This window comes from Vibrio sp. YQ_11, from assembly GCF_043103065.1.
In the GTDB taxonomy this organism is placed as follows: Bacteria; Pseudomonadota; Gammaproteobacteria; order Enterobacterales; family Vibrionaceae; genus Vibrio; species Vibrio parahaemolyticus.
In genome coordinates this window covers 1-218869 of the sequence record NZ_JBICJM010000035.1, presented here as the reverse complement: position 1 = coordinate 218869, position 218869 = coordinate 1, and the positions used below count along the sequence as shown (strand labels likewise).

General features: G+C 44.8%; 199 protein-coding genes, 10 tRNA genes and 4 pseudogenes. 89 read left to right on the top strand and 124 right to left on the bottom strand.

Annotation, left to right across the window (positions count from 1 at the left end; all coding sequences use genetic code 11):
- From ACF8EG_RS14475 to ACF8EG_RS14460, 4 genes and pseudogenes are all read right to left on the bottom strand, one after another.
- Positions 1-317, bottom strand: a pseudogene (locus tag ACF8EG_RS14475) (hypothetical protein); the annotation flags it as partial.
- 11 nt (positions 318-328) lie between these two features.
- Entirely contained in the window at positions 329-1327 is a 999-nt protein-coding gene (locus tag ACF8EG_RS14470; RefSeq protein ID WP_323210836.1) for an outer membrane beta-barrel protein, read from the bottom strand.
- Between the two features lie 691 nt (positions 1328-2018).
- On the bottom strand, positions 2019-2216 hold the full coding sequence (locus tag ACF8EG_RS14465) for a hypothetical protein (RefSeq protein ID WP_241906698.1): 198 nt from the start codon (positions 2214-2216) through the stop codon (positions 2019-2021).
- Positions 2217-2239: 23 nt separating this feature from the next.
- The gene (locus ACF8EG_RS14460) at positions 2240-2881 is read right to left on the bottom strand and encodes a recombinase family protein (protein ID WP_101904835.1); all 642 of its coding nucleotides are present in this window, start codon (positions 2879-2881) and stop codon (positions 2240-2242) included.
- A 192-nt stretch (positions 2882-3073) separates the two neighbouring features.
- Between ACF8EG_RS14460 and ACF8EG_RS14455 the strand changes: the two genes are divergently transcribed.
- Positions 3074-6100, top strand: coding sequence for a Tn3 family transposase (locus ACF8EG_RS14455; protein ID WP_101904836.1), 3027 nt, complete (start codon positions 3074-3076; stop codon positions 6098-6100).
- A 58-nt stretch (positions 6101-6158) separates the two neighbouring features.
- On the opposite strand, the gene ACF8EG_RS14450 is transcribed toward ACF8EG_RS14455, so the two are convergent.
- A complete protein-coding gene (locus ACF8EG_RS14450; protein WP_323210840.1) occupies positions 6159-6455 on the bottom strand; it encodes a hypothetical protein in 297 nt (98 codons plus the stop codon).
- A gap of 147 nt (positions 6456-6602) precedes the next feature.
- On the opposite strand from ACF8EG_RS14450, the pseudogene ACF8EG_RS14445 reads away from it, so the two are divergent.
- Positions 6603-6869, top strand: a pseudogene (locus ACF8EG_RS14445) (cyclic-phosphate processing receiver domain-containing protein).
- Between the two features lie 63 nt (positions 6870-6932).
- On the opposite strand, the gene ACF8EG_RS14440 reads toward ACF8EG_RS14445, so the two are convergent.
- The 5 genes from ACF8EG_RS14440 to ACF8EG_RS14420 are packed head-to-tail and all read right to left on the bottom strand — an operon-like array spanning position 6933 to position 10040.
- A complete protein-coding gene (locus tag ACF8EG_RS14440) occupies positions 6933-7238 on the bottom strand; it encodes a hypothetical protein (RefSeq protein WP_050923106.1) in 306 nt (101 codons plus the stop codon).
- 16 nt (positions 7239-7254) lie between these two features.
- A complete protein-coding gene (locus tag ACF8EG_RS14435) occupies positions 7255-7746 on the bottom strand; it encodes a hypothetical protein (protein ID WP_258517539.1) in 492 nt (163 codons plus the stop codon).
- Between the two features lie 19 nt (positions 7747-7765).
- Complete coding sequence (locus ACF8EG_RS14430) at positions 7766-8071, bottom strand: hypothetical protein (RefSeq protein ID WP_130243487.1); 306 nt, start codon at positions 8069-8071, stop codon at positions 7766-7768.
- Positions 8072-8116: 45 nt separating this feature from the next.
- Complete coding sequence (locus ACF8EG_RS14425) at positions 8117-9493, bottom strand: DEAD/DEAH box helicase (protein WP_258517538.1); 1377 nt, start codon at positions 9491-9493, stop codon at positions 8117-8119.
- Between the two features lies 1 nt (position 9494).
- Entirely contained in the window at positions 9495-10040 is a 546-nt protein-coding gene (locus ACF8EG_RS14420; RefSeq protein WP_258517537.1) for a hypothetical protein, read from the bottom strand.
- A gap of 104 nt (positions 10041-10144) precedes the next feature.
- Here ACF8EG_RS14420 and ACF8EG_RS14415 point away from each other — a divergent pair, with 104 nt between their 5' ends.
- Entirely contained in the window at positions 10145-10462 is a 318-nt protein-coding gene (locus tag ACF8EG_RS14415; protein ID WP_191686050.1) for a helix-turn-helix domain-containing protein, read from the top strand.
- 36 nt (positions 10463-10498) lie between these two features.
- Here the strand turns inward: ACF8EG_RS14415 and ACF8EG_RS14410 are convergent, their stop codons facing one another.
- The 6 genes from ACF8EG_RS14410 to yfbR all read right to left on the bottom strand — a co-directional run bounded on the left by ACF8EG_RS14410 (position 10499) and on the right by yfbR (position 14859).
- On the bottom strand, positions 10499-10978 hold the full coding sequence (locus tag ACF8EG_RS14410) for a toll/interleukin-1 receptor domain-containing protein (protein ID WP_191686049.1): 480 nt from the start codon (positions 10976-10978) through the stop codon (positions 10499-10501).
- Positions 10978-11937: a caspase family protein gene (locus ACF8EG_RS14405; protein ID WP_258517536.1), complete on the bottom strand. Its 960-nt coding sequence runs from the start codon at positions 11935-11937 to the stop codon at positions 10978-10980. Before ACF8EG_RS14405 ends, ACF8EG_RS14410 begins: the two co-directional genes overlap by 1 nt.
- Before the next feature lie 13 nt (positions 11938-11950).
- Positions 11951-12355: a TIR domain-containing protein gene (locus ACF8EG_RS14400; protein WP_191686047.1), complete on the bottom strand. Its 405-nt coding sequence runs from the start codon at positions 12353-12355 to the stop codon at positions 11951-11953.
- Positions 12356-12457: 102 nt separating this feature from the next.
- Positions 12458-13000, bottom strand: coding sequence for a DNA-binding protein (locus ACF8EG_RS14395; protein WP_191686043.1), 543 nt, complete (start codon positions 12998-13000; stop codon positions 12458-12460).
- Positions 13001-13044: 44 nt separating this feature from the next.
- Positions 13045-14124, bottom strand: a complete 1080-nt coding sequence (locus ACF8EG_RS14390; protein ID WP_191686042.1) for an ATP-binding protein — start codon at positions 14122-14124, stop codon at positions 13045-13047.
- A gap of 141 nt (positions 14125-14265) precedes the next feature.
- The gene (gene yfbR, locus ACF8EG_RS14385; protein ID WP_191686041.1) at positions 14266-14859 is read right to left on the bottom strand and encodes a 5'-deoxynucleotidase; all 594 of its coding nucleotides are present in this window, start codon (positions 14857-14859) and stop codon (positions 14266-14268) included.
- Between the two features lie 320 nt (positions 14860-15179).
- Here yfbR and ACF8EG_RS14380 point away from each other — a divergent pair.
- A pseudogene (locus tag ACF8EG_RS14380) lies at positions 15180-16184 on the top strand (anti-phage deoxyguanosine triphosphatase); the annotation flags it as partial.
- A 9-nt stretch (positions 16185-16193) separates the two neighbouring features.
- On the opposite strand, the gene ACF8EG_RS14375 reads toward ACF8EG_RS14380, so the two are convergent.
- Positions 16194-16808, bottom strand: a complete 615-nt coding sequence (locus ACF8EG_RS14375; RefSeq protein ID WP_005482520.1) for a tRNA-uridine aminocarboxypropyltransferase — start codon at positions 16806-16808, stop codon at positions 16194-16196.
- 3 nt (positions 16809-16811) lie between these two features.
- Between ACF8EG_RS14375 and rrtA the strand changes: the two genes are divergently transcribed.
- Positions 16812-17363 carry a rhombosortase gene (gene rrtA, locus ACF8EG_RS14370; protein ID WP_025498676.1) on the top strand — a complete coding sequence of 184 codons (552 nt, stop codon included), beginning with the start codon at positions 16812-16814 and terminating at the stop codon, positions 17361-17363.
- A gap of 90 nt (positions 17364-17453) precedes the next feature.
- On the opposite strand, the gene ACF8EG_RS14365 is transcribed toward rrtA, so the two are convergent.
- The 8 genes from ACF8EG_RS14365 to ACF8EG_RS14330 all read right to left on the bottom strand — a co-directional run bounded on the left by ACF8EG_RS14365 (position 17454) and on the right by ACF8EG_RS14330 (position 26764).
- Complete coding sequence (locus ACF8EG_RS14365) at positions 17454-17738, bottom strand: ComEA family DNA-binding protein (RefSeq protein ID WP_021454269.1); 285 nt, start codon at positions 17736-17738, stop codon at positions 17454-17456.
- A 150-nt stretch (positions 17739-17888) separates the two neighbouring features.
- Entirely contained in the window at positions 17889-19748 is a 1860-nt protein-coding gene (gene ppiD / locus ACF8EG_RS14360) for a peptidylprolyl isomerase (RefSeq protein WP_069507255.1), read from the bottom strand.
- 199 nt (positions 19749-19947) lie between these two features.
- On the bottom strand, positions 19948-20220 hold the full coding sequence (locus ACF8EG_RS14355; protein WP_005382341.1) for an HU family DNA-binding protein: 273 nt from the start codon (positions 20218-20220) through the stop codon (positions 19948-19950).
- 192 nt (positions 20221-20412) lie between these two features.
- On the bottom strand, positions 20413-22764 hold the full coding sequence (lon, locus tag ACF8EG_RS14350) for an endopeptidase La (protein ID WP_015296438.1): 2352 nt from the start codon (positions 22762-22764) through the stop codon (positions 20413-20415).
- A gap of 132 nt (positions 22765-22896) precedes the next feature.
- A complete protein-coding gene (clpX, locus tag ACF8EG_RS14345) occupies positions 22897-24177 on the bottom strand; it encodes an ATP-dependent protease ATP-binding subunit ClpX (protein ID WP_005460618.1) in 1281 nt (426 codons plus the stop codon).
- Between the two features lie 71 nt (positions 24178-24248).
- Positions 24249-24875: an ATP-dependent Clp endopeptidase proteolytic subunit ClpP gene (clpP, locus tag ACF8EG_RS14340; RefSeq protein ID WP_005460620.1), complete on the bottom strand. Its 627-nt coding sequence runs from the start codon at positions 24873-24875 to the stop codon at positions 24249-24251.
- A gap of 105 nt (positions 24876-24980) precedes the next feature.
- Positions 24981-26285, bottom strand: a complete 1305-nt coding sequence (gene tig / locus ACF8EG_RS14335; protein ID WP_005460612.1) for a trigger factor — start codon at positions 26283-26285, stop codon at positions 24981-24983.
- Between the two features lie 293 nt (positions 26286-26578).
- Positions 26579-26764, bottom strand: coding sequence for a hypothetical protein (locus ACF8EG_RS14330; RefSeq protein ID WP_005482581.1), 186 nt, complete (start codon positions 26762-26764; stop codon positions 26579-26581).
- A 46-nt stretch (positions 26765-26810) separates the two neighbouring features.
- On the opposite strand from ACF8EG_RS14330, the gene ACF8EG_RS14325 reads away from it, so the two are divergent.
- The 3 genes from ACF8EG_RS14325 to ACF8EG_RS14315 all read left to right on the top strand — a co-directional run bounded on the left by ACF8EG_RS14325 (position 26811) and on the right by ACF8EG_RS14315 (position 30214).
- Complete coding sequence (locus ACF8EG_RS14325) at positions 26811-28613, top strand: ATP-binding protein (RefSeq protein ID WP_053815771.1); 1803 nt, start codon at positions 26811-26813, stop codon at positions 28611-28613.
- A gap of 4 nt (positions 28614-28617) precedes the next feature.
- Complete coding sequence (locus ACF8EG_RS14320; protein WP_069507257.1) at positions 28618-29955, top strand: sigma-54 dependent transcriptional regulator; 1338 nt, start codon at positions 28618-28620, stop codon at positions 29953-29955.
- Between the two features lie 76 nt (positions 29956-30031).
- A complete protein-coding gene (locus ACF8EG_RS14315; protein ID WP_021451574.1) occupies positions 30032-30214 on the top strand; it encodes a hypothetical protein in 183 nt (60 codons plus the stop codon).
- A 47-nt stretch (positions 30215-30261) separates the two neighbouring features.
- On the opposite strand, the gene ACF8EG_RS14310 is transcribed toward ACF8EG_RS14315, so the two are convergent.
- The 9 genes from ACF8EG_RS14310 to ACF8EG_RS14270 form a co-directional block, all read right to left on the bottom strand.
- Complete coding sequence (locus ACF8EG_RS14310; RefSeq protein ID WP_005479029.1) at positions 30262-31623, bottom strand: TRAP transporter large permease; 1362 nt, start codon at positions 31621-31623, stop codon at positions 30262-30264.
- A gap of 3 nt (positions 31624-31626) precedes the next feature.
- A complete protein-coding gene (locus tag ACF8EG_RS14305; RefSeq protein WP_005479032.1) occupies positions 31627-32301 on the bottom strand; it encodes a TRAP transporter small permease in 675 nt (224 codons plus the stop codon).
- A gap of 88 nt (positions 32302-32389) precedes the next feature.
- Positions 32390-33388 carry a TRAP transporter substrate-binding protein gene (locus tag ACF8EG_RS14300; protein ID WP_005479018.1) on the bottom strand — a complete coding sequence of 333 codons (999 nt, stop codon included), beginning with the start codon at positions 33386-33388 and terminating at the stop codon, positions 32390-32392.
- Positions 33389-33590: 202 nt separating this feature from the next.
- On the bottom strand, positions 33591-35060 hold the full coding sequence (locus ACF8EG_RS14295) for a protein adenylyltransferase SelO (protein WP_069507259.1): 1470 nt from the start codon (positions 35058-35060) through the stop codon (positions 33591-33593).
- A gap of 178 nt (positions 35061-35238) precedes the next feature.
- Complete coding sequence (locus ACF8EG_RS14290; protein WP_025532520.1) at positions 35239-36051, bottom strand: sugar transporter; 813 nt, start codon at positions 36049-36051, stop codon at positions 35239-35241.
- A 175-nt stretch (positions 36052-36226) separates the two neighbouring features.
- On the bottom strand, positions 36227-39211 hold the full coding sequence (locus tag ACF8EG_RS14285; protein WP_069507261.1) for a M6 family metalloprotease domain-containing protein: 2985 nt from the start codon (positions 39209-39211) through the stop codon (positions 36227-36229).
- A gap of 294 nt (positions 39212-39505) precedes the next feature.
- Positions 39506-40873, bottom strand: a complete 1368-nt coding sequence (locus ACF8EG_RS14280; RefSeq protein WP_029802039.1) for a TrkH family potassium uptake protein — start codon at positions 40871-40873, stop codon at positions 39506-39508.
- Positions 40870-41532 (bottom strand): TrkA family potassium uptake protein, encoded by a 663-nt coding sequence (locus ACF8EG_RS14275; RefSeq protein ID WP_005460581.1) that lies wholly within the window; start codon positions 41530-41532, stop codon positions 40870-40872. The genes ACF8EG_RS14280 and ACF8EG_RS14275 overlap by 4 nt, the downstream gene beginning before the upstream one ends.
- Before the next feature lie 251 nt (positions 41533-41783).
- Positions 41784-43019: a DEAD/DEAH box helicase gene (locus tag ACF8EG_RS14270; protein ID WP_069507263.1), complete on the bottom strand. Its 1236-nt coding sequence runs from the start codon at positions 43017-43019 to the stop codon at positions 41784-41786.
- Between the two features lie 184 nt (positions 43020-43203).
- Between ACF8EG_RS14270 and ACF8EG_RS14265 the strand changes: the two genes are divergently transcribed.
- Complete coding sequence (locus tag ACF8EG_RS14265; protein WP_069507265.1) at positions 43204-44556, top strand: hemolysin family protein; 1353 nt, start codon at positions 43204-43206, stop codon at positions 44554-44556.
- Here the strand turns inward: ACF8EG_RS14265 and ACF8EG_RS14260 are convergent.
- From ACF8EG_RS14260 to ACF8EG_RS14245, 4 genes are all read right to left on the bottom strand, one after another.
- Positions 44546-45286 (bottom strand): hypothetical protein, encoded by a 741-nt coding sequence (locus ACF8EG_RS14260; protein ID WP_025794830.1) that lies wholly within the window; start codon positions 45284-45286, stop codon positions 44546-44548. The genes ACF8EG_RS14265 and ACF8EG_RS14260 overlap by 11 nt on opposite strands.
- Before the next feature lie 193 nt (positions 45287-45479).
- The gene (locus ACF8EG_RS14255; RefSeq protein WP_043037153.1) at positions 45480-46724 is read right to left on the bottom strand and encodes an NAD(P)/FAD-dependent oxidoreductase; all 1245 of its coding nucleotides are present in this window, start codon (positions 46722-46724) and stop codon (positions 45480-45482) included.
- Positions 46725-46732: 8 nt separating this feature from the next.
- Entirely contained in the window at positions 46733-47818 is a 1086-nt protein-coding gene (locus ACF8EG_RS14250) for a methyltransferase (protein WP_079851847.1), read from the bottom strand.
- Between the two features lie 10 nt (positions 47819-47828).
- Positions 47829-48227, bottom strand: a complete 399-nt coding sequence (locus tag ACF8EG_RS14245; protein ID WP_069507268.1) for a hypothetical protein — start codon at positions 48225-48227, stop codon at positions 47829-47831.
- Between the two features lie 76 nt (positions 48228-48303).
- Here ACF8EG_RS14245 and ACF8EG_RS14240 point away from each other — a divergent pair, with 76 nt between their 5' ends.
- Genes ACF8EG_RS14240 through ACF8EG_RS14160 form a run of 17 tightly spaced genes read left to right on the top strand, consistent with a single transcriptional unit; the run spans position 48304 to position 63518 of the window.
- Positions 48304-49032: a beta-ketoacyl synthase chain length factor gene (locus ACF8EG_RS14240; RefSeq protein ID WP_068863841.1), complete on the top strand. Its 729-nt coding sequence runs from the start codon at positions 48304-48306 to the stop codon at positions 49030-49032.
- The gene (locus ACF8EG_RS14235; RefSeq protein ID WP_069507270.1) at positions 49029-49796 is read left to right on the top strand and encodes a 1-acyl-sn-glycerol-3-phosphate acyltransferase; all 768 of its coding nucleotides are present in this window, start codon (positions 49029-49031) and stop codon (positions 49794-49796) included. Before ACF8EG_RS14240 ends, ACF8EG_RS14235 begins: the two co-directional genes overlap by 4 nt.
- A gap of 13 nt (positions 49797-49809) precedes the next feature.
- A complete protein-coding gene (locus ACF8EG_RS14230; RefSeq protein ID WP_005382278.1) occupies positions 49810-50070 on the top strand; it encodes a phosphopantetheine-binding protein in 261 nt (86 codons plus the stop codon).
- A 15-nt stretch (positions 50071-50085) separates the two neighbouring features.
- Positions 50086-50343 carry an acyl carrier protein gene (locus ACF8EG_RS14225; protein ID WP_025766966.1) on the top strand — a complete coding sequence of 86 codons (258 nt, stop codon included), beginning with the start codon at positions 50086-50088 and terminating at the stop codon, positions 50341-50343.
- Positions 50343-50903 (top strand): hypothetical protein, encoded by a 561-nt coding sequence (locus ACF8EG_RS14220; protein WP_005460553.1) that lies wholly within the window; start codon positions 50343-50345, stop codon positions 50901-50903. The genes ACF8EG_RS14225 and ACF8EG_RS14220 overlap by 1 nt, the downstream gene beginning before the upstream one ends.
- 4 nt (positions 50904-50907) lie before the next feature.
- Entirely contained in the window at positions 50908-52308 is a 1401-nt protein-coding gene (locus ACF8EG_RS14215; RefSeq protein ID WP_069507272.1) for an AMP-binding protein, read from the top strand.
- A gap of 10 nt (positions 52309-52318) precedes the next feature.
- Entirely contained in the window at positions 52319-52687 is a 369-nt protein-coding gene (locus tag ACF8EG_RS14210; RefSeq protein ID WP_069507274.1) for a 3-hydroxyacyl-ACP dehydratase, read from the top strand.
- Positions 52680-54386 (top strand): glycosyltransferase, encoded by a 1707-nt coding sequence (locus ACF8EG_RS14205; RefSeq protein ID WP_069507320.1) that lies wholly within the window; start codon positions 52680-52682, stop codon positions 54384-54386. The genes ACF8EG_RS14210 and ACF8EG_RS14205 overlap by 8 nt, the downstream gene beginning before the upstream one ends.
- Positions 54370-55923, top strand: coding sequence for a histidine ammonia-lyase (gene hutH, locus ACF8EG_RS14200; RefSeq protein WP_053319020.1), 1554 nt, complete (start codon positions 54370-54372; stop codon positions 55921-55923). Before ACF8EG_RS14205 ends, hutH begins: the two co-directional genes overlap by 17 nt.
- Entirely contained in the window at positions 55923-56369 is a 447-nt protein-coding gene (locus ACF8EG_RS14195; RefSeq protein WP_025631406.1) for a thioesterase family protein, read from the top strand. Before hutH ends, ACF8EG_RS14195 begins: the two co-directional genes overlap by 1 nt.
- A complete protein-coding gene (locus ACF8EG_RS14190) occupies positions 56369-56989 on the top strand; it encodes an outer membrane lipoprotein carrier protein LolA (protein WP_017819935.1) in 621 nt (206 codons plus the stop codon). The genes ACF8EG_RS14195 and ACF8EG_RS14190 overlap by 1 nt, the downstream gene beginning before the upstream one ends.
- On the top strand, positions 56961-59303 hold the full coding sequence (locus tag ACF8EG_RS14185) for an MMPL family transporter (protein ID WP_069507276.1): 2343 nt from the start codon (positions 56961-56963) through the stop codon (positions 59301-59303). Before ACF8EG_RS14190 ends, ACF8EG_RS14185 begins: the two co-directional genes overlap by 29 nt.
- Positions 59300-59911, top strand: coding sequence for a DUF3261 domain-containing protein (locus tag ACF8EG_RS14180; protein ID WP_025631409.1), 612 nt, complete (start codon positions 59300-59302; stop codon positions 59909-59911). The genes ACF8EG_RS14185 and ACF8EG_RS14180 overlap by 4 nt, the downstream gene beginning before the upstream one ends.
- A gap of 20 nt (positions 59912-59931) precedes the next feature.
- Positions 59932-61119, top strand: coding sequence for a beta-ketoacyl-[acyl-carrier-protein] synthase family protein (locus ACF8EG_RS14175; RefSeq protein WP_069507278.1), 1188 nt, complete (start codon positions 59932-59934; stop codon positions 61117-61119).
- Positions 61112-61576: a hotdog family protein gene (locus ACF8EG_RS14170; RefSeq protein WP_025631411.1), complete on the top strand. Its 465-nt coding sequence runs from the start codon at positions 61112-61114 to the stop codon at positions 61574-61576. The genes ACF8EG_RS14175 and ACF8EG_RS14170 overlap by 8 nt, the downstream gene beginning before the upstream one ends.
- The gene (gene fabG / locus ACF8EG_RS14165; RefSeq protein WP_017448727.1) at positions 61573-62298 is read left to right on the top strand and encodes a 3-oxoacyl-ACP reductase FabG; all 726 of its coding nucleotides are present in this window, start codon (positions 61573-61575) and stop codon (positions 62296-62298) included. Before ACF8EG_RS14170 ends, fabG begins: the two co-directional genes overlap by 4 nt.
- Positions 62295-63518 carry a beta-ketoacyl-ACP synthase gene (locus ACF8EG_RS14160; RefSeq protein ID WP_021452981.1) on the top strand — a complete coding sequence of 408 codons (1224 nt, stop codon included), beginning with the start codon at positions 62295-62297 and terminating at the stop codon, positions 63516-63518. Before fabG ends, ACF8EG_RS14160 begins: the two co-directional genes overlap by 4 nt.
- Positions 63519-63563: 45 nt before the next feature.
- On the opposite strand, the gene ACF8EG_RS14155 is transcribed toward ACF8EG_RS14160, so the two are convergent.
- Positions 63564-64154 (bottom strand): membrane lipoprotein lipid attachment site-containing protein, encoded by a 591-nt coding sequence (locus ACF8EG_RS14155; RefSeq protein ID WP_023624128.1) that lies wholly within the window; start codon positions 64152-64154, stop codon positions 63564-63566.
- Positions 64155-64265: 111 nt separating this feature from the next.
- A tRNA-Arg gene (locus ACF8EG_RS14150) sits at positions 64266-64342 on the bottom strand.
- Positions 64343-64545: 203 nt separating this feature from the next.
- On the opposite strand from ACF8EG_RS14150, the gene folD reads away from it, so the two are divergent.
- A complete protein-coding gene (gene folD / locus ACF8EG_RS14145; RefSeq protein ID WP_005460545.1) occupies positions 64546-65406 on the top strand; it encodes a bifunctional methylenetetrahydrofolate dehydrogenase/methenyltetrahydrofolate cyclohydrolase FolD in 861 nt (286 codons plus the stop codon).
- Positions 65407-65474: 68 nt separating this feature from the next.
- Here the strand turns inward: folD and ACF8EG_RS14140 are convergent, their stop codons facing one another.
- The 4 genes from ACF8EG_RS14140 to ACF8EG_RS14125 form a co-directional block, all read right to left on the bottom strand.
- On the bottom strand, positions 65475-66674 hold the full coding sequence (locus tag ACF8EG_RS14140) for a NupC/NupG family nucleoside CNT transporter (RefSeq protein WP_005479028.1): 1200 nt from the start codon (positions 66672-66674) through the stop codon (positions 65475-65477).
- A 305-nt stretch (positions 66675-66979) separates the two neighbouring features.
- Positions 66980-67924, bottom strand: coding sequence for a LysR family transcriptional regulator (locus tag ACF8EG_RS14135; RefSeq protein ID WP_005460577.1), 945 nt, complete (start codon positions 67922-67924; stop codon positions 66980-66982).
- 74 nt (positions 67925-67998) lie between these two features.
- Entirely contained in the window at positions 67999-68970 is a 972-nt protein-coding gene (locus ACF8EG_RS14130; RefSeq protein ID WP_069507280.1) for a lytic transglycosylase domain-containing protein, read from the bottom strand.
- A 44-nt stretch (positions 68971-69014) separates the two neighbouring features.
- Positions 69015-69299: a YcgL domain-containing protein gene (locus tag ACF8EG_RS14125; protein WP_005460544.1), complete on the bottom strand. Its 285-nt coding sequence runs from the start codon at positions 69297-69299 to the stop codon at positions 69015-69017.
- 197 nt (positions 69300-69496) lie between these two features.
- On the opposite strand from ACF8EG_RS14125, the gene minC reads away from it, so the two are divergent.
- Genes minC through minE form a run of 3 tightly spaced genes read left to right on the top strand, consistent with a single transcriptional unit; the run spans position 69497 to position 71255 of the window.
- Positions 69497-70159 carry a septum site-determining protein MinC gene (minC, locus tag ACF8EG_RS14120; protein WP_011105734.1) on the top strand — a complete coding sequence of 221 codons (663 nt, stop codon included), beginning with the start codon at positions 69497-69499 and terminating at the stop codon, positions 70157-70159.
- Positions 70160-70176: 17 nt separating this feature from the next.
- Positions 70177-70989 carry a septum site-determining protein MinD gene (minD, locus tag ACF8EG_RS14115; RefSeq protein ID WP_005458081.1) on the top strand — a complete coding sequence of 271 codons (813 nt, stop codon included), beginning with the start codon at positions 70177-70179 and terminating at the stop codon, positions 70987-70989.
- Positions 70990-70991: 2 nt separating this feature from the next.
- On the top strand, positions 70992-71255 hold the full coding sequence (minE, locus tag ACF8EG_RS14110; RefSeq protein ID WP_005458079.1) for a cell division topological specificity factor MinE: 264 nt from the start codon (positions 70992-70994) through the stop codon (positions 71253-71255).
- A gap of 87 nt (positions 71256-71342) precedes the next feature.
- Here minE and rnd read toward each other — a convergent pair whose 3' ends face one another.
- From rnd to ACF8EG_RS14075, 7 genes are all read right to left on the bottom strand, one after another.
- Positions 71343-72461: a ribonuclease D gene (gene rnd, locus ACF8EG_RS14105; protein WP_021447616.1), complete on the bottom strand. Its 1119-nt coding sequence runs from the start codon at positions 72459-72461 to the stop codon at positions 71343-71345.
- A gap of 79 nt (positions 72462-72540) precedes the next feature.
- Positions 72541-74232: a long-chain-fatty-acid--CoA ligase FadD gene (gene fadD, locus ACF8EG_RS14100; RefSeq protein ID WP_005455511.1), complete on the bottom strand. Its 1692-nt coding sequence runs from the start codon at positions 74230-74232 to the stop codon at positions 72541-72543.
- A 106-nt stretch (positions 74233-74338) separates the two neighbouring features.
- A complete protein-coding gene (locus ACF8EG_RS14095) occupies positions 74339-75193 on the bottom strand; it encodes an alpha/beta fold hydrolase (protein ID WP_005478778.1) in 855 nt (284 codons plus the stop codon).
- 5 nt (positions 75194-75198) lie between these two features.
- A complete protein-coding gene (locus ACF8EG_RS14090) occupies positions 75199-75756 on the bottom strand; it encodes a Slp family lipoprotein (protein WP_005496050.1) in 558 nt (185 codons plus the stop codon).
- 39 nt (positions 75757-75795) lie between these two features.
- Complete coding sequence (locus ACF8EG_RS14085) at positions 75796-76101, bottom strand: hypothetical protein (protein ID WP_005478797.1); 306 nt, start codon at positions 76099-76101, stop codon at positions 75796-75798.
- A 51-nt stretch (positions 76102-76152) separates the two neighbouring features.
- On the bottom strand, positions 76153-76854 hold the full coding sequence (gene tsaB / locus ACF8EG_RS14080) for a tRNA (adenosine(37)-N6)-threonylcarbamoyltransferase complex dimerization subunit type 1 TsaB (protein WP_015296403.1): 702 nt from the start codon (positions 76852-76854) through the stop codon (positions 76153-76155).
- Between the two features lie 56 nt (positions 76855-76910).
- A complete protein-coding gene (locus tag ACF8EG_RS14075) occupies positions 76911-78821 on the bottom strand; it encodes an ATP-dependent DNA helicase (RefSeq protein ID WP_025635755.1) in 1911 nt (636 codons plus the stop codon).
- 217 nt (positions 78822-79038) lie between these two features.
- Here ACF8EG_RS14075 and purU point away from each other — a divergent pair, with 217 nt between their 5' ends.
- Positions 79039-79872: a formyltetrahydrofolate deformylase gene (purU, locus tag ACF8EG_RS14070; protein ID WP_005478783.1), complete on the top strand. Its 834-nt coding sequence runs from the start codon at positions 79039-79041 to the stop codon at positions 79870-79872.
- Positions 79873-79945: 73 nt separating this feature from the next.
- Here purU and ACF8EG_RS14065 read toward each other — a convergent pair whose 3' ends face one another.
- Positions 79946-80545, bottom strand: a complete 600-nt coding sequence (locus ACF8EG_RS14065) for a VOC family protein (protein ID WP_069507282.1) — start codon at positions 80543-80545, stop codon at positions 79946-79948.
- A gap of 220 nt (positions 80546-80765) precedes the next feature.
- On the opposite strand from ACF8EG_RS14065, the gene argS reads away from it, so the two are divergent.
- Positions 80766-82499, top strand: coding sequence for an arginine--tRNA ligase (gene argS / locus ACF8EG_RS14060; protein WP_069507284.1), 1734 nt, complete (start codon positions 80766-80768; stop codon positions 82497-82499).
- A gap of 125 nt (positions 82500-82624) precedes the next feature.
- A complete protein-coding gene (locus tag ACF8EG_RS14055) occupies positions 82625-83053 on the top strand; it encodes an HIT domain-containing protein (RefSeq protein WP_025630920.1) in 429 nt (142 codons plus the stop codon).
- A gap of 117 nt (positions 83054-83170) precedes the next feature.
- On the opposite strand, the gene ACF8EG_RS14050 is transcribed toward ACF8EG_RS14055, so the two are convergent.
- From ACF8EG_RS14050 to znuA, 5 genes are all read right to left on the bottom strand, one after another.
- On the bottom strand, positions 83171-83401 hold the full coding sequence (locus ACF8EG_RS14050; RefSeq protein ID WP_005496063.1) for a FeoC-like transcriptional regulator: 231 nt from the start codon (positions 83399-83401) through the stop codon (positions 83171-83173).
- Positions 83398-85674 (bottom strand): Fe(2+) transporter permease subunit FeoB, encoded by a 2277-nt coding sequence (feoB, locus tag ACF8EG_RS14045; protein ID WP_069507286.1) that lies wholly within the window; start codon positions 85672-85674, stop codon positions 83398-83400. The genes ACF8EG_RS14050 and feoB overlap by 4 nt, the downstream gene beginning before the upstream one ends.
- Positions 85674-85901: a FeoA family protein gene (locus ACF8EG_RS14040; RefSeq protein ID WP_005455496.1), complete on the bottom strand. Its 228-nt coding sequence runs from the start codon at positions 85899-85901 to the stop codon at positions 85674-85676. The genes feoB and ACF8EG_RS14040 overlap by 1 nt, the downstream gene beginning before the upstream one ends.
- An 880-nt stretch (positions 85902-86781) precedes the next feature.
- Positions 86782-90153 (bottom strand): AraC family transcriptional regulator, encoded by a 3372-nt coding sequence (locus ACF8EG_RS14035; RefSeq protein ID WP_069507288.1) that lies wholly within the window; start codon positions 90151-90153, stop codon positions 86782-86784.
- A 210-nt stretch (positions 90154-90363) separates the two neighbouring features.
- Positions 90364-91242 (bottom strand): zinc ABC transporter substrate-binding protein ZnuA, encoded by an 879-nt coding sequence (znuA, locus tag ACF8EG_RS14030; protein WP_020840252.1) that lies wholly within the window; start codon positions 91240-91242, stop codon positions 90364-90366.
- 78 nt (positions 91243-91320) lie between these two features.
- Here znuA and znuC point away from each other — a divergent pair, with 78 nt between their 5' ends.
- Entirely contained in the window at positions 91321-92109 is a 789-nt protein-coding gene (znuC, locus tag ACF8EG_RS14025) for a zinc ABC transporter ATP-binding protein ZnuC (RefSeq protein ID WP_025794906.1), read from the top strand.
- Complete coding sequence (gene znuB, locus ACF8EG_RS14020) at positions 92102-92887, top strand: zinc ABC transporter permease subunit ZnuB (protein ID WP_069507290.1); 786 nt, start codon at positions 92102-92104, stop codon at positions 92885-92887. The genes znuC and znuB overlap by 8 nt, the downstream gene beginning before the upstream one ends.
- Before the next feature lie 138 nt (positions 92888-93025).
- Here the strand turns inward: znuB and sucD are convergent, their stop codons facing one another.
- The 8 genes from sucD to sdhC all read right to left on the bottom strand — a co-directional run bounded on the left by sucD (position 93026) and on the right by sdhC (position 102728).
- Entirely contained in the window at positions 93026-93898 is an 873-nt protein-coding gene (sucD, locus tag ACF8EG_RS14015) for a succinate--CoA ligase subunit alpha (RefSeq protein WP_020840251.1), read from the bottom strand.
- Positions 93898-95064, bottom strand: a complete 1167-nt coding sequence (gene sucC / locus ACF8EG_RS14010; protein WP_069507292.1) for an ADP-forming succinate--CoA ligase subunit beta — start codon at positions 95062-95064, stop codon at positions 93898-93900. Before sucC ends, sucD begins: the two co-directional genes overlap by 1 nt.
- Positions 95065-95276: 212 nt before the next feature.
- Positions 95277-96482, bottom strand: a complete 1206-nt coding sequence (gene odhB, locus ACF8EG_RS14005; RefSeq protein ID WP_005455502.1) for a 2-oxoglutarate dehydrogenase complex dihydrolipoyllysine-residue succinyltransferase — start codon at positions 96480-96482, stop codon at positions 95277-95279.
- Positions 96483-96510: 28 nt separating this feature from the next.
- Positions 96511-99336 (bottom strand): 2-oxoglutarate dehydrogenase E1 component, encoded by a 2826-nt coding sequence (sucA, locus tag ACF8EG_RS14000; RefSeq protein WP_005496076.1) that lies wholly within the window; start codon positions 99334-99336, stop codon positions 96511-96513.
- 169 nt (positions 99337-99505) lie between these two features.
- Positions 99506-100216, bottom strand: coding sequence for a succinate dehydrogenase iron-sulfur subunit (locus ACF8EG_RS13995; RefSeq protein ID WP_005455467.1), 711 nt, complete (start codon positions 100214-100216; stop codon positions 99506-99508).
- A 14-nt stretch (positions 100217-100230) separates the two neighbouring features.
- Positions 100231-101997, bottom strand: coding sequence for a succinate dehydrogenase flavoprotein subunit (gene sdhA / locus ACF8EG_RS13990; RefSeq protein ID WP_015296395.1), 1767 nt, complete (start codon positions 101995-101997; stop codon positions 100231-100233).
- Positions 101998-102342 (bottom strand): succinate dehydrogenase, hydrophobic membrane anchor protein, encoded by a 345-nt coding sequence (gene sdhD / locus ACF8EG_RS13985; RefSeq protein ID WP_005455480.1) that lies wholly within the window; start codon positions 102340-102342, stop codon positions 101998-102000.
- A complete protein-coding gene (sdhC, locus tag ACF8EG_RS13980) occupies positions 102336-102728 on the bottom strand; it encodes a succinate dehydrogenase cytochrome b556 subunit (protein WP_005496079.1) in 393 nt (130 codons plus the stop codon). The genes sdhD and sdhC overlap by 7 nt, the downstream gene beginning before the upstream one ends.
- A gap of 395 nt (positions 102729-103123) precedes the next feature.
- Here sdhC and ACF8EG_RS13975 point away from each other — a divergent pair, with 395 nt between their 5' ends.
- Complete coding sequence (locus tag ACF8EG_RS13975; protein ID WP_005455487.1) at positions 103124-104413, top strand: citrate synthase; 1290 nt, start codon at positions 103124-103126, stop codon at positions 104411-104413.
- Between the two features lie 81 nt (positions 104414-104494).
- On the opposite strand, the gene ACF8EG_RS13970 is transcribed toward ACF8EG_RS13975, so the two are convergent.
- Entirely contained in the window at positions 104495-105253 is a 759-nt protein-coding gene (locus ACF8EG_RS13970; protein ID WP_005496082.1) for a Nif3-like dinuclear metal center hexameric protein, read from the bottom strand.
- 137 nt (positions 105254-105390) lie between these two features.
- Here ACF8EG_RS13970 and ACF8EG_RS13965 point away from each other — a divergent pair, with 137 nt between their 5' ends.
- Entirely contained in the window at positions 105391-106161 is a 771-nt protein-coding gene (locus ACF8EG_RS13965) for a DUF1853 family protein (protein WP_069507294.1), read from the top strand.
- Positions 106162-106225: 64 nt separating this feature from the next.
- Here the strand turns inward: ACF8EG_RS13965 and pgm are convergent, their stop codons facing one another.
- Positions 106226-107872 (bottom strand): phosphoglucomutase (alpha-D-glucose-1,6-bisphosphate-dependent), encoded by a 1647-nt coding sequence (pgm, locus tag ACF8EG_RS13960; RefSeq protein WP_069507296.1) that lies wholly within the window; start codon positions 107870-107872, stop codon positions 106226-106228.
- Between the two features lie 94 nt (positions 107873-107966).
- Positions 107967-108509, bottom strand: a complete 543-nt coding sequence (gene seqA, locus ACF8EG_RS13955; protein WP_025500211.1) for a replication initiation negative regulator SeqA — start codon at positions 108507-108509, stop codon at positions 107967-107969.
- A 92-nt stretch (positions 108510-108601) separates the two neighbouring features.
- On the opposite strand from seqA, the gene ACF8EG_RS13950 reads away from it, so the two are divergent.
- The 3 genes from ACF8EG_RS13950 (at position 108602) to fldA (ending at position 110285) form a co-directional block, all read left to right on the top strand.
- Positions 108602-109369, top strand: a complete 768-nt coding sequence (locus tag ACF8EG_RS13950; RefSeq protein WP_069507298.1) for an alpha/beta fold hydrolase — start codon at positions 108602-108604, stop codon at positions 109367-109369.
- A 112-nt stretch (positions 109370-109481) separates the two neighbouring features.
- Positions 109482-109703, top strand: a complete 222-nt coding sequence (locus ACF8EG_RS13945; protein WP_005461613.1) for a DUF2788 domain-containing protein — start codon at positions 109482-109484, stop codon at positions 109701-109703.
- A gap of 48 nt (positions 109704-109751) precedes the next feature.
- Entirely contained in the window at positions 109752-110285 is a 534-nt protein-coding gene (gene fldA / locus ACF8EG_RS13940; protein ID WP_015296391.1) for a flavodoxin FldA, read from the top strand.
- Positions 110286-110335: 50 nt separating this feature from the next.
- Here fldA and ACF8EG_RS13935 read toward each other — a convergent pair whose 3' ends face one another.
- Positions 110336-110839 carry a DUF4442 domain-containing protein gene (locus ACF8EG_RS13935; protein WP_015296390.1) on the bottom strand — a complete coding sequence of 168 codons (504 nt, stop codon included), beginning with the start codon at positions 110837-110839 and terminating at the stop codon, positions 110336-110338.
- A 199-nt stretch (positions 110840-111038) separates the two neighbouring features.
- Here ACF8EG_RS13935 and fcrX point away from each other — a divergent pair, with 199 nt between their 5' ends.
- A complete protein-coding gene (gene fcrX / locus ACF8EG_RS13930) occupies positions 111039-111488 on the top strand; it encodes a ferric iron uptake transcriptional regulator FcrX (RefSeq protein ID WP_005489847.1) in 450 nt (149 codons plus the stop codon).
- A 129-nt stretch (positions 111489-111617) separates the two neighbouring features.
- On the opposite strand, the gene glnS is transcribed toward fcrX, so the two are convergent.
- Together glnS and nagE are read right to left on the bottom strand one after the other, a co-directional pair.
- Positions 111618-113288, bottom strand: coding sequence for a glutamine--tRNA ligase (glnS, locus tag ACF8EG_RS13925; RefSeq protein ID WP_069507300.1), 1671 nt, complete (start codon positions 113286-113288; stop codon positions 111618-111620).
- Positions 113289-113523: 235 nt separating this feature from the next.
- The gene (gene nagE / locus ACF8EG_RS13920; protein WP_005454584.1) at positions 113524-115095 is read right to left on the bottom strand and encodes an N-acetylglucosamine-specific PTS transporter subunit IIBC; all 1572 of its coding nucleotides are present in this window, start codon (positions 115093-115095) and stop codon (positions 113524-113526) included.
- A 489-nt stretch (positions 115096-115584) separates the two neighbouring features.
- Between nagE and nagA the strand changes: the two genes are divergently transcribed.
- From nagA to asnB, 4 genes are all read left to right on the top strand, one after another.
- Entirely contained in the window at positions 115585-116721 is a 1137-nt protein-coding gene (gene nagA, locus ACF8EG_RS13915; protein ID WP_005496091.1) for an N-acetylglucosamine-6-phosphate deacetylase, read from the top strand.
- 2 nt (positions 116722-116723) lie between these two features.
- Entirely contained in the window at positions 116724-117938 is a 1215-nt protein-coding gene (locus tag ACF8EG_RS13910; RefSeq protein ID WP_005454586.1) for an ROK family protein, read from the top strand.
- An 81-nt stretch (positions 117939-118019) separates the two neighbouring features.
- Positions 118020-119609, top strand: a complete 1590-nt coding sequence (locus tag ACF8EG_RS13905) for a cation:proton antiporter family protein (protein ID WP_020840243.1) — start codon at positions 118020-118022, stop codon at positions 119607-119609.
- Positions 119610-119851: 242 nt separating this feature from the next.
- Complete coding sequence (gene asnB / locus ACF8EG_RS13900; protein WP_005454564.1) at positions 119852-121516, top strand: asparagine synthase B; 1665 nt, start codon at positions 119852-119854, stop codon at positions 121514-121516.
- A 115-nt stretch (positions 121517-121631) separates the two neighbouring features.
- Here asnB and rfaH read toward each other — a convergent pair whose 3' ends face one another.
- The gene (gene rfaH, locus ACF8EG_RS13895; RefSeq protein WP_005454588.1) at positions 121632-122132 is read right to left on the bottom strand and encodes a transcription/translation regulatory transformer protein RfaH; all 501 of its coding nucleotides are present in this window, start codon (positions 122130-122132) and stop codon (positions 121632-121634) included.
- Between the two features lie 333 nt (positions 122133-122465).
- On the opposite strand from rfaH, the gene ACF8EG_RS13890 reads away from it, so the two are divergent.
- Positions 122466-123854 carry a peptide MFS transporter gene (locus tag ACF8EG_RS13890; RefSeq protein WP_005454549.1) on the top strand — a complete coding sequence of 463 codons (1389 nt, stop codon included), beginning with the start codon at positions 122466-122468 and terminating at the stop codon, positions 123852-123854.
- A 76-nt stretch (positions 123855-123930) separates the two neighbouring features.
- Here ACF8EG_RS13890 and hemH read toward each other — a convergent pair whose 3' ends face one another.
- From hemH to htpG, 3 genes are all read right to left on the bottom strand, one after another.
- On the bottom strand, positions 123931-124893 hold the full coding sequence (gene hemH / locus ACF8EG_RS13885; protein ID WP_140068820.1) for a ferrochelatase: 963 nt from the start codon (positions 124891-124893) through the stop codon (positions 123931-123933).
- 105 nt (positions 124894-124998) lie between these two features.
- Positions 124999-125643 carry an adenylate kinase gene (adk, locus tag ACF8EG_RS13880; RefSeq protein WP_005454556.1) on the bottom strand — a complete coding sequence of 215 codons (645 nt, stop codon included), beginning with the start codon at positions 125641-125643 and terminating at the stop codon, positions 124999-125001.
- Between the two features lie 320 nt (positions 125644-125963).
- Positions 125964-127868, bottom strand: a complete 1905-nt coding sequence (gene htpG, locus ACF8EG_RS13875) for a molecular chaperone HtpG (protein ID WP_005454566.1) — start codon at positions 127866-127868, stop codon at positions 125964-125966.
- 270 nt (positions 127869-128138) lie between these two features.
- Here htpG and toxR point away from each other — a divergent pair, with 270 nt between their 5' ends.
- From toxR to ACF8EG_RS13855, 4 genes are read left to right on the top strand one after another with little or no spacing between them, the layout of a single operon-like run.
- A complete protein-coding gene (gene toxR, locus ACF8EG_RS13870; RefSeq protein WP_023585934.1) occupies positions 128139-129017 on the top strand; it encodes a transcriptional regulator ToxR in 879 nt (292 codons plus the stop codon).
- Positions 129018-129028: 11 nt separating this feature from the next.
- The gene (gene toxS / locus ACF8EG_RS13865) at positions 129029-129544 is read left to right on the top strand and encodes a transmembrane regulator ToxS (RefSeq protein WP_005454545.1); all 516 of its coding nucleotides are present in this window, start codon (positions 129029-129031) and stop codon (positions 129542-129544) included.
- A gap of 46 nt (positions 129545-129590) precedes the next feature.
- Complete coding sequence (locus ACF8EG_RS13860; protein WP_005496102.1) at positions 129591-130346, top strand: sulfite exporter TauE/SafE family protein; 756 nt, start codon at positions 129591-129593, stop codon at positions 130344-130346.
- Between the two features lie 21 nt (positions 130347-130367).
- Positions 130368-130646, top strand: a complete 279-nt coding sequence (locus ACF8EG_RS13855) for a SelT/SelW/SelH family protein (RefSeq protein WP_005454560.1) — start codon at positions 130368-130370, stop codon at positions 130644-130646.
- A 58-nt stretch (positions 130647-130704) separates the two neighbouring features.
- On the opposite strand, the gene yfcE is transcribed toward ACF8EG_RS13855, so the two are convergent.
- From yfcE to ACF8EG_RS13825, 6 genes are all read right to left on the bottom strand, one after another.
- Positions 130705-131250, bottom strand: coding sequence for a phosphodiesterase (gene yfcE / locus ACF8EG_RS13850; RefSeq protein WP_021449642.1), 546 nt, complete (start codon positions 131248-131250; stop codon positions 130705-130707).
- Between the two features lie 69 nt (positions 131251-131319).
- A complete protein-coding gene (locus ACF8EG_RS13845; protein ID WP_011105727.1) occupies positions 131320-131529 on the bottom strand; it encodes a hypothetical protein in 210 nt (69 codons plus the stop codon).
- Positions 131530-131671: 142 nt separating this feature from the next.
- Positions 131672-132079 (bottom strand): CBS domain-containing protein, encoded by a 408-nt coding sequence (locus ACF8EG_RS13840; protein WP_005454537.1) that lies wholly within the window; start codon positions 132077-132079, stop codon positions 131672-131674.
- Complete coding sequence (locus ACF8EG_RS13835; RefSeq protein WP_005382084.1) at positions 132076-132426, bottom strand: P-II family nitrogen regulator; 351 nt, start codon at positions 132424-132426, stop codon at positions 132076-132078. Before ACF8EG_RS13835 ends, ACF8EG_RS13840 begins: the two co-directional genes overlap by 4 nt.
- Positions 132416-133207 carry a DUF1538 domain-containing protein gene (locus tag ACF8EG_RS13830; protein ID WP_005454529.1) on the bottom strand — a complete coding sequence of 264 codons (792 nt, stop codon included), beginning with the start codon at positions 133205-133207 and terminating at the stop codon, positions 132416-132418. Before ACF8EG_RS13830 ends, ACF8EG_RS13835 begins: the two co-directional genes overlap by 11 nt.
- A complete protein-coding gene (locus ACF8EG_RS13825) occupies positions 133204-133938 on the bottom strand; it encodes a DUF1538 domain-containing protein (RefSeq protein ID WP_020840239.1) in 735 nt (244 codons plus the stop codon). Before ACF8EG_RS13825 ends, ACF8EG_RS13830 begins: the two co-directional genes overlap by 4 nt.
- 285 nt (positions 133939-134223) lie before the next feature.
- Between ACF8EG_RS13825 and ACF8EG_RS13820 the strand changes: the two genes are divergently transcribed.
- From ACF8EG_RS13820 to ACF8EG_RS13810, 3 genes are all read left to right on the top strand, one after another.
- Positions 134224-135141 carry a TIGR01777 family oxidoreductase gene (locus tag ACF8EG_RS13820; RefSeq protein WP_020840238.1) on the top strand — a complete coding sequence of 306 codons (918 nt, stop codon included), beginning with the start codon at positions 134224-134226 and terminating at the stop codon, positions 135139-135141.
- Between the two features lie 38 nt (positions 135142-135179).
- Positions 135180-136007 (top strand): SDR family oxidoreductase, encoded by an 828-nt coding sequence (locus ACF8EG_RS13815; RefSeq protein WP_023624137.1) that lies wholly within the window; start codon positions 135180-135182, stop codon positions 136005-136007.
- 448 nt (positions 136008-136455) lie between these two features.
- The gene (locus tag ACF8EG_RS13810; protein WP_005454528.1) at positions 136456-137310 is read left to right on the top strand and encodes a co-chaperone YbbN; all 855 of its coding nucleotides are present in this window, start codon (positions 136456-136458) and stop codon (positions 137308-137310) included.
- A gap of 59 nt (positions 137311-137369) precedes the next feature.
- Here the strand turns inward: ACF8EG_RS13810 and ACF8EG_RS13805 are convergent, their stop codons facing one another.
- From ACF8EG_RS13805 to ACF8EG_RS13775, 7 genes and pseudogenes are all read right to left on the bottom strand, one after another.
- On the bottom strand, positions 137370-141134 hold the full coding sequence (locus ACF8EG_RS13805) for a cellulose synthase subunit BcsC-related outer membrane protein (protein ID WP_169609223.1): 3765 nt from the start codon (positions 141132-141134) through the stop codon (positions 137370-137372).
- Complete coding sequence (gene bcsZ, locus ACF8EG_RS13800; protein WP_129830345.1) at positions 141125-142231, bottom strand: cellulose synthase complex periplasmic endoglucanase BcsZ; 1107 nt, start codon at positions 142229-142231, stop codon at positions 141125-141127. Before bcsZ ends, ACF8EG_RS13805 begins: the two co-directional genes overlap by 10 nt.
- A complete protein-coding gene (gene bcsB / locus ACF8EG_RS13795) occupies positions 142231-144516 on the bottom strand; it encodes a cellulose biosynthesis cyclic di-GMP-binding regulatory protein BcsB (protein ID WP_169609221.1) in 2286 nt (761 codons plus the stop codon). Before bcsB ends, bcsZ begins: the two co-directional genes overlap by 1 nt.
- Positions 144506-147139: a UDP-forming cellulose synthase catalytic subunit gene (gene bcsA, locus ACF8EG_RS13790; protein WP_025555972.1), complete on the bottom strand. Its 2634-nt coding sequence runs from the start codon at positions 147137-147139 to the stop codon at positions 144506-144508. Before bcsA ends, bcsB begins: the two co-directional genes overlap by 11 nt.
- A 3-nt stretch (positions 147140-147142) precedes the next feature.
- Positions 147143-147922 carry a cellulose biosynthesis protein BcsQ gene (bcsQ, locus tag ACF8EG_RS13785; RefSeq protein WP_021484815.1) on the bottom strand — a complete coding sequence of 260 codons (780 nt, stop codon included), beginning with the start codon at positions 147920-147922 and terminating at the stop codon, positions 147143-147145.
- Positions 147919-148116, bottom strand: a complete 198-nt coding sequence (locus ACF8EG_RS13780) for a hypothetical protein (RefSeq protein WP_025499879.1) — start codon at positions 148114-148116, stop codon at positions 147919-147921. The genes bcsQ and ACF8EG_RS13780 overlap by 4 nt, the downstream gene beginning before the upstream one ends.
- A 79-nt stretch (positions 148117-148195) precedes the next feature.
- Positions 148196-149224 (bottom strand): annotated as a pseudogene (locus ACF8EG_RS13775) (IS630 family transposase).
- Positions 149225-149494: 270 nt separating this feature from the next.
- On the opposite strand from ACF8EG_RS13775, the gene bcsE reads away from it, so the two are divergent.
- The 6 genes from bcsE to ACF8EG_RS13745 all read left to right on the top strand — a co-directional run bounded on the left by bcsE (position 149495) and on the right by ACF8EG_RS13745 (position 155146).
- Positions 149495-151078 (top strand): cellulose biosynthesis protein BcsE, encoded by a 1584-nt coding sequence (gene bcsE, locus ACF8EG_RS13770; RefSeq protein ID WP_097371337.1) that lies wholly within the window; start codon positions 149495-149497, stop codon positions 151076-151078.
- Positions 151075-151251: a hypothetical protein gene (locus ACF8EG_RS13765; RefSeq protein ID WP_169592676.1), complete on the top strand. Its 177-nt coding sequence runs from the start codon at positions 151075-151077 to the stop codon at positions 151249-151251. Before bcsE ends, ACF8EG_RS13765 begins: the two co-directional genes overlap by 4 nt.
- Positions 151251-152876, top strand: a complete 1626-nt coding sequence (bcsG, locus tag ACF8EG_RS13760) for a cellulose biosynthesis protein BcsG (protein WP_169592680.1) — start codon at positions 151251-151253, stop codon at positions 152874-152876. Before ACF8EG_RS13765 ends, bcsG begins: the two co-directional genes overlap by 1 nt.
- 158 nt (positions 152877-153034) lie before the next feature.
- Positions 153035-153952, top strand: coding sequence for an SPFH domain-containing protein (locus ACF8EG_RS13755; RefSeq protein WP_005454552.1), 918 nt, complete (start codon positions 153035-153037; stop codon positions 153950-153952).
- A 9-nt stretch (positions 153953-153961) separates the two neighbouring features.
- Entirely contained in the window at positions 153962-154423 is a 462-nt protein-coding gene (locus tag ACF8EG_RS13750) for an NfeD family protein (RefSeq protein WP_005454539.1), read from the top strand.
- A 540-nt stretch (positions 154424-154963) separates the two neighbouring features.
- On the top strand, positions 154964-155146 hold the full coding sequence (locus ACF8EG_RS13745) for a hypothetical protein (RefSeq protein ID WP_071651861.1): 183 nt from the start codon (positions 154964-154966) through the stop codon (positions 155144-155146).
- Between the two features lie 43 nt (positions 155147-155189).
- Here ACF8EG_RS13745 and ACF8EG_RS13740 read toward each other — a convergent pair whose 3' ends face one another.
- From ACF8EG_RS13740 to zipA, 3 genes are all read right to left on the bottom strand, one after another.
- The gene (locus ACF8EG_RS13740; protein ID WP_005454568.1) at positions 155190-156599 is read right to left on the bottom strand and encodes a porin; all 1410 of its coding nucleotides are present in this window, start codon (positions 156597-156599) and stop codon (positions 155190-155192) included.
- 510 nt (positions 156600-157109) lie between these two features.
- Positions 157110-159122 (bottom strand): NAD-dependent DNA ligase LigA, encoded by a 2013-nt coding sequence (gene ligA / locus ACF8EG_RS13735; RefSeq protein WP_031820434.1) that lies wholly within the window; start codon positions 159120-159122, stop codon positions 157110-157112.
- 89 nt (positions 159123-159211) lie between these two features.
- Complete coding sequence (gene zipA / locus ACF8EG_RS13730) at positions 159212-160162, bottom strand: cell division protein ZipA (protein WP_169609219.1); 951 nt, start codon at positions 160160-160162, stop codon at positions 159212-159214.
- A gap of 249 nt (positions 160163-160411) precedes the next feature.
- Here zipA and cysZ point away from each other — a divergent pair, with 249 nt between their 5' ends.
- The 5 genes from cysZ (at position 160412) to crr (ending at position 165339) form a co-directional block, all read left to right on the top strand.
- Positions 160412-161155: a sulfate transporter CysZ gene (cysZ, locus tag ACF8EG_RS13725; RefSeq protein WP_169609217.1), complete on the top strand. Its 744-nt coding sequence runs from the start codon at positions 160412-160414 to the stop codon at positions 161153-161155.
- 163 nt (positions 161156-161318) lie between these two features.
- The gene (gene cysK, locus ACF8EG_RS13720) at positions 161319-162287 is read left to right on the top strand and encodes a cysteine synthase A (protein ID WP_005489833.1); all 969 of its coding nucleotides are present in this window, start codon (positions 161319-161321) and stop codon (positions 162285-162287) included.
- 298 nt (positions 162288-162585) lie between these two features.
- Entirely contained in the window at positions 162586-162843 is a 258-nt protein-coding gene (locus tag ACF8EG_RS13715; protein ID WP_005436894.1) for an HPr family phosphocarrier protein, read from the top strand.
- 140 nt (positions 162844-162983) lie between these two features.
- The gene (gene ptsI, locus ACF8EG_RS13710) at positions 162984-164708 is read left to right on the top strand and encodes a phosphoenolpyruvate-protein phosphotransferase PtsI (RefSeq protein WP_005489822.1); all 1725 of its coding nucleotides are present in this window, start codon (positions 162984-162986) and stop codon (positions 164706-164708) included.
- A 121-nt stretch (positions 164709-164829) separates the two neighbouring features.
- A complete protein-coding gene (crr, locus tag ACF8EG_RS13705; protein ID WP_005382041.1) occupies positions 164830-165339 on the top strand; it encodes a PTS glucose transporter subunit IIA in 510 nt (169 codons plus the stop codon).
- Positions 165340-165432: 93 nt separating this feature from the next.
- Here crr and ACF8EG_RS13700 read toward each other — a convergent pair whose 3' ends face one another.
- The 16 genes from ACF8EG_RS13700 to ACF8EG_RS13625 form a co-directional block, all read right to left on the bottom strand.
- Positions 165433-166557: a flagellin gene (locus tag ACF8EG_RS13700; RefSeq protein WP_169609215.1), complete on the bottom strand. Its 1125-nt coding sequence runs from the start codon at positions 166555-166557 to the stop codon at positions 165433-165435.
- 116 nt (positions 166558-166673) lie between these two features.
- Positions 166674-167810 (bottom strand): flagellin, encoded by a 1137-nt coding sequence (locus ACF8EG_RS13695; RefSeq protein WP_005481079.1) that lies wholly within the window; start codon positions 167808-167810, stop codon positions 166674-166676.
- Between the two features lie 671 nt (positions 167811-168481).
- The gene (locus ACF8EG_RS13690) at positions 168482-169636 is read right to left on the bottom strand and encodes a flagellin (protein ID WP_005462278.1); all 1155 of its coding nucleotides are present in this window, start codon (positions 169634-169636) and stop codon (positions 168482-168484) included.
- A 435-nt stretch (positions 169637-170071) separates the two neighbouring features.
- Positions 170072-171265 carry a flagellar hook-associated protein FlgL gene (flgL, locus tag ACF8EG_RS13685; RefSeq protein WP_005482245.1) on the bottom strand — a complete coding sequence of 398 codons (1194 nt, stop codon included), beginning with the start codon at positions 171263-171265 and terminating at the stop codon, positions 170072-170074.
- A 13-nt stretch (positions 171266-171278) separates the two neighbouring features.
- Positions 171279-173219, bottom strand: a complete 1941-nt coding sequence (gene flgK / locus ACF8EG_RS13680; protein ID WP_206926142.1) for a flagellar hook-associated protein FlgK — start codon at positions 173217-173219, stop codon at positions 171279-171281.
- Positions 173220-173380: 161 nt separating this feature from the next.
- Positions 173381-174307: a flagellar assembly peptidoglycan hydrolase FlgJ gene (flgJ, locus tag ACF8EG_RS13675; RefSeq protein WP_169609213.1), complete on the bottom strand. Its 927-nt coding sequence runs from the start codon at positions 174305-174307 to the stop codon at positions 173381-173383.
- A gap of 16 nt (positions 174308-174323) precedes the next feature.
- Entirely contained in the window at positions 174324-175415 is a 1092-nt protein-coding gene (locus ACF8EG_RS13670; protein WP_005454020.1) for a flagellar basal body P-ring protein FlgI, read from the bottom strand.
- Between the two features lie 44 nt (positions 175416-175459).
- On the bottom strand, positions 175460-176239 hold the full coding sequence (gene flgH / locus ACF8EG_RS13665) for a flagellar basal body L-ring protein FlgH (protein ID WP_005462288.1): 780 nt from the start codon (positions 176237-176239) through the stop codon (positions 175460-175462).
- A gap of 30 nt (positions 176240-176269) precedes the next feature.
- On the bottom strand, positions 176270-177058 hold the full coding sequence (gene flgG, locus ACF8EG_RS13660; protein ID WP_005382032.1) for a flagellar basal-body rod protein FlgG: 789 nt from the start codon (positions 177056-177058) through the stop codon (positions 176270-176272).
- Positions 177059-177076: 18 nt separating this feature from the next.
- Complete coding sequence (locus tag ACF8EG_RS13655) at positions 177077-177826, bottom strand: flagellar basal body rod protein FlgF (RefSeq protein WP_005462290.1); 750 nt, start codon at positions 177824-177826, stop codon at positions 177077-177079.
- Positions 177827-178120: 294 nt separating this feature from the next.
- Positions 178121-179434, bottom strand: coding sequence for a flagellar hook protein FlgE (flgE, locus tag ACF8EG_RS13650; protein ID WP_005462291.1), 1314 nt, complete (start codon positions 179432-179434; stop codon positions 178121-178123).
- Positions 179435-179465: 31 nt separating this feature from the next.
- A complete protein-coding gene (gene flgD / locus ACF8EG_RS13645) occupies positions 179466-180173 on the bottom strand; it encodes a flagellar hook assembly protein FlgD (protein ID WP_005462292.1) in 708 nt (235 codons plus the stop codon).
- Between the two features lie 17 nt (positions 180174-180190).
- Entirely contained in the window at positions 180191-180604 is a 414-nt protein-coding gene (gene flgC, locus ACF8EG_RS13640) for a flagellar basal body rod protein FlgC (protein WP_005462293.1), read from the bottom strand.
- 5 nt (positions 180605-180609) lie between these two features.
- A complete protein-coding gene (gene flgB, locus ACF8EG_RS13635; RefSeq protein WP_005462294.1) occupies positions 180610-181005 on the bottom strand; it encodes a flagellar basal body rod protein FlgB in 396 nt (131 codons plus the stop codon).
- A gap of 312 nt (positions 181006-181317) precedes the next feature.
- Positions 181318-182145 (bottom strand): protein-glutamate O-methyltransferase, encoded by an 828-nt coding sequence (locus ACF8EG_RS13630; RefSeq protein WP_017448766.1) that lies wholly within the window; start codon positions 182143-182145, stop codon positions 181318-181320.
- An 11-nt stretch (positions 182146-182156) separates the two neighbouring features.
- Positions 182157-183083 (bottom strand): chemotaxis protein CheV, encoded by a 927-nt coding sequence (locus tag ACF8EG_RS13625; protein ID WP_005462297.1) that lies wholly within the window; start codon positions 183081-183083, stop codon positions 182157-182159.
- A 76-nt stretch (positions 183084-183159) separates the two neighbouring features.
- Between ACF8EG_RS13625 and flgA the strand changes: the two genes are divergently transcribed.
- From flgA to ACF8EG_RS13610, 3 genes are all read left to right on the top strand, one after another.
- On the top strand, positions 183160-183906 hold the full coding sequence (gene flgA / locus ACF8EG_RS13620; RefSeq protein ID WP_005486752.1) for a flagellar basal body P-ring formation chaperone FlgA: 747 nt from the start codon (positions 183160-183162) through the stop codon (positions 183904-183906).
- Between the two features lie 127 nt (positions 183907-184033).
- Complete coding sequence (flgM, locus tag ACF8EG_RS13615; RefSeq protein ID WP_005453996.1) at positions 184034-184351, top strand: flagellar biosynthesis anti-sigma factor FlgM; 318 nt, start codon at positions 184034-184036, stop codon at positions 184349-184351.
- Between the two features lie 26 nt (positions 184352-184377).
- A complete protein-coding gene (locus ACF8EG_RS13610; protein WP_005482247.1) occupies positions 184378-184803 on the top strand; it encodes a flagella synthesis protein FlgN in 426 nt (141 codons plus the stop codon).
- Positions 184804-184920: 117 nt separating this feature from the next.
- Here ACF8EG_RS13610 and flgP read toward each other — a convergent pair whose 3' ends face one another.
- The gene (gene flgP, locus ACF8EG_RS13605) at positions 184921-185352 is read right to left on the bottom strand and encodes a flagellar assembly lipoprotein FlgP (protein WP_005453982.1); all 432 of its coding nucleotides are present in this window, start codon (positions 185350-185352) and stop codon (positions 184921-184923) included.
- A gap of 9 nt (positions 185353-185361) precedes the next feature.
- Positions 185362-186000 (bottom strand): FlgO family outer membrane protein, encoded by a 639-nt coding sequence (locus tag ACF8EG_RS13600; protein ID WP_005382013.1) that lies wholly within the window; start codon positions 185998-186000, stop codon positions 185362-185364.
- 170 nt (positions 186001-186170) lie between these two features.
- On the opposite strand from ACF8EG_RS13600, the gene ACF8EG_RS13595 reads away from it, so the two are divergent.
- The 3 genes from ACF8EG_RS13595 (at position 186171) to ACF8EG_RS13585 (ending at position 188336) form a co-directional block, all read left to right on the top strand.
- Complete coding sequence (locus ACF8EG_RS13595; RefSeq protein WP_005496141.1) at positions 186171-187304, top strand: flagellar assembly protein FlgT; 1134 nt, start codon at positions 186171-186173, stop codon at positions 187302-187304.
- Between the two features lie 179 nt (positions 187305-187483).
- Positions 187484-187560, top strand: a tRNA-Arg gene (locus ACF8EG_RS13590).
- A 269-nt stretch (positions 187561-187829) separates the two neighbouring features.
- Complete coding sequence (locus ACF8EG_RS13585; protein WP_005482262.1) at positions 187830-188336, top strand: hypothetical protein; 507 nt, start codon at positions 187830-187832, stop codon at positions 188334-188336.
- Between the two features lie 243 nt (positions 188337-188579).
- Here the strand turns inward: ACF8EG_RS13585 and ACF8EG_RS13580 are convergent, their stop codons facing one another.
- From ACF8EG_RS13580 to chiP, 4 genes are all read right to left on the bottom strand, one after another.
- Positions 188580-189539, bottom strand: coding sequence for an OmpA family protein (locus tag ACF8EG_RS13580; protein ID WP_169609211.1), 960 nt, complete (start codon positions 189537-189539; stop codon positions 188580-188582).
- Positions 189540-190176: 637 nt separating this feature from the next.
- Complete coding sequence (gene gltX / locus ACF8EG_RS13575) at positions 190177-191601, bottom strand: glutamate--tRNA ligase (protein WP_031856004.1); 1425 nt, start codon at positions 191599-191601, stop codon at positions 190177-190179.
- A 178-nt stretch (positions 191602-191779) separates the two neighbouring features.
- Entirely contained in the window at positions 191780-192376 is a 597-nt protein-coding gene (locus ACF8EG_RS13570) for a DUF2057 domain-containing protein (protein WP_031814175.1), read from the bottom strand.
- Positions 192377-192498: 122 nt separating this feature from the next.
- Entirely contained in the window at positions 192499-193620 is a 1122-nt protein-coding gene (chiP, locus tag ACF8EG_RS13565; protein WP_206948762.1) for a porin, read from the bottom strand.
- A gap of 475 nt (positions 193621-194095) precedes the next feature.
- On the opposite strand from chiP, the gene ACF8EG_RS13560 reads away from it, so the two are divergent.
- Both ACF8EG_RS13560 and ACF8EG_RS13555 read left to right on the top strand, forming a co-directional pair.
- Positions 194096-196831 (top strand): heavy metal translocating P-type ATPase, encoded by a 2736-nt coding sequence (locus ACF8EG_RS13560; RefSeq protein WP_206926139.1) that lies wholly within the window; start codon positions 194096-194098, stop codon positions 196829-196831.
- 21 nt (positions 196832-196852) lie between these two features.
- On the top strand, positions 196853-197302 hold the full coding sequence (locus ACF8EG_RS13555; RefSeq protein ID WP_392419502.1) for a DUF411 domain-containing protein: 450 nt from the start codon (positions 196853-196855) through the stop codon (positions 197300-197302).
- A gap of 64 nt (positions 197303-197366) precedes the next feature.
- Here ACF8EG_RS13555 and ACF8EG_RS13550 read toward each other — a convergent pair whose 3' ends face one another.
- Complete coding sequence (locus ACF8EG_RS13550) at positions 197367-198059, bottom strand: oligogalacturonate-specific porin KdgM family protein (protein ID WP_005453980.1); 693 nt, start codon at positions 198057-198059, stop codon at positions 197367-197369.
- 435 nt (positions 198060-198494) lie between these two features.
- The gene (locus tag ACF8EG_RS13545) at positions 198495-201146 is read right to left on the bottom strand and encodes a beta-N-acetylhexosaminidase (RefSeq protein ID WP_069505148.1); all 2652 of its coding nucleotides are present in this window, start codon (positions 201144-201146) and stop codon (positions 198495-198497) included.
- Positions 201147-201706: 560 nt separating this feature from the next.
- On the opposite strand from ACF8EG_RS13545, the gene ACF8EG_RS13540 reads away from it, so the two are divergent.
- Entirely contained in the window at positions 201707-202579 is an 873-nt protein-coding gene (locus ACF8EG_RS13540) for a TraB/GumN family protein (RefSeq protein WP_069505150.1), read from the top strand.
- Positions 202580-202884: 305 nt separating this feature from the next.
- Here the strand turns inward: ACF8EG_RS13540 and ACF8EG_RS13535 are convergent.
- Positions 202885-202961: transfer RNA gene (locus tag ACF8EG_RS13535), tRNA-Pro, on the bottom strand.
- Positions 202962-203220: 259 nt separating this feature from the next.
- On the opposite strand from ACF8EG_RS13535, the gene ACF8EG_RS13530 reads away from it, so the two are divergent.
- From ACF8EG_RS13530 to rluF, 3 genes are all read left to right on the top strand, one after another.
- Positions 203221-203361: a DUF3149 domain-containing protein gene (locus ACF8EG_RS13530; RefSeq protein WP_005489851.1), complete on the top strand. Its 141-nt coding sequence runs from the start codon at positions 203221-203223 to the stop codon at positions 203359-203361.
- A gap of 131 nt (positions 203362-203492) precedes the next feature.
- On the top strand, positions 203493-204074 hold the full coding sequence (smrA, locus tag ACF8EG_RS13525) for a DNA endonuclease SmrA (RefSeq protein WP_005481355.1): 582 nt from the start codon (positions 203493-203495) through the stop codon (positions 204072-204074).
- Positions 204075-204173: 99 nt separating this feature from the next.
- Positions 204174-205289, top strand: a complete 1116-nt coding sequence (gene rluF, locus ACF8EG_RS13520; protein ID WP_045544946.1) for a 23S rRNA pseudouridine(2604) synthase RluF — start codon at positions 204174-204176, stop codon at positions 205287-205289.
- Positions 205290-205345: 56 nt separating this feature from the next.
- Here the strand turns inward: rluF and ybaK are convergent, their stop codons facing one another.
- The 8 genes from ybaK to hemA all read right to left on the bottom strand — a co-directional run bounded on the left by ybaK (position 205346) and on the right by hemA (position 213215).
- Positions 205346-205819: a Cys-tRNA(Pro) deacylase gene (ybaK, locus tag ACF8EG_RS13515; RefSeq protein ID WP_005481362.1), complete on the bottom strand. Its 474-nt coding sequence runs from the start codon at positions 205817-205819 to the stop codon at positions 205346-205348.
- 108 nt (positions 205820-205927) lie between these two features.
- Positions 205928-207610, bottom strand: a complete 1683-nt coding sequence (gene ushA / locus ACF8EG_RS13510; protein ID WP_020840207.1) for a bifunctional UDP-sugar hydrolase/5'-nucleotidase UshA — start codon at positions 207608-207610, stop codon at positions 205928-205930.
- A 223-nt stretch (positions 207611-207833) separates the two neighbouring features.
- Positions 207834-208685 carry a 3-deoxy-8-phosphooctulonate synthase gene (gene kdsA / locus ACF8EG_RS13505; protein ID WP_069505152.1) on the bottom strand — a complete coding sequence of 284 codons (852 nt, stop codon included), beginning with the start codon at positions 208683-208685 and terminating at the stop codon, positions 207834-207836.
- Positions 208686-208739: 54 nt separating this feature from the next.
- On the bottom strand, positions 208740-209549 hold the full coding sequence (locus tag ACF8EG_RS13500; protein ID WP_005481357.1) for a SirB1 family protein: 810 nt from the start codon (positions 209547-209549) through the stop codon (positions 208740-208742).
- A gap of 5 nt (positions 209550-209554) precedes the next feature.
- Complete coding sequence (locus ACF8EG_RS13495; protein WP_069505154.1) at positions 209555-209938, bottom strand: SirB2 family protein; 384 nt, start codon at positions 209936-209938, stop codon at positions 209555-209557.
- A gap of 41 nt (positions 209939-209979) precedes the next feature.
- The gene (prmC, locus tag ACF8EG_RS13490; RefSeq protein WP_021453055.1) at positions 209980-210837 is read right to left on the bottom strand and encodes a peptide chain release factor N(5)-glutamine methyltransferase; all 858 of its coding nucleotides are present in this window, start codon (positions 210835-210837) and stop codon (positions 209980-209982) included.
- Between the two features lie 3 nt (positions 210838-210840).
- The gene (gene prfA / locus ACF8EG_RS13485; RefSeq protein ID WP_005456867.1) at positions 210841-211929 is read right to left on the bottom strand and encodes a peptide chain release factor 1; all 1089 of its coding nucleotides are present in this window, start codon (positions 211927-211929) and stop codon (positions 210841-210843) included.
- 29 nt (positions 211930-211958) lie between these two features.
- Positions 211959-213215 (bottom strand): glutamyl-tRNA reductase, encoded by a 1257-nt coding sequence (gene hemA / locus ACF8EG_RS13480; RefSeq protein WP_005496164.1) that lies wholly within the window; start codon positions 213213-213215, stop codon positions 211959-211961.
- 134 nt (positions 213216-213349) lie between these two features.
- On the opposite strand from hemA, the gene lolB reads away from it, so the two are divergent.
- The 13 genes from lolB to ACF8EG_RS13415 all read left to right on the top strand — a co-directional run bounded on the left by lolB (position 213350) and on the right by ACF8EG_RS13415 (position 218837).
- Positions 213350-213988, top strand: coding sequence for a lipoprotein insertase outer membrane protein LolB (gene lolB, locus ACF8EG_RS13475; RefSeq protein ID WP_005490532.1), 639 nt, complete (start codon positions 213350-213352; stop codon positions 213986-213988).
- Positions 213985-214857 carry a 4-(cytidine 5'-diphospho)-2-C-methyl-D-erythritol kinase gene (ispE, locus tag ACF8EG_RS13470; RefSeq protein ID WP_392419498.1) on the top strand — a complete coding sequence of 291 codons (873 nt, stop codon included), beginning with the start codon at positions 213985-213987 and terminating at the stop codon, positions 214855-214857. The genes lolB and ispE overlap by 4 nt, the downstream gene beginning before the upstream one ends.
- A 28-nt stretch (positions 214858-214885) precedes the next feature.
- Complete coding sequence (locus tag ACF8EG_RS13465; RefSeq protein WP_005496171.1) at positions 214886-215830, top strand: ribose-phosphate pyrophosphokinase; 945 nt, start codon at positions 214886-214888, stop codon at positions 215828-215830.
- A 151-nt stretch (positions 215831-215981) separates the two neighbouring features.
- Positions 215982-216572: an aminoacyl-tRNA hydrolase gene (pth, locus tag ACF8EG_RS13460; RefSeq protein ID WP_005496173.1), complete on the top strand. Its 591-nt coding sequence runs from the start codon at positions 215982-215984 to the stop codon at positions 216570-216572.
- Positions 216573-216582: 10 nt separating this feature from the next.
- Positions 216583-217674, top strand: a complete 1092-nt coding sequence (gene ychF, locus ACF8EG_RS13455) for a redox-regulated ATPase YchF (protein WP_005496175.1) — start codon at positions 216583-216585, stop codon at positions 217672-217674.
- A gap of 4 nt (positions 217675-217678) precedes the next feature.
- Positions 217679-217939 carry a hypothetical protein gene (locus tag ACF8EG_RS13450; protein WP_011105709.1) on the top strand — a complete coding sequence of 87 codons (261 nt, stop codon included), beginning with the start codon at positions 217679-217681 and terminating at the stop codon, positions 217937-217939.
- Between the two features lie 19 nt (positions 217940-217958).
- A tRNA-Met gene (locus ACF8EG_RS13445) sits at positions 217959-218035 on the top strand.
- Between the two features lie 40 nt (positions 218036-218075).
- A tRNA-Leu gene (locus ACF8EG_RS13440) sits at positions 218076-218160 on the top strand.
- Between the two features lie 48 nt (positions 218161-218208).
- Positions 218209-218283, top strand: a tRNA-Gln gene (locus ACF8EG_RS13435).
- Positions 218284-218360: 77 nt separating this feature from the next.
- Positions 218361-218437: transfer RNA gene (locus ACF8EG_RS13430), tRNA-Met, on the top strand.
- Between the two features lie 77 nt (positions 218438-218514).
- Positions 218515-218599 (top strand) — tRNA-Leu (locus tag ACF8EG_RS13425).
- A gap of 30 nt (positions 218600-218629) precedes the next feature.
- Positions 218630-218714: transfer RNA gene (locus ACF8EG_RS13420), tRNA-Leu, on the top strand.
- A 48-nt stretch (positions 218715-218762) separates the two neighbouring features.
- Positions 218763-218837: transfer RNA gene (locus ACF8EG_RS13415), tRNA-Gln, on the top strand.
- Positions 218838-218869: the final 32 nt, after the last annotated feature.

The window sequence follows — 218869 nt, the reverse complement described above, 5'->3', positions numbered from 1 at the left end:
TTAGTCGCGGTAAATACGCCTGGAACATCAAAGCGTCCTGCATCAGAGTTGCTTGTGTGCCAATCACTCACGGTTAAATCCGTCAATGTGCGAGATGAACCATCAGAGTAGTGACCAACCGCTTCAAAGGGCTGCTTGTTACCTACCGCAAGCGTCACTCCCCCAACACCTCGAGTTGTTATCAGTGAAGCGGTGATATCTATACGTTCTAATTTTACTGTTGATTCAGAGAAGGCACCTTCTGAATTACAACCGGTTAATAGCATTAATAGTGGAAAAATTACTATTGCAAATAGTGATTTAAAATATTTATTCATAGTAATACAACCTATTTTTGATACTGGAAGCTAGGAATGGTGATTTCAACTCGGCGATTTTTAGCTCGTCCTTCTGCAGTATTGTTATCAGCAACAGGTTGAGACCCACCTTCACCTCTCCACTCAAGTTGCGTCGGTGTGGCACCCAATTCAATCAGTTTATTGACGACCGCTTGAGCACGATGCTCAGAAAGGTGTTGGTTATAGAGTGCTGAGCCTGTTGAGTCAGTGTGTCCAACAACTTTGGCATGAGCTTGTGGGTAAGAATTTAATACTGAAGAGGTCTCTGTTAATTGGTCAATAAACTCTTGGCTAAGTTCGACTGAATCAAAACCAAACAATCCATCTGTAGTTTTTGGTGAAAATTCCTGTATTTGAGGAGGTACTTTTACAGTGGCTGTCTCTTTAACGGGAGTATCTTCGATAATAGACGTTGGCGCTGCTTCGACTAACGCTGGTTGTGTTGTACTGCCAAACGTATAGGTTAGACTGACCAACAATCCATGGCTATCATACTTACCCGTATTTGACTTACCAATACTGTCAATGTATTGGTAGCCCGTTGATAATCGGACGTTAGGGTTAAAGTGATAGTTAATCCCTACCTCACCGAGAGGAGAAAAACCTGTCGCATCGCTCTTACTTGAAGACAGTTGCGTTTTTTCCATGTCCCAATAAGCAGCACCAAGCCGACCGTATAAACTTAGGTTATCTCGTAGGTACCAATCGTAACGAAGAGCACTTTCAATCAACCAAGTTTTAACATTAACTGATGTAGTGTCCGCCTTTAGTTCATCGTGATATTGATAGCCTAAATCCCAACTCCAAGAGGGCGTAAACTGTAACCCGCCATAGAGACCTAAAATTGTGCCCTCTGGATTTGAATGATTGTAATTGTCGTCTAGAGCCCATTGGTACCCACCCTTTACGCCAACAAAAATCTGAGGGGATTCCGTCGCAGCCAGTACTGGAGTACTGAACAAACTAATAAGTAATATTGTTTTTTCCATAATTTTCAGATAGATAGATAGATAGATAGATAGATAGATAGATAGATAGATAGATAGATAGATAGATAGATAGATAGATAGTATCATTTTAAGCAAATTTAAGCAAATATTACTTGTATATTTGCTTAAATCAACAGGTCGGCTTTGTTTATACTTTATTGCCTACAAAGAACCACTCTCATCTTATCCAAAATCCAAAAAATGAAAACCAAATAGCCAGTCTCAGAGAGATAAATATCGATAGAAGGTAGCGCAAAAAATCGAAATAGACTCACAAAATAGAGTCCACAGATAATAACTGGTTTTGATGCATTTGCTTTGCTATCAGAACACTAGAATTATTCAAGTTCACTTTCCGAACTCGATCTCGTGCAACATTGAGCCATGCGCTTGTCTACCTTGCATTAATCGGCGCTGAAAGTTATGAGGTTGCAATTTTCATTATTATCAACAATTTAGGACCTTGTGGTATATCATCGCTACCAGTTAACCATATACACTATGGGGCTTATTATACCCATATCGCAGTATAAGCGAACGTCCTACTTGCGAGCTACGCTAGGTGTTTGATTTTATATGAGGGCGTTAAACCGCTTCACAAATCCTTTGAGCGTGAATTGCATCATTTTTGTTCGGCCTGATAATCGATAAGGAGAGACAGACGTTGGTGCAATAAGTCGAACTTCATATCCTACTTTTTCAAGGTTCGAACCCAAAAATAAGCGCTGCTACAACTTCCAATTAAACACGGTGGTTTGTATGCTAAGGTTTCCAATAGTTTAGCGCGACTTATTTTGGGTTTACAAAGGACAATATTACCTTTGTGAATAGCTTCATTGAGTGCAACCCCATTTTTTACCAGGCCTATACCTAATACAGTTACAGCCATGTTGGTCTCTCCGTATGAAATGGTTAAATTACTGCCACAGAACGCTCACTTGCCAACTTTTTAGCTACTCGAATTACTGTACGAGCCGATACATTGGTGAGTTTGGCGGTATCACTAATACTCAGCTTGTTGATAACTCGTAGCTGATAGATTTTTTCGTGTAGATCTGAGTCTGCTTGCCGTCCTCTGTATTTACCTTCCTCTTTGGCTTTCTTTATTCCTTCAGCCTGACGGCGGCGGCGATCTTGGTAATCTTTTCTTGCGATAGCAGCTAGCATATCCATCATCATGCTATTTATCGCTTTAATCATCGATCCAGTAAATTCATCGGTGATTTGAGGACAGAAGGCAATATGACTGGTTGGCAAATCCAGGCTAATCACTTTGAGTTCTTTCTTGTGCAGCATTTCTTTCAATGTGAACCAGCTTTCTTCATCAAGACGAGAAAGACGATCAATTTGCTCTATGATGATTGCATCACCAATTGCAGCATCATCAAGTAATCGGAGTAATTCAGGTCTTTGTAATGAAGCTCCCGATTCATTCTCAATATACCATCCAGCTATACGAAAACCTTTTTCCTGTACAAACTTCTGTAAGGTGCTCTGTGCTCGTTTTGCATTTTGGTCGCTTGTTGATGCTCTAAGATAGCCAAAGATGTACATAATCTGTCCTAGGTGACATTTAAGTTATGATCTAATATGGTGTGCCATATAGGTTATGACAAATATATAAAAACTGCCACTTTTATTCTATGACTATAGGGTATACTTAAATTTCACATAAAACATCGATTGTACAATCTTACCTCTAGTATGATGACCTTTCACTTGGGCTGATAAAGAAAAAGGAGAACGATGCAAACTGTTAAGCCAAGCCGAATTCAAATTCTGACAGATCAAGAGATCCATGAGCTGTATTCACGTCCTGTCTTTAATCAAAGTGAGCGGGAAGAGTACTTTTCGGTAGATCCCCGTATAGAGAAGGTGCTATCAACCTTGGGTAAAGTTGAAACTCGAATCTATTTACTACTTCTTATTGGGTACTTCCGAGCTAAGCCAGTCGTACCGAAGTTCAGATTGCGAGATGTCAAACAAGATGTCGATTATCTTTATGCAACTTACTTTCCAAACAGAAAGCCCAAATACCCACTTATTGCCAAAAGTACTCGAGCAACATTGATATTGAAGATGTACGAAATCCTTGGTTTTACTCGACTCTCTAAGGTGGATGAGAAATCGTTGTTAGAACGCCTACAAGATGTGGCAACGATCTGTACTTATCCCAAGTATATTTTTGATGAATGCTTAGCCTTCTTTGGCCAAAAACGCATTGCCTTAGCTGGTTATTCAACATTACAAACCATGATCACGTCCGTCCTAGCCAGTGAGAGGCAGAGGACAGAGTCTATTCTCTCAAGTTCCATGTCAGATACCACTCGTATGCAACTTAAAAAAATACTGCATACCAAAGGGCGCTTGAATCAACTTTCAGCGCAGAAAGGCTCAGCGAAAGACTTCACCCCATCGGAACTTATGCGTGAAATTGAAACACACAGTACAATAAAAAGTGTGTATCAAGAGATAAAGGGGCTCATCAATGAACTCGGGCTATCGCAAGGGAACTTAACGTACTACGCGTCCATTATTCGGCACCAATCCCTGTATAAGATCCGTCGTTTTCCTGAATGGCAAGGGATGCTATATATCGTGTGTTACTTGTTTTTCCGTTATCAAGAAACGAATGATAAGTTAGTCACCGCGTTTCAGTATGTGACCAGAAAACAAAGGGAATCCGCCTCTGCCGCCGCTAAACAACGGATTGCAGATGAGCTTGAAGTGGTTAGAGACAAGTTGACCCACGCCGGTCACCTCCTTGGACTCTTTGTCGATGACTCCGTCAGTGACCAGACTCAATTTGGTGATATTCGGCAAAATGCCTTTGAAAAGCTCTCCAAAGATGAAATCCAGCTCATTAGTCAGCACTTAAATAAGGAAAATTTTGATAAGCGACAATACGAATGGCAACACATTGACAGCCAATATAGAAAGATTTCAAACTCGATTAGGCCCCTTTTTCTAGCGATAGATATTGAATGTGAACCCGGTCAGACATTACTTTCTACGCAATTACAAATAGCAAAATCAGAGCTTCAAAAAGAAAAGCACCTTTGTACTGCCGACCAAAGGTTACTTCTTAAGCAGGACAAAGACTATATCGTTGATAAGGAAGGTGTTAACTATCGACGTTTTGAATATTACTTGTACCAGAAAGTCTCTCGAATGCTTGATAGCAACCATATATTTGTCAACGAAAGTGCGAAAAACAAACGTCTCGAAGATGATCTTATCCCTATAACTGAATGGAAAAAGAATGAAAATCTTGTTGCCAATACAGGGTTAGATAAGTTGATTGCTCCTATCGAGCAAACCCTTGCGACATTAACAAAATCCGTGCGTCACAAAATGGCTCAAGTCAGCCACAATATCAATGATGGAGCCAATGATTTTGTTATCCATCAACCTCGCACCAATCAGCTCACTTGGAAGTTGGCTAATAAGCGTTGGAAAGACGATCTTGATAACCCGATTTACAACCAACTTCAACATATGGGTATTATCGAAATCATGGATTACGTTAATCAGAGAACCGGTTACTTAGATGCCTTCAAAAGTATCGGAACTAAGAAGCTAGGAAGTAAGGCAAGAGAAGAAGACTTACTCGCTTGTATCTTTGGCAATGGCTCTAATTATGGATTGCATCATATGTCATCGATATCTGATCGAGCCATTGGTGTTCTGAGAGCCGTAAATGATGGATACATTCGGCCGGAGACGACAAGCGATGCCAATGATGTGATCTCGGATGCTCTGGCAAAACTTCCGATCTTTAAACATTACACGATCAACGAGTCCACCCCTTTTGGTAGTATTGATGGTCAAAAGCATGCCTGCCGCATCAATACATTCAAGGCTCGATTTTCAGCAAAATACTTTCGTAAAGGCAAAGGAGTATCAGCCCTTACGTTGGTGTCAAACCATGTCCCTGTCAACACCAAGATCATTTCAGCTAACGAGTATGAAGGACATCATGCTTTTGATTTGCTCTATAACAATAGCAGCGATATTCAGCCTAAAGCGTTAGCAACCGATACTCATGGGGTCAATAATGTCAACTTTGCGATCCTTGACTTATTTGGTTACCAATTCGCTCCACGATACGCCAAGTTTAAATATGTCTTCCATGATTTGTTCGAAATAGAGCATGGAGAGGCCGTATCATTAAAGCTGCGCCGACCGTTTAACACCTCACTAATCAAACGTGAGTGGGAAAATATTCAAAGGATCATTTGCTCATTAAGTCGTAAGACAACGACACAAAGTACAATCATTACCAAGCTGTCGAACGGCAAACAGAACAGTCGAACATTAGCCGCACTTAGAGAGTATGACCGAATCATTAAGTGCCACTATATACTCGATTATGTTGACGATAAGGTCCTGCGACAGTTTGTTCAGCAAGCTTTGAACCGTGGCGAAGCCTACCACCAACTACGTCGAGCTATTGCGTCAATCAATGGAAATCAATTCCGTGGAGGCAATGATTATCAGATAGATCAGTGGAATGATTGTGCGAGAATTATTGCTAACTGCATCATTTATTATAACTCAGCCTTGCTATCCAATCTGATTGAAAAGTTTGAGCAAGAAGGTAATCAGGAAGTGGTGAATCTGATAGCGGGTTTATCTCCAGTCGCATGGCGTCATATCCAACTTGCCGGTAATTACACCTTTGGTATTCAGAAAGACAATATCGTTCTAGAGAAACTGCTTGAGAACTTAGAACCTTGGAGAGAGGATAGCATGGTCGAACTGGTGGCTTAAGAAGGATATTAGAGAGTAAGCGATCCCTGCCAGCCCTTATAAATAAAGGGCTGTAGGCTCACATTGGACTTTTCGCTGAAATGGGCGCAAAACCCCTATTATGCTCAAAAAGTGGCTGAAATTGTTCTGTGCGGTAGTAACGCTTATCTTCATGCTTGAGGACCAGATTATCCGGCATTAACTCACGATAGAGAGTAAAGTCACGCGAACAAGACGCCAGTCCTGTTTTAAAGTGCTGGATCAGGTCTGTTCTTGCAATATCACCAAAGTACTGCAAGCAAAAGTCTATAAAAGCCAAGCGCTCTTTTTGCGCGTAGCTTAAATCCTCTAAAGCTTTATTTCTCTGAGATCCCATTCCATACCTTGATAATTGCAACTTAGTGGATATATTAAGGCATGCAACTGATAGGTACAATCATTTTGATAGGATGATTTTGATATTATCTGTATCAGTTCGAAAAACAGGCTGTACTGATATTTTCACAATACAAAAAGGCAAGTCATGAAAGTTTACCTAGATGACGAACGACCAACTCCGGATGGATGGCTCAGAGTTTACTGGCCTGAAGAAGCCATTACATTACTCAAGTAAGGGACGGTAACTGAAATCAGCCTTGATCATGATCTTGGTGATGATGAACACAGCACAGGCTATGATGTAGTTTTGTGGATTGAAGAGGCGGTTGCAACTCAAGGTTTTCAACCACCTAAATCTAGGTTCACAGTGCTAACTCATCTGCAAGGCAGAAAATGGAGTTCGGTATCGTGAATATCAAACGTTTAAGTATGTTAGCTTGAACTAATAGAAAAATGGCAAAACATACTCTATTTATCACACAAGTTGAATTACATATACAGCAGCGGTTGCAGCGAAAATAGCTGCTACCTTTAGCGAAAACAATATCAATTGCCTCTTGTATCCATAAGAAATCGCTTGCTCAAGTTCGTATAGTTCAATCTTTGTTCGCTTTTCTTGATACAAAAATATGCCATCAAGTATTCTTGAGGCCATTCCTAACTTCCACTGTTCATAAAGTTTCAGTCTTTCAGCAGAAGGGAAATCATCAATGTGGTTTCTGCTTCTGATTGAAGCCGCTATCTCGTCTACAGTTCGTCTCTTTTTCAGAAGCACCGGCATTACCCCAGTAAGTTAATTAATAATCCGCTGATTTTAAGGCGCGTATTTTAGAAATCAGTTCATTAGTAACGCCCTTTCCAGACTCTGAACGTAAGTAACGATCCGGATAATGTTGCAATAGCTCCTCAGAGCCGACATCACCACAGACGTACCATTGGGCGTTCAGACTGTGAGCATGGGCTAACATCTTACGGACTGAATTGTTGTCGTCCATATGCGTTCTGAAGGGCAATTCTGTCTCAGGGGCTAATTCATCGCCAGTAAACACACCATGTTCAATAAGGTATGAACGATTGTAAAAAGTCCCCAACGGGTAAAGTAGTAGCCCCGCTTCTAACGTTGCATCTCTTAGATTGCCGATAGCTTGAAAATCCGGTTCCACCATTTCTAAAAGGGTCTTTGTTCTAGTATTAAACCATTCTTTATACTTGGCATGTACACTTGCATTACGGTGAAAATATTCATCCGAATAGAACAAACTAAGCACGTCGAAATATAAAATCTTCATAAAGATCCTCTAATTCACATCAGGCATAGTTAAAATGGTGCTTCATGAAAAAGTCCACATGACATCCTCTTTCTAATGCTCTTTGCTCAATTTGCTTCCATAATACTGGTAAATAGGTTTTAAGCTCTTCCGCATCCGATTGGTGATATTCATCCTCACAATCTCCAGCAGCAGCTTTTAGCCACCCTGAAGGGGTCAAAATAGTGAGCCCCCGATGAAAATACTCAGGAATCGACTCCCGAATGAATTCTTCGCTACCGCTAGCAACATAAATTGTGACACCTTCACCCGTCGCGTAATAATAGCTAACACCGATATAGAACATATCAACTCCTTAAAAGTCTATTGCTTGATGAAACATCGTCTCTGATTATAAAAATGCTGAGACTACACGCTCACGAAATTGTCCTAACCAGATTTCATCATAAATGTCATCAAAGCCCCGACCTGAATTGGACTGTTTGGAGTGAGTTCCCCACTCTAACTGGCTGTAACTCTTGATAGTTTTTGTAGGTTCAGATTCAACTTCACCGCTTTGATTTGTTGCTTGTAGATGTGTGACATACTCATCTTTAACGATTTTGGCAAAGAGACATGTTTCAGGAATGTCATGCTCTATACGTTCCGCGTATTCAATTAAATTCTGCTCGGCAAACGTATAAAGCCAGGCTTGTTGATTTGGACTTTCGTTGACTCGTAATATCCGACCAAGTACTTGTCTAAAGTAAAGTTCTGTTTTTACAGCGCTGATATGACAACACACTTGTAATCGGGGAATATCGGTACCTTCGCTTATCATGCCGACACTCACAATCCATTGGGTCGTTCCTGTTTGATAGGCCTTAATTTCAGATTGTGGATCATCATGATGGTAGGTTACTAATGTGGCTGACTGGCCAAATTTTTCGGTCAATATTTTTTGTACTTGTTTTGCATGCTTCACCGATGACGAAACAACGAGACCACCGGCATTAAAAGACTCTTTCCGGATTTCACTAAGTTTCTGACATCCCAAGCCGAGGATATACTCCATTGCTTGAGTATTATGAATAACATCCTGATAAGACGTCTTTGATTGCTTAAGGAGTTCAAGAATAGAAGCAAATGATTTTTTCTCCGAACCTTCTGAAATCGTTAAATGTTCATTATCAACCAAAACTAATTTCGGCTTACGGCAAACTTTGTCAGCTATAGCTTCAGCTAATCCATACTGGTAATCACAAAAAAGCTTGCCTTCCGGATCACTATATTCAGCTAAAACAATCGGAAATTTATCTGAGCGCCAAGGAGTTCCTGAAAGAGCCAAAGTATAGGTGGCAACACCTTGTATACGCGCTAATATCTGTTGTCCCCAAATGTTGGCTCTGTCTGGCTCATCGCCAGAACAGTGATGTATTTCATCAAATACGACAAGCAGCCGATATTTTTCAATGGTCCGCCAAAAGTCGTCGCCTAAATACTGAATTGACTGATAAGTAAGCGACTGACCAATTGAGCCTAGACTGCCGTTAAATGGACAATTTATGGTTATCGAGAACGTAGCCCTCATGCCATCAGCTACAGCGACTGAAGGTGAAAAGCAAAGAATGAGATCGATCATGCCTTTATCGAGTAGTGTCTTAGCCAGTGTAGCTGACATGATGCTTTTACCGGCTCCAGGTGTTGCCTGACAGAAGAAATGGTTAGAACCGGATTCGTACTTTTCCAACGCCAGAGCAACACATTCTGCTTGCCATTTCCTTAACATACTATGCTCTCTCATGTGACAACGAATTCAACATATTCGTAATTGCATTAATATTGCCCATAAATAAAGCTGCTTTTTCGTTAGCAGCAACGTTCAGACGCTCAAGAAGCTGAAATTGCTCGGGATATTGTTCTTTTAACGCTTTGTACTTATCTATCTCACCCAAAGTAACTTCCAGCTCTCCCTTTAATCTATTGCGCTCAATCGTTAATTCTGAGTAATCGTTACTATCTTGATTTGTAACCGATACTCTTGGGCGACTCTTTCTTACACGTGATTTAGGTTTCCGAGGCTCAAAAGAGAGTGAGTTAAACTCGTCCGTTTTGAAGTATCGTTTTTCTCTACCAGAACCTTCACAGCGCAACCATCCACTTTCTATGCACTTTAATAGTTGTCGATAAACAATCTTTCGAAGTTCATTGATATCTTTAGGGCTTTCAGGGAACAAACGGGCAACATCCCGAGCATCAATAACGGTAAAGCCATCCATATTCTTTTCTATCAACAACTTATAAATATATACATTTATTTTTTGAGAACGTTTCACATACAACTCCAAAACACCAAAAACTTAGGATTGCTAAGTATACAAAAATAAGTAAAACTTAGACAATCTAAGTTATCGAAGGATTTAAGAGAAATGAATCGTCTGTGGAAGACAACCCGATACCTACACGGCTTAAACAAGCTCGTAAACATGCCAAAATTACCCAGAAAAACTTGGGGATAATGATCGGTATGGATGAAAGCTCTGCAAGTGGCCGAATGAACCATTACGAAAAAGGGCGACATACACCGGATATCAGCACATTAAAAAAAATGGCTGATGCTCTTGGCGTCCCGTTGAATTACTTTTTTTGTGAGGATGAGGCGTCTGCTGAGTTAGCGTGTTTGATTGCAAAGATGGATGCTAATGATAAGAAAAAATTAATAAAAAAATTGCAATCAGAGCAGGATGAAACTAAATAATTTTAGTTTCGTCCTTACCTATTCGCACTATTTTGTCTAATAACCTCGACTAATTCTATTCTTAAGAGTTTTATGGAATGTATCCGCAGAATAAGTACCAACAGAACCAGCTGACTCAAACATTCTCTTGTTGTTGAGGGCAGTTGACTGCTCTTTCTTGTATTCTGAAATAAAGAGAGCCAAATGCGAGCTATTCGTCATTTGAGGCCACATTTCTAAATACTCAGGTAAATGGGTATATCCAACTCTATACGAGGCAATTCTTGTCGCTGATATAGTTGCTTCACCAATTTCAAATGGAACCCACCATGACAGAGCTGTCTGTCCAGATATAACAGCAATAAGATGTGTACATTCTGCAACATTTTTCGTTATCACTGCTGTAATATTTTCTGTCGATTGGGATTCCGCATCGAATACATCCATATATGTTTTGATTCCAGCTTGTTGCAACTCTGCATTGACTTGAAAAGCTGTAGTTCGATCAGAATGTCTATAACTTATAAATACTGTCATTAGAAATGTCCTTTAATTGCAAGTTCACGGTAATACGCTCCCAAAGCAGTCAACCGACAACCTGTAGAGTTGATGGCTGCAAAATACATATGTTCAGCATCAACGGGCTCAATTAAACTATGGCGATTGCATTTTTGTAATTGCGCAAATATTTTGCCTAATTCTGGATCAAAATCTTCATACTCAGGCTCATAGGCAGGACGTAATGGGTAAACAAATTCCTCTTCCGGAAACCATTCAGGTATTGTTCGAAGAGTTTCAAGAGGGACTAAAGAAGGATGCTCTTTGAGGGATACAAATTGGGAAACATTAGTTTTAAAAACAGGTCGTTGCTCCCAAGGACCTAATGCATTATCAACAAATGAATACAAACTACCAGGAGTTACATTACCTAATAGGTTTGCAGCACCACCATGTAATGCTTGAAGTAGCAGTTTAGTAAATACGCCATGGCCTGAGCACTCTTGTGCATATTCATTTTTTCGACAAGCAGTAAGAATAGTAATTCCGTCGCTAATAACGCTAGAACCACCTCGAAGTTGACGCATCTCTCCTGCACCACCAGCTTCACAGCAATCAAGAATTATTATTTTATTCTGTATTTCAGTAGCTTGTTCTGCCCACATCAATATGTCACTAACTCGAACTCCATCTCCTGATGAGCGATAATCTTGCGGAATAAGAGTACCTTCGTTTAGGCTTTCATCAAACGCACCATGTCCAGCAAAATATAAAAGAGCAACATCACTTACACCAGAAAACAAATCCTTTATTGAGTCTTCAATAAAACGTTTACCAAGTTCATTCTCGGCGGTTGTAAATACTTTGCTATGAAAATTAGGAGAGCCCGATGCATGGCGTTTAAGCACAGATGCCATCTCTATCGCATCACTATTACAACCAGCTAAAGAGTTAATATACGAATAATCGTTAATACCAAGAAAAAGAGCTTTTCTCATTTATCCCTCCTTTTTAATTAGCCAGACGACGAATTGCTGAAACAACACTTTCAGTATTCCAATTGCAAATCTCATTAGCTGCAGCTCTCACGGTTGTCGATATGTTAGTTGACCCGTAAGGTTTCACTGCAATAATCGGTTTGCCCAAACGTCGAGCTATTGCGATTTCTTTATTTATCCATTTGCTGTAGGTTGAATAAACTCCAGCCATGATGACCACGACGGAACTAAGCCTGATTTTATTCTCGATAGCAGCTTCTAACTGACGATCTGTTCTTGCTCCAACGATAGGGTTGGATTCAGGTACAGAATAGTTTTTAAAACTAAAGAATGTTTTTTTCTGGAGTAAGCTTGTCAGATTGCCGTACTGGTAGCCATAGTTCCACGAATGGGAAATAAATAAGTGGTAAGTTTTCATTTTAACCTCATCTGATTCACGTTATTTTTTTAACCAGACATTGCACGTCATGGTCAACTCAGATAGAGTACTACCACAATCTGATTAAATCAATTTTTTTAATCAGAACTCATCAATCAATTTGTAGATGAATTCGATACCACCAGATTCAGCAACCTCTTCAACCCTTTTTACATATCCGAGTTTGAATATGTTCTTAAGCCGTGTACTTGCATTTTGTGTTGTAATATCAAAATCTTTTGATACTTGACTAGTCGTTACCTTTTTCTTTTTAAGCATGTAATCGACTAGTTCTTTAACGGACTTTGTCATCTCCGGGCCGATAAAAGAAGCATTGCCATCGTTCCAAATTGTCATAGGCTGTTCTTTAGCAATAGCAGCATAAGTCCAGTTATCGATCAGATCTTCATCATCAATATCTGATAAATAGAAAAACTTAACACCACTAAAATGCTTAGCTAAAGCCATAACACTTTCTCTTGGAAACGAAGCATCTGTAGCTACAATACCATCAAGAGAAATACCAAACGTATCTATTGATTGGTGATTTTCAACTAAATGAAAAAGATCAGAATAAACAGCCTTACCCTTTACATTTCCGTTTGGGTGAGCATCTTTTGTATAGTCGATTAGCTTTAACAACATATAATTTCTGATTAAGGTATTTTATTTAACGAGACTATAGCACATCAATCTATATAAAAGTCAAAACAGATGTGTGTTCCCTCAAGTTTTTTGAGATCTGTACGATAGAAGTAATCATCTAGCTTTCCATCTTTATACTTTAGTGTCAGCTCGAATTTTTCCTGCCTAACACAAATTTTCGCATCAAATTTCGCAGCATTTTTGGCGCTAAGTTTTAATCCTAAACCTCGAGCTTTATAGTTCTCATCACGCGCGCCACTAACTCCTCCTTTTTCAAGAACCTCTTTTAACAACAAAATATCTGAGTCGCGTTTTTGTAAAGGGTACTTACTGTGTAATCGAGGGTATCGTTCTGCCAACACAGGTCTCAATGTCCCCACAATCCCTTCACCGCTGTCCGAGAAAACTGTTTGAACTTTGGTCCTCGTTTTTCCATAAACTTGTAACGCAGCTACGCCTGGAATCGATGTTTGAGAATGTTCAATGATATTATTGATATACTCAGACATGAACCCAAAGGCGGAGTTTGCATGTTCCTCACCTGCGAGTTCAATGAACGCATTTTTCAATTTAGTTGGTAAATTTGTCTCTTGGGTATTAGCCTCTATAGTTACAAATTCCATTACCTTTTTGTTTTGCCCGTAGTGGCAGGACAAATCTTCAACTTCAGGTATAATTGCTACTGATGGGTCAACTGTTTCAAATAGCCCAACACGACATAAATAGGTAAAAGAGTCACGGCAATCAGAGAAATCTAAAACTACCTTTTTCCCGCTTGCGGCCAGTTGGTTTACTAAGCAGAGCAACCGTGCAACAGCTCCTAGTAAAATGGCACACTTTGAAAATTCAAATCGAACAGTATCAAAGTCATCAGACCAAACGTCTTCACATTTAGTGAGTAAATCGTCTAAATCAGATGTAGTTAACCATCCGTTTTTTGCTATTCTCACAGTAGATTCTTTAATAGCTAATGACCACTGATTGTCATTTTTGACGAAAGTGCCACTCTCATCATGATGCAAAAATGAGTTTACAGCTTTCTTGTCAAAGCCCAACGTTTTAGCGATCTCCCGGCCTTTTAGCCCTGGAGATTTGGTCAGCAAAGCTATTATCTTTCTTTTCATTGATATACCAAAATCCTTCTGTAAGTAGCAAAGACGGTTTGTAGGGACATTTAGCCGACTCCACCACCATTAAAAAAATGAATGGCAGAGCTTCGGTTAAGAAAATTGAGACTATCTCCATATACCACAAAAATTAGCCCATCAATCAGACATCTCATCAAGACTAACCAAACAGTTGTTCTCAAATAAGTCCATAAAGACGCCAACCTCTGGCATATCATCCTTGAAGTTTTCTATTTTCTTACCCAACCGATCTTTAACTGTCACAAACTCTGGGTTTTGATATTTCAGCTCATCGCAAGCTTTAAAATACGCTGCAATCACGTCAGCAGCTTTAACTAATTGTTTATAAATAGGATCTACTTGTTTTTGAACTAAAAGTTCTTCAAACAAAGGTTGAAGACGGGTTGGCAAAGATTCTAAACATTTTACTTCCGCCATATCCTCAAGCTTCTTAATCTCTTTTGTAAAGGAAGGCGAGCTGTACTTAGTTATGTGGTTAATATCTTGTAACTTTGTCTCTGAAACTTCATGATAAAGCGCTATAGTGGCCGCTTTCTCAGGATCAACATTACCACTACAATAAGCATTTTTAACAGTTGCTAGTAAATGAGCAATTACTGCAACCTGATGGCTATGCTCGGCAACGTTCTCAAGCTTTACTAAGTGCATAGGAGACCAACGAGCAACAAGGTTCATCCTGAGTATCCATGCTAAAAAGGAGCTATCTTTCATAAATATTTACCCAAATAATCACAGAGTTGTACTAAAACCAATATCCATCACTATACTCTGTAAATGAATTCCTCTCTACCGAACTAACCGCAAGAATTCATAAGCCGTTATCCCATCATCCTATCTGCAACCGTAAAATCAGAAGTGATGTGTTTTAGAAAAAATATTTCTATCGTCTTACTTTCCTACGAAATTTATATATAAAAAAGTGATGCGAAGTTATGTTTTAAGCTTAAAAAATACAAATCACTTTTTTTTATATCAATCCCTTTATTTATCTATGTTTATATTAAGTGAGTTGAAATATATTTTCATATACCGGTAACCCACCATACGGACACGGTGGCGAAGTCGCATTGAACTATATGATGCGTGACCATGGTGGCTTTGAAGGCAATGCGCAGACTTTTCGCATTGTGACCAAATTGGAGCCATACACTGAGCACTTCGGGATGAATCTATCGCGCCGAACTTTGTTAGGTTTGATCAAATACCCAGCACTCATCAGTCAGACTCGTTCAGTCAAGCTGCCAAACCCAGCAGAACATCAACGTCGATTAAAAGCCAAAGAATGGAGCCCAGCGAAAGGCATCTACGATTGCGATAAAGATCTGTTTGATTGGGTTATCGCTCCACTCAGCGAGAATGACAAAAGCCTGTTGAGCCAAATGCGCTATCGACCAGATTCCGATTTAGAGCACAGCAAAACGCGCTTTAAATCCCTCGACTGCTCCATTATGGAGCTCGCCGATGATATTGCGTATGGCGTGCACGACTTAGAGGATGCCATTGTGCTGGGTATGGTCACACGTCAGCAATGGCAAGAAGGTGCAGCAAGTCAGTTAGCTGATTGCGGTGATCCTTGGTTTGAAGAACATATCGGCTCTATTGGACAAATGCTGTTTAGCGGTAAACATCACCAACGCAAAGATGCGATTGGAGGTATGGTCAATGCCCTACTTACAAGCATCTCTATTAAAGTGGTTGATGAACCATTCCAAAACCCTTTACTGGCATGGAATTCTTGTTTAGAACCGCATATGGCGAAAGCGCTAGATGTGCTTAAACATTTCGTCAGTCAGTATGTTATTCAAGTGCCGCAGGTGCAGATTGTCGAATACAAAGGGCAACAAATCATCATGGATATATTCGAAGCACTAAGTGCCGATCCTGAACGATTGTTGCCAATACACACAAAAGAGCTTTGGCAGAGTGCAACTAGCGATAGTGGCAAAATGCGAGTCATTGCCGATTACATATCCGCAATGACCGATGGTCATGCGCAAAAGCTACACCGCCAATTGTTCTCTTCTATTGTTTTGTAAAGCGTAGTTCTACTTGTTCAAATAATTTTTTTCAAATACGCCCGGAGGCATCTGGGCGATTTGAAATTCAATCATCCTGTCAAAAGCATTGAGTAGCGGCGAGAAGTCGTTATCCGGCTCCAATAAACTCAACGCATAAAACCCTGCTTCCACTGTCGAAAGACTGTTGTCTGAAGGCGCTTTACGAATTGTATAGTGACCTTGTAAATCCTCGGGAAGCTTTACTGTGGTTAAAGTGTGCAAGTTGGTGGAAAGCTGCCACATTTTATAGGCTTTTTTCCACGTGCCATCGAGCAAAATCAAGCGTGTTTTTCTTGTGCGCTCGCTCTCGGTACACGCAATGTCTGAAAGGCACTGTGATTGCTCCGACGGATAAAGGATAAAATGCTGATACGCTTCATCGGTGAGTAACGCGTTTAACTGTGCGTCGTCAGAAAAATCCTCGCCAATCAAACAAGTACAGTTCTTTAAACTCAAATTGAGAATCCGTGCCGTACCAAGTGGACGATGCGCTTCACTCGTATGCTGAAGAATGATAAGTTCAACCCCGCTTGCTAGCGGTACGATCCATTGGCAAATACAGGCTTTGCGCGATTTTCCACACTGAGAACAATAACGAGACATAGAGTGAACCTTTATACATTGCTGACCATCATCAGCGTTATCTGCTTAGTACTACAATTCGAACCAATGGCGAGCCTCACCGAATGGCACGCTTACAACATACGTCATGGTGAATGGTGGCGAATCGTAACAGGAAATCTCACGCATACCAACTTTGCCCACCTTGGAATGAACTTGGCAGGATTATGGGTTATCGCGTTTATATTCCGTCCTAGTGCACGCAACTTCTCGATTGTTTTTCTTTTGCTTTGTGCCTTTGTCGGCGCAATGAACTTACTGACTAGCATGTCAGTCTATGTCGGCTTGTCTGGCGTCTTACACGGTTTGTTTGGTTTTTGGGCTCTAAGAGAAGTGTTTGAAAACAGAAGAAGTAGCCTACTCTTAGTCGCCGGACTTATTGCGAAAATCGCATGGGAGCAACTTTATGGCCCTTCAACCAGCACTGCTGCAATGATAGGCGCTCGTGTTGCTGTTGATGCACACCTGTTTGGTGCAATGGGAGGCTTAGGTATGGCATTAGTAGAGAAAGGATTCCATCGCCGTATATTTGGATAAAAAATCCCGAACCACGAAAGAGGGTTTGGTTCGGGAAAGCAGTAACCGGAAACGAAAACTCAGTAAGAATACAATGGTCGAAGCCCGCGTTTATAGAAGAATGCGGTTTTCGTTTTTCTTGATGGTTGCTTCACCAATTCCTTTTACATTGGTTAAATCAGCTGCTGTTTTAAATGGGCCGTGCTCAGTACGGTAGTCAACTATGCTTTGCGCTTTCTTTTCGCCAATACCTTTCAGCATCGTTGCTATCTCTTCTGCAGAAGCAGTATTGATATTGACCGTAATTTCAATTCCTTCATATTTATCAGCCTTGGTATCAGCGGCCAAACTGAGTGGTGCGAACACCACTAAACACAAGGTTAAAATCCATTTCATTTTGAACATATACACTCCAAATTAACGCTCTGAAATAATCCGCCCTAATGTAGGCAAACACTCATCGTCATTGAAGTTTGTTTAAACAAAAATAAAACGGGCCGCTTACGCGACCCGTTTTAGTTAACATGCAAATTACATAATTAGTGCTTAGTTGCTCACAACAAAGTACTCAATGTCTGTGTTAGCACGCAATACAGCGAGAACAGAAGATAGATCCTGCTGAGATGATGCTCGTTGCATTTGCATCGCAACTTGATCTTCTAGCGAACTATCTAGTTCCGCTTTCACAGCATCCAGTTCAATCACTACGATGTTGCCTTCAAGGTCTTTCGACTGACCGTAGACAGGTTTGCCATCTACTGGCTTCGCCATTGCAAAGACGGTAGTTGCTAGTGGCGAGCGACGGTCAACGGTCTCTTCCTCACCAAATGTCAGGTTGTTTTCCGCAAGAACAGTAGTATTGCCTTCATTCAGAGCAGCTACCACTTTTGTACCTAGCTCTAGAGCACCTTGCTCACCTTTAACGCGAGATAGTTCAGCCACAACTTGGTCTTTCACTTCAGCTAATGGAAGCACTGTTTCGTCACGAGAATCTTCAACACGAACAACAACAATGTGCTCAGGCGAAACTTCAATCGCTTCTGAGTTCAGACCGTCTTCTTTCACTTCTGGGCTCAGTAGTGCTTGCATAACGGCTTGGTTACGTAGAACCTCAGGTGCATCAACTTGAGAGATGAAATCTGTTGTCTTCACTTCTTGGTTAATAGCTTTAGAAGCATCGTCTAGTGAATCAGGGTACTCAAAAGCAACACGCTCAAGCTCGTTTTGTAACTCGTAGAATTGATCCACCGCTTTTTGGTCTACTAGCTCTTGCTTAATCTCCGCCGCCACTTCATCAAATGGTTTTGCAACGGCATCTTTCAGCTCTTCTAGCTTGATAATGTGGTAGCCAAAGTCAGATTTTACTAGACCAGACATGTCACCTGGGTTCTTAAGTGCAAACGCAGCTTCTTCAAAAGCCGGATCCATAACATCACGTTCGATCCAACCTAAGTCACCGCCGTTTTCAGCACTACCGAAATCATCAGATTTCTCTTGCGCTACCGCGGCAAAATCTGCACCTGAGTTCAATTCATCTAAGATAGCTTGTGCTTTTGCTTCATCATCACCTTCAACAAGAATGTGCGCCACTCGACGTTGCTCTTCTGAAGAGTATTTGTCTAGATGCTCGTCGTAGTATTTCTTAACGTCTTCATCTGTTACTTGAATCTGCTTCTTAAGTGCTTCAGCAGACAACTCAACGTAAGACACTTTCACTTGCTCTGGACGAGTGAAGTTATCTGGGTTTGCTTTGTAGTAAGCTTGAATTTCTTCGTCAGTTAACTCAACTTTCTTCGCAAACTCTGCCAAATCGATGGTTACAGTGCGGATGTCGCGTGTTTGGGTAAACAGTTTACCCTGAGATTGAACTTCGCCTGGAAGAGTAAACTCACTGCTTTGAAGCGCTGTTAGAAGCTGCTCACGCACCAATTCACGACGCATGTACTCAGCAAAAGAATCAGGAGAGAAACCTGCACGACGTAGCGATGCTTGGTAAATGTCTTGATCAAACTGACCGTTAGATTGGAACTGAGGCATTTCAAGAATCATCCTACGAACTTGAGCATCGCTGATTCGTAAGCCAAGTGCTTCAGCTTGTTGGTCAAGCAATACGTCATTAATCATACGATCAAGCACTGATTTGCGGAAAGATTCAACGTATGCAGGGTCAGCCAACATTTGAGAGAAGTAGTCACCCAATTGAGCTTGCATGCGATTGCGCTCATTTTGGTAAGCCATCTCGAACTCACCACGAGGAATCTCGGTGTTACCTACTTTCGCTGCTGAATTGTTGCTGCCATTCACTAGGTAGCTACCTACACCGGCAAATACGAAAGACAGGATGATAAGTCCAAGGATAATTTTGACCGCGATGCTATTCACGCCTTCGCGTAGTCGATCCATCATAATTTAACTGCTCTCCACAATTGAAGCGTACGGCTTCTAATAGAAAATATAATGACGCGATAATATCAGAAAAAGAAATGCGCATCAGTATGATGCGCATAATTTAAAAAAGTTCGGCTCGAAGTTTGTAAATTTTTGTTCGAAACTTATTGTTTGAGCAAAAGTTATTCAAATGGCCGGCAACAGAATCACGCTTTAATTAGTTACAAGCGTCTTTCAGTGCTTTACCTGCTTTGAAAGCTGGTACTTTTGCTTCTGCGATTTGGATTTCTTCACCAGTTTTTGGGTTACGACCAGTACGTGCAGCACGAGTGCGAACGCTGAATGTACCGAAGCCAACTAGAGCAACTTGATCACCAGACTGAAGTGTGCCACTTACTGCTTCGATGAATGCATCTAGAGCACGACCCGCTGACGCTTTAGAGATGTCTGCATTTTCTGCGATTTGTTCTACTAATTGAGTTTTATTCACTGTGATTTCCCCTTTGTGCCATCTGTGATTATTTTTGTGATGGCTTTTCGTTCCATAGTTAAGAAAATATGCTCCAACCCTTATTTTTCAAGGGCTGGCAGCTATCGAAACTAACTTAGCGCCCAAAAAAAACGCTGACAAGCCTTTTTAGGCTTATCAGCGCAAACTTTTACTTATTTTTGCTGCACATCACTATTTTTTAGCTTCAAACTCAACGCCTGTCGGGTCTCGCTCTAGTGCAACTTTCAGTACTTCATCAATCCACCGAACAGGGATAACTTGCAGATCTGCGATAACATTCTCAGGAATCTCTTCCAGATCACGTTCATTATCTTTCGGGATAAGAACTGTCTTTATGCCGCCACGATGTGCCGCAAGTAACTTCTCTTTTAAGCCACCGATTGGTAATACTTCACCACGTAGGGTGATCTCACCCGTCATCGCAACTTCAGCTTTTACCGGGTTACCTGTCAGAGCTGATACCAAAGCAGTACACATTGCTGTACCCGCACTTGGGCCATCTTTCGGCGTCGCACCTTCAGGCACGTGAACGTGGATGTCTTTTTTCTCGTAGAAATCTGAGTTAATGCCCAGTTTATCTGCACGAGAGCGCACCACGGTCATTGCTGCTTGGATAGACTCTTGCATTACGTCGCCCAGCGAACCTGTTTGAGTCAGCTTGCCTTTACCTGGCATAGATTGAGTTTCAATCGTTAATAGATCGCCACCCACTTCTGTCCAAGCTAGACCAGTAACTTGACCAATTCGGTTGCTTTCATCAGCTTTACCGTAATCGAAACGTTGAACACCCAAGTATTCTTTTAGGTTGTCCATCGTTACCGTCACTGATTTGATGTCTTTATCTAGCAGGATGTTCTTCACTGCTTTACGGCAGATCTTAGAAATCTCACGCTCAAGACCACGCACACCCGCTTCACGAGTGTAGTAACGGATAATACCGATGATTGCTGAATCTTCGATGACTATCTCGTTTGGTTTCAAGCCATTACGTTGCACTTGTTTTTCAACAAGGTGACGCTTCGCAATGTTTAGTTTTTCATCTTCGGTGTAACCGGATAGACGAATCACTTCCATACGATCAAGTAACGGACCAGGAATATTCATCGAGTTAGACGTTGCAACAAACATCACATCAGACAAGTCGTAATCCACTTCTAGGTAGTGGTCGTTGAATGAGTTGTTTTGTTCAGGGTCTAATACTTCAAGCAACGCTGAAGCCGGGTCACCACGCATGTCTGAAGACATTTTGTCGATTTCATCCAGAAGGAAGAGAGGATTTTTCACACCAACTTTCGACATTTTCTGAATCAGCTTACCTGGCAATGAACCAATGTAAGTACGACGATGGCCTCGAATCTCTGCTTCATCACGCACGCCACCTAGGGCCATACGTACGTATTTACGGCCAGTAGCAGATGCAATTGAGCGGCCAAGCGATGTTTTACCCACGCCTGGAGGACCAACAAGACAAAGGATTGGACCTTTTAGCTTGTTAATGCGGTTTTGAACTGCCAAGTACTCCAGAATACGCTCTTTCACACGCTCTAGACCATAATGATCTTCGTTCAAAATCTCTTCCGCTTTCGCGAGATTTTTCTTCACTTTAGAACGCTTAGTCCAAGGTACACTTACCATCCAGTCGATGTAGCTACGAACTACTGTCGCTTCTGCGGACATTGGAGACATCATCTTAAGCTTTTGCAGCTCTTGCTCTGTCTTTTCACGTGCTTCTTGCGGCATTTTTGATTCGTCGATCTTCTTTTGCAGAGTCTCGAACTCATCAGGAGCGTCTTCCATCTCACCCAGCTCTTTCTGAATCGCTTTCATTTGCTCATTCAGATAGTACTCACGCTGAGACTTCTCCATTTGCTTTTTCACGCGACCACGAATGCGTTTCTCAACTTGTAGCAAATCGATCTCTGATTCCATCTGGCCCATTAGGAACTCTAGACGCTCAGTAACATCAATAATTTCAAGCACTTGTTGTTTATCAACAAGTTTAAGAGGCATATGTGCCGCAATCGTATCTGCTAGGCGTGCCGCTTCATCGATACCATTCAGTGACGTTAGCACTTCTGGTGGAATCTTTTTGTTTAACTTAATGAAGCCTTCGAATTGGTTGATTGCGCTGCGAACAATCACTTCTTGCTCACGTTCATCCAATTCTGGTGTTACGATGAATTCCGCCTCAGCTAAGAAGAAATCACTTTCTTTGAAATGATTAATTTTTGCGCGCTGCTGACCTTCAACCAGTACTTTTACTGTGCCATCAGGGAGCTTTAGAAGTTGGAGAATGGTAGCTACCGTACCCACTTCGAATAGGTCATCAACCGTTGGTTCATCAGTGTCAGCTTGTTTTTGAGCCACAAGCAGAACTTGTTTGTTTGTTTCCATCGCCGTTTCTAGACAGCTAATCGATTTCTCACGACCAACAAACAATGGAATCACCATGTGCGGGTAGACCACTACGTCACGTAGAGGTAATACCGGGATCTCGATACGCTCGGAACGTTCCAAGTTCATATAATTCTCTCTTCCGCTTTCACGTTTAACGTATTACTTAAGGCAGTATATGGGGGCTAATTGTTTGGATTCAATAAGAGAAATAAAAAAAAGGAGGTAATTACTTACCTCCTTTTTCATTCATGGCTGAATTTATTCTGCTCCAGCTGCCTGATTGTCGGCATTGCTGTAAATAAGCAGTGGTTCTGACTCACCATTGATGACGGATTCATCAATCACGACTTTACTTACATCTGTCGCAGATGGCAGTTCGTACATGGTTTCAAGCAGAACACTTTCCAGAATTGAACGCAAACCACGAGCACCTGTCTTACGTTCCATTGCTTTCTTCGCGATAGCACGAAGGGCATCTTCACGGAATTCAAGCTCTGCGTTTTCTAGCTCAAACAATGCTGCATACTGCTTGGTCAGTGCGTTTTTCGGTTCACATAGGATCTGAATCAACGCTTCTTCATCAAGCTCTGTCAGTGTTGTTGTCACAGGAAGACGACCAATGAATTCTGGAATCAAACCATACTTCACTAGATCTTCTGGCTCAACCTGAGTAAACAGTTCGCCGACGGTTTTGGTTTCGTTCTTCGAGCGCACTTCTGCACCAAAGCCGATACCAGTACCCGTAGCTACACGCTGTTCGATAACTTTATCTAAACCAGCAAATGCACCACCACAGATGAACAGGATCTTAGACGTGTCCACTTGTAGGAATTCTTGCTGTGGATGCTTACGACCACCTTGAGGTGGAACTGAAGCAACCGTACCTTCGATAAGTTTCAATAGCGCTTGCTGAACACCTTCACCAGATACGTCACGCGTAATTGATGGGTTTTCAGCTTTGCGAGAAATTTTGTCAATTTCGTCAATGTAAACAATGCCGCGTTCAGCCTTCGCTACATCGTAATCACATTTTTGCAGAAGCTTTTGGATGATGTTTTCAACGTCTTCACCCACATAACCAGCTTCGGTTAGTGTGGTTGCGTCTGCCATTGTGAATGGCACATCCAAGAATCGAGCTAGCGTCTCAGCAAGCAGCGTTTTACCACTACCTGTAGGACCAATTAGAAGGATGTTACTTTTACCAAGCTCCACACCTTCGCTCGTTGTATCACCATTGCGTAAACGCTTGTAGTGGTTATATACCGCAACTGCGAGCACTTTTTTCGCGTAATCTTGTCCGATCACATAGTCGTCAAGGTGTTCACGGATCTGTTTTGGCGTTGGTAACGCTTCAGATTCTTTCTTAGGGAGAACATCCTTGATTTCTTCGCGAATAATATCGTTACATAGGTCGACACACTCGTCGCAAATGTAAACTGACGGACCTGCGATTAGCTTGCGAACTTCGTGCTGACTTTTGCCGCAGAAAGAACAGTACAGCAATTTACCGCTGCCACTTTCTTTGCTTTTATCTGTCATTCGCTAACCTCTTAGCCTTTACTCTTCATGAATGAGTGTATATCAATTTTTGCCAAAATGCGCTGGCTAAATTACGCGCCGCGATGGCTCAACACTGCATCCACGATACCGTATTCCACAGCCTGCTCTGCTGACATGAAGTTGTCACGATCGGTATCGCGCTCAATCACTTCAAGAGGCTGGCCAGTATGTTCTGCTAACAGGTTGTTTAGCTTCTGTTTAATGGTCAGGATTTCCTGAGCATGGATTTGGATATCAGAAGCTTGACCCTGGAAACCACCTAGTGGTTGGTGGATCATCACACGTGAGTTAGGAAGAACGTAACGTTTACCAGCAGCACCACCTGCAAGCAGGAATGCGCCCATAGAACAAGCTTGACCCATACATACAGTGCTTACATTGGGTTTAATAAACTGCATTGTGTCGTAAATTGACATACCTGCAGTTACGCTGCCGCCTGGAGAGTTGATGTATAGGAAAATGTCTTTATCTGGATTTTCAGATTCTAGGAAAAGTAGCTGAGCCACGACAAGGTTTGCCATGTGGTCTTCCACTTGACCAGTTAAAAAAATCACGCGCTCTTTAAGTAGACGTGAGTAGATGTCGTAAGAACGCTCGCCTCGGGAAGTTTGCTCAACCACCATTGGTACTAGTGCGTCCATAATTGGCGACATTGCATTTTTTTCTTGGTAGCTCATATTCTTATGTCCCTAAAATAAATGGCCCGGATGATGACTATCATACGGACCATTGTTAGCAGAATAGTTAACGTTAAGTCAACCTTCTACGCAAGATATTGCTTATTAAGCAGCAGGTTGTTGGTTAAGTAGCTCGTTGAAGCCTACTTCTTTTTCAGTAACCTGTGCTTTAGCGATGATCGCGTCGATTGCTTGCTCTTCTAGAGCTACGTTACGCATGTTGTTCATCATTTGCTCGTTTTGCTCGTAGTAAGCAATAACTTCTGATGGATCTTCGTATGCAGTAGCCATTTCTTCGATTAGAGCTTTAACTTTCTCGTCGTCCGCTTTTAGCTCTTCAGACTTGATTACTTCACCTAGTAGAAGACCAACAACTACGCGACGCTTAGCTTGTTCTTCGAACAGTTCACGTGGAAGCTGTGCAGCTGCTTCTGGGTTACCACCGAAGCGTTGTGCCGCTTGTTGACGTAGAACGTGGATTTCTTGCTCGATAAGTGCAGCAGGAACGTCGATTTCGTTTTCTTTAACTAGACCTTCGATTGCTTGCTCTTTGATGCGAGTCTTAACAGCTTGCTTAAGTTCGCGTTCCATGTTCTTACGTACTTCAGCTTTAAGTGCGTCTACGCCGCCTTCAGCAACACCGAACTTAGCAACGAATTCGTCGTTTAGTTCTGGAAGTTCACGAGCTTCAACTTTGTTCACTTTGATTGCGAACTTAGCCGCTTTACCTTTTAGGTTTTCAGCGTGGTAATCTTCTGGGAAAGTTACGTCGATGTCGAATTCCATACCAGCAGTTTTACCTGCGATACCGTCTTCGAAACCAGGGATCATGCGACCAGCGCCCATTTCTAGTGGGAAGTTCTCAGCTTTACCGCCTTCAAACTCTTCGCCGTCGATAGAACCAACGAAATCGATGCTTACGCGTTTGCCAGCTTCTGCTGCTTCTTCAACTTCAACCCAAGTTGCTTGTTGCTTACGTAGAGTTTCGATCATCTCTTCTACGTCTGCTTCTTTAACTTCAGTTAGAGGCTTCTCAACAGTGATGTTTTCTAGGCCTTTTAGTTCAACTTCTGGGTAAACTTCAAAAGTTGCTGTGAAAACTAGGTCTGCACCTTCTTTGTTTTCTACAGGAGCGAAAGTTGGAGCGCCAGCTGGGTTGATTTTCTCTTTTACGATCGCTTCGATGAAGTGACGTTGCATAACTTCACCAAGAACGTCTTGACGTACTGCTTTGCCGTACATCTTAGCAACCATTTTTAGAGGCACTTTACCCTTACGGAAACCATCGAAACGACGGTTTTTAGCGATGTTGCGTAGTTCAGCTGTTACAGCATCTTCGATGTTTGCAGCTGGAACAGTAATGTTTAGACGGCGCTCTAGGCCCTCTAGCGTTTCAACAGTAACTTGCATTATTTATAAACCTCTAAAGTGGCTCGGTTATCCGAGCGTATGAGCGTAACTCTTTAAGTTAACGCTTCATCCTTGTGTAGTGTTCTGTCCGAACACCTAATTTAAAATCGAGTATTGATGCTGATTCTCAGCACCAGACTAATCAGTGATATCTTCGACAGAAATATCAAAGGTATCTCCTATTAGCCTCAGGACAGAATTTTTAGACGCGACATTCTAGCGATCTGTCGCAACCCTGTCGAGCCAATAGCCACCATGTGGACATTGTCTGCGCTAAATTCTCGAAAGCTGACTCATTTTTTTGCCAAAAATGGGATTAAAACACCCAATGAGCGCGTCAGCATATCTAGAATGGGGACAATAGCGACTTTTTCAAGAGAATCGACTGCTTTTTTTATTGAAAAGCGTAAAAAGAGATCTTGCTCTTGTTTTACTCCACAGAGTTGAAAACTAAATCCCCCATCATCCCTACAACCCATTAACATTTCTAAAGGCATAAAAAGGACGTGTAATAGGAATGCAAGGATGTCTCAACGAAATCGTATTTTACTGATTTTTTTCGCCTTATATTTCCTGTGCGCCATTGTGGGCGGGCGCTGGGTGTGGCAACACAGCTATCAATCTTTGCTAGATAAACACCAATCACAGCTCGAACAATTTTCTAGCCACATCAAAAATAAGCTCGATAAATACGCCCATATACCCAATCTTTTAGCCAAAGATGATCCTCTTTTTGAAGCCCTACTGAATCCTTCAAATAGCGCTCAACTCGAAATCACCAATCGCTATCTAGAATCGGTGAACAACGTTATTGAAGCGGCAGATACTTATTTGATTGATCAATGGGGCACGACCATTGCCGCAAGTAACTGGCGTAAAAAGCGCTCTTTTATTGGACGCAACTTTGCTTTTAGACCTTACTTTAAACAAGCCATCAGCGGTGAAAGCAGCCAATATTACGCTCTGGGCTCAACATCCGGCCAACGTGGCTATTACTACTCATATCCAATAATTTATGCTGGCGGCATGTTAGGCATCGTGGTCGTAAAAATGGACTTGAGTAAAATTGAAGATAACTGGCAACAACCTGACAGCGTGTTCGTCGCCAGCGACCCTCACAATATTGTCTTTATGAGCAGCCGGCAGGATTGGCTATTCAAAAGCCTACAACCGTTAAGTGATGCAGATAAAAAGCAAGTTTGGACGAGTAGACAATATCTCGACACACCGATTACGACATTGGGCTTTGTCGGCAACTTGAATGCGCCAAATTCTGAACTGAAACAAGGCTACCCCTACAATAAAGGGACACTGGTTGTCTCTTCACTGCCTTTGCCCGAGTTAAAGTTAACGATTCGCGTGCTTTCGCCAAAACAATCCATCGTTTGGGTTACGATGGGCTATATCGTTGTACTTACGTTGGCCTTTACGGTTTTGTTCTTGATTGGCCAGTTGATTTATCACCGCCAACAACGTCATTTGCAGTTAGAACGAATCCAACAAGAAGCGAATCAGAAGTTAGAATTTCAAGTCATGGCACGAACAGCAGAGTTACAGGCTGAAATTGCGCAGCGAACCGAAACGGAGCAAACACTGCGTTTGACCCAAGATGAGTTGATTCAAGCGGCTAAGCTGGCAGTTCTCGGTCAAATGTCAGCGAGCATCAGCCATGAGCTGAATAATCCGTTGGCAGCCATTCGTAGCTTTGCTGAGAATGGAAAATTGTTCCTTCAGAAAGAAAAGTATGACCGAGTGGAAGACAATCTCACTCGCATTTCAGCCCTCACAGACAGAATGGCAAACATCAGCCAGCAATTGCGTTCGTTTGCCAAAAAGGCCAGCGGCAATGAGCTTACCCAAACACGTCTGTTGCCCGTGATAGCCTCATCAAAAGAGCTCATGAAACCCGCTTTTAAATCTGCTCGTGTTCTACTTGCTACCGAACTTCCTACTGACGACATCGAGGTTCAAATCAATACCATTCAATTGGAGCAAGTTCTGGTTAACTTGCTGACGAACGCGATTGAAGCCGTAAAAGAACAACAAGATAAACAAGTGTGGTTGCTCGTTGAAACGGATACGGATGAAAACAAAGTGATGATTCATGTCGATGACAATGGCCCTGGGCTTGGTTCGCACACACTGTCCGAACTTTGCGAACCGTTTTTAACAACTAAAAAGAATGGATTGGGATTAGGGCTTTCTATATCTCAGCAAATATTGGCTGGCATGAACGGCAGCTTGAGTGCTCACAACCGTGCCCAAGGTGGCGCTCGATTCTCATTGTGTTTACCAATATGCCAACGCACCGAACAATCAGAAGGATAAGATAATGTGTCAGGTGTTTTTTATTGATGATGAAGCCGACCTTCGATTAGCAATAGAACAAACGTTTGAGCTAGCCGATATCGAAGCGACTTTTTTTTCCGATGCGGAATCCGCCTTGTTAGCCATGAAACAAAGCGACGAAGCTGGTGTGATTGTGACCGACATCTGCTTACCTGGTATTTCAGGCATGGACCTGTTAACCACGTTAGTTCAACGCGACCCAAACCTGCCAGTCATCATGATTACAGGCCATGGTGACATCTCTATGGCCGTAAATGCGTTACACCAAGGGGCCTACGATTTTATAGAGAAACCTTTTGCGCCAGAACACTTGGTTGAAACCGTAAAGCGCGCCATTGAAAGACGCCAACTGACGAACGAAAATGAGAAACTTCGTCAATCACTCAAAGCAAGCCAAACGCTTGGCCCCCGAATCATCGGTGAAACCACCAGCATCCAAACGCTGCGAGAAACCATCACCCACATTGCTGATACAGATGCCGATATTCTGCTGTTTGGCGAAACAGGTACAGGTAAAGAGCTTATCGCCCGCTCACTGCACGAACAAAGTTCTCGTAGAAACAATAACTTTGTGGCGGTGAACTGTGGCGCGGTGCCAGAAAACTTAATTGAAAGCGAACTCTATGGTCATGAAAAAGGCGCATTTACGGGCGCAGAAAGTCGGCGTATTGGTAAGTTTGAATTTGCGCAGGGCGGCACACTCTTCTTAGATGAAATCGAATCGATGCCAATTCAGGCACAAATTCGTTTGTTGCGCGTCCTGCAAGAGCGCGTGATTGAACGCGTTGGCTCAAACGAACTTTTACCTCTCGACATTCGCGTTGTCGCGGCAACGAAAGTGGAACTTAAACGTGCGGCGGAACAAGGCACATTTCGTCAAGACCTCTACTATCGCCTCAACGTGGTTACGCTAGATTTACCCCCCTTACGTGAACGCAAGGAAGACATCCCTGCCCTTTTCCACCATTTTCTTTTAGTTGCGGCGTCGCGCTATGGTAAAAGTTCGCCAAGCCTTTCAGCACAAGATTTGGCCCAGCTAATGGCTCACGATTGGCCGGGGAATGTCCGAGAACTGCGCAATGCAGCAGAGCGTTTCGTTTTATTAGGTAAACTAATCCAATTAGGCGAACCAAGTTCCATCCCCGCCTCAACCAGTAGCCTTGCAGAGCAAGTGGCGGAGTTTGAAAAGGCAGCGATAGAAAATGCGCTACTAGAAAACAATGGCAGCATCAAACAAACGATGGAACAGTTGAATGTGCCTCGAAAAACGCTGTATGACAAAATGCAACGCTATCAGATAGATAAAGAGCTCTATAAATAAAACAGGTTCGCACGATTGGTATTATATCCAACTTGAATCATAATTTTTCTAAGGCAATTATTGGGCTCATATGGATATGAATGAAAAAGTGAGGATACCGATCATTACCGATACAGTGATGGTAGACGGCCAGTATCAAGAAGAAAGGCGCTCCGGTGAAGACCGACGTAAAAACAAAAAGAAGTGGCACGGCTATGAGCGCAGAGTCCATCCCGATCCGAGAAAACAAGATTTTAAATCCATAGACGAAGAGGTGTGATTGCTCACACCTCTTTTTGGTTGAGTGAATGTAATTCGGAAAATGTGTTATTTAGTGATTATTTCTGGCCCCATCAAGGTCGTAGGTAACCAAGTTGATACCCAAGGTACATAAGTCACAATTATCAAAAACAAGAACATGACACCCACCCATGGCAATGCCGCTTTTACAACATTCATCATCGACATTCTTGCCACCCCAGCCGTTACAAACAGATTCAACCCAACTGGTGGCGTTATCATGCCGATTTCCATGTTCACCACCATCATGATACCGAGGTGAATTGGGTCGATGCCCAGCGCAATGGCAATTGGGAACACCAAAGGAGCAACGATGATCAATAAGCCCGAAGGCTCCATAAACTGACCACCGATCAGGAGCAATAAGTTCACAACTATCAAGAACGTAATTGGTCCAAGACCCGCAGACAGCATCGATTCCGTGATCATCTGAGGGATACGTTCTTCAGTCAGTACGTGTTTTAAGATCAGTGCATTAGCAATGATAAACAGCAGCATGATGGTAAGCTTGCCTGCTTCATACAAGGTATGCTTAGTGTCTTCATGCACAAAGGTCTGAATCACTTTGACTATCGCTGGTTTGGTGTTTTGCTTATCAGCAAATGGTCCCATGTCTTTGTAGATAAAGTTCGCGATCAAGAATGAGTACACCGCCGCAACTGCCGCAGCCTCTGTTGGTGTGAAAATGCCGCCATAGATACCGCCAAGGATGATCACCACCAGCAACAAGCCCCAACTCGCATCTTTGGCGGCATCAAACGTTTCTTTCCATCCCACGAATGGTTGCTTAGGTAGATTCTTAATCCTCGCCGCAATGTAGATAGCGATCATCAACATCACGCCAGCCAGCAAACCCGGGATCACACCACCAAGGAACATACGCCCCACTGACACATCGGTCGCCGCTGCATACACCACCATCACGATCGATGGCGGAATCAAGATCCCCAAAGTACCTGCGTTACAGATAACACCCGCAGCAAACTCTTTCGAGTAACCGTTTTTGATCATCCCCGCAATGACGATACTACCGATAGCGACCACGGTTGCTGGTGAAGAGCCAGACAGTGCTGCAAACATCATACATGCCACAACGGAAGCCATGGCGAGACCACCACGGAACCAACCAACAATGGCAATCGCAAATCGGATGATTCGCTTTGCAACGCCACCTGTCGACATAAAACTTGAGGCCAAAATGAAGAAAGGTATCGCCAACAATGTATAGTGACCAGCAAAGGCGTTAAACAGCGTTTGAGCAACTGACGCCAAAGAAGCATCGGAATGCAGCATTAAGAAAAGTACACTGGAAAGACCCAGAGAAATTGCGATTGGCACACCAATGAGCATGAAGCCAATCACCATTAAAAACAGTAGTAAAATATCCATGGCTTAGCGCTCCTTGTGCTCAGAATCGTTCGAGGAACGAGGAGTCATGGCATCGCCAGCTTCACTCATTTCTTCTTTTAAGGCTTCCAGTTCTTCCTCAGCTTCATGACCTGCAATCAAGCGATCCAGCTTGCCTGTAGCGATCTGCCAAGTGACTTGTAAAAAACGGAAAGTGAGCATCGCCATACCAAGCGGCAAAGCGAAATAAGGAATAAAGCGTGGCAGTTTTTCGTAGCGCTCGCCTTCATTAAGCCAATCCGCTAAGAACTGTAAAAACTCAGGCATTGGGATATCGTCGGTTTCATACCATGCGCGCTCTGTCGCAAAGGGATACCAATAATTCCAAGCACCAATCAAAAGCAGAATCGAAAAGGTTAGGCAGCAGGCCGCTGCGACTAGCGCAAGGAGTTTACGGCGCCCTTCAGGTACGATATTGATGATGACATCCACGCCAATGTGAAAGTGTTTTTTCACACCGTACGAAGCGCCAACTAAAACCATCCACGCGAACATGAATACGGTGAGCTCTAACGCCCAGAGAATATTATCGTTAAAGACATAGCGAAAAATGACATTAGCAAACGTCAGCAATGTCATCGCACCTAAGAAGAAAGCAATCAAGGTTTCTTCAATGGCATCGGTGATTCGTCCAGCCTTGGCAAAAAAAGTCGGTTCCATAATTACATCACGTCATCAGTAAAGGGAAAAAGCCCTCATCCTCAGCTCGGCTTAGAGAGAGTCCGAGGGCGAATGGATATCGTTTTTGTTATTGTTGGTTTGAAGCCAAAGCCGCTTCAATCAGGTCAGAACCAATGTCTTTCTCAAACTTTTTCCACACTGGTTGCAGAGCCGTCACCCACTCTTGACGCTGCTCTGGCGTTAGCGTACGAACCACACCACCCGCTTCGATGATGTTGTTTTTATTCGCCAAGTTCACTTTGGTCGATTCCGCGTTACGCTCAACAGTCACTTCTTGAATGATGGTATTGAGCTGTTCACGCTGATCTTCTGGTAGCTTCTGCCAAAAATCGTTCGACGTCACAACGAGGTAATCCAAAATACCGTGGTTGGTTTCCGTGATGCCATCTTGAACTTCGAAGAACTTCTTACCGTAGATGTTTGACCAAGTGTTCTCTTGACCATCGATAACCTTCGTTTGTAGACCGCCGTAAACTTCTTTGAAGGACATTTTTTGAGGGTTTGCGCCAAGTTGCTCGAACTGGGCAACAAGAACGTCAGAAGCTTGGACGCGGAACTTAAGCCCTTTCGCATCGCTTGGCACCATCAGAGGTTTATTGGCAGACATTTGCTTCATACCGTTGTGCCAGAACGCAATGCCTTGTAGACCACGACGTTTCATTGAGTTTTTCAGCTTCTCTCCCGCTTCAGAGTTTTGGAAGCGGTCAACCGCAGCGACATCATCAAACAAGAAAGGCAGATCGAAAAGGCGATACTTCTTGGTGAATTTCTCAAACTTAGAAAGAGAAGGAGCAGCGAGTTGAACATCACCATTTAGAAGAGCTTCCAACACTTTGTCATCATCGTAAAGCGTTGAGTTTGGAAACACCTGCATGCACACTTTGCCGTTCATTTCTTCGTTGACACGTTTTTCAAGCAACGAAGCAGCAATGCCTTTTGGGTGTTTGTCCGCATTAGTCACGTGGCTGAATTTGATGACCGTTTCACCTGGGTCACAATTCGCAGCGGCATTAAAACTGGTAACAGCAAGAGCAGAGACAGATAGTAGGGTTAGAGGCTTTAACATTATTATTCTCCTTGATAAATCACATCCCATCCCGTCCATGAAGTTAAGGTGATGGGTACGGATGTTCATCAAAGAGCAATTAACAGACCAACTATTTTTTTATTTAAAATCAATCCATTAAGATATTAAAATTGACAAGCGAGAGACAAAAGGAGGGAAATCCACCCACAAACCCAAAGGATATGGGTGGAAAATGACCCATTTATGAGGAGCAGCTGATCTCCATCTTTTTCCCCCACTCAGGCGGCAGTTTGGCATACGCTTCAAACTCTGGTTGCGAATCGTATGGATGGCGAAGTATCTCAGCAAGACGGTGAACTTCGCTGAAATCCCCTTCCTCAGCTTTATCGATAGCCAATTGCGCAAGGTAGTTGCGAAGAATGTATTTCGGGTTGGCTTGGCGCATCTGTTCACAACGCTGTTCGGCTGAAATCGGCTCACCAATTTCATCTACCTCCAGCTCACATCGAGCCAAATACAAATCAAGCCACGCTTGGGCGGCTTCCCGGTCAATAAACAAATCAATGACCTCTTGCGCTGGCTGTTTATCGAGGTTGGACAACGCTCTAAAGAATCGTGTGTAGTCGGTATGATTCTGATTAAGCAGTTCAAACATCGACTCAAACAAACGTCCGTCTTCTGCAATTTTTGTTTTCAAACCCAGCTTACTGCGCATCAAGCAGCTAAACTGCTGGCTTAAACGCCCTTCAAATTGGCTCAATGCCTGTTCTAAATCTTCTCGCTCGACGAGCGGTGATAAGGCATGTGCCAAAGCAGAAAGATTCCACAGGGCAATTCGCGGTTGCTGCTCGAACGCATAACGCCCCTGATAATCAGAATGGTTACAAATGTACCCCGGTTCATAATCGTCGAGAAAACCAAATGGCCCGTAATCAAAGGTTTGCCCGAGAATTGACATGTTATCGGTGTTCATCACGCCATGAGCAAACCCATACGCTTGCCAGTAAGCAATCATGTCCGCTGTTTTCTGAACAATTTCGCCAAACATTGCAGCGTATGGCTTCTCTGCCGACGCACTATCAGCAAAGTGCCACTCGATGACTTTGTCCGCCAGCAACTTTTGCTCTGCCAATTGATTGGTATAGAAAAGGTGCTCGAAATGGCCAAAACGCACGTGGGTCTCCGCCATACGAATCAACATTGCACCGAATTCTGTTTTCTCGCGATAAACAGGCGTGTCACTAACCATCATGCCAAGAGCACGAGTCGTCGGGATCCCAAGCCCCGCCATGGCTTCACTACATAGATATTCACGAATGGTTGAGCGCAACACCGCCCTGCCGTCCCCCATTCGCGAGTAGGGTGTTAGCCCCGCGCCTTTAAGGTGAATATCAAACCAAGTGCCATTTTGATGCTCAATTTCCGCCAACAGCAATCCACGTCCATCGCCCAAGTCTGGGTTGTAGACGCCAAACTGATGCCCTGCGTATTTCATCGCCAGAGGACGAAACGGTTCGAATTCGCTTTGCCCAGAAAAAACCGCCAATAGCTCATCGTTTTGCTCTGCTGGTAAACCAAACTGCTGCGCAAACTCACCATTCCAAGCAACCCAGCGAGTATTATCCAAGGGTTGTGGCTCGACCAAAGTATAGAAAGCAGACGGTAATTGACTAAAGCGATGGGTGAAACTGACCCGTTGCCAAATGGACATGTGGGGTTCCTTAATAAAAAGAAGTACTGTTGTCAGTATACGTGTGAACGTCACTGTCATTCAGCCATGAAATGGGCATGGGTATTTTGCGTGGATAACGCGAAGACGGCAGGAAAGGTATTCACCCGCTACATACCACCTCACAAACGGAGGTGGTATGTAAAAACGATCAAATTGATTAAGCGGAAAATTCTTCACCCGTTTTTGGTGGCTCTGATGGCGTATCAAAACGAGCGCGTTCGATATCCACGACCGTTTTATAGCTCAACGATAACAATGCCAGCTGGTACGCGCCGAAAATACCATAGGCAACGCCAACAAAACTCAGCATGAAGAAATTCGTAAAGTGGCTAAAGATAAGCTGACTGAGTAATCCTGCACCTAATGGAATTAATCCCATCAAAATGAATACTTGCTTGTTGTATGGTCTGCTTTGGTTCCATGAACGACGCAAACTGCGCGGCTGATGATCCATTGCGGTCGCTGGCAGAACAAACGACCAACGCGCCATCACCCAATAGCCTGGAATGCTTGCAACTGTTGTGATAAACGCCATGGCGACAAAATCGGGTTCACCGCTTTCTGCAATGTAGATAAACGACAATACAAAGATTGGGATACCAATGACGAGCATCATCATCAGTCCAAACAATATCCACCAGCCAATGAAACGGAATTCTCGGGCCGACAAACGAAACACATCCAACGCCGAGTGCATGTAATCGCCAACCAAATAAATCCGGTGCACACGCACAGCAGCCATCGCAGCAACAAGTGGGTATAAAACGATTGTGACGAAATAAAATCCCGTGATGTTTCCTTCTTGGACGCTCGCTTGATCTTGCCCCGTCATTTCAGGATACATAAACACAAAAATTGAGTGCACGATGATTAATGGAATACAAGCAATGACAATTGCGAGTAGGTTCCTTCTGACCATCACTGCCGCTTCTCGGCATACTGCCGAAACAGAAAAGTCCTCGGTTGACATACAACATCCTTAATTTGTAAAAATCTGCCCTTAGGGTAACCGCAGAGTAGAAAAATCGCTTTAAAAATAATGAGAAACACATCTCATAAGATAATGAGAGCAAAGTCGAAATAAATCAGACACAAAAAATAAGCCACTCGATGCGAGTGGCTTATACCGTAAATTTAATACCGTTTTAGACGCGGCGTCGCCAGCCCAATACAGCGAGTAACATCAGAGCCCAATAAGAAACACTGCCGCCACCCTCCGAATTTTTGAACGTCGTTGTTTTCAAAGAAGCAACAACCGTCACGGTCACTTCACCCGTTGCAGTCGCACCTTTGCCATCCGAAACCGTGTATTGCAGCTTGATACCGTCAGCCGGACTATCCGGTGCTTGAAAGCGGATTTTTCCGTTCTCTACACTCGCGATTCCTACGCCCGTTAAGTTTTGTACACTTTGTACAACCAGTTTATCGCCGTTCACGTCCGAATCATTGCCCGCTGCATCAATCACAATGCTTTCACCGACGGCTACTGTCGCCGTATCCGCTAGCGTAATTGGAGCTGAGTTTCGCACGGTTAAATCGATGGTCGCACTGGAAGTTTCGCTACTTGGATCCGCAACCGTAAGACGGAATGTCAGAACCTCACCCGCTTTTGCACCTTGAGGCACCGTAAAGCTTGCGCTAACACTGGTTGCATTGCCAAGAGAAACTGAAGTGCCAGCCAACTGCTCCCATCGATAACTCAACACGTCACCATCAGCATCCGTACTATTTAACGCAGACAGCGTGACTCGCTGCCCAACCGTCATGTCTTGATTATCAACATTAATCACGGCAACTGGCGCTTCGTTGCTGCCAAGCACTTCCACCTGAACATTCACGATTGAAGATGAGTAGGCACCATCAATCGACAACAAACGATATTGAAAACGATCCAAACCAACAAAGTTCATGTCAGGTTGGTACTGATTACCCGAAATGGTGCCATGTTCTGGTTGTTGAACGATGTCCACATTGAACTGATAACCAACGGCCATAAAGTCATTGTCCATCAAGTTCAACTCGATTGACTTGTTCTTATCGGTTTGCAATGAGTCTGCTTTTGCCTCAACGACATGACTCGCATCCACATTCAGCAGCGCGGCAAACGGTACGAAAGAGAAGCCTGTCTGATTCAAACCAAATGTGTACATATCGCTATTGCTGCCTGTCCACATCACAGGTAAAGAGGATTTTTCAGTTTTTAGAACACGACCAAAATCAAAGTTCGCTTCAAACTCACCGCCTTCCAATTCCACCACCAACAGATGCTGACCAGCACTTAGTTGACTTGGCTGAGGGAATAAGATTCGTGATGATTTTTGGAAAGAACCTTGTTGTAGCAGTTCAGCGCTGTCTTGGTCTAACACCAAACGGTAACCCGCATTACCTGAGAATGGGAATCGCCATACTCGGTAAGTCATGTCACTTTGAAGGCTGCTTCTTTGCGCGTACAGCTGAATACCATCCAGTTCTGTAGCGTTATTTAAATCTAGTGAAACCGCCAGCGTATTTGTGCTACTAGCAAACACATAACCTTGATAGAGAGAGTTCAGCCAAGCCGATTTGTTTGGCTCGCTCGCTTGCTCAAGGGAGAAACTGCCGCCATTCGTACTGCTAGCAATGTTAGAAATACGAACACCAGTTTCAAACCCAGCAATTGCTTGAAGTCCTGGATTAGAAGTGTCGGAAATCTCAGTGCCACCGTTAGGATACAAATCGCCAGCATCACTGCTTCCATCATTTTCTAACTCATTCAGACCATCAGCCTGCATGATTTGAACCTGCATCGCGCCAACATCGTTAAAGCGGTTCTGGACGTTCACAGACGTCGCTAATACCCCTTCTGCCGCCAATGCTCGGTCGTAACCGCTAAAGGTACGGTTTTCCAAATACACGCGTGGGCCAAACTCTTTTAAGTATGGGTCGAGATACACCAATTTGACGTCGTCGTTGTTCACGGAAATAGGCATCGGGCTTTCATGAGTGATCGTTGGTACAACGAAACCAGCGGCGTGTTTGCTCCACGCACTCATGTTCACCGGCGTGTCTCCTGCGTATGAGTCTCCCGGTTTCTGTGCCCATGAACCACCGCCCATCACGCCCCAAGAACCGATCGAAGCATCACTGTTCCTTGCGTACAAATCCGGCAAGCCAAGCATTAAGTGGCCAAGCTCATGTACGATCACACCCAACGTCGCTTGATGATCAACTTGGTAGTCAGCAAACACGCAGTAGTCAGTGATCTTTTTGCCATCTAGCGTGACATCATTGTGAGAGAATTTGTGTGGCCAGATAGCAGGACGGTCAAGGAATCCGGTTGAACGGTCACCACCAGCAAAGATAAACATCACTGACAACTCTGAAGGTTCAACGGCTCCATCTTGGTTACTGTCGTAAGCAGAAAGATTGAAGTACGGATCCAGTTTTTGGTAGGCCTCTGTAAACACGGCGTTCAGCTTGGCCGTACATGTGGTGTCGCTAGAACTAGAGTGACAATTTGGGTGGCTTTGTGCCACGGACACATTGATCACACCATCATTCGCGGTGCCGTAACTCTCGATAGCTGGGACGACTTTGAATTTACCTTGAGAGTTTTTATCAAAGTAATCCACAACGCTTTGGCCATTCGTGTCGAAAACACGTTGCTCGAAATTGTGCACCATCGCTTGATCGTTAAAAGAAACCTGCACAACCAACAGAGGCTGCTGTTTCACGCTCGAGCTGCTCATCGCCTGATAACCTTGTGCCGTGCGCAATAAGTTTTGGCGAGCCATAGGTTCAATCGCTTTTAACGAAGACAGCTCCGGCTTAACTTGCACGTCAGGACGAAACTTCGCTGAATCAGGCGCATCACTGGATTGGGTTTTCTCAATACCAGTCGAGAGCAACTCAGGGGTGTCTGAATTACGCTGGATCTGAGCAAAAAACCAAACACCATCTTCCTGAATCAAGGCATTGCCTTGTTTGTCTTCAAACCAATGGAAATCAGCAGTTCCGCGTAAAATCGCCTCGCTATTGCTTCCGTCACTCAACGTAATCGGATGCCAAATTGGCGATGGTGGTGTCGTTGCCATACTGTTTCCGGCAACAAGTGCAGTCAGCATGGTCAAGGCAAGGGTGTGGAATTTCAAAGTACGGCTCCATCTTTTCAATTCACTACGCGTAAAACGAACTCAGATACCCATCAATTTAATGAGCGGTTACCTGATGGTTACTTACGCATTAGATATAAATTAAGTGAATGAATGGTACAGAAATGAAAGGATAAGGGAATACTGACAAGGGGATCAAAAAGAAAATTTGAGCAGAAGACCACGTTATTTATAAATGTTTGAGCGCCGATGACCAATCGACGCTCAAAAAGTCAAAATATCACTTTAAATTCAATGCGTTAATTTGCATTCATTTTGCTTATTACTGACAAATCAACCAGTAAGAACCGTGTCTTCTGGGTACTTAATCAAGGTTGGTTCTGGTCTCGCTAACATATATGCGAGCGTCAAAGGTCCAATACGGCCAATGATCATCACGACGATCATGATGTACTTACCTGGTTCTGAAAGCTCTGCTGTCAAACCTGCAGTAAGCCCAACCGTTGCAAAAGCAGAAATCGTTTCGAACATCACTTTGTCAAAAGAAGCTTTCTCCGTCAGCATCAACAAAAACATCGCGGTGGTGAGAATCGCTCCGCTCACCACAATGATTGCCAGTGACTTCGTTACCGTTGGCCAGTTTACCGTTCTCCTAAACATCACCACGTGTTTCTTTTGACGCAAGAACGTCCACGTCGCCATAAACGCGACAGCAAAAGTAGACACCTTGATACCGCCACCCGTAGAGGTCGAACCCGCACCAATCAACATCAAAACGATCATGATGAGTAATGCCGGTTGCGTGAACTGCGTTAAATCAACACTGTTAAAACCCGCTGTCCGCGCACTGGCTGATTGGAAGAAAGCGGCCAACCATTGCCCGCCAATAGTGAGCGACCCCATGGTGTTGGGGTTGTGACGTTCCAAAAGCCAAAACAGCACCGTTCCCACCAACAGCAGTAACGGCGTGGCAATCAACATGATTTTGGTGTGAATATGTAAGAAGTGGAAACCTTTACGCCAATGTCGCCAAACGTCACCAATCACAGTAAAACCCAAGCCGCCAAAGATAAACAGACCAGCTAAGGTGAAACTCACTAACGGATCGTTGACAAAACTCATCATGCTGTCAGAGAAGAGAGCGAAGCCAGCATTGTTGAAAGCCGAAATAGAATGAAACAGCGCATAGAACATGCCCGTCTGCCAACCCATTTCTGGCACCCAACGATACGAGAGGAAGACAAAACCTATCGCCTCTGCCACCAGCGCAAATGTGACGATCTTTTTCACCAAACGACGCAGGTTGACTTGCCTTTCTTGGCCAAGTGCTTCTTTGGCTAATGCTTGCTGACGTAGACTCAAGCGCACCCCAAACATATAGAGCAGCACCGCAGATAAGGTCATTTGCCCTAAGCCGCCGATCTGCATCAAACACATCAGAAGAATTTTACCCGCGAGCGTAAAATGTTGGCCAGTATCGACCACACCCAATCCCGTCACACTAATGGCTGAAGTCGCGGTAAACAACGCGTCAGTAATAGACAGACCAGAAACCGAAAAAACCGGTAGCGTAAGCAGAACAGCAGAAGGCAATAACACTCCGAGAAAGCTCAGCAATATAATGCGCGGTTCGCCACCTTTCGCTTTATCTCGTTTGCCGTCTGGGACGTAAAAAACGCCTCTCTGATGAAATTGCGTCATAATGATTTCAGCTTGTTTGCCAACTTGTCTTGCGGGCCAACCACAATAATGAGATCGCCGATTTCAAGCGTGGTGCTCATATCGGGCGCTTTGATGATTTCAGGGCCACGTTTAAAGCCCAACACTTGCACGCCTTCGACCTTGCACAGCGCCAAATCGCTTAACGTTTTACCCATCAAACGCGAGCCAACAACAAACTCTGTCATCGCTAATCCGCTACCCAATGGATGAAATTCGAGTACGCGTTTATCCAGCATTTTGCGCGCCACACGAATGCCCATATCGCGCTCTGGCATGATGATGTGGTCTGCACCAATTTTTTGCAGAACGCGAGCTTGGAATCGGTCGTTAGCTTTTACCCATACCGATTTTACACCCGCCTCTTTTGCTATCAGGGTAGCAAGAATGCTGGCATTCACGTCCGCACCAATAGCAATCATCACCATGTCGTAATCATCAAGCTTGAGCTCTGCGACCGTTTCTTCATGAGTACAATTTGCCACAATGGCCTGACTCACAAAACCTGCAGCTTCTTTCACTCGATCTTCATTGATGTCGACCGCTAAGACTTGTGACCCAGAATCTTGTAATTCTTTACATACCGCCAAACCAAATCGGCCAAGACCAATAACAGCGAATTGCTTATCACCTGTTTTCATTCGTGCCTCATTTATGCATTCATTAGCAAGCGCGAAAGTCTGCGCCTATTCCTGCCCTTCTGCAAATATGAGGACAGAAATTTGACAAAACATTTACGCAGTTATTTGCATTTTGAGTGTTAAGCGTATGACACGATTTAACTTTTTTCCTCATCACGACCGACAAACCAGACAAAATCCATCGTATTTTCGGCGGTTCTAAACGCAAAAAAGCCGCACGAATGCGGCTTTGCTTTCAATGTGTCAGCAGACTATTTTGCGTCACGTTGTTCAGAATTCTCACGACGCGGGCGATTGTCTTGCGGTTTACGCTTATTCTTAGGTACGTAATTCAAAATCGAAATCGGCACTGGCTTTCTTGGAGCAAAACCTTCGATTTCAATACGCTCAAGCAAGTGGCCCAGACGGCTTTCAATCATGCACAGGTTTTTGAAATCATCCTTCGATACCAAAGAGATCGCTTCACCTTGCGCGCCAGCACGGCCAGTACGCCCGATGCGGTGTACGTACTCATCCGCAGGGAATGGTAAATCGTAGTTAATCACTACTGGTAAGTTGTCGATATCAATACCACGCGCGGCAACGCCAGTTGCAACCAGATACTGAATTTCACCCGCCTTGAACTTCTCAATCAGTTCCTGACGAACACGCTGATTGCGACCACTGTGGAACGCTTCAGCCACAATGCCGCGCTTCTCAAGCTGGCTAACCAATTTGGCCGCACCGTGTTTTGTTTCAATAAAGATCAGCACTTGCGACCAGTCGTTTTCATTCAGCATGCGGCTCAAAAGCGATGACTTCATGTCTTTATCGACGGTGGTGATCCACTGCTTGATGTTCGACTTAGATGCGCTGTGTTTTGCAATCGTAATCTCTTCAGGATCAACAATCGCGTTTTTGGCCAAATCACGAACTGGGTTCGACAACGTAGCCGAGAACAGCAAGCTTTGAACATCTTCTGGCATGCAATCGATGATCTTATCGATCGAGTCGATAAAGCCCATATCAAGCATCTTATCGGCTTCGTCCAGTACCAGCATTTCCACTTCATCAAAATGGATCGCACGCTGGCCGTATAAATCAATCAGACGTCCTGGTGTGCTCACCACAATATCTACGCCTTCAATCAGCGCTTGCTTCTGCGGCGCATATTCCACGCCACCAAACATAGCCATTGAGCGCAGTGGCAAGTTCTTCCCGTACGCTTCAATACTTTGATGCACTTGCAGAGCCAGTTCGCGCGTTGGCGTAAGAATGATGGCACGAGCGCGCTTTTTACGTTGCGTCTCACCTTGGCTGAGCTTTTCTAAGATTGGCAACACAAAGCTGGCGGTTTTACCCGTGCCTGTTTGCGCAGCCGCGATCAAGTTGCTGCCACGCAGCACAATTGGAATCGCTTTTTGTTGGATAGAAGTCGGTTTTTCGTAACCCAGCGCCGTTACGGCATCCGTAATTGGTGCGCTTAAACCAAGCTTAGAAAATGGCATAGAAACGTCTCTAAAGAGGAAATGGGCGCGTAGTTTATCAGAATCCCAGTCAAGTAACAGAATCATTCGTCTGGACGCGAAAACCACATTCAACAAATGAACTCTATCCTTTTAATAAGACATTCTGTTGGCATGACGCGTTGAATTATTCACAACCTCACGTTTCTCGCGAGAGAATCTCGTTATGCTGCTAACGTGTGCATTACTGGAAGGCGCCATGGACATTTTATTGCTTGTTGGATTGATCGCACTAAATGGCATTTTCGCTATGTCTGAGATCGCGCTAGTCGCGGCGAAAAGCGGCCGACTAAAAATGATGGCCGAAGACAACGCACCTGCTGCGCTCGCTTTAGAACTAAAAAACAACCCTACCCAGTTTCTTTCGACTATCCAAATCGGAATTACTGCCATCGGTCTACTCAGTGGCATTTTTGGTGAAGCAACGCTGTCCATTCCTTTTGAACACTGGCTCGTTGCCCGAGGGCTAGAGCGCGAAGTCGCCACCATTCTTGCGACCACCAGCGTTGTTATTTTGATCACTTACTTCGCGATCATCATCGGCGAGCTCGTGCCAAAACGTTTTGCACAAAACAACGCGGAAAGCATCGCAATTGTGGTCGCCTATCCGATTCATTGGTTAGCCAAACTTGCCAGACCTTTTGTGTTCTTACTTACTGTGTCGACAGATGCGTTACTTAAACTTCTGCGCCAAAACGAAAACCAAGGCGAAATCGTCACAGAAGAAGACATCTTTGCCGTCGTCAATGAAGGTTCGGAATCAGGAGCCATCGAACCGCAAGAACAACTGATGATCCGCAAGCTACTGCACCTCAATGATCGTTTAGCCCTGTCTTTAATGACGCCGCGCTGCGACATCCATTTTTTGGACACAAACTTGCCGCTGGATGCGATTCTCAAACACCTACGTCAAACTCAACACTCAGTTTGGCCAGTGTGCAAAGGCGGTTTAGATAACATCATCGGCACCATCTCCTCAAAAGTATTGCTTGATGAGTACGACCACCTGTCTGTTTCGAGACTCGGTAAATTGCTCAAACATCCGCGCTTTGTACCGGAATCGATGAAAGGCTTGCCTCTGCTGAACTACATGCAGCAAACCAGCGCAGAGATGGTATTTATTGTTGATGAATATGGCGACGTGCAAGGCTTAGTCACCTTATACGATTTGCTCAAGTCCATCGCTGGCGAATTAGGAATGGCACCAGAACAAATCTGGGCGAAGCAGCAAAAAGACGGCAGTTGGCTGATGGATGCGCTGATTCCTCTCAACGAACTCAAATACAAACTGGGATTGACCACAATTGAAGGCGAAGATAGTGAAGGTTTTCAAACCCTCAATGGCTTTTTAACTTGGTGGCTAGGACGCCTTCCACATGCAGGAGAGCTGGTCGACTATGAGGGCTGGCAGTTTGAGGTGTTAAACGTCAAACATCACCGGATTGTGCAAGTTAAAGTGAGCCGAGAGACAGAGTCGGAAACAACCACCGACGCCAACGATGGCGACGCTAACCCATAAAGTTAGGCTGCAAACCTTTCGCCAGCTTCTGCCTAACTTTGTAAGAGACGTCACTCAACGTAATGTTCCCTTTGTTGTGACGATCGATGCCTGCATTTTGTCGGTAAGCGATCGAACCTTGTTTGAACAGCACGTGTGAGGGTGACTTCCCGATTGCCGCGGGATGGAGAATCGCCATGTAAACATCTTCCAACGATGACATTCGGTGTCGATAAGGCCAAAAGTAAGCTTTCACATAATCGAGCTGTTCAACGGCGCTCATCATGGCGAGATGCTTAGTGCTCGTCCCCAAGTTTTTCGCGGTTGCGGGCATGAACTGAATCAGACCTGTCGCACCACTCCCAGAGCCGTTTCTAATGCTAGGGCTGAACGTTTCAGCCGTCTCAAAGGCCATACAAGCCATTAGATGATTCGGGTTGATTTCTAGCTCAGAGCAAATTTCGACCACTTTGCTTTTGAATGCAGGGCTAACTCGCTGTCCCCATGCCAAAACATGCTCAGAAGGCTCTTGAAATGGCTCGGGAGAAAAAATACATCGATGGGAACGTTGGGAATAAAAAGGAAGCTTTTTAATGAGGCGCTGCTGCCTGCCCTTCAACATGGAAGTAAAGGAAAACAATACAGCTTTGAGTGGCTGCCGTTTTTTAAACTTTACTAATCTATACAGTCGCTTAGATACCTTTTTCACGACATAACCAAGTTGAGGGAACACTCCCAAAATGTAATCCATTTCCTACAAGTTTTATAGAAATATCAGCTACAACAAACATTTATGTGACTAAAATCACCTTTAGGGCAATATCAATGTTCAATAACCCACCAAAAAAAAGAATGACCTTATTAAAATCAAGATTATAAAAAGCCCCACCTATGAATCACAGATGGGGCTAATGAGATGTTTTTAATGGTTTTTTCTGAGTAATTTAAAAACCTTCGCCACGTACTAACTCAGCCAGCGTCGACAAGCGTTGTTCACTTTGCTTGACGTATGGGTTCTCGGTATCCCACGCGTAACCAGCCAATATTGCACTGATCATCTGTTTAATGCGTGGATTTGGATCTTGGTAGAAAATCACGTCTTGAAGCGTGCCGTTGTACCATCCTTCCACATAAGTACGGAACGTGTTGACACCAACCATCAAGCGTTCTGAGTACTCTTCTTGCCAATCAACCACTTCGCCGTTCAATTGACGCACAACGCAATCAGCAGCAAATTGAGCCGACTTCATCGCGATAGTGACACCCGATGAGAATACCGGATCCAAAAATTCGCCCGCGTTACCAAGCAGCGCGTAGTGTTCTGTGGCTAAGCGTTTGACGTTTGCTGAATAGCCACCCAACTCACCTACGGGATTTGGGTACTTTGCGTTTCGCAATAAAGATGCCAAACCCGGCTCTTCATTAGCCAACTGCTGTAAAGCTGCAAGCTTATCTTCAGGGTATTGCTCGAAAAACTCAGGCTCACCCACCACACCAAACGAACACGTACCATTCGAGAATGGAATTAGCCAGTACCATACGTCGTGATTTTCAGGATGGACTGAAATCAGAATTTTGTTGCGATCGTACTCTGGCTCTTGTGGTGAAATATGATCTTCGATATGCGTAAAGATCGCTTTTCTTGGTGGAAGGCAAGAAGGTTCTTCCAGATCCAGCAAACGCGGTAGCACTCGGCCAAAACCACTCGCATCCAAAACAAAATCGGCTTCGATTTGATACGCCTGCTTATCGGGCCCAACCACTTCTAAGCGCGATTTTTTGCCTTCAAACGCCAAGCTAACCAGCTCATGCTGATAACGAATGTCGACGCCCTGCTCTGCGGCGCTGTCAGCGAGCACTTTATCAAAGCTGGCGCGTTGAACCTGAAATGTGGTGCCTGGTCCTGCGGTAAATTTGTCAGTGAAGTCAAAGTGGGTGTAGACCCCGTTACGACGGAACGCCGCACCATCTTTGAATTGGAAGCCATGCTGCTTCACCGCCTCTGTCATTCCGGCAAGTTCAACCACCTCCATACAAGCTGGAAGTAAGCTTTCGCCAATTGAGAAACGAGGGAACGTCGCTTTTTCGATCACGACAACATCAATACCACGGGATTTTAGCAACGCAGAAACGGTGGAACCCGAAGGACCTGCGCCAACGACGACAACTTGCTTGTGCTCTGTTTTCATTCTTTATACTAGCTTGCTTGGAGTTTTAATAAGGTATGTCCGAGGCCAATGTTGTCCGTTCTTTCCACAACAGAGAGACCTGCTGCTTCAACAATTTCTAGGAAATCATCACTACGGTAGAAACGGCTATTACCATTGGCTAGGCAGGTAAAGTAAAGCGAGGTAGCATTTAAGCTGTATGACGCGCCCGCGTATTTCTGCGCATCCCAAAACAGTTCGAGAACGTAAACGGTATCGCCCGCGCTCAACTGCGCCTTCACTTTCTTCAAAATATTTAAAATTTCAATTGGAGAGAAACAATCTAAGAACTGGCTCATCCACCAAATATCGGCATGATCAGGCAATGTTTGGGCTTTATCAAGCATATTGGCAGGATACGGATGCACGCGCTCGCTGAGCTGATTCTCTGCCACGTTAGACATCGCTACTTCCAATTGCTGCGGCAAATCAACAATGGTCACATGCACATCTTTATCGTAGTTGCAGCACTGCATTGCCCATTTACCCGTATTGCCACCGATATCGACAATATGTTTTGGCTCATTGGCAAACACTTCTTTAAGCAGCAATGGGAAAGAACGATCCGAATAGAAGTGATCAAACTTAAACCAGCTCTGCTTAGCTTGCTCAGGTAATGTCGACAACCCTTGATAGATGGTTTCCCAATCGCCCAGCTCTTTCAATCCAGCAGGTTTGCCGTCTTTGATTGCTTCAGTCAAGTGCATCATCGCGGCATAACAAACGTCGGCCGTGAAATCCATGTTTGCTTGGGTCATGCCATCGTACAACAAGTAGAACCCGAGGTTGGCCAGTGAGTAGTTAGGTTTTTCCCACAAAACAATGTGCGCACTTATCGCCATGTCTAGCAGCACTTTGACACCATATTCTGACACGCCTGTTTTTTCGGCAATATCAATGGCGCTCATGCCTTTTGAACCAGCGCTATCGAGCGCCGTTAAAATACCCAAATCTCTGAGCGTTCTCGCGGTATGGAAAACGATAGGGGCAAAAGATAATTTTTGAGCTTCTGTTTTTGCTTCAAAAGCATTAAAAGGATCATTATTTTGATTTAACACGAAAAAACCTAACTGCATTTAATAATTTTTATTGCTGAGACTGAGTGCCCAACAACGCAAGTGCTCGCTGAATATCAACATTTAAATTGTTTACCCAACGATTGTAATTGCGGTGAATTTTGCCATCACTTGCTTTGAGATTTACTGAGTTGAGATAAATAATTGAATAATATTTGTTGCTGTATGGAATTTTTACTTCAGCAGAGTGTGTACGAACGTGAATTTTCGCAATTAATACACCCGGACTAACTTCTTCAATCGTCCAACCACGGTTAGTTGCGGATTGCACAATCGCCATTTTTACTTGTTTATTTTGAAGATCATACGCAACTGGAGTATCCTCCACACTCAATACAGGTTGTATACGTCCACAACCGACAAGAAGCAAAGTTAATAATAATGAGATGTACAGCTTAAAGCGCGACATAAGAATGTCCTTTTTATTATGAATTCGGGTGAAGCCCAAATTGTATCGAGCTGTAAAATAAACAATTTAACCAAATATGCCAAACTCGAAGATCAAAATTTCGTTCAATATTGATGCGTGGACAGCGAATTCACTGGGTTTATCTCAACCTGATGAATGGAAAGAATGGGCTGCAAGCGGAAATTGGCCACAAGATGGCAAAGTAAATGTGGCGGATATTCCTGCAATGATACGCCGAAGAATGAGTCCATTAAGTAAACTTGCAGTGCAAACGGCCATCGAATTATTAAAGCAACATCAGGTCGATTATCTGGTGTTTTCTAGCCGTCATGGCGAACTGCATCGCAGTGTCGCGCTGGTTGCAGACATCATCAGTGGCGAAGAAGCCTCTCCAATGGCGTTCTCTCAATCAGTGCACAATACCGCGGCAGGTTTAGCGACCATCGCAACCAAGCAGCCAATCCCTCTCACTTCGATTGCGGCATCGGAAAATACATTCCAAAGCGCGATATTAGAAGCGTGGCTATTTTTAGCAGACAATCCAGATAAGAAAGTTCTGTTGGTCGACTTTGATGAACCTTTACCTGAATCCTACTCCGAATTTGAACAGCAGCAATATCCGGGCTTTGGCTTAGGTTTAGTGCTATCAAACGGTGATGATTTTACGTTGCGCCACAGCCACAGCGTAGAAACACAAGACCACCTTTTGCCACAAGGCTTAGCGTTTTTGCAGAACTACTTGTCAGACGAAACTCAGTGGACCATTCATGCCCCACAGCAAGCTTGGGAATGGCGCAAAAAATGAATCGCTTAAATCAGTATTGGCGAGTACTCGCCACGGGTTTCTGTTTTTCGGTATTTGGTTTGGGTGGTTTAGCGCTGAGCTTTATCGTGATTCCAACTATTCGTATTTTTGTCTCTGACCAAACTGAACGTGAATATAAAGTTCAAGGCGCGATTCAATATTCTTTCAACACATTCTGTAAATTAATGAAGTTCAGCGGGGCGATTGATTATGAAATTATTGGCGCAGACCTTCTTCAACAAGATCGAAATTGTTTAATTGTTGCCAATCACCCGAGTTTAATTGATTACGTTTTAATCGCCTCACAATTAAATCGCTGTGATTGTTTAGTAAAGTCGGCAATTTGGTCGAATCCTTTTATGAAGCATATTGTAAAAGCGGCCGGATATATTCCAAACGAAGCGCCAGATGATTTATTAGCACTTTGTGAAAAACGATTTAATAAAGGCAACGTGTTGCTTATATTTCCTGAAGGCACAAGAACAACCCCAGGCGTAAAACCTAAGTTGCAACGTGGCGCGGCACAAATTGCGGTAAGAACAGAACGAGATTTAAGAGTCGTACATATTACGGTGACACCGAGCTTTCTCACAAAAGAGAAAAAATGGTATCAGGTGCCCACAACAAAGCCCTTTTTCAAAATTGAAGTTAAGGATAAAGTTGAGATTGAGCCCTTTATAAAGCAAACTACGTCACCAACGATAGCGGCGCGACGCTTACAACAGCACCTAGCTGAAAACATTTTTCCAGAAAACTTTTATTAATAAGCAGGTCCCAGTGGAACAGTTACACAACGACATTAAGCAACTTATTATTGATGCTTTAAACCTTGAAGATTTAACCGTAGATGATATTGAAACGGATGCACCACTTTTTGGTGATGGACTTGGCTTAGATTCTATCGATGCACTTGAGCTTGGACTCGCAATTAAAAAACAATACAACATCGTTATTGATGCCGACGACTCAAACACGCGCGAACACTTTGCTTCTGTAGCAAACCTAGCGAAATACGTTTCTTCTCAAACTAATGAATAAGTTGTAGGTATATTCATGACTGATGTAAATAAAGATCAAGTATTTGAACAAGTTAAAGATGCGCTTGTTGAGCTGTTCGAAATTGACGCAGCCGACATTCAGTCAGATGCGCACTTATACCAAGATCTCGACCTTGATAGCATTGACGCCGTTGATTTGGTCGTGCACTTACAGAATGTCACTGGTAAAAAAATCAAACCTGCTGAATTTAGTACAGTAAGAACCGTTGACGATGTCGTTAACGCAGTCACTGAGCTATTGAAGGAAAGTTAATGCGCCAATTGCTGACTGGTCTGTCTGCAATTGTACTGTTTGCCTACCCCTTCGCCGTTTACTTCGGTATAGATAAATTTGGCTTGAACTTAGTCGGGGGCTTGTTAATTGCTGCGTTGCTTTTGCGTTTATTCGTCGCAAATAAGACCCCACTTAAAGAGTTTAAATTCCTAGCGCTCACCACGGGCGCTGTCGGTATTCTTCTTGTTGCGCTTGGCATGGTGTTTAAACAACACGGGTGGCTTAAGTTTTATCCTGTGGTTGTGAACGTATGCATGTTGTGCGTGTTTGCATTTAGTCTCAAACAGCCTCAATCGATCATTGAAAGGCTCGCGCGTTTACAAGAACCAGAACTACCGCCAAGCGGCGTTGCTTACACTCGCAAAGTGACGATGGTTTGGTGCGTTTTTTTTGTACTGAATGCCGCTTTTGCCCTCTATACCTGTTTCCTGCCAGTAAAAATATGGACGCTGTATAACGGTCTGATTAGCTACTTACTTGCTGGTAGCTTGTTCGCCGGAGAATGGATCGTGCGTCAATTTGTTCGAAAGGAACACTAATCGTATGAATACAACGTATTCGAGCTTTACCTCACTGGCGACCTTGTTCAGCACAAAGAGGTATGAGCAATCCCCTGTCTCTTACGATCGCGACACAGTTATCACTTGGGGTGATTTCCAGAAGCACGTCGCAACGCTTGCTCAGCAGTTAGAAAGCCAACCAACGCAAAACATTGCGTTGTGTTTTGGCAACAGCTACCTATTTGCCGTTGGTTTTTTTGCTTGTTGTCACGTAGGAAAATCCATTGTATTGCCTGGTAACTACCAACCAGAAGCACTCAAAGAACTCAGCGAGCATTACGATTTATTGTTGCATGATGCCGATGTCTCTGTTCCAGAACAGGTGAGTTCACTCCTAGTAAAAGCTCAATCATCGGTAGACATCACCTTGATTCACGAGCGACAGGTAGACCAACCTTTTGTTTGGCGCGAATTGAATCTGGCAAAAATACCAGTAACGCTATTTACTTCTGGTTCAAGCGGCAAACCAAAAGCCATTGCAAAAACGCTGAAACAGCTCGATATCGAAGTTGCTATTCTAGACAACCTGTGGGGCGACACGGTTGCCAACACACGCGTTGAAAGCACCGTCTCTCATCAACACATTTACGGCTTGCTGTTTCGCGTATTGTGGCCTTTGTGCTCTGCACGTCCATTTTCAGCACACAACCTCGAATTCCCTGAGCAAATTGTCCATCACGCCGATGCTGACACCACGCTAGTAAGCAGCCCTGCGTTACTAAAACGACTCAGTGAAGAGCACAATCCGGTTGCGATTCGGTGCGTATTTTCTTCTGGAGGCCCCTTGTCAAACCAAGCGGCGCAGCACAGCCAGCTGTTGTTTGGGTCACTTCCTATTGAAGTCTTTGGCAGCACAGAAACCGGCGGCATCGCCTACCGTCAGCAGCACGTAGCCAGCTCTCCTTGGACGTTATTCCCTGGTGTTGAAGCCGAGCTTAACCATGAAAATTGTTTAAAGCTCCGCTCGCCACACATTGATGAAAACACTTGGTACCAAACTGCGGATGAATGCTATTTCCATGATAGTATTTCTTTTGAATTGCGTGGACGCACTGACCGAATCGTCAAAGTCGAAGAAAAGCGTATTTCCCTTGTCGAAGTGGAAAAACGTTTAGAGCAATTGCCGTGGGTTCAAGAAAGCGTGGTGATCCCAATGGAAGAATCTGGTCGCCTCACGTTAGTCTCGATCATCGTACTTAACGATACAGGCAGCGATGTGCTTAATGAACTTGGTAAAGGCAAATTTTGGCTTGAGCTTCGCAAGGCACTGCGCAATTGGCTAGAACCGATCGCTATCCCGAGAAAATTCCGAGTGGTCGACGAAATTCCATTGAACAGCCAAGGCAAACGCCAAGTTGCTGAAATTGAAAAACTATTCCAATAAAGCTAGTAACATGGATAAAAGAAAACCAACTATTCAGAATATTGAAGTGAGTGACCACACCGCGGAGCTGTTGCTGCGTGTGGATGCTGACATCTTAGATTTCCAAGGTCATTTCAGTCACTTTCCTCTTTTACCCGGCGTCACTCAAATTGATTGGGCGCTGTTCTACGCCGTTCAACATTTGAATACTCCCAAGGTATTTAAAGGAATGGAAGTCATCAAATTTCAAGAGCCGATTCTGTCAAACGCCGACGTTTGTCTCTCACTCTCTTGGGACAATGAGCGCGAGAAATTGACCTTTAAGTACACATCGAAAAACGGTGAAACCTTGGTGACTCACTCTTCAGGCAAAATGAAACTGGGTGAGTCACGTGAGTGATTACCGTCCCTGCTTTTTAATTCCTTGCTACAACCACGGCAGCACAATTGCAGACGTGGTTGCATCGTTATCCTCTTTCGATTTACCAGTGCTGGTCGTGGACGACGGCAGTAATGAAGACACCAAACAAGCACTTTCAGCGTTGAGTGAGCAAGGGCTGATAAAACTGATTAGTTTGAGTGAAAACCAAGGCAAAGGTGGCGCGGTGATGGCTGGCCTACATCAAGCTCACCAACTTGGTTTTACGCACACCATTCAAATCGACGCAGACGGTCAACACGACCTAGAAGCACTACCCAAATTGCTCAGCGCCAGCGAAACAAAACCAGATAACCTGATTTCTGGCCAACCGATATACGACGAAAGCGTACCTAAATCCCGTTTGTATGGTCGCTACGCTACGCACATTTGGGTGTGGATAGAAACCTTGTCACTGTCTATCAAAGACAGCATGTGCGGTTTTCGCGCCTACCCAGTGGCGAAAACGGTCGCCGTGTTGAACAAGTACAACATCGGCAAACGCATGGATTTTGATATCGAAATTCTGGTGCGAATGTACTGGGAAAGCGTCGATATTGATTTTGTTCCAACGCGCGTGATCTACCCTGAAGGTGGCATTTCCCACTTCGACGCATTGTGGGATAACGTCAAGATAAGCTGGATGCACACTCGCCTATTTTTTGGCATGTTGCCGCGCATTCCTTCGCTACTCGCCAGAAAGCGCCGTCACACAGACGACAGCAATGCCCACTGGTCGAAACGAAAAGAACAAGGCACGATTTTAGGCATCAAAACCTTGCTCGCGGTTTACCGCTTGTTCGGCAGAAAAGCGTTTGACCTGATTTTAAAGCTAGTCATGCGCTACTACCACTTCACGGGTAAATCAGCCCGCGAAGCGTCTGAGATTTACCTGCAAAACTTGCAGCGCTACGCAGCGCAGCAGAACATCGCACTACCAAAACAGTTGGACAGCTATCATCATCTGCTTTCTTTTGGGCGAACCATGCTCGACAAACTGGCAGCATGGCAAGGTGACTTTAATGTCGACAACCTAACCATTCACGGCCAGCATCATTTCGAAGAGATGGCGCAGAAAAAACAAGGCGTGCTCATTTTAGGCTCACACCTTGGCAATATCGAACTCTGCCGCGCGCTTGGTCGTCGACACTCTCATGTCAAAATCAACGCCTTGGTATTTACCCAACACGCTGAACAATTTAATGCGGTAATGAAGGCGGTAAACCCAAACTCGGAACTGAATTTGATTCAAGTCAGCTCAATGGGACCAGACACCGCGATTCTGCTTCAACAAAAAATCGAGCAAGGCGAATGGGTGGTGATCGTTGGCGATCGCACTTCTACCAGCAAAGAAAATCGTGTCGTTTGGGCAGATTTTCTTGGTAAACCAGCGCCATTTCCGCAAGGCCCATTCATGCTGGCCTCGGTATTAAAAGCGCCGGTTTATCTACTCTTCGGCCTACGCGACGATGAAGCAAACACTCCGCATTTTAATGTGTACTTTGAACACTTTAGTGACCAAATCACGCTACCGCGCAAGGAGCGTCAGCAGGCACTAGAACACGTTGTTCAACAGTACGCACACAGATTAGAACACCACACACTGCAAGCGCCGTTACAGTGGTACAACTTTTTTAACTTCTGGACTTTAAGTAATCAGCCACATGACAAACAACAATAATCACAACATCACTTTTGGTGCACAATCTTTAACCATCGAAGATGTCGTTGCCATTGCTCAAGGTGCAAAGGCAAACATGAACACCTCGCCAGAATTTACCGCGAAAATTGATCGTGGCGTGGCGTTTCTGGAACGATTACTGAAAGAAGAAGGCGTTATTTACGGCGTGACTACGGGTTACGGCGATTCATGTACTGTGGCGATTCCACCCGCTCTTGTAGATGAACTTCCGTTGCACCTTACGCGCTTCCATGGCTGTGGCTTAGGTCAAATCCTCTCTCATGAGCAAGCTCGCGCGGTGTTGGCGACACGTTTATGTTCATTGTCGCAAGGCGTATCTGGCGTGTCTCACGATCTGTTGAACCAAATCGTTACGCTTATCAACCACGACATTGCGCCGCGTATTCCACAAGAAGGCTCGGTGGGCGCAAGTGGCGATTTAACGCCTCTGTCTTACCTAGCGGCGACCTTAATTGGCGAGCGTGAAGTGCTTTACAAAGGTGATGTGCGACCAACACAAGAAGTGTTTGCAGAGCTGGGCATAGAGCCAATTCGCCTAAAACCAAAAGAAGGTTTGGCGTTAATGAACGGTACTTCCGTGATGACTGCACTCGCCTGTCTTGCCTACAAACGCGCAGAATACCTAGCGCAGCTGTGCACCAAGATTACCGCAATGGTCTCTGTGGGTATGCAAGGTAATGACTTCCACTTTGATGAAGCGTTGTTTGCAGTAAAACCTCACCCTGGTCAACAGCAAGTTGCAACTTGGCTGCGTGATGATCTCAATGCTGAGCGTCCGCCACGCAATAGCGACCGACTGCAAGATCGTTACTCACTGCGTTGTGCGCCACACGTGATTGGCATGGTGCAAGACTCACTGCCTTGGCTACGTCAATTGATTGAGAATGAACTAAATAGTGCCAACGACAATCCAATCATCGATGGCGACAACGAGCGCGTTCTGCACGGCGGTCACTTCTACGGTGGTCATATCGCAATGGCGATGGATACGTTGAAAGTGAACATTGCCAACTTAGCTGATTTGCTGGACCGTCAGATGGCGCAACTGATGGATTACAAGTTCAATAACGGCCTACCGTTTAACTTAACCGGTGCAGAAGGCGAGCGTAAACCGATCAACCACGGCTTTAAAGCGGTTCAGATTGGTATCTCAGCTTGGACGGCAGAAGCGTTGAAAAACACCATGCCAGCGAGCGTTTTTTCTCGCTCAACCGAATGTCACAACCAAGACAAAGTGAGCATGGGCACCATTGCGGCTCGTGATTGCCTACGCGTACTTGAGTTAACAGAGCAAGTTGCTGCGGCTTCACTCCTAGCAAGCGTTCAAGCGGTTGAGATTCGTCGTCGTCATAACGAATTGGACGAACACCACATGAGTCAGAGTTTACGAGTAATTCGTGACGCCGTACTGAGCGAGTTTGAATTTGTGATTGAAGATCGCCCATTGGAACAAGATTTGCGTCATTTCATTGAACGCATTCAGCAACGTCATTGGCCACTCTACGCGGAGGTATAATGCAAGAGCAGGTTCTCTACCCATTAGAAGCGGAGGTGACTATGGTCACCTCATTCCAAGATGCTGACCCGATGGGCGTGATTTATCACGGCAACTTCTTTCGATATTTTGAAGAAGCGCGTCGTGTGCTGATGGAGAAGATCCAATACAGCTATCGCGATATGCAAGACTCTGGGTACATGTGGCCGATCATCGATACGCGCGTTAAATACGTGAAGGCGATTCCGTTTAATCACACCATTCGCATTACCGCGCAACTTACTGAGTGGGAAAACCGCTTACGTGTGGATTACGTGATTTACGACGCCGAAACGAATCAACGTATGTGCAAAGCGCATACAACGCAAGTCGCCGTATCCATTGAAAAGCAAGAGATGTGCTTTGTTTCTCCAGCAATCTTTTTAGATAAAGTAGAGCAATGGCACAACCATGGGAGCCTGAACTAATGCAAAAGTGGTTACTCTCTTTTTTGTTGATATTTTCTGTTCCAGCACTGGCCACACCGACAGCAAACGTAACGGATTTGGCATCGCTTCAACAGCAGTTGTCTCAGCATGAAATCGTACGCGGAGATTTTACGCAGCAGCGTCATTTGGAAATGTTCAGTCAACCTCTAACCTCTAAAGGTCAGTTCACACTGAGCAAAACACATGGCTTGTTGTGGCAACAAACAGAACCTTTCGCAGTCAATTTGGTATTGACGGAAAACAAACTTCGTCAAACTTTTGCCGACCAAGCACCGAAAACGATCTCTGCACAAGAAAACCCAATGGCGTTCTACTTTAGTCATGTGTTTTTATCCGTGTTCCACGGGGATACTTCTGCACTGCAAGAACAATTCACACTCGATTTTTCAGTTGAGAACAATCAGTGGCAGCTCGTTTTAGTGCCAAAACAGTCACCATTAAATGCGGTGTTTAAAGCCATCACCCTTTCCGGTAAAACGCATATTGATCGCCTAACCCTGCAAGAGCTGCGCGGCGATAAGACTGAAATCACGTTTACGAACCAGACCTCTCTACCTCAGGAACTCACGGATGCCGAAGACGCTCAATTCCGTTTCTAAACTCAGTCTCAGCACTCACACCTTTGCTATTGTTTGGCTCAATCTCGTTGTTTTAGCGGGCGCGTTGCTACTCAAACAATGGGTTTGGAGTGCAGAATCTCCGATTGAGACCAACATATTAAAACTGCTGCCGAAGAACCAACAAAACCCAGTGGCTGAACAAGCCTTTGAGTCGGTCTCGGCAAGTATGAGCGACAAAGTCATTTTCGTGATCACAGCGCCAGACAAAAATGCCCTTTTTGCAGCGGCTGCAGAGTTTGATAAAGGGTTACGCCAAAGTAATCATTTTCGCGATGTGGTGGGAAAAATCTCACCTCAAGAGCAGCAAGCTTGGGCGAGTTACTACTTTAAGCACCGCTTCCAATTGCTGACGCCTGAACAACGAGAGCGTTTAAGCCAAAATCCAGAACAGCAAGTGCAGCATGTGATTCAGTCTCTGTACAACCCGTTTTCTGGGGTGACTGGGCAAGAGTTACAAAATGACCCTTTCTTGCTATTTCGTGATTATTTAAGCCAAGTTACCCAGCAATCGTCCTCTTTCCGATTGGATAACGGCTATCTGTCCGTCGAAAAAGACGGTGCTCAATACTTGCTTATTACTGCCGAACTAAAAGACTCGCCTTATAGCCTAACGGGGCAGCTTGCAGTCCCTGATATTCAAGCGCTAGGACAAAGCGTCGCGCAGAAATATGGCGCTGAAGTCGCACATACTGGCGTTCTATTTTACGCCGACTTTGGTACGCAAAGTGCCAAATCGGAGATCAGTACCATCGGTGTGTTCTCTCTGCTCGGTATCATTGCATTGCTCGTGTTGGTCTTTCGTAGTGTGATGCCACTGTCTCTGGCACTGCTTTCCATCACCATTGGTTTGCTCGTTGCTTTGTCCGTTACGACGTGGATTTTTGGAAAAGTCCATCTGTTCAGCTTAGTGTTTGGCGCAAGTTTAATCGGCGTGTCTATCGACTACGCATTCCACTACCTAACCGAACGCCTTGCGGCGGGAAATGAATGGGATAGCGAGCAAGGGTTAAAGCATATTTTCATAGCTATCACACTTGGCTTAATCACCAGTTTGATAGGCTATTTGGGCATGTTAGTGGCACCGTTTCCTGGTTTGCAGCAGCTTGCGCTGTTTTCATCCATTGGTCTGATTGCCGCTTACATCACCGTGGTGGCTTGGTATCCGATACTGGCTCGTACCCCACCGCGCACCATTTCGAATTTACCGGGACAATCACTGTTGGCGAAATGGTTAACGCTTTGGAATCAACCTCGAATTAAAGTCGGATTACCGACATTATGTGTGGTTGCGAGCGGCTTTTTCTTGCTGCAATTGAACTACGATGACGACATTCGTCTGCTGCAAACGATGCCGAACGATCTCAAGCAGCAAGAAACCTTGATTACGACGCTCAGTGGCATGCAATCTTCGCAGCAAATGTTGATCGTTACCGCCGACGATGACGAAAACCTAATGAAAAAGCTAGAGTCTTTGACGCCAACATTAGAAGCGTGGAAAACGGACAGCACCATCGAAAGCTACCAGAGCCTGAGCCGCTACTTGAGCTCAGTGGAACGTCAGCAACAAGACTATCAATTGATTTGCGATCTTTACGCGACGCAATCCAGCCCACTTGCATCCGGACTGCGCTTAAATAAAAAGCCGAAAATGGACGCCGACTTTATCCCTGTCACGGTTGATCAGTACTTGCAAAACCCAGTATCAGCGCCTGTGCGTTTTCTCTATTTGGGTAAAATTAAAGGAAAATCGGCAACGGTAGTGGTGTTAAACCAATTGCAAGACTCCGCCGTTGTTAAGTCTTTTGCCAAATCGCAGCCTGACGTTGTCTACCTAAACAAAGCAGAAGAAATCTCCGCCCTATTTGGTGAATACCGAATCAAAATCATGGAGCTATTGGTAGCCGCCAGTGCTGTGATCTTTCTGGTGTTAATCAAGCGGTACGGTCTGCAACACAGTTGGCGAGTTTTACTGCCATCATTGATTGCTTGCGCGTGCGGTCTGGCAACTGCTGTCGCGATGGGAACAACATTAAACCTGTTCAACTTGCTTGGCTTGGTGCTCATTCTTGGTATCGGGATCGATTACACTCTATTCTTTGCCGAGAAAGCGCGCAGCGTGAGCACACTATTGGCGATCACCCTTTCGGCAATAACCACTGTGCTGTCATTTGGATTGCTGTCACTAAGCCAAACTCACGCGATTCACAGTTTCGGCATTACGGTGTTAAGTGGTATTTTTGTCGCTTGGTTGCTCTCTCCGATTGCAATTAAAACAGAGGAAACGACGTCATGATTTTTAACCATGCTTTTCGCTGCGCGACGTTAATCGCACTGAGTCTGTTTTTAAGTGCATGCAGCTTGGTACCTCACCAATCGACACCTCAAGTCGATATTGCTGAGAACACCCAAGTTAACTTACCGACTCCAGCCAGCTTGGGCTATCAGTTGACGGCCAGCCAATTGATTACGGCCTCTTGGGTAATTGATGGCAAACCCACATCTGAGCAACTTCCAGTGCAACTGCAAGTGACCAACAACGAAGTGGTACTGGCAGGCTTCTCATCTTGGGGGACGCGAGTGCTCTCGTTGTCTTACGATGGAGAACAAATCCAAACCGAAGTACTCAACGGTTTGCAAGGTACGCTACCGCAGCCAGAACAGGTATTATTTAACCTGATGATCACGCTCTGGCCGAGTTCCGCTTGGGAAGGATCGTTAAATGAGGTAAGGTGGCAAATGATTGATAAAAATAATTCTCGCGCCATCTTTGATAGTGACGGTGAAAAGATCATTGAGATTCAATACAGTTCTTCTAACAAATTAGAGGGTAAGATTGATTTTCACCACCTCAAGCATCAGTTTTCAATTTCTATTCAGACACTGCAACATCAGATTAATTAAGAACAATTTAGAACAACAATATGCCTAATCGCTCTCCTCAACCTTTGTATATTCAGGCCTGTGGTTTCCACTCCGCAATGGGACAAGATGACGCCATCATCCACCAGTGTTTATCGGGAGCGAAACCATCCAACATGGTGGTTGACCAAGACATTTTGAATTCAGGCCGACAAACAGTAATCGGTCGAATTGCACAGCCGTTACCGCAATTACCACCAGCTTTCAGCCGGTTTGATACAAGAAACAACCGCCTCGCACTTTCGGCTTTGCAGCAAATCGAAAGCGACGTTCATAACGCCATTGCTGTATATGGCCGTGACCGTATCGCGGTCGTGATCGGCACCAGCACATCTGGCATTTCAGATGGCGAAATCGCGTTTGGAGAGAAGCTGGCAAACGGCGAGTTTCCTGCCGACTACCATTACGCCAAACAAGAGCTTGGCAACTGCAGCGATTTTATTGCCGCCTACTTTGATTTGAGCGGCCCACATTACTCAGTTTCAACCGCTTGTTCTTCTAGTGGTCGTGTTTTTTTAACCGCGCAACGCCTGATTCGCTCTGGCATTGTTGATGCAGTCATTGTGGGTGGCGTGGATACCATTTGTCGCCTAACGCTAAACGGTTTTAACGGTTTAGAAGCCCTATCCGATACCCTTTGCAAGCCGTTTGACCAACATCGCAACGGCATCAATATCGGTGAAGCCGCAGCATTAATGTTGCTAAGCAAAACACCCGCGCCTGTTGCCCTTCTCGGAGCTGGCGACAGCTCAGACGCACACCACATTTCCGCACCACATCCAGAAGGGGTAGGCGCAGAGGAAGCGATGAAAAAAGCGTTGGCCAATGCAGGACTTACAGCGCAAGACATTGGTTACATCAACGCGCATGGTACAGCAACGCCGTTAAACGATGCGATGGAAAGCAAAGCCATTCATCGCTGCTTTGGTGACTCCGTCCCTGTGAGCTCTACAAAGCCACTTACCGGACACACATTAGGCGCTGCAAGTGCAACGGAAGCCGCTATCGCTTGGCATATTCTCAAGTACAACCTTGACTTGCCAATGCAACACTGCGAAATCAAGGCAGACGATATCCATATATCGTTAGTTGAGACGCCAACCAAACTTGGCAACAAAGCGATTCTCAGCAACTCTTTTGCTTTTGGTGGCAACAATATTAGTCTTATTTTTGGTTACGCTCATGACTAAACTTCCTCCCATCGAACAACTTTTGCCACACGACAAACCAATGATCTTGGTTGATCGTGCTATGGATATTCAACAAGATACGATTCACTGCCAGGTTGATATCGCAGGACACAACCCGTTCTTCGACTCGGCATCACACACCGTGCCAGCTTACGTTGGCATTGAGTTTATGGCGCAATCGGTCGCGGCCTGGTCTGGTTACCACGCATTAATGAAAGAACAAGCGCCACCAATTGGCTTTTTGCTTGGTAGCCGTCGATACACGTCTGAATGCGATGCGTTTTCTCGCGGACAAATGCTCGATGTGTATGCCGAAAAAGTCATGGAAGATAACGGTATGGCGGTATTTTCTGCCCGTATTGAGCTACAAGGAACTGTTGTAGCGACTTGCCAATTGAACGTTTACGTTCCATCAGAAGAAAAATTACAAGAAATGAAAATCAGGAGTCAACAATGACCCGACAAGTCCTCGTTACAGGTGCCAGCAAAGGCATCGGTAAAGCCATTGCCGTTCAATTAGCCAAAGATGGTTTCCAAATCATTGTCCATTACATGGGCGATCAACAAGGCGCACAAAATACCCTAGACACCATCGAACAACATGGTGGTAGCGGTCGTCTTATCCAATTCGACATCAGTGACCGTGCAGATTGTCGTGAGAAGCTAGAAGCCGATATCGCCGAACACGGCGCTTACTATGGCGTCGTAAACAACGCTGGCATCACAAAAGATACCGCTTTCCCTGCGATGACCGAAGAAGAATGGGATGGTGTGATTCATACCAACCTAGATAGCTTCTACAACGTTCTTCACCCTTGTGTTATGCCAATGGTGCAAAAGCGTAAAGGTGGTCGAATTGTTACCCTTGCATCAGTATCTGGCCTGATGGGTAACCGTGGTCAAACCAACTACAGCGCAGCAAAAGCGGGCGTAATTGGTGCAACAAAATCACTCGCACTTGAACTGGCAAAACGCAAAATCACCGTTAACTGCGTTGCACCGGGACTTATCGACACAGGCATGGTAGACGAACACGTAAAAGAACACGCGATGCCGCAAATTCCTTTGCGCCGCATGGGAGAACCAGAAGAAGTCGCTGGTTTAGTCAGTTACCTTATGTCTGACATCGCAGGCTATGTAACTCGCCAAGTCATTTCGGTAAACGGAGGCCTAGTATGAACCGTCGAGTCGTTGTAACCGGAATGTCGGGCGTGACTGCGTTTGGTAACGATTGGCAATCTGTCGAGCCAAAACTGCGTGACTGCCAGAACGCGACGCAATACATGCCTTCTTACGAACAGTATGATGGTTTGAACACCAAGCTCGCGGCACCAATTTTAGATTTTGAACTGCCAAAGCACTACAAGCGCAAGCAAGTACGCGGCATGGGGCGTGTTTCTAAATTGGCGACCGTCGCAACAGAAAACGCACTGAGCCAAGCAGGTTTGATTGGTAACGACGTACTCACCAATGGCCAAACGGGTATCGCATACGGCTCATCAACAGGCAGTACTGACGCAATCGGCGCATTTGGTGTCATGCTGAATGAGAAAACCACTAAAGCGATCACCGCAACGACTTACGTGCAGATGATGCCGCATACGACGGCAGTGAACGTTGGTCTATTTTTCGGTTTGAAAGGCCGAGTGATCCCAACCAGCAGTGCATGTACCTCTGGCAGCCAAGCAATCGGCTACGCCTACGAAGCGATCAAACACGGCTACCAAACGGTCATGGTTGCTGGTGGCGCTGAAGAATTGTGCCCAACGGAATCCGCTGTCTTCGATACCCTTTTTGCCACCAGTCTGAAGAATGAAGACCCGAAAAGCACACCAAGACCTTATGACTCCGATCGCGATGGTTTGGTGATTGGTGAAGGTGCGGGAACGCTGGTTCTGGAAGAGTACGAACACGCCGTCGCTCGTGGCGCGAAAATCTATGCAGAAATCATCGGTTTTGCCAGCAACTGTGATGCCGCACACGTCACTCAACCACAGATGGAAACCATGCAAATCTGTATGGAAATGGCTTTGCAAAACGCGGGCATTCCTGCTGAGAAGATCGATTATGTATCAGCTCACGGCACTGCCACCGACCGCGGCGATATTGCAGAAAGCAACGCAACAGCGAATGCTCTGGGCAAAGTGCCAATAAGTTCACTCAAGAGCTACTTTGGCCACACACTAGGCGCGTGTGGCGCAATTGAAGCGTGGCTAGGTTTAGAAATGATGCACACGGGTTGGTTCAACCCAACGCTCAACCTAGAAAACCTCGATGAGCAATGTGGCGATTTAGACTACATCGCTGGACAAGGCCGAGAGCTGGACGTGAAATATTTGATGAGTAATAACTTCGCCTTTGGCGGCATCAACACCTCCATCATCTTTAAAAAGATGTAATGCCCTTAGTAAACAAAAAAGCGCTGGTTAACCAGCGCTTTTTTGTTAGTTGAAGGCAACTGAACGGTGCTTACAACGATAGATATCAGCAGAAACAGATGTTGGAGTTTGTCCTTCAGACTCAATAATATTAGTCACATGATATCGATTGCCACCCGCCATGTAGACTTGGTTAGACAACTCATCAAAAAGAGAGCCCTTCTGGCTTTCTGATACAACTTTGTTTCCAATCACTTTGCATTCATTGTTTTCGACTTCAGCAAACGAGATGGGTTGAACTTCATTTGCACCCGGTAGTAGTTTAACTTTCTCTGCTTCTGAGCTGATGTTGGCAACCTGACAATCATAAAGCTCTGCAACAACACTAGATGGGCGTCCACGGCTAGTATCTAGAACGGTTGCAATATGGTATCGGTTTCCGCCAGAAGCGTAAGTTTGATTCTTAAGCATACGATCCACATTGTTTGGATGAACATCCTCGATCGTGTAAGAGTCAACCATTCTGCAATTAAGGTTTTTAATTGCAATATCAGTAATTGGGGTGATATTTGTTGCTTGGGGTAAAACACGAACTTTGCGTGTAACACATCCACTTAAAAGAGTAACAATCAATGCAGTAAAAATTAGTTTTTTCATGAGTTGGAGCATCAAAAATAAAGCTAGTGTAAGAGAGCTAAGTTAATAAGTTTAAGACAAGATCGACAAAGCCCCGACAACTCAAAGAGTTATCGGGGCTTTTAGAATAAATGGCACGCCCTATTGGATTCGAACCAATGACCACATCCTTAGAAGGGACGTGCTCTATCCAGCTGAGCTAAGGGCGCGCTACAGGGACAGGATTATACGAGTTCAAACGGGTAAATCAACGGGTTTTCATAACATTCTGATCTGAATGCCTAAAAAAAGTCCATCAAAACGCTTAATGTTCAAAAACACCACAAGGCAAACGTTTGCGTATGGATGTTAATTAGAATTTCTGCGACAATGCGCCGCAGATAATTTGCCTTCTTAATTTATAAGGAAAGTCATGACTGCTCAAAATATAGACGGAACTCTCATTTCCCAAACTGTTCGATCCGAAGTTGCAGCACGTGTTAAAGCTCGCGTCGCAGCAGGTTTACGCGCTCCTGGCCTAGCAGTTGTTCTGGTTGGTGAAGACCCAGCATCTCAAGTTTACGTGGGCAGCAAACGCCGCGCTTGTGAAGAAGTTGGCTTTGTATCCAAGTCGTTTGACCTTCCGGCTTCAACATCTGAAGAGGAACTGCTTGCTCTTATTGATGAGTTGAACAACGACAACGAAATTGACGGCATTTTAGTTCAGTTGCCACTTCCTGCTGGTATTGATACCACACACGTTCTAGAACGTATTCATCCAGAAAAAGACGTGGATGGCTTCCACCCTTACAACGTTGGTCGTCTTGCGCAGCGTATTCCTAAGCTTCGCTCTTGTACGCCTAAAGGCATCATTACCCTACTCGACCGTTACAACATCGAGCTTCGTGGTAAACATGCAGTTGTGGTTGGCGCATCAAACATTGTTGGTCGTCCAATGACACTTGAGCTGCTGCTTGCTGGTTGTACAACAACGACATGCCACCGTTTTACCAAAGATCTAGAAAGTCATGTACGTCAAGCTGACGTTGTTGTGGTCGCGGTAGGTAAGCCAAACTTCATCCCTGGCGAGTGGATTAAAAAAGGCGCAGTGGTTGTCGATGTAGGCATTAACCGCCTTGATTCAGGCAAGCTAGTGGGCGATGTGGAATACGACAAAGCACGCGAAAGCGCGAGCTTCATTACCCCGGTTCCTGGTGGTGTTGGCCCAATGACCGTAGCAAGCTTGATTGAGAACACGATGTTGGCTTGCGAGCAGTTCCATACTGAACAATAACATCAATCTTGAGATACGAAAAAGGCTCCGCAAGGAGCCTTTTTGCTAATTTTAGATATCTATTTCAATTACAGACTTAAAATCACACCCGCAATAGAAGCACTCATCAAGTTCGCCATAACGCCGGCAATAATCGCGCGGAAACCATGCTTAGAAACAAATGCACGCTTCTCTGGTACCAAAGAACCCAATCCGCCGATCAGCATTGCCATACTAGAGATGTTTGCAAAACCACACAGTGCGAAAGTCACAATAGCCTGAGAATGAGCACTTAACTGAGATTTCACTTCTGCTAGTTGGATGAAAGCAACAAACTCGTTCACCACAATCTTGTTACCGATAAGCGAGCCCGCCGTAATCGCCTCTTCCCATGGCACACCTAACAACCATGCGACAGGTGCAAATACGTAGCCTAAGATAAGCTCAAAGCTTAGTGGCGTACCAATAAGGTCTCCAACCCAACCTAGCATGCCGTTCAGCAACGCGATTACGCTGATGAACGCTAACAACGTACCACCTACAGACACAGCGATACGAACACCCGCCATTGCGCCATCGGCTAACGCTTCAACCACGTTAGTTGCGCGTGGAATTTCCACTTGGCTAATGTCGATATCTGGTGCTTTGTTCACATCTTCTGGCATGAGAATTTTCGCCATCAACAAGCCTGCGGGCGCAGACATAAAGGCAGCAGCGATAAGGTAGTTAAGATCAACACCCAACGAGGCATAACCTACCAACGTACCACCAGCTACTGATGCCAAACCACCTGTCATTACCGCAAAGAACTGCGAATCAGTCATGTGCTTTAGGTAGGGTTTCACCATAAGTGGCGCTTCGATAGTGCCGACAAAAATGTTCGCCGTTGCAGACAAAGACTCAGCACGACCAATGCCAAGAAGCTTTTGAATACCACCACCAATGAAGTTGATAACTTTTGGCATCACACCAATGTGATAAAGACCGGAGATAAGAGAGGAGAAGAAAACGATGATACCCAGTACATTGATCGCAAAGGTGAAGCCCCCTGTCGCCAAATTACCGAATAAAAACGCGATGCCTTCTTGACCGTAGTTGATCAAATTCGACACGACGCTGCTTACTGAATTCAGCGCATCTCGTCCTGCTGGTACATATAAAACCAACAATGCAAACAGCACCTGTAAAGCAAACGCAAACGCCACTGTTCTCAGCTTTATATTTTTTCTATTTGTAGAAAGTAGCCATGCTACGAATAGTATGGCTACGATACCAATAATTGAGTTCATAAAATGAATCCGACAGAAGGGGGATATGGAAGGCACCGGATTGTATAGCGGACTCAAAATGGCGCAAGTTGAGGATGTTAACAGTGTGAAAAGTTCAAGCGAACAATAATTAACCACACAAATAACTAATTGAATTTGTTATAGATAAACGTTTGCTTGGTTTTATTATTTCCATATGGAAAAGATGTTTCTAGATTTGGAAAAATTTTGTGAGACAAATCACCTTATACAACCACTGAATAGTCGAAAAATGTTTTGCTTAGAGAAAATCGACCAGAAACACCTCTTGAACGTTATTAATGAATCTACTTGGGAATAGAGATGTAAGGTGCGAGGCGCTGATCCCAGTGACACGGGTTGCCAATTTTCTGTTTAATAAAGTTGATAACGGCTGATATTTTTTTCGGCATGTGCTGACGACTCGGGTACACCGCATAAAATGGCATCGACTGGCTCGCTTTCCAGTCTGGCAATAGTTGAATCAACTTACCCGTTCTGAACTCATCACCAAGCAAATACGTAGCGAGATACGCAATCCCCCATCCAGCAATCGCAGCGTCACGTACGGCTTCTGCTAAATCGACAGAGTAGTTGCCGGAGACTTTTACGTTGAGCTCTTGTTGTCCCTTGGTAAATGCCCATCCTGTGTAATCACGCTCCCAACTGCGATAGATCAAGCAGTTGTGCAAAGACAAGTCGTTCGGCTCAGTCGGAGTATCATACTTAAGCAAATAATCCGGCGATGCTGCCACCACAAACTGGCAGTCCGTCAAACGCTGCGCAATGTAGCCCTCTGGTAGGTGCTCATTGTTTGTTACCCACAGATCGAGCCCTTCCGCCAGCATATCGACCTTGTAGTCAAACAAATGCACTTCCACTTGAAGCTGTGGATACAACTCACGCAGCTCTTGAATCGCAGGAATGATGTGCAGCGTTCCAAATGATTGAGATAACCCGAGGCGAACCAACCCAGCCACTTCATCCCTTTGGCTTTCCATTTCTAACGTCGCACTACTCACCGCCTGCACCACTTGTTCACAATGATGATAAAACGTTTTTCCCGCTTCGGTAGGCGTAAAACTACGCGTGGTGCGTTGAACAAGCTTGATGCCAAGAGATTCCTCTAACTGACTAAGCTGTTTGCTGACGTGAGATACTGACACTCCAAGGCTTTTCGCCGCCGCAGTAAAGTTTTTATGTTTGATCAATGCAGAAAAGATCACCATTTGCGCAGCACGTTCAGATAACACGCAGTACCTCGATAAGAATGTGGGAAAAACAAAGGGCTCCGAAGAGCCCCTATAAAACAGTATTTACTAACGAACTAGAATGAAATGCGATCAGCGAGATGGCTGACGGCAAGCGCGAAGTAGTAAGAGCGGTTCCACTTCATCAGTACGTTATAGTTATTGTAAACCAGATACGTACGACCGTTTTCATCGTCAGGCATGATAAGCCATGCTTGGATATCTTCATTCAATTTAGGTAATGGACTGCCATCGTACTTCGTGATGCCAAGTTTACTCCATTCCTGAAGATATTTGCCTTTTTCTGCCCCGCGTCCTTCTAGGTTACGATCAATCCCTTTCGGCACTTTCACTTGGCGTCCCCAAGTAAACTTATCGTCCCAGCCAGACTCGCTCAAGTAGTTAGCGGTAGATGCAAACACATCCGTTTCTGATTGCCAGATGTCTTTTTTTCCGTCTCCGTTACCATCGGCGGCAAAACGCAGGAAAGAGCTTGGCATAAATTGACATTGTCCCATCGCACCAGCCCAAGAACCTTTAAAATTATCTAGCTCGATATGGCCTTGATCAAGGATTTGCAGCGCCGCCATGGTCTCTTTGCGGAAAAATTCTTCACGACGACCTTCAAATGCCATCGTCGACAACGCATCAATTACGCGGAAGTTACCCGTAAACTTGCCAAAGTTACTTTCTACACCCCAGAGCGCAACAATAAAGCGAGGTTGCACGCCGTATTGATCGCCTATGCGCTTAAGCTCCACATAGTGCTCTTTGTATAGTGCTTTGGCTTGCTTTACTTTCCACTCAGGGACTGCACGAGGAATGTATTCATCCAACGTCAGTTTTTTCTCTGGTTGGTTGCGGTCTGCTGTTACTGCTCTCGGCTTGTATTCAACATTTGCGAAAGCGGCACTGATTACCTGCTCTGAGATACCTTGGTTACGCGCTTCTGCACGCAATTTATCTAAGTATTCTTCAAAACCCTCGCTACTTGCAAAGGCTGAGGTACATACGCCAACGCTAAGCATTGTAGCCAGTATTTTTTTCATATTGCCCTCCTTGAGCAAGGCAGAAGTCTCAGAAAGAAGCCGAGTTACTGTTCGTTCTTTTGCTGAGCTTTTTGTTCTTTGTACTTTTCTAATAGGTTTTCCGGCGGTGGAGGAACCTGCAGAAAGAAGCCATCATTTTGTAATGAAGCCTTCACTTTTTCGATATCTACTTGTGCCAATTTACGACCATCAAGTTTAATCGTCATGACAGGAATAGGCTTACCGAACATCTGCATTAAGGTGTCAGGAACCTGTGAAAAATCATCCTTTTTCGGGATATAGAGATAAGTACCTTCTTTTTTCGAGCTTTTATAAATAGAACAAAGCATGACACGCCTTTTATGCTGATTTACCCGCTTTGAATGCGGATTGAGTTGAAAACGTAAAATTCTCGCAAACTTAATTGCAAATTTGAGATTAATTCGCCTATTTGCCTGCTAGAGAACTTGCTGCGTCAAAGGATGAAATATAACATGACAGACCTAGTTTAAGGCAACGCTCTTTCAACAGAGGCAAGAAGTCCACGATGACCCATTCACCAGACCTTAAAGGTAGCAGTTTTACTTTGTCAGTTTTACACCTTTCTGACAATGAGATCGCAAATACTGTCGAATTTTTGCAAGAAAAAGTTTCTCAAGCACCTTCTTTCTTCGCATCCGCGCCTTTGGTAATCAATATAGCAAAAGTACAAGGCGACATTGATTTCCCTGCGCTTAAACAAGGCATCGCAGATGCTGGGTTTATTCCAGTCGGTATAACGGGCAGTAAAGACAAACGTGTACAAAACCTTGCCTCAGAAGCTGGCTTCGCCATCATGTCTGCAAGTAAATCACCTAGCCAAGCTCCAGCGAAAATGGCGCCGACTAAAGTTGTGCGTACGCCTGTTCGTTCTGGTCAGCAAATTTACGCAAAAGACGGTGATTTAGTCGTACTAGCGCACGTAAGCGCTGGCGCAGAAGTGATTGCAGATGGCTCTATTCATATTCATGGCACCTTGCGCGGCCGTGCTATTGCAGGCGCAAGTGGTCAGCAGGAAGCGCGTATTATTTGCCACGATTTACAAGCTGAACTGGTCTCCATTGCGGGCGATTACTGGTTAAGCGATCAAATTGAGAGTGAGTACTGGCAAAAGAAAGTGATGATCAGTAAAGCCGAAGAATCATTACATTTAGAAGTACTCGCGATTTAGTCTAAAAAGGAAAAAAAATGGCACGCATTATTGTAGTAACGTCTGGTAAAGGTGGCGTTGGTAAAACCACTTCAAGCGCAGCCATCGCCTCTGGTCTTGCTCTGAAAGGGAATAAGACCGCGGTGATCGATTTCGATATCGGCTTGCGTAACCTCGACCTAATCATGGGTTGTGAGCGCCGTGTAGTTTATGACTTTGTGAATGTCATTAACGGCGAAGCGACATTAAACCAAGCGCTAATCAAAGATAAGCGCACAGACAATCTTTTCATTCTTCCAGCATCCCAAACTCGTGACAAAGATGCGCTAACGAAAGACGGCGTGCAACGAGTTTTCACTGAGCTAGATGAAATGGGCTTTGATTTCATCATCTGTGACTCACCAGCAGGTATCGAGCAAGGCGCGCTCATGGCGTTGTACTACGCAGATGAAGCGATTGTAACGACTAACCCTGAAGTATCTTCAGTACGCGACTCAGACCGCATTCTAGGCATCCTAGATTCTAAGTCTCTACGCGCTGAACAAGGGCTAGAGCCAGTGAAGCAACACCTTCTACTTACACGTTACAACCCTACGCGTGTAAACCAAGGTGAAATGCTGAGTGTGGAAGACGTAGAAGAAATCCTACACATCCCACTATTGGGCGTGATTCCTGAAAGCCAAGCGGTACTTAACGCATCAAACAAAGGTGTGCCGGTCACATTCGACGAAAACACCGATGCGGGCATGGCGTACTCTGACACCGTTGATCGCTTACTAGGCAATCAAGTTGAATTTCGTTTCCTTACTGAGGAGAAGAAAGGACTCTTTAAACGACTGTTCGGAGGCTAGACATGTCACTATTAGAATTTTTCCGCCCGCAGAAAAAAACGTCTGCAAGTCTGGCGAAAGAGCGCTTACAAATCATCGTGGCTGAACGCCGCAGCCAAAATGACCCTGCGCCTTCGTACTTACCTCAGCTTAAAGAAGACATTCTGAAGGTGATCAGTAAATACGTAGACATTGACCCGAACATGGTTGATTTAACCTTTGAGCATAAGGATGACGACATTTCTGTACTTGAGCTCAACGTGAAACTGCCTGACGACGAGAAGTAAGGCTTTATTCTCAACGCAATACGCAGCGCACAACAATGTACGTGTCGAAAAAAGGTTGACCATTTGGTCAACCTTTTTAGTTTGCGCTTATTTCAACGCCTTATTCATTTTTTCGCCCAATAACTCTAGACGCCAACCTTGCATAACATCAGGCAAGCGCGCAGGGTCACGATCCTTCTTCCACACCCAACTGATGAGCTGGTTAATCTGCTTTTTCGATGCTAAAAACTCGGTCGCTAACCCTGATTTTTGCGCAGCACTTTTCACGACATCTTTCATGTTTTTGAAAACCTGCTTATAGCCAGGGTAATCCATCAGGCGATCAATTTTAGCTGGGTATTCTTCTGGTGGCGTTTGCTTAGCCTTTTTCACGATGGCCGCAATTTTAGTACCGTGACGATTGACCGCGCGGCTATCCATCCCTTCCGCTTCCATCTTTTTAAAGCTTGTTAAACCTAAACGAGCAACCGTTAGCAAATCACCCTCTTTGAAGATGAAGTTTAGTGCTAAATCGCGCTTGATTGCTTCACGATAACGCCAAGTCGCTAGCGGCTTTAACACAGCTAACTCTGAAGGTTTAAGTTGCCACGCTCCTTTAATATCAAGGTACGCATTTTCTTCGTTGGTTTCGCGAATGCGTTTGGAAACCAACAAGTCGCTCTCTTGCTGCACCGCTTCCCACCAACCAGCTTCAGTGACTTTATCGAGCAATTTTTCGTAAAGTGGCAACAAGTAGTGAACGTCTGCCGCAGCATAATCAAGTTGCTTTTGCGTGAGAGGACGAGCCATCCAGTCGGTGCGAGATTCACTCTTGTCCAACGCAACACCTAAGTATTCTTCCACCAGCGTTGCAAAACCTGTTGACAGCCCGTGGCCAAGAAACGCCGCCATTAACTGTGTATCGACCATTGGAAATGGCGTACAACCAAATGCATTTTGGAATACTTCTAAATCTTCGCCACAGGCGTGAAGCACTTTAAGTACCGAAGCATCTTTCAATAGTTCGATGAAAGATGTCATGTCCGTTAATTCTGTCGGATCGATAAGGGACAAGTGCTTGCCGTCGAAAAGCTGAATCAAACCTAGTTGCGGATAAAAAGTCCTGATACGTACGAACTCGGTATCCAGCATTACGACATCTGCGTCTCTTGCTTGAGCACAAACTTGTTCTAGGTCTTTGTTTTTAGTAATAATCTGATAATTCACATGCTTCTCGCTATAAAAAATGCCAGCAAAACGCTGGCATTCTATCATTTTTTAATTCTGGCGACTCAACGAAATCGGCTTACGCGCTTTTCTTTGCCAGTTCTGCGTCGTTCTCTTCACGAAGTACACGACGTAAGATCTTACCTACGTTGGTCTTCGGTAAGTCTTCACGGAACTCAACCAGTTTTGGAACCTTGTAGCCCGTTAGATGCTGACGACAGTGTGCAATCACTTCTTCTTTGGTTAAGCTCGGGTCACGTTTTACAACGTAGATCTTCACCAACTCACCAGACACTTCATGCGGTTGACCAATAGCAGCCACTTCAAGAACTTTGCCGTGCAGAGCGACAACGTCTTCGATTTCATTCGGGTAAACGTTGAAGCCAGAAACCAAGATCATGTCTTTCTTACGGTCAACAATGTGCAGGAAGCCTTCGTCATCAAACTTAACGATGTCACCCGTTGATAGCCAACCGTCTTCGTTAATGGTGTCTTTGGTTGCTTCCGGACGTTGCCAGTAACCTTGCATTACTTGAGGGCCGCGAACTTGTAGCTCACCTGTACCAGTATTTGGCAGTACATTGCCTTCTTCATCAACCATACGAACTTCTGTCGAAGGAACTGGCAGACCGATAGAACCGTTGTACTCAACCAGGTCATGCGGGTAAGCCGCAACTAACGGTGAACACTCAGTAAGTCCATAACCTTCAAGCAGGTAGCAGCCTGTGGTCTTCAGCCATTTCTCAGCAACAGCACGTTGAACTGCCATACCACCACCAACAGCCAAGCGAAGATTACTGAAGTCCAACTCATGGAAATCTTCATTGTTCACTAGCGCATTGAATAAGGTATTCACACCTGTGATCGCTGTGAATTGGTACTTTTGCAGCTCTTTTACAAAGCCGGGAATATCACGCGGGTTGGTAATCAGTAAGTTACGACCGCCCATTTCGATAAACAGCAAACAGTTCACTGTCAGTGCGAACACGTGGTAAAGCGGCAATGCGGTTACCACTAATTCACGACCTGGAGAAAGTACAGGACCGTAAGCCCCTTTCGCCTGAAGCACGTTCGCAATCATGTTGCGATGCGTTAGGATTGCACCTTTTGCGACACCCGTAGTACCACCAGTGTATTGCAGAAATGCAATATCATCACCAGACATAAACGGCTTCACGTATTGCAGACGACGACCTTTGCGCAGCGCTTTACGCATTGAAATTGCGCCCGGTAGATCGTACTTAGGAACCATGCCTTTTACGTATTTCACCACGAAATCGACAATCGTACCTTTCGCACGTGGCAGCATTTGGCCAAGGCTAGTTAGCACCACGTGTTTCACAGGTGTGTTATCTACGATTTGCTCTAGTGTATTGGCAAAGTTAGACACAATCACAATCGTCGTGGCACCAGAGTCGTTCAATTGGTGTTCAAGTTCACGAGGAGTGTAGAGAGGGTTTACGTTTACAGCGATACAACCTGCACGCAAAATACCAAACAACGCTACTGGGTATTGCAGTAGGTTTGGCATCATCAGAGCAACACGGTCACCCTTTTGCAATTTCAGTTCGTTTTGCAGGTAAGCGGCAAATGCGCGGCTACGCTCTTCCAACTTGCGGAAGGTCATCACCGAGCCCATGTTCATGAATGCTGGCTGGTCTGCATACTTTTGTACAGACTGCTCGAACATTTCTACCAAAGACTCATATTGCTCTGGATTGATGGTTTCAGGTACGTCACTTGGATAACGTGAAAGCCATGGTTTATCCACGATGTTACTCCTCGTTTATAACTGGCTAAAAAATAGCGTCCTTTTTATTTTGAGGGCTATTACAGCACAGCGAACGTGCTTGAGCACGCAACTCTCAAACACTTGTTTAAATTTTGTTAACTACACCAAGAATTCGCTTTGCGACTTCGAGTATTTGCTCTAAATGGCAGTGATGACCACCTGCGACAGAAACCACTTGCGGTGGATTCTCTCCCCAATCAACTTGGTTAGATGGTAAATGCTGAAATCCTTGATCGCCTAATACGATCAGATGAGGACAACGTATTTGACTGGTGATCGAATTCGCATGCTCGCGAGCCATGCGGTAAAGTGAATCACACTTTAACTTGGCATCATGTCGCCAGTACCATTTATTGTCGCGATACTCAGTCCCTCGCTCCACAATGGGCAAAAGCTGATCAGCACTCAATTGGTTGGCTTGCATGCGCAATTTTAACGCCAGATCGAAAGATGCCAACGCACGCTCTGGTTTGTTTTGCTGTCGGATTCGACTTAACACACCATTGCGAAGACGCTGTAAACTATTTGAAGGAGATTCCGTTAAAGGGCCCGTACCTTCAATCTGCACTAATGCTTCGACCTGTTCAGGAAACGCTGCACTATAGCAACTTGCGATTAAAGCACCAAGAGAATGCCCCACTAACATGAGTCTGTTTGGCGATAATTCGTCCAATAACTGATACATATCGGCAATGTAATCATGAAAAGGGTAATAATTGTCGCGGGATTTGTGACTGGATAAGCCGTGGCCAAAATGGTCGACAGCTAACAAATGCAGCTTCGGGTTCAATTGATGAATTTGCTCCATCAACGCTTTGAAGCTTCCGGCATTATCTAGCCACCCATGAAGAAAAACGACTGACAAGTCAGCCGTTTTTTCATTACCTATTTCAAGGGCAGCCATTTCTCCCGTTGGGAGAGTAAATCGGCGCTCATGCATCTGGTTTATTTCACCTGTTTGATTACTTTACCATCTTGTGGAAAATCATTACGCAGCATGCGGCAGTTGATGGAATAACATGGATAGAAATACGTAGGAGAGTCATACATTCTCACTCGTTCTTCAATCTTCCACAGGCGATACCCCTGCCCTTTTACTAATGGGAATACGTACTCATGCTCTCCGATTTTGCCTTCTTCTTCACCGGCCCCTTTGCCCACAATGGTCACCAAACGGCCTTGGCTAAATGCAACGGGTTCTAAGTAGCCATCAAAATACACGGCGAAACGACCCGTAGGCTCTTGGTCAATATCAGGTTTGCCAGATTTATTGATAGGTAGATTGACGATCTCTAGGCGTGTTTTGTCTTTGAAGTTGTCCACTTTCGCAATGATACCGCCGAGGCGAACATCATTCGTGACCTCTCCTTGAGACTCAGCAAAGGCCTTATAGTCGGTAACGACTTGCTCTGTACTAGCGTTCAACTCTTCAGGAAGAGAGCTGCATGCAGACAAGCCAAAAGCGGCAACCAAAACCAAAAACAACCGTCCAAAAACCTTCATAAACCACCATTTAATCTATTAATACCAATTCGAGGAAATTCATACATAGATATCGACACCCAGTAGCTGAGCCAGTTCCTCTTTTTTTGCTCGATTCATGACGTCCATGTACTGCTCCATGGCTTTGCGAGCATTACCTTCCGGCAAATCATATTGTACTTGAGCACGATGAATTTGGGACTCATCAACTTGTTTTATGGAATGCGCGACTGCGTTTGCCACCTTTGAAGGTTGACCAACAGACTGCTTATTTTGAGCTTTCTTTACCTGCCCTTTTTTACCCACTTTATTGGTACGGTTGGTACCAGGTATCAGTGAAGGAGGTAAACCATTAATCGACGCCATAACGCTCCATAAAAAGACAGGGCTACCGCCCCGTCTTTATTTTTTTCCTAATTATTCGCGGCCTGGAAGCTTCTTCCAAGTCACGTTATCACGCAGGTAAACCGGGCTAGATTCTTCAACAGGCACCGTATTGCCTTTTTCTAGTTCTTGCTTAGCTAAAATCACAATGTCTTGTGAGTCAGGGTACAATACCTCACTGTCTGCAGTGTTAAACGGCAGGCCCGCCAGTTCTTCCTGATATGCAGACCAACCTGTACCAGCTGTTGTCCACGTTTTAGAGTCAGCTTGTGCTTCTTCCGCCAAACGAGCTGGTGGAATCACACATTCTTCATCAACACCCATCCATTCGCCGTTTTCTTGGCGAGAATAACGTGCCCAGTAAACTTCGCTCATGCGCGCATCAATCGCTACAGCAACATCAGTTGCACCATGCAGGCGGTAGCTTGCTTGTGCCATCGCAGCCAATGTTGAAACACCAATCATCGGCAGTTCTGCACCAAATGCTAGGCCTTGAGCGATGCCAATACCGATACGAACACCAGTAAAGCTGCCAGGGCCACGGCCAAACGCTAGTGCATCCAAGTCTTGTAGAGTTAGACCCGCTTCTTTCAGCACTTCGTCAACCATTGGCAGCACTTTTTTCGTGTGGTCACGAGGTGCCACTTCGCTGCGTGAAATCACTTGGTCATTAACCAGTAGTGCAACTGAACAGTTTTCAGTTGCGGTATCGATAGCAAGAATTTTTGCGCTCATTTAACTCTCTAAAACTCTATTTTATTTGGTTACATCACAGCACAGGCTGCGACTAATTATTCTTCTTTAAGAAACGCTTTGATACGTTCTAAATCTCGTGTTCTTGGGATCGGAGGCAAGCTTCCAAGGAACGTGCCGCCATAGTCACGGGTGACAAGGCGATTGTCACAAATGATCAATGCACCATGATCTTTCTGATCTCGAATCAAACGCCCTACGCCCTGCTTTAAAGTGATCACCGCATCGGGGATTTGCACTTCAGCAAACGGCTCACCACCACGCAATCGACAATCTTCAATTCGGGCTTTTAGCAGCGGATCATCCGGGGCAGTAAACGGCAATTTGTCGATGATAACACAGCTCAGTGCGTCACCTCTAACATCGATCCCTTCCCAAAACGCCCCCGTCGCCACAAGCAAAGCGTTACCCAGCTCCATAAACTCTGCAAGAGTCTTTTGCTTGCTCATTTCACCTTGCATAAGAACCGGAAGATCCAACACCTCACGGAACTTCTCTCCCAACTCACGCATCATGCTGTGAGAAGTACATAAGAAGAAACAACGACCGTCATTTTCTTCAATGACTGGTGCTAACATTCTCACCAATTTGTCCGCTAAACCTGGGCTGTTTGGCTCAGGAAGATAACGAGGCACACAAAGGCGAGCCTGCTTTTCATAATCAAATGGCGATGGCAGCGAAAACTGTTGTTTAGGTTTTAAGCCGAGACGATCGGTAAAGTGCTTAAAGTCACCAGAGACAGCAAGCGTTGCCGAGGTGAAGATCCAGGCACCTTGCTTGATTTCAATTTGTTCATGGAACTTATCTGCCACCGATAACGGAGTAATATGCAGAGTAAAATGACGCGGTGACGTATCGTACCAGTAAGAGTAGCCGGTGATGTCAACATCACACACACGCTCGATTCGACCTTTGATCAAGTTCGCACGCTCAAAAGCCGTATCTAACAATTGGCTGCGACCAAGTGCCAATTTGAGCACATCAATCGCCAGATCTAGGCTGTCAGTTAAACGAACCAATTCGCGCTTAATGGATTCAGACTGCATCGCTTCTCGCCAGTTGCCACGAAAACCCGGCTCACCCAAAACGATGCGCATATCCATCGCGCTTTGAAGCAGTTTATCCCCAACTTTTTGCAGCTGACGCATGTCCTTTGCTTCGGTGCGATACGCGATTTCAATGTCTTTGGCGAGATCATGAATTTGGCGACTCGATACCGATTGTCCGAAATATTCACTGGCAATGTCTGGTAGCTGATGAGCTTCGTCGAAAATAAAGACATCGGCTTCTGGGATCAACTCACCAAAACCTGTCTCTTTGATGGCTAAATCCGCGAGAAACAAGTGATGGTTCACCACGACGATGTCTGAATCCATTGCACGTTTACGAGCTTTCAAGACAAAGCAATCACTATAGCTGGGACACTCTTTCCCCAAACAGTTATCGTTTGTCGAGGTAATCGTTGGGATGATCATGCTGTCTTCAGGCAAATCTTCACAATCACCTAAGTCACCGGTTTTTGTCTCTGAAGACCAAGACCTCACCTTCACCAATTGAGTCAACAATGTTGGGTCAGATTCGTTGGTGTGGCTTTCTACCATCTGGCGACTTAAACGATCCAAACATAAATAGTTGGAACGCCCTTTCAATAACGCCACTTGACCATAAAAACCGAGCGCATTGACCATCAGCGGTAGATCACGATGGTACAACTGCTCTTGCAAGTTTTTCGAGCCAGTACTGATGATGACTTTCTTGCCACTCAACAACGCTGGAACAAGATAAGCAAATGTTTTACCGGTACCAGTTCCGGCCTCTACCACCAACTGACTCTGTTCTTTGATCGCACTACTGACGGCTTCAGCCATGTCTATTTGTGGCTGACGAGCCTGAAAACCCGGAATCGCTTTACCTAAAGCGCCATCAGAGGAAAATGTTTTTGCGATCATGCCTGACATCTGGTTAGAAAAATTGTCGTGAGTATATCAGACGTTTGGGAGAGACATCAGCATGTAAGATGGCCAGCTTACGGCCCAACACAGATAATTTGTTGAAACCATGGCAAGAATAGATTATTTATGAAGTCAGATTGCAGTACGGTTGACCCTTTTGGGGAAAACACATATTTCGTACGCTAGAAAAATAATGCATGGAAGTATCTGATTTATGGAAAAGAAAACACTGTTGACCCATTGTTCTGACGCACCGGGTTTGATCTCTAAAATTACTAATATCTGTTACAAACATCAGCTAAACATCGTTCATAATAACGAATTTGTTGATAACACCAGTGGGCACTTTTTCATGCGAACGGAGTTGGAGGGGTACTTCAACGACCAAACGTTTCTTGCCGATTTAGACCAAGCTCTACCGCAAGGTGCAAAACGCACTCTCATTGGCTCTCGCCGTAAACGCATCGTGATTCTCGTAACGAAAGAAGCACACTGTTTAGGTGATATTCTGATGAAAAATTACGATGGCAGTTTAGATGTAGAAATCGCCGCCGTGGTGGGTAACTACGATAAGTTGCAAGGCCTCACTGAACGTTTTGATATCCCTTACCACTATGTGACGCACGAAGATCTAAGCCGTGAAGAACACGAGCAAAAGATGTTAGAGGTGATCGATCAATACGATGCAGATTACTTGGTGCTAGCGAAATACATGCGCGTTCTCACGCCAACGTTTGTTGAAAAATACCGCCATAAGATCATCAACATTCACCACAGTTTCTTGCCTGCTTTCATCGGTGCTAAGCCTTATCAGCAAGCTTACGACCGTGGCGTAAAAATTATTGGCGCAACAGCCCACTTCGTGACAAACGACCTAGATGAAGGCCCGATCATCAAGCAGGATGTTATTCCAGTCGATCACACATTCAGCGCACAAGATATGGCTCAAGCAGGCCGCGATGTTGAGAAGAATGTTTTGAGTAAAGCTCTGAATAAGGTAATTAACGACCACGTTTTTGTTTATGGGAATAAGACAGTGATTCTTTAAGTTCACGCATTTGAATGAAAGAAAGGGTTGCTCATTTGCAACCCTTTCTTCTTTCTAGTCGTTCAAAATTTGCTTATTCCGCCTGCTCAGACTCCACTATACGCTTGAGCGAATGCGGATGCAGCTTGATACAAATACCTTGGTACTTAAACGCCACGGTTGGGTTGTTCAAGCGTTCACCTTCCCCTTTCGGGCTCGATAGTTTGATCTTCACACCCAATTCTTCTAACTCATCAAAACGCGCACCAAACACTGGGTAAGTGTGTTTTAAGTCCGCCAAAAACTCGTCTGCGGTTTCCGCATGAGATGGAATCACAAACTCCACGTGCTCCCAACTTTCGGTTGGATAGGTTTTCCTTTCGGCTGGGTATGGCAATTCCAGACACTCAATCTTCCAGCCGCGGCTTTCGAGTGCTGTGTCGAATTCGATGACGATAATTGGACGACCGTTGATTTTCGCTTGTGAAATCACCTTGCCGTATTGATTCCATGCCTCATGCGCAGCTTTTGCCGTTTCAGGGTCATTAATACGCAATGCAATATGGTCAGCTTGAGCAAAGCTCAGATCCAGTTTTAACAGGGTTGCAAGCTCTTCAATCTTGCCCATGAAGACATCTAAGTCTTGGAGCATTAGTTCAGGCGTAAGGCGTTTTTCAACAAGTTGAATAGTCATTGTGGCTCTCTTTTGGGGCGATTTATCTCTTTACTCTGAGCGCAATAGTAAACGCAAACAAAGTGACATTTCCATTCAATCGAAAAAGTAAAAATTTCCCCAAATCCTCTCTGTATGAAAAGCAATAAAGTTGTTATCATTAGCCCCATTTTTGTGAACTCCAACAGAACTCGGCGCCTATTTTGCCGAGTTCTTCGTCCTTGAATTGAAGGAAACGCGTGTGAATATCCAAGCACTTATTAATGACAAAGTATCTCAGGCTCTAGAAGCCGCTGGCGCACCTGCAGGAAGCCCTGCTGCTGTTCGTCAATCAGCAAAGCCACAATTTGGTGACTACCAAGCAAACGGCGTAATGGGCGTTGCTAAAAAACTGGGTACTAACCCTCGAGAATTTGCACAGAAAGTACTGGATGTTCTAGACCTAGATGGTATTGCGAGCAAAACAGAAATCGCTGGCCCTGGTTTCATCAACATTTTCCTAAGCGAAGAGTTCCTAGCGAAACAAGCTGACGCAGCACTGGCTGACTCACGCCTTGGCGTTGCAGTTGAAGAAGCTCAAACTATCGTCGCTGACTACTCAGCACCAAACGTTGCAAAAGAAATGCACGTTGGTCACCTACGTTCAACTATCATCGGTGATGCGGTAGTACGTACGCTTGAGTTTCTAGGTCACAAAGTGATCCGCGCGAACCACATCGGCGACTGGGGTACTCAGTTCGGTATGCTTATCGCAAACCTTGAGCGAGTACAACAAGAGTCTGGCGAAGTTTCTATGGAACTGGCGGACCTTGAAGGCTTCTACCGTGAATCTAAAAAGCTGTACGACGAAGATGAAGAATTCGCGGTGAAAGCACGTAACTACGTAGTGAAACTGCAAAGCGGCGATGAATTCTGCGCAGAAATGTGGAAGAAGCTGGTTGACGTAACCATGATCCAAAACCAACGCAACTACGATCGTCTAAACGTATCTCTAACTCGTGATGACGTAATGGGCGAAAGCATGTACAACGACATGCTACCTAAGATCGTAGCAGACCTAAAAGCACAAGGTCTTGCGGTTGAAGATGACGGCGCGCAAGTTGTATTCCTAGAAGAGTTCAAGAACAAAGACGGCGAAGCGATGGGCGTTATCGTTCAGAAACGCGACGGCGGCTTCCTATACACAACAACGGACATCGCATGTGCGAAATACCGTTACGAAGAGCTAGGCGCAGACCGCGTACTTTACTTCATCGACTCTCGCCAGCACCAGCATCTAATGCAAGCTTGGACTATCGTTCGTAAAGCGGGCTACGTACCTGAGTCTGTATCTCTTGAGCACCACGCTTTCGGCATGATGCTTGGTAAAGACGGTAAACCATTCAAAACTCGTGCGGGCGGTACAGTTCGTTTGGCGGACCTTCTTGATGAAGCCGAAGTTCGTGCTGCACAGTTGATCGAATCTAAGAACCCAGAGCTAGATGCTGAAGAGAAAGAGAAGATCTCTAAAACAGTTGCGATGGCAGCGGTTAAATATTCTGACCTATCTAAACACCGCACTACTGACTACGTGTTCGATTGGGACAATATGCTAGCGTTTGAAGGTAACACTGCGCCGTACATGCAATACGCATACACTCGCGTTGCCTCTATCTTTGCTAAAGCTGGTGTAGCGATGGATGAACTTCAAGGTGATATCCAAATCACTGACGAAAAAGAAAAAGCGCTTATCGCTAAACTTCTACAATTTGAAGAAGCCGTTCAATCTGTTGCTCGTGAAGGCCAACCGCACATCATGTGTAGCTACCTATTTGAACTAGCGGGTCAATTCTCAAGCTTCTACGAAGCATGCCCAATTCTAGTAGCAGAAGATGAAGCCGTTAAGCAAAGCCGTCTAAAACTGGCAGCCCTAACAGCGAAAACCATCAAGCAAGGTTTATCGCTACTAGGTATCGAAACGCTAGAGCGCATGTAAGCCGCTTTTAAGTTGATAACTTAAGTCGCACAAGCTGAATGATTGCAAAGGTTGACGTGAAAGCGTCAACCTTTTGTTTTATCTGACGTATACTAATTCAAATTGAAATGAATCGGATATCCACAATGAGTTTTGAACTGCACCCTCAATTGGCAAAAGACACCACAGTAATCGGCCACTTCCCTCTTTGCGTTGCACTTCTACATAAAGATAATGCAGTGCCGTGGGTCATCTTAGTTCCTAAACGTGCCAACTTAAAAGAATTGCACCACTTACCGATGAAAGAGCAGCAACAGTTTTTACTTGAATCACAAGCGGTAAGCCAAGCGCTCGAAGCGACTTTCCGTCCTGACAAGTTGAATCTTGGCGCACTTGGTAACATGGTGCCGCAGCTACACATTCATCATATCGCACGCTTTAAGGACGACGTTGCATGGCCAGGGCCGATTTGGGGAAACACAAGCGGCGAGTTTCGTAGCGAAGAAGAACAAGATGAGATTCTCAAACGTATTGGAAATGTATTGTCGCTAAGCTCGATCTTCCATAAAACTTAATTAATATTCAGCCGCTATGAGATTTGCTTGCCAGCGACAAGGCTGTTGATTAGAAAAGAAAAAGCCGCATCAGAAATGACGCGGCTTTATTATTTGTAAACTTTGGTTGATAAACCACTACATAGTAACAGTGAGTGACAACCCGTCTTGTTTTGTCACGGCATAACGCACACGCATCACATCTCGAGCTTTATTGGTATCAACCAAGCGGCTAATTTTACCCTTCTTGATCCACACGCTTAACATTGCATCCGCACCGTCTTCACTCATTCCAAACTGCTTAGCCAGCTCAGACTGTGAGACCGTCCCTTTGTCTGCAATATATTGATAAAGCTCATTTAAAATCATGCGACTTGTGCCTCTAACGCACCATGTTGTTTTTTACCAATACGTTTAAATACGCGATAAGTTCCAATGAAGATTGCAACAATAATTGCCATCCAGACACCGCTGGTAATTGGGCTTTCAGAGAAATGCGTCAACTGATTGTAGAACGTTGCACATAGGTAAGCTAAACCCATCGTCCATACCGCAATAAAACGTGCGAAGTTATGGCCAAATTCACGTACATACGCCCCCATCGCAGCAACACATGGTGTGTACAACAAGATGAAGATCAAGTAAGCAAACGCGGCATGACCAGAAACAAACTGAGACTTAATGTTGCCGAAGATAGACGCATCCACTTCTTGTTCTTCTGCGACCGCATTTGAATCTGTTAGGTCACCCACTTCAATGCCTAATGGATCAGAGTAACTCAAGCCTGCAAGGTTCTCAGGAATACTCATTACCGCATCTTTTAGGCTACCCATCAGATCGAACTCTGCTTCTTCACCATCACTTGGCGACGTATACAAACTGTTTAGCGTACCAACGACCGCCTCTTTAGCGAAAATACCGGTAATAATACCAACCGTTGCTGGCCAGTTATCTTCTTGAATGCCAATTGGTGCAAACACTGGCGTTACCACTTGTGCCGCTTTAGAAAGTACAGAATTTTCACTGTCTTCATTACCAAAGCTGCCATCTGTACCTAACGAGTTTAGGAAACTTAGGATAGCAACAACCACAACGATGGTTTTACCTGCACCCAGTACGAAGCGCTTAAGCTTTTGCCAAGTTTTGATCACGACGTTTTGCAATGTTGGCAATTCGTAGTCTGGCATTTCCATGACTAAGCTATCGCTGCTGCCAGGGTAAAGAGTGTGCTTTAAGAAAAGACCGGTGAAGATCGCAGCCACAATACCTAATAGATAAAGTGCAAAGACAATGTTTTGACCAGAACCAGGAAAGAACGCCGCCGCAAACAGTGCATATACAGGTAAACGAGCACCACATGACATAAATGGCGCCATCGATGCCGCTAACTTACGCTCACGTTCTTGGTCTAGAGTGCGTGTTGCCATGATTGACGGCACGTTACAACCAAAACCAAGAACCAACGGCACAAACGCTTTACCCGGCAAGCCGATTTTCTGCATCACTTTATCGAGTACAAACGCAGCGCGAGCCATGTAACCCGAACTCTCAAGCACAGCGAGGAACAAATACAAACACGCAATGACAGGAATAAAGGTCGCTACCGTTTGGATACCGCCACCAATACCATCGGCAATAACCGTCACAAGCCAAACTGGCAAATGACCATCCAATAGGTGATGACCGCCATCAACCAAAAGTGCGCCAACGCCGATATCAAAGAAATCGATAAATGCACTACCAATGTTAATCGAGAACATAAACATTAGGTACATCACAACAAAGAAGAATGGAATCCCCACCCACTTGTTCAAAATAAACTGATCAAGTTTTTCGGTAACACTGCGGCTGAGTTTGCCTTCACTGCGGCGAACTTTTTTACATTGTTCGTGCAGATGTGTGTATTTGGTATCCGCAACGTGTAAATCAATATCCAAATCTAAAGTCGCAATCGCTTCCAGTACTTTGCTTCTATCAAGATCGGAAAGGCTATTGAGAACCATCGTGTCTTTTTCTAGAGCACGAATCGCTAATGCACGATGAGAAACGGTTTGATCGTTAAATAGAGAAGAAATATGCTCGATCGCTGCTTCCATCTTATCGCCGTAATTCAAAGAGCAGTCTGTTAGCGCAACACCCTGAACTATGGCTTTGTGGAGCTTTTCTTTAAACTCAGCAACTTGTGCTTTATTAGTGGCAGACAAACTGATCACTGGGCAACCTAACGTCTTTTCTAACTCGGCAATGTTGATCATCTGACGTTCACGCTTTAACGCATCCATTTTGTTGAGAACAACAACCATCGGACGACCAAGCTCACGAAGTTGCAGCGTCATATATAGACTGCGCTCTAAGCTGGTGGCATCAATCACGTTGATGATCAAATCAGCTGGGTGCGTCAACACCGCACGAGAGGCGATAGATTCATCGATACTGTTACTATCGTTACCGCTGTCCAGAGAGTAAATGCCCGGCAAGTCCGTCAGTAAAAATTCATCACCCGCGTGCTTAAATTGACCCGTTTTTTTCTCAACAGTCACGCCCGCCCAGTTACCGACTTGCTGTTTGGCACCAGTCAAACCATTAAAAAGAGTGGTTTTACCGCTGTTTGGGTTACCTACGGTAAGAACTTGATACTGCATTACACTCGCTCCACTTCAATTTTTTGAGCAATGGTTTCTCTTAACGCAACAGATACACCGCGTACCTCAACTTGTAGTGGGTCTCCCATCGGCGCGCGTCTGATCACCTTAACTTCTGTGTTCGGAAGTAGCCCCATTACCATAAGCTTTTTTCTAATATCTGATGAAAGACCATCTAACAAACGAATTGTCACCGTATCGCCAGGTTTAATTTCTGATAATTTCATAGTGGCCCTTAAGAGTATTGCTAATGATAAATATTATTATTTAAGAGTATTTAGGCAGCGATAATACTCCTCTATACCCTTCCATTCATTGTGTGAAATCAAAGATTCCATAATTGCCTTTCATATTTTGAACGTTAACTCCGTTAAGTTTTACCTCGTCATTTTCGTCAAAATCGACATTTTTAAAACCATCAAAAAGAAACAAAAACTTAACATCACCTAACCAATAAAAACATTATCAAATAAAATCAACAGCTTAAAAATAAAAAACAACATTGTCGCTTTTCTCATATCAACCTGTCGTTATTTTTATAAGAAAAATAAGTAAGGTCTCGTATAGTTATTCCATCGAGAGGGCAACCTCTTAAAAGAATTCCAGAGGTGGCATGGCAACATGTCACTCCGGCAGCAAGCGAAGGTGTCATTGACACCCGTGGTATAGTCCCCCCGGCTATACCACGATATTTTTTTTCACTTCTTTTCTACTCCCGATTTAAACCTTTAACAACCAACCTCCTGTAACTAGAAGCACTTTAGTTAAGCTTTCTATATCCTATTTATATGTGCTGTTTGGCGAAAACAAATTGCTACAACGTTGTACATTGCTGTTTCACTTACCTATCACAACGCATAAATTAGGCAAAAAACTCTTGCCTAACAACACACAAAGGCATTGCAGCTCTTTATTGCTGCGAACTACATAAGAAAGTACAGATGCTTTACTTACTCAGAACAACTCAAAAAAACAGAACGCTGCGTAGCCCGAGGCGACTAGAATGGTTTAGTTGCGGTATCAGAACGAATCACGCCGTTAAACGAGAGGAGGTGACTTAGATAACATCCGTGTTGTAACTACTAACGATGTTCGAAAGATTGAAGGCTAATTTGCGTGACTGTCTTGTTCCATCGCGAACTTTGATGGAGGTAAACCAAAGTGCAACTTGAACTTCTGGCTGAAGTAAGAGGGATCATTGAAACCGCAATTGAAAGCCACTTCACTGATTTTTTCACCTGCGAGTAACTGTTCACAAGCAGTTTCTAACCGTACCTCCGTTAAATAATCTTTTAACGTTCTTGACGAGGCCGACTTAAAGCGGCGTTGTAAACTACGTTCAGACATAAATAACATCTTAGCCGCTGTCGCAGTACCAAAATCAGGGTCATGGTAATGCTCAGCAACTAACTGATAAACCTTTTGTAGCCACTCATTCTCTGGACTGGCTTTTTCTTCGGCGATGTTTTCTGGCACAAATTCTGGTAAAACTTCCTCAACATGGCTCAACTCTTTTGCCATCGGCCAAGTAATCTCAATTTTATTCTGCGCATCAGAAGTGAACACCGCTAAGTGCCCTCCACTCACCGTAACCAGTTGCGAAAGATTGTCGATACTCAAGTCCACATTGTTATTCGCAGGGCGACTTAGAGAAAGTTTATTTGGCAATTGCGTTCCGTAATCCAAAAAGCTGAGTGAGACAATGTCCCGTCCCTCTTCTAGCATCACTTTAACGGCTTGACCTCGGAAAGAGCGCTTGATGATGTTGGCAAAGATATTGTTAAAGATAACATCCAGATTGAAACTCTCTAGAGCAATACGGCTAGACTTGTTCTCATCCTCTAACTCCACAGAGATCCCAGCTTTGGCAAAATCGTCTCGCCACACATCCACCACAGATTGCGTAATTTGGCTTAGGTTGTAGTTTTGACTGCCGTTACTCGCATCACCTGGAGCACTTTTAAGCTCATTCAGCTGCCAGTAAGTTTTTGATACGTGATCCTCTGTGATGGAATCTCTCTCCACTGGCAATTTTGACGAGATATAATCGACGCTGGTTTTTATAGACTGAGCAACATGGTCAACTAATAGATTTCTAACCTGAATTTGCTTTCTTAACTGTTGGTTACTCGTCAATAATACGCGGCTTTGATGCCTTAGCTGGTTGGTCTTTAGAGTGACCTGAGCAGCAAGCTCTCGGTTTGCTTGCATAACATATCGTGATCGCCAGTACATGATAAGACCGATAAGCGTAGAAATTGAGACGAAAAAGCCTAATATCGCAAGCTGGGATAGATACCATGGTTTGAGCACTTCAAAACGAGACTCTAAGCCAACAACGCCCGCCGTTACCTGTGACTCGTTACTCACTTGAAGGTGGTATTCCCCAGAGTTGAGGTGCTCTAAGGTTAACTGACCCCCTTCTAAGGTCTGCCATCGGTCGTCTTCGTTTAAGCGGTAGTACAGGTTCTGGCTATCCGGTTTAGGCATGATGCCAAAGAGAAAACTCAGCGAAGAACCATAAGGCAGCTTAATCCCATCAAGGTCGGAACTCCCCACTTGGATTACATCGTTTTCAAGCATCACTTGGCTAACAATAAAGCGGGATTCTGGCGGGTTTGACACCAATAGTTTTGAAGCCTCCGCTTTAACTAATCCATATTTTGAGCCTAAAACAAGTTCACGTTCACCATCTTCTGTGCGTTTCACTACGCTACATATCCCAGGAATAAACTCATTATTAATCAAGCCCGATGCAGATGAATAGTGTTTAACTAACTCACCGGACAATCGGTAGTAACTCAACCCAACAGAAGATGCAAGCCACACACCTTTCGCATCACTAATCAAACACGCCGGACGAGCATTCGCAACACTCATCTCCAAGACTTGCTTGGCTTCTCCACCAGCCACTGTTTTAAACAACCCATAGGAAGAGGCAAACCACTGAGAGCCATCCGCCGCTGTCACTATATCTAGAGACTCGCCATATTTTTCCGAGAAACGATTGAAACGAATACGTTCATCATCATATTCATAAATACCATGGTCCGTACCAATAAAAAGTTTATCTTCGGTATCATTTAAGCGCGTCACTTTAGCTGGTAAGTACTGACTCACGATCCATTCGCTACCAAAGTTTCTGACGGATTGCTTGTCGATATCAACGTTGTAAAGTTGGTAACCGCTGGATACCCACAAACGGTTTGTGTCATCTAGAGCAATATGCTCAACAGCATGCCCAGCCATCACTTGTAAATAAGGGAAGCTGACCTTTTTCAGCCCTTCCAATTGGAATACCTCCAAGCCTTTTGAAGTGGCAAGCCATAACATGCCTCGTTGGAACGCAAATTCGTTAATTTGAGAATCTAATTCTAAGACTTTTACAATCCCTTCCGCGCCAGAACGATACAGTTTGCGGTCATCGGCAAACCAAAGCACACCATCTGGCCCTGTTACCGTTTGTCTGATACGACCAGATAAGGTTTGCGAGTCATAACTACTAAAGGTGACTCGCTCAAATTTTTTGCTGAACAAAGAGTAATAACGAATGCCTTGGTTGGTCGCTATCCACATTCCGCCCATGTTGTCGCTAAGTAAGGAATAAATTTTAGTGCTATCGAGCTCTAACTCTAAGAAGCTCGCAGGCTCAACTTCAGTAACTTCACCTGTTAAAAACGAGTAGAGATACAAACCGTGCTCAGTACCAACCCAATACTCTTGATTGGTCTCTGAAAACGTCAGTACGTGGGAGCCGCCAATTTTGACGATCTCTTTGTTCGGCTCGTAAATATTGAAGATCAACGCGCCTTTTAAGGTGCCGACCAATATCTCGCGTCTCGTATGCGAGTAGTACACTTTTTCAATGTAGTTTTGGCCCGACGAAATCACATGATCAAATTTATTACCTTCAGAGAGATAGACACCAGATGTTGTAGCCAACGCCCATTTGGTTTCGATCAGAATCGCATCATTGATGTACACATAACTATTATTGCTATGTTGATAAAGTTGAAGCAGTGAAAATGAATCAAGTTCATTGGTTTTGATGTTGTAGGTATAAAAATGTGCGCCATCACTGACCCAAATATAATCACCTGATGAACCTATTTTTCTAATTTGCGCCCCGGGGTTAAGGCTAAAGACCAACTGCCTTTCTTTGTTTGGGTAGGTCTGATAAACCTCATTTTCGACAAAGGTCCAGAATGACCCTTGATGATACGCAAGCTGCTTTGCAGTCGTTTGCAAAAAACTGCCTGATTTTGGCAGAACATTCTGGCCGTCATAAAAAAGAACGCGGCCATGTACATCATGAATCCATAGCCCACCTTGCTCGCCCAAGAACAATTTTTTCGCAGCAATAAAAGTGCCCTTAACCTGAGTAGGCAAAGGGTAAAAGATGGCATTTGCGTTGTTCAGCGCAAATGCTTGAGATGATATGAAGAGTCCCCAGAAAATCAGGACAAGTTGGCGAAGCAAGACGAAAACCTTATATATCAATTTATATCAACTCAACTCCCTATAGGCCTTCCGTAGCTCTTGTGAGTAGGGTTATTTTGAGCCGCTAATTATTGATAATGATATCTCAATTCCTTTTATAGAAAAGGTTCGTCTTGCCAAAGGTTGTAATTCTTACTGCTAGATCACGTAAAAGAGACATTTCATCCGCAAAACTACAACTAATTACCCTTATTTAGCCAAACATTGCTCAAAGCTGTCAGCCATGTTGCCTAACAAGTTAAAGTAACTGCCTGGCTCCACCTTGATCGTACTGCCTAATGGGTCAAGCTCGCCTTTGTCGACATCGCTGCCACGCATCACACTCTCGACAACGGCTGGTGTAAATTGAGGCTCAGAAAACACACAAGCCACGTTACCTGAGCCTAGGTTTTTTCTGATCTGAATTAGCGTCTTGGCTCCCGGCTTTCGGTCGGGAGTCACCGTAAAGTGTCCTAGATTATTTAACTGGTAACGCTCTTCAAAATAACCGTACGCATCATGGAAAACGAAGTACCCTTGGTTCTTCACTGGTGCTAACTGCTGCTCTATTTCCTTATCTTTAGCCGCAAGCTGTTCTTCAAATTGAACAAGATTGTTGCTGTACGTTTTCGCATTAGCTGGATCGATTTCCGCCAATTTGTTCACAACAGCTTGGGCGACCTGTTTAACCGGTTTAATACCCAACCAAAAGTGCGGGTCGTGGCTACCGTGGTTATGACCGTCGTGATCATGCGAATGCTCTCTATCAAACTCACGAAGCGCTAGATTTGGTATTTCGCTTAGCGTCAGTGTACTAGATCTATTTGATACGACTTTTTCAAGAAACGGTTCCAAATCATGACCATACCAAATCACCAAATCCGCAGACGCGACTTTTTTTACATCAGAAGGTCGCAGCGAATAATCGTGTGGTGATGCGTTTGACTGAACTAGCACTTCAGGAGTAGTGACGCCTTCCGTCAGTTCAGTCACCATCAGTTGGATCGGTTTAATGCTTGTAAGTACTGTTATCGCCTGCGCTGGCAAGGTTAACATGGCTGAAGCAGCAAGAATTAAAGCTCTTTTCATAGTTTTACTTGGGATATGGCGTAGAAAGTGCGATAATGTTACATTATAACATTATAGTTTTGCAAATGAGTTTCATTCATGTCTTCATTAGTCAGTCTTGAACGATTGTGCGTCGAGTTCGATGATCGCAGAGTTCTCGATAACATCAGCATGGAATTAGAAAAGGGCAAAATCACAACCCTAATCGGTCCCAACGGAGCGGGAAAATCCACGTTAGTTAAAGTCATTTTAGGGCTTCAAAAGCCGACTAGCGGAAAATTGGTTAAAGCTAAAAAGCTAAAAATTGGTTATGTGCCTCAGAAACTGAAACTCAACGACTCTTTGCCGCTAAACGTTATCCGTTTCTTAAATTTAGCAGGAAAGTACAGCAAACAAGAATGCCTTGATGCATTAAGACTAGTTGGTGCAGAGCACTTAATTCAGAGCAACATGCACCGCCTTTCCGGTGGTGAAAACCAACGCGTCCTACTTGCCCGCGCGCTGCTACAACGCCCTGACTTGTTGGTTCTTGATGAACCAGCTCAAGGTGTTGATGTTCAGGGACAAATCGATCTATACGATTTGATTGAAAGCATCCGTCACCGCTTCGATTGCGCTGTGTTTATGGTATCTCATGATTTGCATTTGGTCATGGCAAAAACAGACGATGTAATTTGTTTGCACCACCACGTTTGTTGTTCGGGATCACCAGCAACGATCACTCAGCATCCTTCTTACATAGCATTGTTTGGTAACGCAGCGAGAGAATCACTCGCGTTTTATCATCACGACCACGAGCATCACCATCACGATTTGTCTGGCTCTCCAGTATCGGGCGACGCTACCTCGTGCTCTAACCATAGCCACGGACATCATCACCATGATTGAGTTTCTTCTACCTTCTATTCTCGCTGGTATTGGTATTGCAATCATCGCAGGTCCACTTGGGTCTTTCGTTGTATGGCGCAAAATGGCCTACTTCGGTGACACTCTTGCCCATGCATCGTTAATGGGGCTCGCTCTCGGGTTCTTACTGAACGTTAACCTCTATCTTGCGCTGCTAGTCTGCTGTTTAACATTAGCGGTACTCCTTGTAACACTGCAAAGGCAGCAACTGGTGGCCACAGATACCCTACTCGGAATTCTGGCTCACAGCTCTTTGTCTATCGGTTTGGTGTCAGTAAGCTTTTTGGACAATGTTCGTGTCGATCTAATGAGTTACCTATTTGGTGATTTATTAGCTGTATCACCAGAAGATTTGATGTTTATTTATGCCGGCGTAATTGCCGTTAGTGCATGTTTGTACATATTCTGGCGACCGTTATTATCAAGTACCGTCAGCGAAGAGCTAGCCGCTGTAGAAGGTGTGAACACAGATTTAATTCGTCTGGTCTTGATGCTAATGGTGGGCGTAGTGATTGCGGTAGGTATGAAGTTTGTCGGTGCCCTTATCATGACTTCACTACTGATCATCCCAGCAGCAACAGCGCGTAAGTTGTCTTCTACACCAGAACAAATGGCATTCTTCGCATCCATCATAGGTGCGATTTCAGTTCTAATGGGACTGAGTCTGTCTTGGCACTTCGACACACCAGCAGGCCCATCAGTGGTGATCAGTGCGACTTCTTTGTTTATGCTGAGCCAACTGATTCAGCGGAAAGCTTAGTTATAAGCACAAGTTAAGCAAACGGATCTGATGATTAAGAATTCTCAGTGCTATTGCTGGCTTACATACAAAATCAATACAAGATCAGATACAAAAAAGCCCGGCAATGCCAGGCTTTTTTATTTTACGAGTCAGAAATTACCAACCAGTTACTTCACGTAGACCTTGACCGATGTCTGCTAGAGACTTAACTGTCTTAACGCCTGCCGCTTCTAGTGCAGCAAATTTGTCTTCTGCAGTACCTTTACCACCTGAGATAATCGCACCAGCGTGGCCCATACGTTTACCTGGAGGTGCAGTTACACCAGCGATGTAAGAAACAACTGGCTTAGTTACGTTTTCTTTAATGAACTCCGCCGCTTCTTCTTCTGCTGTGCCACCGATTTCACCGATCATTACGATCGCTTCAGTTTCTGGGTCTTCTTGGAACAGTTTTAGGATATCAATGAAGTTTGAACCTGGGATTGGGTCACCACCGATACCAACACACGTAGACTGACCGAAGCCTTCATCTGTAGTTTGTTTAACAGCTTCGTAAGTTAGAGTACCAGAGCGAGATACGATACCTACTTTACCTTTCTTGTGGATGTGACCAGGCATGATACCGATCTTACACTCATCTGGAGTAATAACACCCGGACAGTTAGGACCGATCATGCGAACGCCAGTTTCTTCTAGCTTCACTTTCACGTCGATCATATCTGTTGTAGGAATACCTTCAGTGATGGTTACGATTAGCTCGATACCCGCATCAATCGCTTCTAGGATTGCATCTTTACAGAAAGGTGCTGGAACGTAAATTACTGTTGCAGTTGCACCAGTCGCTTCTACTGCTTCGCGTACTGTGTTGAATACAGGTAGACCTAGGTGAGTTTGGCCACCTTTACCTGGAGACACACCACCAACCATTTGCGTACCGTATGCGATAGCTTGCTCTGAGTGGAAAGTACCTTGACCACCAGTGAAACCCTGACAGATTACTTTAGTGTCTTTGTTAATTAATACAGACATTATTTAGCCTCCGCAGCAGCAACAACTTTCTGAGCAGCATCCGTTAGCGACTCAGCAGCAATGATATCAACATCAGAATTAGCAAGAACTTCGCGACCTAAGTCTGCGTTAGTACCTTCTAGACGAACAACAACAGGTACGTTTACACCTACCTCTTTAACTGCACCGATAATACCTTCTGCGATCATGTCACAACGAACGATACCACCGAAGATGTTTACGAGTACCGCTTTCACATTGTCATCAGATAGGATGATCTTGAATGCTTCAGCAACGCGTTCTTTAGTTGCGCCACCACCTACGTCTAGGAAGTTCGCTGGTTTGCCGCCATGTAGGTTTACGATATCCATCGTACCCATTGCTAGGCCTGCACCGTTAACCATACAGCCAACGTTGCCGTCTAGTGCTACGTAGTTCAGTTCCCACTGAGCTGCGTGCGCTTCACGCTCATCTTCTTGTGATGGATCGTGCATTTCACGTAGCTTAGGCTGACGGTAAAGTGCGTTTGAGTCGATGTTGATCTTACCGTCAAGACATAGCAGGTTGCCTTCAGCAGTAATCACAAGCGGGTTGATCTCTAGTAGAGCAAGGTCGTACTGAGAGAACATAGTGCCAAGACCCATAAAGATCTTAACGAATTGTTTGATTTGGTCACCTTCAAGACCAAGTCTGAACGCAAGCTCACGACCTTGGTAAGCTTGAGGGCCTACTAGTGGATCGATGGCTGCTTTGTGGATTAGCTCCGGCGTTTCTTCCGCAACTTTTTCGATTTCCACACCGCCTTCTGTAGAAGCCATGAAAACGATCTTACGGCTAGCACGGTCAACTACCGCACCTAAGTAAAGTTCGTTGGCAATGTTTGACGCTTCTTCAACAAGGATTTTTGTAACTGGCTGACCATTTGCATCTGTTTGGTAAGTTACTAGATTTTTACCTAGCCACTTTTGCGCAAACTCTTTTACACCTTCTTTAGTGTCGTGAAGCTCTACGCCACCCGCTTTACCGCGGCCACCAGCGTGAACCTGACACTTGACTACTTTCTTTGCTGTGCTAATACGGCCTGCGGCTTCAAACGCTTCTTGTGGTGTATCACATGCGTAGCCTTCTGGCACAGGCAAACCGAATTCTGCAAACAGCTGTTTGGCTTGGTATTCATGCAAATTCATTTCGATATTCCGTTTGTTTTTCCCTTGAGGGATTTATTATTTCCATAACGCTGCAGTCTTGGCTGCTTGTACGTCTGTAGGGTCTTCTCAAGTCAATCGCGATCTATTTTTTAATAGCTTAGCGATTCAAATGAAGGCCAGACGTTGAGCTAGTCTAGCCATTGAAATTTTCAACGTCTAGCCACCCAAGGTAACTAGACGTTTTAGCGATATTAAACGTCTAATAGGAGACGCGCTGGATCTTCTAGTAGCTCTTTAATCGTTACTAGGAAGCCAACTGACTCACGGCCATCGATCAAACGGTGGTCGTAAGATAGCGCTAGGTACATCATCGGTAGGATTTCAACTTTACCATTCACAGCCATCGGGCGTTCTTGGATTTTATGCATACCAAGGATTGCAGATTGAGGTGGGTTGATGATAGGCGTAGACATTAGAGAACCGAACACACCACCGTTAGTGATAGTGAAGTTACCACCCATTAACTCATCAACTGTTAGCTTGCCATCACGACCTTTGATCGCTAGCTCTTTGATGCCTTTTTCAACATCTGCAAAGCCAAGCTTGTCACAGTCTTTTAGCACTGGAGTTACTAGACCGCGTGGCGTTGATACCGCCATGCTAATGTCAAAGTAATTGTGGTAAACGATATCATCACCATCGATTGATGCATTTACTTCTGGGTAACGTTTTAGTGCTTCTGTCACAGCTTTCACATAGAAAGACATGAAGCCAAGACGAATACCGTGACGCTCTTCGAACTGGTCTTTGTATTGCTTACGAAGATCCATGATTGGCTTCATGTTCACTTCGTTAAACGTCGTTAGCATTGCGGTGCTGTTTTTCGCTTCCAATAGGCGGTTTGCAACCGTCTTACGTAGGCGAGTCATTGGCACACGCTTCTCACTACGAGCGGTTGCTGGTGCTTCAACTGCTGGAGCATCAGCTTTTGGAGCTGCTTTAGCGTTCGCTAGATGCGCTTCGATATCTTCACGAGTAATACGACCGCCAACACCAGTACCTTTAACTTGGTGTGCTTCTAGACCATGTTCCGCAAGTAGACGACGAACGGCAGGGCTAAGTGCATCATTGCTTTCTTCAGTCAGTGTCGCTTTGTGACGCTTATCTGGAGAAGCTTCTGTTGCTTCTGTTTTGTCTGCGGTTGGCTCGCCCGCAACAGCGCCGGCTTTCAATTTAGCAAGAAGTTGCTTTGAAAGTACTGTTGCACCTTCTACTTCAAGAATGGCTTCTAAAACACCAGCTTCTGGAGCTGGCACTTCTAGTACAACTTTGTCAGTTTCAATATCAACCAAAACTTCATCACGCTCTACGGTGTCGCCTGGTTGTTTGTGCCATGTCGCCACGGTTGCATCAGCAACTGATTCAGGTAAATCTGGAACCAGAATTTCAATTGTCATATCTGTTTCTTCCTTTAACTTCTAGTTCTTAGTCCGAAGTTTTTGAGTTCACGTTCAGAGCGTCTTCAACCAACGCTTTTTGTTGTTTCAAGTGCACCGACATGTAGCCAACTGCTGGCGAAGCAGAAGCTGGGCGACCTGCGTATTTAAGATCTGCACCTGCAGGAATAGCGGCACGGAAGTTATGTTGACTACAGTACCAAGCACCTTGGTTCTGAGGCTCTTCCTGACACCACACGAAGTCTTCAACGTTAGTGTATTGAGCAATAGCCGCTTGTACTTCTTCCATCGGGAATGGGTAAAGCTGCTCAATACGCACGATTGCTACGTCTTCTTGCTCGTTGTTGCGACGCTGCTCAAGAAGGTCGAAATACACCTTACCCGAACAGAACACGACGCGTTTCACTTTGCTTGGCTCCAAGTTATCCACTTCAGGGATCGCTGCTTGGAACGTACCTTCTGCAAGGTCTTCTAAAGTCGAAGTACAAAGAGGATGACGAAGCAATGATTTAGGAGACATTACAATCAATGGTCGACGCATTGGGCGTACTACTTGACGACGAATCATGTGGTACACCTGAGCTGGCGTTGATGGTACAACGACCTGCATGTTTTGCTCAGCACACAATTGAAGGTAACGCTCTAGACGAGCAGATGAGTGCTCCGGACCTTGGCCTTCGTAACCATGAGGCAGAAGCATCGTCAGGCCGCACAAACGTCCCCACTTTTGCTCACCAGACGAAATGAATTGGTCAATAACCACTTGTGCGCCGTTAGCGAAGTCACCAAACTGCGCTTCCCAAATGGTCAAACCGCCAGGTTCAGCAGTTGCATAACCGTACTCAAATGCAAGAACAGCTTCTTCCGACAACACAGAGTCAAAAACTTGGAAAGGCCCCTGCTTGTCATGGATATTCGCTAGCGGGATGTAAGTGCTTGCATCTGATTGGTTGTGAAGAACTGAGTGACGATGGAAGAAAGTACCACGACCTGAGTCCTGACCAGAAATACGGATACGCTTACCATCGTCTACCAATGTCGCGTAAGCTAATGTTTCAGCCATACCCCAGTCAATAGCCTTCTCACCTGTCATCATTGCTAAGCGATCGTTGTACAGCTTGTTTACTCGGCTTTGCAGCTTGTGGCTTTCCGGGTACTGACATAAACGATTACCTAACTCGACAAGGCGTTGCTTATCGTAGGTCGACTCCCATTGCATATCCCACTCGTGTCCCAAGTAAGGAGACCAGTCTACAGAATGCAATGCCATAGGACGCCACTCTTTCACCACTACTTCACCGCGGTCAAGTGCATCACGATACTCGTTCACCAACTGCGTTGCAGTTTCAATATCCGACTCATTCTTATCAATCAGAACATCGGCGTACAGTTTACGAGGAGTTGGGTGCTTTTTGATTTTTTGGTACATCAACGGCTGAGTCGCGTTCGGTTCATCCGCTTCGTTGTGACCATGACGACGGTAACAAACCAAATCAATCACGACATCACGTTTGAACTCGTTGCGGTAATCCAATGCAATGCGAGTAACAAAAGCAACAGCTTCTGGATCATCGGCGTTAACGTGGAAAATCGGCGCCTGAACCATCTTAGCGATGTCAGTACAATACATGGTTGATCGAGTGTCACGCGGGTTAGACGTTGTAAAGCCAACCTGGTTGTTTACAACAATACGAACCGTACCGCCAACGCAGAAACCACGAGCAAGTGACATGTTGAACGTTTCAGCCACTACACCTTGGCCAGCAATCGCAGAGTCACCATGAATAGTGATAGGAAGAACTTTGCTGCCGTGGTTGTCACCCAAACGGTCTTGACGTGCACGCACTGAACCGATAACGACTGGGTTTACGATTTCTAAGTGAGATGGGTTAAACGCAAGCGCTAAGTGAACATCGCCACCAGGAGTTGCGAAGTCTGCAGAGAAACCTTGGTGGTATTTAACGTCACCGGTACCCCACGTTTCATCGTGCTTACCCGCGAACTCATCAAATAGATCTTGTGGTTTCTTACCCAGTACGTTCACCAGCATGTTCAAACGACCACGGTGAGCCATACCAATAACCACTTCACGCATGCCACTCTTACCCGCATGACGAATCAGTTCTTTCGTCATTGGGATAAGCGCATCACCACCTTCTAGAGAGAATCGCTTCGCACCAGGGAATTTTGCGCCTAAATAACGCTCAAGGCCTTCCGCTGCAGTCAACTCTTCAAGGAACGTGCGTTTTTCATCTTGGTTGAATGATGGCTGGCCTACGACAGACTCAAGACGTTGTTGGATCCAACGCTTTTGCTCTGTGTCAGTCATGTGCATGTATTCAGCACCGATGGAACCGCAGTAAGTTTTCTTGAGGGCTGCGTAGATGTCTTTCAACTTCATGGTTTCTTGCCCAACAGCAAAAGAACCTACGTTGAAAGTTTCTTCGAAGTCGTCTTCGGTAAGATTATGAAATGCTGGGTCTAGCTCCGCCACAGGTGGACGTTGCCACAGACCTAGTGGATCCAATTCTGCAGCCTCGTGTCCGCGGAAGCGGTATGCGTTGATAAGCTGTAGAACTTTTACTTGTTTTGCATCGACATCTGGATCACTAACTTGGACATTGTAATGCTTTGTTTCTCTAGCGAGTCGTCGGAAGTAGTCACGGACACGTGAATGCGGCTGTTCTGCCACTTCTTCTGATGGCTTAGGCAAGCCCTCAAAAACACGTTTCCACTCCTCACTTACCAGATCGGGATCACTTAGATACAGTTCGTAGAGGTCCTCTACATACGTTGCATTGGCGCCAGCCAAGTGTGAAGACTCGAGCCATGCCTTCATCACGCCGTTGTGCATATTTTCCCTTAACCAGTAGTTTTCACGTTTGCTTCGGTCTTACGCCGAGCTAATAAAAGCCGACCGAAATAGCCGGCAATTTTAGTATCCTTTTACTCGTGCTTGAAGGCTGCAGCAAAGTCAGTACGTTGCGTGCTCACTTTACTGCAACTTTATGGCTTGCGAGTAATTAAACCGAGCGATTCACCAGCATCGACTTAATGTGACCGATGGCTTTCGTCGGATTTAGTCCCTTAGGACAAACACTTACACAATTCATGATGCCATGGCAACGAAAAACGCTAAATGCATCATCAAGATCAGACAAACGTTCATCTGTTGCCGTATCTCGGCTATCAATCAACCAGCGGTAAGCCGCAAGTAGGCCTGCAGGGCCAATAAACTTATCTGGGTTCCACCAGAATGACGGACAAGAAGTTGTACAACATGCACACATGATACATTCGTACAATCCATCTAAATGCGCACGCTCATCTGGAGATTGCAGGTTCTCGCGTGATGGCGGTAGAGCACCGTCATCAATTAAGAAAGGCTTAACTTTCGCATAGTTATCATAGAACTGCGTCATGTCAACGATAAGATCGCGCACTACAGGTAGACCCGGTAGAGGACGAATGACGATCTTGTCACCTTGTAGAGCCGATAATGGAGTGATACATGCCAGACCATTTTTGCCGTTCATGTTCAAACCATCAGAACCACACACTCCTTCACGACAAGAACGACGGAATGCGATGCTTGGATCTTGCTCTTTTAGCAGAATCAATGCATCAAGCACCATCATGTCTGAGCCTTCGTCTACCTCAAGTGTGTACTCTTTCATGTAAGGCTTAGTATCTACGTCCGGGTTGTAACGGTACAAAGAGAAGTTCAGTTTCATAATCATATCCTCCCTTAGTATGTACGTACTTTCGGTGGGAACGCGTCACGGTGTACTGGCGTCATGTTTACATCACGCTTTGTCATCGCTTCGGTTTCCGGGTTGTAGATAGAGTGGCATAGCCAGTTCTCATCATCACGATCAGGGAAGTCGAAGCGAGCATGAGCACCACGGCTTTCTGTACGGTAGTTTGCTGCAACTGCTGTTGAGAACGCTGTTTCCATCAGGTTATCTAGTTCTAGACACTCAATACGTTGCGTGTTGAACTCAGAAGATTTGTCGGCTAAGTGAGCATCTTTCAGACGTTCACGAATTACCTTCAACTCTTCTAGGCCCGTCGCCATTGCATCACCTTCGCGGAATACCGAGAAGCTGTTTTGCATACAGCGTTGTAGGTCTTTACGGATTTGTACTGGATCTTCGCCACCAGTGCTATTTTCCCAACGCATAGTGCGCGCTAGAGAAGCTTCGATGTCTGATTCAGTTGCAGGGCGAGCTTCAACTTGAGCAGCAAGAGTCTCACCTAGGTGTAGGCCTGTTGCACGACCAAATACCACCAAGTCTAGTAGTGAGTTACCACCTAGACGGTTTGCACCGTGTACAGATACAGAAGCAATTTCACCACAAGCGTATAGACCTTGAACTTCCGCTTCGCTGCCATCCGCAAGTTGCTTAATCGCTTGACCAGAAACTTGAGTCGGAACACCACCCATCATGTAGTGACAAGTTGGAATTACTGGAATTGGTTCTTTCACTGGATCAACGTGTGCGAATGTACGAGACAGTTCACAGATACCTGGCAGACGTGATTCAAGTACTTCTTTGCCAAGGTGATCAAGTTTCAACTTGATATGTGGACCCCAAGGGCCATCACAACCGCGGCCTTCACGGATTTCAATCATCATAGAGCGAGCAACAACGTCGCGACCAGCAAGGTCTTTCGCGTTTGGAGCGTAACGTTCCATAAAGCGTTCGCCGTCTTTGTTTAGAAGGTAACCACCTTCACCACGACAGCCTTCTGTCACAAGAACACCCGCGCCAGCAATACCCGTTGGGTGGAACTGCCACATTTCCATGTCTTGCATTGGAACACCTGCACGAAGTGCCATACCAACGCCATCACCCGTGTTGATGTGCGCGTTAGTTGTCGATGCGTAAATACGACCTGCACCACCAGTAGCTAGAATTGTTGCTTTCGATTTGAAGTAACAGATTTCACCCGTTTCCATACAGATCGCAGTACAACCCATGATTGCGCCATCTTGGTTTTTCACAAGATCCAAAGCGTACCATTCAGAAAAGATGGTTGTCTTATGTTTGACGTTTTGTTGGTAAAGCGTATGAAGAAGAGCGTGACCTGTACGGTCTGCTGCAGCTGCTGTGCGCGCCGCCTGCTCACCACCAAACTCTTTTGACTGACCGCCGAATGGACGTTGGTAGATGGTACCGTTATCAAAACGAGAGAATGGAAGACCCATTTTTTCTAGCTCGATAACTGACTCAGGACCATTTTTACACATGTATTCAATCGCGTTCTGGTCACCAATGTAATCAGAACCTTTTACTGTGTCGTACATGTGCCATTGCCAATCGTCCTTATGCGAGTTACCAAGCGCAACTGTGATACCGCCTTGAGCAGATACAGTATGAGAACGGGTTGGGAATACTTTAGACAACAAAGCACAAGAAAGGCCTTGTTCCGAAATTTGTAGTGCAGCGCGCATACCTGCACCACCAGCGCCGATTACTACGGCATCAAACTCACGAACTGGAATAGACACTTACGCACCCCACAGAATAAATAGACCAGAGAAGACATAACCGAATAAAACGGCAATCACACCAAGTTGAAGTGCTCCACGAAGTTTCGCGCACTTAATGTAGTCGGTGAACACTTGCCACATACCGATCCATGCATGAATCAGAACAGATGCAAGCGCCAACATGGTGAAGACTTTAGTGAAAGTACCACCAAAGAATTGGGTCCATGATGCGTAAGAGATATCTGAAAATGCACAGAAGCTAACCAGATAAATCGTGTATAGCGTCATAATGATGGCTGTTGCACGAATCAGTAGGAAATCGTGTACACCATTACGACCAAATGAAGATACGTGTTTTACCATACCAAGATCCCCGCCAATAGTGATAATACTGCAGTTGCACCAAAGGCAACTTTCGCGCTCATCGCGCCTGAATCTAGTTCTTCAAAATGACCTAGATCCATCAGCAAATGACGAATACCACCAGCGATGTGGTAGGCAAGTGCAGTCAGGATACCCCACAGGATGAATTTTACGAAGAAGCCATCAACGATATCTGCGGCTTCCATAAAACCCATAGGGGATGACAGAGAAATGGACAGTAACCAAAGTAATATACCCACCGCAACAAACGTAATTACCCCAGACACACGGTGCAGGATCGATGCGATTGCTGTGATAGGAAAGCGAATGGTCTGTAAATCTAAATTAACAGGTCTTGACTTTCTTTCTTTCACGGGCTTGCTCACTCAGCTCCATTGAGCATTTATTGTTATAACCAATTTCAGCTTCCAAACGTACAAAAGTTAACATTTGATTAACAAATTATCGCAATAAGCTCAGAGATAATTGTAAACACTTTGTTAACAACCGGAGTCCACAAACAAACCTCACTTTTGTTTCTAGCCCCGAATTTATAAGGATTTAACTAAAATTTTCTTTGCCAATATACGGCGAGCAACATTCTAATACAATTGGTGTAACAAATTATGCTACATAGAACAGATTTTTAACGATTTTCATGAGAAAAATCATAACAAGTGCACACAAAGATGGAGAAAAATTGACTTTAAGCTTTAACAACAGTACAAAAATGGCACATAAACATCCTGGACGGATTAAATAATAAACAAAGGAGATTGTTATGGCGGATAAGAAAGCGACCCTTCATGTTGAAGGTCAAGCGCCAATCGAACTGCCAATTATGGACGGTACGCTAGGTACACCTGTAATTGACGTTCGTAAACTGGGAGCCAATGGTTACTTTACTTTTGACCCAGGTTTTCTTGCCACTGCATCTTGTGAATCATCAATCACTTACATCGATGGCGGCAAAGGTATTCTTTTGCACCGCGGTTACCCGATTGATCAATTAGCCAATAACGCAGATTACCTAGAAGTATGTTACATCCTTCTTTACGGTGAAGCCCCTACCCGAGAACAATACGAGCAATTCAAAACGACAGTTACTCGTCACACAATGGTACACGAGCAAATCGCAAGCTTCTTCCATGGCTTCCGTCGTGATGCTCACCCAATGGCAGTAATGTGTGGTGTGGTTGGTGCTCTTGCTGCCTTCTACCACGATTCACTTGATATCAATAACGACGAGCACCGTGAAATTGCGGCCTATCGTCTGCTATCTAAAATGCCAACTCTGGCTGCAATGTGTTTCAAATACTCTGTTGGTCAGCCATTTATCTACCCACGCAACGATTTGAGCTACGCGGAAAACTTCCTACACATGATGTTTGCTAACCCATGTGAAGAGTATGAAGTGAACCCTGTTGTTGCTCGTGCGATGGATAAAATCTTCACACTTCACGCAGATCACGAGCAAAACGCGTCGACATCAACAGTCCGTTTAGCAGGTTCTTCTGGTGCAAACCCATTCGCATGTATTGCCGCTGGTATCGCATCACTTTGGGGCCCAGCTCACGGTGGCGCAAACGAAGCATGTCTGAAGATGCTAGAAGAAATCGGCAGCGTGGATAACATTCCAGAGTACGTGGAACGTGCGAAAGACAAAGATGACCCATTCCGTTTGATGGGCTTCGGTCACCGTGTTTACAAGAACTACGATCCACGTGCGACCGTAATGCGCGAAACATGTCACGAAGTTCTAAAAGAGCTGAACATTAAAGATCCTCTGCTGGACGTAGCAATGGAACTTGAGCGTATCGCTCTTTCTGACGAATACTTTGTTTCTAAGAAACTGTACCCGAACGTAGATTTCTATTCAGGTATCATTCTGAAAGCGATCGGTATTCCTGTATCAATGTTTACGGTTATCTTCGCGATTTCTCGTACTATTGGTTGGATTGCCCACTGGAACGAGATGCACAGCGACCCACTAAACCGTATCGGTCGTCCACGTCAGCTTTACAAAGGCGAAACGCAACGTGAATTTTCGCCGCTTCATGAGCGCGAATAATCGTTACTAGAGTTATCAGATAAACAAAAGGGTTGAGATGTAAGTCTCAACCCTTTTTAGTTTTAACGATAAAAATACACGCTACACTGGATTATCAATATCCACAAACTCGACATCTAAACCGTATTCATCGGCTAACCACTTACCAAGTGCTTTGATGCCATAACGCTCTGTTGCATGGTGACCCGCAGCAAAATAGTGGATGTCCATCTCACGAGCGGTGTAAGTTGTTCGCTCCGAAATTTCGCCAGAAATGAATGCATCTAATCCATGCTGAACCGCAAGTTCAATGAAATCTTGTCCACCGCCAGTACACCAACCAACGGTTTCGATCATTTTCTCCGCATTATCTGGAGCGATATGCAGAGGCTCTCGATTAAGTGCTTGGTTGATATTGCTCGCAAATTGAGAACCAGTCATCGGTTTTTTCAAGCGTCCAAATAGGGCGACAGACTGCGGATGACCTTCTAACCCACCGTCGATTTCAATATCAAGAAGACGAGCAAGCTCTGCGTTGTTACCAAGTTCAGGATGAATGTCGAGCGGTAGATGGTAGCCGTACAGATTAATGTCACTTTTAATTAGGCTACGAATTCGCTTACCTTTCATACCGCGAATGGGTTCTGGCTCCCCTTTCCAAAAATAACCATGGTGGACCAATAACGCATCGGCTCTGAGTTCAATCGCTTTATCAATTAATGCTTGAGAAGCAGTTACTCCAGTAACTACGCGCTTGATCTGTGGACAGCCTTCAACCTGTAAGCCATTTGGCGCGTAATCTTTAATTAACTCGGGCGAGAGTTTGCTGTTGAGAATCTTTTCTAACTGTAAATTATTCATTATCACTTCCAATTTCGAGCGAGTACCTCAAAGTGTATATCGAACTATGACACTGATGCTAGCTACCCTATTCTACTAACCAAATTTAGTTACAATAACGAGGCTCGCTGCTTTATCAACATCACTAAGGAATCAGGATGAATCAACTGCAACGTCTTTATCAATGGATCACCTCTTCTCCTCCTCTTTTTCAGTTGCTCCCTCCTTTCGCAACATTGGAAGACTTATCGATTAAACCTCTGGATGAATCTGAAGAGTACCAAGGGAACCCGAGACTGGGTTTTTTGTATCAGCATTTATGTACCGCTGCACTTGCGAATTCAGAACAATATGAAATTGTTGCAGAAGAAATTCAACTCAACGATAGCGACGGAAAAACCATTGGTGCGATAGATCTCATACTCAAAAATAGAACATTGGACCAACTAGAACATTGGGAAGTAGCGATTAAGTTTTATCTTTTACATGAAGGTGTTTGGTATGGCCCTAACGCGCACGATCAATTGCATACAAAACTGGATAGAATGCTCTCCCACCAATTGAAAATGAGCGAAAGGCCTGAATTTAGACAAATGCTTCCTCTGGATCAGTCTCCAAAGGAACGCTTGTTGATGCAAGGGCGACTTTACATCAATCCATTTTCTAATGAAATACCACCGAAAGAGTGCTTAGGCTTTGCTCTCAATCCAAGCCAAATCAGTGGATATTGGTGTTATCAAAGCCAATGGAGTTTGATCAATAAACCGCTTTACCACTTAAGCAAACCCAACTGGGCTATTGGTACGGATGATTTTTCTCAGCCGATTGAAAAACCAATGGAGCGATTTGAGCATGCACAAACAGCAGATGGCGAGTTCTGGTTTATCGTGCCAGATAATTGGCCACAAAATCCAAACGCTCATAAATAGAGAGTTAACGACGAGTTGTAAAAAAGGCGACCATCTGGTCGCCTTTTTGTCAGAGTAGGTTTAATTACAAGCCTGCAGCTGCAAATACTTGATTCACAATTTCTTGTGCTTCAGCTTCAATTTGTTTTAGGTGTTCTTCACCCTTGAAGCTCTCACAATAGATTTTGTAGATGTCTTCCGTACCCGATGGACGAGCAGCAAACCAACCATTTTCAGTCGTCACTTTCAATCCGCCAATCGCCGCACCGTTACCAGGAGCGTGTGTTAGACGCGCCGTAATCGGATCACCTGCCAGTGTTTCTGCTGCAACCATTTCTGGCGACAGTTTCTTCAACACGTCTTTTTGAGGTCCATTCGCTACCGCTTGAATACGATTGTACTTAGATTCACCATGTTTAGCGGCAAGCTCTTCGTAGTACTCTTGTGGGTTTTTACCCGTTACCGCAGTAATCTCTGCCGCTAACAAACATAGTAAGATGCCGTCTTTGTCTGTTGACCATGGTGTTCCATCTTTACGTAGGAAAGAGGCACCTGCGCTCTCTTCACCACCAAAACCAAACTTGCCAGTGTAAAGGCCATCGACAAACCACTTGAAGCCGACAGGCACTTCACACAGTTCACGACCCAAATCGGCTACTACTCGGTCAATAAGTGCACTTGAAACCAGCGTCTTACCAACAGCAACATATTTACCCCACGCCTCACGATGACGGTATAGGTAGTCGATACAAACCGCTAAGAAATGGTTCGGGTTCATCAAACCTTTCGGCGTCACGATACCATGACGGTCATAGTCTGGGTCGTTACCAAACGCAAGATCGTATTCATCTTTCAGAGCTAGCAGACCAGCCATTGCGTATGGAGAAGAACAGTCCATACGAACCACGCCGTCCTTATCAAGCGACATGAACTGGAATGATGGGTCAATCGCTTCGCTGACCAAGGTCAGATCTAAGTTGTATGCTTGGCCGATTTGACGCCAGTAATCAATGCCGCTGCCACCAAGTGGATCCACACCAATTTTCAACTTCGATTTCTGGATCGCTTCCATATCGATAACATTTACTAAGTCATCGATGTAAGGCTTCACCAAATCCATCTCTACGAATAGCTCAGATGCTTTCGCTTCTGCTAGCGCTAGACGCTTCACATCTTTTAGGCCACCAGCAATGATCTCGTTCGCACGATCTTCAATCGCTTGAGTCAATTCAGCTTCTGCTGGACCACCATGTGTTGGATTGTACTTAATACCGCCATCTTGTGGTGGATTATGAGACGGTGTGATAACGATGCCATCCGCTTTCTCATCATGCTTTAGATTGTAAGTTAAAATAGCGTGAGAAATGCCAGGTGTTGGTGTGTAGCCATTATCCTGCTGTACGATGACTTTTACACCATTCGCAATCAAAACTTCGATTACGCTTGAAAACGCAGGTTCTGACAACGCGTGGGTATCTTTGCCCACAAACAACGGCCCTGTAGTCCCCTGCTTGGCACGTACTTCTGCAACTGCTTGTGCGATAGCAAGAATGTGGTTTTCATTAAAAGTTTGCTTGTCTGCTGTGCCACGGTGACCAGAAGTACCGAATTGAACCTTATGTTCCGCATTATTAGCATCAGGCTGAAGTAAGAAGTAGTTTGCAACTAACGCTGGAATATTATGGAGATCTTCCTGCTGCGCTTTTTGCCCAGCACGAGGGTGCATAGCCATGTTTGACATCCTTTCTTTTAAAAATAATAAAATTACAAAAAAGCCTCATAATATCCGCTAACTGCGACGCATTATGAGGCTTCTATCAGGTTTCTTAGATTGAACCTGTTACTTTTTCTATCAAGTCAGGTTGGAACTCCATGTGCGTCATCACTTGTTCAACCATTTGTCTCTTACGACTGGTATTGTTGTTTGTGATAACCCAAAACGGCGTACCTGGAATGGCTTTAGGCTTGGTGGTGTTACCATTGGCCAGTAAGGTTTCTTCATTGTCTGCAAAGTAAACGCGTTTGCGTCCCTTTACGTTTGTCGCTTGTGCGAAGCCTTCTGGATTTAACTTATGTAAGGTCGATAGTACTAACATAAAGCGATCAATCGCTTTTTTTAGACCGGCAAACTCATCAGAAATTAGCAGCGAACGCATCTCTTTCACTACATCAATAGATTCTGCTTTGCCCGCATCTTTACTTACTACAATCCCTTGTGGCTTCTCTACTGCTGGTACCGATTCTGCTACCTGCAACTGACCATCAAGGTTTAAAAGGCGTCGCAAAATATCCGAGGCGCTTTCACCGATATGCTTAGTTTGGCTAGCAATGTAACGGTATAGATCCTCATCAACCTCAATTGTTTTCATTCGCTTTTCACATTCTCAATGTTTAAACTCTGGGGGATTATAACGAGATCCTTTCGGATACTCCACGTTAAACCCATCACGAATAAGATAAAATGTCAGCATTACTCAACTATAAGCAGGAAGGCCAAGGCCAAACAGTTGTTTTGATTCACGGATTGTTTGGTAGTTTAAGTAATCTGGGCCTATTGGCTCGTGATCTTGTTGAAGATCACTCAGTGATCAGTATCGACCTACGCAATCACGGTCTCTCTTTCCACTCTGATACTCATAACTACACTGACATGGCACAAGATGTCGCGACGCTTCTTCAGCACTTAAACGTTGAGCCATCGATAATCGTCGGCCATTCAATGGGCGGTAAAGTCGCGATGAAACTCGCTGATATAGCACCAAATCTTGTGAAACAGTTGGTCGTATTGGACATGGCACCAGTAGCTTACCAGACCAATCGTCACGACAACGTATTTGATGGTTTGCTGGCCGTTATCAAAGAAAAACCTGAGAACCGTCAACAAACGTTAGAAATCTTAGCTCAACACATTGAGAGGGATGGCGTTAGACAATTTCTCTCAAAATCGCTGTTTAAAAACGAAGACCATATGGCTTGGCGATTTAACGTCGACAGTTTATTAAGTAACTATGCTGAGATCATTGGCTGGCAAGATATTGCTCCTACCGAGATCCCGACACTCTTCATTAAAGGCGGAGATTCGGACTACTTAATGCCAGAGCACCAACCGTCAGTACAACGACAATTCAAACAAGCTAAAGCACACATTATTGCCAACACTGGCCATTGGTTACACGCAGAAAAACCCGCTGAAGTGATGCGAGTGATCCGGAAATACATTTCGAGTTAACAAATTCGAAAAGCAACAATAGATTATTGAAATAACCCTCCTTGTAGTGCATTAACAATACTGTGTAACAGTGGTATAGTGCGCCCAAGATTTTTCGGCATGAAGGACTAAAATGCTTTACGACTATATGGATATGCTCGAGTCTATTGGGCTCGATCTTCTTTTTGCTGCTATCTTCTTTTTCATCGGGATGGCAATAAAAGATGTGCTAAAGCAAGGCAATGTACCTGTTTTTGGTCGTCGTATTGTATGGTTAGTCCTTTTCCTAGGCTGTGCTGGCTTTATTGCAAAAGGCATTATTCAGCTCACTTGGGAAGGCTCGGGGTTAGGTTAAACCCTCAGTACCATTGCCCATAACAAACAATGTAAAGGTATAGACTCTATGGCAAGTGTAGGTATCTTCTTCGGTAGCGACACAGGTAATACTGAAGCCGTTGCAAAGATGATTCAAAAGCAACTAGGCAAACATCTAGTTCACGTTCAAGACATCGCGAAAAGCAGCAAAGAAGACATTGATAACTTTGATCTTCTTCTTCTAGGTATCCCTACTTGGTACTACGGCGAAGCACAATGTGATTGGGATGATTTCTTCCCTGAACTTGAGCAGATCGATTTCTCTACTAAGCTAGTGGCTATCTTCGGCTGTGGCGACCAAGAAGACTACGCAGAATACTTCTGCGATGCGATGGGTACAGTGCGTGACATCGTTGAGTCTAAAGGCGGCACAATTCTTGGCCATACTTCAACTGAAGGCTACGAGTTTGAAGCTTCAAAAGCACTTGTAGAAGGCGACGAAAGCCAATTCGTAGGTCTATGTATTGATGAAGACCGTCAACCTGAGTTGACTGACCAACGCGTCGAAAACTGGGTTAAGCAGATTTACGAAGAAATGTGCCTAGCTGAGCTAGAAGGCTAAGTAAGTATTAAAAAAGACCTCCGATTGGAGGTCTTTTTTATAGCATTAAATTAAGGCGCTTCCGTTACCGCCTCTTCTTCTCGATATTGAGGCTTCTTTCTCACATATAACTTGCGCTGAACTTCAGATACCACATTCCCTTGTTTGTCTTTTACATGCGTAATGAATTCAGGAAAGCACTTTTCGCCGTTTCGAGTCATCTGATAGATCTCGTCTAGCATGCCATCCGTGATCTCAAACTCAGCAAACAAATCGCTTTGTCCTGGCTTGATAAAGTTGATGCTCGCCTCTTTATCCCACACGTAATACTCTTCACGTAGAATACCCATCAACATGAGAGAGTAAATGGGATCGGTTAAGGAAAAAATACTGCCTCCATACTGTGTACGATTGGCATTTTTGTTCCACCAGCGAAGTTTCAAACGAACTTTAACCATTCGGAAGTCTTCAGAAATATGTAAGATTTTAATTCCGGCCCCCCAAAATGGTGGCCATACATTCAACGCAAATTTCACAATCCCTGGTTTATAAATCTTCGCGAGTCGCTTATTCATTGCAGTCCGTGCCCTCTCTAAGCTCATGTTACAAAACTGTAACTGGTCAGATCTGTAATATAATCGACCCATTTCCAATTTACAAAAAGATTCTATTAACCCTTTGAAGTTCGTGGTTTAATGTTTTTAGCGCTTCGCCTATAATGGTAGGAATATTGAATTCTGTTAAATCGCTGCAGATGATCCAACGGGAAAGTATATGTCAGATAATAATCAGGCGCTGAAGGATGCGGGTCTAAAAGTTACCCTTCCAAGGCTAAAAATTCTAGAAGTACTTCAGCAGCCAGACTGCCAGCACATCAGTGCTGAAGATTTGTACAAAAAGCTGATTGATCTAGGTGAAGAGATAGGTCTAGCAACTGTTTATCGCGTTCTAAACCAATTCGACGATGCAGGTATTGTTACTCGTCACCACTTTGAAGGTGGCAAGTCAGTCTTCGAATTGTCAACTCAACATCACCACGACCACCTAGTATGTCTAGACTGTGGTGAAGTAATTGAGTTTTCTGACGACATCATTGAAGAGCGCCAACGCGAAATCGCAGCTAAGTACAATGTGACGCTAACAAACCACAGCTTATACCTATACGGTAAATGCAGTGACGGTGGTTGCAAAGAAAACCCAGATGCGCACAAACCTGCAAAATAATTTGCTTGTAGATTAAAAATAAACGCCAGTTAAAGCTGGCGTTTTTTGTATCTGTACTTTTTGTTTTGCTTAATCCAAAAACAAAAATGCCAGCAATTGCTGGCATTTTTCTATAGGTAACGATTGAGATTATTGGTTCTCAATTTTCGCCCATGTATCACGTAGGCCAACCGTGCGGTTGAACACTAGGTTATTTGCAGTTGAATCTTTAGAATCCGCACAGAAGTAACCCATACGCTCGAACTGGTAGCCTTGCTCTGCTTCTGCAGATGCCAGGCTTGGCTCAACGAAACCGTTGATCACAACGAGTGAATCAGGGTTAATGGTTGAAGCGAAGTCTTCTGCTGCTGCAGGATTTGGAACAGTGAACAAACGATCGTATAGGCGAATTTCTGCTGGTAGCGCTTTATCCGCAGATACCCAGTGAATTACGCCTTTAACTTTACGACCATCTGCTGGGTTTTTGCCTAGCGTTTCAGGATCGTAAGTACAGTAAATCGTTGTGATGTTGCCTTCCGCGTCTTTTTCAACACGCTCAGCTTTGATCACGTAAGCACCACGTAAACGAACTTCTTTACCAAGAACTAGACGCTTGTACTTTTTGTTCGCTTCTTCACGGAAGTCTTCTCGCTCGATCCAAACTTCACGAGTAAACGGTACTTCACGCTCACCCATTTCAGGTTTATTTGGATGGTTAGCCAGCGTTAGATTTTCTACAGCGCCCACTTCAAAGTTCTCAATAACAACTTTAACAGGGTCCAACACAGCCATCGCACGAGGTGCATTTTCATTTAGGTCGTCACGAATACAAGATTCAAGCGAGCTAAACTCGATCATGTTTTCTTGCTTCGTCACACCGATACGCTTACAGAATTCACGGATTGACGCAGGTGTGAAACCACGGCGACGTAAACCAGATACTGTTGGCATACGAGGATCATCCCAACCGTTAACCAATTTTTCGGTTACTAGTTGGTTTAGCTTACGCTTAGACATCACTGTGTATTCTAGGTTTAGACGGCTGAACTCGTATTGATGAGGACGACAATCAATTGTGATGTTGTCTAGTACCCAGTCGTACAAACGACGGTTGTCCATGAACTCTAGCGTACAGATAGAATGTGTAATGCCTTCTAGCGCATCAGAGATACAGTGTGTGAAGTCGTACATTGGGTAAATGCACCACTTATCACCCGTTTGATGGTGAGTAGCAAAACGTACACGGTATAGAACTGGATCACGCATAACCATGAATGACGAACCCATATCGATCTTCGCACGAAGACACGCTTTACCTTCTTCAAATTCACCTGCGCGCATTTTTTCAAATAGCACTAAGTTTTCTTCAACAGAACGGTCGCGGTATGGGCTTGGCTTACCTGGCTCTTTTAGCGTGCCACGGTACTCACGAATCTGCTCTGGACTTAGCTCATCTACGTACGCTAAGCCTTTGTTAATCAATTCAATTGCATATTCGTAAAGCTTGTCGAAGTAGTTTGATGAGTAACATACTTCACCATCCCACTCGAAGCCTAACCAGTTTACATCTTTCTTGATAGACTCAACGTATTCGATGTCTTCTTTTTCAGGGTTTGTATCGTCGAAACGTAAGTTACATTGACCCTGGTAGTCCTGAGCAATACCGAAGTTCAAACAGATAGACTTAGCATGACCGATGTGCAGGTAGCCATTTGGCTCCGGCGGGAATCGAGTATGCACGCTAGTGTGTTTGCCATCCGCTAGATCCTTATCAATGATCTGGCGAATAAAGTTTGATGGACGAGCATCAGCTTCACTCATCTATAGCACCTCAAAAATATAAGTATTGTCAGAGAAAACGGAACTCTGTATCCGATATGGTTTTACAGAGTGCATTGTTTCTAATGATCCACAATTCTAAGCCATTAGACAACAAGAACTCGCGCTAAAACGGCAATATTTATCGAGTTCGCGTGAATGCACAGCAGATTCAAAGCACTAAAACAAAAAAAGACCTCCCGAAGGAGGTCTCTAATCAAATATCAGTTCGATGTAATTATGGTAGTTTTACATTCGATAGGTCTTCGTTTGCGCCGATTGCTTTCATTTCACCAGCAACGATTTCTGCTAGAGGACCAAGGATAACTTGAAGGTTGTTTTCACCTAGTTTAACAACACCTTTCGCACCTAGTTTCTTCAACACTTCTTCATCAGCTACTGAACGATCTTTCAGAGTTAGACGTAGACGAGTGATACATGCGTCAATTGAAGTTAGGTTGTCATGACCACCTAGCGCTTTTAGGTATTGACGAGCTAGGTCACCACTTTTTGCTTCACCTGCTGGTGCTGCTGCTTGGCTATCATCATCTTCACGACCTGGCGATTTTAGGTTAAACGCGCGGATTGCAAAGCTGAATGTGAAGAAGTAAAGAGCACCGAAGCCAAGACCAACTGCACCTAGTAGTAGAGGTTTAGTTGCTAGACCGTAGTTCAACAAGTAGTCAATTAGACCAGCAGAGAATGTGAAGCCGTGTAGCGTACCAAGCATGTTAGCAACAACTAGCGATAGACCAGTGAACACTGCGTGAATCGCGTATAGAGCAGGAGCTAGGAATACGAACATGAACTCTAGAGGCTCTGTGATACCAGTTAGGAATGAACAGAATGCAACAGAGAACAATGCACCACCAACTTGGCTACGTTTCTCAACAGGAGCCGCTAGGTACATAGCAAGTGCTGCACCTGGTAGACCAAACATCATTACTGGGAAGAAACCGTTCATGAATACACCAGCGCTCTTATCACCACCGAAGAAACGGTGTAGGTCACCAGATTTAACTGTTTCAGTTACTTCTTTAACAGTTGCTGTAATTTCTGGAGTTACTGAGTTAGCGAATTCAAATGTGTGAGTTTGACCTGCAACAAGAGTCTTAGCTAGAGCTGGGTCAACACAAAGTTGTTGTAGTGCAGGAAGAGCTTGACCAGCAGCTGTTGCGCCAGAAACTAGCACTTCTTGACAAGAACCCATACCAAACCAGAAGAAAGAGTTCAGTACGTGGTGTAGACCTACAGGAATTAGAGCACGGTTAAGCGTACCATATACAAACTGACCGATTGCGCCAGAAGTAGAGATACCGTGAGCAAGTGCATCTAGACCACCTTGGATTGTTGGCCATACAATACCTGAAACAGCACCAGCAACTAGGGCGAACAAACCAGCCATAATTGGCACTAGGCGCTTACCAGAGAAGAATGCTAGCCACTCAGGAAGGCGTGTAGCATGGAAAGCGTTGTAAGAATGGCCAGCAATGATACCTGCGATGATACCACCGAAGAATGACATGTTAACTGACGCATCGATTGTTGACGCTGTCGCAGTAAGTACGAAGTACGCAACCGCACCAGCAAGACCTGCAGCACCTTGACCGTCTTTTGATAAGCCGATCGCGATACCTAGACCAAATAACAATGGAAGGTTAGAGAAGATTGAGTTACCGGCTTGTGCCATAAACGCGATGTCAAATACATCAGGTTGGCCCAAGCGCAGTAACAAGCCTGCGATTGGCAAAGTCGCGATAGGAAGCATAAGAGCTTTACCTAACTTCTGCGCGTATCCGAGAATATTCACCTTAAGTTCCCCCTATAGGATTCGATGTTATGTTGAATGACTTATTTCAGTCGTTCAATTTAGTCATCGTCAGTTTATGACATTAATTTTGCTCCGCAAATTAAAAGCTCATTGTTTGTGATCATAATCACCACAATTTGCCCTTTCGAAAGGTTTTTGCTAGCGAGATCATAAAACTTATTTTATTATACGAAAAAATGGCGTTTTAAAGATAATATTCTCGCACTTTATGCAAGGCAGAATCAGTGTTATTTTGGTATCTCGGCGGGTAATTCTTAGTAACTTTGCTCTGAAAAAGAATCATAAAAAACAATTCATTTATTATTTTTCAGTTAGTTACTCTGACAATGACATCGATAAAACGCAACTTGCTGTATGTGACTCGTTATCTAATTCAGTGATACAAACTAAGTACCCACATGACTCATTCAGTCGCCGATTAGATAACGATACAGAAATTGAATTCTCATCTATAAGGACTAGCTGACTATGTACGCGCTAAGTAACTGTAAAATCTATACCGGTAGTGATGTTCTTACCGATCATGCGGTCATCGTTGAAAACGATCTAATTCAATCCATTGTGCCCGTTGCTGAACTACCGAAAGGCATTGAAGTAAAAGATCTGAATGGAGCTAACTTAAGTCCTGGTTTTATCGACCTGCAACTGAACGGTTGTGGCGGCGTCATGTTGAACGATGCTATCACAGCAGAAACGATGCAAATCATGCACGAAGCAAACCTAAAGTCGGGTTGTACCAGCTTCCTTCCTACGCTGATCACTTCTTCTGATGAAGATATGCGCGCGGCAATCTCCGCAGCTCGCGAATATCACAAAAAATACCAAAACCAATCGCTTGGCTTACATCTTGAAGGCCCATACCTTAACGTCGCGAAAAAAGGTATTCATAGCGTTGACTTCATCCGTCCATCCGATGACGGCATGATTGACCTTATTTGCTCAAATGCAGACATAATTGCCAAAGTAACTCTTGCACCAGAGCAGAACGACCCTGAACATATCGCACGCCTAAAAGCTGCAGGTATTGTGGTTTCAATCGGTCACACAAACGCGACCTATGCTGAAGCTCGTAAAGGGTTTGAGGCTGGTATTACTTTTGCCACTCATCTATTCAATGCGATGACTCCTATGGTTGGTCGTGAGCCAGGAGTGGTTGGTGCTATTTACGATACACCAGAGATCTACGCAGGCATCATTGCTGACGGCTTCCACGTAGACTACGCAAACATTCGAATTGCTCATAAAATCAAAGGTGAAAAGCTTGTTTTGGTGACCGATGCCACAGCTCCGGCAGGTGCTAACATTGATCACTTTATTTTTGTCGGTAAGAAAGTATATTACCGAGATGGTAAGTGTGTTGATGAAAACGGCACACTAGGCGGCTCAGCTCTGACTATGATTGAAGCAGTTCAGAACACAGTTGAGCACGCAGGTATCGCTTTAGAAGAAGCTCTACGAATGGCTACACTGTACCCAGCGACAGCAATTGGCGTTGAGGACCGTCTCGGCCGTATTCGAAAAGGCATGGTTGCAAACCTAACTATTTTCGATCGTGACTTCAACGTTAAAGCGACGGTTGTTAACGGACAATACGAGCAAAATTAAGCATGAATGGCGGACAGATTGGTAATGTAGATTTAGTAAAACAGCTTAACAGCGCTGCGGTATACAGGCTGATTGATCAGCAAGGTCCTATCTCCCGAATTCAAGTCGCGGATGTTAGCCAGCTTGCTCCAGCGAGTGTTACCAAAATCACCCGTCAACTATTGGAACGCGGCCTCATTAAAGAGGTCGCCCAACAAGCTTCAACAGGTGGTCGTCGAGCAATCTCATTGACCACTGAAGTGAAGCCTTTTCACTCTATCGCCGTTCGTTTGGGTCGAGACTACGTTCAATTCTGTCTCTATGACTTAGGCGGCACTGCACTGGCAGAAGATCAACACGAACTTCACTACACCAACCAAGCCGATTTGATCGCAGGTCTTATTGATTTATTAAAAGACTTCGTAAGTCGTTGCCAAGATAAAATTGACCAGTTGATTGCTATCGGTATTACGTTACCAGGCCTAGTTAACCCTACGACAGGCGTCGTTGAGTACATGCCAAATACGGATATTGATAACCTTGCGCTTGGTGAAATTATCCGAGAGAAGTTCAATACGGCTTGCTTTGTCGGTAACGACGTCCGTGGTATGGCACTTGCAGAACATTATTTTGGTGCTAGCCAAGATTGCCAAGACTCTATCTTAGTCAGTGTACACCGCGGTACTGGCGCAGGTATCATTGTTAACGGCCAAGTGTTTCTAGGTTTTAACCGTAACGTAGGTGAAATTGGCCACATTCAAATTGACCCTCTTGGTGAGCAATGCCAATGCGGCAACTTTGGCTGTCTTGAAACGGTTGCTGCTAACCCAGCGATCATCCAACGCGTTAAACAGCTCATAGCACAAGGCTATGAGTCTAGCTTAACGCAATTGGAGCACATTACGATTGAAGATGTATGCACTCATGCTATGAACGGTGATGAGCTCGCGAAACAGAGCTTAGTACGTGTTGGTAACCAGTTGGGTAAAGCCATCGCTATCACCATCAACTTGTTTAACCCACAAAAAATCGTGATTGCAGGTGACATCACCGCTGCACAAGACATTGTTTTCCCTGCAATTCAAAGAAATGTAGAAAACCAGTCACTGAAAACATTCCATAACGATCTTCCAATTGTGGCTTCTCACATTGATAAGCAGCCAACAATGGGCGCTTTCGCCATGATAAAACGAGCGATGTTAAATGGCGTTTTGTTACAAAAGTTACTAGAAGACTAAGTTTATACAACTAATTGAGTTACAATCTCGGGCTGTGTTTTCACAGCCCGTTTTCGTATATCAGGAATCTAGCTCAACAGTATGGAAATTATTCTAATTACAACGGCTTTTTTAGCAGGCTTCATCGCGCTCAAATGCAGCCTTCCCCCTCTAGTCGGTTTTCTACTAGCGGGTTTTGGCTTACATGCCTTTGGCTATCAAAGTAATGACGTTATTGTCACTCTGGCTGATCTCGGCGTTACTCTTTTGCTTTTTACTATTGGCTTAAAGCTCGATGTAAAAACATTGCTTTCCAAAGAAATTTGGGGCGGCGCAACAGCGCACAATATTCTTTCAACCGCTTTTTTTGCCCTTGCGTTGTCAGGGCTGAAACTGCTTGGATTAACGTCCCTTGCAAGTATGGAAAGCGGGCAGATATTGCTCCTAGCCTTTGCACTTTCCTTCTCTAGCACTGTTTTCGCGGTAAAAACACTGCAGGAAAAAGGTGAACTCAACGCGACATACGCCACACTGGCCATCGGTATTTTGGTTATGCAAGATATCTTCGCGGTCGTGTTTCTGACTGTTTCAACAGGCAAAGTGCCAGAATGGTACGCCATAGGTCTATTTGCTCTTCCTCTCCTGCGCCCGCTGTTTTACAAGTTATTGGATAAAGTAGGCCACGGCGAGATGTTAGTGCTGTTCGGCATTTTCTTCGCGCTTGTTGTGGGTGCCGGACTGTTTGAGTTAGTTGGAATGAAACCAGACCTTGGCGCCTTGATTCTTGGCATGATGCTCGCTGCTCACCGTAAAGCGTCAGAGTTGTCTAAATCGCTATTTAATATGAAAGAGCTCTTTCTCGTCTGCTTCTTCTTAAATATCGGCTTATCCGCATCTTTGAGTCTAACGGGTATCGCACTAGCGCTTTTATTCATTGTCCTTCTACCTATTAAAGGGTTGCTATACTTCCTCACAATCAACCACTTTAAGTTTCGCGTGCGTACTTCCCTACTCGCTTCTTTATCACTGTTTAACTACAGCGAATTCGGGCTCATTGTCGGTGGCCTGGCGTACAAAATGGGGTGGATGCCGAGTGACATGCTCGCAGCCATCGCTGTAGCGGTTTCACTATCCTTTATTATCTCAGCACCTCTAAATCGCTTGGGCCATAAAATTTATCAACATTCCGGTAAATGGTTACAAGAAACGGCTGCAGAGAAACTCAACCAACGTGACCAGTTGATCAACCCGGGACATGCTCAAGTACTTATTCTAGGTATGGGGCGAATTGGTACCGGTGCATATGACGAGCTACGCGCACGTTACGGCAAGATTTCTCTGGGGATTGAGATCCGTGAAGAAGCAGCGCAACAACACCGTTCAGAAGGACGTAATGTCATTTCAGGGGATGCTACCGACCCAGATTTTTGGGAACGAATCCTAGATACTGGTCATGTAAAGTTAGTTTTATTGGCAATGCCACACCATCAAGGTAATCAGACGGCACTAGAACAACTTCAGCGTAGAAACTACAAAGGGCAAATTGCCGCTATTGCAGAATATCCAGACCAACTAGAAGGTTTGTTGGAAAGTGGTGTGGACGCTGCCTTTAATATATACAGCGAAGCAGGTAGTGGTTTTGCGCGACACGTGTGCAAACAACTAGAACCTCAGTTCACTTCGATAAAATAACCATAAAAGTACGCAACAACGCTACTACCAATTAAAAGCCTTTCTATCAATAGAGAGGCTTTTTTGTTTGATTTTCATACCAAACCTTAATTCCATTCATCAAAACAACAAATAAATTAAATTTTATTTAATCAACAAGGCTTTTTATCATTTTTTTAATCACAAAACGTTGCTTTTTTTACTCAGAATGGCAAATTGAATCCATACCGATTAGAAATTGTTTAGTTTAGAAAGGATGTTGTATGTGTTCAGTATTTGGGATTTTAGACATTAAAAGTGATGCAGCGGCACTGCGTCCTATCGCGTTAGAAATGTCGAAAAAGCTTCGTCACCGTGGCCCTGACTGGTCTGGTATCTACTCTTCAGAAAGAGCAATCCTAGCTCACGAGCGCTTGGCTATCGTTGGTCTAAATAGCGGTGCTCAACCACTATACAGCCCTGATAAAAAACTAATCCTTGCCGTTAACGGTGAGATCTACAATCACAAAGAGATTCGCGCTCGCTACGAAGGCAAGTACGAATTCCAAACAGACTCTGACTGTGAAGTTATTTTAGCGCTGTATCAAGACATGGGAGCTGATCTTCTTGAAGAGCTAAACGGTATTTTTGCTTTCGTACTGTACGATGAAGAAAAAGATGAGTACCTAGTAGGTCGTGACCATATCGGTATCATTCCACTTTACCAAGGTTACGATGAACACGGTAACTACTACGTCGCTTCCGAAATGAAAGCACTCGTACCCGTTTGTAAAACAGTCAGCGAATTCCCTCCAGGTTCGCACTACAGCTCAAAAGATGCAGAACCTCAGCGTTACTACATCCGTGACTGGAACGAATATGCTGCTGTTCAAGGTAACAGCACGAGTAAAGAAGAACTAACAGAAGCACTGGAAGCAGCGGTGAAACGTCAACTAATGACTGACGTACCATACGGCGTACTACTATCTGGTGGTCTGGATTCATCCATCACATCTGCGGTAGCAAAACGCTATGCTGCGATGCGTATTGAAGACGATGAAAAATCAGAAGCATGGTGGCCTCAACTTCACTCTTTTGCGGTTGGTCTTGAAGGCGCTCCAGACTTAAAAGCAGCACGTGAAGTGGCAGAAAAAATTGGCACCGTTCACCACGAAATGACATACACCATTCAAGAAGGTTTGGATGCTATTCGTGACGTGATTTACCACATCGAGACTTATGACGTAACAACGATTCGTGCCTCAACACCGATGTTCCTCATGGGCCGTAAAATCAAGGCAATGGGCATTAAAATGGTGCTTTCTGGTGAAGGCGCTGATGAAATCTTCGGTGGCTACTTGTACTTCCACAAAGCGCCAAACGCAAAAGAGTTCCACGAAGAAACGGTTCGTAAACTGCTGGCTCTAAACATGTTTGACTGTGCCCGTGCGAACAAATCGTTGGCGGCATGGGGCGTTGAAGGCCGTGTACCATTCTTGGATAAAGAGTTCATTGACGTCGCAATGCGCCTAAACCCTGCAGACAAAATGTGTGGCAACGGTAAGATGGAAAAACACATTCTTCGCGAATGTTTTGAGCATTACTTACCAGACTCAATCGCTTGGCGTCAAAAAGAGCAGTTTTCTGATGGCGTAGGTTACAGCTGGATTGACACTTTGAAGGCCGTAGCAGAAGAGAAAGTGACCGATCAACAGATGGAAACGGCTCAGTACCGCTTCCCATACAACACACCAACAACTAAAGAAGGTTACGTATACCGCGAAATTTTTGAGGAGTTGTTCCCATTACCATCAGCTGCAGAATGTGTACCAGGTGGTCCTTCTGTAGCGTGTTCATCAGCGAAAGCGATTGAGTGGGATGAGTCATTCAAGAACTGTGTTGACCCTTCAGGCCGTGCAGTGCAAACCGTTCACAACGACGCTTACTAAGCAGAGTTGGGCTGGAGCAGCAATCCAGCCCAATTATTTAACTTGTTGACGTTAAGATCAAAAGGAGGTGCGTGCGCACCTCTTTTTTGTGTTGGTTGTTATGAGTATTAAGCGACTACTTTAAATCTAAATCGGTGTTATCAATGCTAACTGGTACTCGCTTCGAGATCATTTGCACCAACATGATTGAACGCTTCTCTCCGTCTTGTTCTTGGAAAATGGCATCAATACCTGCAAATTGTCCGCTCTTAACACGAACCTGATCACCTGGTTTAGGCATGCATTCGGATATGTTTTTTTCTGTGCAGCATTTCTCTAGCTGCTTCAACTCAAACACAAGATCGCCTTGAACTTCTTTTGGTTGGGCACCAAATCGAACAAAGTCGACAACACCGCGCGTCGACCGAACCGACGTAAAGTTCGGGCCTTGTTCATAATCAAAACGTGCAAATACATAACAAGGAAACAACGGTTCTTCGACCTTTTGTCGCTTACCGCGCAAGATTTTTTCGACTTCTACAGTTGGGTAGAAGCACTCAACACCTTGATTTTCAAGATGCTGCTTAGCCCTTATTTGTTCTCCACGCTTACAATAAAGTAAATACCAACGTTTCATTTTATTACTAGCCAATTATATTTTTGTTTCATCCTAGCATTAAGCTAAAGGTGAGTCATGAATATTCAAATTATCCATAAGAAGAACATTATACATTGTTCGCATAACTTACACTTTTTCAAAAGGTTAAGAAAATAAGTCCATAGGCAAAAATGAAAATTAAGTTTGTAACACACCCCAACCACCAACAAAAGCTCCACAAAATCAAAAATAAACAGTGACTTAACAATGTTATTTAGTCGTAAGGTAAAATTTTATTGTTTGTAAGCAGTTAAATTGCAATGTATACGTAGGTGTCGTTAAAAAATGTAATAACTACTATTAGAAGAGCTTATGTCAAACCAACATCAATATTTCGGTCACCCTCGTGGCTTGTTCTTATTGTTCGGCACTGAACTCTGGGAACGCTTTTCCTACTACGCAATGCGTGCCATTCTAGTACTCTACTTAACTGATACCACAATGAATGGTGGTTTGGGCTGGTCAACGAAAGACGCGCTCGACCTTTATGGCATTTACACCGGCCTTGTTTACATTACCCCATTGATTGGTGGTTACCTTGCCGATAACTACCTTGGCCAACGCCGCTCAATTTTGCTTGGTGGTGCATTAATGGCTATCGGCCAGTTCACACTGGCACTTCCGGCTGACGCACTAGGCTTCGGAGCACTTCACACTTTCTATTTAGGTCTTGCTCTGCTTATTTGTGGTAACGGTCTATTCAAGCCAAATATCTCTACCATGGTTGGCGACCTATACAATGAAGGTGATAATCGTCGTGATGGCGCTTTCACTATCTTCTACATGGGTATCAACCTTGGTGCTCTGCTAGCCGGCGTGGTTTCTGGATCTGTAACGAACTCATTTGGTTGGAAAGCAGGTTTCGTAGCAGCGGGCGTGGGTATGATAATCAGCCTTGTCATGCAAATGTCGCTTTCACAGTCTTGGCTTGGTGATATTGGCCGTGAGCCAGCCGCGAAACGCGACCTAAACAATAAGAACGCCAAAACAAAACAGCCTCTTACCAAAGAAGAAGTAGATCGCATTAAAGTTATCTTGGTGATGAGCCTGTTTACTATCGTATTCTGGGCTGGTTTCGAGCAAGCTGGCGGTCTGATGAACATTTACACTCAGCAGTACACCGATCGTATGATTGGCGGCTTTGAAGTACCTGCAGCTTGGTTCCAGTCACTAAACCCATTCTTTATCATTACGCTTGCGCCTGTCCTTGCGGTTCTATGGGTGAAACTAGGTAAACGTGAACCAAACTCACCAGCGAAATTTGCTTTAGCTATGTTCTTCTTGGCACTAGGCTTCCTATGCATGGTTGGTGCAGTAATGGAACAAGGTGGTGATACCAACGTGAAAACATCCATGCTATGGCTAGTTGGCGCGTTCTTCTTCCATACTTTGGGCGAACTGTGTCTATCCCCTATTGGTCTGTCTCTTGTAACCAAACTGGCTCCGCTACGTCTTGCATCGTTGATGATGGGTGCATGGTTTGGTTGTAACGCTATTGCGAACTATGTCGCTGGTTACGTGGGTTCTCATGTGGGTGAACTTGGTGCAATGGCTATCTTTAGTGGCATCGCAGTAACCGCATTGATCAGTGGTGTGATTCTAATGTTATTCTCGAACACGCTTGTTCGTTGGATGCACGGTGCAGAAAACACTCACAGCACTGCAGAACAAATTGAAGAGCAACAAACACAAGTTGCTTAACATGGTTTCAAAGTTATTAAAAAGGGTCGCAATCGCGACCCTTTTCTGTATTCATTCAGTGCAGAATACCAAAGCTCTACAGCTTGCTGCGTACTAGTTCTGCCATCATATCGATATGCATGTCATCGTCGTTAAGGCATGGAATATAGTGGAACTGCTCACCACCCGCTTCCATAAAGATCTCTTTGTTCTCTCCAGCTATTTCTTCCAACGTTTCTAAACAATCAGATGAAAATGCAGGAGTCATGATATCAATTTTCTTCACGCCTTTACTGGTGATGGTTTCCAATGTTTTATCAGTGTAAGGCTGTAGCCACTCTTCTCGGCCAAAACGAGACTGATAAGCCATACCAATCTGATCCGATGATAAACCAAGCGCCTCACCAAGCAAGCGAGTGGTCGCTTCACAATGCTGAGGATAAATGTCGCCATTGTCTGCATAACGTTTAGGAATACCGTGATATGAACACAGCAAGTAATCCCCTTTGCCATACTCTTCCCAGTATTGTCGAACCGAGTGCGCAAGCGCTTCGATGTACATTGGATGATCGTGATAATCGCGAATAAAGCTGAATGCTGGCATCACTGGCAGTTGCTTAAACGCTTTTGTGATTCCATCAGACACGGCTGCGGTGGTTGTCCCAGAATATTGTGGGTACAACGGTAGCACAATAACCTCTTCCACACCTTGAGCGATAAGAGCTTCAAAACCAGATTGAAGGCTTGGGTTGCCATAAGTCATGCCGAGTTCCACAGGCATATCGAGATGCTGAGCAAGTTTCTTTGCCTGGCGTTTGGAATACACCATTAAAGGTGAGCCCTCTTCCATCCATACCGATTCATACAACTTAGCGACCTTTGGCGAGCGCATTGGAAGAATCACACCATGTAAAATTGGACACCAAAGCCATCGTGTCATATCGACTACACGATGATCATGAAGAAACTGACTTAAGAAGCGCTTAACCGCTGGAGCGGTAGGTTCATCAGGTGTTCCTAGGTTAACCAGTAACACACCTTGTTTATTTTTAGTTTGCATTGCGTCCCTTTGTTTTCCCAGCATATAAAATGTATAAAAAAAGCGACCTTACGGCCGCTTCACTATAACAAAATTATTAAAAATTTTGATAATAGGTATTACCTATTATGCTAATGCCTTCTCGATATCAGCACTTACTTCAGCAACTTGCTTAGTACCGTCAAATTTTAGGTACTTAGTTTTGCCTGCTGCAGCTTCTTTACCGTAGTAATCGATAAGTGGTGCAGTTTGCTCGTGGTAAACACCTAGACGTGCACGTACTGTTTCTTCTTTGTCGTCATCACGAACAACAAGATCTTCACCCGTAACGTCGTCTTTACCTTCCACTTTAGGTGGGTTGTAAACAACGTGGTAAGTACGACCTGAAGGAAGGTGAGCACGACGACCAGCCATACGCTCAACGATCACATCGTCAGCTACGTCGAATTCGATAACGTAATCTACTTCAACGCCCATTTCTTTTAGGCCATCAGCCTGAGGAATAGTGCGTGGGAAACCATCTAGTAGGAAACCTTTCTCACAATCGTCTTGAGCGATACGCTCTTTGATAAGACCAAGGATGATTTCATCAGAAACTAGCTGACCAGCGTCGATAACAGCTTTAGCTTGTTTGCCAAGTTCTGTACCTGCTTTGATAGCAGCACGAAGCATATCACCAGTAGAGATCTGTGGAATACCGTATTTATCCATGATGAAGTTTGCTTGTGTGCCTTTACCTGCACCTGGAGCACCTAGAAGAATGATGCGCATGATTTATCCTCTTTTATATTTAAGATTTATACCGAAGCTCACAATAGCTGTGCTTCGCAGGCATAAACCCTAGAAGCGCTCGCAACGATAAGTTTCGGTATAAGGTATATAGGCGGGCAAAAATACACGCCTTATTACTCACATTCAAGTCACAGATTCTATCACAGGTTCACAGAGCAAAGAGTGAATTAAGACTAAAGAATGTTAACAACACCCTCTTTCTGCAGCTATTGATTATTAACTCAACACCTGTAATGCAAAATTTTGCGACAACAAACAAAAAGCTCGCATAATGCGAGCTTTTCGATATTGATGACTTATTAAACCTTAGTCAAAAGCTTGTTGATAGCCCCCACGAACTGCGTTGGATCTTCCATCGAGCCGCGCTCTGCTAACATGGCTTGACCAAGTAGCACTTCGACCCAGCGGCCAAACGCTTCTTCATCCGCTTCATCCGCCATGCGCTTAACAAGTTCGTGCTCTGGGTTGATTTCAAAGATGTATTTTACTTCTGGCACAGCTTGACCTGCGGCAGCAAGCAGCTTCGCCATCTGAGTCCCCATCTCGTAATCATCCGTCACAACGACTGCGGGTGTAGATGCAAGTTTAAAGGTCGTACGCACGTCTTTCACGCGGTCACCCAAGTAAGACTTGGTACGCTCAACAACCGATTTGAACTCTTCTTCGGTTTCTTTTTGCTTTTCTTTATCGGCTTCGTCTTCAAACTTACTCAAGTCAAGGCCAGCTTTGGTAATCGATTGGAACTGCTTACCATCAAACTCAGTTAGGTAGTTCATCAACCACTCGTCAATGCGGTCGAACATCAGAATGACTTCGATGCCTTTCGCTTTAAACTGCTCTAAGTGAGGGCTGTTCTTCGCCGCCGCGTAGCTGTCTGCCGTTAAGTAGTAGATCTTATCTTGGCCTTCTTTCATGCGCTCAACGTAGGACGCAAGACCAACGGTTTGTTCCGCTGAATCAACTTCTGTTGAAGCAAAACGCAATAGACCTGCAATTTTCTCTTTGTTCGCAAAGTCTTCCGCTGGGCCTTCTTTCAACACTAGACCAAACTCTTTCCAGAATGATTGGTATTTTTCTTCATCATTCTTCGCCATGCGCTCAAGCATAGTCAGTACACGTTTCGTGCATGCATTGCGTAGCGACTGAGTCACTTTGTTGTCTTGTAGAATTTCACGCGATACGTTTAGTGGCAGGTCGTTTGAATCAATCAAGCCGCGTACGAAACGTAGATAAGACGGCATAAACTGTTCAGCATCATCCATAATGAACACACGTTGCACGTACAGTTTCAGACCTGACTTATGATCACGATTCATCATATCCCATGGCGCTTTCGATGGGATGTAAAGTAGGCTAGTGTAGTCGTTTTTACCTTCTACGCGGTTGTGGCTCCACACCAATGGATCAGCGAAATCGTGTGAAACGTGTTTGTAGAATTCTTGGTATTCTTCATCTGAGATATCTGCTTTATTACGCGTCCACAACGCTTGAGCTTTGTTGATTTGCTCCCACTTCTTCTCATCTGTCTCTTTACCGTCTTCATCACGCACTACAGTTTGGATAGAAACAGGAATGCCGATGTGATCCGAGTACTTGCTGATGACATCGCGCAGACGCCATTCATTTAAGAACTCTTTACCTTCGTCACGCATGTGAAGAATGATGTCAGTACCACGAGATTCTTTAGTGATGTTTTCAATGGTGTACTCACCCTCGCCCGCAGAATGCCATTGCACAGCTTCATCTGCTGGCAAACCTGCTGCACGAGTGCGCACGGTCACCGCATCAGCAACGATAAATGCAGAGTAGAAGCCAACACCAAATTGACCGATCAATTGCGAGTCTTTGCTTTGCTCTTCTGAAAGCTTTGAGAAGAATTCCGCGGTGCCTGATTTTGCGATGGTGCCTAAATGTTCGATAACGTCATTGCGGCTCATACCGATACCGTTATCAGAAATCGTTAGGGTATTTGCACTTTCATCAAATGACAGCTTAACGCCAAGATCTGCGTTACCTTCATATAAATCTGGATTCGAAAGTGCCTGAAAACGCAATTTGTCTGATGCATCTGATGCGTTAGAAATCAGCTCGCGCAAAAAGATCTCTTTATTGGAATAAAGAGAATGGATCATTAAATGAAGTAGTTGTTTTACTTCTGATTGAAAACCACGAGTTTCTTTATTTTGAGATACGGTTTCGCTCATGTGTGCTCCATAACATCTAAACTAACAGGCTTTTTCAGGGACGACTTTGTGATTTAGTCCCATGAAATCACCACACTAAGATGTCATTTAACATGTGGCTGACAAATGTAAATTCAAGGTCAATATTGCTAAAAACGGTGTTTTTTTAGAAAAATTTAATTATCCTACCCCCCTAAAAGCATCTAAAACGTCGCGTATCTCCCATGCGCAAACGTAATTTTGTGATATAAATCACCATAATTACAACATCATCCATCTAAGAAGAACTAAATGACTAACATCGGCACCAAATTTCTACTTGCTCAAAGGTTTACCTTTGATCCAAATAGTAATTCGCTCGCTGACCAACAAAGCGGCAACGAAGTTGTACGATTAGGAAGCAACGAAAGCCGTATACTCCTGATGTTGGCGGAGAGACCAAACGAAGTTTTAACCCGTAACGAGCTTCACGAGTTTGTTTGGCGTGAGCAAGGTTTTGAGGTGGATGACTCAAGCCTGACTCAAGCGATTTCTACTCTGCGTAAGATGTTGAAGGATTCAACCAAATCTCCAGAGTTTGTTAAAACCGTTCCAAAACGAGGCTATCAACTCATTTGTACTGTTGAACGCCTAAGCCCACTTTCTTCAGACTCAAGCTCAATTGAAGTTGAAGAGCCAGCTTCTGATAACAATGACACCTCTACTAATGAGGTAGAAACGATCGTAGAGCCGTCTTTAGCGACGACTTCTGACGCAATCGTTGAACCAGAAGCGCCAGTAGTACCTGAAAAAGCACCTGTGGCTTCTGCTGTGAATCCTTGGATTCCACGCGTTATTTTATTTTTGGCACTATTACTACCGATTTGCGTACTGCTGTTTACAAACCCAGCGGAATCTCAGTTCCGTCAGATTGGTGAGTATCAGAACGTACCAGTGATGACACCTGTAAATCACCCGCAAATCAACAACTGGTTGCCTTCTATTGAGCAGTGCATTGAACGCTACGTTAAGCACCATGCAGAAGACTCGTTACCAGTGGAAGTGATTGCCACTGGCGGACAAAATAACCAGCTGATTTTGAACTACATTCATGACAGCAACCACTCGTATGAGAACGTGACATTGCGTATTTTCGCAGGTCAAAACGATCCAACAGACATCTGCAAATAAAGGAGGCCAGCATGAAGATTAAAGTAGCATCTGCGGTTTTGGCCGTATCTATCCTTTTCAGTGGTTGGTTGTACTGGGGCAGTGACCTTAAAGTTGAGCAAGTGCTTACATCAAATGAATGGCAGTCAACCATGGTGACTGTGATTACTGATAACTTGCCAGACGATACTGTAGGCCCGTTACGTCGTGTGAATGTGGAGTCGAACGTTAAGTACCTACCGAATGGCGATTACATTCGCGTGGCAAACATCAAACTGTTCGCACAAGGCTCGACGGCTGAATCGACAATTAATATTTCAGAGAAAGGTCGCTGGGAAGTGAGTGATAACTATCTGCTTGTTTCTCCTTCTGAGTTCAAAGATATTTCTTCTTCTCAATCCAAGGATTTTTCTGAAGCGCAACTACGCTTAATTACTCAAATCTTTAAGCTAGATGCAGAGCAAAGCCGCCGAATTGACGTGGTTAATGAGAAGACTCTGCTATTAACTAGCCTAAATCACGGTTCTACGGTACTGTTTAGAAACTGAATTTAATTAGTGATAAGGGGGCAAGATGCCCCCTTAATTTTTTCTCATGGATTGGTTAGACACTTTCACTCTCTTTTTCGGCTCGCTCGTTGCAAATACGTTGGCATCTCTTTCTGGTGGTGGCGCCGGTTTGCTACAGTTTCCTCTACTTATTTTTCTTGGCTTACCGTTCTCCGTTGCACTAGGCACTCATAAAGTGGCTTCTGTTGCTTTAGGCTTGGGCGCTGCAAGCACTCACCTCAAAGCCGGCACCATTAAATTGCCCATCGCCCTTTATCTGATTTTTGTTGGCAGTATAGGTGTTGTGATTGGCGCAAACCTCATCGTTCATATCCCTGATGGTATTGCGGAAAAGATGCTAGGCAGTATGATTCTGGCACTCGGTATTTATTCCCGCTTGAAAAAGCAGCTGGGGCAAATCGAAATCATTAAGCGTCGCAATCAATTGGGTTGGATTCTTGGTGGTATTGGCATCATGTTGATAGGCATCGTCAACGGGTCTTTAACCGCTGGTTCTGGGTTGCTTGTCACTCTCTTTCTTGTGCGTTGGTTTGGGTTCGATTACAAACAAGCAGTCGCCTACACCATGATTTGTGTCGGACTGTTTTGGAATGGTATTGGTGGCGTCGCGGTTGTACAAGCAGGAGCACCGATTCACTGGGCTTGGTTACCAGTATTGTTGTTGAGCTCTTTTCTTGGGGGCAGTTTAGGCGCGTGGGCCGCAACTCGCTATAGCAACCGAGTGATTAAAATTGCGTTCGAAATTCTCACGTTTGCCGTGGGCATCAAATTGCTGGTTTAACCCAGTTAAAAGGAAATTTTCATGGATAAAGCAATCATTGATATTTATTACTGCCGCCAGTGCAACTGGATGTTGCGTTCTACTTGGTTATCGCAAGAGTTGCTGCATACTTTTAGCGAAGAAATCGACACCATCAGTTTGCATCCAGACACAGGTGGTCGATTCGAGATTTTTTGCAATGGCCAGCAAATTTGGGAACGTAAAAAAGACGGCGGTTTTCCTGAGGCAAAAGTACTAAAACAGCGCGTAAGAGACATTATCGACCCAGAGCGCGATCTCGGTCATTCCGATACAAAATAAGGGAACACTCGGTTCCCTTATTTAAATCATTTTCGTAGCGACTAACCTTAGTTGGCCGTTAAATCGTCGTCTGCGCCAGCACTTCACCTTCTGGCGTTTGAACACTGAGCGTATTCCCATCCAGTAATCCAAAGCTTCTTGGTAAACCATTACGCGGGAAAGTCATTGAACCAGGGTTAAAGATCATCACACCCTCTTTCATTTCGGCTACGGGAACATGCGTATGACCATGAGCGATGATGTCGCCCTCTCGCAAAGGCGGTCTTTTATCGCTGTTGTACAAATGGCCATGCGTCAAAAAGATTCGCTTACCAGACTCTAGCAATACCCACGCGTAATCCATCATCATTGGGAAGTTCAGCAGCATTTGATCTACTTCGCTGTCACAATTACCGCGTACGGAGATGATTTGCTGACTGTATTGGTTGAGAAGCTCCGCCACCTGGGGCGGGTTATACCCTTCCGGAATCGGGTTGCGTGGTCCGTGGTTCAACGTGTCACCCAACAGCACCAAATGCTTTGCACCTGATGCTAGGAATAACTTGATGGTTTCTTCGGTTGCTGGCAAAGAGCCATGCAGGTCTGAGGCAAAAAATAGTTTCACGACGTTGTCTCCTCAAAATGTATGAGGCTATTCTACGGCATTCTGACGTATGCTCAACCGACTTCCCGATTACTGATGACGCACAGTCTCAATCAGCATTGGTAGCAAATGGAACCAAGCAAAATATCCGGCACCGACTAAAACTAATGTCCAAAAAACCATCGAAATGAACTTCGACTTCGCTAAATGGTGTAACGGGTCCGGTTCCCCACACCCTGGACATGTGTGAGCACGTTTCGATATTTGTTTCTCACACACAGGGCAAGAGACTAAAGGCATGATTTAAATTCCTCAACTATATGCTTAGGGCACAAAGAATAGCGCCTGTGAAAATATATGCAACATCACTAATAATCAATATCTTAGAGATTGACGCATGTCGCTGACTTGAGAAAAATATTACGCATGTTACTTACACAGTTTAGCCATCCTCTCTGACCATGCCATTAATCACGATATTGTTGTAACTCACCATGCCGATCACTTCGCCATCTTCAATCACGGGCGCGCGGCTGATCCCAAATCGCTCAAACAGACGAGCACAGTATTTAACGTTCATATCTGGATCGACACACAAAGCAGGCTTAGTCATGATTTCGTAGATATTGGTGCGCTGAGGGGCACGGTTATTTGCCAACACTTTCTTCGCAATATCATTCATTAATACAATGCCGTATTCATCGTTGTCATCGCGCTTTTTGACCACCAGCGCTTTCACTTGATATTTCTTTGCCAGAGTAATGCCTTCATATACGGTCATCAGTCCATCTACCATAACGTAAGTAGCAGCCATGACGTCTCTTACTCGTACTATCGTTTGATTACTCATAGTTCATCCTCAACCACCTTGGTCAACGTTTCGACTTGATGCGCAACACCTACGGCATCCTCGATATCAATTTGAATCGCAATCCCCTGCCCCGACTCTCGGTCAAACTCTCCCACTTCATTAATGGTCTCAAGTATGTGCCGAGAAAGATGCTCTTCCACCACAAAAAGCAGAACATCCTTTTGTACTTCTAGGGTTAATCCAAAAAACGTCCGCTTCTGATTTAAACCTTGACCACGAGCATTATTGATCACGGTCGCCCCCGTTGCTCCTGCATCACGAGCCGCATCGAGCACCTTGTCTGTTTTGCTGTCTTCAACAAACGCGAGTATCAATTTAAAGCGCATTTTCTTCGTCCTCCGAGGTGTCTTTATTAAGCCACTGAGTAATTTGCGCATACCCCATTACGGATATCATTGGAAACAAACTGGCGAAGGCGATAAGCCCAAAGCCATCAATCATCGGATTCCTGCCTGGCACAGTTGACGCTAATCCTAGCCCAAGCGCCGTCACTAAAGGCACTGTCACGGTAGAGGTGGTGACACCACCTGAATCGTAGGCAAGTGGAATGATCAACTTAGGCGCGTAAAAGGTTTGAATCACCACGACGATATACCCCGCAATGATGTAGTAATGAATCGGGTCGCCCACCACAATACGATAGCTGCCAAGCGCGATACCTATCGCTACGCCTAAAGCAACCGCAACTCGTAAGCCATTTACACTAATACTGCCACCAGACACTTGATTGGCTTTGATGGCCACTGCAATCAAAGATGGCTCAGCAATGGTCGTACTAAAGCCGATAAAAAAAGCAAAGGTGTACACCCAATAATAGTCGACCCACTCTAACGCCTGCCCAATAGAGACTTTAAACTCTCGGACGAATTCAGGAGCGGTCAACTGCACCGCCATTGTTTCGCCCAACGGAAACAATGCCATCTCCAAACCGAGTAAAAATAACGATAACCCAACAATGACATATGCAAAACCGAGCAACACTTTTTTGAGGTTATTCACTGGGCGGCGCAGCACAGCCAATTGAAAGCCAAAAATAATCGCCGCAATCGGGATCACATCACGAATGGTGGACAGCAACGTATCTAAGAAATGTTCGAATGAAATCATGTAACGGCCATCCCATAAATCATGACAAACATCATTGGCAGTAAAGAGGCAAACGCAATCAACCCAAAACCATCCACCATAGGGTTACGCCCTTTAATGGCCGAAGCTAACCCTACTCCTAATGCCGTCACCAAAGGGACGGTAATCGTTGACGTGGTCACGCCACCCGAGTCGTAAGCAACGCCGATGATCGACTCTGGCGCAAACCAAGTGAGAGTCACAACGCCAACATAACCACCGATGATCATGTAATGAATTGGCCACCCTTTTAAGATGCGCAGCACCCCAATCACAATCGCAATCCCAACAGAAAAAGCCACCGTGATCCGCAGGCCAACGCCATACTCCGTCATGGATTGTTCGGTATTAGGGATCATCCCGCCTTCAGCCGCCACCTCTGAGGCCTCTTCTGCAACAGCAGTCAATGCCGGCTCTGCGATCGTGGTTCCAAACCCCAAGCAAAACGCAAAAATCAATAACCAAAACACACTGCCCTTTCGAGCAAAGGCTTGTGCCATATTTTCGCCAATGGGGAACAAGCCGAGTTCTAGCCCGAAAATAAAAAACGTCAGGCCTAAAATGACCAACAACAAACCAAAAAGAATCGAGACCAAGTTAGGTAAAGGCTCTTGCAGAACCACCAATTGGAAGAAGGTAATAACAATTACAATAGGAAGAAGATCGCGGGCACTGTTAAACAGAGCGCGGAACAAAGCAGTGAGTGCTTCCATGCAAATCCTCCCTTTGACGAACAAGTTATTAGCTCTGAAGGCGAGACCTGTCCGGTGATATCCTTATCATCTACTCTCAGTGTGGCATAAATTTCTACTCACAAACGTGAACAACCTTATGTCACCACTAACATTTGGTTACATTTTCCTAATATGTGAACTGGATGAGCCACCACGAAAATTTATCTGAAAGATGGGAGAACACATGATAAGCAGCGCTGAACTGATCAAGCGAGGCGCAAAACGACTATAATGTTCTAATATATTGACATTCAAAGAGATGCTATGAAGATATTACTTACAGGTGGAACTGGGTTTATAGGGTCTGAGTTACTCAAACTGCTCACCACTCATCAGATAGTGTTACTGACCCGATCGCCAGACCAAGCCAAACAGCACTTGCAGTACGCTGATTTAGGTAATATCGAGTACCTTGCTTCTCTTGATGAACTCGCCGATCTCAACAACATAGATGCCGTCATCAACCTCGCAGGAGAACCAATCGCAGACAAACGTTGGACGGAGCAGCAAAAAGAGAAAATTTGCGACAGTCGCTGGAAAATTACCGAGCAAATTGTTGAGCTGATTCACGCCAGTACCGAACCGCCCTCTGTGTTTCTTAGCGGATCTGCAGTGGGTTATTACGGCGACCAGCAGGATCATCCGTTCGATGAGTGTCTTCATGTGAATAACGACGATTTCCCGCATATGGTTTGCGCCAAGTGGGAACAAATCGCCAAACGAGCCGAGTCCGAACAAACCCGCGTTTGCTTTCTCCGGACAGGCGTCGTACTCGGGCTTAATGGCGGAGCACTCGCGAAAATGCTCTTGCCTTACAAATTGGGGTTAGGCGGACCGCTTGGCAATGGCAATCAATACATGCCTTGGATTCATATCCTCGATATGGTTCGTGCCATTATGTACCTGCTTGAAACCCCTCACGCGCATGGTGCCTTCAACATGTGCGCTCCTCACCCTGTGACTAACCGGATATTTAGCCGCACGTTAGCGAAAACACTCAAACGTCCTCATATTCTATTCACACCTAAATGGGTCATGGCATTGGCGATGGGAGAATCAGCATGTTTGTTGTTTGACAGTATGCGAGCCAAACCTAAGAAACTCACCGAGCTTGGCTTTAAATTTAGTTACTCAAGAATAGAACCAGCACTGAAGCACTTGCTTCAAGATAGAAGCTGTTGAATGATAAAGCTTATCTGTCTCTCGCATTAAGCTAACACATGAATAAATCCATCCTCATTACGGGGTGCTCAACGGGCATCGGGTACGTTTGTGCTCATGCACTCCATAAACAAGGCTTTAACGTCATCGCCTCTTGTAGAAAGCTTGATGACGTTCAACGACTCCAATCAGAAGGGTTAACCTGTATCCAGCTCGACCTCGACGACCCAATAAGCATCACTAGTGGCGCAAAACAAGCGATTGAATTGGCTCAAGGCCAGCTTTATGCCCTGTTCAATAACGGCGCATATGGTCAGCCCGGTGCATTAGAAGATCTGCCTACCGAAGCATTGAAAGCGCAATTTCAAACCAACTTTTTTGGTTGGCACCAATTGGTTCAAGAGGTACTACCCACTATGCGTGCTCAAGGTGAAGGACGCATTATTCAAAACAGTTCCGTCTTGGGTTTTGCCGCAATGAAGTATCGTGGGGCGTACAACGCCTCAAAGTTTGCCCTAGAAGGGTGGACAGATACATTACGGCTCGAACTTGCTGATACCGACATCAAAGTGGCGTTGATAGAGCCCGGCCCCATTGAAACGCAATTTAGACACAACGCTCTGCACGCTTTTGAGCAATGGATTGACGTAGATTCAAGCCCTCACCGTATCGCGTATGAAGGACAGAAAAAGCGTTTAGATAACGATAAATCGAATAATCGATTCGTGCTGCCGGCAGAAGCTTGTATCGAACCCGTTCTTCACGCACTAACCAGCAATAAACCTAAAATTCGCTATCGCATTACGACACCAACCAAGTTGTTTGCGATTTTGAAACGATTATTACCCACTCGTGTCCTCGATAAAATTTTGCGACAAGCTGCATAGAAATATTTTGTCGTAATGTAATTTCATCGTAACAATGTGATGTCATTATGAGCACGTAGGTTAAAAAAACCTCACGAGCTCGAATCAATTTCTTATTAAGTTTATCAATTAAGACTTCCTCTTAAGATTTTGAACTTAAAAAGATTTGGTATCGCCACCCAGTATGTTTTGTACGAATGCGAGGCAACAATGACATTAAATCAGCTGAACTGGCTTAGTGTGGGTGTAGTGTTGACGATGTTCATCCTATTTTGATACCACACCTTGCACGATGCCATGCTCTGCTATCTAACGTGCGAGAACCTCCAATTTAATTGCACTTTCGCTTGCAAATAGGATAACGCTGCTTCGGCAGCGTTTTTCCTAATATGCTCGACCCGCTTGATTTTCCATTCAATTAGCTCCATATCTACAGACATCGACCTGAATTAAAAGCAAGGACACTCAGATGCAATCCCCATTTATCGTTGAGTTAACAGAACAGAATTTTAGAGAAGTGCTTGAAGGATCAATGAACACGCCCGTTCTGATTCATTTTTGGGCCAACGCTCAACCAGAAAGCGCACAAGTGCTACCTGAGTTGCAAGCTCTCACTCAACAGTACAATGGTGCTTTTACATTGGCTCTGCTGAACTGTGAAGATCAACCAGCGCTTGCTTCCCAATTTGGTGTGCAAGTACTGCCAACAATCGCGTTGTTTGTTAATGGACAAGCGGTCGATGGCTTAGGCGGGCCTCAACCAATCGAAGCGATTGGCGCAATGCTACAAAAACATTTGCCAAGCCCTGACGAGCAACTATTGAAGCAAGTAAGCGAACTGCTTCAACAAGGCGAACATGCACAAGCTCTGAACGTCATTCAAACGCTGTCAGATGAACTGCAATCACGCGGTGATGTAAAATTAGCGAAAGCCGATTGTTTGCTAGAAACCAAACAATTCGAATTAGCACAAGAGTTGTTAGCAACCATCCCACTGGAGTATCAAGACAACTCTTACAAAAGCTTAATCGCGAAACTGGAACTGCATCAGCAAGCGGCTGAAAGTCCAGAATTAAAGCGCTTGGAACAAGAGTTGGCAGCTAACCCAGACAATTTCGAATTGGCATGTGAGCTAGCAGTACAATACAACCAAGTGGGTCGTGATGAAGAAGCGCTAGAGCTACTTTGGAACATTTTAAAAGTAAACCTAGGCGCGCAAGATGGCGAAGTGAAGAAAACTTTTATGGATATCCTAAGCGCATTAGGACAAGGCAACGCTATTGCAAGTAAATATCGTCGCCAGCTGTACTCCATCTTGTACTAAGCGCAGAGTTCTTCTAAAAATAAGACAATAAAGGCCGGAAATCCGGCCTTTGTTTTTTGTTAGAAGTCGCTATACAGCATAGGCGCTGCTGGTGGATATTCTATTGGTTGCCAACGATCATTAAAGGTGTATTTGGCATAAAGCATGAAATGGTTTGGAGTATAAAACTCAGAACGCTGCACATCGACTAATGCGCCAAGGTACCAACGTTTACTGACTCGCTTTTCCACCGCTGCTTGCAACGATGTACCAAAACCACCACCTTTGTCTGACGTCGCTACTGTCGATAAGTATGGTGCGTCTTCCTTAGTCCAAGAGTTGGAGACGGACGCACTCAACTGATATGACCAAGAGCTGTTGTATCGACCATAAAAGTTGATAGGTAAAGACACCGAGAAGTAACTTTGCGGGCTGTAGTAGCCACCGTGACCTAGCGTGTACTCACCCAAATTTTTGTCGTAATCAAGGTACATTAAGTTCGTACCAATACTTAAACGCTGGTCATCCCTTGCAATTAACTTATAGTACGCCCCACCTAACACGCCTAAACGAGTGTTGTCTTCAACCTTTTCACCAGTCAAACTATGATACTGCAAGCTACTCCAAAAACCGTAAGGCCCACCAGTGTCCCAGCTTGAGTTCAACTTCACACCAGTACGGATAACCCCACCCCATTTAGTCCCTTGAGGGTCAGTCGTGCCACTAGGGACAGACATTCCAGCATAAGAAAGCGTGCTGCTAGTCTCTGGGCGACGCGAAGCTTCTGCAGTCCAACCTAACTCACCTAGATCCCCATTGATGCGTACACCACCAACCCATGTGGTATGGTCGAAACCAATTGGTGTCGTGCCGATATCGACCAACCAATCTTCAGCTTGCCAGCCCACTCCAAATGCCATACCTGATGCGTCATTTTGGAACGAAGTGCTGTCAGAATCGGTGGTTTTTTCATAGTAGTCCAACTGACCTGAATCGATAGAAACATAATCGGCTTTTAGCAACAGATGCCCATCCCAACTCTCAATCGGGATTCGTGCTTCTACGGGCACTTGATTCGAAGTATTACGACCATCTCGTGCACTGTAATCCCAGCCAATCATGACATGACCATCACTCCGATCATGCAGTTTATCGATGTCCGATTTGACGTTACGAGTCAACCAGTAGTCGTCAGCAGTATCATATAGCTCGCGTAAGCTTGGGGGTTCTTTTTTTGCCTCTTCAGGTTCACGATTTTTATCCATTCGGTCATGATTTAAGGCTTGATAGGCGCGTGTTTCAGCTAACGCCCACTGTTGATTTTCCATTGCTATAGACATGCTATTGCGAAACGCTAATGCGTCGGCATCAGGCATCGCACCCAACAACTGATTTAGCGCATTAGCGTCATTTCGATAGCCTTGTTGATTAAACACCGCGGCCACTGTCATCAACTGTGCCGCAGTTAAGCTATCGCGCTTTTTATTCAAAATGAGGTGTATATCGTGATACGTCGCTTCATCTCCAGTCAAAGCACTGGCTTGCAACATGCCAATTTCTGCTTGAGTTTTAAATGGCTCAGACTTTAAAGAAACTTGTTCATACAAATCCAACGCAAGCTTAGGCTGTTGATTAACAAGCATCAGATCCGCTTGACTCAACAGTCGACGGGTTTTGAGTTCATCAAACTGTAATGCTTCCGAAGCACTTAAATCTTGTGTTGCAGAATTTAATGCTAAGCTCGCATACCAACTATCAAAATCTTCAAAGTGATTTAAGCTTACCATCATGCTGCCGTAAGCCAGTTTGTCATCGGTTGACCAATCTTCTGCAAACGAAATGCTTTGGAAAATCCTCTCAGCTTCCTTAACTTCATCAATGTCTAACCACGCACTCACTAGACGAGCGAGCGGTTGAATTTGACCTTGATAATCCGACTCTAGTGCACGTAATGTCGCCGTTGCTGATTCAGGAGAAGCTAAGTAACGCGTTTGGATGTCTCTCAACTGAGCATCAAGCTTCAAGCGGGTTAAATTGCGCTGCATTGCGTCTGTCATGTCATGTTGTGCGATGCTCTCTAGCTCAGCGATGGCCTCATTCACTTTGAAGTCCTGCGCGAGATAAAGCGCGTAAGCAAATTTCATTTCAGGGTCATTATTAGATGTAGCCCAATTGGACATCAGCGTATTCGCGTGTACTTTGTCGCCCATGGAATGAATAACGTCAGCAATATCAAGCCTTAACCATGGGGAGGTTGGCTGTAGCGCTATCAATTCCTCTACGGACGCTTTCATCGTTGCCTGATCATTTTGAGCGATTGCGATCCGCAGACGAGTCAAAATAACTTCCGACTTGATGCTCGCTATTTTTTCAGCGACCACTTTCTGCTGTGGGGCAGAGTAACTGCGCGCGAGTGCTTCCGCGCCAGACCAATCTTGCTGCTGAATACGAACATCTAAACGACCACGCAATGCAGAGCTATTGCTACTGTCCAGTTGCAAAGCTTGTTTGAAAACCTTCTCTGCCGCGGCATAATTTTCTCGTACAAGATACAAAGAGCCTAATGATGCATAAGCATAAGGTTGGGATTTATCTACTTGAATCGCTTTGTGATAAACGCTTTCTGCTTGCTTAAACTGGCCTTTTTCGACCAAGGCATCACCTTGATCAAGATACGCCCAATATTGAGACGTCTCGATTAGCGCTGCCCATTTTGAGGCCGAGTCAGGATTATGATCTAAGCGCTGAGCCTGTTTAAAGTATTCGAGCGCTTTTTGCTGCTGCCCTCTACGTAGATAAACCTTGCCCATAGCACCGAGCAATTCAGGATCTCGCGGACGAGTCGTCAACGCATAACGCAGCTGAGCTTCTGCTTGGTCGGTTTTATCTTCCTCGAGCAACGTTAACCCTTTGAGCTTAGCGAGATAGGTGGGGTCTTTTCGTAGTTCCTTTTCCTTTTTCCAGCGATCTTTCGCGCTTTGATTCGCTCTTTGAATCTCCATGTCAGACGGGTAGTAACTAGCTAAAATGGCATATTGCTGAACAACTTGATCTGAAATAGGCAATTGATCCAATGCACGCAACCACGACGTTGCCGCATTTGTTCCAACCGAAGGAGCAAGCGCTAACTTTTTATAGGTATCGAGAATCCATGGATCGGCAGGATTCTCTTTGCGAATGTGGTTGGCTAACGCGAGTTGAAAAGACGGAACACTAGGATAATTTGCATTTAAACGTTCCAGTCCCTGTTTTACCGAGCTCCAACTGCCAGGCAAATTACTTTGCAACTGTAGGAATTCAAGTTGTAACGCTGGTGATGGCATTCCATTTGGAAAAAGAGCTTTGTAAGCTTGAATCGCTTCATCGTAACGACCAGATTTTGCAAGCAACTGGGCGCGCTGATAATCCGCTCTTTTCTCTCTCTGAATGGCCATAATCGATGACAAGTTTTTCGCTTGAGGCGAATGAGGCGCCTGCCTGATTAAGCGCTCAAATACGGGTTTTGCTAATTCTGGCTGCTTACGTTTCAGATACATATTTGCTTGATAGAAAAGCCCCGTTGGATTGCTTTCTTCAATCGCGAACAGCCTCTCTAGAGTACTCTCGACAATATCATCTCGGCCAATCGCATCTGCTAGTTTTAGCTGCTCAACTAACCACTCAACCGAGTCAACTCGTGCTAATGATGTGGGAAATTGAACCAGCTCGATAGGTTTGTAGACCTGTGCGAGCTGCGACTTTGTCAGAGGTTTTGAACTAAAGCTTTCTGCATGCACAGTGCCGACGCCACCAGTCGCCAAAGCAACCAGTGGAATCCACCATAACGCACGTCCTGTTACTGACATCTCTCGCTCCATGCAGGAAGCAATTCACCTTGCACACTAAAACGGTAACGTTCTGCATGCCAACCAAGCCCAAATAGACTTAATACGTTGTCGTAATAATGATCGTTTTTGTCCATCACAAGTTCATTTTGAGCACGACTGAACTGCGCCTCCAACAGCGCAGATTCATCAGAAGCCGCGAGCAACGGAAGAGCCGCAGCAGAAAAACCTGCGCTTCCTGCTTGGGTATATTTACCCGTTTCAGTATTTACTTCTCTCGCTGGCGCACCAAGGGCTTTGGTTGCCGCCACAAACGGCTGCATTTTTTGCACTAATACTGCTTTTTCTGAAACTTGGTCATTTAACATGCCCACCCAAAGATAAGTGCGGATCGCGTTGTAACTGCCTATCGGCCCAGTGACCCCATCTGAGCTATAACGACCATTTCTCAATGTCGCCCAGTCTGGGCTAAAGCCAGCTGGCATCGTTTTCTCTAGCATGTGAACACTTGCCTTATACATTGAATCCCAGTTGTATTGTGGGTACAGAAACTGCATACGAGCAATCAGTTGTAACGGAACATAACTCGGATTCACACGGTACTGGCTGTCGGCATCAAAGCCAGTTGGAGCTGGCAACAATACCGTTCCAACTCCTGCAACGTTGACGGTTTCTTCACGTAAAATACGACTCGCGATCAGATGTCCAAGGGTCTGATAGTAGTAGTTATTCCATAATCTTCCCGCCTCAACGAGGGAGTACGCTATCCACAAATCAGAATCTGACGCTGGATTAGAATCCAACACTCCGAACTGACCATTTTCTTTTCTTCCCCACAACCAAGCAGGAAGCCTTGCCGTCAAATCCCCACCAGCCAAATGTGATTGAGTCCATTTTAAAACCTGATCGAAGGTTTTAGGGTCATTGGCAACCAAGGCAAAGAACAATGCGTAAGATTGACCTTCCGAGGTCGTAATCATACGCTCATCACTGCCATCAACGACTCGGCCTTGCTCCATGTATACCGACTTAAATGTTTCCCATTGTGGCCACTCGCAGGTGTTAGCCCACAAGTAAGGAGACACGAACAACATAAGGAACGAGATGAGTTTTTTCATTATTCCTCTTCCTCAGTTTTTTCTAAACGTCTAGACGCGACTTGACGTAATACGCGCCAAAGCACAATGGTTACGATCACCACTAGCAAGGCGGCAAAGCACGCGACGATGACTGGGTGATTAGAGAAGTGATACCAAACGAGCTGCCACACAGGAAGCTTACCGACATAGTAGTGCGACCCCACGTTGTAGCTTGCTACTTCGTTATTTCTCAACGTCACCACCGAGCCAAACATGTGCTCCACTTTACCGGAGTCAGCCAACGCGCGATCAACCGACGAAAAATCTGACGGGTGAGCCGCCATAATAGAAATGACGCTGCGTTTTTTCGTAAATGGCGATTCTGCACCATAAATAGCAGCAAAAGAGCCCTCAGCCTCAACAGAAACATAATCCGCGGCCACTTGACGAGCATCACTTGGACTCATCCAGTTCATTCCGAGCTGCTTTTCATTTTTGCTTGGTAGGCGAATTTGTCTCTGACCCTCTTTAACCACTAAGTTCACTTGGTCAGGATTATTAGCGGCTTCTTCTAGTGCATCCACAACACCGATCGTCAGGATGTCTTTATCTTTTAGTTGCTCAGCATTCCATTTGTCTGTCAAAAGCACCTGAATACCTGGGTACCCAGAATCACGCCCTAACGACCCCATGACGTTTAAGAAGGTCTGCAACACTTCTTTTGGAGCTCTCTCTGGAACAACAATCGCAGTTTCTGACAAATCGGCCATGCGAGTGTAAGGGAAACCAGAAGTAGCAAAAGCGCGCATATTTGGCATTTCGATGTAGTGAGGGAAACCACTAAAATCAACCGTAGAGTCACCATCAATGACCGCGTATTGCTTACTTGGTTGCGTCACCTGACATTGCCCATCGGTCACCGACGCAAAGCCAAACTCAAACTCGATTTGGTTTTTACTGCCAACTTTAAAGGCCGGAATACGAACAAGCGCATCGCCACTCAGAATACTGTCATCTAATAGAGGAACACGCACACGGTTAGACTCACCACCTTGGCCTTTTGTGGTTAAGTTGAACGCCTCAATGAATTGGTCATTGATGCTCAAAGTCAGGCGAGAACCAGAATGATCCGCAGCAGGTGGCGAATACCGATAGTTAAGATCCATCGGTATACCACGGCTCTGCCAAGTAAAGAGATCGGGTGGTAAGCGCAAACTCACGTTGATTGGAGGAGGCGTTCGACCTTCCACTTGCAACATGCTTTTTTGTTCGACTAATTCAGATAATGCAACGGGACGAGCCGTACTCACCCAGTTTGGCGCATCGTACGGGACTCGTGGTTTGATTTGTTTGACTTCATTAATCTTCGCGATTGGCCCAGTAAGAAGTTGGTTTCCCAACGCCAAACCTTGCACCGCAACGTTAAGATCCTTACTGTCACGGCCTATCACTAGAAGAAGCTTCACGTACGGGTCAGTTGGGTGAGTGATGACTTGAAGACGAGGGCCATCCGTATCTGGAAAATCTCTCAGAAACTCAGGTTTGTTGTCATTGGTAACAAAGACAATGGCGTTGCGCTTAGGTAACGTGTCGACACTAAAAGGGAATTGAGCACCACGCCAACCTGCAAGAGCACCAAAGTAAGAACTCAAGACACCGGCTGCTTTGACATCATCCAGATCGTATTTGCCACCCATAACGATGGGCAGATTTAACTGGCTAAAATCACGGACATCAAAAAACGGCGCTGGCAACAAGCTCAAGTCACTTTCCAGCATTGTCTTTTGGGCAAACATTTCAATTCGACTGCTTTGGCTGATCTCGGCCCAAATGCTCGAGTCATTTGGGTTAGCACAGTCTTTCTGAGTATTCCCAATCAACTCAAAGCGAATTTGGTTGTAGTTGCTGAAGTAACGAGTATCCAGCGGCATCGATAAGCTCAACTTATTACCTTGCTGACCATCGACGATTGACGCCACTCCCATAAGCTCGTTGTTCAAATACACTTTGACGTGAGAAACCAAAGAAAGCAACGCTGGTGAAGGTGTGATGTCAAAGTGCAACGTGGCTTTAGACACCACCTCATCGAGTCGCGAACCGAAACCAATATAAGCACTGGCCTCACTGCCTTGAATAGCAATTGAACCACTGTAACCCAATTGACTAAATGGAATGACACGCTTAAATACGGTCGAATTTTCAGCATCTTGCTGTGCCAAAGGCGTTGGTTGTTGCTGACTTACTTCTTGTGCCGCGAGACTGCCCGACATACACATGAGAGTGATAGCCGTTGTCAACGCTGTTAGTTTTTTATTATTTAGCATGACTTGAGGTCCTGATTGGGACATAACGAGGTCTTAGTGACCAAATAAATTCGATACAAAATAAAAGTGCATCCACACTGGCCTGAACAAACTTAGGACAATGTTGCAGCAAGCGTTTGTATCCATTAAAGCCGACTTGCAGTACAGCCTGCATACTCGATAGAGGCTTATCTGATTGATAGCCTTGTTGCCATTTCGCCCACGTATCTGCACGTGCAAATGTACATTGGACGTATTGGATTTGTTGTTGATGAGACAATTCGTTGAGTTGTAAACCAAATATCCCCTTATGAGCATAGGCAACCGTCATCGGGAACACGAATTCTTGACCACCGCGATTGAGGATCACTTCTAAGGTTTGGCCAAGTAGGTACGCACAGGTTGGTTCATCGACTCCGTCTATTTCAATGCGCACGCCACCCAAAGAGAAATCCTTCATCTGCGCTTGAATCAAGTGCCCTGAGTGAAGCCTTACCGCGACAGGAATCGCTACCTCTACTCGGTGATCTTTTCGCACTTGTTTGGCTTCTACCGCAACGGCGACAGCAGCACCTAAAATCAACAAGTTGTACATCGTCCAAACGAGGTTCACGATAACCGTACCTATTTCGTCTTGAGGCCCCCACCCCATTCGGTAAATCCCTACAGCAAAGCCCAGAATGTTGAGTGCAACCAAAACCAAATATGGTCGGGAGATCACCCAATCGTAGTGAGATTTTTCAACCAAACCGCCTTTTGCCGTTACGTTGAATGTCCCTTTATGGGGTGCAAACAAAGCCACCGTTGTTGGCCTTGCGATATACCAAGCAAGCACGGTTTCGTATACCTCACCCCAGAATGAATAACGGTAGTCACCCTGCATACGAGAGTTGGTCATGCTCGCGTGGATCATATGGGGCAATACGTACAAAATGATCGCCAGCGCTGGCGCATAAATCACGTAGGAATGCAGCAACAAATAAGCCAATGGTGCGATCAGGAATACAATCCTCGGGATACCAGATAGAAAGTGCAGCATGGCATTGACGTAACAAAGCCGTTGAGAGAGCTTAAGACCCTTTCCAGTCAATGGATTATCTACCCTAAATATCTGCGCCATCCCGCGAGCCCAACGAATACGTTGCCCAACGTGTGCAGACAATGTCTCTGTCGCCAAACCAGCAGAAATCGGCTGCTTAAGATACGCAGAACGATAGCCTAAACGGTGCATGCGCAAAGAAGTGTGCGCATCTTCCGTCACGGTTTCGACTGCAATGCCGCCGACTTCCTCTAAAGGCTCTCGACGTAAAATAGCGCAAGAACCACAGAAGAAAGTAGCATCCCATAAGTCGTTACCATCTTGAATCAGGCCGTAAAACAAGTTGCCTTCGTTTGGCACGTTACGAAAGTTCGATAAGTTACGCTCAAACGGATCCGGTGAGAAGAAGTGGTGCGGCGTCTGAATAAGCGCCAACTTGGGATCTTTCAGGAACATCCCCATTGTGAGCTGAAAGAATGCTCGTGTAGGAATATGGTCACAGTCAAAAATCGCAACAAACTCACCGCTGGTCTGCTTCAACGCATAGTTAATGTTACCGGCTTTCGCATGTTCATTCGTTGGGCGGCGGATGTAGTTCACCCCTACACTTTTGGCGAAATCTCGGAAGCTATCACGCTTGCCGTCATCCAGAATGTGGATGTTGAGTTTATCTTTCGGCCAATCGACACCTAACGAGGCATAAACCGTCGCTTTCACGACATCGAGATCTTCGTTGTAAGTAGGGATCATCAAGTCAATGGTTGGCCAAGTTGACTGATCCGGTGGCATCGATACTGGTTTGCGATTCAATGGCCAGATATTTTGGAAATAGCCAAGCATCAGCACAATCCAAGAATACGTCTCAGCTAGAAGTAAAACGCCCCCTAGAAACAAAGCAACAGGATCGTCCCAGTTCAGGGTAGACGAATAACGCCACCACAAGTATCGACATGAGGCCGTAACCGACAAGATGATCAAAAGCATGGTAGGAAAACGACCCGGCATGCGACGAACCATCATCGCTAATGCCCAGAGTAACAACACAAAGACAGTCTGAGCCTGATAACCAAATGGCACCGTAAAACAAAGCAAAGCGATTAACACCACGAAAAACAGCAAGGTGTAGTTCAACGCCATCGCTGACTTACTTGCTTTAATACGCTCTCGAACTTGTGGATCTTTGATGTTGTTCGCTGTCTGTTCTAACCAGCGGACGCTTTTTGCAACCAATTCAAATGGCAAGTAGAACGCATTGCGAATTTGTTCGGCTAAAGTCATCGCTAAGCTGCTGGTTTTTTTGGACCATGCTGTACTTACGTTTTGCTTGAAGCAAAGTAACCACACGCTTTGGATAACAAAACGCACAGGATCAAACCATCTCGGCGCAGCAAAATTAACGTTTGGATAGTAAACCAAAGGCAGTTTCCATGAGGGAACACCCGAAATAACCGGCTTTAAAAATACAAAACTCAATGAAAACCAAAAAGACAAAGCACACTCCCCAACCCAGTTTGTTTTGCAATTCCAGGCTTGCTCGTAAGCTTTCTTCTGTAGTCTGAATTGGTCCACTACCCAGCGTTGGAAAATCAGATTAAGACTTCGCATAAATTAGCTTTGGTCCTGAGCGCTTGATAACGCTGATACACACCAAAAAGCAAAAGACTGAAAATCTTTTGCGGCTTGGCTCGATGGCGAATAGTGTTGAACGGTCGTCAGGTTTGCCACACATTCAAGCAATGCCGTATCTCGATGAATCGAAACAGGAATCAACGATTCGCTAAGTTCCTTTTTCAGCACCAACATGAAATCACGACCAATTTCGGTTTCTGGCTGATACTTATTCACCAAAAAACGTAATTTGTCAGAGCGAAGCAATCTCGATAGCTCTTCATGTTGTAGCCAAGATTGAAGAGTGAGATAACTCAGGGCATCTGCCGTTACCACCACCACAATCATATCCATTGAGTCGACAAAAGATCGCACTTCAGGATCAGTAAGCTCTGCTAAGTCGGCGTGAAAAAGCAGCCACTGCTCACCACGGTTTTCGCTCACTTGCAACGTCATTTCACCTAGCATTGATAGGTAGTGAGAACGCTCGTTAAAGAACGCTTTTAACTGCTCAGAATTCAGATGGCCAAACGGTAAAAAAAGTGCACCTTGTGGGCTTTCATAACCAGCCTGGGTCCAAGGTTTATCTGAAAGAAGTTGTTTCGCCCAGCCATCTTTCTCTTCCTGGGGCAAGCCAAGATGAGTTTGCAGTAAACTGTTAGGCACCACCTCAATGGCCAGTACCTGTTTGTTTATCTTAACTAATGCTTGTGCCAAGTTCGCAGCGACGGTAGTTGAGCCACAACCACCTTTTAAACTAACAAAAAGAAGGCGTTTCATATCGCTTCCGTTTCTAAACCTTTCTGCTTATTACGCACTTGAGGCAGAGCATTACGAGCACTGTTGGCTTGAAAGACCAACCACTTATTTTTAGCTTGCACGTAAGACTCGTTTTCTGTTGTTTCAATATACTTATGTTGAGATAAGTTATAAGAAGAGTAGATCGAATTAATATCTTTTGCAGACTCAGTCATAACATTTTTTCACAATATAACGGTGTTTAAACTGCGGTAATGGCAATCCCGCCAGTTACTCTTTGCAGTATATACCCGTTCAACTTGAAGATACAGGTTTCAATATCTGAAAATTATCCGTAATTCTGGATACGAGTGTACCTGCAACTTCTGGTAACGTTACATCGAAAAACTCTTTGATGGCTGAAGTAAATTCTGGCTTGGAGGAGAAGTAAATATTGTTCCTCACATGCTCATTCATCACTTTCCAAAGCCGCTCTATTGGATTTAAATTTGGACTGTAAGGCGGTAAGTAATGAAGCTCGATATTGAGCACTTTTGCCGCATTTTTCACCAACTCTGACTGATGATAGGCGGCACCATCAAGCACTAGGTGAACTTTTTGCTCCAACGGATAATGCTCCTTTTTGAGCTTCCAGAAGAAGCGAACAATGCTCTCGCTGTTTATCGTGTCATACGTGTCTGTCACCGTTGCGCCAATATTTTGAAGCGGTAACGCACCGATAATATTAAGACGAGTTCGACTGCCTGTTGTCTCAATCACTTTGTCTTGGCCTTTACGTATCCAGCCATAACTGAGTTTTGTTGACTGCGTAGGATGAACGGCATCCATAAATAACACAGGGTCTTCGCTGTTTCTTAGCGTCTCGTTGTAGTATTCGATAAAGGCTTGCTGCATCTCTGGATTAAACTTGTGCGGTACACCTTTCGGCTTCTTATATGAAAAGCCGTGATGATGTAGCCATTTGTTCATGCCTGCAACGGTATAGCGAATACCAAACTCGGCTTTCACATAAGCGACTATTTGATGGGTATGAAAGTACGTCTTCTCGGATAAATGTTCGATAAGCTGCATGGTTTGCTCAGCAGAAAGTCGGCTCTGGCTACCACCATTTTCAGGCTTAAGTTTTTCAGAGAGGACATAGTCACTGAGATGACGAGCAACGGTCGATTCATGAATACGAAGCGCTTAAGAAATCATCGTTTGACTCCAGCCTTCAGACGCAAGTAAAACCGCTTTGATGCGGTCACGCACTCGACCATCACGAGTTGAATCGTGCATCACTTCGAGTTGTTGTTTCTGTTGAGGAGTCAGTATTATTTTCATGGTGCGTAGCATGATCCTGCTTTAAGGAAAAATCAAGCATCTTCAATGATCACGGGTATAGTAAATCATAGACTTGCAAATTATTGAGTTTAAACTTATAAACATCATATGAAACAATGCTATAACTATTTTAATTTTTGATCAATTTCGTTTAATATCTCGGCGTCATTTTCTTGTCGCCAAGAAAAGTAACATTGTAACGATTAGCATACAGCGGATTGTAAGCCACAACGCACAACAACAGTAAACCATTGATTATAAGGCCTTTTGATGTCAGCAATCTCCGGGTTATCCGCAATTACTTCTGAACGAGAGATAAATTCTGTTTATGTAAACTTATTTACACATAAGCAAATGGTTATTGATTATTTGTTCAGTACGCTACCAGCAAATAACAACACTTCACTTACAAGCTTTACAGACAAGGAAACTTTTTTGTCTGCATTGAATGATGAGGCCTTATGCAAATTCAATGACTTATCTAAAAATTATCTTGAACAGTGTTTTTTTCTTAGCCACAAATTCACAAATAAAGCGCCAAACGCTATAAAGCTTGCAAAAGATATTCATCAAACAAATATAAAGAAACTCTCTACATATATATTAGTAGTTCCAGATTCACTGGTATCATCAAGTGACGATTATTTTGTAAGTATTTTCCTACAAAACTTAAATGAACTGGCAAATAATAAAAAACTCACTATTAGTGTTTGTATATATGGGCATCTGACGACTTCACTATTAAAGCCCATTCTGATTTCTCATAATAGATACATTGCAGGTTTGGCGACCATGACATCATTAGATGACGCTCGCTACTGCTATCTTGTGGATTTTTGGTCCAATAAACACGGTGTAATTTCCCAAGACGAGTACCTTCTCTCTAGCACTAAAGATAAGAAGCTAAAAGCAACGCCTTACGAAACGCATCAATCTCGTGTCATACCGGAAGACAAATCGGATAGTGATAGAATATATATCAGTAGAAGAGCCTTCAGAGAAAACGAGAAAGCCCCAAAAGGGATGCGTATGGCCGAGAGTAATCAAGAACTCATAGCGATGTTAAACAACCCTCGCTCTTCAACTATTGTTTTCAGCTGTGATAACCAAAGCGAAGTTCAACAGATCGCGTTAGATTGCTACCGTTTAAGGTCCGCATATGGTCGTCAGCTAAAGATTATTGTCAGGGAGACCCAACAATGTCTGAGATATGCAGATGAAAAGTTCTTACTTCGCGCGGGGGCGAACTTCATTTCACATGCGCAGATCCCCCATATGCGCTTTATGACTCAGGTTGAAGCAATTCAAGGCCAAATGCTTACACGCCCAATTCCTGACAGTTTAGAGGCGCTCTTAAAGTATGACCTTAAGTTTGGTAGCAAAGGCTACTTACAAAACCAGGACTTTAACCAATACTGTATTGACGTCATTTCCCATTCAACACACTCAAGTGTGAACTTTGCGCTCATCAAGCTGAACTTATTGCCAGGCATGACGGCAGAGGAATGTTTACGTCTTTGCCATGTTCGAAGAGATGGCGACGTTGTGACAGCCTGCAAAAAAGCTCTATATGTCTTGTTCAGTGCTATTCGACAAAGCGATATTGATATTGCACTAAACAATATATTTGAGTTTCCAGTGAGAGACTTGTTTCACTCAACTCACACGTTTGATACTCAATTAGATATCGAAACAGAGCTAAAATTCATCGTTCAAGATGAAGCCGTCATATCCGATGACGTTTCAACCTTGACGACAGAGAGGGAAATATTCCATACCACCACCAATTCCATGGTTGATGTTCTCCCTTTGTTTGCTGTCAAAAAGGCCATTGATCTTAAGGAAAGTTCATGAATATTAACGACTTTTTACTGACCGCGAGTATCAGCTTAGGTATTGGCCTACTCCTAGGATACTTTCTTCGTGACCTAGTAAACGCAACCACACGCTTTTACCACAAGCACTTAAAACGCTCGCGCTATTTTGAGCTAGATACATCAACCACTAACACCAAGAAGCTTAAGTAATGACATCGCATTCTCATGACTCTACCCCCTTCACTATAGGATTGGGCTGGTGGAACATTTACTTTATCGCAAAAATAGCGCTCTATTTTCAGGGAATCATCGATTTCCACCCAATGGAAAACTTTGCGCTGTTGATCTTCATCCTGCTGCCAATCTCGATAAAAAGCCTAAATACGGTGCGTCATATCGTTGTATTTGTCGCCGCAGCGTGGCTCTTGCATTACGATTCTTATCTCCCTCCGCTAGACCGTCTTTGGGCTCAAGCGGGACAATTAATGCAGTTTGAATTGAGTTATCTGGTCGAACTTTTGGGACGATTTTTATCATTCCAAGCAATTCTCGGATTGCTCGCTTTGTGTGGTGCGTACTTTATTTTGAGCAAGTTCGTTAGAGTTTCAGTCTTTGTGGTTATTGCTATGATCTATATAAGTATGCCAATGACGACGGAACTTCCGACAACAGTGGCTGCAGAAGTAACTCAACAACAGCCACCAACCGAGGTTACTGCTAGCAAACAACCTCAAATAACGGAAATTAACGATGCAAGTCTCAACACGTTAACTGCAGATTTCTTTTCTAAAGAAGCTTCTCGACGTGTGACATTCGATACTAGCAGCGCAATGGATGCTCCTTTTGATTTGTTGTTCTTGAGTATTTGTTCGGTCGCGTGGGATGACATCGAAATTGCAGGACTGGCCGATCATCCTCTGTTCAAAGAGTTTGACATCATGTTCGACAATTTTAGTTCCGCTACGTCATACAGCGGGCCTGCGGTCATTCGTCTGCTACGAGCCAATTGCGGTCAACAGGAACACAGTCAACTGTTCCAACCCGCACCTTCAAAACAGTGCTACTTGTTCGAAAGTTTGAAAGAGCTAGGCTTCAAAGAAAATTTACTGATGAACCACAATGGTGTCTTCGATAGCTTCCTTGAATTGATCAAGAAAGACGGTGACTTACAAGCGGCTCTTATGTCTCAAGAAGGTTTGGCTCCTTACCAAAAATCTTTTGATGGCTCTTCGATCTTCCGCGATAAGCAAGTACTGGATAACTGGTGGCAGCAAAGACTTAACAGTAGTGACGACAAAGTCGTGGCACTCTACAACTCAATTTCACTGCACGATGGAAACCGGATCATCAATACGAATTCAAGCACATCCATTGCTAGCTACAAAATGCGCCTTAAGAATTTGCTTGATGATCTCTACGCGTTCTTTAAAACCTTAGAGTCCTCAAAGCGCAACATTGTTGTGGCCTTGGTACCAGAACATGGTGGTGGTATGCGAGGAGACCGAATGCAGATTTCAGGTATGCGAGAAATTCCTGCGCCAACGATCGTTCACACCCCGGTAGGAATTAAAATCTTCGGAGAAGGAATTCAACGTCAGGGCAGCACAGAACACGTCAATGCGCCCTCTAGCTATCTGGCGTTGTCACAGCTCGTGTCGAATATTCTGGATAAAAACATTTATCAAAGTAAGACGTTTAGCCCTTCAATATTGACGGAGAACCTACCAGAAACACGCATTGTCGCGCAGAACTCCGGTTCTACTGTGATTGAAGTACAAGGAAAGTATTATGTTTCTCTTGATGGTTCTAGTTGGATTGAATACCCAACAAAGTAGTTCCAACTAAACCATACGATGCTGCCTAAGGCCGGAACTTCCGGCCTTTGTTTTGCCTAAAATCGCCCCGCTATCGTTTCTTCTCAACATCTTCGATTGTCTACAACCCAAAAATGCGTGAAAATGAATCAGTTATTATGCACTCAAGGGAATAAATCATGCCTATCGATTCACTGATCACTATCGGTATTTTCGTCGTCCTCGCTGTCGTTATCTTGTCTTCAGCCATCAAAACGGTTCCACAAGGAAACAACTGGACAGTTGAACGCTTTGGACGCTACACCCACACATTAAAGCCGGGCTTAAACTTGATCATTCCATTCGTTGATAAAATTGGTCAAAAAGTAAATATGATGGAACGTGTGCTTGATATTCCAGCACAAGAGGTCATTTCAAAAGATAACGCAAACGTGGTGATCGATGCAGTTGGTTTCGTTCAAGTTATCGATGCGGCTAAGGCGGCTTACGAAGTAAACGATTTAGAACACGCGATTCGTAATCTAACGCTAACGAATATTCGTACCGTACTTGGATCGATGGAACTCGATGAAATGCTGAGCCAACGTGACATGATCAATACCAAGCTGCTAGCGATTGTGGACCAAGCAACAAACCCTTGGGGCGTAAAAGTCACGCGTATTGAAATCAAAGATGTTCAGCCACCAGCCGATCTAACTGCAGCAATGAACGCTCAGATGAAAGCAGAGCGTAATAAACGTGCTGAAATTCTCGAGGCTGAAGGTGTCCGTCAGGCAGAAATCCTCAAAGCAGAAGGTCACAAACAATCGCAGATTTTAAAAGCAGAAGGTGAAAAACAGTCTGCTATCCTCCATGCTGAAGCGCGTGAGCGTGCTGCTCAAGCGGAAGCAAAAGCGACTTACATGGTTTCCGAAGCCATCGCAAAAGGCGATATGCAAGCCGTTAATTACTTCATCGCGCAAGGCTACACAGAAGCTCTCAAGAGTATTGGTCAAGCTGAAAACGGAAAAATCATTATGCTACCTTTGGAAGCAACCGGACTCATGGGCTCTGTTGCGGGCATCGCAGAAATGTTTAAACAACAAAATAAAGATTAGGACCCAGTTATGGACTTGTTCAACCTGCTTGATGGCATAACATTTTGGCACTGGCTTGCATTCGGCTTTGTGCTGCTTGCCGTTGAGCTACTTGGTACAGCGGGTTACTTTCTGTGGTTGGGGTTATCGGCGTTATTAGTGGGAGCGTTATTGGCAGTGCTCCCTTTCGGCTGGCAACTTCAATGGCTATCTTTCGCGACTTTCAGCTTGCTGACAACTTGGTTATGGTGGCGACGCCAGTGGTCAAGAGACAAACAAGATGATCAAACAAGAGATCTCAACCAAAAGTACAAGCAGTTGATTGGCCGCAGCGTGATACTTGAGGAAGATTTTTCAATTGGGTTAAACAGAATTCGCATCGCCGATACCACCTGGTCAGCACAATGTGAGCAAAATATCCGAGCTGGTACTCGTGTAAAAATCGTCGCGATCGATGGAATAATCCTCATTGTGGAGCCTATTTCTGAGTAATTTATGTCAAAGTAATGAAGTAAAGACTGCTTCATTACTTTCTTTTCTCTCAATTCTTTTTATTTCATCGTGTTATTCAATTTGTCCTTAGAAAATAAGTAATATAAATATTATTAAATTCCATCTTGTAAATCCTATTGATATTCATCAACTAAGAATTAATCAAAAAGATAGTTCACTGCTTCCAGTCATTTTCAATCTAATTTCAATATAAAAAATAAAACAGTGTTGAATTAATTTTTGATCTTTCCAACTCCCTATACATACTTAATCCATAAGCATAAAGGTAAATGCTTATATTTTAGGTAAGTAGAAAAGTCTTTCCTACCGTTTTATTGATAACTGAGTTGGTCCTCACCATGCCAAAGGCAGAGTTTGTTCCAGCGCGGTTGGACACACAATGGGTGACACCATTTACTGCGGTATGTGTGAGCGGTATTAAGGTAGAGAGACATGTTTTTGTTTGAGCACTTAGCACGCCAAATACACAAACTTTGGGTAACAGGCGTAATAAAGTCTTAAACATAGAGGGTGATCGTTATGAAATTATTAGCCGGAATACTATTAATATGTTCAGCTACAATTCCATTTACTATTCAAGCAAATGGCGCTTCAGGAGGAAGAACATTAGCACCTGAAGTGAAATGCGAATTACCAAATGGTAATGTCCACATGCTGCCACCGTTATATTGCAAAATGTATGACGGCAGAGAAGTAAAATAGAAAAAGGAGCCATTAGGCTCCTTTTTGATTATTCACTAATTGATTAGTGGAAGCTGTAAGGGATAAGAACTTGTAGACGTAGGTCTGTCTCGTCCGCGTCGCCAGCACCAGCGTACTCGTCACGCTCTAGGATTGTACCGTGCAGACGGATTGTAGAGCCTTTAAGCGCACCACTCTGTAGAGAGTAAGATACTGTTGCGTTGAATGCGTACTCGCTTTCGTAATCCCAGTCACCAGATGCACCGCTTGCAGCTGAGTCAGCACCAGAACCGTAACCAAAGCCTAAGTAGTAGTTCCAGCCGTTACCTTGGTTGTAAGATAGACGGTTGTACCATGCTAGCTCGCCCGCTTTGTTCCAGTCAGATAGAGCATCCCACCACTGAGACCAAGTACCGTTGTTCATACCGTAAGTATGGATCGTACGTGGAACGAAGTCAGAACGGTTGTCTGTGTCTGTGTAACGTAGTTCAGACATCCATGCTAGCTTGCCGAAAGACTGGTTCAAAGATAGACCAGTATGGAAACCTAGACCATCGTATTTCACATCGTCATCAACACCGTAGAAGTCAAATGCAAGAGTTGTACGGTCACTTACTGTGTACTTCAAGTAAGCTTTGTAAGATGTGTTGTCAGTTTCGTTGTGGTAGCTAGTTACTTGACCTGCACCCCAGTCGATACCATTTGCGTATTTAACGCCAGTCGCTTGACCAAGACCAACTTGGAAGAACAAGCTGTCAGTTAGGTTACCGTTTAGACCTAGAGAGTGTAGGTAGCTCCATGAAGTGTCAGACCAAAGCGCTGGTGCGTAGTCATCTTCGTGAAGTAGCCAAGGTGCTGTGAATTGGTCTGCACCGAAGTAGCTTAGGTTGAAGTCGCCTAGCTTAGCGTTTAGTTCGAAGCCACGGTAAGTACCAGGTACAAAGCTCCATACGTTACCAATAGTACCGTTACCACCAGCTTGTAGCATACCTACACGAGCGTTAAAGTTTTCGTTTGCTTTGAATTTAAGCGCAGCTTTGTAAACTTTAAGTTGTTGGCCGTCACCTGCACCCCAGTCTAGGTTGTTACAGGTTGAGATTTCGTTACATAGGTAGCCTTCGTTTGAGTTGTAAAGGCTGTCGTTGTAAAGATCACCAGAGTAGTAAGCCGCAACATCTGCACCAACCCAACCATCGTGGTAGCCAGAAGTGAAGTCTAGGATAGCGTTGTAAGAAGAGTAGTTTAGACGGCTCCAACGGTCACCGTTCTCACCACCAGGTTTACCTGTAGTACGTGTACGTGAACGAGTGTCAACTAAGAACATTGCATTAAGACTAGAGTCATGCATAAATTCGTTCACTTTCTCTACGTATTCACCACCCGCTGCACTCTCAGTCGATGCAGTAGCTGGAGCAACAGCAACAACACCAAACATTGCTGCAGTTAACGCTGAAACCTTAAAAAATTTGTCCATGGAAAAACTCCTAAAAATGGATATAGCTGTATTTTTCTATCTCACCTTTAGTTGGCCGCCGAAGGAGAGAAGTAAATTCCTGATTAAACCTCATTATTTCTAATTTGGCTTTTTTTAGTTCCTGCATACACACCGTGTATCCACGCCATTAAGACTAACTTCGCACCTAAAAACATCCAAACGGAACTTATTTTTTTTCTAAAAAAATATGAGCCACGCCAAAGTTCCATATAAGTTATTGATCCAGATCTTATTTTTAACACCAATACCGCAACATTGAATATATACATTTAAATTCAAACACTTAAATCACCACGCAAACATTCAACATGAAGTGCATCGCAGACTTGAATACAAATAGATTCGGATATTCGAAGGGGAGATCCTGATCACTGAAACGCAGAAAACACAAAACCAAGGCATACAAACACACTTAATATGCGTAAAGAAAAAGCCCCACAAGCTTTGCCTGTGGGGCTTTTAGTTATTTTTTATCTTTTTTGATAGTGCTTAATTTATCAATTCAAGCAAGTCTTGCTCAGTTTTTATCTCGATACCCAATTCTTGAGCCTTAGTGAGCTTAGAACCTGCATTTTCACCAGCAAATAAAATATCGGTTTTCTTGGAAACACTGCCAGTGACTTTTGCACCCAAAGATTGCAACGCCTCTTTTGCTTCAGTTCGTCCAAGTTGAGATAGTGTACCCGTTAGCACGACAGTTTTACCTTCTAGTGGCAGTGCTGCGCCTTGCTCAGGTGCACTAACTTCTGGCCAGTGGATACCTTGCACAAGGAGATCTTGAACAACAGCTTGGTTTTGCTCTTCTTCAAAGAAAGTCGTAATGTGCTTCGCAACTACCACACCAATATCTTGAACAGCAATAAGTTGTTCTTCCGTTGCAGCTTGAATCGCTTCCAGTGATTTAAAGTGTTGAGCTAGGTTTGCCGCCGTTGCCTCGCCCACTTCTCGAATACCTAACGAGTATAAGAAACGTGGCAAGGTTGTTAACTTCGATTTTTCTAACGCATTAACAATGTTTTGAGCAGATTTTGGCCCCATGCGCTCCAATACGGTTAATACGCCAGCCGAAAGCTTGAACAGATCGGCAGGGGTTTCTACCATTTCACGATCGACCAATTGCTCGATAACTTTGTCACCTAAACCATCAACATCCAACGCTTTACGTGAGACGAAGTGCTTGAGCGCTTGCTTACGTTGAGCTTGACAGACCAAACCGCCAGTACATCGAGTCACCGCCTCCCCTTCGATACGCTCTACGTGCGAACCACAAACAGGACACTGAGTTGGGAAAATAATATCTCGCGCCGTTTCTGGTCGACGCTCTTTGATGACAGAAACCACTTGAGGAATCACATCGCCAGCACGACGAATCACGACCTGATCACCAATCTTTACTTGAAGGCGCTCAATTTCATCCGCATTATGCAGCGTTGCGTTACTCACCGTCACGCCACCAACAAACACGGGCTCTAACTTAGCAACCGGAGTGATCGCTCCCGTTCGGCCAACTTGGAACTCAACTTCATTCAATGTTGTGATTTCTTCTTGAGCCGGGAATTTGTATGCGATCGCCCAACGTGGAGCGCGAGCAACAAAACCCAGGCGCTCTTGAACGGCAATATCGTCAATTTTGATCACGACTCCGTCAATTTCGTAAGGTAATGCATCACGACGCTGCAGAATGTCTTGATAATAAGTTTTTACGTCTGCCAAACTGTCGACTCGCTTGGTCTCTGGACACATTGGCAGCCCCCAAGATTTTATCTGCAGAAAACGCTCATAGTGACTGGCTGCCAAATCAGCCCCTTGCACAACTCCAACACTGTATGCGTAGAAGCTAAGTGGGCGCGAAGCCGTAATACGCGAATCTAATTGACGTAGACTGCCTGCTGCTGCATTGCGAGGGTTCACAAATACTTTTTCGCCCTTCTGACGCGCAAGCTCATTCAACTTTTCAAAGCCTGCTTTCGGCATAAACACTTCACCGCGGACCTCAAGACGAGCTGGCCAGTCATCACCCCTCAGCTTCAGAGGAATGGCATTAATGGTGCGCACGTTTTCAGTGATGTTTTCACCCGTAGTACCATCACCACGCGTTGCCGCTTGAACTAAAATACCGTTTTCATACAACAGACTCACGGCTAAGCCATCTAGCTTTGGTTCACAACAATACTGCTTAATGCTTTCTCCACCGATTCGGTCTTGAGCACGTTTATGAAAGCTGTCGAGTTCACTGTCGTCGAATGCGTTATCCAATGACAACATTGGGACTTCGTGTGTCACCTGACTAAATTCAGAAAGCGGCTTACCCCCCACTCGCTGACTTGGCGAATCAACCGTCACTAAATCAGGATGTTGAGCTTCAATTTCTAGCAGTTCACGCATTAGGCGGTCGTATTCTGCATCTGGAATCTCTGGATTATCTTCCACGTAGTAGCGAACGGCGTGGTAGTGCAACGACTCTTTGAGTTCTTCTAGCCGTTGATGTACTGATTCAGACATAGTAAAGCCCCGTATATTGTCAATCGATGAGGTTGGGAATCCATGAAAAAGGGCTCCAATCGGAGCCCTTTTATAATTGGGTAGTAAGATTATGCGTTAGCCGCATTAAACTCAACTATTTGGCGTCGATAAGCAGCTAAACGGTCAGGAGTCATTAAGTTTCTCTTGTCATCGAGAACATTTCCTCCCATATCATCCGCAATCTGCTGCGCAGTTCTCAACATCAAGTTGAAGTTTTGCTCAGCTTCGCCATAGCAAGGCAACGTCATAAAGAAGGAAATGCCTTTCGTCGAAAACTCTGCGGGATCACCATGCTCAAGTGTGCCCGGATGCATCATGTTAGCCACACTGAACAGCACTTTACCGTTACCAGATAAATCAACATGACGATGGAAGATATGCATCTCGCCATAGATAAGACCATTTTGCTGCATACTGTCAAAAAGTTCAGTGCCAATAAATGGTTCTTCGCCCGCACAATGAACATTCAACACGATCACTTGCATTTCCGGCTCTGGCTTTGGCTCTTCTGGTTGTTCAACAACGGCAGGAGCCACTTCTTCAACCATTTCCATCTCTTGTTTAGACGCATCAAATGCAGAAGGCATGATCTCTTCTTCAATCACCTCTTGCATTGGCTCTTCGACTTCAGACGGCTGAATTGCTACATCTTCAACATCGTTTTTCATCGCGACAAAAGAAGGGATTTCCTCGGCTTTTTCTTTTACAGAAGGCTTTTCTTCTGTCACACCACCAAGCAAGGGATCTGCCTCAAACTTACTATCAAACGTATTTTCCATCCCAAAGTCTGGTTCTTTGCGATCTTTACGGATGATTTCGAAATCGTCTTCAGGGGCAGGAGCGAAACTGCGCTCTTGCTCAACCGAATCTTTATCTCCTTGGTCAACATCCAGCTTACCAAGTGGCTTGTTGCCAAATTTTGCTTTGCCTTCTTTCTTACTGCTCCACAAACCATGAAACAGCAATGCCGCGATGGCTAATGCGCCAACAACAATGAGTACGAATCGCAATTCCTGCATTATTTACTCTCAATATACCTGTTTTTACTACTCGCAATTCCTTGAGCAGCAACCCAAGTGCAATAAATCTGAATGATACGTTTACTTTACCAAAACTATATGTAGGTTTAGAACAACTTAATGCAAGAAGTTCCGTTTTTTGTTGTGATTCTTGCCACGATTCCACTTTGCAAGACCCTAATTGTTAGGGCATTGAAAGAAAATCATCGACAGGTACAATGAGTTCTCACTCACACGAAAATATTGGATATGAAGATTAACAATCAGCAACGAACCGGATTCGGTTACTTCCTATACGGAATTCAATTGGCGCTCTCTCCAGAGATAAGACGTTTTGTCGTGTTACCACTTTTAGCAAATATTATTCTCGTGGGTGGGGCTATCTTCTATCTATTCTCCCACTTGAACATGTGGATTGAAGGTTGGATTGGACAGTTACCAGAGTTTCTCTCTTGGCTCACGTATATCTTGTGGCCCATACTTGCTCTAACGATACTGGCCACCTTCTCTTATTTCTTTAGCACGTTAGCCAACTTTATTGCCGCTCCCTTCAACGGGCTGTTAGCAGAAAAAGTTGAAGAGACGCTAACCGGAAAAAAAATTAATGACGACGGCTTTACGGCTGTTCTAAAAGATGTGCCTCGCGTACTTGCTCGCGAATGGAGAAAACTGCTTTATACACTGCCTAAAGCAATTGGCTTGTTTTTGCTCTTACTTATCCCAGCACTAGGGCAAACTGTCGGCCCGGTTTTATGGTTTATCTTTACCGCGTGGATGCTCGCGATTCAATATTGTGATTACCCGTTCGATAACCACAAAATTCCGTTCAACGACATGCGTTACAAATTGAAACAAAAGCAAGGTAAAGCCTATGGCTTTGGTGTGTTGGTTTCAGTATTCACAACGATTCCAATTTTGAACCTTATCGTCATGCCTGTTGCAATATGCGGTGCGACCGCCATGTGGGTGGCAGAGTTTAAACATCAGCGCTAGGTCAAATTTAGTGAAAGGGAAGGTTGTTCGATGCGCTTCCCTTTCTTTTTACTAAATTCTCGGCCAACCTAATAAGATATAACTTTTTAATCCTTTTCCCTTTTTTTTATACCGCATATTCTTCTATCCATATTCACACAACGTGTAATGAAGGAACATCACTATGAGCAAAATCTACGAAGATAACTCTCTTACCATTGGTAATACGCCCCTAGTTCGCCTAAACAAAGTGAGCAAAGGTAACGTTCTAGCGAAAATTGAAGCACGCAACCCAAGCTTCAGTGTTAAGTGCCGTATCGGTGCAAACATGATTTGGGAAGCAGAAAAAGCTGGCACTTTAAAGCCAGGCGTAGAGCTAGTAGAACCAACCAGTGGTAACACAGGTATCGCATTAGCGTTCGTAGCAGCCGCTCGCGGTTACAAATTGACTCTAACTATGCCTGAATCAATGAGCCTTGAGCGCCGCAAGCTACTTAAAGCACTAGGCGCAAACCTTGAGCTAACTGAAGCAGCGAAAGGCATGAAAGGCGCAATTGCTAAAGCAGAAGAGATCGTAGCAAGCAATCCTGAAAAATACCTTCTTCTACAACAGTTCAACAACCCTGCTAACCCACAAATTCACGAGAAAACAACTGGCCCTGAAATCTGGGATGCGACAGACGGTGAAATCGATGTGCTAGTAGCAGGCGTTGGTACGGGTGGCACTATCACTGGTACAAGCCGTTACATTAAAGGTGAGAAAGGTAAAGCGATCACTTCTGTTGCTGTAGAACCTGCAGAATCACCAGTAATCGCGCAAGCACTAGCAGGCGAAGAAATTCAACCAGCACCACACAAAATCCAAGGTATCGGTGCAGGTTTCATTCCTGGAAACCTAGATTTGGACATTATCGACCGAGTTGAGCCAGTGACTTCTGAAGAAGCAATTGAGATGGCTCGTCGACTAATGGAAGAAGAAGGCATCCTTGCGGGCATCTCTTCAGGCGCCGCTGTCGTTGCTGCGAACCGAATTGCAGAACTACCTGAATTTGAAGGAAAAACCATCGTAACAATTCTGCCAAGCTCTGGTGAACGCTACCTAAGTACGGCGCTATTTGCTGGTATCTTTACCGAAAAAGAGAACCAACAATAATATGTGGTCAAATCAATTTTTCGTCTAAAAAAGCCCCGTTCAGGGGCTTTTTTGTTGATCCCTGCCCTACCTTTGGTAATATCAGGGTGTTTTATTTCTAGCTTCAAAATAAAGAAGCAGAACACAAAAAGGTTTCAAAGTAATTGCGCACGCAAACAGTTGCGTAGTTACCAAACTTTTGACTAGTATCAGAACTGACACGCTTTGAACTCTCCCGTGCTAGCGCACAAGATATAAAGCAGTTAAGCTAAATCTAGTCACAAACTAACAAAAAAATACATTTATTGGGGTATATCACATGTACGAGAAGCAAGTAGAAATCACAGCAGAAAACGGTCTTCACACTCGTCCAGCTGCACAGTTCGTTAAAGAAGCTAAAGCATTCGACGCGGACATCACTGTGACTTCTAACGGTAAAAGCGCTAGCGCTAAGAGCCTATTCAAACTACAAACACTAGGCCTAGTAAAAGGTACTCTTGTTACTATTTCTGCTGAAGGCCCACAAGCTCAGCAAGCTGTAGACCACCTAGTTGCTCTAATGGACCAACTACACTAATCCGGTCTCCTACTCCAGAAGCCATTTTGTGAAAGCAAAATGGCTTCGTTGGAAATAGGCTCAAAACTAAGCTAAAACTATTCGTTAGCGCACCCATTATTCTCCCGTTTTATAAAGTTGACCAAACTTAAGGTAAGGCTATGATTTCAGGCATCCTAGCATCTCCTGGTATTGCAATCGGTAAAGCACTACTACTTCAAGAAGATGAAATTGTCCTAAACACAAACACTATTTCTGATGATCAAGTAGAAGCAGAAGTTGCACGTTTCTTTGACGCTCGTAACAAATCTGCAGCTCAGCTAGAAACTATCAAGCAAAAAGCGCTTGAAACTTTCGGCGAAGAAAAAGAAGCGATCTTTGAAGGTCATATCATGCTTCTTGAAGACGAAGAGCTAGAAGAAGAAATCCTAGCACTTATCAAAAACGACAAGATGACTGCTGATCACGCTATCCACTCAGTGATCGAAGAGCAAGCATGTGCTCTTGAGTCTCTAGACGACGAATACCTAAAAGAACGTGCAACTGACATCCGTGATATCGGTTCTCGTTTCGTGAAGAACGCACTAGGCATCAACATCGTTTCGCTAAGCGACATCAATGAAGAAGTTATCCTAGTTGCTTACGACCTAACGCCATCTGAAACAGCGCAAATCAACCTAGACTACGTGCTGGGTTTTGCTTGTGACATCGGTGGTCGTACTTCACACACTTCTATCATGGCTCGCTCTCTTGAGCTTCCTGCTATCGTTGGTACTAACGACATCACTAAGAAAGTTAAGAATGGCGACATGCTGATTCTTGACGCGATGAACAACAAGATCGTTGTTAATCCATCAGAAGCTGAAGTAGAAGAAGCGAAAGCGGTTAAAGCTGCATTCCTAGCTGAGAAAGAAGAGCTAGCAAAACTTAAAGACCTACACGCAGAAACAACAGATGGTCACCGCGTAGAAGTTTGCGGCAACATCGGTACAGTGAAAGACTGTGACGGTATCATCCGTAACGGTGGTGAAGGCGTTGGTCTGTACCGTACTGAATTCCTATTTATGGACCGTACTGCGCTACCAACTGAAGAAGAACAGTACCAAGCGTACAAAGAAGTTGCAGAAGCAATGAACGGTCAAGCTGTGATCATCCGTACTATGGATATCGGCGGCGATAAAGATCTACCATACATGGATTTACCTCAAGAGATGAACCCGTTCCTAGGTTGGCGTGCAGTACGTATCAGCTTGGATCGTCGTGAAATCCTTCGTGATCAACTACGTGGCATCCTACGTGCGTCTGCACACGGTAAGCTACGTATCATGTTCCCAATGATCATCTCTGTTGAAGAAATCCGCGAGCTTAAGAACGCAATCGAAGAGTACAAAGCAGAGCTACGTGCTGAAGGTCTTGCATTCGACGAAAACATCGAAATCGGTGTAATGGTTGAAACACCTGCAGCAGCAGCGATCGCACACCACCTAGCGAAGGAAGTATCTTTCTTCTCTATCGGCACCAACGACCTTACTCAGTACACTCTAGCGGTAGACCGTGGTAACGAGATGATCTCTCATCTTTACAACCCTCTATCACCAGCTGTACTAACCGTGATCAAGCAAGTTATCGACGCTTCTCACGCTGAAGGTAAGTGGACTGGTATGTGTGGTGAGCTTGCAGGCGATGAACGTGCAACACTTCTACTTCTAGGTATGGGTCTGGATGAGTTCTCAATGAGCGGTATCTCTATCCCTAAAGTGAAGAAAGTTATCCGTAACTCTAACTTCGCAGAAGTGAAAGCAATGGCTGAAGAAGCACTTTCTCTACCTACTGCAGCAGAAATTGAAGCAGTAGTTGAAAAGTTCATTGCTGAGAAAACTCAATAATCAGTAGTACCAAGTTATTCAATACTTAATGGCCATTAGACGGCGAAAAAAGTCGTCTAATGGGCTATATTGGTATACTATAATTCGACAGAATAAAACCAAACCTTAGGAGCATGACACAATGGGTCTGTTTGACAAACTTAAGAAGCTTGTATCTGATGACAGCGCTGACGCTGGTGCAATCGAAATCATCGCACCACTATCTGGTGAAATCGTAAACATTGAAGATGTGCCAGATGTTGTTTTCGCTGAGAAAATCGTTGGTGACGGTATTGCTATCAAGCCAGCAGGCAACAAAATGGTAGCTCCTGTAAACGGTACTATCGGTAAGATCTTCGAAACTAACCACGCATTCTCTATCGAGTCTGACGACGGTGTTGAGCTTTTCGTTCACTTCGGTATCGATACAGTTGAACTTAAAGGCGAAGGCTTCACGCGTATCGCTGAAGAAGGTCAAACTGTTAAAGCTGGCGACACTGTAATTGAATTCGATCTAGCTCTTCTAGAAGAGAAAGCGAAGTCAACACTAACTCCAGTTGTTATCTCTAACATGGACGAAATCAAAGAGCTGAACAAGCTTTCTGGTTCTGTAACTGTTGGTGAAACTCCAGTTCTACGTGTAACTAAGTAATTTTTACTTATCCGAACACGAAAAAACGCTGCCAATGGCAGCGTTTTTTATTATCTGAATTTTTTCTGGTCGATGCGCATCGCTGAAACACGTTCAACTGAGCAAGCCTAGTGCTGAGCTCGGCCTTTGCTTCGCTTGAGCGAGTAATGCAGTTGTCGCATCCTGCAGCACCTGAGAGCGCACCATTTCTGTCGACTCCCGAGCAAAGTCTGTATCTCGAATTCGCCCTTTTGACTCCGAAACACTCCGGTTAATGGTGTTTAAATTATCGATCGTACCACTCACACGGTTCTGAAATCCACCTATTTCACTGCGATGAGAATCAACATACTTTATCGCCGCATCCACCACACTAATGGCAAGCTGAGCGCCTCCTACTGTCGACATATCGAGATCATCAACGGTCACCAACTCACCGGAACCTATATCCATCTCATCGGCAAAATTGCCTTTCCATGTGACGCCTTCTGGCGCATTCAGTGTCGAGGTAAAAAACTGCAATTGATGATCTTGCGTTTCAGAAGCATCGACTACCGATTGCTGGGCATTAATGTAGGTTGCCACTTCTTCAAGGTTATCGCCTACTTTGAGTGTTAATGCTTTAGATTGTGTTTGGCCTTCATTGTCTTGATATTCAAACGCGAACTGTTGGTTATCTCTCGTTACCCGCCAGTCTTTGTCTAAACTGTCACCCAGATAATGTTGCCCGCCCATTTCAGGTATGTGCGTACGCATGTTTCTGAGCGTCAATGATATAGAGTTCGCATTGGCGCCAATATGAAAACTCTGAGAACCATAAGAGCCATTGAAGAGGTTTTTATCCGCGAATGTCGTCGTGATTGCCACACGATCCAATTCATCTTGTAGTGCAATCACTTCTTGTTGAAGACTTGTACGATCATCCTGTTCATGGCTGCCATTTGCGGCCTGAAGCCCGAGAGAGCGTAACCGTTGCAGAATATCACTGCTCTCATGCAACGCGCCTTCTGCGGTTTGAGCGACCGAATAGGCATCGTGAGCATTCCTTAAGGCGACATCAATCCCTCTCGTTTGAACATGGAGAGTATTCGATATTTGTAGGCCTGCAGCATCGTCGCTTGCTGAGTTAATCCGATATCCCGAAGACAGGTTTCTCTGTGACTCAACGTTTTGATCGGCTGCTTGGCTAAGATGTCGCTGCGTCATCATTGCGGCAACATTGGTATTTAAAGAGACCATCTAATCGATATGAATGCCTTGTCGAACATCCTGTTAGGACGCATCTAAATCGGTATAGCCGATAAGCAAAAAGCCAGGGATGAGCCTGGCTTTTGTATCTTGTCGTGTTAGGTAGATTAACCTAGAAGACTTAGCGCTGAGTTTGGCGCTTGTTTCGCTTGCGCAAGGATTGAGCTTGACGCTTGCGATAGAATTTGTGACTTGGTCATTGCCGTCGTTTCTTTCGCGAAGTCGGTATCTTTGATACGGCTCTTCGACGCGTTCACGTTCTCGTTAATGTTGTCCAAGTTGCTGATTGCATGGTTGAAACGGTTCTGGAATGCACCCAGCTCTGCACGGTGGCTGTCTACGTATTTCAGTGCCGCATCAATGATTGCTACTGATTCTTGTGCGCCGCCAACTGAAGTTACGTCGATAGTATCAACCGTAACGTTTTTCTTGTCGTCGCCTAGGCCTAGTTCACCAGACAGACCGCCAGAGAATGACACTTCGCCTTCTACTTTGTTGTTACCAGCAAAGATTTGCAGTTTGCCATCTTGGTCTACTGACGCTTTCACTAGGTCTGTTTGACCGTTGATGTACGTTGCTAGCTCTTCGATGTCATCGCCCGCTTTCGCGTTGATGTTGATTTCTTGCTCTTGACCAAAGCTGTCAGTTAGGCTGATTTTTAGGTCGTTTTTGCCTTGTGCAACGTTCCAGTCTTTGCCTTTACCGCTTTCAGCTTGGTAGCTCACACCGCCCATCATTTTGTTATCTGAGCGCATGTCCTTAAGCTCAAGCATTACTGCTTCACCGTTATCAGCACCGATTTGGAACGATTTCGCACCATGTGTACCGTTTAGTAGCTTGTTACCACCAAAAGATGTGGTTTCTGCGATACGGTTTAGTTCGTCGTTTAGTGCTGTCACTTCTTCTTGAATCGCAACGCGCTCTGCTTTCGAGTTTGAGCCGTTTGCTGATTGTAGAGACAAGTCACGCATACGTTGTAGGATGTTGGTGGTCTCGTTCATTGCACCTTCAGCAGTTTGTGCAATAGAGATACCGTCGTTCGCGTTGCGAACAGCCACATCCAGGCCACGGCTTTGTACGTTCAAACGGTTCGAGATTTGTAGACCCGCAGCGTCATCTTTTGCGCTGTTGATTTTGAAACCTGAAGACAAACGCTCCATTGAGGTTTGTTGTGCTGAGTTTGCGTTGTTTAGGTAACGCTGCGCGGTCATCGCTGATACGTTAGTGTTTACATTCACTGCCATGGTGATTTCTCCAATTGATTTTCCGATGTAGCGGTTTCCGACGTCTCGGAAAACCAAGTAGTTCTCTCAAAGTTACTTCTATTAACGACACCAAATTCAGAAGCTTTAGAAAAAAATTTAAAAAAATAACACTGCGAGATTTGGCTAAAAAAATTGAAGAAAAGTCAGAAAAAGTGCTCAAGTTTCTACAAATTGAGCCGAGAGGGCCAAATTGTACAGAAAAGCATCAAAAATAAGAGATAAGGAAATGAATAGAGAACATAAAAGAAGGAAAATGCAGAAAAGAAAAAGCCCCTTTTCCTTTGAGAGAACTGGGGCTAGGTTGGTCGCCAGAGCCTATGTGGAGATCAAGAGAAATGAACACATTTCCGGCATACCGGGTGCAACTCTACATTGAAAATGATTGGCAGGTGAGAGATGAGAGAGCCATTCATTCTGTTATAAAGTTGCTTGCCAAAAGCCCGCATTCCCATCCACGTCTGAATGTATTGAATACAGGCTAGAGGATACCAATCGTAGTAAATAACTGCCCACCCTAGCTTGCTCAAATGCTCGATAACTATGTTAAAGTTTTTGACTGTAGAATGACTACTTATCGAAAAACTGTTCCTCGTTCTCAAGCATTGAATCTACGCTATTTCTGAACTTTTATTCACTGTAATTGGTATAAACTACTGCAATAGTGACATTGCAGAGTTTGGCAACTGTTTCGCTTGAGCAAGAATCGAAGTACCTGCTTGTTGCAAAATTTGTGCTTTGGTCATTTGCGTTGTTTCTTTCGCAAAGTCCGTGTCTTTAATTCGGCTGTTCGACGCGTCAACGTTTTCTTGGATATTTGCCAAGTTGTTGATGCTGTGGCTCAGACGGTTTTGTTTCGCACCAAGATCCGCACGTTGTGAATCCACGTATTTCAGTGCAGAGTCCAGTACAGAAATCGCGTTCTGAGAGCCTTGAACCGTTGTCATATCAATATCTTGTACTGATGTTCTTACTGGCTCATCACTTAGGCCTAGCTCAGAAGCAAGACCACCAGAGATCGAGATGTCACCCTGAACGTTTGGATGAGCAACAAAAATTTGCAGCTTGCCATCTTCGCTTACAGACGCGTTGATCATGTCTGATTGACCATTGATGTACGTTGCTAGCTCTTCGATGTCATCACCCGCTTTCGCGTTGATATTGATTTCTAGATCATCAACATTACCATCTTCGTCTTCACCCATGCCAGGAAGCGTGATTTTTAGATCGGCTTTAGTTGGATCAACACCCCAATCTTTACCTTTTCCTACTTCAGAGAAGAATGTCACACCGCCCATACGAGTGTCATCTGCACGAATACTAGTTAGACCCATGATCATCGCTTCACCAGAGCTCGCACCGATTTGGAATGCCGCTTCACCGAATGAGCCGTTCAATAGACGACGACCACCGAATGATGTGGTTTCTGCGATACGGTTCAGTTCGTCAACCAACGCCATTGATTCTTCGTTGATTGCCTGACGCTCAGCTGGAGAGTTAGTACCGTTTGATGACTGGATAGCCAAGTCACGCATACGCTGCATCACTGACGTTGCTTCGTTCATCGCACCTTCAGCCGTTTGAGCGATAGAGATACCATCGTTCGCGTTACGCATTGCCACATCAAGACCACGAGACTGTGCCGTTAGACGGTTAGAGATCTGCAGACCTGCTGCATCGTCTTTTGCACTGTTAATTTTGTGACCTGATGATAGACGCTCCATCGAGGTATTCAGCTCGTTGGTCGCTTTATTTAAGTAACGCTGCGCGGTCATCGCGGAGACGTTAGTACTAACTGTTACAGCCATTTTGCTCTCCTTTTGAGTTCGCAAGCTTTTGCGAAGCGGCCAGCTTTACTCTCATTTGGATAAGCACTGACCGTAAAAATTACTTGCTAAATCTGCCTTTAACGCAGGGTTTAGAATCTCGAAATCTGTTCTGACATTATTCAATACAATTTGTGTGCCAACTTATTTAAGATATCGATTCCAAATTAAAATAGATAAATAAACAATAAGTTAGATAACACACTCGCTGTTTTCGACCTCTTTCTCTATGAGATGAAGATATTTTCACACCAAGAGAAGCTTGCCGCTCACATTGCCACTGGTGCCTTTGCCGCATTCGGTAAAAACATGCCGCTCACTCACCTCAACGACATTTGAAATTTCTCGCACTTAAGGCTTGGCACATAAGGCATCAAAATCTCTCGTTGTCGTTATTCGCCGCTGGCCGTCAAATCATTAAATGTAGTTAAACAATGTCAGGTCTTTTGTTTTGCCAAAAGCTTGTTGCGAGGCCTGCAATGCACGCGAGTTCTCACTGAACTCGATCACGGCTTTGGAGTAATCCAAGTCCTCAAAATTGCTCTTTGCTTTTGCCAAAGACAAGTTAAAGTCTTCGTGGTTTTGCTCTTGAATATCGAGCGTGCTCAGCCTTGCACCCACGTCGGTTCGAGCTTTGTTCAAATGGATGAACGCGGCTTGAAATTCCTCTGTCATTTGGTGCAACTTCGCGGTCGCTGATGTATCGGAGACGGATTTATCCGACCAAGACATCGCTTCCTTAAAGGTATCGAAAATACTGAAGGACTCACGTTTTTCGATGCCGATGCTGTCTCCAGGGGTAATTTGCCCTTTCACATGCACTTTAAGTCCTTTGTACTCGATGCCTTTTTCTGGCGAAAATTCGTCAGCGTCCACCACTTTGCCGTTTCGCTCCAATTGGTAGCCAAACTTGCCGTTATTCATATCGACAAACGTCACGCGATAAGAAGCGGTGTCCTTCGCATCCACATTGGTTGCTTTGCTTAGCAGTAAGTCAGAGCCGCTTTGTAAATCGTAACTAGGCTGGTAATCACCAAACGGGTTTGGGATTTCCATGAACAGTTTGCTACCAGGATCGTTCATCGGCATATCCAGCATGCTGGACACTTTCATTTTGCGTTGGTAATCATCACCAGCGTATTGCACGCTGCCATCTTTATCACGATAAAATGGCTGGCTTTTCGGCTTTGTCCCCGCAAACACGTAGTTGCCCGATTCATCTTGCGCATTCACTAAGTTAAGGAAGTTATTTGCAATTTCTTCCAACTCACGCTTTTTCGCTTGTCGGTCTTCGGCAGAAAACGCACCGTTGATCATTTCCATGGTGAGACGTTTCGATTCATCAGCGAAGCTTTCTGCGTTCGCGATGTTCACTTCGTGGTTTTCTAAACGGTTACGCACCAACACAATCGAACTTAAATATTGCTTTAACTGCTCTTGCTGCTGGCCAATATTCTGAATGTAATGCGCAGCCAGCGGATCATCACTTGGTTTAAGCAGCTTCTTACCTGAGGCAAGTTGCTCTTGGTTGTGATGGATCTTGTTCTCTTGGCGACGCAAGTCATTTTGTACGGACTGATAGTTATGGAAACTAGAAATTCGAGTTAACACTTATCTCTTCTCCTTACCTCAGTTGCAAAATGGTGTTGAAGGTGTCATTTGCCGCCTGCATCACGCGTGATGAAGCCATGTAAGCTTGTTGAAACTTCATCATGTTGGCGGCCTCTTCATCGAGGTTCACACCCGCAATCGATGCTACACGTTCTTGAGCGGCTTCATGCTCTAAACGCGCAACCGATGCTAAGCGGTTAGCCGTTGCCGATTTCAAACCCACTTCAGTATTAAGATTGTGGTAAACGTCAATCAAGGTGCTCGATTTACCATCCATCATTTTGTTGGTTTGTAATTGCTGCATCTTTCTCAAGTTGCCGTTACCACCTTCTGACGGCACCAAGTTGGCCGTAAATTTGTCGTTCAGCAGTGCGCCTTCTGTCAGTTCAAAGATGGTTGCATCGCCATTTTTGTATAGCGGATGACTCTTCGGCACTGAGATTTCAATCAGCGGATCATCTTTGTCTAACGGATAAGAGTATTTATCGGACAATAAGTTACCTTTGTTATCGGTAATCTTTAGCCACGCTTTGTCGTGCTTTTCATCGGGCGGCTGAACCGTCACTTCAAACTCTTTTACATCACCCGCTTCACGAATATTGAATTTCGCACTGCCTTGAGCAAACGTCGTAGACGCTTCATAACTTTGTGCGGCAATGGATTTAGCGTCGTTGGTTTCCATCTTGATGATGGCAGCACCACTGCGAGTAGGACGCAGCAGCACTCGTTCGCCAGCGGCAAGGCCTTCGCCGATTTGCACTCTCATGCCATCCAATACGAAGTTAGAATCCGACTGGTCTATATCTATCTGAACTTGCTCGCCTTTCGGTGTTGTCACGCTGTAGCGATCACCATCGAAGCGCAGCGCATATTCGCCACCTTTCAACGCCGAAATATCATCGACATAAACGGCAACGTCCGCTTTCGAGTTTGGTGCAGTAAACACTCGTGATTTAGCCACCAGCTCAGAATTCACATCGGTGAAAACGTCTTTACCGATTTTGCCGTTGAGATCCAAACCTTGCGATTGCAGTTGGTTGACCTTGTAAGAGAATCCGGTAGCTAAGCGCCCCATTTCATCCAGCAGTTGCGGAATGTGTTTATCACGCATGTCGAGTAGCGCGCCGATTTTGCCGTCCATGTCGTCGGCCTTAATCGCTTTGATGCCATCGCCTTCGACCATCGCTAGACGTCGTTGGTGCACGTCTGGGTAACCATCAATCATTTTTAATTGGCTTGCCTCTGTGCCCGACACCAAGGTATGACCATTGCCGATGTGCACGTTGAAGCCTTCAGCGTTTTTACGTGGGGTCACAGTGACCTTAGTGTATTCCGACAGCTCGGTAATCAGCTTTTCATGCTGATCCATCAAATCGTTATGTGGACCAGGAGTGCGCATCATCAAGCGGTGGATGTCACGAATTTCTAGCGCCAGTTGGTTAATGCGCTCAATGCCCATGTCCAATTTTTTATTGGTCACGTCTGACTGCAGTCGCACCGTTTCGTGAAAGTCGTTTAATGTGTCTGAAAAGATTTTTGCCTTTTCCAACACAACTTTACGCGCACCTAAATCGTTTGGTGTGTCTGCCATGGTTTTCACAGCATCAAACCACTCGTTGAGGTTTTCTGGGATCTTCTTCGATGCAACAGAGCTCAACATGCTAGAAAGCATGTCTAAGTTATCTTGGGTATCCGTTTTATTCGCATTGCTTGTAGAGGACAGGTTGAGTTCATTAACGGCAAATTGGTCCCACGAGCGGCGAACATTTTCCACATGCACACCCATGCCGTAGGTCGAACCACCAAACATACGTGGATCGTTGGTACCCTGAATCACTGACTGACGGCTGTAACCTTCTGTATTAACATTAGAAATGTTATGACCAGTAGTATTTAACTGCCTCTGAGCAGTAAGCACACTTTGAGTACCTACATTCAGAAGATCTGACGCCATACCTGCCCCCAAAAACGAAATAAGATCGGTAAATACCGATCACCTAGACAAGTAAAAGCAAAAGATGTGCCAAGTGGAATTTAGAGTAGTAAATTCAGGTAAAATAAAGGCTTGCACGATGGCAAGCCTCAATGATTCGCGTACGCGGCAACCCAAAAAGGTCACATACTTTCGATTTTCTGCTTCACTTGCAGAACTTTGTCGGCGTAGGTTGGATCCGTCGCATAACCTGCTCGATGAATACCGCGAATAAAGGATTCAGAATCTCCACGTTGCTGCAATGCCGTCTCGTAACGTGGATTGTCATTCAAGAAACGGACGTAGTCGTTGAAACTATCTTGATAGTTCGAGTAAGAACGAAACGCTGCCGTCTCTTTCACTGGCGTATTGTCATGAAATTCCAATGTTTGCGTGGTGACTTTGTCACCTTGCCAGCTTCTGTCTGCTTTGATGTTGAACAAGTTGTTACTGCTACCACGAGCATTTTGCACCACTTTTTGTCCCCAGCCAGTTTCCAGAGCTGCTTGAGCAAGAAGCAATGATGGTTCGACACCCAACGCTTTCGCCGCCTTTTGAGCGTATGGCTTCATGGAGTTCACAAAAGATTCTGGCGAATCAAACTTAGCGGGAGTATGGCTGGTACGGGAAAGTTCGCCGGACTCAATCAAACGCTTTTCAATTTCACGCGCTTTTTTAGGGTCCACGCGACGATATTCTACGGCGCTGTTTGCCGCATCGCGCATTGCCGTTTCGCTCTTATCATTGCCTTGGCCAGCCGTCAGCTGTGCCACTATCATATCTGCCAAGCCCATAGAGCCATTTGCGCTCAGTTCACTCGCCATCTGCTCATCAAGCATCTGGCGGTAAAATTTCTCATTTTGGCTATTCATGATGTTCGACTCGAAGCCTTCGTTCGCTTCGCGCATCGACTTCAGCATCATGGATGTAAAGATAGACTCAAACTGACGAGCAGCCGCATGCAGTGCTTCTTGCTCGCCATCTTTGCCCTCTTTCACCGCTTTCTGACGCAGGCTATCGAGTGAGCTAATATCGTGAATAAAACCGATATCGTTAGGATTCTTCATCATCGCAACCTCCTAACCATTAAATGATGATCAACTGGCCTTCGATGGCACCAGCTTGTTTCAATGCTTGTAAGATGGCCATCAAATCAGAAGGTGCTGCGCCCACTTCATTCACCGCACGTACGAGGTCATCCAGCGTTAAACCCGGCTCGAATTTGAACATCTTGCCTTTTTCTTCCGTCACTTCGATATCTGAATCGGGCACCACGACCGTTTGGCCGCCAGAGAAGCTGTTTGGTTGGCTAACGTTTAGATTTTCTTTGATGGCGACAGTCATGCCACCATGCGTCACTGCCGCAGGCTTAAGACGCACGTGTTTGCCAACGACAATCGTGCCAGTACGGGAGTTAACAATGATCTTCGCCGCGCCATCAGCTGGGTCAAACTCTAGGTTTTCAATCGCGGACAAAAACGCCACACGCTGGCTGACATCACGAGGGGCACGCACGCGTACCGACGTCGCATCGACTGCACTAGCCATTTGTGGGCCAAGGAAGTTGTTTACCGCATCCGCCATGCGTTGTGCGGTCGTGAAATCAGATTCAAGCAAGTTGAAAGTAATGTAATCACCACGACCGAATGGGTTTGGAATTTCGCGCTCTACCGTCGCACCACTAGAGATAAGACCAACGGTTGGGTTGTTACCAACAATTTTTGAACCGTCAGCGCCTTCAGCACTGAAGCCGCTCACCACTAAGTTACCTTGTGCAACCGCGTAAACTTGACCATCTAGACCTTTAAGGAACGTTTGTAGAAGCGTACCACCACGTAGGCTTTTCGCACTACCGATTGACGATACAGTCACGTCCACTTGTTGACCCGGCTTAGAAAATGGCGGCAACTCTGCCGTGACCATAACCGCGGCAACGTTCTTGATTTTTGGCTTGGTACCCGGCGGCAGTTGAATGCCGAAGTTTTGCAGCATGGCCGCGAAACTTTGCTCAGTAAATGGGTTCGCTTCGCCCGTACCTGGTAAGCCTGAAACCAAACCATAACCCACGAGTTGGTTGCTTCGCACGCCTGCCACTTGCGCGACGTCTTTGATTCGTGCGGCTTGGGCGGCTGTAGAAAACAGAGCAACGCTCATCAGTAATAAAACGATTCTTTTCATGCTTACTTAATCTCTTGCAGTCAATTTGCCGTCAGTGCGGCGTCTTATAGCGCTACATTAAAGAATCGTGCCAAGAAACCAGGCTCTTGCATATCTTGCGACAGACCGGTTCCTGAATATTGAATTCTTGCGTTAGACACGCGATTTGACGCAATTGTGTTGTCGAAGTTGATGTCATCAGGACGAATTGTGCCGCTTAAGCGAATGTACTCGTCACCCGTATTTAGCGTCATCCACTTCTCACCACGGATCACGAGGTTGCCGTTTGCCAGCACTTCGATCACTTCGACCGTAATGTAACCACTAATGCTGTTACTCTGCTTCGCAGAAGAGTCGCCAGCAAAGGTGTTGGTGTTGTTTAAGTCATACGAGAAGTTGTACTTGCCGCCTACTTTCAGCTCTTCACCGCCCACTTGTAACGGATCCATTTGCGCTTCGTTGGTTTTCGACAAGTCCGCGTTAGCGCTCTTCGTCGCACTGGTGGTTTCATCTAACGTGACTGTGATGATGTCGCCAATGCCGCGAGGTTTAGAGTCGTCATACAAATCGGTAATGTGCTCTGGGCTAAACAGAGAACCCGTCGCCGCAGCATAATGCTCAGGCTTTTGTTTTGGATGGATTGGAGCCCACGCTGGATCACCAGCAACCGGATCATTTCTGCCGCGCAGTGTATCAACGATGCCGCTACTCTCGTCTTTCGACTTATCGCCTTCAACCGCATCCACAACGGTAGTCGCTTGCGTCACTTCATCCGTTTCGATGGGTTCTAACATCGCACAGCCAGACATGGTTGTGATCAGCGCAAGTAAACAGATTCGTTTCATTATGAGCTCCTTAATGGCTAACTTTCGCCGTTACAACTGCTGGTTAACGAAGCTCATCATCTTATCGACTGATGAGATTACTTTAGAGTTCATTTCGTACACGCGCTGAGCTTCGATCATGTTGACCAATTCTTCTGTCACGTTTACGTTGGAGGCTTCTAGCATCGATTGGCGAATTTCACCCAAACCGTCCAAACCCGGAACACCTTCTTGCGGGTCGCCACTTGCGCCTGTTGGCAAGTAAAGGTTCTGACCGATTGGCTCTAGGCCACCTGGGTTAACAAAGTCTGTAATAGTCAACTGACCAACGACTTGGTTATCTTGCTGACCACGTACGCGCACAGATACTTCACCGTCCGTACCGACAGTGATAGAAATCGCATCTTCAGGAATCACAATTTCAGGTTCTACTGGGTAACCAGAACCAGATGTCACTAACGTGCCTTCACCATTTAGCGTGAACTGGCCGTTACGGGTGTAACCGATGTTGCCGTCAGGCAGAGTCACTTGGAAGAAACCATCGCCTTCCACCATCATGTCCAATGCGTTGGTGGTGGTTTGCGCATTACCGTGCGTGTGCACTTTTTGCGTTGCAACCACTTTAGAACCAGCACCAAGCATCAAGCCACTTGGCAGCTCGGTGTTTTGAGAAGACTGACCACCCGGCTGGTTGATGTTTTGATAGAACAAATCTTCAAAGACCGCACGGCTTTTTTTGTAGCCCACGGTCGAGGCGTTCGCCAAGTTGTTCGAAATCGTAGCGATGTTGGTTTGTTGGGCGTCTAGACCTGTTTTACTTACCCATAGTGCTGGATGCATAGTGAACCTCTAACTCTGTTAACTCATACGAAGCAATGAATCTGAAGATTTGTCCATCTCTTCAGCGGTGCTCATCATTTTGACCTGCATTTCGAATTGACGTTGAAGGTCAATCAGCGCGGTCATTTCACCTACGGCATTCACGTTACTACCTTCAATCGCACCAGTTTGGATGCTGATAGTGCCGTCTGCTTCGTAAGGCTGGTTTGGAGTTTTATGGCGAAATAAGCCATTGGTGTCTTTAAATAAGCTTTGATCGTCAGTTTTCACAAGCTTGATACGATCAACGATTTGTAATTCTTCAGCCGGCGCACCTTGTGGAAGTACAGAGATGGTGCCATCACGACCGATTTCGATTTTGGAGAGTGGGATTGGCAGAGTGATTGGCGCATCGTTCTCACCCAAAACGGCATGACCGCTTGCGTTGGTTAGCATGCCATTTTGGTCAATTTTGAGGTTACCGTTACGGGTCAAACCTTCTTTTCCGGTATGATCCAATACAGAAATCCAACCGCTGCCTTCGACGGTAATGTCCAAATCGCGACCAGTCGTGATCACGCTGCCTTGAGCAAAATTATGTCCCGGACGCTCTGTCATGCTAAACACGCGTGACGGCAAACCATCGCCATACGCTTGCATTGAGCGAGCCTGTGCTAAATCCGCACGAAAACCCGTCGTGCTGACGTTAGCCAAGTTGTTAGCGCGCAATTGCAAAGCCTGCATATTTTGCTTGGCGCCACTCATTGCGAGAAACAGTGCGCGATCCATAATTTACTCCAAAAAAAGTCTCTGTACTTCGGAGTAAAAGCAATAGTTATGCCAAGATAAAAATAGACTTATTTATCAAAAACTTGAATGAAATTAAAGGCAATCAAGAAGGATATTCAATGAAAGAAAACTGCAAAGGGAGGCAAGATTTTGATCCATGTAGCGGCAACAGCGGCAAACCAGAGATCAAAGCATGCTTAGCCTGAACTGAGGTGTTTTCAGGCTAAGCATCAGATGAATGTCATGATGTTATAAAGCCAAGCGGCGAAAGCACGCCTAACTTAATAACGCAGATTATCGAATCTGCAGGATATTTTGTTGTAGCTGGTTATGTACTTCTAGCGAACGTGAGTTTGCTTGGAAGTTACGCTGAGCAGAGATCAGATCCACCAGCTCCTGAGTCATATCAATGTTTGACTGTTCCAGCATACCGTTGTTGATAGTACCGAAAGAGCCTTTGTTTGATTCACCCCAAATCTTGTCACCAGAGAACTGAGTTGAATCCCATTGCGTACCGCCCTTCTTATCCAGACCTTGCTCGTTAGGAACACGAACTAGCGCCACACGCCCCAACGTTACGTTTTCACCGTTTGAGTAAGTACCCAATACGCTGCCGTTTTCATCAAAGTCAACTTTGGTTAGGAAGCCCGTTGTCGCACCATCTTCATCGAACTTAGTCAGCTCAAATGGGGCGGCAAATTGTGTCGCAGCACCCAGACCAAAGTTAAGCGTCTGAGCAGGATCTGCACCATTCATATCAAGCGGCGTGGTGTTTGTTGCAGGATCACCCAATGCAACAGAAGTAATCGGGTTACCGCTGTTTAGGCTTGCCAACGTACCATCGTTGTTGAACTTCATGGTGTGACCAATATGACCTGTTGGTGTTTGCGCATCACCACCTGCAACGTTTAACGGCTTCTCACCACTCTTGTCTGTTACTGTGTAGTAAGTGTTCCACGTGTTTGGCTGAGTCTGATCTTTCAAGTAGTACGTTGTTAACTTGTAAGATTGACCCATCGAGTCATAAATGGTCGAAGAGGTTGAACGGTTGTATGTATCTGGGTCTGAAAAATCAAACTGAGTTGGATCTTTCAAATCACCGTTAGCAGGTAAGTTCACGCCCACTTCAATGTTCGCTGTTTGTTTTGGCTTACCAAATTCCGCAGGAATATTGATTGGTTGTGGCTCGTAAGATGAAACCTCACCAGACTCTGGGTTTACTTGATAACCAAGTAGGAACTCATCGTTCGCGGTTACCATGTAGTTTTCTTTGTTCAAATGGAATGCACCGTTACGTGTCATTTCATTTTGTTGAGGGATGAGACGATCTTTCGCTACCGCGAAGAAGCCAGTACCCGATACACGCAAATCCATTGGGTTGTTGGTGTAAATGCTTGAGCCTTCGTGGAACTGTTGTGCCACTTGGCTTGCTTGTGCACCGCCACCCGGAGTGGTTTTCGCGTTAGTAAACAAAGAGTTTGAGTAAACATCAGCAAATTCCGCACGAGACTCTTTAAAGCCGTACGTGTTGGCGTTCGCAATGTTGTTACTGGTTGTATTTAAATCCAGTTGAGCCGCGGACAAACCGCTTAAAGATACATATGACATTCCAAAATCTCCTAATCTAGCGTGTTATGGATTACGCTTTGCCGACTTCCAGTACTTCTGCAAGTCGAACTGGTGATTCAAAACCAGCCAGATTGAGTAATACGTTTCCGTCACCTTTGCCCAGCAATACGCTGTTTACGTTGGCATAAGTAGACACTGGGAACTCTTGTGACTCCCCATCCACTAAGCCAGACGCTTTCACTTTGTATTTGCCAGCAGGCAATGGATTACCGCTTTCATCATTACCATCCCAAAGTACGCGTGTGTCGCCGGCTGGTTTCGCACCTACCTCAAAAGTACGAACCAATTGGCCGGCTTCGTCTTCTACACGAACAAACAAGTTGTCGAGAGATTTCGAAAGCTTAACCATTGCCGCCATAGGCGCATCGTCTTGCTTCACACCCGCCGCACCTGGGACCAATACGTCGCGCCCAACCAAAGAGGAAGCTTGCAACGCTTGGTTCGATGTCATTGACGAGTTCAAACTCTCAAACTGAGTGTTCATCTTGCCAATGCCATCTACGGTCGCAAATGACGCCATTTGCGCAATCATCTGGTCATTACTTACCGGCTTAAAAGGGTCCTGTTGAGACAATTGCTTCGTGAGCAACGATAAGAAGTCTTCCTGTTTTAGGTCCTGCTTACCTGTGCTCCCTTCCGCTTTTTTGTTCTCTTGAAGACTTTTAAGCTGGTCGATATAGGACAAGCCGCTTTGACCAACGTTGTTAATTCCGGCCATACGCTACCTCCTTATCCTTATTGACCCATCTGCAGCGTACGCAGCAGCATTTGTTTACTAGAATCAGCAACCTGCACATTCGTTTGGTATGCGCGAGAAGCCGAAATCATGTTGGCCATTTCTTCCATTACATTGACGTTTGGCTTGTAGATGTAACCTTCGTCGTTTGCAAGGGGATGATCAGGGTTGTACTCCGCACTAAGCGGCTTATCACTTTCTACAATTCCCAGAACTTTCACTGGCACAGTATCACCGCCACGCATGGCGTTACTTAACTCAGCACCAAATACAGCATGACGCGCTTTGTAGGTGTCTTTCGCAGAGCTGCTGACACTGTCGGCATTCGCCAAGTTGCTCGAGGTAGTATTCAGACGAACAGACTCAGCGCTCATTGCGGAACCTGTCACATTGAAAACGTTAAATAAGCTCATCTAAATTAATCCCCTTTGATTGCCTTGGTTAAGTTCTTGAATTTGCCGCCTAGAAAGTCGAGTGATGCTTGGTGTCTGATTTGGTTTTGCATAAATAAGTTACGCTCTAAATCCAAATCAACGGTGTTGCCATCACCCGTGTCTGGTTGCGTAGGAAGACGATACAGTTTGTCCCCCATCAACGTTGTAGTGGCAGGAATATGCCGACCATCTGTTCGGCTAAGACCAATGCTTGCCCCAGATGTTGCCGCTTGTAATTCCTTGGCAAAGTCTAGACCTCTTGCTTTGTAACCAGGCGTGTTTGCTTGCGCGATGTTGGTGGAAATCACCTCTGCATTGCGCTCACGTACGCCCACCGTGTGCTGGTGGATGCCTAGTGCCTTGTCAAAAGATATAGCCATGTTTGCCTCTACAATTAAGAACTGACCGTTATTAATAACTAAAAAGCAATTAGCGTGCCAAAAATCGGAAACACTAAAGCACCTATCAGCTATTGACGTTTTAGATTGCAATAAGCAAGCCAAAGTAACTGGAATGTCGTATTACTTCGCTTACTTGAATAAAGATACACCCTGCAGAGGGAACAGGGCAAAGTCCGACAACAGATTAGCGAGGGGAAACTCGAAAACTCATCTCATGTAGACAAAAGAAAGGATGCAGAAAAAGAAAAGCCTGACACGAGGTCAGGCTTTGTTTTCAAATAAGAGATACCGCTATTTAAGCTTGTAAATGATACCTGGATTACAGCGCACCATTTCAAATTTATCAGTCAGACCGGTTAACGACTCTGACGCACCCAGCAATAGGTAACCACCAGGGTTTAAACTACTCGCCATTTGGTTAAGCACTTTAGATTTCATCTCTGGAGAGAAGTAAATCAGCACGTTACGACAGAAAATGATGTCGAATTTACCCATCAGTGCGTAACTATCCATCAAGTTTTGAGGACGGAAGTTCACCAAACGTTTAACGTTGTCTTTCACTTTCATACGGCCATCGCCTGCATCTTCAAAGAAAGTGCGGCGACGCTCAGGCGAAAGGCCACGACCTAAAGCAAGGTTGTCATACACACCTGCACGACACATTTCGAGCATGCTTGCAGAAATGTCCGTCGCTGTGATGGAAGCACTTGGCAGCAAACCTGGCTTACGCTGTTGCGTTTCCAGAATTGTCATCGCGATTGAATAAGGTTCTTGACCAGATGAACTGGCCGCAGACCAAATTTTAATTGGACGTTTATTTGCCGCAACTTCTGGCAATAGTTTGTCAGCTAAAACCGTGAACGGATAAGTATCTCGAAACCACAATGTTTCGTTAGTCGTCATCGCATCCACAGCAGCAATACGCAGTTCACGATTGCGGCCAGCAACAACATCGCGCAGCAAATCAGACAACGACGCAAGCTTGAACTTAGTCACTAGAGGACTCAGTCGGCTGCGCACGAGGTATTGTTTGCTATCGCCTAATACGATGCCACATTGCGATTCTAGAAAACGGCTAAAGTCACGATACTCTTGATCACTGATTGTAATAGCAGTCATTAATGTCTCTTTTATTGTGTTAATGCAGATTTAACCGCGTTACCCAATTCGTCTGGGTTAAATTTCGCAATGAAGGTGTTTGCACCTACGCGCTCAACCATGGCTTGGTTGAAAACGCCACTTAATGAGGAATGAAGGATAACATAAAGATCTTTCAAATCTGCATTTCTGCGGATTTCAGCCGTTAATGTGTAGCCATCCATTTCTGGCATTTCGATATCAGAAATCACCAAAGAAATCTGATCGTAAATGCTGCCTTCTTGAGCCATTTCAAGCAACTTATTGTACGCTTCTTTACCATCTTTGACAGATACGACCTCGAAACCAATCGAAGTAATCGCGCGCTCAACTTGCTTACGTGCAACCGTTGAGTCATCAGCAATCAGAATACGACGTACGATAGGCTTTTCTTGCTCCGCTTGTGCGATTTCTTCACCGATGGTTGAATCCATGGTTTCATCAACTGGCGCGATTTCAGCCAGGATTTTTTCCACGTCTAGGATTTCAACAAGTTCGTTATCGATATTCGTCACAGCAGTTAGGTAGTGCGCTTTACCTGCGCCATCTGGCGGCGGCAAAATCGCTTCCCAGTGCATGTTGATAATACGCTCAACCGATGATACCAAAAATGCTTGGATCGTACGGTTAAATTCAGCGATAACAACAAAACATTTATCAATATCGGTGGTTGGGCGGCCACCAATTGCCAGGCTCAAATCAATTACTGACACGGTATGGCCACGGATATGAGCAATACCTTTTACCAGAGGGTGTAGATTTGGCATAGAAGTCAGCTTAGGGCACTGAAGTACTTCTTTTACTTTGAATACGTTGATGCCGTAACGCTGTCGCCCCATCAGTCGAAAGGTCAATAATTCCAATCGGTTCTGACCGACGAGTTGCGTACGCTGATTCACCGAGTCAAGAATCCCCGTCATATGCTCATCTCCATCTCAAACTTTTTGTTTTTAAATGATACTCTACCACTGGCAAGCATGATACCAGGGAGACAGTATGGCGTATTTCACTATAACTTCGACAACATTGACTATGACAATATGTAGAGCGCTATTTACAAAGTACGCTAAGTCTATCGGCATTTTGCTCAGTATGTTTAGTTTTTTTGTTCATTCGGCAACAGATAATCAGATAGAACAAATAAAATTGGCAGCAGAACAACATATTCTTGCCACGGTAGAGCAGCCAGCCGGAGGTGAATTGACTGTGAATGCGGCAGACATTGACTCTCGAATCAAGGCAACAGACTGCCCTGAACCACTCGATACATCAGCTTCTTCCACCAGCAGCACCCGCAGCAATATCAATGTGTTGGTAGAATGCCCTGCTGATGACTGGAAAGTGTATGTCCCTGTTCGTGTCTCCTCTTCAGTACCAATGATCGTCGCAACTCGACAACTTGGCCGAGGTGAGATCATCAGCGCATCCGATGTCACGACATCCATGATTGAGCTTCAACGCTTTCGCAAAGATGGCTTTTCCAGCTTCGAACAAGTGGTCGGTGCGAAGTTAAAACGTAGCGTTCGTCTTGGTGACGTGGTTGAGCGCAACGATGTTTGCGTGGTTTGCCGTAATGAAAAAGTGACAATAAAGGCCGTAAAATCAGGCATGACGATCACAACACAAGGCACAGCATTGCAAGATGGAGCCACGGGCGATCAAGTAAGAGTGAAAAATGACAAGTCACAACGTATAATAGAGGGCATAGTGACTGACATTGCGGAAATTACCGTCACCTTTTAACCTTTATTTAGGTAGCACAACCGCATTGTGAAAATTGATCAATAAAAATGCAAAAAATGATTAAAGTTATCGTTTGGTTGGTCGATAGTCTGGATACCAGTATTACGATACAAGGCAAAGGTTAAACATGGCAGGTATAGATAATATACGTTCAGGGCAAATGATGTCGACGACCAGTCGCGCGCCTGCACGTAACGATTCAAGTGCGACATCAAGCGCAACTGAATCGAAAAAAGCGCCAGCTCAACAAGACGCTGTATCGCTAAGCCAACAAAGTAAAGCCGTCAGCAAACTCCAAAAGGATATGGCAGCTTCTCCGGCTTACGACAGTGCGAAAGTAGCGGCAATCAAAGAAGCAATCGCAAACGGTTCATACCGCGTTGACCCAGAAAAACTGGCCGACAATATGATCAAGTTTGAAAACGAATTGCAAGGCAAAAGCTAACTGACTTAGGCCCAAGGTAAGTATTTATGGCAGCATTAGTCGATCTCGTAAACTTTCAACTAGAAAATGCTAAGGCACTTTCTACTGTTTTACGTCAGGAAACACAGGCGATTACTGCGCGTGTCTCTTCTGAAATCGAAAGCATCGCCAAACGAAAAATGACACTCATTGATCAGCTAAGAACCACTGATCAGCGAATTGCCTCTCACCCGCATGTCAATCAACTTACCGAAGATGAGCACCTAAGTCAGGTTGTAGCCCAAATCCAATCCATCGTGCTGGACTGTCAACAAGTCAATCGCGTGAATGGAGAATCCCTCAGCCGTGCTCAATTGAGTTTTAACAAGCTCAATAACATGCTTCAACACACTCACGGCAAGATCGGTATGACCTACAATGCCGGCGGCAAAACCCACACCATTTCAACGCTAGGCACCAATATTAAAGCCTAACGCTCTAGCCTCTCCTTCCTCATTAGGCAAAGCCATCAAATCAACCCATAAAAAAAGCGACCAATTGTTGCCAATCAGCCGCTCGAAAAGATTATCTGTTTATTTAGTGAAGTGGTTTTAGAACAAGGTTTGCTGACGCTTCTCAGGCACTTGTTGAACTTCACCGTAATCGCGTAGCTTATCCATCTTACGGATATCCAAACGTAACTCTGTTACGTAACTGTCTTCAACTAAGTAACTGCGCACGACCTCTGCACCGCGAATCACGCCGTCGACCGCGCCACTCGTGCTTTCAATGCCAAGACGCTGATCTTCAAGTTCGGCTCGACCGCTTACTCGCATGCCGTAAACTTGCTCTGCTAACTCACGATACGCATCAATTTTTGATGCTCGCATCGCGCGCACACGTTTTTCTTCTACCGTGCGGCCAGTTTGTTCGCTTACGCTTGCATAACCTACCGCCACTAAAATTTCATCTTGGCGCATCTGTTGTAATGGCTGACATCCCACAAGCACCAAGGTGGCAATAATAAATAATAACTTCTTCATGGTTCTATCCTATGGGCGGAGAATCACAGTGTATGGCTGGCGAATGGTTGGGTCTGAACGAATCAACACGCCATCTTGGGTACGGATGCTATTTAGCGTATCCAAATCACGGCCGATTCGGTCTGCAGGCAAGAACCCTTGCGCTGTGGCAACCACAACACGGCTTTGCATACCAACAACGCGAGCATTAACCAATACGCCACCTTCTTGACGAAGCATGGTTCCCGTTAACACATACTGAATTTGCTGCTCTTGCGCCAAATCTTGCCAATCGCGGCTTAATGCAAAGTCGCCTTGCTGCGTCACTTGGATAGATCCTGTCGTTTTAAAATCGACGACTTTAAAACCGCGACGTTGGAACTGATGGATAAACCCTTCAGATACAGAGTTGCCCAACCAGTTGGTCGCATCCATGTTTTGCAGGTCAACAAACGATGTGATAGCAATTGGTGTACGTGCAGAAACGGCAACGTTAGATACCATCAAATCTTCTGTCATGCTTTCAATAAAGAAGTCCATCGTATGACGCGGACTGTCCATCAACATGAACTGGCTGCCTGAATACGGTTCTTTACCATTATAAATCGGTGAGTACGCGCACGATGTCAAAAGCGTCATCATCGATGCGGCGACAAGCCACTTTTTCATGGTTTGATTCTCCAGATAATCTTGGGTGGCACTGTTCTTTCACAATTCCTTACTGAGTAAAGGTAATATTGGAACAGTCTTTGCTTTTCTTTGTTTGTCGAACTAAGAAAACGCCACCAAACTTCACTGAAATTGATATAGCAATATTTATACCCGAACGGTCATACCCAATGAAAAAAATATTATTTAGCCTACTTTCAATCACTTTCGTTATGCTTCTGCCATTTCGTGCAGTGGCGTCTTGGTACGAAGTGACAGGCGTTGCCACGATCGTTTCTTCTGAAGATGCGGCAAGGCTCCATGCGTTGGAAGACGCTCTATTCAAAGCCGTCAACTTTTCGGGCGCAGACATTGGCAGCATCAGTAATTTGATGCCGCTATTGGAAGAAAACCGCAAAGAATATCAGTTTACTAACCATGAGGTGCGCTACATTCTCGTGGAATCTGAGCGCAAACGCGGTGGTAAAATGGAAATGAAGATCCGAGTGGACATCTATCCATCGGCAACGGGTTGCCACACGGATCAATACAAAAAGACTATTTTGGTCGGTAACATTGACGTAGCCTCCCCCCAACAAGCAGTCATGGGGCAAATCTACCAAGTGGGTGACGATTTCAGCAAAGTCGTTAATCGCCAATTGGATCAAACCTCGCGCAGCTTCGTTTCTGTTGGCACGACGGACTACTCAATCAGCAGCAATTATCCAGCTCGCACTCAAATGATTGCGCAGGACAACGGCGCACAATACATTATTGGCGGCGTGATTACTGACTTAACGGCAACGATTGAATCTCAACTCTTAAAAGACGACATCATTAACCGTCAGTTTGCTTTAGAGATGAAAGTCTTCGATGGCAAGACAGGCCATGAAGTCTTCAACAAAGCCTACCGCGAAGTCGCGCGTTGGCCATTCGCCAAAACCAGCCAAGTTGATACTCGTAGTGCACGTTTCTGGGCATCGACCTATGGCGAAATGATGCTACGCGTCAGCCGCAACATCATGTTAGACCTCGAGTCCGAACTGTCTTGCAAGATTACCCTACCGGAAGTGGTGGCCGTTTTTGGCAACACCGTCACGATGGATCTGGGCCGCATGCACGGCGTAAAAGAAGGTGACAAACTGCAACTGTGGCACACGGCATCATTCATCGATCAAAAGGGTTTACCACGTAATAAAGTGTCGCAAAGCGAGATCACTTTGACGGTCTCCCGCATCTATGAGCAAGAAGCAGAATTGACGATTGATCAGCCGAATTTGGCGTCCAGCGTTCAAATTGGCGATGTAATGAACAAGATCTTATAAAAGGTCACATTAAGCCTTGAGATATGCTTACTTTTGAATATCATAGACGACGCATCTTATTTGATTATGCCTGTCTAAGTAACTAACAAGTTAGCACTAGGGTTAAAGAAATCAGCAGCATGGCTGTGAATTTGTTTAACCTGTAGCAATAACCCAATAGTTACTGTGATTGGTATTACGCCCTCATGGCACAGCTGGATAGCGCAGTCCCCTCCTAAGGGACAGGTCGTAGGTTCGAATCCTACTGGGGGCGCCATATCATAGCCTTAGCTCACCGTTGAGCTAAGGCTTTTTTATACGCGTTTATCGGGCTCATTTCCCGCACACAACGTTCTCTTCCCAATAATCCAAACGCCCACCAACAGCATATTACCGCTTCTGGTCAAACCTCATGCGGGTTGAAAACGCTCGCCGTCGCCCTTAATTACTTCACAGTTACTATTTACAGTTTTGTATTTTATTACTTTAATTATTTATGAGTTTTGCTTACCCTCTCGACTATTAATAAAAATATTAGTTAGCACTATGTCTAAGAGCAATTTAATTACTAACACTGGACACCGCTTTATTTCGAAAGGCAAGACTGCCTTTAAGATCCACATTCATACTCCTGACGATACTGTTTTGCATCGCTCAGTGGGTTTTGTTCGTATTGGAGAGAAAAAGGGCTTGAAGAAAGCCATCAAACTAAGAAATGAGTTGGGTAGAGAAATGTGGGGCAAGTTTTGGCGACGTCTATTAAAAGACCCGTACTTAATGACGCGTCTGCCGCACAGCGTTGAGCCTAAAATCGTTCATAAGCCTAACCCTACCCTAGAGAACCCAGACAACCGAGACACTTGTTACATTGCGAAATGGCGCGAGTTTAACGATAAGGGTGAATACAAATACAAGACGGTAGTACGTTCGATTAACAAATACGGCAAACTTGCCGCTTACATGCAAACGAAAAAGGCACTACTAGAAGCCCACAAAGAGAACTTAGAAATCCTCACTTTTATGGGCCGACTCAACAGCATCGATCTGAAGTAATCCACTATCGTACTTACACAACTTAAAAGCGCTTCAGACAAATTTCGCTTCACTGCTAAAAATGATTCCGAGAGTTGAACCTCTATCGAACGCAAAAAGAGAACCCGTCATCAACCGGTTCTCTTTTTTTGTGTCCACCATTCACAAATTAAGCGATACAAAATGAACAGATAAAAAAGCCCCGAAGAGCGAACTCTTCGGGGCATTCAGCTTTAGGCTGCTATTCTACGGTCGGATAGGAGCTTATTGCTGAACTTGGTATTCGAACTCAGGTACAACGATTTCTACGCGACGGTTTTGTTGACGACCTTCACGAGTATCGTTTGATGCGATTGGGTTGTTTTCACCTTCACCGCGAGCTTGGATGCGTGATGCATCGATGCCTTTTTCAACTAGCGCGTTTGCTACAGACTCAGCACGTTTCTCAGAAACTTTTTGGTTGTATGCTGCAGCGCCTGAAGTATCTGTATAACCAACTACTTCAACCTTCGCTTGTGGGTGCTCGTTTAGGAAAGCGACTAGGTTGTCTAGTTTAGAAGCGCTTTCTGGTTTAAGTGTTGTGCTGTTTAGGTCAAAGCTACCAGTGCCGATAGTTTGAGTTTCGAAAGTTTTAGTAACCACTACTGGCTCAACAACTTCTTCTACAACTACTTCTTCAATTACCGGCTCTTCTTCAACTACTACTGGCTCATCGTTGCCGCCGAATTTGAAAGAAACACCTAGAGTTGCAGAGTTACCAGCTGCTTTGCTTACGTTGTTGCTAATGTCAGTAATTGTTTGGTATTCCGCACGTGCTGTAACGTTTTGGCTTAGGTTGAATTCAACACCAGCTGCGCCTAGGTAAGAGTAATCATCTTTACCGTCGAACATTACGTAAGCACCACCAACTTTACCGTAAAGTGCGATGTCTTGAGTGATTGGTAGGCTGAATTTAGGAGCAAGAGTGATTGCTTCTACATGGCCACCGAAAGAAGTTTGATCGAAATCACCAACGTTGTCGAAACCAGCTTCTAGTGCAATGTAGTCATTGAATTCGTAACCAACGAAAGCACCAAGAGTTGAGCCATCTTTGTCACAAGATTGACCTGCTACACAAGCATCTTCCAACCAAGATTTACCCATTTTACCGCCCACGTATACTTCTGCTTGAGCTGCTGAAGCCATAAGTAAAGACGCTGAAATTACCGCTGCTAGTTTTTTCATTATTGATTCCTCTAAAGAAGTACTTTTTTTTAATTCGATGACGAAATGCGCCGCCTAATAACACTGACGTTGTATTTCAATTCTTTTTATTCATTCCTTGAGTGGATACCGAAGCAACTTCCGCTTTATGCACATGCAAAAAATTTATGGAAAGTCACTTGGGTATATTTCCAGTGCAGTGATGCATATCGTTATCGAGTTCTCATTGACGGGTTGAACTATAACGCTAAGAAATCACGAGACAAATCCCAAAACTGTCAATTTCGTGTCATCAAAAAGTTCTACATTATGTGATCTTGAGCACTCAAAGACCCACCCCACCAACAACGCAAACGTTTGCGTCACTTTTTAAAACCAGGCAGCTAAAGCAAGTTTATTTCTCAATGTTGAGACAATAATTAGGGAACTTTAGGATTTATAAATATAAATCAGAGAGATATTTTGAATGCGAACGGTTAATTTTTATTCATATTAGGCATATGTGGATTACAAAAACTTATCCATTTTTGAACAACTAAAAAGCAAAACGAACAGTTTATATCCTTAGCAAGATTAAGCTTTATAGTGCTGTGAACCTTCAGATACAAAAAAGCCGCGACAAATATCGCGGCTTAGAATGACTATTTATTCAGTCTAATTATGCGTTTGCTTCACGCTCAGCAATGAACTCTAGCGCCATTTTGATGCGAGCAACACAACGTTCTTTGCCGATCAACGCCATTACAGCATCAACAGAAGGTGATTGACCGCCGCCTGTCACTGCAACACGAAGTGGCATACCGATTTTACCCATGCCAATTTCAAGCTCTGCACATACGTCAGCGATCATTTGGTGTAGGTTTTCTGTCGTCCACTCTGTGATCGCTTCCACTTTCGCAAGTGCTACTTCTAGAGGTTCTTTCGCTACGCCACGTAGGTGCTTCTTCGCTGCGCCCGCTTCAAACTCAGAGAAATCTTCGTAGAAGTAACGAATTTGCTCAGCAAGCTCAACCAGTGTGTTGCAACGCTCACCGACTAGCTTGATCACGTCAGTGATCGCAGGGCCGTTTGTTACGTCCAGTTTTTGCTGATCTAGATGCCATTGTAGATGCTCAGCAACATACGCAGGATCTGAATTCTTGATGTAGTGGTTGTTCAACCATTGCAGTTTATCCGTGTTGAAAGCAGACGCTGACTTAGATACTGCGTTTAGGCTGAACAAGTTGATCATCTCTTCTTGAGAGAAGATTTCTTGGTCGCCATGAGACCAACCTAGACGCACTAAGTAGTTGTTTAGTGCCGCAGGCAGGTAACCCATATCACGGTATTGCATTACTGATACTGCACCATGGCGCTTAGACAGTTTCGCACCGTCATCACCCAAGATCATTGCACAGTGTGCAAACGTTGGTACTGGCGCCCCCAATGCTTCGTAGATGTTGATTTGACGAGGCGTGTTGTTGATGTGGTCTTCGCCACGAACAACGTGAGTGATACCCATGTCCCAGTCATCCACTACTACACAGAAGTTGTAAGTAGGTGAACCGTCAGTACGACGAATGATTAGATCATCCATTTGATCGTTGCGGATTTCGATACGGCCACGAATTTGGTCTTCGAATACTACGCTACCCTCTTTTGGGTTACGGAAACGGATAACACATGGGTCACCGTCTTTTGCCGCTTCGTTTGCCGCTTTGATTTTTGGATGGTTTGCATCGTAACGAGGCATTTCTTTGTTTGCTTCTTGCTCTGCACGGATTTCATCTAGCAGCTCTTTAGACGCGTAACACTTGTACGCTTTGTCTTCAGCAAGAAGCTTATCAACCATTTCGTTGTAACGATCAAAACGTTGAGTTTGGTAGTAAGGACCTTCATCCCACTCCAAGCCTAGCCATTCCATGCCTTCTAGAATCGCATCAACGGCTTCCTGAGAGTTACGTTCAAGGTCTGTATCTTCGATACGTAGAACGAATTCACCACCTTGGTTTTTAGCGTATAGCCAAGAGTAAAGTGCAGTACGCGCACCACCAACGTGTAGATAGCCAGTTGGGCTAGGAGCAAAACGAGTTTTAACCGTCATTTGAGTTCCTTAGGGGTAATGAGCAACGAGAGGGCTCTCGTTGTGATGTCAAGGATAAAAGTGGCGACATTTTACCACCGTAAGTCAATTCTACAATCGGTTTGACACCAGAAATACAAACAGGGCAGCACCAATATAGGTACTGCCCTCTTATTTACTGTTTAAGCGCGAGACGAAATTACTTCAGGTTACGCATCGCCCATTGCATGAACTCTTGTTGCTCTTCACGGCTGAGATCATTGAACGACTCTTTCAATGTTTTCGTCACCGCCGGAGATTGCGCGATACTGCTCTTAGTCGCTTGTTTGTTCATTGCGTTGTTGTAGTCGGCCACTTCTCGCTCGTAATCACGAAAACCTTGCAAACCACCTTTACGGAGCTGAACCATAGAGAAATCCACTTCTTTTCCGTTCTTATCCTTTAGTATCACTTTTGGATCGAGTTCGAAGGCTTTCGCTTCTTCAATGGTGCGGAAGGTTTTGTAAGTCAGAGAAAGTTCAGCATCTTTTTCTGCATCAAACTCTAATAAAAGAGGCTGCGAATCAAACTTACGGCGCTTTCCATCTTCAAACACAATTTGACCAACAGTCACCGCTAACTGGTTTTCACCGTCTTTTAGCTCGATACTGTTGTTGTCAGAGATCCACTCAGGGTAAACGAACTCACCATTAATAACGCGAGGCACTAACTCCTTTTGCAGAGTCAACTGAGCAGCGAAGGCAGGCGCAGAAAGGATTGCGCAAATTCCAAGAAGTGTCGTTGTTTTTTTCATCATGGTTTCTCACTTTATACCAATTTAGATAAGCCACTGAAACTTACAGGCCAGTCATTTCAATGGCTTATATGAATAAGTATCAAGACAAAAAGGGCGTTTCCGCCCTTTAAGCTGCTTCTTTATTAGAAGTAGTATTCAACACCTACAGAGAACTCATCGTAGTCAGCTGACTTCCAACGCGCTTCTGCTGGTTTATCTAGTTGAGACGCACCGTCACCGAAGTCTAGAGTACGAGCACGTACGTAAAGCACTGCAGATGGGTCTACGAAGTACATAACTTGTGCAGATAGTACATCGTCTGCTGTATCGTTAATTGTCTTACCGTCACGTTCTAGGTCGAAGTTCGCTGCGTAACCTAGCTTGTACTGCCAGTCACCTGTTGTGTACATCAGACCTGCAGACATTGCATCTTGCTTCTCGTTCACGCTGTTGCTTGCGTCCGCTTCCATGTATTTGTATTGAGCGAAGAACGAAATACCGTTATCAAACCAACCTTGAACACCAACTAGGTACGTGTTGTTTTCCCAAGTTTGACCTTCAGATTCAATGTTACGGTTACCTTCGTAAGCAGCATCCAATTGTAGTGGACCTAACTTGTAGTGAGCCGCGATGCCGCCCCAGTAATCATCACCAGCACCTAGACCCGCTTTATCACCAGCACCCGCTGCAATATCTAGAGAGAACTTGTCTGCGTACATTGGAGAGTCCCAACGAATGGTGTTTGATTGACGGTCTTGGTACTTAGCACCACCGATTGCACCACCCCAGTCGTAAACATCGCCTAGACCTGGGTTAGATGCTGGCCAGTCAACCAACTCGTACATAGGTGTCAAAACACGACCTAGACGAACTTGACCCCAAGAAGCACTTTCAAAACCGACGAATGTGTCACGCTCACCAAGACCAGCACCCTCGCCGCCAAAGCTAGGGTCTACGTAACCACCTTCGATTTGCCAAATAAAGGTAGGACCGAAGTTAGCAAATTGTTTTTTACCACGGAAACCGATACGAGATTCGTTGTTTAGCTGCATGCCACCTAGGTCGTCATCCGTTGCTTTGCTGCCAGAATCGTAATTGCGGTACGCGGCCTGCATCGCGATGATCCCGTAAACTTCATAAGAGAAAGAATCTTTTGTTAGGTACTCTTTCGCAGCATCACTGTTTGCGCCATCAGCAAGAGCTGCACCACTGAACATCATGCCTGTGATTGCCGTAGCAAGTAGGCTTTTCTTTAGGTAAGACATTTTTAACCCCTATATTTTTAGTTTTTTCCATTTTCAAATTCGCTAACTAGGACATTGCAGGAACTTGAAACAATGTTTGGACGGGGCAAATATGACAAACTTTTTTCGCAGTAAAAAACTTTCCCAGCAGCAATCTGAGCAAGTTCAAAATGAGAAGATCAAAAACAATATCAATCCTTACTTTTCAATCACTTATATAGATAAATAAAAACATAAAAACGTCAAAAGTGAGTTTTTACGCTGTTCTGACATAAGAAAAGCTTCAAATTCGTGAGCGACTTCATTCATGTTTTAGGAGTTTTAACGGAACTTTATATTCAGAGAGAAAAAACCTTGAGATCACTCGCAACACAACAGAGGAAGAAACGGAGCTTTACTGACAGTTTTGACGAAATTGTTTCGCCAATGAAATGCTTGACCTTCCCCTTGATGTAAGGTTTAAGCTCTTTACATCGCTATTATTGAGGACAAGTTTATGAACCAGTTCGTTGTACCGTTATCGGGGCTCAACTGCATGGGTTGTGCAAGGAAAGTAGAGAAAGCGTTACACGCTAGTCACGATGTTGAAATCATCAATTTGTCTCCGACCTCTGTAGAATTAAAGACGGATGCGTCTTTATCTGACGTGGTCGCCTCAATTGAATCCCTTGGTTACCAAGCTGGCACCCATTATGAGCTCCAACTATCGGGGCTAAGCTGCGGTGGCTGCGTTAAAAAACTCTCTTCTTTATTGGAGTCCAATCAAGATGTTGTCTCTTTCGAAGCTTCGACAACGCACTTACGCATTCATACTCTGCTGACACAAGAGCAAGTCATCGATTTAGTGGCAAGCTTAGGCTATAGCGCAAGTTCCAAAGTGATCACAGAAGCAAATACAGATACAAATGTATCAGCTCCACAAAAGGCAGAAACGCTAGCTCAAGTTGAGCAGCAACATCACAGTGAGCCTGAAGTTAAAATTGAAGAGCTACCACCAGCAGGCGCGACACAATTACAAATGCTGATTCAAGGGATGACGTGTGCCAGCTGTGTTGCCTCTGTTGAAAAAGCGCTGGCTCAAGTCCAAGGCGTTGAAAAAGCACAAGTCAACCTGGCTGAGCAAAGTGCGTTGGTCTTTGTCGATAACGATTCTGACGACTTGCACGCCGAGATTTTAGAATCGGTTAAACAAGCCGGGTATCAGGGTGAAATTCTACAAGACGCCGCAACCCAGCAAGAAAAACAAGCGCAGCAACAACGTCAGCAGCAAAAACGCTTCAAACTGGATGCTATTGCTGGCCTTGTCGTCGGTGCCCCTTTAATGATTTGGGGCGTTGCTGGCGGCAATATGATGATTCGCAACACCAACGACCAATTGGCTTGGGGCGCGATCGGTATCGTATGTTTGCTCCTTCTTGCCACGGCGGGTAAACACTTCTTCAGTAACGCTTGGTTAGCGGCCACTCACAAACGCGCCACAATGGATACCTTGGTTGCACTCGGTACGGGTGCTGCATGGTTTTACTCGATGCTGGTGGTGATTTTTCCTGACTGGTTCCCAATGGCTTCTCGTCATGTCTATTTTGAAGCCAGCGCGATGATCATTGGTTTGATTTCACTTGGTCACTATATAGAAGCTAAAGCTAAGGCGAACACAACGCGTTCCTTACAAGCGTTGATTAACTTGCAACCTCAGCAAGCTACGGTCATCACGGAACAAGGCGACCAACAAATAACGGTTGAGCAAATCACGTTAGGTATGAAACTGCGTATCAAACCAGGCGAGAAAGTGCCTGTTGATGGCGTTGTAATTCAAGGTGAATCGTACATTGATGAATCTATGCTCACTGGTGAACCTGTTCCTGTATTAAAAGCGCAAGAGGCTCAAGTCTCCGCAGGTACTTTGAACACAGATGGAGCCTTAATCATTGAGGCAACGGGCATTGGCGCAAATACCATGCTGGCTCGAATCATCCGTATGGTGCGCACAGCGCAAAGCAGTAAGCCTGCCATCGCGAAATTGGCAGACCAGATTTCATCGGTGTTTGTCCCTGTTGTTGTTGGTATAGCAATACTGGCCGCGCTCGTTTGGTTTGCCGTTGGCCCAGAACCAAAAGCGAGTTATATGCTTGTGGTCACCACAACGGTACTGATCATCGCCTGCCCTTGTGCTCTAGGCTTAGCAACCCCACTTTCTGTCACGGTGGGAGTGGGTAAGGCCGCTGAACTCGGCATTTTGCTCAAAGACGCCGATGCTCTGCAATTGGCAAGCAAAGTCGACACGGTTGTGTTCGACAAAACGGGCACACTGACCCAAGGAAAACCGAGCGTTCAGCAAGTGTTTACTCACGCCACCAGCCAAGAAGATCTACTGGCTTTAGCGTATGCGGCAGAGCGTCAGTCTGAGCACCCACTGGCAAAAGCTGTGTGTGATTATGCCAAACAACACAACGCAAAAGACGTCTCATTAGACAAGTTTGAGAACGTTCGCGGACGCGGCATTTTGGCGACGTATCAAGATAAACCACTGCTTATTGGTTCGCTGCAGTTCATGCAAGCAGAAAACGTTGAGACCAGCGCACTGAAACCAGACATCGATGAATGCGCAAAAAATGCGTGGACTCCGGTAGCTGTGGCATTGAACGGCGAACTGATCGGTCTGATTGCCATTGCCGACCCAATCAAATCAGATGCGAAACAAGCGCTCTCTGCATTAAAATCGCAAGGCATCAAAACGGTAATGCTGACGGGTGATAACCAACACGTTGCCAATGCTATCGGCCAAGAACTTGGTATTGATGAAGTGATCGCCCAAGTAATGCCAGATGAAAAAGCTCAGCACATTGAGCAACTTCAATCTCAAGGACATGTCGTGGCAATGGTGGGGGATGGCATTAACGACGCCCCTGCTCTCGCGTTAGCCAACCTTGGTATTGCCATGGGTAGCGGCAGTGATGTCGCCATTGAAAGTTCGCAAATGACCATCCTGAACACGTCACCCATGGCGGTAGTACATGCGATTGAACTGTCTCGCGCTACACTTAAAAATATGAAGCAAAACCTATTTGGTGCCTTTGTTTACAACTCGTTGGGTATTCCAGTTGCCGCTGGCGTGCTTTACCCAGCGTTTGGATTTTTGCTCAGTCCTGTTGTCGCAGGAGCGGCAATGGCACTGTCTTCAATTACTGTCGTTAGTAATGCAAATCGACTACGACTGTTTTCAGTAAAATAACCACTTCTTTTTGAGGGTATTATGAAGTTGAAACTATTGACCTTTGCAATGCTTACGACCGTGTCCGCCAACGTATTGGCAGCCGATGTCATTAACCACAAATCGCCATACTGTGGCTGTTGTGGAGAATGGACAAAACACATGGAAGAGAACGGCTTTACGGTCGAAGAAAAATTGCACGATGACATGAACACCATCAAACGCGATCTAGGCATCAAGAACGAACAGCTTTACTCTTGCCACACGGCAGAGATCAACGGCTATGTGTTCGAAGGTCACATTCCAGCCGAAGACATTAAAGCGTTCTTAGAAAATCCACCACGTAATGCGAAAGGTTTAACTGTACCAGGTATGCCAATGGGCTCTCCGGGTATGGAATATGGCGACAAAAAAGACAGCTACACGGTCTACGCCTTTAACGAAAAAGGCCAAGTTTTCGAATACCGCCGCCACGAAGGTAACGACAAGTAATAAGAAAGCCCAGCAAACCAATTGCTGGGCTTTTTCTTAATGGACAGTTAAGACAAATATAAAATTAGAAGCCGTAAGAAGCACCAAATACAAAAGCGTTATTCACTAGGCTGTCGCCACTCGCGTTTTCTGCGCCATGAGCTTGAGAGCGTAATTCAAAGTAAGGCTGAACACCTTTACGCGTCCATGTCGCACGGAACTCGTGATCCATAGTTTCTGCTTCAATCATGTAAACGTTGTTGTAGCTCAGCGTCACATCTTCATTCATCACGTAACCGATGCGGTTATCCATGCGGTAATCTGTATCCGCATCTGCGTCTGTCGCGTCGATGTGAGCACGAGTACGGTTACTTAATGAGATGCCGTTATCGAAGTTGTAGCCGATCTTAACCAGTGGACGATATTGCACGTTCTCACCGGCAGAAAACAGGTGTTGGTAACCCGCCGCAACCCATAGATGATCGGTAATGTTGAATGACTGCTCACCACCCACGGTAATTGCAGGAGTCGTATTGCCTGCACCGCCATTTTCAGTTTCCAACTTACCCAGTTGAATACCATCAAACTCAGTGTAAACCGTAAAGCCACCAAATTGGTTATCAAAAGTATGACCAGCTTCAAGGGTAGACGTCACGTCAGAGCCATGAATTCGACCATCATCGTGGAATTGAACGTTACCCGTTACGTAAGAAGAACCAGCAAAAGCGCTAGAAGCGAAAGCGAGTGAAAGAGCACTCAGTGCAAAGATGTTTTTCATAATTACTGCCTTTAATTATTCACGTTATGCGATGGTTCCATGGGCTTCTTTTCCCGATCATCGCAAGCCTTGGAATGTGCCTCCGTGGCGGTGGCCATACTGAAATAATTAATTCGCAATGGAAAATAAATCCGTTTAAAAAGTGATCTCGTTCAAACCCGACTCTATAACCATAACAAAAACACTTGTAATTACAGACACTTGCGTTGATTTATAAAAATTCGTCAAAAAATAAAATGTGATCATCAACAACTAACGATTTAATAAATGGCGAAATAACCAGACTCACTTCACATTTAATTTCTATCTTTAACACCAAAACTTATTTATCAATGCAAAATATTAAGACTTCGATCACACTTAATTTCCTTTAAAAATAAAGAAAGCCTCAACATGCGTTGAGGCTTTGCCAAAAATTAACTTACAAGAATCGTGTTATTTTACGCTAGTCACACGACTTGTTTTCTCACCTGTTGCCGATACAGATCGGATGAACACTTCACCTTTCACATTTGGACGAGCATTGTCTACGTAATTCAGCCAGTTTTTGCCGTCTAGAGAGTATTGAAGCTTCACGCCAGGAAACTGAACGTTCATTGCTAGCTTACCATCTTCTACTTTCGCACCTGGTACAGGCAGGCGGTAGTCGATACCAGATTTCTCTAACTTAGCTAACTCACGTTGACCAAGTACGTTTGCAAAGCGGTTGTAGTCTTGGTTTAGCGCGGCTTTGTTTACTAGGTTCGAGTTTTGCGAGTATTCAACACCCACTTTGTAGTCGTTTTCCCACTCAGCACGGTGCCATGCACGCTCTGCTGCAGCAAGTACGCGTGGGAATACCATGTACTCGAACTGTTCATCGTTACGTACGGTTTCAGACCAAAGCTGTGCAGATAGACCGTAGAAAGGTTTCGCTGCGATTTCACCTTTACCAGTAAAGCCATTGCCATCGCGGTCAACTGAGGTTTCCGCGTTCTGAGGCATGTTCTCTGGTGCAAAACCGAACATCTTACGAGTATCTGTTGCACGTGTTGCCCAGTAGTAACCACGCTCTTTCGGGTCTACTTCGTATGGCATATCCATGTACACGTAATCAGGGTTAGAAACGATCACGTCGTAACCTTTCTTAGACCACTCGTACACTGATGAAGTACCGCCCCAGTACAGAACGTCCCAGAAGTTAACGCGTGTGTTTTCGGTTGCAAATGCCTTCTCACCTTCGCTGTACTTCAAGCCATCTTGCCATGCTTGGAAGCTTGGAATGCCCTTCTCTGCTACGATCTTCGACACTTGTTCTGCAAAATGACTTGGAAGGTGACCAAAGTCGCTTACTGTACCGTCTGCGATTAGTGTCTGACATTGTGGAGACTGCGCGAATGGCTTGTCTTGTTTCGACAGATCAATCGTGCCCTTCCAGCTAACTTTGTCTTGCGCGTTAACGTCTTGGAAACCCGCACCTAACTTAATGTTCTTCGCTTCATCACCACCAAAGTGCCATGTTGTTAGCGGCGCGCCTGCTTCCGTGTGCATTGCTGCCACTTCTGAAATCACTTTATCTACGAAGCGAGTGGAAGATTCCATACATGGGTTGATAAAGCTCTGCTTGTTGTAGAACTGAACCGTTGTTACGTTCGATGTATCTTGAGGATCCATCAGACGGTACTCGTTCGCTTCCGCTTCTTTACCTTCTTCGATTAGGCGGTTGTAACGTGCTTCCATTGAGATAACTGCTGCTCGAGCATGTGCTGGCATATCAATTTCAGGAATTACTTCGATGTTACGTGCTTTCGCATACTTCAAGATTTCCACGTAATCTGCTTTGCTGAAGTAACCCGAACCGAAGTTGTCAGAAGTTGAGCCAGAACCTAGTTGTGGCAACAAGCAACTTTTCTCTTCAAGGTCAAAACAGCGGTTAGAACCTACTTCAGTCAGCTCTGGCAGACCTGGAATTTCAAGACGCCAACCCTCATCATCCGTTAGGTGAAGGTGCAGTTTATTCATCTTGTACGCCGCCATTTGGTCTAGCGTTGCAAGGATGGCATCTTTAGAGTGGAAGTTACGAGCCACATCCACCATCACGCCACGGTAGTCAAAACGAGGAGCGTCTTGGATGGACAGTTGTGGTAGAGAATCAGCATTTTGGCTATCTACCAGGCCAAAGATAGATTGTACCGCGTAGAAAGCACCCACTTTATCAAATGCTTTAATCGCGATACCGTCGCCGTTGATGCTCATTTCGTAAGCACCCGATTTTGCTAATTCACCGGTGAAGTCTACAGGAACAACAGTGATGCTTACAGGAAGATCACCACGAACATCCACACCTACCACTTCTGCACGATCTTGAATCGCTGCGAACTGAGCCGCATCAAATGCGTCTTTAGGCAGCGCAATACCTTCTGTAATATCGACTTTGCCTTTGCCCGCCTCAACGTGCATTGGCGTTGGTAACAACGTCGTGGAGACGTCTTGTTTCACTAAGTCGTCGTTCTTCTCGAAACGCGATACCGCACTGGCAAAGATGTTGTTGTCATCTGGTGTACGTTTTAGGTTATTACCCTCAAGACCAGTGACAAAAGAAGCCACATCTTCAGTATTGAGAGAAGCGATCATTTTAGGTTCAGCGTTTGGCGCTGCAACAAATGCACCCGGCATAAAGTCTGTTTCAAAAAGCTGCCAGTATTCACCGATCAGAGGAAGAACCACCTCTTCACCCGCTGCAAAACCATCAAACTTATCAGTTGGTTCAAGTTTGTGTAGATCACCCGTTACGCGAGAGATTTTAAACTGTTCATTGTCGACATCTAGGATCAAACGAATGCTGTGAAAGTAGATCGCCCAATCTTTTGAGTTAACTGCTTCGCCTTGGTTTACTAGAGTCATGTTGACCTTGTTACAAGATGCCCACTCAGCGCCCAAATCCTGACATGCAAGACCTTCATTAGCACCATGGTTAGTGAGCACTTGATACTGGATATCAAGGTTATCAGCCAGTGAATTTACAACTTGTTGCTCAGAGCTTTGCAGAGCAGAACAACCTGCTAGTGTTGCAATAACAGAAGCAGCAATCAAACTAGGTTTCAACATCTTACTTTCCCCAAAAAGTCAGTGGTTCAAAACGACAATTACGCAATTTAAAAGCACCCAAATCTGTGGTGCTCAACAATGTCATTCAACATACAAGTAGTTATTTCTAAGCGTAAAATAAATAAAAGTAAGAAGTGATCCAGCTCAAACTCCACTCACCAAGAAAAAATATAAACACATTTATTTCATGCACTTACAGCCAACGTCAAAATCGAACAACTTATTTTGACGAGTTTGTTGCGATCTAAATCACCGATTCCGATTGATTTGGTATGACTTTGTAGGATTCGGATCACATCTGATTATTTTGTGAACCATTAATAACAAACTCACCAATTTAGCTTTCGTGAAGTCAATCTCATTTTTAGCGTGTCAAAACTCGTCAATATTGTTTGAAATGACGTTTTTGTCGATTGGTTGGTCTATCCAATCGTTGCAAAAAAGAGTTTTAAAGTGAGCTCTGGTGTCTAAGCTTTATTTGGGTATAAAGTAATATCCCCTGTGAGTTGTAGATGCTGAAATCAGAGTCTCACCATAAGATTCAGCCGAGGATAAAAACTATGTTTCGCCTAATGACACTGATGTCATCTCTTATTGTTATCTTTACCTCCTTTTCGTCCTACGCTGAGCCTCAACACTGGCGAGCTAAAAAAGGCGACACGGAATACATGATTATCGGCTCCGTACATGTCGGTGATAAAAGCATGTATCCACTTCCGAAAAACATCACTAAGTTTTTGGAACAAAGCTCGGGCTTAATTATTGAGGCCGATGTAAGAAGCTCTGAAGGTGTGGTGTACCCAGTGAGTTCGATTCTCTCTAAAGACGTACTCGACAAAACTCAACGCCAACTGTTAGTGAACATCGCCAAAGATCTAGGCATGGCAGAAGCGCAACTTCTCAATGCGCCACCTTGGACCGCAGCTCTGACCATCCAACTCGCGCTAGTCAATAAGCTTGGCTACGTATCGGACAAAGGTGTAGACATGCATCTAATTGGTTTAGCTGAGAAAAAGCACCTGCCAGTCCTCTCGTTAGAATCGGTGCAGTTTCAAATCGGTCTTATTGCTGGTCAGCCAAATGGTGGGCAAGAAATGCTGCTGTCCTCGATAGACGAATACGAAGGTGGTGACAAACTTGTACAGTGTTTGATAGAAAGCTGGAAAAGTGGTGATGGCAGTATGCTGGAAGAGGCATCTTTAACAGACAAAGCGACGGAAGATTTTAACGAAGCGTTCTTATATTCTCGCAACCGTGATTGGGCGAAAAAACTCGATACTGGCAGTGTGCTGCCTAAAAAGTCAGGTCGCTACACCGTTGTGGTTGGAAGTCTGCATCTGGTGGGTAAAGACAACCTTATCGATTTGCTCGCACAACGGGGATTTGAAATTACCTCGCTTGGTAAAACACGCAAAGCAAAGTGCAATATTTAAAACCCAGCCAAAACCATCATTACACATGCGAAAAAGGCTCTACATTTCTGTAGAGCCTTTTTCTTAATATGGTCGATGAAGAGCCATATTCTAACTTCAGGCAAGCCCTATTTAGCTCTATATCATTGACGTCTCAAATTTCTAGCGCTAGAACGACGAAAGCCTGCTCATGGAGCAGGCTTTCTAAAAATGGTCGGTGAAGAGAGATTCGACGCGGCTGGGCTCCCTGCCCCCGACCCGATGTTCGAATGCAAATGCATAGAATGCAAAAAGCCGCAGCATTTCTGCTGCGGCTTCTTTGAAAGTGGTCGGTGAAGAGGGATTCGAACCCCCGACCCTCTGGTCCCAAACCAGATGCGCTACCAAGCTGCGCTATTCACCGAGATGTTTAACTGGGGTCTTGTCCCCGTCAACGATGCGTATATTACGGATTCTGATTGGAGACGCAAGTGCTTTTTGCAAAAAAACGTAATGTCTTAATTCGTTTGATGAATAACTGAACACTAGCACGTAAAATGTGATTGATAACCCACAATAAAACACAGTTTATTAACCTTAGCAACATAATTGATCCAGATCAGTGTGCAAAAAAACACCGCCATTTAGTTTTATGCCTGTCGGGAATATCTTGGAGGAAACATATGGACTTTTGGCTTGATCTCCTATTTGGTAATGCAGTGGGTCTATCGTCAATGATAGTAATCTTTGGGGCATTTGGTCTGATGCTGTTTTACGGCGGTTTCTTCATCTATAAGATCATGAACGACAAATCTCCTCACTAGATCTCGCTTAGCTCTAGAAACGCTTTGCACCGGAGCCGGTTACTTGCCTGCTCCGGTTTTTTATTTGATCTTCTGCCACATCTCGTTGATATAATCCTATCTACCTATCCTGTTCTTATGAGATTGCCACTATGTCTCACGATGACGATTTTGAACTGTTTCAACAGATGATGGGCGATGTTAAGCCAATCAACCAAGACACTGCTGAACACAAAAAAGTCCACCAAGTGACTGATGCACATATTGCCAAACGCGAAGCAGCGATTTGGCTCACCGAAGATGACCCAGAATACCTTTCTCTCGATCATGCAGAAATGCTCAAACCCGATGACTTCGTCGAGTTCAAACGAGATGGTGTTCAAGATGGTGTATTTCGCAAACTTCGCCTTGGGAAGTACCCTATCCAAGCCCGTTTAGACTTGCATCGTAAAACGCTGAAAGAAGCACGTGATGAAGTAGTGAAGTTCTTAAAGCAATGTATCTCAATGGATATTCGTACTGTTGTGATTGTGCACGGCCGCGGCGAACGTTCGAATCCACCAGCATTAATGAAAAGCTTCGTCAGCAGTTGGTTACAACAAATAAAAGAAGTGCAATGCGTGCACAGTGCACAACGCTTTCACGGTGGCAGTGGTGCTGTTTATGTATTGCTAAGAAAAAGCGCAGACAAGAAACTAGAAAACCGCGAACGTCATCAAAAACGGTTAGGTTAAGTTTCTCCTCGGTGCTAGAATGCCCGACCTTATTTCCCCTTCCCACTTGCGGGAAGGGTCATCAAATTCACCGCCGTTGTGAAACGTTAGGAGACCGATATGTCACAAGACAACGCGAAACGCTTAAATAAATTCATCAGCGAAACGGGCTTTTGCTCGCGTCGCGCTGCCGATAAACTGATCGAAGAAGGTCGAGTGACCATTAACGGCAAACAGCCAGAAATGGGCACCAAAGTACTACCTGGTGACGACGTTTGTGTTGATGGCAAGCCTGTCGCTTCAAAAGAAAAGCCGATTTATATCGCCCTCAACAAGCCAACAGGCATCACCTGTACGACTGAGCGTGATATCCCCGGCAATATCGTCGATTTCATCGGTCACAAAAAGCGTATTTTCCCAATTGGTCGACTCGACAAACCTTCGGATGGTTTGATCTTCTTGACTAACGATGGCGACATCGTAAATAAGATTCTGCGCGCTGGTAACAACCACGAAAAAGAATACGTGGTGCGTGTCGACAAGCCAATTACGGACGAATTCCTAAAACAGATGTCGAGCGGTGTTCGAATCCTCGATACCGTAACGCTCCCTTGTAAAGTTACGAAAGAAACCAAGTTCTCTTTCCGTATTATTTTGACGCAAGGCCTAAACCGTCAGATCCGCCGTATGTGTGAAGCACTCGGCTACGAAGTATTTAAACTTCGCCGCGTACGCATCATGAACATCTCTCTAGATGGTATTCCAAATGGTAAATGGCGTTACCTAACCGATGACGAAGTCGCAGAAATTTTAGCAATGTGCGATGGCTCGGTTGGTACCGAGGAAGCGTCAAAGACAGATTCTCGAGGTCGTAATATTCGTAAAGCGACTGATGCGAAACTGTTTGATAGCCGTGAAGAGAACCAAGGTTCGACTGCTCGTCGCAATCAAAAAACGCGCACCTTCCGTGGTAATAACGCTGACGAGTTCCGCCATGCACCCAACTCTAAAAAAGGCCAGCAAAAGCGCCGTCAACGTGATGATGAAAACTCACGCCCTGCGAAAGAGCATTACAAAGCGAAACCTCAAGGTGAACGCGCGAAGCCACAAGGTGAGCATGGCAGACCGCAAAACAAGCCTCAAACACCGAGCAAACCGAAGCAGCATTACGTCAATCCGAATACGACAAGTAAACCGACAAAACGCACTAGTGGCACATTAAGCCTCAAAAAATAACAATAAAGGACGCTTTCGCGTCCTTTTTCTTTGTTGGTCATTCAACCCAAACTGGCTTACAAGCATAATGGGGCAAACTGCCCTCTGGTCAAAGCAACAAGATCTTGCGGAGCAAGCTCAATTTCTAAGCCTCGTTTACCCGCGCTCACACAAATCGTCTCTTGTTCTTTTGCACTTTCATGTAGAAAGGTTGGCAACGCTTTCTTTTGTCCAAGTGGACTAATGCCGCCAACTACATAACCCGTTGTCTTTTGAGCGATGTCTGGGTCTGCCATGTCGGCTTTTTTACCCTTTGCTGCTTTGGCTGCCAATTTTAGATTCAGTTTTTGATCCACAGGAATGATGGCTACTGCCAAGTTTTTGGGCTCGCCATTAAGGCAAAACAACAGGGTTTTGAATACTTTTTTAGGATCTTGCCCCAACACTTCAGCCGCTTCTAACCCATAGCTGTCTGCTCTCGGGTCATGTTCATACTGGTGAATAGTGTGAGGAACTTTTTTCTTTTTCGCAAGATTAATGGCCGGAGTCATCAAGATTCTCCTTATAAAAATAAAAAACGCAGCCCCCATCAATGGGAGCTGCGCTTTTAGTTAATGATATCAGCGAGTTTGAGTCAAACGCTTTTTCGCAATCAAACTCTATTGATTGACCACATTGTTTGTTTGGTACATCACCTCACCAGAAGGTGCGTATTCGTTAACGTCAATTGGGCTATGGCTTTCTAGATAGTCTTTCAAGACTTCTGCATCGGTAAAACCTGTGTTGACGTAGCCAGGGTGCGTATCAATTTTAGGGTAACCATCGCCACCAGAAGCGTTGTAACTTGGTACTGTGAAGCGGTAACGACCATCTAAACGCAGTTGCTTGTTACCGATAAATACATTGGTGACTTTGTCATTTTCAATACGCATAGAGATACCCGCAAACTGCGCGTAAGCACCTGAATCAACTGGCTTGGTTGCAACAATGTTTAGGTAATCTAAGACTTCTTGACCAGACATATCGACGTAAGAAACCATGTTGCCAAATGGCTGCACGGTCAGCACATCTTTGTATGTGATGTCACCAGCTTCAATAGAATCACGCACACCGCCTGAGTTCATCACTGCGAAATCAGCTTTTGCACGTTCCATATGAGCCGTTGCAATTAAACGACCTAGATTCGTCTGTTGGAATCGCACGACATCTCGGTCACCTTCTAGCTTACCGTTTGATTCCGCAATTTTCACATTCAGCTGGCTTTGGCCTTTTTCTTGGAAAGGGCGAAGGAAGTCCAACATCGCTTTGTCTTGAGTAATTTCATCTTGAACAAACACACGTTGTGATTGGCCATCCACGTTGATTTTTTTCTTCAAGTTTACCGGAATAAGATCGTAGCTCACCATTGATAGTTCGCCGTTACGGAATTCGTAATCGGCACGGCCAACATATTTACCCCACTCATGCGCCTGAACAATGTAAGTACCGTTTTGTTGGTCTGGCTGACACTCATCACCCGGTTTAAAGTTCTTTTTGATAACGTTAGGACCTTCCATACAAACGGGCTCTTGTGAGTGACCACCCACAATCATGTCCAAATCGCCTTCATTGAGGTAACGCGCCAAAGCTACATCACCCGGCGCATTGATGCCACGGTTGCCATTTTCGTAGTGACCCATGTGCGTGACAGCGAAAATCAGATCCGGATTTTCTGTTTTTTTCAGTTCTGCAATCAGCTCTTTCGCTTCCGCTTTCGGGTCGCGGAAGTCCACTTGACCGATAAACTCAGGATTTCCCAACTTCGCGGTATCTTCTGTTGTCAGACCAATAACCGCAATTTTAATGCCTTGCTTATTGAACATCGCGTAAGGTTGGAATAAACGCTTGCCCGTTTTTTTGTCGTAGATGTTGGCTGACAGCATTGGGAAGTTAGCCCAATCTTGCTGTTTGAATAGCACGTCTAGCGGATTATCAAATTCGTGATTACCTAACGCCATCGCGTCGTAACCAATCTTACTCATGCCTTTGAAATCTGGTTCAGCGTCTTGTAAATCAGATTCAGGAACGCCGGTATTAATATCACCACCAGACAGCAACAGCACGCTGCCTCCTTCTGCTTGAATTTCATCACGCAGATCATCGATCAACGTCTTTCGCGCGGCCATGCCGTACTCACCGTGTTTATTCTGCCAAAAACGACCGTGGTGATCGTTGGTGTGTAAGACAGTCAATTTATAAGTGGTATCTGCATTCCATTCATGAGCAGGTTGCGAAGCACATCCAGCCAGCGAGGCCAAAATAGCGGCACTCAAAACGGTTTTGATAATCAGACGCTGATTCATTTTTTTACCTTTTTCTTATTGGGATTACTGATGCACATTTTCAAACATTAGAGCTATTTGAAAACCACGCGCACCCTAACACATTGATTTCATAATTATGATGCATTGTTTAGCAATAACAAATTCATCAGTAACAAGTTTGAGAATTTACGGTTTATCAGATAAAAAAATAGCCAACTCTTGGTTGGCTATTTTATTTTTCATCATGAACAGTAACGAATCGCTACTTGATATCGATGTTTTCAAAGCTCTTAATCAAGTCATCTAGTGACTTCATTTGCGCCAAGAATGGCTCTAGTTTGTCTAGAGGCAGTGCAGATGGGCCATCACAACGTGCTTGATCTGGGTTCGGGTGCGCTTCGATAAATAGACCCGCAATGCCTGTCGCTAGACCCGCTTTTGCAAGCTCAACTGTCTGCTCACGACGGCCGCCAGATGCTGAGCCTGATGGGTCACGCATTTGTAGTGAGTGCGTTACGTCAAAGATGATTGGGCTACCTTTCGACGCGTTCTTCATTACACCAAAGCCAAGCATGTCTACAACTAGGTTATCGTAACCGTGGCAAGAACCGCGCTCACATAGGATGATCTTGTCGTTACCACATTCCGCGAATTTCTCAACGATGTTACCCACTTGACTAGGGCTCATAAATTGAGGTTTCTTCACGTTGATCACTGCGCCTGTTTTCGCCATTGCTTCAACTAGGTCAGTTTGACGAGCTAGAAATGCAGGAAGCTGAATAACGTCTACCACGTCAGCGACAGGTTGAGCTTGTGCTTCTGTGTGAACGTCAGTGATGATCTTAACGCCAAAAGTGTCTTTTAGCTCTTGGAAGATTTTCATACCTTCTTCAAGGCCTGGGCCACGGTATGAATGAACAGAACTGCGGTTTGCTTTGTCGAACGACGCCTTGAATACGTAAGGAATGCCCAGTTTGTCTGTTACTTTTACGTAATGCTCACAGATCTGCATAGCAAGATCACGAGACTCAAGAACGTTCATGCCTGCAAATAGGGTGAATGGCTTGTCGTTAGCAACCTGGATGTCGCCGATATTAACGATTTTCTGTTCCATTATGATTCTCTTTTTTCTGTCCACGGTATGCCACGCTTGGGCACTCCGATAAAATTAGTGAAGCGTGACGTGTTTTTCACTCATCGCATTAACTTGTGATTTTAGTAGCTCAGACGCAGGATCGTCGGGACATTGGTCAATAAAGTACTGAAAGTCAGATACCGCGACCTGATGACACTCAAGCTGTTGGAAGATAAAACCGCGATCACGAATCTCGTATGGGTCATCTGGCACAAAGGTCAACGCCAGATTAGTACAGCGCAGCGCCAGTGTGTAACGCTCTTCTCTCAGCATCGCGCTTTTAATCAACGCCAACCAGCGACCAATCACTGTCGGATTATCCGCTTCGTCAAAATGTTCCGGTTTAAGCTGCGCTAACGGTCCTTCTTGACCGATTAACCAAGCTTGAAGGATTTTCTCACCAACATACTCCCCGTTGAACGGGTTAATGTAGTCTGGTGTTTTGTGCATCCAATCCACTTTAATTAGGAACTGAGTTGGGAATGTCACACCTTTCATAGGGAAGCCTAGGCGATTGCCTAAGTACAATAAAATTGCACCTAAGCTGACCGGTATACCTTTTTTACGCTCTAGCACTTTATCGATAAAGCTGTTGTCAGAGATAAAGTACTCTTGGTCGTCACCTTTGAAGCCCCACTCATGGAAAAACAGACGTAGGAAAGAGTCGAAACGCTGCTCTTCATCTGTTTCATGGATAAGCGTTGCTTCTGCTTCTTGGTACAGACGCTCTAGCTCTTGCTTAGCCCAATGGACGTTGGTTTCTGGATTAACGGATTTATTGAGCTCTAACGCTCCTTCCACCAGCGCCATGTTGTCAAAATCTTCGTCAAAAAACTCAAGCATGACGATTACCCAAATAAAGTTGGACTCTTAGACACGGCGATGTTAGCCGCCATGACCAACCAACCGAGTGCGCCAAAGAAACCGAAAATTTGCAGCAATTTATTTTTAGCTAGTTTCAGAGCGAAGAAGCTCAGAGCAATATACGCCAACACACACGTGATCTTGTTGGTTAGCCAAGGGGCTGAGTCTGTAAATGGAATGAAGCCAGTAACAAAGATCAAAGCAACACCTGACAACAACAGCGCGGTATCAACAATGTGTGGAAAAACTTTCAGAAAACGATGGTTGCGCTTTGGAGAGTTCATCATCATTAACGCGAATCGAATCGACAACAATGTGGCACTCAGTGCGATGGTGACAAGGTGAATATGTTTTAGAGCTACGTACATTTTTCTTCTCTTTTAATAAATTACTGCTGACTTGCTCGTTCTTATGAAGGCTGGTAGCAACCGAGGGTCACTCGATCATTCCCACCATAATCTTTTTCGGTGACAACTTGCTGATAACCAAAGCCACGCATGATCTCGCGAACCGCCTCGCCTTGGTCGTAACCGTGTTCGAAGGCAAGCCAACCGCCCTCTTCAAGATACTGACGAGCCAAATCGGAGATATGGCGAATATCCGCTAAGCCATTTTCATCAGCGACCAGCGCGGATTTTGGCTCAAAACGAACGTCACCTTGGGATAAATGCGGATCTTTCTCGTCAATATACGGCGGATTGGAAACAATTAAAGCAAACTTTGTTCCCTCTGCAATAGGCTCGAACCAGCTACCTTGGTCAAACGTCACATTTTTGATGTTTAGCTGCGCGGCATTGTACTCAGCAAGCTCTTTGGCCTCTTGTTTGAGGTCAACTCCCATTACCTGACGATTCGGTAGCTCAGACGCTAATGCCAACGCAATTGCTCCTGTCCCCGTGCCTAAATCTAGAATCGATCCGGTCTGCCCATAGGTTTTATCCAAAGCAACTTCAACCAAACGCTCGGTGTCTGGTCTTGGGATCAAGGTAGTAGGAGAAACTTTGAGAGGTAGAGACCAAAACTCGCGCTCACCAATAATGTAAGCAACGGGTTCGCCTGCTAAGCGCCTTGCGAGTAAAGCATCAAACTGCGCTTGTTGCTCAGGTTCCAATGCTTTTTCTGGCCACGTTAGCAAATAGGTTCGCGGTTTGCCAAGAACATGGCAAAGAAGGACAGCTGCATCGAGAGAAGGCGACTCTTTGCCGCCTTCTGTCAGTTTTGCCGTCGCACTTTTCAGTGCTTGCTCAATGGATTGAACTTGGCTCATCGATTAAGCGTTCTCAGCTAGCGCCGCTAGTTGGTCTGCTTGGTGTTCTTGAACCACTGGGTCAATCAAGCTTTGTAGGTCGCCTTCCATCACTTCGTTCAAACGGTAGATGGTTAGGTTGATTCGGTGGTCAGAAACACGGCCTTGCGGGTAGTTGTAAGTACGGATACGGTCACTGCGGTCACCAGAACCTAGTAGGTTACGACGCGTGTCAGACACTTCTGCCGCACGACGCTCTTGTTCCGCTTGAACGATACGAGCAGCCAGTACTGCCATCGCTTTCGCTTTGTTCTTATGCTGTGAACGCTCGTCTTGACACTCTACCACTGTACCCGTTGGTAAGTGGGTAATACGGATTGCAGAATCCGTAGTGTTAACGTGCTGACCACCCGCGCCAGATGCACGGAACGTATCGATTTTTAGGTCTGCCGCTTTGATTTCTGGCAGATCCGCCTCTGGGATTTCCGCCATGACCGCTACTGTACACGCAGAAGTATGCACACGACCTTGAGATTCTGTCGCTGGTACACGTTGTACACGGTGACCGCCAGATTCAAACTTCAGCACGCCGTATGCACCGTCGCCGCTCACTTTCGCGATCATCTCTTTGTAACCACCGTGCTCCGCTTCGTTTGAAGACATCACTTCAATGCGCCAGCCACGCTTTTCTGCGTATTTGCTGTACATACGGAATAGGTCGCCAGCGAAGATACCTGCTTCATCACCGCCAGCACCAGCGCGGATTTCAAGGAAACAGTTACGATCATCATTTGGATCTTTTGGAAGAAGAAGAATTTGCAACTCATCAGCAAGACGTTCAATCGCTTCTTTCGCGTCTTTGATCTCTTCTTGAGCCATTTCACGCATTTCTTCGTCGTCTTCTTTTGCCATCTCTTCAGCGGCAGCAAGATCGTCTTGAGCTTGTTGGTAAGCTTGGAAGCACTTAGTTACTTCTTCTAGCTGAGAGTACTCTTTTGATAGAGCACGGAATTTGTCCTGATCTCCAATTACATCAGGATCACCAAGAAGATGTTGAACTTCTTCGTAACGTTCTACTAGCGTTTCTAGCTTAGTCAGAATAGAGGCTTTCATAGTGTCGTTTTCTTAATAAAAAGCGTGAGTTACAGATCATCTAAGCCAAGCGTTTGGCGGATAATCGTTAATTTTGCTGGTTCGCCTTGTTCCGCCGCACTTTGTAGTGCGCGTGTTGGGGCGTGAATCAGTTTGTTGGTGAGTTTATTACTAAGTTCGCGCAGTACTTTCTCCGGATCTGCGCCAGCTGCCAATGATTGCAGGCTTTTACTCAGTAACTCTTCACGTATTTCGTTCGCCGACTTACGATAATCGCGAATACTATCAACCGCTTGCAGTGAGCGTAGCCACGTCATAAACGACGCACTTTCTTCACTAACAATAGCTTCGGCCTGAATCGCTTCAACTTTACGTTGCTCAATATTGCTATCGATGATCGACTGCAAGTCGTCCACCGAATACAGATAAGCATCGTTCAATTCGCCAACTTGCGCTTCCACATCACGTGGTACAGCAATATCGACTAACAGAATAGGTTGATGACGACGTTGTTTCAGCGCTGTTTCGACCATGCCTTTACCAATAATAGGCAACGGACTCGCTGTTGAGCTAATCACGATGTCCGCTCTTGCGAGGTGGTCTGGGATTTCGTTCAGGCTGATTACTTCTGCACCAAACTGCTCAGCTAACCCTTGAGCACGCTCTTTGGTGCGGTTTGCGACTATCATTTTTGTGCAGCCGTTCGACGCTAAGTGCTTCGCGACCAGTTCGATGGTTTCACCTGCCCCGACAAGTAAGACTGTCGAGTCAGATAACGATTCGAAAATGTGTTTTGCTAATGTACATGCGGCGTAAGCCACCGACACAGCATTGCCACCGATATCAGTTTCCGTACGAACTCGTTTTGCAACAGAAAACGTTTTTTGGAACAGCTTATCAATCGACGAGTCTACAGCTTGATGATCACGTGAATCAGAAAATGCCTGTTTCACTTGACCTAAGATCTGCGGCTCACCAAGTACCAGTGAATCAAGGCCACACGAGACGCGCATCAAGTGTTTAATTGCCGCTTGTTCTTCGTGTACATACAAACTTGGCATCAAGTCTTCACGGCTCACTTGGTGAAATTGAGCGAGCCAATCGATCAGCTTGTTTCGCGCTCCTTGCTTAACGTCGCAGTACAACTCAGTACGGTTACAGGTTGAAACAATCACACTGCCGTTAACCGCTTCGTGCTCTCTGAGTTGCTCAAGTGCAGGGCCGAGCTTATCAGGCCCGAACGCCACTTTCTCTCGCAAGTCAACAGACGCTGTATTGTGATTAATTCCAATAGCAAGCAAGGACATCTAACGTGGTATCTCTGAGATCGGTTATAAAATAGGTTCAGAATTTTACTGTAAGCACGCATTTATTGAAAGGGTAAGCCGGATTTGTTTTCCTAAGTCCGTCTTTTCAATGCTATAGTTGTGAGCGATTCCCGATGAAACTGATTAATAAGCCATCAAACATGACCTTACGTTCCTTTCTCATCTTTTTCTTGTCGAGCCTTATTCTCGCTGGGTGTAGTTCCGTTCCTGAAAGCGTCACCAGCGTCGAATGGCAAGCTCATGAACAACGTCTTGAAACCATCCATGATTTTCAAGCGACAGGGAAATTAGGCTACATCGGCCCCGACCAAAGACAAAGTCTGAACTTTTTTTGGAAGCACTCCACCGCTTTAAGCCAACTTCGATTAACCACTGTCTTGGGACAAACCGCATTAAAACTGACGATTACCCCACAAGGGGCAACGGTTGAAACGTATGATGACCAAGTCCTTTCAGCACGCAACGCTAATCAACTGATTTATCGCCTCACAGGCTTGATGATGCCAGTTGACCACATGCCCGACTGGTTACTCGGTTTACCTACCGATGCAGATACATTCCAGCTTTCTCCAGCCAACACACTGCAAACCTTAGACAAACAGATAGGTCTTAACGACTGGAAAATCGCTTACGAACGTTATGGCGACGTAGAATGGCACGAACAGACGCTTCCATTACCGAATAAACTAAAGCTGACGACATCAGACGTAAAAATCAATCTAGTGATCACAAAATGGAACATCACCCAATGATCGAAACTTCAACCCGCTGGCCGTCTCCGGCGAAATTGAATCTCTTTCTATACATCAATGGCCGCACAGAAAACGGCTATCACGAGTTACAAACCTTATTCCAATTCGTCGATCACGGAGATGAGCTCACCATTCAAGCAAACCATTCTGGTGATATTACGATTTCTCCAGAGATAGAAGGTGTGCCTCTTCAAGACAATTTAATTTGGAAAGCTGCAACTGCGCTGCAAAATTACGCTCACTGCTCTTTTGGTGCGCATATCGAACTGCACAAAATTTTACCAATGGGTGGTGGAATTGGCGGCGGTTCTTCAAATGCCGCTACGACACTTGTGGCACTCAACCACTTGTGGCGGCTCAATTTAACTGATGATGAATTAGCCGAAATTGGCCTAAAACTGGGCGCTGACGTGCCTGTTTTTGTGCGCGGTTTTTCCGCTTTTGCTGAAGGTGTGGGTGAGAAGCTTTCTCCAGCCAACCCGGAAGAAAAGTGGTATCTCGTCGTGAGACCAAATGTTTCTATTGCGACAGCGGATATATTCCGTCATCCAGATCTGACACGAAACACACCAAAACGAGATCTAGAAAGACTTTTGAACGCGCCGAGCGTAAACGATTGCGAAAAAATTGTACGAATGCTCTACCCAGAGGTTGATAAGCAACTTTCATGGCTGCTACAATACGCGCCGTCAAGATTGACGGGGACAGGATCTTGCGTTTTTGCTGAATTTTCGAGCAAATCGGAAGCAGAAACTATCCTTGCACAACTCTCTGATAAAGTCTCGGCATTTGTCGCTCAAGGGCGCAATATTTCGCCACTAAAAGAGACTTTGGCTGAATACCAATCAGCCTCACACCGACCTATTTAAAACTGGACGCAAACCCGAGGTTTCCACCGTGCCTGATATGAAGCTATTTGCTGGTAACGCAACACCTGAACTAGCCCAACGTATTGCTGATCGTCTTTACATCTCTCTTGGTGATGCATCTGTTTCTCGCTTTTCTGATGGCGAAGTTGCAGTTCAAATCAATGAGAATGTTCGTGGTAGCGATGTTTTCATCATTCAATCCACTTGTGCACCGACTAACGACAACCTAATGGAATTGGTTGTTATGATTGATGCAATGCGCCGTGCTTCAGCAGGCCGTATCACTGCAGTTATCCCTTACTTTGGTTACGCCCGTCAAGATCGTCGTGTACGTTCTGCTCGTGTGCCAATTACTGCAAAAGTTGTTGCTGATTTCCTATCTAACGTTGGTGTTGACCGCGTTCTTACTATCGACCTACACGCAGAGCAAATCCAAGGCTTCTTCGATGTTCCTGTAGATAACATCTTCGGTACTCCTGTACTACTTGAAGACATGCAATCTCGCGGTCTAGATAACCCAGTAGTGGTTTCTCCTGACCTAGGTGGTGTGGTTCGAGCTCGTGCAACGGCGAAAGCGCTAGGCGACATCGATATTGCTATCGTTGATAAGCGTCGTCCACGTGCAAACGTTTCTGAAGTGATGAACCTAATCGGTGATGTTGAAGGTCGCGACTGTGTGATCGTTGATGACATGATCGATACAGGTGGCACTCTATGTAAAGCAGCTGAAGCGCTAAAAGAGCGCGGTGCTAAGCGTGTATTCGCTTACGCAACTCACGCTGTATTCTCTGGTAACGCTGCAGACAACATTAAGAACTCTGTTCTTGACCAAGTTATCGTAACTGACTCTATCTCTCTTTCTAAAGAGATGGCGGCGACAGGCAAAGTAACCACATTAAGCCTATCTCGTATGCTAGCTGAAGCAATCCGTCGCATCAGCAACGAAGAGTCAATCTCTGCGATGTTCAACTAATCCGAACATTTCAGTTAGACTGATTTCAAAAGCACCCCTCTATGGGGTGTTTTTTTATTTGTATCGATAGGCAGAAAATCCCTTGGTCGCCCACTGTGAGAATTCTGTGTTATTATACTGCGCTTTTTGAGATTCCAGAGAGATCCTAACCTTGACTCAACCAATCAAACTTCTTGTTGGTCTTGCTAATCCGGGACCAGAATATGCCAAAACTCGCCATAATGCGGGCGCTTGGGTTGTAGAAGAATTAGCACGCGTTCATAACGTTACCCTGAAGAACGAACCAAAGTTCTTTGGCCTAACCGGACGCATCATGGTCAACGGCCAGGATCTCCGTTTGCTTATCCCTACCACTTTCATGAACCTCTCTGGAAAAGCGATCGCTGCTTTGGCGAAGTTTTACCAAATTAAGCCAGAAGAGATCATGGTTGCTCACGACGAGCTAGACTTACCGCCAGGTGTCGCTAAGTTTAAGAAAGGTGGTGGCCACGGGGGCCACAACGGACTGCGTGACACAATAAGCAAACTGGGCAATAACAAAGATTTTTATCGTCTTCGTATCGGCATTGGCCATCCGGGACACAAAGATAAAGTGGCAGGTTTTGTATTAGGTAAAGCTCCAGCGAAAGAGCAAGAGCTACTAGATGCCGCAGCAGATGAAGCTGTTCGTTGTCTAGACATCCTGATTAAGGATGGCCTATCCAAAGCACAAAACCGCCTCCACACGTTCAAAGCTGAATAAGGTTACTATCATGGGTTTTAAATGTGGCATCGTTGGTCTACCTAACGTTGGTAAATCAACTCTGTTTAACGCACTAACTAAAGCGGGTATTGAAGCAGCAAACTTCCCGTTCTGTACCATCGAACCAAACACTGGTGTGGTTCCTGTGCCAGATCTACGTCTAGACGCACTAGCAAAGATCGTTAACCCACAGAAAGTTCTACCTACTACAATGGAATTCGTAGACATCGCTGGTTTGGTTGCGGGCGCATCTCGTGGTGAAGGCCTAGGTAACAAATTCCTAGCGAACATCCGTGAAACGGACGCTATCGGTCACGTTGTACGCTGTTTCGAAAACGAAAATATCGTTCACGTTGCAGGTAAAGTATCTCCAATCGAAGATATTGAAGTAATCAACCTTGAACTAGCTATGGCTGACCTTGATTCTTGTGAGCGCGCGATTCAGCGTAACGCGAAGAAAGCAAAAGGCGGCGACAAAGACGCGAAGTTCGAGCTGACAGTTCTAGAAAAGCTGCTTCCTGTACTAACAGAAGGTGGTTCAGCGCGTACCGTTGAACTTTCTAAAGAAGAACTAGCAGCAGTAGGTTACCTAAACTTCCTAACGCTAAAACCAACCATGTACATTGCAAACGTAAATGAAGATGGTTTTGAAGACAACCCGTACCTAGACGCAGTACGTGAGTTCGCAGCAAAAGAAAACAACGTGGTTGTTCCGGTTTGTGCAGCGATCGAATCAGAAATGGCTGAACTAGAAGACGACGAACGCGAAGAGTTTCTAGCGGATCTAGGCATCGAAGAACCTGGTCTAAACCGCGTAATTCGTGCTGGTTACGAACTGTTAAGTCTACAGACGTACTTCACAGCTGGCGTTAAAGAAGTTCGTGCATGGACAATTCCTGTTGGCGCAACAGCACCAAAGGCAGCAGCGAAGATCCACACTGACTTTGAAAAAGGCTTCATCCGTGCAGAAGTCGTTGGTTACGAAGACTTCATCCAATACAACGGTGAAAACGGAGCAAAAGACGCAGGTAAATGGCGTCTAGAAGGTAAAGACTACATCGTAAAAGATGGCGACGTTGTACACTTCCGCTTCAACGTATAATTAAGTGAATGAAATTCAAACACTTCATTTACATAAAAAGCCAGCAGTAATGCTGGCTTTTTTTATGTCTGCAATAAACGCCACAAAGTTAAGTTCCTTGCTTCAAGCTAATTTATTTCCAGTTTTAGATCATAAACACGCCTCTTTGTTTAAAAAGAAAGCGAACGATGTTTTTTGGGGGATTTATTTAAAAAAACTGTTGACGGATCTCACTCAACTTCGCATAATGCGCGCCGTTCCCAACGACAAGGCAACAAAGCGTTGAGAGCAAAAAATATGGTTTTGGCTACGTAGCTCAGCTGGTTAGAGCACATCACTCATAATGATGGGGTCACAGGTTCGAATCCCGTCGTAGCCACCATTCCTAAACGTTCTTTAATTAAGAGCACTTAGGAATAGATGCGGAAGTGGCGGAATTGGTAGACGCACCAGATTTAGGTTCTGGCGCCGCAAGGTGTGAGAGTTCAAGTCTCTCCTTCCGCACCATTTTTCTCTAGAAATAGAGAGTTAAGTAGTTGAAAAACTACTGCCTGCAGGTCTATCGCCAAGCGGTAAGGCAGCGGCTTTTGATGCCGCCATTCCCTGGTTCGAATCCAGGTAGACCTGCCATTATTCAAAGTGAGATTCCTTGATAAAAGGGTTGTCACTGAGAGCGCGAAGGTTTATATTGTCTCGCTCCAAAAGATGGCTACGTAGCTCAGCTGGTTAGAGCACATCACTCATAATGATGGGGTCACAGGTTCGAATCCCGTCGTAGCCACCATTCTTTCTTAATGAAAGAAACAAGAAATATAACTGTTAGTTTTTACCAATTAACTGATGGTTTATAGAGTTCAAGACGCGGAAGTGGCGGAATTGGTAGACGCACCAGATTTAGGTTCTGGCGCCGCAAGGTGTGAGAGTTCAAGTCTCTCCTTCCGCACCATCTTGATTCAACTCTATATAAAGAATATATGCGGAAATGGCGGAATTGGTAGACGCACCAGATTTAGGTTCTGGCGCCGCAAGGTGTGAGAGTTCAAGTCTCTCTTTCCGCACCATTCTTTCTCTAGAAATAGAGATGATATAGTCTCATGACTATTGTCTGCAGGTCTATCGCCAAGCGGTAAGGCAGCGGCTTTTGATGCCGCCATTCCCTGGTTCGAATCCAGGTAGACCTGCCATTATTTAACGTTATTGAGTTTTACTCAGTAAC

Bases quoted from the DNA above. Each gene is read 5' to 3' on its own strand.
- ACF8EG_RS14470 (WP_323210836.1), bottom strand. From the start codon at position 1,327: ATGGAAAAAACAATATTACTTATTAGTTTGTTCAGTACTCCAGTACTG.
- ACF8EG_RS14465 (WP_241906698.1), bottom strand. From the start codon at position 2,216: ATGGCTGTAACTGTATTAGGTATAGGCCTGGTAAAAAATGGGGTTGCA.
- ACF8EG_RS14460 (WP_101904835.1), bottom strand. From the start codon at position 2,881: ATGTACATCTTTGGCTATCTTAGAGCATCAACAAGCGACCAAAATGCA.
- ACF8EG_RS14455 (WP_101904836.1), top strand. From the start codon at position 3,074: ATGCAAACTGTTAAGCCAAGCCGAATTCAAATTCTGACAGATCAAGAG.
- ACF8EG_RS14450 (WP_323210840.1), bottom strand. From the start codon at position 6,455: ATGGGATCTCAGAGAAATAAAGCTTTAGAGGATTTAAGCTACGCGCAA.
- ACF8EG_RS14440 (WP_050923106.1), bottom strand. From the start codon at position 7,238: ATGCCGGTGCTTCTGAAAAAGAGACGAACTGTAGACGAGATAGCGGCT.
- ACF8EG_RS14435 (WP_258517539.1), bottom strand. From the start codon at position 7,746: ATGAAGATTTTATATTTCGACGTGCTTAGTTTGTTCTATTCGGATGAA.
- ACF8EG_RS14430 (WP_130243487.1), bottom strand. From the start codon at position 8,071: ATGTTCTATATCGGTGTTAGCTATTATTACGCGACGGGTGAAGGTGTC.
- ACF8EG_RS14425 (WP_258517538.1), bottom strand. From the start codon at position 9,493: ATGTTAAGGAAATGGCAAGCAGAATGTGTTGCTCTGGCGTTGGAAAAG.
- ACF8EG_RS14410 (WP_191686049.1), bottom strand. From the start codon at position 10,978: ATGACAGTATTTATAAGTTATAGACATTCTGATCGAACTACAGCTTTT.
- ACF8EG_RS14405 (WP_258517536.1), bottom strand. From the start codon at position 11,937: ATGAGAAAAGCTCTTTTTCTTGGTATTAACGATTATTCGTATATTAAC.
- ACF8EG_RS14400 (WP_191686047.1), bottom strand. From the start codon at position 12,355: ATGAAAACTTACCACTTATTTATTTCCCATTCGTGGAACTATGGCTAC.
- ACF8EG_RS14395 (WP_191686043.1), bottom strand. From the start codon at position 13,000: ATGTTGTTAAAGCTAATCGACTATACAAAAGATGCTCACCCAAACGGA.
- ACF8EG_RS14390 (WP_191686042.1), bottom strand. From the start codon at position 14,124: ATGAAAAGAAAGATAATAGCTTTGCTGACCAAATCTCCAGGGCTAAAA.
- yfbR (WP_191686041.1), bottom strand. From the start codon at position 14,859: ATGAAAGATAGCTCCTTTTTAGCATGGATACTCAGGATGAACCTTGTT.
- ACF8EG_RS14375 (WP_005482520.1), bottom strand. From the start codon at position 16,808: ATGTCTCGTTATTGTTCTCAGTGTGGAAAATCGCGCAAAGCCTGTATT.
- ACF8EG_RS14365 (WP_021454269.1), bottom strand. From the start codon at position 17,738: ATGAAATGGATTTTAACCTTGTGTTTAGTGGTGTTCGCACCACTCAGT.
- ppiD (WP_069507255.1), bottom strand. From the start codon at position 19,748: ATGATGGATCGACTACGCGAAGGCGTGAATAGCATCGCGGTCAAAATT.
- lon (WP_015296438.1), bottom strand. From the start codon at position 22,764: ATGAACTTGGAACGTTCCGAGCGTATCGAGATCCCGGTATTACCTCTA.
- clpX (WP_005460618.1), bottom strand. From the start codon at position 24,177: ATGACAGATAAAAGCAAAGAAAGTGGCAGCGGTAAATTGCTGTACTGT.
- clpP (WP_005460620.1), bottom strand. From the start codon at position 24,875: ATGAGCTACCAAGAAAAAAATGCAATGTCGCCAATTATGGACGCACTA.
- tig (WP_005460612.1), bottom strand. From the start codon at position 26,285: ATGCAAGTTACTGTTGAAACGCTAGAGGGCCTAGAGCGCCGTCTAAAC.
- ACF8EG_RS14330 (WP_005482581.1), bottom strand. From the start codon at position 26,764: ATGGGTTGTAGGGATGATGGGGGATTTAGTTTTCAACTCTGTGGAGTA.
- ACF8EG_RS14325 (WP_053815771.1), top strand. From the start codon at position 26,811: ATGTCTCAACGAAATCGTATTTTACTGATTTTTTTCGCCTTATATTTC.
- ACF8EG_RS14320 (WP_069507257.1), top strand. From the start codon at position 28,618: ATGTGTCAGGTGTTTTTTATTGATGATGAAGCCGACCTTCGATTAGCA.
- ACF8EG_RS14315 (WP_021451574.1), top strand. From the start codon at position 30,032: ATGAATGAAAAAGTGAGGATACCGATCATTACCGATACAGTGATGGTA.
- ACF8EG_RS14310 (WP_005479029.1), bottom strand. From the start codon at position 31,623: ATGGATATTTTACTACTGTTTTTAATGGTGATTGGCTTCATGCTCATT.
- ACF8EG_RS14305 (WP_005479032.1), bottom strand. From the start codon at position 32,301: ATGGAACCGACTTTTTTTGCCAAGGCTGGACGAATCACCGATGCCATT.
- ACF8EG_RS14300 (WP_005479018.1), bottom strand. From the start codon at position 33,388: ATGTTAAAGCCTCTAACCCTACTATCTGTCTCTGCTCTTGCTGTTACC.
- ACF8EG_RS14295 (WP_069507259.1), bottom strand. From the start codon at position 35,060: ATGTCCATTTGGCAACGGGTCAGTTTCACCCATCGCTTTAGTCAATTA.
- ACF8EG_RS14290 (WP_025532520.1), bottom strand. From the start codon at position 36,051: ATGTCAACCGAGGACTTTTCTGTTTCGGCAGTATGCCGAGAAGCGGCA.
- ACF8EG_RS14280 (WP_029802039.1), bottom strand. From the start codon at position 40,873: ATGACGCAATTTCATCAGAGAGGCGTTTTTTACGTCCCAGACGGCAAA.
- ACF8EG_RS14275 (WP_005460581.1), bottom strand. From the start codon at position 41,532: ATGAAAACAGGTGATAAGCAATTCGCTGTTATTGGTCTTGGCCGATTT.
- ACF8EG_RS14270 (WP_069507263.1), bottom strand. From the start codon at position 43,019: ATGCCATTTTCTAAGCTTGGTTTAAGCGCACCAATTACGGATGCCGTA.
- ACF8EG_RS14265 (WP_069507265.1), top strand. From the start codon at position 43,204: ATGCTGCTAACGTGTGCATTACTGGAAGGCGCCATGGACATTTTATTG.
- ACF8EG_RS14260 (WP_025794830.1), bottom strand. From the start codon at position 45,286: ATGGATTACATTTTGGGAGTGTTCCCTCAACTTGGTTATGTCGTGAAA.
- ACF8EG_RS14255 (WP_043037153.1), bottom strand. From the start codon at position 46,724: ATGAAAACAGAGCACAAGCAAGTTGTCGTCGTTGGCGCAGGTCCTTCG.
- ACF8EG_RS14250 (WP_079851847.1), bottom strand. From the start codon at position 47,818: ATGCAGTTAGGTTTTTTCGTGTTAAATCAAAATAATGATCCTTTTAAT.
- ACF8EG_RS14245 (WP_069507268.1), bottom strand. From the start codon at position 48,227: ATGTCGCGCTTTAAGCTGTACATCTCATTATTATTAACTTTGCTTCTT.
- ACF8EG_RS14240 (WP_068863841.1), top strand. From the start codon at position 48,304: ATGCCAAACTCGAAGATCAAAATTTCGTTCAATATTGATGCGTGGACA.
- ACF8EG_RS14235 (WP_069507270.1), top strand. From the start codon at position 49,029: ATGAATCGCTTAAATCAGTATTGGCGAGTACTCGCCACGGGTTTCTGT.
- ACF8EG_RS14225 (WP_025766966.1), top strand. From the start codon at position 50,086: ATGACTGATGTAAATAAAGATCAAGTATTTGAACAAGTTAAAGATGCG.
- ACF8EG_RS14220 (WP_005460553.1), top strand. From the start codon at position 50,343: ATGCGCCAATTGCTGACTGGTCTGTCTGCAATTGTACTGTTTGCCTAC.
- ACF8EG_RS14215 (WP_069507272.1), top strand. From the start codon at position 50,908: ATGAATACAACGTATTCGAGCTTTACCTCACTGGCGACCTTGTTCAGC.
- ACF8EG_RS14210 (WP_069507274.1), top strand. From the start codon at position 52,319: ATGGATAAAAGAAAACCAACTATTCAGAATATTGAAGTGAGTGACCAC.
- hutH (WP_053319020.1), top strand. From the start codon at position 54,370: ATGACAAACAACAATAATCACAACATCACTTTTGGTGCACAATCTTTA.
- ACF8EG_RS14195 (WP_025631406.1), top strand. From the start codon at position 55,923: ATGCAAGAGCAGGTTCTCTACCCATTAGAAGCGGAGGTGACTATGGTC.
- ACF8EG_RS14190 (WP_017819935.1), top strand. From the start codon at position 56,369: ATGCAAAAGTGGTTACTCTCTTTTTTGTTGATATTTTCTGTTCCAGCA.
- ACF8EG_RS14185 (WP_069507276.1), top strand. From the start codon at position 56,961: ATGCCGAAGACGCTCAATTCCGTTTCTAAACTCAGTCTCAGCACTCAC.
- ACF8EG_RS14180 (WP_025631409.1), top strand. From the start codon at position 59,300: ATGATTTTTAACCATGCTTTTCGCTGCGCGACGTTAATCGCACTGAGT.
- ACF8EG_RS14175 (WP_069507278.1), top strand. From the start codon at position 59,932: ATGCCTAATCGCTCTCCTCAACCTTTGTATATTCAGGCCTGTGGTTTC.
- ACF8EG_RS14170 (WP_025631411.1), top strand. From the start codon at position 61,112: ATGACTAAACTTCCTCCCATCGAACAACTTTTGCCACACGACAAACCA.
- fabG (WP_017448727.1), top strand. From the start codon at position 61,573: ATGACCCGACAAGTCCTCGTTACAGGTGCCAGCAAAGGCATCGGTAAA.
- ACF8EG_RS14160 (WP_021452981.1), top strand. From the start codon at position 62,295: ATGAACCGTCGAGTCGTTGTAACCGGAATGTCGGGCGTGACTGCGTTT.
- ACF8EG_RS14155 (WP_023624128.1), bottom strand. From the start codon at position 64,154: ATGAAAAAACTAATTTTTACTGCATTGATTGTTACTCTTTTAAGTGGA.
- folD (WP_005460545.1), top strand. From the start codon at position 64,546: ATGACTGCTCAAAATATAGACGGAACTCTCATTTCCCAAACTGTTCGA.
- ACF8EG_RS14140 (WP_005479028.1), bottom strand. From the start codon at position 66,674: ATGAACTCAATTATTGGTATCGTAGCCATACTATTCGTAGCATGGCTA.
- ACF8EG_RS14130 (WP_069507280.1), bottom strand. From the start codon at position 68,970: ATGAAAAAAATACTGGCTACAATGCTTAGCGTTGGCGTATGTACCTCA.
- ACF8EG_RS14125 (WP_005460544.1), bottom strand. From the start codon at position 69,299: ATGCTTTGTTCTATTTATAAAAGCTCGAAAAAAGAAGGTACTTATCTC.
- minC (WP_011105734.1), top strand. From the start codon at position 69,497: ATGACCCATTCACCAGACCTTAAAGGTAGCAGTTTTACTTTGTCAGTT.
- minD (WP_005458081.1), top strand. From the start codon at position 70,177: ATGGCACGCATTATTGTAGTAACGTCTGGTAAAGGTGGCGTTGGTAAA.
- minE (WP_005458079.1), top strand. From the start codon at position 70,992: ATGTCACTATTAGAATTTTTCCGCCCGCAGAAAAAAACGTCTGCAAGT.
- ACF8EG_RS14095 (WP_005478778.1), bottom strand. From the start codon at position 75,193: ATGCATGAGCGCCGATTTACTCTCCCAACGGGAGAAATGGCTGCCCTT.
- ACF8EG_RS14090 (WP_005496050.1), bottom strand. From the start codon at position 75,756: ATGAAGGTTTTTGGACGGTTGTTTTTGGTTTTGGTTGCCGCTTTTGGC.
- ACF8EG_RS14085 (WP_005478797.1), bottom strand. From the start codon at position 76,101: ATGGCGTCGATTAATGGTTTACCTCCTTCACTGATACCTGGTACCAAC.
- tsaB (WP_015296403.1), bottom strand. From the start codon at position 76,854: ATGAGCGCAAAAATTCTTGCTATCGATACCGCAACTGAAAACTGTTCA.
- ACF8EG_RS14075 (WP_025635755.1), bottom strand. From the start codon at position 78,821: ATGATCGCAAAAACATTTTCCTCTGATGGCGCTTTAGGTAAAGCGATT.
- purU (WP_005478783.1), top strand. From the start codon at position 79,039: ATGGAAAAGAAAACACTGTTGACCCATTGTTCTGACGCACCGGGTTTG.
- ACF8EG_RS14065 (WP_069507282.1), bottom strand. From the start codon at position 80,545: ATGACTATTCAACTTGTTGAAAAACGCCTTACGCCTGAACTAATGCTC.
- ACF8EG_RS14055 (WP_025630920.1), top strand. From the start codon at position 82,625: ATGAGTTTTGAACTGCACCCTCAATTGGCAAAAGACACCACAGTAATC.
- ACF8EG_RS14050 (WP_005496063.1), bottom strand. From the start codon at position 83,401: ATGATTTTAAATGAGCTTTATCAATATATTGCAGACAAAGGGACGGTC.
- feoB (WP_069507286.1), bottom strand. From the start codon at position 85,674: ATGCAGTATCAAGTTCTTACCGTAGGTAACCCAAACAGCGGTAAAACC.
- ACF8EG_RS14040 (WP_005455496.1), bottom strand. From the start codon at position 85,901: ATGAAATTATCAGAAATTAAACCTGGCGATACGGTGACAATTCGTTTG.
- znuA (WP_020840252.1), bottom strand. From the start codon at position 91,242: ATGAAAAGAGCTTTAATTCTTGCTGCTTCAGCCATGTTAACCTTGCCA.
- znuC (WP_025794906.1), top strand. From the start codon at position 91,321: ATGTCTTCATTAGTCAGTCTTGAACGATTGTGCGTCGAGTTCGATGAT.
- znuB (WP_069507290.1), top strand. From the start codon at position 92,102: ATGATTGAGTTTCTTCTACCTTCTATTCTCGCTGGTATTGGTATTGCA.
- sucD (WP_020840251.1), bottom strand. From the start codon at position 93,898: ATGTCTGTATTAATTAACAAAGACACTAAAGTAATCTGTCAGGGTTTC.
- sucC (WP_069507292.1), bottom strand. From the start codon at position 95,064: ATGAATTTGCATGAATACCAAGCCAAACAGCTGTTTGCAGAATTCGGT.
- odhB (WP_005455502.1), bottom strand. From the start codon at position 96,482: ATGACAATTGAAATTCTGGTTCCAGATTTACCTGAATCAGTTGCTGAT.
- sucA (WP_005496076.1), bottom strand. From the start codon at position 99,336: ATGCACAACGGCGTGATGAAGGCATGGCTCGAGTCTTCACACTTGGCT.
- ACF8EG_RS13995 (WP_005455467.1), bottom strand. From the start codon at position 100,216: ATGAAACTGAACTTCTCTTTGTACCGTTACAACCCGGACGTAGATACT.
- sdhD (WP_005455480.1), bottom strand. From the start codon at position 102,342: ATGGTAAAACACGTATCTTCATTTGGTCGTAATGGTGTACACGATTTC.
- ACF8EG_RS13975 (WP_005455487.1), top strand. From the start codon at position 103,124: ATGGCGGATAAGAAAGCGACCCTTCATGTTGAAGGTCAAGCGCCAATC.
- ACF8EG_RS13970 (WP_005496082.1), bottom strand. From the start codon at position 105,253: ATGAATAATTTACAGTTAGAAAAGATTCTCAACAGCAAACTCTCGCCC.
- ACF8EG_RS13965 (WP_069507294.1), top strand. From the start codon at position 105,391: ATGAATCAACTGCAACGTCTTTATCAATGGATCACCTCTTCTCCTCCT.
- pgm (WP_069507296.1), bottom strand. From the start codon at position 107,872: ATGGCTATGCACCCTCGTGCTGGGCAAAAAGCGCAGCAGGAAGATCTC.
- seqA (WP_025500211.1), bottom strand. From the start codon at position 108,509: ATGAAAACAATTGAGGTTGATGAGGATCTATACCGTTACATTGCTAGC.
- ACF8EG_RS13950 (WP_069507298.1), top strand. From the start codon at position 108,602: ATGTCAGCATTACTCAACTATAAGCAGGAAGGCCAAGGCCAAACAGTT.
- ACF8EG_RS13945 (WP_005461613.1), top strand. From the start codon at position 109,482: ATGCTTTACGACTATATGGATATGCTCGAGTCTATTGGGCTCGATCTT.
- fldA (WP_015296391.1), top strand. From the start codon at position 109,752: ATGGCAAGTGTAGGTATCTTCTTCGGTAGCGACACAGGTAATACTGAA.
- ACF8EG_RS13935 (WP_015296390.1), bottom strand. From the start codon at position 110,839: ATGAATAAGCGACTCGCGAAGATTTATAAACCAGGGATTGTGAAATTT.
- fcrX (WP_005489847.1), top strand. From the start codon at position 111,039: ATGTCAGATAATAATCAGGCGCTGAAGGATGCGGGTCTAAAAGTTACC.
- glnS (WP_069507300.1), bottom strand. From the start codon at position 113,288: ATGAGTGAAGCTGATGCTCGTCCATCAAACTTTATTCGCCAGATCATT.
- nagA (WP_005496091.1), top strand. From the start codon at position 115,585: ATGTACGCGCTAAGTAACTGTAAAATCTATACCGGTAGTGATGTTCTT.
- ACF8EG_RS13910 (WP_005454586.1), top strand. From the start codon at position 116,724: ATGAATGGCGGACAGATTGGTAATGTAGATTTAGTAAAACAGCTTAAC.
- ACF8EG_RS13905 (WP_020840243.1), top strand. From the start codon at position 118,020: ATGGAAATTATTCTAATTACAACGGCTTTTTTAGCAGGCTTCATCGCG.
- asnB (WP_005454564.1), top strand. From the start codon at position 119,852: ATGTGTTCAGTATTTGGGATTTTAGACATTAAAAGTGATGCAGCGGCA.
- rfaH (WP_005454588.1), bottom strand. From the start codon at position 122,132: ATGAAACGTTGGTATTTACTTTATTGTAAGCGTGGAGAACAAATAAGG.
- ACF8EG_RS13890 (WP_005454549.1), top strand. From the start codon at position 122,466: ATGTCAAACCAACATCAATATTTCGGTCACCCTCGTGGCTTGTTCTTA.
- hemH (WP_140068820.1), bottom strand. From the start codon at position 124,893: ATGCAAACTAAAAATAAACAAGGTGTGTTACTGGTTAACCTAGGAACA.
- adk (WP_005454556.1), bottom strand. From the start codon at position 125,643: ATGCGCATCATTCTTCTAGGTGCTCCAGGTGCAGGTAAAGGCACACAA.
- htpG (WP_005454566.1), bottom strand. From the start codon at position 127,868: ATGAGCGAAACCGTATCTCAAAATAAAGAAACTCGTGGTTTTCAATCA.
- toxR (WP_023585934.1), top strand. From the start codon at position 128,139: ATGACTAACATCGGCACCAAATTTCTACTTGCTCAAAGGTTTACCTTT.
- toxS (WP_005454545.1), top strand. From the start codon at position 129,029: ATGAAGATTAAAGTAGCATCTGCGGTTTTGGCCGTATCTATCCTTTTC.
- ACF8EG_RS13860 (WP_005496102.1), top strand. From the start codon at position 129,591: ATGGATTGGTTAGACACTTTCACTCTCTTTTTCGGCTCGCTCGTTGCA.
- ACF8EG_RS13855 (WP_005454560.1), top strand. From the start codon at position 130,368: ATGGATAAAGCAATCATTGATATTTATTACTGCCGCCAGTGCAACTGG.
- ACF8EG_RS13845 (WP_011105727.1), bottom strand. From the start codon at position 131,529: ATGCCTTTAGTCTCTTGCCCTGTGTGTGAGAAACAAATATCGAAACGT.
- ACF8EG_RS13840 (WP_005454537.1), bottom strand. From the start codon at position 132,079: ATGAGTAATCAAACGATAGTACGAGTAAGAGACGTCATGGCTGCTACT.
- ACF8EG_RS13835 (WP_005382084.1), bottom strand. From the start codon at position 132,426: ATGCGCTTTAAATTGATACTCGCGTTTGTTGAAGACAGCAAAACAGAC.
- ACF8EG_RS13830 (WP_005454529.1), bottom strand. From the start codon at position 133,207: ATGATTTCATTCGAACATTTCTTAGATACGTTGCTGTCCACCATTCGT.
- ACF8EG_RS13825 (WP_020840239.1), bottom strand. From the start codon at position 133,938: ATGGAAGCACTCACTGCTTTGTTCCGCGCTCTGTTTAACAGTGCCCGC.
- ACF8EG_RS13820 (WP_020840238.1), top strand. From the start codon at position 134,224: ATGAAGATATTACTTACAGGTGGAACTGGGTTTATAGGGTCTGAGTTA.
- ACF8EG_RS13815 (WP_023624137.1), top strand. From the start codon at position 135,180: ATGAATAAATCCATCCTCATTACGGGGTGCTCAACGGGCATCGGGTAC.
- ACF8EG_RS13810 (WP_005454528.1), top strand. From the start codon at position 136,456: ATGCAATCCCCATTTATCGTTGAGTTAACAGAACAGAATTTTAGAGAA.
- ACF8EG_RS13805 (WP_169609223.1), bottom strand. From the start codon at position 141,134: ATGTCAGTAACAGGACGTGCGTTATGGTGGATTCCACTGGTTGCTTTG.
- bcsZ (WP_129830345.1), bottom strand. From the start codon at position 142,231: ATGAAAAAACTCATCTCGTTCCTTATGTTGTTCGTGTCTCCTTACTTG.
- bcsB (WP_169609221.1), bottom strand. From the start codon at position 144,516: ATGCTAAATAATAAAAAACTAACAGCGTTGACAACGGCTATCACTCTC.
- bcsA (WP_025555972.1), bottom strand. From the start codon at position 147,139: ATGCGAAGTCTTAATCTGATTTTCCAACGCTGGGTAGTGGACCAATTC.
- bcsQ (WP_021484815.1), bottom strand. From the start codon at position 147,922: ATGAAACGCCTTCTTTTTGTTAGTTTAAAAGGTGGTTGTGGCTCAACT.
- ACF8EG_RS13780 (WP_025499879.1), bottom strand. From the start codon at position 148,116: ATGACTGAGTCTGCAAAAGATATTAATTCGATCTACTCTTCTTATAAC.
- bcsE (WP_097371337.1), top strand. From the start codon at position 149,495: ATGTCAGCAATCTCCGGGTTATCCGCAATTACTTCTGAACGAGAGATA.
- ACF8EG_RS13765 (WP_169592676.1), top strand. From the start codon at position 151,075: ATGAATATTAACGACTTTTTACTGACCGCGAGTATCAGCTTAGGTATT.
- bcsG (WP_169592680.1), top strand. From the start codon at position 151,251: ATGACATCGCATTCTCATGACTCTACCCCCTTCACTATAGGATTGGGC.
- ACF8EG_RS13755 (WP_005454552.1), top strand. From the start codon at position 153,035: ATGCCTATCGATTCACTGATCACTATCGGTATTTTCGTCGTCCTCGCT.
- ACF8EG_RS13750 (WP_005454539.1), top strand. From the start codon at position 153,962: ATGGACTTGTTCAACCTGCTTGATGGCATAACATTTTGGCACTGGCTT.
- ACF8EG_RS13745 (WP_071651861.1), top strand. From the start codon at position 154,964: ATGAAATTATTAGCCGGAATACTATTAATATGTTCAGCTACAATTCCA.
- ACF8EG_RS13740 (WP_005454568.1), bottom strand. From the start codon at position 156,599: ATGGACAAATTTTTTAAGGTTTCAGCGTTAACTGCAGCAATGTTTGGT.
- ligA (WP_031820434.1), bottom strand. From the start codon at position 159,122: ATGTCTGAATCAGTACATCAACGGCTAGAAGAACTCAAAGAGTCGTTG.
- zipA (WP_169609219.1), bottom strand. From the start codon at position 160,162: ATGCAGGAATTGCGATTCGTACTCATTGTTGTTGGCGCATTAGCCATC.
- cysZ (WP_169609217.1), top strand. From the start codon at position 160,412: ATGAAGATTAACAATCAGCAACGAACCGGATTCGGTTACTTCCTATAC.
- cysK (WP_005489833.1), top strand. From the start codon at position 161,319: ATGAGCAAAATCTACGAAGATAACTCTCTTACCATTGGTAATACGCCC.
- ACF8EG_RS13715 (WP_005436894.1), top strand. From the start codon at position 162,586: ATGTACGAGAAGCAAGTAGAAATCACAGCAGAAAACGGTCTTCACACT.
- ptsI (WP_005489822.1), top strand. From the start codon at position 162,984: ATGATTTCAGGCATCCTAGCATCTCCTGGTATTGCAATCGGTAAAGCA.
- crr (WP_005382041.1), top strand. From the start codon at position 164,830: ATGGGTCTGTTTGACAAACTTAAGAAGCTTGTATCTGATGACAGCGCT.
- ACF8EG_RS13700 (WP_169609215.1), bottom strand. From the start codon at position 166,557: ATGGTCTCTTTAAATACCAATGTTGCCGCAATGATGACGCAGCGACAT.
- ACF8EG_RS13695 (WP_005481079.1), bottom strand. From the start codon at position 167,810: ATGGCAGTGAATGTAAACACTAACGTATCAGCGATGACCGCGCAGCGT.
- ACF8EG_RS13690 (WP_005462278.1), bottom strand. From the start codon at position 169,636: ATGGCTGTAACAGTTAGTACTAACGTCTCCGCGATGACCGCGCAGCGT.
- flgK (WP_206926142.1), bottom strand. From the start codon at position 173,219: ATGGCGTCAGATCTTCTGAATGTAGGTACTCAAAGTGTGCTTACTGCT.
- flgJ (WP_169609213.1), bottom strand. From the start codon at position 174,307: ATGATGAAGAATCCTAACGATATCGGTTTTATTCACGATATTAGCTCA.
- ACF8EG_RS13670 (WP_005454020.1), bottom strand. From the start codon at position 175,415: ATGAAAAGAATCGTTTTATTACTGATGAGCGTTGCTCTGTTTTCTACA.
- flgH (WP_005462288.1), bottom strand. From the start codon at position 176,239: ATGAAACGAATCTGTTTACTTGCGCTGATCACAACCATGTCTGGCTGT.
- flgG (WP_005382032.1), bottom strand. From the start codon at position 177,058: ATGCATCCAGCACTATGGGTAAGTAAAACAGGTCTAGACGCCCAACAA.
- ACF8EG_RS13655 (WP_005462290.1), bottom strand. From the start codon at position 177,826: ATGGATCGCGCACTGTTTCTCGCAATGAGTGGCGCCAAGCAAAATATG.
- flgE (WP_005462291.1), bottom strand. From the start codon at position 179,434: ATGTCATATGTATCTTTAAGCGGTTTGTCCGCGGCTCAACTGGATTTA.
- flgD (WP_005462292.1), bottom strand. From the start codon at position 180,173: ATGGCCGGAATTAACAACGTTGGTCAAAGCGGCTTGTCCTATATCGAC.
- flgC (WP_005462293.1), bottom strand. From the start codon at position 180,604: ATGAGCTTATTTAACGTTTTCAATGTGACAGGTTCCGCAATGAGCGCT.
- flgB (WP_005462294.1), bottom strand. From the start codon at position 181,005: ATGGCTATATCTTTTGACAAGGCACTAGGCATCCACCAGCACACGGTG.
- ACF8EG_RS13630 (WP_017448766.1), bottom strand. From the start codon at position 182,145: ATGACTGCTATTACAATCAGTGATCAAGAGTATCGTGACTTTAGCCGT.
- ACF8EG_RS13625 (WP_005462297.1), bottom strand. From the start codon at position 183,083: ATGACGGGGATTCTTGACTCGGTGAATCAGCGTACGCAACTCGTCGGT.
- flgA (WP_005486752.1), top strand. From the start codon at position 183,160: ATGGCGTATTTCACTATAACTTCGACAACATTGACTATGACAATATGT.
- flgM (WP_005453996.1), top strand. From the start codon at position 184,034: ATGGCAGGTATAGATAATATACGTTCAGGGCAAATGATGTCGACGACC.
- ACF8EG_RS13610 (WP_005482247.1), top strand. From the start codon at position 184,378: ATGGCAGCATTAGTCGATCTCGTAAACTTTCAACTAGAAAATGCTAAG.
- flgP (WP_005453982.1), bottom strand. From the start codon at position 185,352: ATGAAGAAGTTATTATTTATTATTGCCACCTTGGTGCTTGTGGGATGT.
- ACF8EG_RS13600 (WP_005382013.1), bottom strand. From the start codon at position 186,000: ATGAAAAAGTGGCTTGTCGCCGCATCGATGATGACGCTTTTGACATCG.
- ACF8EG_RS13595 (WP_005496141.1), top strand. From the start codon at position 186,171: ATGAAAAAAATATTATTTAGCCTACTTTCAATCACTTTCGTTATGCTT.
- ACF8EG_RS13585 (WP_005482262.1), top strand. From the start codon at position 187,830: ATGTCTAAGAGCAATTTAATTACTAACACTGGACACCGCTTTATTTCG.
- ACF8EG_RS13580 (WP_169609211.1), bottom strand. From the start codon at position 189,539: ATGAAAAAACTAGCAGCGGTAATTTCAGCGTCTTTACTTATGGCTTCA.
- gltX (WP_031856004.1), bottom strand. From the start codon at position 191,601: ATGACGGTTAAAACTCGTTTTGCTCCTAGCCCAACTGGCTATCTACAC.
- ACF8EG_RS13570 (WP_031814175.1), bottom strand. From the start codon at position 192,376: ATGATGAAAAAAACAACGACACTTCTTGGAATTTGCGCAATCCTTTCT.
- chiP (WP_206948762.1), bottom strand. From the start codon at position 193,620: ATGTCTTACCTAAAGAAAAGCCTACTTGCTACGGCAATCACAGGCATG.
- ACF8EG_RS13560 (WP_206926139.1), top strand. From the start codon at position 194,096: ATGAACCAGTTCGTTGTACCGTTATCGGGGCTCAACTGCATGGGTTGT.
- ACF8EG_RS13555 (WP_392419502.1), top strand. From the start codon at position 196,853: ATGAAGTTGAAACTATTGACCTTTGCAATGCTTACGACCGTGTCCGCC.
- ACF8EG_RS13550 (WP_005453980.1), bottom strand. From the start codon at position 198,059: ATGAAAAACATCTTTGCACTGAGTGCTCTTTCACTCGCTTTCGCTTCT.
- ACF8EG_RS13545 (WP_069505148.1), bottom strand. From the start codon at position 201,146: ATGTTGAAACCTAGTTTGATTGCTGCTTCTGTTATTGCAACACTAGCA.
- ACF8EG_RS13540 (WP_069505150.1), top strand. From the start codon at position 201,707: ATGTTTCGCCTAATGACACTGATGTCATCTCTTATTGTTATCTTTACC.
- ACF8EG_RS13530 (WP_005489851.1), top strand. From the start codon at position 203,221: ATGGACTTTTGGCTTGATCTCCTATTTGGTAATGCAGTGGGTCTATCG.
- smrA (WP_005481355.1), top strand. From the start codon at position 203,493: ATGTCTCACGATGACGATTTTGAACTGTTTCAACAGATGATGGGCGAT.
- rluF (WP_045544946.1), top strand. From the start codon at position 204,174: ATGTCACAAGACAACGCGAAACGCTTAAATAAATTCATCAGCGAAACG.
- ybaK (WP_005481362.1), bottom strand. From the start codon at position 205,819: ATGACTCCGGCCATTAATCTTGCGAAAAAGAAAAAAGTTCCTCACACT.
- ushA (WP_020840207.1), bottom strand. From the start codon at position 207,610: ATGAATCAGCGTCTGATTATCAAAACCGTTTTGAGTGCCGCTATTTTG.
- kdsA (WP_069505152.1), bottom strand. From the start codon at position 208,685: ATGGAACAGAAAATCGTTAATATCGGCGACATCCAGGTTGCTAACGAC.
- ACF8EG_RS13500 (WP_005481357.1), bottom strand. From the start codon at position 209,549: ATGCTTGAGTTTTTTGACGAAGATTTTGACAACATGGCGCTGGTGGAA.
- ACF8EG_RS13495 (WP_069505154.1), bottom strand. From the start codon at position 209,938: ATGTACGTAGCTCTAAAACATATTCACCTTGTCACCATCGCACTGAGT.
- prmC (WP_021453055.1), bottom strand. From the start codon at position 210,837: ATGAGCCAAGTTCAATCCATTGAGCAAGCACTGAAAAGTGCGACGGCA.
- prfA (WP_005456867.1), bottom strand. From the start codon at position 211,929: ATGAAAGCCTCTATTCTGACTAAGCTAGAAACGCTAGTAGAACGTTAC.
- hemA (WP_005496164.1), bottom strand. From the start codon at position 213,215: ATGTCCTTGCTTGCTATTGGAATTAATCACAATACAGCGTCTGTTGAC.
- lolB (WP_005490532.1), top strand. From the start codon at position 213,350: ATGAAACTGATTAATAAGCCATCAAACATGACCTTACGTTCCTTTCTC.
- ispE (WP_392419498.1), top strand. From the start codon at position 213,985: ATGATCGAAACTTCAACCCGCTGGCCGTCTCCGGCGAAATTGAATCTC.
- ychF (WP_005496175.1), top strand. From the start codon at position 216,583: ATGGGTTTTAAATGTGGCATCGTTGGTCTACCTAACGTTGGTAAATCA.